188 protein-coding genes, 1 tRNA gene and 1 pseudogene are annotated in these 217475 nt (G+C 44.6%); 176 read left to right on the top strand and 14 right to left on the bottom strand.

What is annotated here, in order from left to right; translation table 11 throughout:
- The first annotated feature begins 390 nt into the window (after positions 1–390).
- The 4 genes from G589_RS0108035 (at position 391) to G589_RS0108020 (ending at position 6840) form a co-directional block, all read left to right on the top strand.
- Positions 391–2511 (top strand): glycoside hydrolase family 3 C-terminal domain-containing protein, encoded by a 2121-nt coding sequence (locus G589_RS0108035; RefSeq protein ID WP_026521746.1) that lies wholly within the window; start codon positions 391–393, stop codon positions 2509–2511.
- 140 nt (positions 2512–2651) lie between these two features.
- Positions 2652–4190, top strand: coding sequence for a xylulokinase (gene xylB, locus G589_RS0108030; RefSeq protein ID WP_022768008.1), 1539 nt, complete (start codon positions 2652–2654; stop codon positions 4188–4190).
- A gap of 70 nt (positions 4191–4260) precedes the next feature.
- The gene (locus G589_RS0108025) at positions 4261–5739 is read left to right on the top strand and encodes an L-fucose/L-arabinose isomerase family protein (RefSeq protein WP_022766461.1); all 1479 of its coding nucleotides are present in this window, start codon (positions 4261–4263) and stop codon (positions 5737–5739) included.
- 141 nt (positions 5740–5880) lie between these two features.
- Positions 5881–6840, top strand: a complete 960-nt coding sequence (locus G589_RS0108020) for a D-2-hydroxyacid dehydrogenase (RefSeq protein WP_026521745.1) — start codon at positions 5881–5883, stop codon at positions 6838–6840.
- A 49-nt stretch (positions 6841–6889) separates the two neighbouring features.
- Here G589_RS0108020 and pap read toward each other — a convergent pair whose 3' ends face one another.
- The gene (pap, locus tag G589_RS0108015; protein WP_026521744.1) at positions 6890–8365 is read right to left on the bottom strand and encodes a polyphosphate:AMP phosphotransferase; all 1476 of its coding nucleotides are present in this window, start codon (positions 8363–8365) and stop codon (positions 6890–6892) included.
- 145 nt (positions 8366–8510) lie between these two features.
- On the opposite strand from pap, the gene G589_RS0108010 reads away from it, so the two are divergent.
- From G589_RS0108010 to G589_RS0107975, 8 genes are all read left to right on the top strand, one after another.
- Complete coding sequence (locus G589_RS0108010) at positions 8511–10199, top strand: GH25 family lysozyme (RefSeq protein ID WP_026521743.1); 1689 nt, start codon at positions 8511–8513, stop codon at positions 10197–10199.
- 228 nt (positions 10200–10427) lie between these two features.
- Complete coding sequence (locus G589_RS0108005; protein WP_026521742.1) at positions 10428–11657, top strand: UTP--glucose-1-phosphate uridylyltransferase; 1230 nt, start codon at positions 10428–10430, stop codon at positions 11655–11657.
- Positions 11658–11778: 121 nt separating this feature from the next.
- The gene (galE, locus tag G589_RS0108000; protein ID WP_026521741.1) at positions 11779–12795 is read left to right on the top strand and encodes a UDP-glucose 4-epimerase GalE; all 1017 of its coding nucleotides are present in this window, start codon (positions 11779–11781) and stop codon (positions 12793–12795) included.
- Positions 12796–12882: 87 nt separating this feature from the next.
- A complete protein-coding gene (locus G589_RS0107995; RefSeq protein ID WP_026521740.1) occupies positions 12883–13152 on the top strand; it encodes a hypothetical protein in 270 nt (89 codons plus the stop codon).
- Between the two features lie 82 nt (positions 13153–13234).
- Positions 13235–14884, top strand: a complete 1650-nt coding sequence (locus G589_RS21620; RefSeq protein ID WP_081668975.1) for a S1C family serine protease — start codon at positions 13235–13237, stop codon at positions 14882–14884.
- A gap of 135 nt (positions 14885–15019) precedes the next feature.
- Entirely contained in the window at positions 15020–15511 is a 492-nt protein-coding gene (locus tag G589_RS0107985) for a hypothetical protein (protein WP_026521739.1), read from the top strand.
- A gap of 23 nt (positions 15512–15534) precedes the next feature.
- Complete coding sequence (locus G589_RS0107980; RefSeq protein ID WP_022768018.1) at positions 15535–16164, top strand: lactate utilization protein; 630 nt, start codon at positions 15535–15537, stop codon at positions 16162–16164.
- A gap of 3 nt (positions 16165–16167) precedes the next feature.
- Positions 16168–16821, top strand: a complete 654-nt coding sequence (locus G589_RS0107975) for an HAD family hydrolase (RefSeq protein ID WP_026521738.1) — start codon at positions 16168–16170, stop codon at positions 16819–16821.
- Between the two features lie 22 nt (positions 16822–16843).
- Here the strand turns inward: G589_RS0107975 and G589_RS0107970 are convergent, their stop codons facing one another.
- The 4 genes from G589_RS0107970 to murC all read right to left on the bottom strand — a co-directional run bounded on the left by G589_RS0107970 (position 16844) and on the right by murC (position 22205).
- Entirely contained in the window at positions 16844–18058 is a 1215-nt protein-coding gene (locus G589_RS0107970) for a ribose-phosphate pyrophosphokinase (RefSeq protein ID WP_026520034.1), read from the bottom strand.
- On the bottom strand, positions 18058–19041 hold the full coding sequence (locus G589_RS0107965) for an ATP-binding protein (RefSeq protein ID WP_026521737.1): 984 nt from the start codon (positions 19039–19041) through the stop codon (positions 18058–18060). Before G589_RS0107965 ends, G589_RS0107970 begins: the two co-directional genes overlap by 1 nt.
- A gap of 424 nt (positions 19042–19465) precedes the next feature.
- Positions 19466–20518: a DnaD domain protein gene (locus G589_RS0107960; RefSeq protein ID WP_051192254.1), complete on the bottom strand. Its 1053-nt coding sequence runs from the start codon at positions 20516–20518 to the stop codon at positions 19466–19468.
- 292 nt (positions 20519–20810) lie between these two features.
- Complete coding sequence (gene murC, locus G589_RS0107955) at positions 20811–22205, bottom strand: UDP-N-acetylmuramate--L-alanine ligase (RefSeq protein ID WP_026521735.1); 1395 nt, start codon at positions 22203–22205, stop codon at positions 20811–20813.
- A 213-nt stretch (positions 22206–22418) separates the two neighbouring features.
- Here murC and G589_RS0107950 point away from each other — a divergent pair, with 213 nt between their 5' ends.
- The 16 genes from G589_RS0107950 to thiI all read left to right on the top strand — a co-directional run bounded on the left by G589_RS0107950 (position 22419) and on the right by thiI (position 41451).
- A complete protein-coding gene (locus G589_RS0107950; RefSeq protein ID WP_022768024.1) occupies positions 22419–23687 on the top strand; it encodes a glucose-1-phosphate adenylyltransferase in 1269 nt (422 codons plus the stop codon).
- Between the two features lie 2 nt (positions 23688–23689).
- Positions 23690–24808 carry a glucose-1-phosphate adenylyltransferase subunit GlgD gene (glgD, locus tag G589_RS0107945; RefSeq protein ID WP_026521734.1) on the top strand — a complete coding sequence of 373 codons (1119 nt, stop codon included), beginning with the start codon at positions 23690–23692 and terminating at the stop codon, positions 24806–24808.
- 42 nt (positions 24809–24850) lie between these two features.
- On the top strand, positions 24851–25144 hold the full coding sequence (spoVG, locus tag G589_RS0107940; RefSeq protein ID WP_022768026.1) for a septation regulator SpoVG: 294 nt from the start codon (positions 24851–24853) through the stop codon (positions 25142–25144).
- A gap of 83 nt (positions 25145–25227) precedes the next feature.
- Positions 25228–25857 carry an aminoacyl-tRNA hydrolase gene (gene pth, locus G589_RS0107935; protein WP_304412572.1) on the top strand — a complete coding sequence of 210 codons (630 nt, stop codon included), beginning with the start codon at positions 25228–25230 and terminating at the stop codon, positions 25855–25857.
- Positions 25854–29411, top strand: coding sequence for a transcription-repair coupling factor (gene mfd, locus G589_RS0107930; RefSeq protein ID WP_026521732.1), 3558 nt, complete (start codon positions 25854–25856; stop codon positions 29409–29411). Before pth ends, mfd begins: the two co-directional genes overlap by 4 nt.
- 103 nt (positions 29412–29514) lie before the next feature.
- A complete protein-coding gene (locus tag G589_RS0107925) occupies positions 29515–30705 on the top strand; it encodes a pyridoxal phosphate-dependent aminotransferase (protein WP_026521731.1) in 1191 nt (396 codons plus the stop codon).
- Positions 30706–30726: 21 nt separating this feature from the next.
- Entirely contained in the window at positions 30727–31374 is a 648-nt protein-coding gene (locus G589_RS0107920; RefSeq protein WP_026521730.1) for a phosphatase PAP2 family protein, read from the top strand.
- A 128-nt stretch (positions 31375–31502) separates the two neighbouring features.
- On the top strand, positions 31503–32069 hold the full coding sequence (locus G589_RS0107915) for a DUF6465 family protein (RefSeq protein WP_051192253.1): 567 nt from the start codon (positions 31503–31505) through the stop codon (positions 32067–32069).
- A gap of 179 nt (positions 32070–32248) precedes the next feature.
- Positions 32249–33313 (top strand): heat-inducible transcriptional repressor HrcA, encoded by a 1065-nt coding sequence (gene hrcA / locus G589_RS0107910; RefSeq protein WP_026520045.1) that lies wholly within the window; start codon positions 32249–32251, stop codon positions 33311–33313.
- Positions 33314–33343: 30 nt separating this feature from the next.
- Positions 33344–33988 carry a nucleotide exchange factor GrpE gene (gene grpE / locus G589_RS0107905; RefSeq protein ID WP_026520046.1) on the top strand — a complete coding sequence of 215 codons (645 nt, stop codon included), beginning with the start codon at positions 33344–33346 and terminating at the stop codon, positions 33986–33988.
- Positions 33989–34033: 45 nt separating this feature from the next.
- Positions 34034–35920, top strand: coding sequence for a molecular chaperone DnaK (dnaK, locus tag G589_RS0107900; RefSeq protein WP_022768034.1), 1887 nt, complete (start codon positions 34034–34036; stop codon positions 35918–35920).
- Between the two features lie 5 nt (positions 35921–35925).
- Entirely contained in the window at positions 35926–37104 is a 1179-nt protein-coding gene (gene dnaJ / locus G589_RS0107895; protein WP_026521728.1) for a molecular chaperone DnaJ, read from the top strand.
- Between the two features lie 172 nt (positions 37105–37276).
- A complete protein-coding gene (gene prmA / locus G589_RS0107890) occupies positions 37277–38314 on the top strand; it encodes a 50S ribosomal protein L11 methyltransferase (protein WP_026520048.1) in 1038 nt (345 codons plus the stop codon).
- Positions 38314–39072, top strand: a complete 759-nt coding sequence (locus G589_RS0107885) for an RsmE family RNA methyltransferase (protein WP_026521727.1) — start codon at positions 38314–38316, stop codon at positions 39070–39072. The genes prmA and G589_RS0107885 overlap by 1 nt, the downstream gene beginning before the upstream one ends.
- 8 nt (positions 39073–39080) lie before the next feature.
- On the top strand, positions 39081–40238 hold the full coding sequence (locus G589_RS0107880) for a cysteine desulfurase family protein (RefSeq protein WP_026521726.1): 1158 nt from the start codon (positions 39081–39083) through the stop codon (positions 40236–40238).
- A 10-nt stretch (positions 40239–40248) separates the two neighbouring features.
- Positions 40249–41451: a tRNA uracil 4-sulfurtransferase ThiI gene (thiI, locus tag G589_RS0107875; protein WP_026521725.1), complete on the top strand. Its 1203-nt coding sequence runs from the start codon at positions 40249–40251 to the stop codon at positions 41449–41451.
- 81 nt (positions 41452–41532) lie between these two features.
- Here the strand turns inward: thiI and G589_RS0107870 are convergent, their stop codons facing one another.
- On the bottom strand, positions 41533–41763 hold the full coding sequence (locus tag G589_RS0107870) for an HPr family phosphocarrier protein (RefSeq protein WP_022766493.1): 231 nt from the start codon (positions 41761–41763) through the stop codon (positions 41533–41535).
- A 74-nt stretch (positions 41764–41837) separates the two neighbouring features.
- Between G589_RS0107870 and mtaB the strand changes: the two genes are divergently transcribed.
- The 13 genes from mtaB to G589_RS0107805 all read left to right on the top strand — a co-directional run bounded on the left by mtaB (position 41838) and on the right by G589_RS0107805 (position 53499).
- Positions 41838–43187, top strand: coding sequence for a tRNA (N(6)-L-threonylcarbamoyladenosine(37)-C(2))-methylthiotransferase MtaB (mtaB, locus tag G589_RS0107865; protein ID WP_035775635.1), 1350 nt, complete (start codon positions 41838–41840; stop codon positions 43185–43187).
- A 229-nt stretch (positions 43188–43416) separates the two neighbouring features.
- On the top strand, positions 43417–43692 hold the full coding sequence (locus G589_RS0107860) for an IreB family regulatory phosphoprotein (RefSeq protein ID WP_022768041.1): 276 nt from the start codon (positions 43417–43419) through the stop codon (positions 43690–43692).
- Entirely contained in the window at positions 43692–44117 is a 426-nt protein-coding gene (ruvX, locus tag G589_RS0107855) for a Holliday junction resolvase RuvX (RefSeq protein ID WP_026521723.1), read from the top strand. The genes G589_RS0107860 and ruvX overlap by 1 nt, the downstream gene beginning before the upstream one ends.
- A 6-nt stretch (positions 44118–44123) precedes the next feature.
- Positions 44124–44387, top strand: coding sequence for a DUF1292 domain-containing protein (locus tag G589_RS0107850; protein WP_022768043.1), 264 nt, complete (start codon positions 44124–44126; stop codon positions 44385–44387).
- A gap of 59 nt (positions 44388–44446) precedes the next feature.
- Positions 44447–46126: a ribonuclease J gene (locus G589_RS0107845; protein ID WP_026521722.1), complete on the top strand. Its 1680-nt coding sequence runs from the start codon at positions 44447–44449 to the stop codon at positions 46124–46126.
- Positions 46127–46144: 18 nt separating this feature from the next.
- Positions 46145–46573 (top strand): endolytic transglycosylase MltG, encoded by a 429-nt coding sequence (locus tag G589_RS21065; RefSeq protein WP_051192251.1) that lies wholly within the window; start codon positions 46145–46147, stop codon positions 46571–46573.
- Positions 46563–47207, top strand: coding sequence for an O-methyltransferase (locus G589_RS0107835; RefSeq protein ID WP_026521721.1), 645 nt, complete (start codon positions 46563–46565; stop codon positions 47205–47207). The genes G589_RS21065 and G589_RS0107835 overlap by 11 nt, the downstream gene beginning before the upstream one ends.
- 13 nt (positions 47208–47220) lie before the next feature.
- A complete protein-coding gene (locus tag G589_RS0107830) occupies positions 47221–48465 on the top strand; it encodes a peptidase U32 family protein (RefSeq protein WP_026521720.1) in 1245 nt (414 codons plus the stop codon).
- A 68-nt stretch (positions 48466–48533) separates the two neighbouring features.
- Complete coding sequence (locus G589_RS0107825; RefSeq protein WP_022768048.1) at positions 48534–50645, top strand: glutamine synthetase III family protein; 2112 nt, start codon at positions 48534–48536, stop codon at positions 50643–50645.
- Between the two features lie 180 nt (positions 50646–50825).
- Positions 50826–50898 (top strand) — tRNA-Gln (locus G589_RS0107820).
- A gap of 70 nt (positions 50899–50968) precedes the next feature.
- On the top strand, positions 50969–51697 hold the full coding sequence (locus tag G589_RS0107815) for an acyl-[acyl-carrier-protein] thioesterase (protein ID WP_026521719.1): 729 nt from the start codon (positions 50969–50971) through the stop codon (positions 51695–51697).
- A 39-nt stretch (positions 51698–51736) separates the two neighbouring features.
- On the top strand, positions 51737–52567 hold the full coding sequence (locus G589_RS0107810; protein WP_035775633.1) for a CvfB family protein: 831 nt from the start codon (positions 51737–51739) through the stop codon (positions 52565–52567).
- A gap of 8 nt (positions 52568–52575) precedes the next feature.
- On the top strand, positions 52576–53499 hold the full coding sequence (locus G589_RS0107805; RefSeq protein ID WP_026521717.1) for a CPBP family intramembrane glutamic endopeptidase: 924 nt from the start codon (positions 52576–52578) through the stop codon (positions 53497–53499).
- Positions 53500–53565: 66 nt separating this feature from the next.
- Here G589_RS0107805 and G589_RS0107800 read toward each other — a convergent pair whose 3' ends face one another.
- The gene (locus tag G589_RS0107800) at positions 53566–53754 is read right to left on the bottom strand and encodes a YjfB family protein (protein ID WP_022768052.1); all 189 of its coding nucleotides are present in this window, start codon (positions 53752–53754) and stop codon (positions 53566–53568) included.
- Between the two features lie 271 nt (positions 53755–54025).
- Here G589_RS0107800 and G589_RS0107795 point away from each other — a divergent pair, with 271 nt between their 5' ends.
- The 45 genes from G589_RS0107795 (at position 54026) to G589_RS0107575 (ending at position 104321) form a co-directional block, all read left to right on the top strand.
- Positions 54026–55108 (top strand): PucR family transcriptional regulator, encoded by a 1083-nt coding sequence (locus G589_RS0107795; protein ID WP_022768053.1) that lies wholly within the window; start codon positions 54026–54028, stop codon positions 55106–55108.
- A 49-nt stretch (positions 55109–55157) separates the two neighbouring features.
- Positions 55158–55898 carry a cell division ATP-binding protein FtsE gene (gene ftsE, locus G589_RS0107790; RefSeq protein WP_022768054.1) on the top strand — a complete coding sequence of 247 codons (741 nt, stop codon included), beginning with the start codon at positions 55158–55160 and terminating at the stop codon, positions 55896–55898.
- On the top strand, positions 55888–56784 hold the full coding sequence (ftsX, locus tag G589_RS0107785; protein WP_026521716.1) for a permease-like cell division protein FtsX: 897 nt from the start codon (positions 55888–55890) through the stop codon (positions 56782–56784). Before ftsE ends, ftsX begins: the two co-directional genes overlap by 11 nt.
- A gap of 25 nt (positions 56785–56809) precedes the next feature.
- Entirely contained in the window at positions 56810–58033 is a 1224-nt protein-coding gene (locus G589_RS0107780; RefSeq protein ID WP_035775630.1) for a murein hydrolase activator EnvC family protein, read from the top strand.
- A 17-nt stretch (positions 58034–58050) separates the two neighbouring features.
- A complete protein-coding gene (locus G589_RS19270; protein WP_242826433.1) occupies positions 58051–59358 on the top strand; it encodes a S41 family peptidase in 1308 nt (435 codons plus the stop codon).
- 120 nt (positions 59359–59478) lie between these two features.
- Positions 59479–60261, top strand: coding sequence for a PP2C family protein-serine/threonine phosphatase (locus tag G589_RS0107770; protein ID WP_026521714.1), 783 nt, complete (start codon positions 59479–59481; stop codon positions 60259–60261).
- 14 nt (positions 60262–60275) lie between these two features.
- Positions 60276–61250, top strand: coding sequence for a serine/threonine protein kinase (locus G589_RS19265; protein ID WP_051192249.1), 975 nt, complete (start codon positions 60276–60278; stop codon positions 61248–61250).
- Complete coding sequence (locus G589_RS0107760; RefSeq protein ID WP_026521713.1) at positions 61247–61486, top strand: hypothetical protein; 240 nt, start codon at positions 61247–61249, stop codon at positions 61484–61486. The genes G589_RS19265 and G589_RS0107760 overlap by 4 nt, the downstream gene beginning before the upstream one ends.
- Before the next feature lie 101 nt (positions 61487–61587).
- Positions 61588–63579, top strand: coding sequence for an excinuclease ABC subunit UvrB (gene uvrB, locus G589_RS0107755; RefSeq protein WP_026521712.1), 1992 nt, complete (start codon positions 61588–61590; stop codon positions 63577–63579).
- A 40-nt stretch (positions 63580–63619) separates the two neighbouring features.
- Complete coding sequence (gene uvrA, locus G589_RS0107750) at positions 63620–66493, top strand: excinuclease ABC subunit UvrA (protein WP_051192257.1); 2874 nt, start codon at positions 63620–63622, stop codon at positions 66491–66493.
- Between the two features lie 76 nt (positions 66494–66569).
- Positions 66570–67469 carry a hypothetical protein gene (locus G589_RS0107745; RefSeq protein ID WP_026521710.1) on the top strand — a complete coding sequence of 300 codons (900 nt, stop codon included), beginning with the start codon at positions 66570–66572 and terminating at the stop codon, positions 67467–67469.
- Positions 67470–68612, top strand: coding sequence for an EpsG family protein (locus G589_RS0107740; protein ID WP_026521709.1), 1143 nt, complete (start codon positions 67470–67472; stop codon positions 68610–68612).
- Between the two features lie 34 nt (positions 68613–68646).
- Complete coding sequence (locus G589_RS21060; protein WP_026521708.1) at positions 68647–70167, top strand: sensor domain-containing diguanylate cyclase; 1521 nt, start codon at positions 68647–68649, stop codon at positions 70165–70167.
- 51 nt (positions 70168–70218) lie between these two features.
- Positions 70219–71364: an N-acetyl sugar amidotransferase gene (locus G589_RS0107730; protein ID WP_026521707.1), complete on the top strand. Its 1146-nt coding sequence runs from the start codon at positions 70219–70221 to the stop codon at positions 71362–71364.
- Positions 71354–73096, top strand: a complete 1743-nt coding sequence (locus G589_RS0107725; RefSeq protein ID WP_026521706.1) for a DUF6044 family protein — start codon at positions 71354–71356, stop codon at positions 73094–73096. Before G589_RS0107730 ends, G589_RS0107725 begins: the two co-directional genes overlap by 11 nt.
- A gap of 103 nt (positions 73097–73199) precedes the next feature.
- Positions 73200–74060: a glycoside hydrolase family 43 protein gene (locus G589_RS0107720; protein WP_026521705.1), complete on the top strand. Its 861-nt coding sequence runs from the start codon at positions 73200–73202 to the stop codon at positions 74058–74060.
- Positions 74057–74920, top strand: a complete 864-nt coding sequence (locus G589_RS0107715) for a helix-turn-helix domain-containing protein (RefSeq protein WP_026521704.1) — start codon at positions 74057–74059, stop codon at positions 74918–74920. The genes G589_RS0107720 and G589_RS0107715 overlap by 4 nt, the downstream gene beginning before the upstream one ends.
- A 187-nt stretch (positions 74921–75107) precedes the next feature.
- A complete protein-coding gene (locus G589_RS0107710; RefSeq protein ID WP_026521703.1) occupies positions 75108–76517 on the top strand; it encodes an ABC transporter substrate-binding protein in 1410 nt (469 codons plus the stop codon).
- A 77-nt stretch (positions 76518–76594) separates the two neighbouring features.
- Complete coding sequence (locus G589_RS0107705) at positions 76595–77515, top strand: carbohydrate ABC transporter permease (RefSeq protein ID WP_026521702.1); 921 nt, start codon at positions 76595–76597, stop codon at positions 77513–77515.
- A 14-nt stretch (positions 77516–77529) separates the two neighbouring features.
- Positions 77530–78372: a carbohydrate ABC transporter permease gene (locus tag G589_RS0107700; protein ID WP_035775616.1), complete on the top strand. Its 843-nt coding sequence runs from the start codon at positions 77530–77532 to the stop codon at positions 78370–78372.
- A gap of 4 nt (positions 78373–78376) precedes the next feature.
- Positions 78377–79774 carry an MGH1-like glycoside hydrolase domain-containing protein gene (locus G589_RS0107695; protein ID WP_026521700.1) on the top strand — a complete coding sequence of 466 codons (1398 nt, stop codon included), beginning with the start codon at positions 78377–78379 and terminating at the stop codon, positions 79772–79774.
- Entirely contained in the window at positions 79764–81023 is a 1260-nt protein-coding gene (locus tag G589_RS19255; RefSeq protein ID WP_051192248.1) for a glycoside hydrolase family 28 protein, read from the top strand. Before G589_RS0107695 ends, G589_RS19255 begins: the two co-directional genes overlap by 11 nt.
- A gap of 116 nt (positions 81024–81139) precedes the next feature.
- A complete protein-coding gene (locus tag G589_RS0107685) occupies positions 81140–82795 on the top strand; it encodes a hypothetical protein (RefSeq protein ID WP_026521699.1) in 1656 nt (551 codons plus the stop codon).
- A gap of 1200 nt (positions 82796–83995) precedes the next feature.
- The gene (locus tag G589_RS0107680; RefSeq protein ID WP_035775614.1) at positions 83996–85084 is read left to right on the top strand and encodes a glycosyltransferase family 52; all 1089 of its coding nucleotides are present in this window, start codon (positions 83996–83998) and stop codon (positions 85082–85084) included.
- 36 nt (positions 85085–85120) lie between these two features.
- A complete protein-coding gene (locus G589_RS19250; RefSeq protein ID WP_051192247.1) occupies positions 85121–85576 on the top strand; it encodes a GNAT family N-acetyltransferase in 456 nt (151 codons plus the stop codon).
- Positions 85577–85590: 14 nt separating this feature from the next.
- Positions 85591–86646 carry a pseudaminic acid synthase gene (gene pseI, locus G589_RS0107670; protein WP_026521697.1) on the top strand — a complete coding sequence of 352 codons (1056 nt, stop codon included), beginning with the start codon at positions 85591–85593 and terminating at the stop codon, positions 86644–86646.
- A complete protein-coding gene (gene pseG, locus G589_RS0107665) occupies positions 86646–87722 on the top strand; it encodes a UDP-2,4-diacetamido-2,4,6-trideoxy-beta-L-altropyranose hydrolase (protein ID WP_026521696.1) in 1077 nt (358 codons plus the stop codon). Before pseI ends, pseG begins: the two co-directional genes overlap by 1 nt.
- A gap of 10 nt (positions 87723–87732) precedes the next feature.
- A complete protein-coding gene (gene pseF, locus G589_RS0107660) occupies positions 87733–88422 on the top strand; it encodes a pseudaminic acid cytidylyltransferase (protein ID WP_026520085.1) in 690 nt (229 codons plus the stop codon).
- A 155-nt stretch (positions 88423–88577) separates the two neighbouring features.
- Positions 88578–89570: a rod shape-determining protein gene (locus G589_RS0107655; protein ID WP_022768074.1), complete on the top strand. Its 993-nt coding sequence runs from the start codon at positions 88578–88580 to the stop codon at positions 89568–89570.
- Positions 89571–89633: 63 nt separating this feature from the next.
- Complete coding sequence (locus G589_RS0107650; RefSeq protein WP_026521695.1) at positions 89634–90578, top strand: flagellar hook-basal body protein; 945 nt, start codon at positions 89634–89636, stop codon at positions 90576–90578.
- A gap of 140 nt (positions 90579–90718) precedes the next feature.
- Entirely contained in the window at positions 90719–91552 is an 834-nt protein-coding gene (locus G589_RS0107645; protein ID WP_022768076.1) for a flagellar hook-basal body protein, read from the top strand.
- Between the two features lie 19 nt (positions 91553–91571).
- Complete coding sequence (locus G589_RS19245; protein WP_051192246.1) at positions 91572–91985, top strand: hypothetical protein; 414 nt, start codon at positions 91572–91574, stop codon at positions 91983–91985.
- A gap of 75 nt (positions 91986–92060) precedes the next feature.
- Positions 92061–94319 carry an SF1B family DNA helicase RecD2 gene (gene recD2 / locus G589_RS0107635; RefSeq protein WP_026521694.1) on the top strand — a complete coding sequence of 753 codons (2259 nt, stop codon included), beginning with the start codon at positions 92061–92063 and terminating at the stop codon, positions 94317–94319.
- Positions 94300–95043 carry a ComF family protein gene (locus tag G589_RS0107630; RefSeq protein ID WP_026521693.1) on the top strand — a complete coding sequence of 248 codons (744 nt, stop codon included), beginning with the start codon at positions 94300–94302 and terminating at the stop codon, positions 95041–95043. Before recD2 ends, G589_RS0107630 begins: the two co-directional genes overlap by 20 nt.
- A gap of 18 nt (positions 95044–95061) precedes the next feature.
- Positions 95062–95469, top strand: coding sequence for a hypothetical protein (locus tag G589_RS0107625; RefSeq protein WP_022768080.1), 408 nt, complete (start codon positions 95062–95064; stop codon positions 95467–95469).
- 9 nt (positions 95470–95478) lie between these two features.
- Positions 95479–95874, top strand: coding sequence for a hypothetical protein (locus tag G589_RS0107620; RefSeq protein WP_022768081.1), 396 nt, complete (start codon positions 95479–95481; stop codon positions 95872–95874).
- A gap of 1 nt (position 95875) precedes the next feature.
- On the top strand, positions 95876–96814 hold the full coding sequence (locus G589_RS0107615) for a hypothetical protein (RefSeq protein ID WP_026521692.1): 939 nt from the start codon (positions 95876–95878) through the stop codon (positions 96812–96814).
- A 19-nt stretch (positions 96815–96833) separates the two neighbouring features.
- Positions 96834–97700 carry a diadenylate cyclase CdaA gene (gene cdaA / locus G589_RS0107610; RefSeq protein WP_051192245.1) on the top strand — a complete coding sequence of 289 codons (867 nt, stop codon included), beginning with the start codon at positions 96834–96836 and terminating at the stop codon, positions 97698–97700.
- Positions 97697–98971, top strand: coding sequence for a CdaR family protein (locus G589_RS0107605; RefSeq protein WP_026521690.1), 1275 nt, complete (start codon positions 97697–97699; stop codon positions 98969–98971). Before cdaA ends, G589_RS0107605 begins: the two co-directional genes overlap by 4 nt.
- 17 nt (positions 98972–98988) lie before the next feature.
- A complete protein-coding gene (locus tag G589_RS0107600) occupies positions 98989–99252 on the top strand; it encodes an HPr family phosphocarrier protein (protein ID WP_022768085.1) in 264 nt (87 codons plus the stop codon).
- A 54-nt stretch (positions 99253–99306) separates the two neighbouring features.
- Positions 99307–100485, top strand: coding sequence for a DUF3048 domain-containing protein (locus tag G589_RS19240; RefSeq protein ID WP_051192244.1), 1179 nt, complete (start codon positions 99307–99309; stop codon positions 100483–100485).
- Positions 100486–100573: 88 nt separating this feature from the next.
- Positions 100574–101446 (top strand): dTDP-4-dehydrorhamnose reductase, encoded by an 873-nt coding sequence (gene rfbD, locus G589_RS0107590; protein ID WP_026521689.1) that lies wholly within the window; start codon positions 100574–100576, stop codon positions 101444–101446.
- Positions 101446–101898 (top strand): divergent PAP2 family protein, encoded by a 453-nt coding sequence (locus G589_RS0107585; protein WP_026521688.1) that lies wholly within the window; start codon positions 101446–101448, stop codon positions 101896–101898. Before rfbD ends, G589_RS0107585 begins: the two co-directional genes overlap by 1 nt.
- Before the next feature lie 29 nt (positions 101899–101927).
- Positions 101928–103742: an LIC_10190 family membrane protein gene (locus G589_RS0107580; RefSeq protein WP_026521687.1), complete on the top strand. Its 1815-nt coding sequence runs from the start codon at positions 101928–101930 to the stop codon at positions 103740–103742.
- Between the two features lie 141 nt (positions 103743–103883).
- On the top strand, positions 103884–104321 hold the full coding sequence (locus G589_RS0107575; RefSeq protein ID WP_026521686.1) for a CAP domain-containing protein: 438 nt from the start codon (positions 103884–103886) through the stop codon (positions 104319–104321).
- Positions 104322–104412: 91 nt separating this feature from the next.
- On the opposite strand, the gene G589_RS0107570 is transcribed toward G589_RS0107575, so the two are convergent.
- Both G589_RS0107570 and gmd read right to left on the bottom strand, forming a co-directional pair.
- Positions 104413–105354, bottom strand: coding sequence for a GDP-L-fucose synthase family protein (locus G589_RS0107570; RefSeq protein WP_334291248.1), 942 nt, complete (start codon positions 105352–105354; stop codon positions 104413–104415).
- 18 nt (positions 105355–105372) lie between these two features.
- Positions 105373–106464 (bottom strand): GDP-mannose 4,6-dehydratase, encoded by a 1092-nt coding sequence (gene gmd / locus G589_RS19235; protein WP_051192243.1) that lies wholly within the window; start codon positions 106462–106464, stop codon positions 105373–105375.
- A 137-nt stretch (positions 106465–106601) separates the two neighbouring features.
- Between gmd and G589_RS0107560 the strand changes: the two genes are divergently transcribed.
- From G589_RS0107560 to G589_RS0107360, 41 genes are all read left to right on the top strand, one after another.
- A complete protein-coding gene (locus tag G589_RS0107560) occupies positions 106602–107462 on the top strand; it encodes an AraC family transcriptional regulator (protein WP_026521684.1) in 861 nt (286 codons plus the stop codon).
- A gap of 108 nt (positions 107463–107570) precedes the next feature.
- Positions 107571–108509: a glycosyltransferase family 2 protein gene (locus tag G589_RS0107555; protein WP_026521683.1), complete on the top strand. Its 939-nt coding sequence runs from the start codon at positions 107571–107573 to the stop codon at positions 108507–108509.
- A complete protein-coding gene (locus tag G589_RS0107550; RefSeq protein ID WP_026521682.1) occupies positions 108509–109255 on the top strand; it encodes a glycosyltransferase family 2 protein in 747 nt (248 codons plus the stop codon). Before G589_RS0107555 ends, G589_RS0107550 begins: the two co-directional genes overlap by 1 nt.
- Positions 109256–109271: 16 nt before the next feature.
- The gene (locus tag G589_RS0107545) at positions 109272–110678 is read left to right on the top strand and encodes an exopolysaccharide biosynthesis polyprenyl glycosylphosphotransferase (RefSeq protein WP_026521681.1); all 1407 of its coding nucleotides are present in this window, start codon (positions 109272–109274) and stop codon (positions 110676–110678) included.
- Positions 110679–110689: 11 nt separating this feature from the next.
- Positions 110690–111514, top strand: coding sequence for a glycosyltransferase family 2 protein (locus G589_RS0107540; protein ID WP_242826432.1), 825 nt, complete (start codon positions 110690–110692; stop codon positions 111512–111514).
- Positions 111511–112392, top strand: coding sequence for a glycosyltransferase (locus G589_RS0107535; protein WP_026521679.1), 882 nt, complete (start codon positions 111511–111513; stop codon positions 112390–112392). The genes G589_RS0107540 and G589_RS0107535 overlap by 4 nt, the downstream gene beginning before the upstream one ends.
- 12 nt (positions 112393–112404) lie before the next feature.
- Complete coding sequence (locus G589_RS0107530) at positions 112405–113694, top strand: glycosyltransferase family 4 protein (RefSeq protein ID WP_026521678.1); 1290 nt, start codon at positions 112405–112407, stop codon at positions 113692–113694.
- A gap of 6 nt (positions 113695–113700) precedes the next feature.
- Positions 113701–114891, top strand: coding sequence for a glycosyltransferase family 4 protein (locus G589_RS0107525; protein ID WP_026521677.1), 1191 nt, complete (start codon positions 113701–113703; stop codon positions 114889–114891).
- A gap of 8 nt (positions 114892–114899) precedes the next feature.
- Positions 114900–116117, top strand: a complete 1218-nt coding sequence (locus G589_RS0107520) for a hypothetical protein (RefSeq protein ID WP_026521676.1) — start codon at positions 114900–114902, stop codon at positions 116115–116117.
- Positions 116110–117117, top strand: coding sequence for a glycosyltransferase family 2 protein (locus G589_RS0107515; protein WP_026521675.1), 1008 nt, complete (start codon positions 116110–116112; stop codon positions 117115–117117). The genes G589_RS0107520 and G589_RS0107515 overlap by 8 nt, the downstream gene beginning before the upstream one ends.
- 2 nt (positions 117118–117119) lie before the next feature.
- Positions 117120–118691 (top strand): hypothetical protein, encoded by a 1572-nt coding sequence (locus G589_RS0107510; RefSeq protein ID WP_026521674.1) that lies wholly within the window; start codon positions 117120–117122, stop codon positions 118689–118691.
- A 96-nt stretch (positions 118692–118787) separates the two neighbouring features.
- Positions 118788–119798: a UDP-N-acetylglucosamine 4,6-dehydratase (inverting) gene (pseB, locus tag G589_RS0107505; RefSeq protein ID WP_330366663.1), complete on the top strand. Its 1011-nt coding sequence runs from the start codon at positions 118788–118790 to the stop codon at positions 119796–119798.
- Positions 119799–119890: 92 nt separating this feature from the next.
- Positions 119891–120964 (top strand): glycosyltransferase family 2 protein, encoded by a 1074-nt coding sequence (locus G589_RS0107500; protein ID WP_242826431.1) that lies wholly within the window; start codon positions 119891–119893, stop codon positions 120962–120964.
- 6 nt (positions 120965–120970) lie between these two features.
- Positions 120971–122719, top strand: a complete 1749-nt coding sequence (locus G589_RS0107495; RefSeq protein ID WP_022768106.1) for an ABC transporter ATP-binding protein — start codon at positions 120971–120973, stop codon at positions 122717–122719.
- A 15-nt stretch (positions 122720–122734) separates the two neighbouring features.
- Positions 122735–123868, top strand: coding sequence for an acyltransferase (locus G589_RS0107490; protein ID WP_026521671.1), 1134 nt, complete (start codon positions 122735–122737; stop codon positions 123866–123868).
- Positions 123865–125604, top strand: a complete 1740-nt coding sequence (locus G589_RS0107485) for a hypothetical protein (RefSeq protein WP_026521670.1) — start codon at positions 123865–123867, stop codon at positions 125602–125604. The genes G589_RS0107490 and G589_RS0107485 overlap by 4 nt, the downstream gene beginning before the upstream one ends.
- Before the next feature lie 11 nt (positions 125605–125615).
- A complete protein-coding gene (locus tag G589_RS0107480) occupies positions 125616–126095 on the top strand; it encodes a GtrA family protein (protein WP_026521669.1) in 480 nt (159 codons plus the stop codon).
- A 33-nt stretch (positions 126096–126128) separates the two neighbouring features.
- Positions 126129–127265 (top strand): dTDP-4-amino-4,6-dideoxygalactose transaminase, encoded by a 1137-nt coding sequence (rffA, locus tag G589_RS0107475; protein ID WP_026521668.1) that lies wholly within the window; start codon positions 126129–126131, stop codon positions 127263–127265.
- 15 nt (positions 127266–127280) lie between these two features.
- Positions 127281–129023: a hypothetical protein gene (locus G589_RS0107470; protein WP_155832510.1), complete on the top strand. Its 1743-nt coding sequence runs from the start codon at positions 127281–127283 to the stop codon at positions 129021–129023.
- Between the two features lie 12 nt (positions 129024–129035).
- On the top strand, positions 129036–129575 hold the full coding sequence (locus G589_RS21055) for a GNAT family N-acetyltransferase (protein WP_051192242.1): 540 nt from the start codon (positions 129036–129038) through the stop codon (positions 129573–129575).
- Between the two features lie 21 nt (positions 129576–129596).
- Positions 129597–130544 carry a glycosyltransferase family 2 protein gene (locus G589_RS0107460; RefSeq protein ID WP_026521666.1) on the top strand — a complete coding sequence of 316 codons (948 nt, stop codon included), beginning with the start codon at positions 129597–129599 and terminating at the stop codon, positions 130542–130544.
- The gene (locus G589_RS0107455; RefSeq protein WP_026521665.1) at positions 130531–132174 is read left to right on the top strand and encodes a DUF6020 family protein; all 1644 of its coding nucleotides are present in this window, start codon (positions 130531–130533) and stop codon (positions 132172–132174) included. Before G589_RS0107460 ends, G589_RS0107455 begins: the two co-directional genes overlap by 14 nt.
- A gap of 72 nt (positions 132175–132246) precedes the next feature.
- A complete protein-coding gene (locus G589_RS0107450; RefSeq protein ID WP_026521664.1) occupies positions 132247–134880 on the top strand; it encodes an O-antigen ligase family protein in 2634 nt (877 codons plus the stop codon).
- A complete protein-coding gene (locus G589_RS0107445) occupies positions 134877–136814 on the top strand; it encodes a nucleoside-diphosphate sugar epimerase/dehydratase (protein ID WP_026521663.1) in 1938 nt (645 codons plus the stop codon). Before G589_RS0107450 ends, G589_RS0107445 begins: the two co-directional genes overlap by 4 nt.
- Entirely contained in the window at positions 136804–138075 is a 1272-nt protein-coding gene (locus G589_RS0107440) for a DegT/DnrJ/EryC1/StrS family aminotransferase (protein ID WP_026521662.1), read from the top strand. Before G589_RS0107445 ends, G589_RS0107440 begins: the two co-directional genes overlap by 11 nt.
- Positions 138075–138719, top strand: a complete 645-nt coding sequence (locus G589_RS0107435) for a sugar transferase (protein WP_026521661.1) — start codon at positions 138075–138077, stop codon at positions 138717–138719. Before G589_RS0107440 ends, G589_RS0107435 begins: the two co-directional genes overlap by 1 nt.
- 15 nt (positions 138720–138734) lie before the next feature.
- Positions 138735–139718 carry an ATP-grasp domain-containing protein gene (locus tag G589_RS0107430; RefSeq protein ID WP_026521660.1) on the top strand — a complete coding sequence of 328 codons (984 nt, stop codon included), beginning with the start codon at positions 138735–138737 and terminating at the stop codon, positions 139716–139718.
- 25 nt (positions 139719–139743) lie between these two features.
- Complete coding sequence (locus G589_RS0107425; RefSeq protein WP_026521659.1) at positions 139744–140844, top strand: glycosyltransferase family 4 protein; 1101 nt, start codon at positions 139744–139746, stop codon at positions 140842–140844.
- 26 nt (positions 140845–140870) lie between these two features.
- Positions 140871–142187, top strand: coding sequence for a nucleotide sugar dehydrogenase (locus G589_RS0107420; protein ID WP_026521658.1), 1317 nt, complete (start codon positions 140871–140873; stop codon positions 142185–142187).
- Positions 142188–142203: 16 nt separating this feature from the next.
- Positions 142204–143178, top strand: a complete 975-nt coding sequence (locus tag G589_RS0107415; RefSeq protein WP_026521657.1) for an SDR family oxidoreductase — start codon at positions 142204–142206, stop codon at positions 143176–143178.
- Complete coding sequence (locus G589_RS0107410) at positions 143175–143918, top strand: DUF2334 domain-containing protein (RefSeq protein WP_026521656.1); 744 nt, start codon at positions 143175–143177, stop codon at positions 143916–143918. The genes G589_RS0107415 and G589_RS0107410 overlap by 4 nt, the downstream gene beginning before the upstream one ends.
- 39 nt (positions 143919–143957) lie before the next feature.
- Positions 143958–145406 carry a glycosyltransferase gene (locus G589_RS19225; protein ID WP_051192241.1) on the top strand — a complete coding sequence of 483 codons (1449 nt, stop codon included), beginning with the start codon at positions 143958–143960 and terminating at the stop codon, positions 145404–145406.
- Positions 145406–146605: a glycosyltransferase gene (locus G589_RS0107400; RefSeq protein ID WP_026521655.1), complete on the top strand. Its 1200-nt coding sequence runs from the start codon at positions 145406–145408 to the stop codon at positions 146603–146605. Before G589_RS19225 ends, G589_RS0107400 begins: the two co-directional genes overlap by 1 nt.
- Entirely contained in the window at positions 146605–147540 is a 936-nt protein-coding gene (locus tag G589_RS0107395) for a methionyl-tRNA formyltransferase (protein WP_026521654.1), read from the top strand. Before G589_RS0107400 ends, G589_RS0107395 begins: the two co-directional genes overlap by 1 nt.
- Positions 147541–147543: 3 nt before the next feature.
- Positions 147544–148656, top strand: coding sequence for a glycosyltransferase (locus G589_RS0107390; RefSeq protein WP_026521653.1), 1113 nt, complete (start codon positions 147544–147546; stop codon positions 148654–148656).
- 1 nt (position 148657) lies between these two features.
- Positions 148658–149419: a hypothetical protein gene (locus tag G589_RS0107385; protein ID WP_022768129.1), complete on the top strand. Its 762-nt coding sequence runs from the start codon at positions 148658–148660 to the stop codon at positions 149417–149419.
- Between the two features lie 23 nt (positions 149420–149442).
- Positions 149443–151329 carry an asparagine synthase (glutamine-hydrolyzing) gene (asnB, locus tag G589_RS0107380; protein WP_026521652.1) on the top strand — a complete coding sequence of 629 codons (1887 nt, stop codon included), beginning with the start codon at positions 149443–149445 and terminating at the stop codon, positions 151327–151329.
- Positions 151330–151347: 18 nt separating this feature from the next.
- A complete protein-coding gene (locus tag G589_RS0107375; RefSeq protein ID WP_022768131.1) occupies positions 151348–151587 on the top strand; it encodes an acyl carrier protein in 240 nt (79 codons plus the stop codon).
- Between the two features lie 22 nt (positions 151588–151609).
- The gene (locus G589_RS0107370) at positions 151610–152050 is read left to right on the top strand and encodes a MaoC family dehydratase (protein WP_026521651.1); all 441 of its coding nucleotides are present in this window, start codon (positions 151610–151612) and stop codon (positions 152048–152050) included.
- Positions 152043–152792: an SDR family NAD(P)-dependent oxidoreductase gene (locus tag G589_RS0107365; protein ID WP_026521650.1), complete on the top strand. Its 750-nt coding sequence runs from the start codon at positions 152043–152045 to the stop codon at positions 152790–152792. Before G589_RS0107370 ends, G589_RS0107365 begins: the two co-directional genes overlap by 8 nt.
- 13 nt (positions 152793–152805) lie before the next feature.
- Complete coding sequence (locus G589_RS0107360) at positions 152806–154020, top strand: glycosyltransferase (protein ID WP_026521649.1); 1215 nt, start codon at positions 152806–152808, stop codon at positions 154018–154020.
- A gap of 64 nt (positions 154021–154084) precedes the next feature.
- Here G589_RS0107360 and G589_RS0107355 read toward each other — a convergent pair whose 3' ends face one another.
- Complete coding sequence (locus G589_RS0107355) at positions 154085–155875, bottom strand: HAD-IIIC family phosphatase (RefSeq protein WP_026521648.1); 1791 nt, start codon at positions 155873–155875, stop codon at positions 154085–154087.
- Positions 155876–155962: 87 nt separating this feature from the next.
- Here G589_RS0107355 and asnB (G589_RS0107350) point away from each other — a divergent pair, with 87 nt between their 5' ends.
- The 20 genes from asnB (G589_RS0107350) (at position 155963) to G589_RS0107255 (ending at position 178594) form a co-directional block, all read left to right on the top strand.
- A complete protein-coding gene (gene asnB / locus G589_RS0107350) occupies positions 155963–157843 on the top strand; it encodes an asparagine synthase (glutamine-hydrolyzing) (protein WP_026521647.1) in 1881 nt (626 codons plus the stop codon).
- Entirely contained in the window at positions 157840–159357 is a 1518-nt protein-coding gene (locus G589_RS0107345) for an MBOAT family O-acyltransferase (RefSeq protein WP_026521646.1), read from the top strand. The genes asnB (G589_RS0107350) and G589_RS0107345 overlap by 4 nt, the downstream gene beginning before the upstream one ends.
- 6 nt (positions 159358–159363) lie before the next feature.
- Positions 159364–160455, top strand: a complete 1092-nt coding sequence (locus G589_RS0107340) for a hypothetical protein (protein ID WP_026521645.1) — start codon at positions 159364–159366, stop codon at positions 160453–160455.
- Between the two features lie 64 nt (positions 160456–160519).
- Positions 160520–161392, top strand: a complete 873-nt coding sequence (locus tag G589_RS0107335; RefSeq protein WP_051192240.1) for an alpha-1,2-fucosyltransferase — start codon at positions 160520–160522, stop codon at positions 161390–161392.
- On the top strand, positions 161392–163185 hold the full coding sequence (locus tag G589_RS0107330) for an ABC transporter ATP-binding protein (RefSeq protein WP_026521643.1): 1794 nt from the start codon (positions 161392–161394) through the stop codon (positions 163183–163185). Before G589_RS0107335 ends, G589_RS0107330 begins: the two co-directional genes overlap by 1 nt.
- Positions 163185–164225 carry a glycosyl transferase gene (locus G589_RS0107325; protein ID WP_026521642.1) on the top strand — a complete coding sequence of 347 codons (1041 nt, stop codon included), beginning with the start codon at positions 163185–163187 and terminating at the stop codon, positions 164223–164225. The genes G589_RS0107330 and G589_RS0107325 overlap by 1 nt, the downstream gene beginning before the upstream one ends.
- 9 nt (positions 164226–164234) lie before the next feature.
- Complete coding sequence (locus G589_RS19220) at positions 164235–164966, top strand: DUF5672 family protein (RefSeq protein ID WP_242826430.1); 732 nt, start codon at positions 164235–164237, stop codon at positions 164964–164966.
- A gap of 5 nt (positions 164967–164971) precedes the next feature.
- Positions 164972–165925 carry a glycosyltransferase gene (locus tag G589_RS0107315; RefSeq protein WP_026521641.1) on the top strand — a complete coding sequence of 318 codons (954 nt, stop codon included), beginning with the start codon at positions 164972–164974 and terminating at the stop codon, positions 165923–165925.
- Positions 165926–165928: 3 nt separating this feature from the next.
- On the top strand, positions 165929–166630 hold the full coding sequence (locus G589_RS0107310; RefSeq protein WP_026521640.1) for an FkbM family methyltransferase: 702 nt from the start codon (positions 165929–165931) through the stop codon (positions 166628–166630).
- Positions 166630–167682, top strand: a complete 1053-nt coding sequence (locus G589_RS21050; RefSeq protein ID WP_026521639.1) for a glycosyltransferase family 2 protein — start codon at positions 166630–166632, stop codon at positions 167680–167682. Before G589_RS0107310 ends, G589_RS21050 begins: the two co-directional genes overlap by 1 nt.
- Positions 167679–168866 carry a hypothetical protein gene (locus G589_RS0107300; protein ID WP_026521638.1) on the top strand — a complete coding sequence of 396 codons (1188 nt, stop codon included), beginning with the start codon at positions 167679–167681 and terminating at the stop codon, positions 168864–168866. Before G589_RS21050 ends, G589_RS0107300 begins: the two co-directional genes overlap by 4 nt.
- Positions 168850–170217 carry a DUF3329 domain-containing protein gene (locus G589_RS0107295; RefSeq protein WP_026521637.1) on the top strand — a complete coding sequence of 456 codons (1368 nt, stop codon included), beginning with the start codon at positions 168850–168852 and terminating at the stop codon, positions 170215–170217. Before G589_RS0107300 ends, G589_RS0107295 begins: the two co-directional genes overlap by 17 nt.
- Before the next feature lie 18 nt (positions 170218–170235).
- Entirely contained in the window at positions 170236–171231 is a 996-nt protein-coding gene (locus G589_RS21045; protein WP_051192239.1) for a glycosyltransferase family 2 protein, read from the top strand.
- Between the two features lies 1 nt (position 171232).
- Positions 171233–172420 carry a polysaccharide pyruvyl transferase family protein gene (locus G589_RS19205; RefSeq protein ID WP_035775604.1) on the top strand — a complete coding sequence of 396 codons (1188 nt, stop codon included), beginning with the start codon at positions 171233–171235 and terminating at the stop codon, positions 172418–172420.
- 21 nt (positions 172421–172441) lie between these two features.
- Positions 172442–173371 carry an alpha-1,2-fucosyltransferase gene (locus G589_RS0107280; RefSeq protein ID WP_026521636.1) on the top strand — a complete coding sequence of 310 codons (930 nt, stop codon included), beginning with the start codon at positions 172442–172444 and terminating at the stop codon, positions 173369–173371.
- Between the two features lie 5 nt (positions 173372–173376).
- On the top strand, positions 173377–174903 hold the full coding sequence (locus G589_RS0107275) for a lipopolysaccharide biosynthesis protein (RefSeq protein ID WP_026521635.1): 1527 nt from the start codon (positions 173377–173379) through the stop codon (positions 174901–174903).
- Between the two features lie 9 nt (positions 174904–174912).
- On the top strand, positions 174913–176001 hold the full coding sequence (locus tag G589_RS0107270; protein ID WP_026521634.1) for a glycoside hydrolase family 88 protein: 1089 nt from the start codon (positions 174913–174915) through the stop codon (positions 175999–176001).
- Between the two features lie 129 nt (positions 176002–176130).
- Positions 176131–176388 (top strand): hypothetical protein, encoded by a 258-nt coding sequence (locus G589_RS19200; RefSeq protein ID WP_035775602.1) that lies wholly within the window; start codon positions 176131–176133, stop codon positions 176386–176388.
- 197 nt (positions 176389–176585) lie between these two features.
- Positions 176586–177143 carry a rubrerythrin gene (rbr, locus tag G589_RS0107260; RefSeq protein ID WP_022770355.1) on the top strand — a complete coding sequence of 186 codons (558 nt, stop codon included), beginning with the start codon at positions 176586–176588 and terminating at the stop codon, positions 177141–177143.
- Between the two features lie 227 nt (positions 177144–177370).
- The gene (locus G589_RS0107255; RefSeq protein WP_022770354.1) at positions 177371–178594 is read left to right on the top strand and encodes a 6-phosphofructokinase; all 1224 of its coding nucleotides are present in this window, start codon (positions 177371–177373) and stop codon (positions 178592–178594) included.
- Between the two features lie 73 nt (positions 178595–178667).
- Here G589_RS0107255 and G589_RS0107250 read toward each other — a convergent pair whose 3' ends face one another.
- Positions 178668–179132 carry an Hsp20/alpha crystallin family protein gene (locus tag G589_RS0107250; RefSeq protein WP_026521632.1) on the bottom strand — a complete coding sequence of 155 codons (465 nt, stop codon included), beginning with the start codon at positions 179130–179132 and terminating at the stop codon, positions 178668–178670.
- Positions 179133–179380: 248 nt separating this feature from the next.
- On the bottom strand, positions 179381–179932 hold the full coding sequence (locus tag G589_RS0107245) for a DJ-1 family glyoxalase III (RefSeq protein WP_026521631.1): 552 nt from the start codon (positions 179930–179932) through the stop codon (positions 179381–179383).
- Between the two features lie 662 nt (positions 179933–180594).
- Here G589_RS0107245 and G589_RS0107240 point away from each other — a divergent pair.
- The 19 genes from G589_RS0107240 (at position 180595) to G589_RS0107150 (ending at position 202074) form a co-directional block, all read left to right on the top strand.
- Positions 180595–181134, top strand: coding sequence for a CYTH domain-containing protein (locus tag G589_RS0107240; protein WP_051192238.1), 540 nt, complete (start codon positions 180595–180597; stop codon positions 181132–181134).
- Between the two features lie 287 nt (positions 181135–181421).
- Positions 181422–181700, top strand: a complete 279-nt coding sequence (gene flgM / locus G589_RS0107235) for a flagellar biosynthesis anti-sigma factor FlgM (RefSeq protein ID WP_022765804.1) — start codon at positions 181422–181424, stop codon at positions 181698–181700.
- A 39-nt stretch (positions 181701–181739) separates the two neighbouring features.
- A complete protein-coding gene (locus G589_RS0107230; protein ID WP_022770348.1) occupies positions 181740–182258 on the top strand; it encodes a flagellar protein FlgN in 519 nt (172 codons plus the stop codon).
- 116 nt (positions 182259–182374) lie between these two features.
- Entirely contained in the window at positions 182375–184033 is a 1659-nt protein-coding gene (flgK, locus tag G589_RS0107225; RefSeq protein WP_026521629.1) for a flagellar hook-associated protein FlgK, read from the top strand.
- 44 nt (positions 184034–184077) lie between these two features.
- Positions 184078–185934, top strand: a complete 1857-nt coding sequence (locus G589_RS0107220) for a flagellar hook-associated protein FlgK (protein WP_026521628.1) — start codon at positions 184078–184080, stop codon at positions 185932–185934.
- A gap of 169 nt (positions 185935–186103) precedes the next feature.
- The gene (locus tag G589_RS21040; protein ID WP_051192237.1) at positions 186104–188185 is read left to right on the top strand and encodes a flagellin N-terminal helical domain-containing protein; all 2082 of its coding nucleotides are present in this window, start codon (positions 186104–186106) and stop codon (positions 188183–188185) included.
- Between the two features lie 86 nt (positions 188186–188271).
- Positions 188272–188730, top strand: a complete 459-nt coding sequence (gene fliW / locus G589_RS0107210; RefSeq protein WP_026521627.1) for a flagellar assembly protein FliW — start codon at positions 188272–188274, stop codon at positions 188728–188730.
- Positions 188731–188748: 18 nt separating this feature from the next.
- Complete coding sequence (csrA, locus tag G589_RS0107205) at positions 188749–188964, top strand: carbon storage regulator CsrA (protein WP_022770342.1); 216 nt, start codon at positions 188749–188751, stop codon at positions 188962–188964.
- Between the two features lie 47 nt (positions 188965–189011).
- Positions 189012–190148 (top strand): CgeB family protein, encoded by a 1137-nt coding sequence (locus G589_RS0107200; protein ID WP_026521626.1) that lies wholly within the window; start codon positions 189012–189014, stop codon positions 190146–190148.
- Positions 190149–190325: 177 nt separating this feature from the next.
- Entirely contained in the window at positions 190326–190796 is a 471-nt protein-coding gene (locus G589_RS21615; RefSeq protein ID WP_026521625.1) for a flagellar protein FlaG, read from the top strand.
- 61 nt (positions 190797–190857) lie between these two features.
- Entirely contained in the window at positions 190858–192399 is a 1542-nt protein-coding gene (gene fliD / locus G589_RS0107190; RefSeq protein ID WP_026521624.1) for a flagellar filament capping protein FliD, read from the top strand.
- Positions 192400–192432: 33 nt separating this feature from the next.
- Positions 192433–192837, top strand: a complete 405-nt coding sequence (fliS, locus tag G589_RS0107185; protein ID WP_026521623.1) for a flagellar export chaperone FliS — start codon at positions 192433–192435, stop codon at positions 192835–192837.
- 10 nt (positions 192838–192847) lie between these two features.
- The gene (locus G589_RS0107180; RefSeq protein WP_026521622.1) at positions 192848–193327 is read left to right on the top strand and encodes a hypothetical protein; all 480 of its coding nucleotides are present in this window, start codon (positions 192848–192850) and stop codon (positions 193325–193327) included.
- A gap of 82 nt (positions 193328–193409) precedes the next feature.
- On the top strand, positions 193410–194462 hold the full coding sequence (locus tag G589_RS21030; protein ID WP_051192236.1) for a glycosyltransferase domain-containing protein: 1053 nt from the start codon (positions 193410–193412) through the stop codon (positions 194460–194462).
- A 483-nt stretch (positions 194463–194945) separates the two neighbouring features.
- Entirely contained in the window at positions 194946–195761 is an 816-nt protein-coding gene (locus G589_RS0107170) for a flagellin N-terminal helical domain-containing protein (RefSeq protein WP_026521621.1), read from the top strand.
- Positions 195762–195994: 233 nt separating this feature from the next.
- Positions 195995–196795 carry a flagellin N-terminal helical domain-containing protein gene (locus G589_RS0107165; RefSeq protein WP_026521620.1) on the top strand — a complete coding sequence of 267 codons (801 nt, stop codon included), beginning with the start codon at positions 195995–195997 and terminating at the stop codon, positions 196793–196795.
- Positions 196796–196951: 156 nt separating this feature from the next.
- A complete protein-coding gene (locus G589_RS21610) occupies positions 196952–197851 on the top strand; it encodes a CatB-related O-acetyltransferase (protein WP_081668970.1) in 900 nt (299 codons plus the stop codon).
- A complete protein-coding gene (locus tag G589_RS0107155; protein WP_026521619.1) occupies positions 197832–199040 on the top strand; it encodes a CgeB family protein in 1209 nt (402 codons plus the stop codon). Before G589_RS21610 ends, G589_RS0107155 begins: the two co-directional genes overlap by 20 nt.
- A gap of 10 nt (positions 199041–199050) precedes the next feature.
- Positions 199051–202074, top strand: a complete 3024-nt coding sequence (locus tag G589_RS0107150; RefSeq protein WP_026521618.1) for a glycosyltransferase — start codon at positions 199051–199053, stop codon at positions 202072–202074.
- On the opposite strand, the gene G589_RS0107145 is transcribed toward G589_RS0107150, so the two are convergent.
- Positions 202053–204413, bottom strand: a complete 2361-nt coding sequence (locus G589_RS0107145; protein WP_026521617.1) for a glycosyltransferase family 2 protein — start codon at positions 204411–204413, stop codon at positions 202053–202055. The two genes, G589_RS0107150 and G589_RS0107145, sit on opposite strands and share 22 nt — an antisense overlap.
- 82 nt (positions 204414–204495) lie before the next feature.
- Between G589_RS0107145 and G589_RS0107140 the strand changes: the two genes are divergently transcribed.
- The 10 genes from G589_RS0107140 to G589_RS0107090 all read left to right on the top strand — a co-directional run bounded on the left by G589_RS0107140 (position 204496) and on the right by G589_RS0107090 (position 217148).
- Positions 204496–208332, top strand: coding sequence for an HAD-IIIC family phosphatase (locus tag G589_RS0107140; protein ID WP_026521616.1), 3837 nt, complete (start codon positions 204496–204498; stop codon positions 208330–208332).
- An 18-nt stretch (positions 208333–208350) separates the two neighbouring features.
- Positions 208351–209367: a LicD family protein gene (locus tag G589_RS0107135; protein ID WP_026521615.1), complete on the top strand. Its 1017-nt coding sequence runs from the start codon at positions 208351–208353 to the stop codon at positions 209365–209367.
- Positions 209364–209732, top strand: a complete 369-nt coding sequence (locus G589_RS0107130) for a hypothetical protein (RefSeq protein ID WP_026521614.1) — start codon at positions 209364–209366, stop codon at positions 209730–209732. The genes G589_RS0107135 and G589_RS0107130 overlap by 4 nt, the downstream gene beginning before the upstream one ends.
- Positions 209733–209856: 124 nt before the next feature.
- Positions 209857–210690: a LicD family protein gene (locus G589_RS0107120; protein WP_196811858.1), complete on the top strand. Its 834-nt coding sequence runs from the start codon at positions 209857–209859 to the stop codon at positions 210688–210690.
- A gap of 35 nt (positions 210691–210725) precedes the next feature.
- A complete protein-coding gene (locus tag G589_RS0107115) occupies positions 210726–211682 on the top strand; it encodes a hypothetical protein (RefSeq protein WP_026521612.1) in 957 nt (318 codons plus the stop codon).
- Between the two features lie 472 nt (positions 211683–212154).
- Positions 212155–212844: a hypothetical protein gene (locus G589_RS19180; protein WP_051192235.1), complete on the top strand. Its 690-nt coding sequence runs from the start codon at positions 212155–212157 to the stop codon at positions 212842–212844.
- A gap of 202 nt (positions 212845–213046) precedes the next feature.
- Entirely contained in the window at positions 213047–214360 is a 1314-nt protein-coding gene (locus G589_RS19175) for a nucleotide sugar dehydrogenase (protein WP_051192234.1), read from the top strand.
- A 25-nt stretch (positions 214361–214385) separates the two neighbouring features.
- Positions 214386–215405, top strand: a complete 1020-nt coding sequence (locus G589_RS0107100) for an NAD-dependent epimerase/dehydratase family protein (RefSeq protein ID WP_026521611.1) — start codon at positions 214386–214388, stop codon at positions 215403–215405.
- A complete protein-coding gene (locus G589_RS0107095; RefSeq protein WP_026521610.1) occupies positions 215405–215860 on the top strand; it encodes a hypothetical protein in 456 nt (151 codons plus the stop codon). Before G589_RS0107100 ends, G589_RS0107095 begins: the two co-directional genes overlap by 1 nt.
- On the top strand, positions 215853–217148 hold the full coding sequence (locus G589_RS0107090) for a hypothetical protein (protein ID WP_026521609.1): 1296 nt from the start codon (positions 215853–215855) through the stop codon (positions 217146–217148). The genes G589_RS0107095 and G589_RS0107090 overlap by 8 nt, the downstream gene beginning before the upstream one ends.
- 165 nt (positions 217149–217313) lie before the next feature.
- Here the strand turns inward: G589_RS0107090 and G589_RS22410 are convergent.
- Positions 217314–217475: pseudogene (locus tag G589_RS22410) on the bottom strand (IS110 family transposase); the annotation flags it as partial.

Here is a 217475-nt window from a genome sequence, read left to right as displayed (position 1 = left end):
TACCATAAAAAGCAAAAGAGAGACTGAAATAATGCTATCAGTCTCTCTTTATTATATCTTTGATTGATTCGCGACCCTTAACTTAATGACATTGCGCTTTAGGGCGCGGCCCTTTTTTGTGTGAGTCAGTGGGGCGGTTCTCTTGGGGAGTCAGTGGGGACGGTTCTCTTTGACTCCCTTTTTCGATAATCAAGAGGTATAAAACACCTAAACAAAAGGGAGTCAAAGAGAACCGTCCCCACTGACTCCCCAAGAGAGCCGTCCCCACTGACTCCACATATTTAAGAATAAGATGCCAAAATGTGATAAGAAAAAACCAGCCCATAAGAATAAACTAATATTTGTAAGAATGACCTTTTTTCAACATTACATAAATAAAAGGGGTACGCAATGAACAGAGAAGAAGCTAGAAACAGGGCAAAAGAGCTGGTTGCCAAGATGACAGTCGAAGAGAAGGCATCTCAGCTTCGCTATGACTCACCTGCAATAGACAGGCTGGGTGTTCCGGCCTACAACTGGTGGAATGAGGCGCTTCACGGTGTTGCAAGAGCCGGCACAGCCACCATGTTTCCACAGGCAATTGCACTGGCTGCAGCCTTTGATGAGGACCTCATGAAGCAGGTCGGAGAGGTTATCGCAGAGGAAGGAAGAGCCAAGTACAACGAGCAGGCAAAGCGCGGTGACAGAGATATTTACAAGGGACTTACCTTCTGGTCACCAAACGTTAATATCTTCCGTGATCCCAGATGGGGGCGCGGACATGAGACCTACGGAGAGGATCCGTTCCTTACAGGAACCCTGGCAGTTCCTTTTATAAAGGGAATTCAGGGAGATGGAGAGTACATGAAGGCAGCAGCTTGTGCCAAGCACTTTGCTGTTCACTCAGGACCTGAGGGCGAAAGACATTTCTTTGATGCCAAGGCCAGCAAGAAGGACCTCGAGGAGACTTACCTTCCTGCATTTGAAGCCTGCGTAAAAGAAGGAAATGTAGAGGCGGTAATGGGAGCTTACAACAGAACCAACGGAGAGCCCTGCTGCGCCAACAAGCCACTTATGGTTGACCTTCTTCGTGGCAAATGGGGATTTAAAGGACACTTCGTATCAGACTGCTGGGCTATCCGCGATTTCCATGAGAATCACAAGGTTACAGCAACAGCTGAGGAATCGGTTAAGCTGGCCCTTGAGATGGGATGCGATGTGAACTGCGGATGTACCTACCAGAAGATGATGAATGCTTACAGAGCAGGACTTATCACAGAGGAGCAGATCACAGAGTCAGCAGTAAGACTCTTTACAACAAGATTCCTTCTTGGAATGTTTGATAAGACTGAGTACGACAATATTCCTTTCACAGTGGTTGAGTGTGACGAGCACCAGAAGGTTGCAAGCAGAGCTGCAGCTGAGAGTATAGTTCTTTTAAAGAATGACGGACTCCTTCCGCTGGATAAGACCAAGCTTAAGACCATCGGTGTAGTGGGACCAAACGCCGATTCAAGAATAGCACTTCAGGGTAACTACCACGGAACATCATCAAGATTCGTTACCGTACTTGAGGGTATTGAGGATAAGGTAGAGGGAAGTGCAAGAGTTCTTTATTCTGAAGGATGCGATCTCTGGAAGCCAAACCTCAGCAACCTTTCAGATCAGGACTATCCTGACAGACTCTCAGAAGTTCAGACCATCGCTGATTACTCAGATGTAATGGTAGTTGTAGTAGGACTTGATGAGAATCTTGAGGGTGAGGAAGGAGATGCAGGTAATCAATTTGCATCAGGAGACAAGGTAAATCTTGAGCTTCCTATTCCTCAGAGACAGCTCCTTAATTCCGTTCTTGCATGTGGCAAGCCAACAATTGTTATCAACATGTCCGGAAGCTCCATCAACCTCGGTGTTGCACAGGACAAGGCTGCTGCAGTCATCCAGGCATGGTATCCGGGAGCAAAGGGCGGAAGAGACGTTGCAGACATCCTCTTCGGCGACGTATCACCTTCAGGTAAGCTTCCTGTAACCTTCTACAAGTCGGCAGATGATCTTCCTGACTTTAAGGATTACTCCATGAAGAACAGGACTTACAGATACTTTGAGGGAACACCTCTTTATCCTTTCGGATACGGACTTACATACGGTAAGTGCAGCGTAAAGGATGTAGACGTTGAGCTTGTTAAAGATGACAAGGGCGAGTTTGCCGGAGCCAAGGTTACAGCTACAGTTGTGAACGAGGGCAAAAGAGATACCGACGATGTTGTTCAGATCTACATCAAGGACACAGGTTTTGACCTTGCAATTCCAAATCCAAGCCTTTGCGGATTTAAGAGAGTTCACCTTGCTGCAGGAGAAGAGAAAAAGGTCGTTGTTGATATAAACAGAAAGGCATTTACTTCTGTAGACGAAGAGGGCGTAAGAGACCTCTTTTCCAAGAATTTCACCATCTACGCAGGCACATCACAGCCCGATAAGAGGTCGGAAGAACTCACCGGTGTTAAATGTGCAGCCAAAGATGTACAGCTTTAATAAATTTTGAATACAAGCATAGTAAAAATGAATAGAAACACGGGCATTTTTTCTGCAAATTTGTAATGTTGTATTTTAAGTTGTATTATTATATATTTTTTTTGAACACGTATTTTAATGCGTGAGACGGGGGTATGAATATGAAATATCTTATAGGAATTGATGTTGGAACTTCAGCAACCAAGACAGTTCTTTTTGATGAGAACGGTGGCGTTGTTGCTGAGAGAGCTTACGAGTATCCCATGTACACTCCCCAGAACGGATGGGCTGAGCAGGATGCTTATGACTGGAAGAAGGCTTCACTTGAGACTGTAGCAGCTGTTGTCAAGGAAGCTCTTGATTCAGGTAAGGTATCAGATGCTGCAGATATCAAGGGTATCGGTATCTCCGGACAGATGCACGGACTTGTAATGCTGGATGAAAACGGCGAAGTGATCAGACCTTCAATCATCTGGTGCGACCAGAGAACAGGCGATGAAGTAGAAGAGATGCTTAAGATCATGCCTCGTGAGAAGTGGATCGAGATCACAGCCAATCCTCCTCTTACAGGATGGACAGCTGCCAAGATCTTATGGGTTCGCAACAAGGAGCCTGAGAACTACAAGAAGTGCAGACACATTCTTTTACCTAAGGATTACATCAGATACGTTCTGACCGGTGAGTTCGCTACAGAGGTTTCAGATGCATCAGGAATGCAGCTGATGGATGTTTCAAAGCGTGACTGGTCACAGGAAGTTTTAGACAAGCTCGGAATCGACAGAGCACTCCTTGGCAAGATGCATGAGTCCTGCGAGGTTACAGGAACTCTTTTACCAGAGATCGCAAGTCAGCTCGGACTTACTACAGACACTGTAGTTGTCGGAGGCGCAGGTGATAATGCAGCTGCTGCTGTAGGAACAGGCGTTGTAAGAGAGGGAACAGCCTTCACAACCATCGGAACTTCAGGCGTTGTATTTGCACATACAGACAAGGTATCCATCGATCCTAAGGGCAGAGTTCACACATGCTGCTGCGCAGTACCGGGCGCATGGCACATCATGGGCGTTACCCAGGCAGCAGGTTTCTCACTTAAGTGGTTCAGAGACAACTTCTGCCAGAGCTATATAGAAGAAGCCAAGGAAAAGGGAGTTGATCCCTATGACCTTATAAATGCGGATATCGAGACCGTTCCCGTTGGATCAGACAGACTTATCTATCTGCCATATCTTAACGGTGAGAGAACACCACACCTTGATGACAAGGCAAGAGGCGTGTTCTTCGGACTTTCAGGTATCCACACAAGAAAGCATCTCTTAAGAGCAGTTATGGAAGGCGTTTCCTACTCACTCTGCGACTGCAACGATATCCTCAATGAAATGGGTATCAGTGTAAAAGAGATGATGGCCTGCGGCGGAGGCGGAAAGAGCAAGATCTGGAGACAGATGCTCTCAGACCTCTACGGATGCAAGGTTGCAACCATCAACCAGGAACAGGGACCTGCTCTTGGCGTAGCAATCCTGGCAGGCGTAGGCAGCGGAGTATATGAGGGCGTACAGGAAGCCTGCGACAAGCTTATCACTAAGGCAAAAGAGACTGAGCCTGTAGCAGATAACGCTGCCAAGTATGCAGAGTACCACAAGCTTTACAAGAAGCTCTATGCAGACCTTAAGGATGATTACAAGGCACTTGCCGAGCTTTGATAAATGTATCTAAGAGGCATCTGGCCTCTGAAAATAAAACAAGATTTCTGAGAGTAGAAAGGGGATTATTATGATTAACATTCCAGATTTAAAAATCGGTATCGTTGCAGTTAGCCGTGACTGTTTCCCGGCATCACTTGCTGTAAACAGAAGAAAGGCTCTTATCGATGCCTACAAGAAGAACTTTGATGAGAAGGATATCTATGAGTGTCCTGTATGTATCATCGAGAGCGAGATCCAGGCTATGGAAGCTCTTGAGGATATCAAGAAAGCCGGATGTAACGCACTTTGCGTATATCTTGGAAACTTCGGACCTGAGATTTCAGAGACACTTATCGCTGAGAAGTTCGACGGACCGGTTATGTTCTGCGCAGCTGCAGAGGAGTCACAGAATGACCTTATCGACGGCAGAGGAGATGCTTACTGCGGAATGCTCAATGCAAGCTACAACCTCCACCTTCGCGGCGTAAAGGCTTATATTCCTGAGTACCCTGTAGGAACAGCTGATGAGTGCGCTAAGATGATCAACGAGTTCGTGCCTATCGCAAGAGCTATCTATGGTCTTTCAAACCTCAAGGTTATCGCATTCGGACCTCGTCCTATGAACTTCCTTGCATGTAACGCACCTATCCAGCAGATCTACAACATCGGTGCTGAGGTTGAAGAGAACTCAGAGCTTGACCTCTTCGAGAGCTTCAACAAGCACGCAGGTGATCCTAGAATCGCTGACATCAAGGCTGACATGGAGAAAGACCTCGGCGCAGGTAACAAGAAGCCTGAGATCCTTGAGAAACTTGCTCAGTACGAGCTTACACTTCTTGACTGGATCGAGGAGCACAGAGGAAGCAAGAAGTTTGTATGTATCGCCGGAAAGTGCTGGCCTGCATTCCAGACTCAGTTTGGTTTCGTTCCTTGCTACGTTAACTCAAGACTTACAGGACGCGGAATTCCTGTATCCTGTGAAGTAGATATCTACGGTGCAATTTCTGAGTTCATCGGAACATGCATCAGTAACGACGCTGTTACACTTCTTGATATCAACAACTCTGTACCTGATGATATGTACGAGCAGTCAATCAAGAATCAGACAAGCTACAAGCACACAGATACATTCATGGGATTCCACTGCGGAAATACATGCACAAGCAAGCTTTCAAGCTGCGAGATGAAGTTCCAGAGAATCATGGCTCGTAACCTTCCTGAGGAAGTTACACAGGGAACACTTGAGGGTGACATCATTCCCGGTGATATCACATTCTACAGACTGCAGAGCACATCTGACAACCACCTTCGTGCATATGTTGCACAGGGAGAAGTTCTCAATACTCCTACAAAGTCCTTCGGTGGTATCGGTGTATTCGCTATTCCTGAGATGGGAAGATTCTACAGACACGTTCTTATCCAGAACAACTTCCCTCACCACGGAGCAGTTGCTTTCGGACACTTTGGAAAGGCACTCTTTGAGGTATTCAAGTATGTTGGAGCAGAGACAATCGGCTACAATCAGCCTGCATCTCTTCCTTATCCAACAGAGAATCCTTTCGCATAATTTATCGACGACTGAAAAAGTCCTCTCCGCTTTCACCGGCGGAGGGGACTTTTGCTTTGCAATTGATACTAACGGCAGTATTTGATATAGTGAACTGGGTTGCGAAAGGCAGTAAGTATTAACATAGAAGGAGCATTACGCATGAAGATAGTGATCGCTGACAAAGACAGTGTCGGAACAGATATGGACTACAGCATTTATGATGAGCTGGGAGAGGTTACTTATTATGATGACAAGGTGACTGAGGAAAATGCGGCAGAAAGGCTCAAGGGCGCTAACGTCCTTGTGATCAACAAGAGCCAGATAACGGACAAGCTCCTTGATGCAGCACCGGACCTTGAGCTCATCTGCGAGTTCGCAACCGGTTTTGACAATGCCAACATTCCGGCTTGTGACAGACACGGAGTAAAGGTTGCAAATGTTGTGAACTACTCTACAGCCTCCGTTGCCCAGCACACCTTCGCCATGCTCTTTTACCTGATGGAGAATCTCCGTCACTATGATGAATTTGTTAAGAGCGGAGCCTATGCAAACCAGTCTCATTTCTGTTGCCTGGATATTCCCTTCGATGAGCTTGATGGCAAGACCTATGGAATCGTTGGCATGGGAAACATCGGAAGGAAGGTCGCTCAGATAGCTACAGCTTACGGCGCTCATGTTATCTTTTATGCCTCCTCCGGACACAGTGACTGCACAGAATACGAGCAGGTAAGCTTTGATGAGCTTCTTACAAGGTCAGATGTGATCTCCCTTCACTGTCCTTTATCCGACAGGACAAGAGATCTTTTTGACAAAAGAGCTTTCGAGAAAATGAAGAAAACCGCAATCCTCATCAATGTCGCAAGAGGCGCGGTTGTTGTGGAAAAAGACTTATCGGATGCTCTTATAAGCGGAGAAATAGCCGCAGCAGGACTCGACGTTTTAAGTCCCGAGCCCATGGATAAAGACTCCACTCTTTTGAAAATTCAGGACAGCGGAAAACTTATTGTAACACCGCACCTGGCCTGGGCCAGCACACAGGCAAGAACCCGTTGCCTTGACGAAGTCAAGAAGAACATTGTGAGCTGGATGGAAGGAAAACCAAGGAATATTGTAAATTGATCATACATAGAACAGCCTCTTCACAGTTAAGTGAAGAGGCTGTTGTTTTTTATTCAAGAGCTTTTTTGATCTGCTCAATGACGATCTTCAGTGCCTTAATCCTTGCATATTTCTTGTCCACGGATTCAAGTACGTACCAGGGTGCAAAGGTGGTGCTGGTCTTTGCAATCATCTCATCTATGGCGCCCTCGTAGAGGTCCCATTTCTCACGGTTTCTCCAGTCCTCGTCGGTGATCTTCCACTGCTTCTCGGGAGTGTTCTGTCTGTCGTTGAATCGCTCCAGCTGAGTGTCTTTGTCGATCTGAACCCAGAACTTGATGATGACTGCGCCCCAGTCGCTCAGCTCTTTTTCAAACTCATTGATCTCGTTGTAGGCTCTCTGCCAGTCGTTCTCGGAGCAGAACCCCTCAAGCCTTTCAACCATTACACGGCCGTACCAGGTCCTGTCGAAAATGGTGATGTGGCCGGTCTTTGGAAGTCTTGTCCAGAATCTCCACAGATAGTGACGGGCCTTTTCGTGGGGCTCGGGGCTGGCGATCGGCTCAACCACGTAGTCTCTTGGATCTAAGGCCTCTGTGATTCTCTTTATGTTTCCGCCCTTTCCGGCAGCATCCCAGCCTTCGTAGGCAATGATTACAGGGATCTTTTTTCTGTAAACTTTGTTTCCAAGCTCTTTTAACTCCTTCTGAAGTCTGTCCAGCTCGGCATCGTAGTCCGCTGCAGATACCGTCTTATCCTCAAGAGATATCTCAGAAAGCTTACAGGATTTTTCAAGAGGGAAGGTGTTCTGAAGAATCGGAACATTCATCTTCTGGTTCTTGAGTGCGATATCTATGCCCTGATTAAGGAACTGCAAAACCTGGAGCTCTGCCCACTTCTTGTCTGTGGCATCGATGATGTACCACGGAGCGCGGGACTGATTGGTGTCGCTAAGGTACTTCTCAAACACCTCAAGACACCTGTCATAGTGCTTGTTCTGAAGAAGGTCGTCCTTGTCTACACGCCAACTTGTGTCCTTGCTGTTCTGAAGAGCTTCCAGGCGCTTTTTCTGTTCTTTTTTGGATATATGGAAAAAGAACTTTATGACCAGATAACCGTTGTCGCAAAGCTGCCTTTCAATGACGTTTATGGAGTGAACTCTTTTTTGGTAAATCTCTTCGGTGAGCTTTTTATCAAGCACGCCGTCAACCACTTCCTCCATCCAGCAGGTATCAAAGAAGCGGAATTTGCCGGCTTCGGGGATTTCTTTTATGTATCTGTAGAGGAAGGGATATCTCTTCTCCTCGGGGCTTGGCTCCCTGTCCATGGTGGCAACCTTAAAGAATCTCGGGTCGATGTTCCTTATGACCTTACCGATCAGGGCGCCTTTTCCTGCAGCGTTCCAGCCTTCAAACAAAACCATCACGGGAAGACCTGCTTCTTTTATCTTCATCTGGAATGCAGACAGGCGAGCGCGTTCTTCCTTGAGTTTTGTCTTCAGCTCTTCTTCATCCGGTAAATCGGCTTTTATAAAGTCTTTCAGCATAGGTCTTCCTCCTTAATTCTATAACGATTTTACAACAATATAATACCATAAAACCGCCCACAATTACGGGACTGTTTTAATTGCCTTGGGTACATTTTTCACTTATAATAAATGTTAAGAAATATGTAAAAAACGGGGTAGAGGTATGAAAAAAAGTTTGAAGAGAATCATTGTTTCTGCCGGAATGCTCGTGGGCATGCTGGCACTTTTACTTGTTTGTCCCGGGACAGCCATTAAGACCAAGGCTGTAGGTCCTGAGGTGGCAGTCGGAATCGACGTCTCCAAGTATCAGGGCGGAATCAACTGGGGCCAGGTAGCTTCTCAGGGCGTAAGGTTTGCCATGATAAGAGTCGGCACAACCAAGAAGGGCCTTGATGAGCAGTTCATCAACAACATCAATGGTGCAAATGCAGCCGGAGTGCGCACAGGTATCTACATTTATTCCTACGCAACAACACCGGAAGCTGCAGCAGCCGAGGCCAATCAGGTTTTGGCATGGATCGCACCTTACACAGTAACATTCCCCATCGCAATTGATATTGAGGACTCCTGTCAGAAGGGTCTTAACGCAGCACAGCTTCAGGCTATTGCTGATACTTTCTGCGGAATCATAAATGCAGCCGGTTACGAGCCAATGGTATATGCAAGCAGAAACTGGTTCATGGGAAGAATGCCTGTAGTATCATCAGCAAGATGGGTTGCACAGTACAATTCCTTCTGCGATTATCCCGGCGACTATGCAATGTGGCAGTCAAGCTCCCACGCTACATACGCGGGAATCCCTACAAGAGTAGATGTTAACCACCTCTATGTTGACTACTTCTCAAGGATCATTCCTGAGGGCTTCAACAGCTGGGGCGGACACGTTTACTACTACCACAACTACCGCAAACAGTATGGCTGGATCAATCTTAGCGGCCAGAGATATCACGCGGATCCCAACGGATTTATCCAGACCGGATGGTTCCAGGATGAGAGCGGAATCTACTACCTCGATCCTAATCAGGGAGGCCTTGCACTTACAGGCTTTGCCGATATAGACGGAGCACGTTTCTACTTCAACGAGAACGGCCAGAGATGCACAGGTCTTTTGAACCTGGGTGGAACAGTGTATTATGCCAATGCAGACGGCGTTTGCCAGAGAGGATTCTTACAGCTCGAGGACGGCATTCGCTACTTCGATGAGCAGTATGTAATGCACACAGGTCTTACACAGATCGGCGACAAGCTCTATCTCTTTGATGCCAACGGACTTATGCTCACAGGTATGCATGCACTTGAGACCGGCCTTTACATGTTCGGTGCTGACGGTATCGCACTCAGCGGCTGGTGGGCTAATGAGCAGGGCCAGAGATATTACTTCGGACCCGGAAATGCAGCAGTAGTCGGACTTCAGACAATTGATAAGGCCAACTACATGTTTGGCGCTGACGGTGTTATGTTCACCGGCTGGTCAGGCGATGTTGCAAACAGATATTACTTCGGACCTGACGGCAAGATGGTTACAGGCTGGAATGCCATTGACGGCGCAAGCTACTACTTCGGTGCAGACGGCAAGATGGTAGTTGGAATGGCTTCTCTCAAGGACGGCGTTTACTACCTTGATCCTGCAGACGGACACCAGGTTGTTGGCTGGGTACAGCAGCCCGACGGCTGGAGATTCTTTGACGGCAACAACGGAAGAATGCTGGTTAAGGTTACAGTACCTCTCGATGGTGTGAACTGCACCTTCGACAAGAACGGTCTCCTTGTAGATCCCGCCGGCTGGACACCCGGAACTCCGCTTCCTGCTCCTGCAGATCCTGCAGCTGCAGCTCCCGCACAGGGCGGCTGATGAGTCACCGGGGACGTTTCAGATTGACTCATTTTGAGTCACCGGGGACGTTTCAAATTGACTCATTGATTGCAAATAATTAGGCAAAAGCATGAGAGGGCTGAGTTATCAGCCCTCTTTTTTGTGCGAAATACAGCTTTTAGGTAATACGGTTTTGTAGTATGATATATGAGGTCCAAAAACAATAGTAAATAGGAAACTTATTGTAAAAGAGATTAGGAGAGAGAAATGAATTTAGAAGAAGCTAAGAAGAAACTGGAAACCTTTGGACAAGAGCATGTCCTTAAATATTATGATGAACTTTCAGATACAGAGAAGAAGGATCTTCTCACACAGATAGATGAGACAGATTTCGCTGTCCTTGAGAACTGCAAGAACCTCGGTAAGAGCGAGGGAAGAGGACAGTTCAGCCCTCTGGCAGCTATGCAGGTTTCAGAGATAGAGAGAAGAAAAGATGAGTTCGCTGCAGCAGGAATCAAGGCACTCAAGGAAGGAAAGGTTGCAGCTTGTCTCCTTGCAGGTGGAATGGGAACAAGACTTGGCAGCGACAACCCTAAGGGAATGTATGACATAGGACTTACAAAGCCTGTATTCATCTTCCAGAGAATTATCGAGAACCTTCTTGATACAGTTAAGCAGGCTGACGGCGCATACATCAGACTCTTCATCATGACAAGTGAGAAGAACAACGACGCTACAATAAACTTCCTTAAGGAGCACAACTTCTTTGGATACCCTGAGGAGAAGATCACATTCTTCAAGCAGGATATGGCTCCGGCATCTGACTACAACGGCAAAGTTTACATGGAGGGCAAGGGAAGAATCTCCACATCGCCTAACGGAAATGCCGGATGGTATGCATCAATGCTTAAGGCCGGACTTCGTGACCTCATTCAGAAAGAGGGCATCGAGTGGATCGACATCTTCGCTGTAGATAACGTACTTCAGAGAATCGCAGATCCTTGCTTTGTAGGTGCAACACTTACAGCAGGCGTAAGCTGCGGTGCTAAGGTTGTTCGCAAGAACGCTCCCGATGAGAAGGTTGGAGTTATGTGCCTTGAGGATGGCAAGCCTTCTATCGTTGAGTACTATGAGCTCTCTCAGGAGATGATGGACGCCAAGGACGAGAACGGCGATCCTGCTTACAACTACGGCGTTATCCTCAACTATCTCTTCAACGAGAATGACCTTTATGAGATTGCGAAAAAGACACTTCCTCTTCACGTAGTTGAGAAGAAGATCCCATACATCGATGAGAACGCAAACCTTGTTAAGCCTGAATCTCCAAACGGATGCAAGTTCGAGCAGCTGGTTCTTGATATGATCCACGAGCTTCCTACCTGCCTTCCTTATGAGGTTATAAGAGAAAAAGAGTTTGCTCCTATCAAGAACAAAGAGGGTGTAGACTCAGTTGAATCAGCAAGAGAGCTTTGCAAGTTAAACGGAATCGAGCTTTGATAGTTTCGACCAGTTAACATTTCGACTGATTGTCCCAACATAAGTTTATTGATTTAAAAGGCGCAGAGCCTTACAATTCAACCATAGTAAACAAATAAGCATCTTAGAAAAGAGGTAACGTATGGCAATTCTTGTAACAGGTGGCGCAGGCTATATCGGTTCACACACAGTAGTTGAACTTCAGAACGCAGGAGAAGACGTTGTTGTAATGGACAACCTTGCCAATGCAAGCAGAAAGAGTCTTGATAGAGTAGAAGCTCTTACCGGCAAGAAAGTTCCGTTTTATGAGGCTGATATCAGAGACAGACAGGCTCTGGAAAAGATCTTTTCCGCAGAGAAGATTGACAGTGTAATCCATTTCGCAGGACTTAAGGCGGTTGGAGAGTCTGTCCAGAAACCATGGGAATACTACGATAACAATATTACAGGAACACTTACACTTGTGGATGTAATGAGAAAGCATAACTGCAAGAACATCATCTTCTCATCATCCGCTACAGTATATGGAAATCCGGCATTCGTGCCAATCACAGAGGACTGCCCTAAGGGACAGTGCACCAATCCTTACGGATGGACCAAGTCAATGCTCGAGCAGATTCTTTCCGATATCCAGAAGGCAGATAATGAGTGGAATGTAGTTCTTCTTAGATACTTCAATCCTATCGGAGCTCACAAGAGCGGAACCATTGGTGAGAACCCCAACGGAATTCCTAACAACCTCATGCCATATATCACACAGGTTGCTGTTGGCAAGCTTCCTAAGCTTGGAATTTTCGGTAATGACTATGACACTCCCGACGGCACAGGCGTGCGTGACTACATCCACGTAGTTGACCTTGCAAAGGGCCACGTTAAGGCACTTGCAAAGCTTGCTCCCGGAAGCGGACTTAATATCTATAACCTCGGAACAGGCGTTGGCTACAGCGTTTTAGACATCGTCAAGAACTTCGAAGAGGCAACAGGTGTTAAGATCCCTTATGAGATCAAGGACAGACGTCCCGGCGATATCGCAACCTGCTATGCTAAGGCTGACAAGGCAGAGAAAGAGCTCGGCTGGAAGGCAGAGAACGGAATCAAAGAGATGTGTGCTGATTCCTGGAGATGGCAGAGCCAGAATCCAAACGGATATGAAGACTGATAAATACTGATTGGAATTAAGGAGCCGGTAGTCAAAATGACTGCCGGCTTTTATAATGTAAGAAAAAAGACATTGTGGGAGTAATTTATGTTTAGACTTTGGGTAAAGCTTTTTAAGGACAACCATCTCCTTAGAGATACTACGATATGCGACGACACAATTGATACAAGAACTCATAAGGTAATGAACTCTTTGGAGAAGGCATGTTATGAAATGGATCTCTCCAAACCTATATGGCTTGATAACACCGTCAAGGACTTTCAGCTTCACGACAAATGCAGATTTACTGCGGATTCTTTCATTGAAGAAGTCTCTTTTGACTATATGGAAATTCAAATTTTGGAAGAAGATTATTAATTTTTATATAAGAAATAAAACACATTTTTGTCACAGATTGAATCTATACTAAAGCCATCAAAAGAAAGGAAGGTTCACCAATATGTACGAAGATGACAAGAATGGTCAACAGTCCACAGGCTCTTCAAGCTACAGCCAGTGGAATGCTAATACATCCCAAGCAACAAACAATGGTCCTTACAGTAATTACAACAGCAGCTATAACAATAGTTACAGCAATAATTATTCTTATGGACAAAACAGCTACAACTACAATCAGAACGGACACCCAACCTACGGTACTTACCAGTACAATGCAAACAGCCAGCCCCCTGTAACACCTCCTGCAAACGGCGGTAAGAAGAAACATACAGCGGCTAAGGTTATCGCAGCAGTCTGCATACTTGCTCTTATAGTCGGTGGTGTGGGCTTTGCTTACACACAGGTGGCAGACAGATTTGGACTTCCGGTTCCGGGAAAAGAGGCTTTGGTAGAGAATACTGAAGAGGAAGTAAAAGAGGAAGTTCCGGAGACTCAGAAGGAAGAGGCAGAAACAGATAAGACTTCAGAAAGCTCAGACTCTGACAGCTCAATTTCAACAACAACCGTTTCCGAGACATCACTCGGAGTTGTAACAGACGTAACAGCAGTAGTAGAAGAAGTAATGCCTGCAATGGTCATGATTCACAATAACTACACTGCATCAGCAAGCTACTTCGGATACGTTCAGACAGAAGAAGCAACTGCATCAGGCAGTGGATTCATTGTTGGAGAGAATGACACAGAGCTCCTTATCGCAACCAACTACCACGTTATCGAAGGTGCTGACAGCCTGGAAGTAATCTTTGCGGATGATGCCACAGTAGAGGCAGTTGTAAAAGGAACTGATTCAGATAAAGACCTTGCGGTTATCGCAGTAATGCTTGAAGATATCAGCTCAGAGACAAAAGATGCTATCAAGATCGCAACTCTTGGTGACAGTAATTCACTTAAGCTCGGCGAGCCGGCAATTGCAATCGGTAATGCACTTGGCTACGGCCAGTCAGTTACAACCGGTGTAATCTCAGCGGTTAATCGTGAGATCGAGGTTGAAGAGGGCGTTACAGGAACATTCATCCAGACAGATGCAGCCATCAACCCCGGTAACTCAGGCGGAGCACTTATCAACCTTAAGGGCGAAGTTATCGGTATCAACTCTAACAAGCTCGGCGGACAGTACGTAGATGACATGGGATATGCTATTCCTATTTCAGATGCACAGCCTATCATTGATAAGCTCATGAACGAAGAGACCAAGATCAAGGTTTCAGATGAGGACAGAGGATACATCGGTATCTCAGGTGTCAGTGTTACAGCAGAAGTTGAGGCAGCTTACGGAATTCCTCGTGGCGTATATGTAGCTGAGGTTTCAAGAGACGGTGGTGCTGAGGCAGCAGGAATCGAGAAGGGTGATGTTATTACCGAGTTTGATGGTGAAGAGATCACATCAATGGATGACCTCCAGACAAGACTTCAGTTCTACGCTGCAGGTACTACAGTAACCATCAAGGTAATGAGACAGAACGGTGCAGAGTATGTGGAAGAGCAGTACGACGTAACTCTCGGACACGCAGCTTCAGCTCACGGCGGACAGGATTCAAATGCCGGTGAAGAGGGAGAAACCTCTGATCAGTACGACGGATCATTCCAGCAGCCTGCAATACCCGGTGGCAAGAACGGTCAGAACGGCCAGAGTGGCAGCAACGGTGGCTGATAAATAACAAAATATGTATCATCAAATCCGCAGACATAGCTTATTGTCTGCGGATTTTTGTTGTTAGTATGCATGGTTACGTGGTAGAATTCTCTTAAGTGAACCATTAAAAATACTGTTTAAGGAGCACGATCAATGCGAGATAAGATTAAAAAGATCTACAGGGATATGAGTCTTTTGATGGGATTTACCATGAGCTTTTTCCTGTCAATTGTAGGAACAGCAACCTCAGGACATTTCTCCATTCCGGGTTGGATAATGAGTTTTGTGGTGAGCCTTATCATAAGCCTTATCATCGGTTTTGTGATCCCGGTAGGAAAAGTTGCCGGCGATGTTTCCAAGAGCTTTAACTTAATTCGCGGAACCATGAAGGCAAGACTTGTTGAGAGCCTTGTTTCAAACCTGATCTACACTCCGATAATCACCTTCCTTATGGTAACACTTGCTTACAGCGTAGCTATGAAGCAGAGTAACGGAATGGCAGGCCTTGAGTTTGGACCGATGTTTTTCCATTCTCTGGCAGTCACATTTATTGTGGGATATATTCTGGTGTTCTTTTTACAGCCGTTCTTTATCAAGAGGCTGATGAAGAAGTATGGTGTTGAAGGCGAGTATGGCTCTAAGTAAAAAGAGCTGACGGAGGAATTTATATGCACGAGATGATCAGGAAAAGAAATGAACTCTTTGCTCAGAAAGTCATCAAAGGACTTGAGTCAAGGAATATGAAGGCATATTATGCAGCAACCAAGGGAGAAGCGCTTCAGAAGGCGCTTGAACTCATCCCTGAAGGATGCAGTGTTGGAATGGGCGGTGCAATGAGTGCCCATGAGATCGGACTGGTTGATGCTCTTAAGGCAGGAGATTATAGATTTATTGACAGAGATGCAATGGAAGATAAGAGACAGGCTATGCTTGATACCTATGACGCCGACTTCTTTATCTCCAGCGCCAATGCCATGACTGATGACGGAATCCTTGTCAATATCGATGGTAATGCCAACAGAGTTTCAGCGATCGCTCAGGGCCCGAAGCACGTTCTTTTCATAATCAGCATGAACAAGATCTGTCCTGACCTCGACAGTGCCATGAAGAGAGCAAGAAATGTGGCAGCACCTGTAAATGCCCAGCGCTTTGGCCTTTCTACTCCGTGTGCCAAGACCGGTGCCTGCATGGACTGCAAGTCTCCGGATACCATCTGCTGCCAGTTCCTTATCACTCGTTTCTCCAAGCACGAGGGAAGGATACAGGTAATATTAGTAGGAGAGAATGTAGGTTTCTAAGCCATGGGAAAAGAGACTGTAAAAGCCGTTCTTTTCGACCTGGACGGAACACTTACCGATACAGAGAAATACTATCAGATAGCCTGGCCAAAGGCGCTTGCGCACTTTGGCTACAAGACAGAGGACTGGATGCCACTTGAGCTACGTTCCCTGGGAAGACCCTTTGCTCCTGAGAGATTCAAGCAGTGGTTCGGGCAGGACTTCGACTATCAGATGGTAAGGGAATACAGAAAAGGGATAGTGGAAGAGATGATCAGGGAAGGCGGAATCCCGCTTAAGCCCGGGGCAAAAGAGATACTGACCTGGCTTCGGGAACATGGAGTCCTGACAGCTCTTGTAACTGCCAATGAATATCCGAGGGCTGAGAGATATCTAAAGAAGATAGATCTGTTTGATTACTTTGACAAGATCATCTGCTCCAACATGGTTAAGCTTGGAAAACCGGCGCCTGATATATACGCTTATGCCTGCAAGGAACTATCGCTTGACCCGTCGGAAACCTTCGCGGTTGAGGATTCTCCAAACGGAGTAACCAGTGCATATCTGGCAGGGTGCAAGGTTATAATGGTTCCGGATTTAACCCAGCCCGATGAGGAGCTTTCCAAAAAGCTCTATCGAAAAGTTGATAAATTACTGGATATAAAAAGCCTGATCTGACGATCAGGCTTTTTTGACTTTATTATTGAGCTTTTTCAGCTTTCATGGAAGCGATAAGCTCTCCACTGTTATATCTCTCAATGATGTTGTTGATACGCTCAACAGGATTAAGAAGGTCGCTGATTGAAGCGTCGTGGTTAAGTGTATCAATGAGGTATGCGATGTACTTACTCATATCACAGCTTACATACCAGTCTCTTGAAAGGAGCTCAGGTGACTGATAGATGAGGTTTGTGGTAAATACCTTGTCGATAAGGCCTTCCTCGTGAGCCTTGTCAAATGCATCAAGACCTGAGGTGAACAGACCGAAGGTTGAGAATGCATAGATTCTTGAAGCCTTTCTGTCCTTGAGGGCTCTTGCTACATCCAGCATGCTCTCTCCTGAGGAGATCATGTCATCAACGATGATAACTGACTTGCCTTCTACGCTGGTACCCAGGAATTCGTGAGAAACGATAGGGTTTCTTCCGTCAACAACCTGAGTATAGTCACGTCTTTTATAGAACATACCAACATCAAGACCAAGGACGCTGGCAAGATAAATTGCACGGCTCATACCACCTTCATCCGGGCTTATTACCATCATGTGCTCGGAGTCGATCTTGAGATCCCACTCACTTCTGAGCAGAGCCTTGATGAACTGATATGTTGTTCTTACAGTTTCAAAACCATTTAAAGGAATAGCATTCTGAACACGGGCATCATGTGCATCAAAGGTGATAATGTTATCAACACCCATGTTTACAAGCTCCTGAAGTGCGATAGCACAGTCAAGGGACTCTCTGGAACTTCTCTTGTGCTGTCTTGACTCGTAAAGGAAAGGCATGATAACGGTAATTCTTCTTGCCTTACCACCTACGGCAGCAATGATTCTCTTAAGATCCTGATAGTGATCATCAGGGGACATGTGATTTTCCTGTCCGAATAACTTGTATGTTTCGTTATAGTTACATACATCTACCAGGAGATACAGGTCATCTCCACGAACGGATGTCTTGATAACACCCTTAGCCTCACCGGTTCCAAATCTGGGAATCTCAGCTTCAAGAATGTAGGAAGGACGCTCATAGCCGGTAAATGCCAGGCTGCCTTTATGCTCATTCTCTCTTTCTGCTCTCCACTTAACGAGATAGTAATCAACCTTCTCTGCAAGTGGCCTTGTACCTTTAAGGGGTATCATTCCAAGGGAACCTACAGGAATGGTCTCCAGATTACGCTTCTCCTCTTTTCTTGGCATTAGTGAAAATCCTCGCTTTCTTTTTGGGCAATCTTCTTTTGGTTTCGAATATCAGGACCTGATAATTTAAGCAATTTGAAATTGCTTGTGACCCTCGAAAAAATTCGGTCCTGATAGGCTTGTTGTAATCCCTCTAGCGATAAATTAGATGTAATTATAGTTGATTTTTTGCGATTATCCCTCTCGTTCAAAAGTGCAAAGAGCTCTGAAGTAACCAGGTTAGTGATCCTCTCGGAACCAAGATCGTCTATAACCAGAAGTTCGCAGTTATAGATATCATCATAAAGGGCTCTGAGTTCATCCTTGGCCTTGTAATCAAAGGTGTTTTCTGCGATCATCTCGAACAGTCCGATAGAACTGAAGTATATTACAGAATAGCCTTTTTTAAGAACTTCATCTGCCACACAAATGGACAAGAAGCTTTTACCCGTACCAACTGTACCATAAATAAATAAATTTTGGTAGTCGGTGCCAAAATTATTCACAAATTCTTCAGCAGTTTTTTTCGCCCCCAGAAATTTAACCAGATCCTCTCCCTTATAATAAGAATCCTTCATATTCCTGAAATTCGCCTTCTTTACCAGCATTCTCAGGTTGGATTTATCATAGAGAGTATCAATGATCTTCTGCTTGAAGCAATGGCACTTCTCATTATTGATATAACCTGTATCCTTACAATCCGGACAAGTATATCCCATATCCAGATAATCATCTGAGTACCCGGCTTCTACAAGCAGCAGCTGCTTCTGCCTGGCCAGCTCCGCCAGCTGCTCCTTCAGCACCGACCGGTCCAGCTTCTCCCCTGAGAGCAGCCTTCTTCCAAAATCCGCACTGGCACTAGCCGTTTCATCATCCAGCTCCTTATACCCGGGAACACTTTCATAGACATTCTGAAGCCGTTCCTCCTGCTCCTGCCTATGCAGATACCGTCTCTCCTCATACTCATGCATTATCGCATCATACTGCGCATTAGTTAACGCCATACACTAACTCCTCATAATATGCATCTGAAATCTATTAACCACATCCTACATTTATTCGAACCACACTCAAATATGATGTATGTCTGAATCATATTTACATATATTCGATGTGTAAGGATGGGGTAGTTATATATATCCCCTTTTCGATTTCAAACCCGGAGATGAGACCAATCAATATCAAGTGCCAATGCACGCAGATATTGATGCCCTGGGCTCATCGGAGTGCCCGGTTTGCCGAGAAAAGGGGATATATATAACTATCCCAGCCGTATCCCTCCAATACCGTAAATTCTTCAGCCCTTACACTACACATAAGTATGGCCCTGTACGTGCTCCAGGGAAGGCTAAGTGCCACCGCCGGGCCAAGGTACAGGGCCGAGCTTATGAACCGTCGTCCGACCTGATTCCCCAATCTGTCGGAGCTTTAGTTGTCCAGAAGCTTTTTCTCGAGCTCGGCAAAATCATAAGTGTTTTGCTGAAACTGATTAAAGCGATTCTGGGATACGCCTGAACGAATAGATGATTCGCTTAGACGAAGTTTGGTATCGATGGATGATATGGAAGCCTTAGATCTCTTCTTGGCAAGATCTGCGGTAAAGTTGGCATCAAGCTTGGCAATATCCTCCCTTGTTTTAACCTTTTTCTCGTGCCAGCTGCGTAAAATGGCGTCGCAATATTTAAGACGTCCTTTTTGTGTCGCCATAACAGTGCGGTCGCAGGCTTCCAGGATAATATCCATCGAAAATCCCAACTCCCCACGCCACTTGAGAATGAAGTTAGTCTCCTTCTCAGTAGGTGAGTTTTCCATACCGAGTGCCTTCATGATAGCGATGAAGTCGCTGTCATGTTTAAAGATTTCCGCGCGGGCCTGTTTTGGCGTTTTGATGCCCTGCTGATTCCAGTTGATGGCCACCTTCTCCATATATCTGAAATCTTTCTTATGATTATCGACGCAATACTGCATCAGATAGTCCAAAAGGTCGTCTGAGAAAGCCAGATCATCGTGAATGTAGCAGATGGTCTGCATCTCAGTGCTTGTAAGTGTTCTACCGAAATACTGTTCTGCGATGAACAGGAGATTTGAAACATCAGTCGCTTCTTTCTTAACAGCTTTAGGTGGTGCTACAGGATTCTGAACGCTGTCGCCCCTTCTTCTGCCGTAGCGTCTGTGCTGAGAAGCTACGATATCTTCCATATGAATTCCGGTAAGGTTCTGGGAGGTGTCGTATTCAAGACTGATAAGTCCCTTTTTCTCCCAATATTTAAGTGCACGGATCACATCCGATTCCGTATGGTTGAATTTATCTGCCAGAGCCTCAACACTGGTAGGTAAATTCGCACTCATCATACGCAGTAAAAAGAGGTAGATCTTAATCTGCGCATCGTTTGCGTCCTGCATATATTCGTCAATAAAGATGTTGGAAACATAAGTAGAATCCTCCCCACAATTAGAACTGATCGTCACACGCCCCATCATAAACTTTCATCACCTACTTCATAAAATATCCGAAAAAGAATTGTTTGGTTCTTCGGAACAATTCAGATTATAGCATGGGGATTTTTAAAATGATATGGAAAAAGTGACGAAGAAATCCAGTAAACATCAAGGGTTTCTAATTTGAAGAAGTTTTGTGGACAATGTGGATAACGTGGATTATTTATTACAAATCTAAATAAAAAAGGTCTGGCATAGGGTTTCTAGACCAGACCTTTATCCACCGAATAAAGTTTACATAAAATATTTTTCCGGGTGGAAATGTGGATAAGTTTTACCTTCCAAGGAGCTCATCGCCGATTTTTACAACATCTCCCGCTCCCATGGTTATCAACAAATCTCCCTTAGTGCAATTTTGCAAAAGAAATTTTTCAATCTCATTAAAGTTTTCCGTAGTAGGAAAATAATTGCATTCGTGACCGAGTTCAACAATCTTATCCCTCAGAGTACGTGAGCTTATTCCAAGGTTGTCTTTTTCTCTTGCTGCATAAATGTCGGCAAGGATGACATGATCTGCCAAAGAAAGTGCCTCGGCAAATTCGTTCATAAGTGCCTTGGTCCTGGTGTAGGTATGAGGCTGGAATACGCACCAGATCTTGCTGTGAGGGTAATTCTGTGCAGCAGTTAATGTGGCACGGATCTCTGTTGGATGGTGAGCGTAGTCATCGATTATGGTAACTCCGCCGATCTCACCCTTGTATTCAAATCGTCTGCCGGTTCCGTGAAATGCATCCAGCGCAGACACAATTTTGCTCTCTTCTATATTTAGAATGTTTGCAACTGCGATTGCTGAAAGTGCGTTGTAAACGTTGTGGATTCCCGGAACAGAAAGGGTGATCGCAAGCTCTTTTCCTCCCGGAAGGTGAGCTGTGAAGGATGGATTACCGTGATCGTCATAGGTAATATCTGTCGGGTAGTAGTCATAGGCGTCGGTTGAACCGTAAGTTATGATGCTGCACTTAAGGCCGCCTGTGATCTCTTCAACGTTGTCGATCTCGCCGTTGATAACAAGAGTTCCGTCCTCGGGAAGGAGCTCGGCAAACTTTCTGAAAGAGTGCCTGATGTCATCAAGGTCTTTAAAGAAATCCAGATGATCGGCATCGATGTTTGAAATGATGCTGATCTTGGGGAAGAAGCTAAGAAAGCTGTTGGTGTATTCGCAGGCTTCGGTTACGAAGTACTCGGACTTACCAACGCGGATGTTTCCGCCTATGTCACTGAAGATTCCGCCGATTGAGAGGGTGGGATCTGTCTCTGCCTCCAGAAGGATCTTGGAGAGCATTGAGGTTGTAGTGGTCTTACCGTGAGTTCCTGATACAGCCACGGGAAGATCATACTCTTTCATGATCTGTCCGAGGAGTTCGGCTCTTGTAAGCATTGGAATGCCGGCGTTCTTGGCGGCTACGAATTCCGGATTGTCGGGACGAACAGCTGCTGTGTAAACAACGGCGTTTATGGTTCCGAGAGATGTGATGTTCTCGGCCTTTTGTCCGTAGAAGATTCTGATGCCCTTGTCCTCAAGAGCTCTTGTCATAGCGGACTCTTTCATGTCGGAACCGGAGATCTTAAAGCCTTCCTCCACAAGGATCTGTGCAAGACCGCTCATTGAGATTCCGCCGATACCGATAAAATAGATATGTTCAGGATTTTTGAAATCAATTTTATACATAGTTTTCCTCTTCTTTATTAAATAAGAAACTACTTTATTCTAGCACTTATTCATGCAAAGTCAAAAATCAGAAAATTCGAAAACGTTTACGTTAATTATATATCATATTTAGACTTTTTCGTGTTTTTTTACTGCATTCTTGTGCTATACTAAAATATAGAAAAAAAGGCAATTTGGTGAGTCACAAAGATCTTTTTAGCAACGAGGTGGAGCATGATAAAAAAAGAAATGATCGCCATGCTTTTAGCAGGTGGGCAAGGTAGCAGACTGGGCGTTCTGACATCTAAGATGGCAAAGCCTGCAGTTTCATTTGGGGGAAAATATCGAATCATCGACTTTCCGCTCAGTAACTGCATCAATTCAGGAGTGGACACTGTCGGCGTTCTGACACAGTATCGTCCGCTCAGACTTAATTCCCATATCGGAATTGGAATACCGTGGGATCTGGACCGTAACTTCGGTGGAGTTACAGTTCTTCCTCCGTATGAAAAGAGTGCGAACAGTGAGTGGTACACAGGAACTGCAAACGCAATCTATCAGAATATGGAGTACATGGAAAACTATAATCCGGACTATGTCCTGATTCTTTCCGGTGACCATATTTATAAGATGGACTACGAGACAATGCTTGATTTCCATAAGTCAAGCGGTGCTGACGTTACCATTGCTGTTATGCCTGTTCCTATGGAAGAGGCCAGCAGATTCGGTATCATGATAACAGACGAGAACAAGCGCATTGTGGACTTCGAGGAGAAGCCTGAGCATCCACGTAGCAATCTTGCTTCGATGGGTATCTATATCTTCTCATGGAAGGCTCTTCGTGATGCGCTTATCAAGAATAAAGATCAGGCAGGACTGGACTTTGGTAAACATATCATTCCTTACTGCAAGGAACAGGGACAGTCATTATTTGCTTATGAGTTCGACGGATACTGGAAGGATGTAGGAACTCTTACATCTTACTGGGAAGCCAATATGGAGCTCATCGACATCGTGCCTGAGTTCAATCTCTATGAAGAGTATTGGAAGATCTATACATCAAGCGGAGTTCAGCCGCCACAGTACCTCGGCCCGGAGAGTGCCATTGAGAGAAGTATTGTCGGCGAAGGCTGCGATATAGAAGGTAAGGTTTACAACTCAGTTATAGGACCCGGCGTCAAGATTGGTAAGGGAACGGTTGTCAGCCATTCCATTATCATGAACGAGACTCAGATCGGTGAGAACTGCAGCATTGAGAAAGCTATCATTGCTGAGAGAGCACAGATCGGAAACGGCGTTATACTGGGAACCTTCGAGGAAAAAGAGAATGAGACCAAGCCCGGAATTTATTGCGAAGGTCTCTGCACTATCGGAGAGAGATCAGTTATACCAGACGGTGTAAAGGTTGGTAAGAACACTATGATCTCCGGAGTTACAACTGCTGACGACTACGTGGACGGAGTCCTGGACAGCGGAAGAACATTAGATAAGGCAGGTGATTAAGTATGAGGGCGATTGGTATTATTTTAGCAGGCGGCAGCAGTAGCAGGATGCAGGAACTGTCCAAGAGAAGAGCGGTTTGTGCAATGCCGGTGGCTGGTTTTTACAGAAGTATCGACTTTGCACTCAGCAACATGACCAACTCCCACATCCAGACAGTAGCCGTATTTACACAGTACAATGCAGGAAGTCTTAACACACACTTAAGTTCATCAAAGTGGTGGGACTTCGGACGTAAGCAGGGAGGACTTTACGTATTCACTCCCGCAGTTAAGGCATCAGGTAATCTCTGGTACAGAGGTACAGCTGATGCGATTGCACAGAATCTTGATTTCCTTAGAAGCTGCCACGAGCCGTATGTGGTTATCACTTCAGGAGACTGCGTATATAAGATGGACTACGGCAAGCTTCTTGAGTACCACATTCAGAAGCAGGCTGACATCACAGTTGTATGCAAGGATATGCCGGCAACCATCGACACCGAGAGATTCGGAACCGTTCGCATGAACGAGGAGAGCCGTATCGAGGAGTTCGAGGAGAAGCCAGTTGTATCAAGATCCAACACCATCTCCTGTGGTATCTACGTCATCAGAAGAAGACAGCTCATCGAGCTCATTGAGAGAGCCGAAGAGGAAGAGAGATACGACTTCGTTAGAGACATCCTTGTAAGGTACAAGGATATGAAGAGAATATACGGATACAAGATCAAGGATTACTGGAGCAACATCGCTTCCGTAGAAGATTACTACAGGACCAACATGGACTTCTTAAAGCCTGAGATCCGCCAGTACTTCTTCCGTGAGTATCCTGGTATCTACACCAAGGTTTCCGACCTTCCACCGGCTAAGTATAACGTAGGGGTAAGCGTTAAGAACGGCCTTATCTCCAGCGGTTGTATCATAAACGGAACCATTGAGGACTCAGTAATCTTCAAGGGCGCCTTTATCGGAAACAACTGTTACATCAAGAATTCGATCATTCTGAATGATGTATACATCGGAGACAACTCGCATATTGAGAATTGCATTGTAGAGAGCCACGGCACAATACAGGCAAACTCATATTATAAAGAAGAAAATGGAATAAAGGTAGTCGTAGAGAATAACGAGAGGTACGTAATCTAAGGTTATTCGGCAACAGAGTTGTAATCAAGAGGGGGTTACACTATGAAGATTACAGATATTCGTGTTAGAAAGGTTACAAAGCAGGGCAAGATGCGTGCAGTGGTTTCGGTTACTTTTGACAACGAGTTCGTTGTACACGACATCAAAGTGATCGAGGGCGAGAGAGGGCTCTTTATTGCAATGCCCAGCAAGAAATCAGCTGATGGAGAGTATCGTGACATCGCGCATCCCATCAACTCAGACATGAGAGGCGTACTTCAGAGCCAGATACTTGAGGCTTACGACAAGGCATCTCTTGAGGAGCCGGAGGGCGAGGAAGCGCCTGCAGAGGCTTGACAGACAATAGCTTAAAGTGAATAATGGGTATAATAACAGGGGACTTAGATTACTAGGTCCCCTGATTTATGCTGGGGGATGGGATGTTCGAATTTTTAAAGGCATTATTTGCAGGGAAGAATAAAGAGGAAGACGGCAATATGTTCGTTATAGTGGGACTTGGAAACCCGGAGAAGAAATATTTCGGAACCAGGCACAACGTGGGTTTTGATACCATTGATTACCTGTCCGATAAATATAACATAGGTCTTACAGAGACCAAGTTTAAGGCAGCCTACGGTAAGGGCAGGATAGGAAGCGAGAGAGTTATCCTCGTTAAGCCCCTGACCTACATGAACCTCAGTGGTGAGGCAGTGGCTCCTATCTGTAATTATTTCAAAATAGATTCAAAGACAAATCTTATCGTGATCTCCGACGATGTTGAGCTTGATGTGGGGAACCTAAGAGTTCGCCCCAAGGGAAGCGCCGGAGGACACAACGGGCTTAAGAACATCATAGCTCAGCTTGGGCACGATGAATTCTCAAGAGTCCGCATCGGAGTTGGCAAGAAACCCAAGCAGTGGGATATGGTGGACTGGGTCCTGGGACACTTTGAGGGAGAAGACGCCACTCTTATAAAAGAAAGTATTGAAAGAGCAGCCGAAGCTGTCGCCTGCATCATTGATGAAGGCACCGACAGCGCCATGAACAAATTCAACGGAAAAGTTAAATGAGAGCAATCACCACACCCCTTTCTGAGCTGAAGGAATTTAATGAAATAAATGAGTATCTTGAAAAGCCCTTTGCCTGCGCTGAAGTAACAGGCTGCGTTGACTCGCAGAAGCTCCACTTCATCGACGGGCTTGGTGCTGATTTCAAGTACAGGATCATTGTGACCTACTCTGACCTTCGGGCAAAAGAGATCTATGAGGATTACAAGTTTTACGACAGAAATGTCACAGTATATCCCGCCAAGGATCTGATCTTTTACCAGGCCGACGTTCACAGCAACGAGATCGCAAGGCAGAGAATCAGGTGCATGAGAAGGCTCATCGAGGGAAGACCCGTAACGGTGGTCACTACTTTTGCGGCCCTGATGACTCCGCAGATTAAGCCCGAAGTCATTAAGAATCACATTCTTTCTCTGGACAGACACAGTGCAATAGACGTTGTTGAGATCGGCAAAAAGCTAGTCACCATGGGCTATACCAGAAACTATCAGGTAGAAGCTCCCGGTGAGTTCTCAATCCGCGGAGATATCGTGGATGTCTTTGACCTGACAGAGGAAAATCCTTTCAGAATCGAGCTCTGGGGCGATGAGATCGACTCCATAAGAAGCTTTGACATTCTCTCCCAGAGATCACTTGAAAAGCTGGAGTCCGTGGATATCTACCCGGCCTCCGAGATCATCCTTGAGGATGAGGAGCTTGAAAAGGGATTTGAGAAGATTCAGGAAGATACAGATAAAGTCGTAAAAGCTCTAAGAGATGAGTTTAAGACTGCAGAAGCCCATCAGCTTAAGAAGCAGACTGAGGAGCTCAAGGAACAGCTCTTTGAACTAAAGGCAGCAGTCAATCTCGAGAGCTATATCAGATATTTCTATGAAGATACAGTCACCATCCAGGAGATGTTCCCCAAGGGCAAGAGCTGTATCTTTATCGACGAGCCACAGCGCGTTCAGGAACACGCCATGGCTGTTGAAGCGGAGTTCCGTGAGAGCATGACCCACAGAGCTGAAAAGGGTTACGTGCTTCCGGGACAGATGGACATTCTTTACCCCATAGACAACTGCATAGCAAGAATGGGTAACGGCAGGAGAGTCCTGGTGTCTGCGCTTGCAATGCCGGCTTCTCTAAATCTCTTTTCCCCGGAAAAGAGCTGGGACATTAAGGCAAGGAGTATCGCAGCCTATAACAACAGCTTCGATTCTCTGGTAAGCGACCTTAAGAATTATGCAAAGAGAGGCTACAAGGTGCTCATTCTCTCAGGCTCAAGAACAAGGGCAAAGAGAATAGTAGAGGACCTTCGCGACAACCTTGTCAGTGCCTTCTACAGTGAGGATCCGGGAAGGGTTCTGCAGCCCGGCGAGATCATGACCTACTACGGCAGGATAATGAAGGGCTTTGAGTATCCTGACATAAAGTTCGCAGTCATTGCGGAGAGTGATATCTTCACCGAGCACACAAGGAAGAAGAAAAAGAAAAAGAGCCAGTACAGCGGCGAGAAGATCTCCGACTTTGCTGACCTTAAGATAGGTGACTACGTTGTTCACGAGGACCATGGCCTTGGTATCTACAGAGGTATCGAGAAGATTGAAACCGACCACGTGGTCAAGGATTACATCAAGATTGAATATGGCGGTGGCGGAAATCTCTACGTTCTGGCTACAGGTCTTTCTGTCATCCAGAAGTACGCATCCGGCGGCGATGATGAGAACGCTCACAAGCCAAGGCTCAACAAGCTTGGAAGCGGCGACTGGAGCCACACCAAGAATAAGGTCAGAGCAGCAGTTGAAGAGGTGGCTCAGGATCTTGTGGAGCTCTATGCCAAGAGGCAGCAGGCTGTGGGCTTTGAGTTCGGAAAAGACACTGTATGGCAGCAGGAGTTTGAGGATGCCTTCCCTTATCAGGAGACAGAGGATCAGCTCACTGCCATCGACGATACCAAGAAAGATATGGAATCAAGCCGGATCATGGACAGACTTGTCTGCGGAGACGTTGGCTTTGGAAAGACAGAAGTGGCTATCCGCGCAGCTTTCAAGGCGGTTCAGGACGGCAAGCAGGTGGCGGTTTTAGTGCCCACAACTATCCTTGCTCAGCAGCACTACAACACCTTCTCCGAGAGAATGCGCGCATTCCCGGTGAGGGTTGATCTCATGTCCAGATTCAGGACACCGGCCGAGCAGAAAAAGACGGTTACAGACCTTAAGAAGGGCCTTGTTGACGTTGTCATCGGAACCCATAGGCTCTTGTCTAAGGATATTGAATACAAGGACCTTGGTCTTCTTATTGTTGATGAGGAACAGCGCTTTGGCGTAACCCACAAGGAAAAGATTAAGACCATGAAGGAGAATGTTGACGTACTGACGCTGACAGCTACTCCTATCCCCAGAACTCTTCACATGTCACTGGTTGGTATCAGAGACATGAGCGTTCTTGAGGAAGCGCCCAACGACAGACTTCCGATCCAGACCTATGTCATGGAGTACAACGACGAGCTGGTGAGAGAGGCCATTGTCAGAGAGCTCTCGAGAAACGGACAGGTTTACTATGTTTACAACAGAGTCAACACCATAGCTGACACAGCTGCCAGAATTCAGAAGCTTGTGCCGGAAGCCAATGTTGCCTTTGCTCACGGTCAGATGAAGGAATCGGAGCTTGAGAGGATCATGTACGACTTCATCGACGGAACCATAGATGTTCTTGTCTCTACTACTATTATTGAGACAGGACTTGATATCCCCAACGTTAACACCATGATCATACATGACTCGGATAAGATGGGACTTTCCCAGCTCTATCAGTTAAGGGGGCGTGTCGGAAGATCCAACAAGACTGCCTATGCCTTCCTTATGTATAAGAGAGACAAGATGCTCAAGGAAGTCGCGGAAAAGAGACTTGCAGCCATAAAGGAATTTACCGACCTGGGCAGTGGATTCAAGATCGCCATGAGGGACCTTGAAATCAGAGGCGCAGGAAATCTCCTTGGCAAAAAGCAGAGCGGACACATGGCAGCAGTAGGCTACGACCTCTACTGCAAGATGCTTGGTGAAGCGGTCAAGATCAGAAAGGGCGAGGATACCGAGGAAGTCCTTGATATGCCCGGCACAAGTATTGATCTTGATGTCAGCGCCTTTATTCCTGACAACTATATCTTAAACGAGGATCAGAAGCTTGAGATCTACAAGAGGATCGCAAGCATAGAGAACGGGGCAGAATGCGATGAGATGAAGGACGAGCTCATAGACAGATTCGGTGAAGTTCCCGAGACGGCGCTTAACCTTCTTCGAATATCTCTTTTACGTGCAAGGGCACACGAGCTCTACATCATGGAAGTAAAGGGCGGAAACGGCAGTATCGAGATCAAGATCAGCCCCAGCGCCAAGATAGATCCCGGAAAGATCCCGGGCTTTATCGCCTCCTACAAGGGAAACATGGCCTTCCACAGCACCGGCATTCCGGTATTTGTCTACAAGTACAAGAAGGATACCAACCCCACCAAGGCCGAGAAGCAGCTTCTTGAAGATGCCGAGACGCTTATTGAGAAGCTTGGAGACTTACGCGCATGATGACACTTTAATGATGTAAACTGTTAAACATTGTGCTATAATCATACAGATACTACGACTAAGTCTGTGAAAACAGCCATATATATATTTAGGAGGAACGGCTATGATAAACGAGCAATACAAGAGCATGCTGGGAGCCAAGTCAGTAATAAGAGAGCTTTCAGAATATGCAACTGCCAGGGGAAAAGAAGTAGGATACGAGAACGTATTTGATTTCAGTCTGGGAAATCCGAGCGTGGAAGTTCCCAAGGAGTTTACAGATGAGATGATCAGACTCCTTCAGGAAGAGGATACCATGACACTTCATGGCTATACACCCAGTCTTGGAAACCCTCTTTATAAAGAAGAGATAGCAAAATCTTTGAATCAGAGATTCGGAATGAATTATGGTCCGGAGCACATCTTCCCTACAACCGGGGCAGCAGGTGCTGTTGCGCATGCAGTAAGAGCAGTGACCAAGCCCGGGGATGAGATGATTGCTTTTGCACCATACTTCCCTGAGTACGGCCCATACATCACAGGCGCAGGCTGTAAGCTCAGTGTAGTTCCGGCAGATACAAGCTCTTTTCAGATCAACTTCGATAAGTTCCTGGAGATGATAAATGAGAACGTGGCAGCAGTTCTTGTAAACACACCTAACAATCCGTCAGGTATCGCATATTCAACTGCTACACTTCAGAGACTTGCTGATATTTTAAGAGAGAAGTCAAAAGAGTATGGTCACAACATTTTCCTTCTCTCAGATGAGCCTTACAGAGAGATCGTGTTCAAGGGTGCTGATTCACCTTATGTTTCAAAGTTCTACGATCACACCTTAAGCTGCTATTCATTCTCCAAGTCACTCTCACTTCCCGGAGAGCGTATCGGATACGTTGCAGTTAATCCTGCCTGCGAGGGTGCGGATGTCATCGTTCCCATGTGCGGGCAGATTTCAAGAGGCACAGGACACAACTGTCCTCCTTCAATAATCCAGCAGGCTGTTGCCAAGGTATGTTCACTTACAGCAGATCTCTCAGTTTATGAGACCAACATGAACATCATCTACGACACACTTGTTGAGCTTGGCTTTACAGTAGTTAAGCCCGGCGGAACCTTTTATATAATGCCCAAGGCACTGGAAGAGGATTCAGTAGCATTTTGTAAAAAAGCTTTAAAGTACGATCTGGTATTTGTTCCGGCTGACGGCTTCGGAGCACCCGGGTTCTTCAGAATGGCTTACTGCATCGATACCGAAAAGGTTGAGAGAGCAATGGTTGCCCTCAGAAAATTTGTTAAAGAGGAATATGGCAAGTAATGCCGAAAGGGGATGTTTAAATTGAAGTTTGAGAAAAATTCATCGACAAAGCCGATATGTCTTTTACTGGTTACTGTGATATTCTCGGTTCTCACAGCATTTGTGGACAAAGCGGCCATAGGTCCGGAAGGCACATCCGTTGGTTTTTCTTCATTAAACGGAGCTGTTGCAAATCTTCTGGGATATAATGAAATGTTTGACAAAATATCTGATCTGGTGATGGTGCTGGCGTTTTTGGTGGTTGCATTCTTCGCTTTTATGGGCGTTGTAAGACTTGTGCAGACAAAGAGCATTTCCGAAGTGGGAAAGATCATCCTTGGACTTGGAATGCTTTATCTGGTGGTTGCGATCATCTATGTTGCTTTCAGTAAGATCCCGATCAACTACAGACCGATCATTCCGCCCGGAGAGACTGAGCTTGAGACCTCGTATCCATCAAGCCATGTACTGATCATCTGCAGCGTCTTCGGAAGTGCCATCATCGCGTGGAAAAGACTCTTTGCCGAAAAGAGCTATGTCAGAATACTGACTGTTGCTGCTGCGGTGCTGATGGTAGTCGGAGTATGCGCAAGAATGCTGGCCGGAGTGCATTGGGCCACCGATATACTCGCGGGAATACTGTTTTCCCTGACACTGGTTTCTGTTTATGCCGCATATATCAAGGATTAAAAGTCCTTAAAACTTTGTAAATGCGTTGACAACGCAGAATAATGAGTGTAAACTCTATTTCGTAATCGCTTTATTGTTTTAACGAGCTACAACAAATCAGACAATGATTTTGAGGAGGAAATGTAAAAATGGCAGAGATCAAGAAGACTGATGCAGCTGAGAAGCCTGTTGCAACAATCAAGACACCTGTAGCTGCAGAAGTTAAGGCAGCAGAAGTTAAGGCAGCTCCTGCAAAGGCAGAAGAGAAGAAGGCACCTGCAAAGAAGGCTACAGCAGCTAAGAAGCCTGCAGCAAAGAAGGCAGCACCTGCTAAGAAGGCTGAGCCTAAGAAGGCAGCTGAGAAGACTGAGGCTAAGAAGCCTGCAGCTAAGAAAGCTACTACAACCAAGAAGGCTGAGACAAAGAAAGCAGCACCTGCAAAGAAGGCAGCACCTGCTAAGAAAGCTACAGCAGCTAAGAAGCCTGCAGCTAAGAAGGCAGCAGCAACAACAGAAGTTAAGACTAACATCGTTCTTCAGTATGGTGACAGAAACGTTACATACGATACAATCGTTACAAACGCTAAGAACAACTACAAGTACGATATGGGCGGAGATGTAGACGCTATGAAGAAGCTCAGCGTTTATGTAAAGCCTGAAGAGAATGCAGCTTACTACGTTGTTGATGACAAGGTACAGGGCAGAATCGATCTTTGATCATTCTCTTATATAATGAGACTACAGACAGCAGACACTTTCAGTGCCTGCTGTTTTTTTATCCATATTTAACATTTAGAAGGTTGACATTAGTTCCCGCGAGTGATATTTTATGTTACAGAGAAGATGTTAGCACTCGAATGAGTTGAGTGCTAACAACTCAAAACAAAAGCCTTTCAATGAAATCCGGAGACAGAGGAAGGGGTACAGACTTGGAACTTGATGAGAGAAAGAGAACCATACTACATGCAATAGTAAGGAACTACCTTGAGACAGGAGAGCCTGTCGGATCAAGGACTATTTCCAAGGATACTGATCTTAACTTGAGTTCAGCCACCATCAGAAATGAGATGGCAGATCTTGAGGAGATGGGACTTATAATTCAGCCCCACACTTCTGCGGGAAGAATTCCTTCCGACCAGGGCTACAGAGTCTATGTAGATGAGATGCTCAGGGACAAGGAACAGGAAGTTGAGAACATGAAGGAGATGCTTCTTGATAAGGAAGAGAAGCTTGAGAACCTCCTTAAGCAGGTGGCCAAGACCCTTGCGGTTGATACCAACTACGCCACAATGATCTCAGCACCTCAGATCCGCAAGAACAAGCTCAAGTTCATCCAGATTTCCAAGGTTGATGCAGAGCACCTTCTGGCGACCATCGTCATAGAAGGAAACGTCATTAAGAACAAGATCATTCCTGTTGAAGAGGAACTTGATGACGCAACAATGCTCAAGCTTAACATTCTCATGAATACAAGGCTGGACGGACTTGCTGTAGAGGACATTAACCTTGGACTTATCGCAGCAGTCAAGCAGGAAGCCGGAATTCACAGTGAGATCATCGGAAACGTCATCGATGCAGCTGCAGAATCAATAACAGCAGATGACGACCTTCAGATATATACCAGCGGTACGATGAACTTCTTTAAGTATCCTGAGCTTACGGATTCGGCCAAGGCCAGCGAGCTCATCAGCACCTTTGAGGATACCAAGGACCTTTCGAGTATCGTTGAGGACACACTCTCCTCTGACCATGAAGAGACCGGAATCCAGGTCTACATCGGAAACGAGACACCGATCCAGTCCATGAAGGACTGCAGCGTTGTTACCGCAACGTACGAGCTTGGTGATGGCATGAAGGGTACCGTAGGAATCATCGGACCCAAGAGAATGGATTACGACAAGGTTATAACGACGCTTAAGAATATGCGTCATGCACTTGATGATCTATATAAAAGGGATTAGATCCCATAAGCTTTAAGGAGGCAATTTGAATTGAGCGAAGATAAGAAGAAGGCTTCTTCCAAGGCTAAATCAGCTGAGGAAAAGAAAAAAGAAGAAGTTCTTGAGAACATCATGGAAGAACTTGAAGAGGAAGCCAAAGAGAAAGAAACAGCACAGACACCTGATTCACAGGAGGAAAAAGATGATGCTGAAAAAGAGGCTACTGTAGAAAAAGAAGAGAATAAAAAAGAAAAGAAGAATCCGCTTCAGGAAAAGATCGATGAACTTAACGACAAAGTCCTGAGACAGATGGCGGAGTTTGAGAACTTCAGGAAGAGAACCGACAAAGAGAAATCACAGCAGTTCGAACTTGGTCAGGGCAATGTCCTTGAGAAGCTCCTTCCTGTAGTAGATAACTTTGAAAGAGGTCTTGCAGCAGTTCCCGAGGCTGAGAAAGACGGAGCTTTTGCAGACGGCATGAACAAGATTTACAAGCAGCTCATCAAGCAGCTTGAAGATCTCGGAGTAACCCCAATAGAAGCGGTTGGAAAAGAGTTTGATCCAAACCTCCACAATGCAGTAATGCAGGTGGAATCCCAGGAATACGAATCCGGAATCGTTGCCCAGGAGCTTCAGAAGGGATACATGTTCCATGATACAGTGCTCAGACACAGCATGGTGGCTGTAGCACAATAACTTAGTAAATACAGAATCTTATTATAATAAACGGAGGAAAAAGAAATGAGTAAGATTATTGGTATCGACCTTGGTACAACTAATAGCTGCGTAGCAGTTATGGAAGGTGGTAAGCCCACCGTTATCGCTAACGCAGAAGGCGCTAGAACAACACCTTCAATCGTTGCTTTCACAAAGAACGGCGAGAGAATCGTCGGCGAGCCTGCTAAGCGTCAGGCAGTAACAAATGCTGAGAACACAATCTCATCAATCAAGAGAGATATGGGTACAGATCACGGCCGTACAATCGACGGCAAGAAGTATTCACCTCAGCAGATTTCAGCTATGATCCTTCAGAAGCTGAAGGCTGATGCAGAACAGTATCTCGGCGAAAAGGTTACAGAGGCAGTTATCACAGTTCCTGCTTACTTCAATGATGCTCAGCGTCAGGCTACTAAGGACGCAGGTAAGATTGCAGGTCTTGAGGTAAAGAGAATCATCAACGAGCCTACAGCAGCAGCTCTGGCTTACGGTCTTGATAACGAGAAAGAGCAGAAGATCATGGTTTACGACCTTGGTGGTGGTACATTCGATGTATCAATCATCGATATCGGTGACGGTGTTATCGAAGTTCTTTCAACAAACGGTGATACACACCTCGGTGGTGATGACTTCGACCAGGCAATCATCAACTGGATGGTTCAGGATTTCAAGAACAAAGAGGGCGTTGACCTCTCAGGCGATAAGATGGCTATGCAGAGACTTAAGGAAGCTGCAGAGAAGGCTAAGAAGGAGCTCTCTTCTTCAACAACAACCAACATCAACCTTCCTTTCATCTCAGCAGGCGCTGATGGCCCTAAGCACTTCGATGTAGATCTCACAAGAGCTAAATTCGAAGAGCTCATCCACGATCTTGTAGAGAGAACAGCTATCCCTGTTCAGAACGCTATGAAGGATGCAGGACTTACAAACGCAGATATCGGTAAGGTTCTCCTTGTTGGTGGATCAACTCGTGTTCCTTGCGTAGTAGAGAAGGTTAAACAGCTCACAGGCCAGGAGCCAAGTAAGAACCTCAACCCTGATGAGTGCGTAGCAATCGGTGCTGGTATCCAGGGCGGTAAGCTTGCAGGTGATGAGGGCGCAGGTGATATCCTTCTTCTTGATGTAACACCTCTTTCACTTTCAATCGAGACAATGGGTGGTGTTGCTACAAGACTTATCGAGCGTAACACAACAATTCCTACCAAGAAGAGCCAGGTATTCTCAACAGCTGCTGATAACCAGACAGCCGTAGATATCAACGTACTTCAGGGTGAGAGACAGTTCGCTAAGGATAACAAGTCACTTGGACAGTTCAGACTTGATGGAATCCCTCCGGCAATGAGAGGTGTTCCTCAGATCGAGGTTACATTCGATATCGATGCAAACGGTATCGTTAACGTATCAGCTAAAGACCTTGGAACAGGCAAGGAGCAGCACATCACAATCACAGCCGGTTCTAACATGTCTGATGAGGATATCGATAAGGCAGTTAAAGAGGCTCAGGAGTATGAGGCTCAGGACAAGAAGCGTAAGGAAGGCATCGATGCAAGAAACGACGCTGACTCCTTCGTATTCCAGACAGAGAAGGCTCTTCAGGAAGTTGGCGACAAGATCGACGCTTCTCAGAAGCAGGTAGTTGAGGATGATATCAAGGCTCTCAAGGAAACACTTGAGCAGACCAAGGATAAAGAGCTTTCAGACTCAGAGATCGATTCTCTTAAGAGCCAGAAGGAGAAGCTCATGAACGATGCTCAGGCACTCTTTGCTAAGATGTATGAGAACGTTCAGGGAGCAGCAGGTGCTGCAGGTGCAGGCCCTGATATGGGTGCCGGCGCAGGTCCTGATATGAACGCAGGAAGCACATCTTCAAACGATGATAATGTAGTTGATGGAGATTACAGAGAGGTCTGAGTTAAATGGCGGAACAGAAACGCGACTATTATGAGGTCCTGGGCGTTGGTAAGAATGCCACTGAGGACGAAATAAAGAAAGCATACAGAGTGCTTGCCAAGAAGTATCACCCGGATATGAATCCGGGTGATGCGACTGCAGCCGACAAGTTCAAGGAAGCATCCGAAGCTTATGCGGTACTTTCTGACCCTGAGAAGAAGCGTCAGTATGACCAGTTCGGACATGCGGCCTTTGAGGGCGGCGGTAATCCCTTCAGTGGTGGATTCGACTTTAACGGTGCAGACTTTGGCGACATCTTTGGTGATATATTCGGTGACTTCTTCGGAGGCGGACGTGCAAGAGGCGGCGCAAGAAGTGGCCCTTCAAAGGGTGCCAATCTTCGTGCAAGCGTGCGCATAACCTTCCTTGAGGCTGTATTTGGTTGTGAGAAAGAGCTTGAGCTCACCATCAAGGATCCATGTCCGACATGTCATGGAACCGGAGCTAAGCCGGGAACATCACCACAGACATGTACCAAGTGCGGCGGTAAGGGACAGATTGTATATACACAGCAGTCCTTCTTTGGCACTGTAAGAAACGTTCAGACATGTCCTGAATGTGGCGGTACAGGTAAGGTCATCAAAGAGAAGTGTGCCGACTGTCACGGAACCGGATACATTGCAAGTCGCAAGAAGATCAAGGTTACAATTCCTGCCGGCATTGATAACGGCCAGAGTGTAAGAATAAGAGAAAAGGGTGAACCCGGAGTCAACGGCGGACCAAGAGGAGACCTTCTTGTTGAGGTTGTTGTATCTGAGCATCCTATTTTCCAGAGAGACGGTTACAACGTTTATTCAATGGTTCCTGTATCCTTTGCTATTGCAGCACTGGGCGGAACAGTTCTTATAGATACTGTCGACGGTAAGGTGGCTTATGATGTTAAGGCCGGAACCCAGACAGACACAAGAGTAAGACTTCGCGGAAAGGGTATCCCATCCCTTAGAGACAAGGAGCAGAGAGGTGACCACTACGTAACACTTGTGGTACAGGTTCCTGAGAAACTCTCCAAGGAAGCTAAGGACCTTCTTAAGAAGTTCGATGAAAAGACAGGCGATTCTCTTACAGCAGCTGAGAGACTCATGGGTAATGAAGATAGTGGCTCAGGAGCCTCGGGCAGCAAAAAGAAAAAGAAATTTTGGGAATGATCGCGTGAATTGTAGATAAGCAGCTGCATCGGAATATGCGGCATGCAAACATGTTTGCTAATGCCGACATATTTCGATGCAGATATTTGTCGAAAGACGTGTGCTTCGAAAATGCTTGCATTTTCGAAGATGCTTATCTACAATTCTTTTTGTTATATAAGGAGATTTTATTATGAAATGGATGCGTTTCCGTGTAAGAACAAATGAAGAGTCAGAGGATATTATTGTAAGTTACCTTGAGGACATCGGACTTGAGGGAGCACAGATCGAGGACAATGCACCTTTATCTGCAGCAGACAAGGAGCAGATGTTCATCGATGCACCTGAACTTGAGCCGGACGAGACAGAAAACGGCATCGAGAGCGGAGTTGCTTATCTTAGCTTTTTTGTTGAGATAGATGATGACAACATGCTTACTGTTGAACTTCCAAATGATGAGGGAGAGATAGAGAAAGTTAAAAAGACTCCTGAGGAGATGCAGGCAGCCATCAGAGAGAAGCTCGATGAACTTAAGTCTTTTTCTGATATAGGCGACGGCACAATATCCGTCGATGTCACTGAGGATATAGACTGGATCAATAACTGGAAACAGTACTTTCATAAATTCTATATTGATGATATACTTGTAATTCCATCCTGGGAGAAAGAGAGCGCAGAGGACGAAGGAAAGGCTAACATGGTCCTTCACATCGATCCCGGAACAGCTTTCGGTACAGGTATGCATGAGACAACACAGCTCTGCATCAGGATGCTCAAGAAATATGTGACTGCGGACACAGAGCTTTTGGATGTAGGAACAGGAAGCGGAGTTCTTTCAATCCTTGCCCTTATGTTCGGAGCAAAGCACGCTGTGGGAACAGACCTTGATAAATGCGCAGTTCCTGCGGTAAAAGAAAATATGGAGAACAATGGTATTTCTGCCGATAAGTTTGACATGATGATCGGCAATATCATTGACGATAAAGAAGTCCAGGACAAGGTTGGATACGATAAGTATGACATCGTTGTCGCAAACATCCTGGCAAACGTACTGGTTCCTTTGACACCGGTCATCCTTAACCAGCTTAAGAGCGGCGGAATCTACATCACTTCAGGTATCATCAACACCAAGGAAGAGGAAGTAAAGAAGGCGCATCTTGATGCAGGTCTTGAGATCCTCGAGATCCATCATCAGGGAGACTGGGTTTCAATCACATCGAGGAAAAACTGATGTTTCATTTCTTTGTAGACAGCTGTCAGGTAAGTCCTGACCTCAAGAAGGTTGAGATAACAGGCAGCGATTACAACCACATAGTAAACGTCCTTCGCATGAAGGTGGGAGAGCAGTTCTCCGTAAGCATCAGAGAAGAGGATGAAGGGCGAGAGCTCTTTTACGAGATAGAAGAGATAAGGGATTCATCCGTTATCGGCAATCTGTGCTTTATCGAAGAGCTTGGGAACGAGCTGCCCTCTAAGATATATCTTTTCCAGGGGCTTCCCAAGGTTGATAAGATGGAGCTCATCATCCAGAAGGCGGTCGAACTTGGAGCCTTTAAGATAGTACCCATGAAGACCAAGAGGTGCGTCGTTAAGATCGATGAGAAGAAGGCCCCTGCCAAGATAAAGAGATGGCAGGCAATTTCCGAGGCTGCTGCCAAGCAGAGTAAGCGTGGCATCATACCGGAAGTTTTAATGCCCATGACCATGAAGCAGGCCATAGAGTACTGTGGGAGCGAAGGCATTGAAGTGCGCCTTATTCCCTACGAGAATGCAAAAGACATATCGGTGACCAGACAGATTATTGATGAAATTAAACCCGGCCAGAATATAGCTCTTTTCATCGGACCCGAAGGGGGATTTTCTGAGGAAGAGATAGCGCTGTGCTCAGAGAATAACATAAAGCCCATTACACTGGGCAAGAGGATTCTGCGCACAGAGACAGCCGGATTTACAGCAATAGCATGGCTTATGTATCACCTTGAAAGCTGAGAAATAAAATGAGAGCATATTTAGATAATTCAGCCACCACCAGAGCTTATGACGAAGTAGCACAGCTGGTGGCCAGGATAATGACAGAAGAATACGGAAACGCTTCAAGCGTCCATCACATGGGCGTGGTTTCCGGCAACAGACTCTTTAGTGCAAGAGAGACTATAGCGGATACTTTGAAGGTTGATCCTTCTGAGATAGTATTTACCTCCGGAGGAACAGAGTCCGACAACACAGCGATAATCGGAGCTGCCAGAGCCAATGCCTGGAGAGGTAAGCACATCATAACAACTTCCATTGAGCATCCGGCTGTTTTGGAGAGCTGCCAGGAGCTGGTCAAGGAAGGATTTGAGGTGACCTATCTTCCTGTTGATGAGACAGGAGTTGTAAGGCATGAAGACCTTAAGGACGCCATAAGAGAAGATACCATCCTGGTGTCCATGATGTTTGTGAACAATGAGATCGGCGCAGTTGAACCGATTGCTGAGGCCGGCAAGCTCATTAAATCTATAAATGAACAGATAGTATTTCACGTAGATGCTGTGCAGGCCTACGGCAAATTCAGGATAAGACCCAAGTCCATGAACATCGATCTTTTGGCTGTCAGCGCCCACAAGATCCACGGACCAAAGGGTGTGGGCTTTTTGTACATCAAAAAGGGTACAAAAATTGTCCCCATCTGCTACGGCGGAGGCCAGCAAAAGGGCATGAGATCGGGAACCGAGAACGTCCCGGGAATCGCGGGAATGGCTCTTGCTGCGCAGATGTGCTACGATGATTTTGATAAAAAAATAAGCGCTCTCTACGAGCTCAAGAAATACCTGATGGAGAGCCTTACTGAGAGGATTTCCGACATAAGGCTTAACGGCCCTGAGTGCGAGAAGGGAGCTCCGCATATTGTGAGTGTCTCAATAAAGGGACTGGCAGCGGAGACTGTTCTTAACATGCTCAGCAGCAAGGAGATTTACGTCTCAGCCGGAAGTGCATGTACTTCCAACAATCCACACGTTTCGGACACACTAAAGGCTATAGGGCTTGATAAGAGTCTTTTGGAATCAACCATCCGTATAAGTATGTCCACACAGACAACCAAAGAGGAGATCGACTACCTTCTGGACGTCCTCTCTTCACAGGTAGAAACCATGAGAAAGTTTTACAGGCATTAAGGAGAATAATATGCAGTACCATGCTTTTGTTATCAAATACGCAGAGATAGGAGTTAAGGGCAAGAACAGATACATCTTTGAGGATGCACTTGTTAAGCAGATCAAAAGAGTTCTTGCAAAGTGCGACGGAGAGTTCAAGATCTCAAAGGTTGCAGGAAGAGTATACGTTGAGGCCACAGGCTTTGATTTTGACGAGACTGTTTCCGCACTTCAGAGAGTTTTTGGAATAACCGGAATCTGTCCTGCTGTGACAATAGAAAGAGACGGGGAGAACAACCTTCCGGATGTAGACGGAGTGTGCAAGGCGGTTGTTGACTTCGTTGACGGAGTATACCCGGACAAGAATCGTACCTTCAAGGTTAAGTGCAGAAGAGTTGATAAGAGCTATCCTATGGACTCAATGGAGATGGCAGCTGAGATCGGCGGCAGAATCCTTGATGCTTACCCGGAGATGAAGGTTGACGTGCATGACCCTCAGATCCTTATAAATGTTGAGATCCGTGAGAAACTCAACATCTTCTCTGAGATCATCTCCGGACCCGGAGGTATGCCCATCGGTACAGCAGGAAAGGCAATGCTTCTTCTTTCAGGCGGAATCGATTCACCTGTTGCAGGCTACATGATTGCCAAGAGAGGCGTTGATATGGAGGCTGTTTACTTCAATGCTCCTCCATACACCAGTGAGATGGCCAAGCAGAAGGTTGTCGACCTGGCAGGTGTCATCGCCAAGTATACAGGTAACATCAAGCTTCACGTGATCAACTTTACTGATATTCAGATGTACATATATGAGAAGTGCCCACACGACGAGCTTACCATCATCATGAGAAGATACATGATGAAGATCGCAGATATCCTTGCAGCAAGATCCGGATGCATGGGACTTGTAACCGGTGAGAGCATCGGACAGGTAGCATCCCAGACTATGCAGAGCCTTATGTGTACAGGTGAGGTGGTAAAAGACATGCCGGTTTACAGGCCGCTTATTGCCTTCGATAAACAGGATATCGTAGACATCTCAGTTAAGATTGATGCCTATGAGACATCTATCCTTCCTTACGAGGACTGCTGCACTATCTTTGTTGCCAAGCACCCTGTAACAAAGCCAAGGCTTGATATTATTGAAAGACACGAGGAGGACCTCTCAGAGAAGATCGATGAGCTGGTTCAGATCGCGCTTGATACTGATGAGGTTATTGAGATAAAGAAATAAAGCGGTATTAATGCAAAAAAAGACCATCCCAAATTGGGATGGTCTGTAATAATCTTCTTAAGAAGATCTAATCAAAATTGATTAGACCATGTAGGGCTTGAGAACCTCAAGGATCTCTTCAGCGCCGTCTTCTGCATGGATATTAAGGTCGATCGGCTTTGAAAGATCGAGTGAGAAAATACCCATAATAGACTTAGCATCGATAACATATCTTCCTGATACAAGGTCGAAGTCATAATCGAACTTCGTAATATCGTTTACGAAAGATTTTACCTTATCGATGGAATTTAAAGAAATCTTAACTGTCTTCATTGGTCAAGTACCTCCTTCTTTTCTTTATAGTAAACGTATGATTGTCAAAAGTCAATGAGGTTTTCAACATAAAAATGAATAAGATTAGTGGTTTGAAGGTTGCAATGCACAACCTTGGTTGCAAAGTTAATAGTTATGAGATGGATGTAATGGGGCAAAAGCTGTCTGCTGCAGGCTGTGAAATCGTGCCATTTACTGATGTTGCGGATGTTTACATCATCAACACCTGCACCGTTACCAACATCGCCGACAGAAAATCAAGACAGATGCTCCACAAGGCAAAAAAAGAAAATCCGGGCGCTGTGGTTGTTGCTGTCGGATGCTACGTTGAGACAGGAATGGACGGCGTCAAGAAGGATGAATGCATAGATCTTGCAATCGGAAACAACAAAAAGTCTGAGATCGTGAGCATCCTTGAGGAGTTCATGGCGGCAAGAGAAGGCTCTTTTGACAAGACCATGGGCGGAAAGAGCGTCATAGACATAAATGCCACACACGAATATGAGAACATGAGGCTCTCAGACCTTCCTGAGCACACAAGGGCTTACATCAAGGTTCAGGATGGCTGCAATCAGTTCTGCAGCTACTGCGTAATTCCTTATGCGAGAGGAAGGGTCAGAAGCCGTGATATGGAGGATGTTCTCTCTGAGATAAAAGACCTTTCGGCTAAAGGCCTGAAAGAGGTAGTAATAACAGGTATTCATGTAGGCTCTTACGGCGTTGATAAAGGCGAGCCTCAGCTTATAGACCTTCTTGAGAAGGTAAATGAAATAGAGGGCATAGAGAGGATCCGTATGGGCTCAATTGAGCCAAGGCTCATGTCTGCTGAGAATGTTGAGAGGCTTGCAAGGATCAGTAAGCTCTGTCCTCATTTCCACTTATCTCTCCAGAGCGGATGCAACTCAGTGCTCAAGAGAATGAACAGACATTACACTGCCGAAGAGTATATGGAGTCGGTAGGTCTTTTGCGCAAGGCATTTGACAGACCTGCCATTACCACTGATGTTATCGTTGGCTTCCCGGGTGAGACTGAGGAAGAGTTTGAGGAGTGCAGGAAATTTGCTGAGGACATCGCGTTCTATGAGATGCATGTCTTTAAGTATTCACCAAGAAAGGGTACCGTGGCAGCAGGCCTTCCCGACCAGCTCACCGACAGGCAGAAGTCTGCAAGAAGCGATGTGCTGATCGAACTTACAGAGAGAGACTCAAAGGCCTACAGAGAGTCTTTTATCGGAGAAGAGCTTAAGGTCCTCTGGGAGGATGAAGAGGAGCACGGCGGCGCCAATTACATGATAGGGCACACTGACAGATATGTCAGAGTCGCCGTAAAAGAGGGGACAGACGCCTACAAAGAGGCTGTATCCGGCGAGATCACAAGCGTTGTGCCAAGCGGAATGTTGAACGACGAGACGCTTCTGGTTTGAGTTGTTGGGGAGTCAGTGGGAGTCAGTGGGGACGGTTCTCTTTGACTCCCTTTGTTTGGGAATTTTATCGCTCTTAATTATCTAACAAGGGAGTCAAAGAGAACCGTCCCCACTGACTCCCATTTGAACAAATGCAAATGGTTTGGTATCATTATATTGGTATATTGTTTAGTTGAAGGATTATAAGAGGGAAGACTCCCTCACAAAATATAAGAATGGAGAAAAAATAATGGCAGATCAGGATTTAGGAAATACCCAATTTTTCAAAGTTGAAGTAGAGCCTGAGACAGGCGTTAAAAAGGTACTTTCAGTAGTTTATGATGCACTTCTTGAGAAGGGCTACAACCCTGTTAACCAGATCGTTGGTTACATCATGTCCGGAGACCCTACATACATCACAAGCCACAAGGGTGCAAGAAGCCTTATCATGAAGGTTGAGAGAGACGAACTCGTTGAGGAGATGCTCACAGAGTACATCAAGAGCAACGATTGGGCCAAGAAATAATGAGGATCATGGGACTTGATTACGGGTCCAAGACTGTGGGAGTGGCGATCAGCGACGAGCTTTTGCTAACTGCCCAGGGCAAAGAAATTATCCGTAGAAAAGAAGAAAATAAACTTAGAAGAACTCTTGCGCGCATAGAAGAACTCATTCAGGAGTACGGGGTGGAGAAGGTTGTTGTGGGATTGCCCCTGAATATGGATGAGTCGGTCTCTGAGCGCTCTAAGTTATGCCTGGAATTTGCAGACAGGATTGAGAGAAGAACAGGACTACCTGTGGAGATGCTGGATGAGCGCCTTACAACAGTTGAGGCGGATGAGATAATGGATGAAGCCGGCATCAAGGGGAAAGACAGAAAAGAATACGTTGATATGATTGCAGCCCAGATAATTCTTCAGGACTATCTGGACAACAGAATGAAAAGGTGATTTATTTTGGAAAAGATTTTATTCAGCCCCGATGGAGAAGATGCAGTAGAGTTTTACTGTCTTGAACAGACCACAATAGGTGGCAAGACATATCTACTGGTCACAGATGAAGAAGATGGTGACGGAGAGGCGCTTATACTGCGCGACGACTCCGATTTAAAAGATGAAGAGGCAGTTTATGTTATCGTGGATGACGACCTGGAGCTTGAAGCAGTTGCAGGTGTATTTAGTAAGCTGCTTTCTGAGGATGGCATAGATCTGGATATTTAACGGGCAAGAGGTTTATATCCTATTCTGTGCGTCCGCCAAATTTATATGGAGGAATTATATTGAGCAAAAAGAAAACTGAAAACACGTCCAAGCTGCAGGTTATACCGTTAGGTGGCCTTGAGCAGATTGGAATGAACATCACTGCCTTCAGATACGAAGACAGTATTATTGTAGTGGATTGCGGATTGTCTTTTCCCGACGATGACATGCTGGGAATCGATCTTGTAATCCCTGACATCACTTATCTGCAGGAGAATATTGACAAGGTAAAGGGCTTTGTAATTACCCACGGACATGAGGATCACATCGGTGCGCTTCCTTATGTTCTTCATGAGCTCAACGTGCCGGTTTACGCAACACGCCTTACCATGGGCATTATCGAGCACAAGCTCGAAGAGCACGGCCTTCTTAAAAAGACCCGCAGAAAGGTTGTAAAGTTTGGACAGTCCATAAACCTTGGACAGTTCAGGGTTGAGTTCATAAGAACAAACCACTCCATCGTTGATGCAGCAGCTCTTGCTATTTATTCACCGGCAGGAACCGTTGTGCACACAGGAGACTTTAAGGTTGACTATACACCTGTATACGGAGATCCAATCGATCTTCAGCGCTTTGCTGAGATTGGTAAAAAAGGCGTTCTCGCCCTTATGTGTGATTCGACAAATGCTGAGCGCCCCGGATTTACAGCTTCCGAGAAGACTGTAGGAAGAGCTCTTGATAACCTGTTTGCGGATCACGAGAACTCCAGGATCATCGTTGCTACCTTTGCATCCAACGTTGACAGAGTTCAGCAGATCATAAACACTGCCCACAAGTGCGGCCGTAAGGTTGCTGTGGAAGGCAGGAGTATGGTCAGTATCATTGATATCGCCCAGAAGCTTGAGTGCATCCAGATCCCTGAGAACACTCTTGTAGATATTGATCAGATCAAGAACTTCCCTGACAGCAAGACTACCATCATCACAACAGGAAGCCAGGGAGAGAGTATGGCTGCCCTTAGCCGTATGGCCAACGGTCAGCACAGAAAGATCACTATAGGTGCCGGAGATACAGTTATTTTCTCATCTCATCCGATTCCGGGTAACGAGAAGGCTGTAACCAACATCATCAACGAGCTTCAGATGAAGGGAGCAGAGGTTATCTTCCAGGATGTGCACGTTTCAGGACACGCATGTCAGGAGGATATCAAGCTCATCTACACACTTGTTAAGCCTAAATATTCCGTGCCTGTTCACGGTGAGTACAGACATCTCATAGCTCAGAGAAGGATTGCAAAAGACCTTGGAATCCCCAAGGAGAATATCTTTATCCTTCACTCAGGCGAGATCCTTGAGCTTTCAGAGGACAGCGCCAAGGTGGCAGGCAAGGTTCCTGTGGGAGCAATCCTTGTTGACGGCCTTGGTGTCGGCGATGTAGGAAATGTTGTCCTCAGAGATAGACAGCATCTTGCAGAAGATGGTATTGTAATTGTTGTGTTTGGAATCGACAAGGACAGTGCTCAGCTTGTATCAGGCCCGAGCATTGTTTCAAGAGGTTTTGTATATGTAAGGGAGTCCGACAAACTCATTGAGGATGCGACGGACATGGTTTACGACGACGTTACGGAGGCGCTTGAGAAGGGCATTACCGACTGGACCAAGCTCAAGAACATCGTCAAGGATACCCTTAGCGATTACATCTGGAAAAAGACAAAGAGAAGGCCAATGATCATGCCGATCATTATGGATACACATTTCTAAGGCCTTCGGGGAGTTTTTATGAACGCAAAAAAATTTGCACTGGGATTTCTGGATCTGGCTGTTAAGGCTGTTTTTGTCATCATTGTGGTCATGCTGATCTCAAAATATGCCAAGATTGCCTACAGCTACGGATACCAGATATTTAATCAGTCAGCTGTATCCTCCGGGACAGGAAGAACTGTGAGCTTTACCGTCAAGAGCGGAGATGATGTGGATACCATAGCTGACAATCTTGCCGGCCTTGGCCTTATCAAGGACAAGACGCTCTTTAAGCTCCAGGAGAGATTCTCGGAGTACCATGAAAAGGAAAAGCCCGGAACCTATGAGCTTAGCACAGCAATGACTCCTGAAGAGATGCTGACGGTAATGTCAGGCGGACAGGAGGGAGCTGAAGGAGAAGAGGGCCAGCAGAGCCAGGAGAGCGGAGACGAGTCAGATGGTGGGTGAGAACGACAGGATCAGCAGCTTTATAAATTCTCTTGATCCCGGCAATCTCCCGTTTCTTGATGAACTGGAGAGAGCAGCACTTGAGGATCAGGTTCCCATTATCCGCAAGGATACACAGGCACTTCTTAAATTTCTCATGGCTCAGAATAAGCCCAGGAACATATTGGAAGTTGGCTGCGCTGTGGGATTTTCTGCACTTTTAATGGCAGCATATACAGATGCAGATACCAAGATTACAACTATAGAGAAGTTTGAAAAAAGAATTCCCGTAGCAAGGGAGAATTTTTCCAAATACGACACTGAAGGTAAAATCACACTGTTGGAGGGGGACGCCACAGATATTTTAAAGGGTCTTGATCCGGGGTATGATTTTATTTTTATGGATGCAGCCAAGGGGCAGTACATCAACTTTTTGCCTGACTGCCTCAGGATCCTAAATAAAGGCGGACTTCTGGTTTCAGACAATGTCCTCCAGGACGGAGACGTGTTTGAGTCAAGGTTTGCGGTAACAAGAAGAAATCGCACCATCCATGCAAGGATGCGCGAGTATTTGTATGAGCTTAAGCACAACGATCAGCTAAATACGGTCATCCTGACCGTGGGCGATGGTATGACACTTTCGGTTAAGCTATAAGAGGAATGAATCAATGAAAAGACCAGAACTTTTAATCCCTGCATCAAGTCTTGAAGTACTAAAGACAGCCGTAACCTTCGGCGCCGATGCGGTTTATATCGGCGGAGATGCTTTTGGGCTCCGCGCCAAGGCCAAGAATTTCAGCCACGACGAGATGAAGGAGGGCATAGAGTTTGCCCACGCCCATGGCGTCAAAGTCCATGTCACCGTCAATATCCTGGCTCACAACTACGATCTCGACGGAGTTGAAACTTATCTTCATGAGTTAAAAGAGCTTAAACCTGACGCTCTTATCATCGCCGATCCCGGCATCTTTATGAAGGCCAGAAGGATATGCCCTGAGATCGATATCCACGTTTCAACCCAGGCCAACAACACCAACTATGAGACCTACAATTTCTGGCATGACCTCGGAGCCAAGAGAGTTGTTGCAGCCAGAGAACTTTCCATAAATGAGATTAAAGAGATCACATCCAAGATTCCGGATGACCTTGAGATGGAGTGCTTTATCCACGGCGCTATGTGTATTTCATATTCGGGAAGATGTCTTTTGTCCAATTACTTCACAGGGCGTGACGCCAACCACGGCGCATGCACTCATCCCTGCAGATGGAAGTATGCGGTTGTTGAGGAGAAAAGACCCGGTGAATACCTTCCTGTCTATGAGAACGAGCGCGGAACCTATATCTTCAACTCCAAGGATCTGTGCATGATAGAGCACATTCCGGAGCTGGTGGATGCAGGAGTGGACAGCTGCAAGATCGAGGGAAGAATGAAGACGGCCCTTTATGTTGCAACCGTGGCAAGGACTTACAGAAAGGCCATCGACGACTACTTTGAGTCAGAGGAGAAGTACAGGCAGAACATGCCATGGTATCTTGATCAGATTTCAAGATGTACTTACCGCCAGTTCACCACAGGCTTTTATTTTGGAAAGCCCAGTGACGAGACTCAGATCTATGACAACAACACTTACATAAATGAATATATCTACCTCGGAATCGTCTATGACATTGACGAGAGAGGTTATGCAAGAATAGAGCAGCGAAACAAGTTCTCCGTGGGTGATGAGATTGAGATCATGAAACCCGACGGAACTGATGTAAAGACTACAGTAAAAGGCATGTACAGAGAGGACGGAACGGCCGTAGAGTCATGTCCGCACTCCAAGGAAGTCATTTATCTTGACCTTTCTGTCACTCCTTCAAAATACGATATTCTCAGAGTGGATGCAGAGGAATCCACCAAGGAACAGTAAAAAATACTTGAGTTTTCGGAGAATTATTGTATAGTTGAATACAAATTCAGTTTAAAGGGGAACATAGGATGAGCAATGTGGTTAATGTAGAAGAGATCTTTGGTCAGAACGTCTTTACCATCGCGACGATGAGAGAGCGTCTTCCGAAGTCTGTCTTCAAGGAAGTTATAAACGTCATCGAGAACGGCGGAGAACTCTCCAAAGAGTCTGCTGATGTTGTTGCCAACGAGATGAAGAGCTGGGCAATGGAGAGGGGAGCAACACACTATACCCACTGGTTCCAGCCACTTACAGGCATTACAGCTGAGAAGCACGATTCATTTGTTGGAAGCGCTGACGCCGATGGCCACATGCTCACTTCTTTTTCAGGAAAAGAGCTGATAAAGGGCGAACCTGATGCATCATCATTCCCGTCAGGCGGCCTTAGAGCTACATTCGAAGCAAGAGGATATACAACCTGGGATATCACATCACCGGCTTTCCTTAAGGAGTCCGGAGCAGGTGTTACACTCTGCATCCCTACAGCATTTTGCTCATATACTGGAGAAGCTCTTGATAAAAAGACTCCTCTTTTAAGATCCATGGAAGCAGTTAACAAACAGGCTCTTAGAATCGTTAGACTTTTTGGCAACACTACAGCCAAGAGAGTTAACGTATCCGTCGGTCCTGAGCAGGAATACTTCCTTGTTGACTGGGATAAGTCCATGAAGAGAGAGGATCTTATCTTTACAGGAAGAACACTTTTTGGTGCAATGCCTCCAAAGGGTCAGGAGATGGAGGATCACTACTTCGGTGTTATCCGTGAGAGAGTCGGAGAGTACATGAAGGACCTCAACACCGAGCTCTGGAAGCTTGGCGTTCCCGACAAGACACAGCACAACGAGGTTGCTCCCGGACAGCACGAGCTTGCTCCTATCTACGAGACTGCAAATATCGCAGTAGACCACAACCAGATCATTATGGAGACCATGAAGAGGGTGGCAGAGCATCATCACATGAGATGCCTTCTTCACGAGAAGCCCTTCGCCGGAGTTAACGGCTCAGGTAAGCACGACAACTGGTCTCTTTGCACAGATAACGGCGTGAACCTTCTTGATCCCGGTGATACACCTAACAAGAACGTTCAGTTCCTTTTTGTACTTGCATGCATACTTAAGGCAGTTGATACTCACGCTGACCTTCTTCGTCAGAGCGCAGCTGATGTAGGAAACGACCACAGACTTGGTGCCAACGAGGCTCCGCCTGCGATCATTTCCGTATTCCTCGGAGAGCAGCTCGAGGACGTAGTAAGACAGCTTATTGAGACCGGTGTTGCCAAGTCCAGCAAGCGCGGTGGCAAGCTTAAGACCGGTGTTTCAACCCTTCCTCAGTTTGAGAAGGATGCAACAGACAGAAACCGTACATCACCTTTTGCCTTTACAGGTAATAAGTTCGAGTTCAGAATGGTTGGCTCATCAGATTCAATGGCCAGCTCAAATACAACACTTAACACCATAGTTGCTGAGGCTTTCTGCGAGGCAGCAGACATTCTTGAGAAGGCCAAGGACTTTGACGTTGCAGTTCACGACCTTATGAAGGAATACCTGACCAAGCACCAGAGGATCATCTTCAACGGTGACGGATACTCAGACGCATGGGTAAAAGAGGCTGAGAGACGCGGACTTCCAAACATCAAGTCCACAATCGAGGCAGCAGATACACTTACTACCAAGAAGGCGATCAAGCTCTTTGAAGACTTCGGTGTATACACCAAGGTTGAGCTTGAATCAAGAAAAGAGATCATCTTCGAGAACTACGCCAAGACCATCAACATCGAGGCTCTTACAATGATCGACATGGCTTCCAAGCAGATCATTCCTGCAGTTATGAAGTACGCAGGACGCCTTGCCAAGGATGTCAACGAAGTAAAGGCAGCAGGCGCTGATGCTTCAGCTATGGCTGACGAACTTAATGAGATCACAACAGAGCTCAACAAGATGAAGAAGGCCCTTGACCAGCTTAAGGCTAATGAGGCCAAGGCCGGCAAGATCACAGATGAGAGAAAGCTTGCTTATTTCTATAAAGACAAGGTAAGACCTTCCATGGAGGCTCTCCGCGAGCCTGCCGACAAGCTTGAGATGCTTGTTGATAAAAAGGATTGGCCTTTCCCTACATATGCAGATCTACTTTTCGAAGGCTAATATGTAAGTCTGTGGGGAGTCAGTGGGGACGGTTCTCTTTGACTCGTTTTGCTGCGCAAAATGAGTCAAAGAGAACCGTCCCCACTGACTCCCCAAAGGCTTTTCAAAAACTTTTTTGGAAAAATTTAAAAAAGTACTTGCAATTAATAAACAGACCACGTATAATTACTTCTTGTCCGATGGGCTATCGCCAAGCGGTAAGGCAACGGACTCTGACTCCGTCATTACGTAGGTTCGAATCCTACTAGCCCAGCTATCAAGCTCTTCAAAGCGTTAGCTTTGAGGAGCTTTTTTGTGCGTCTGCAATAACACGGGGGAAAACAATGTACAGCTTCAATTCACGAATCAGATATAGCGAGACAGATACCAATGCGGAACTGACCATAGAATCTCTGATCAACTATTTTCAGGATTGTTCCACGTTCCACACGCAGGACGGACCGGCTACCATGGAGTATCTGAAAGCAAACGGTATTGCCTGGGTTTTGAACTCCTGGCAGATCGAGATAAACAGGCTGCCTAAGCTCTGCGAGGAAGTGACAATAGGAACCGTGCCCTACGAGATCAAGGGCTACTTTGGTCTTCGTAACTTCTTCATGGACACCAAGGAGGGCGAGAGACTTGCTGTTGCCAATTCAGAGTGGACTCTCTATAACTTTGAAAAAGGGCTTCCTGCCAAGGTGACGCCTGAGATCATCGAGGCCTATCCTGTGGAGGAGCGCCTTGATATGGAGTACTTACCAAGAAAGATCGTACTCCCCGGGGATGTTACTCCTGTGGCAGCGGATGAGATCGTGGTAAGGGAGCACCACCTTGATACCAACAACCACGTAAACAACGGACAGTACGTAAGAATGGCTCTTGGAAGACTTGATAATGAGAGCATCAATATTAAGAGGATCAGAGCCGAATACAGAAAACAGGCAAGACTTGGGGACATATTGTACCCCGATGTTTATAAATCTTTGCAAAATGGCAATATGTCTTATACTATTAATTTAAAGGATGCAGACGGACATAGTGTCTGCAAGGTTGAGTTTATTGCGCAATGATGCAATTGCGAAATCTCGGTAGAGAGAAACGGAGGACTTATGATCAAATTAGGAGAAAAGCAGGTTTTAAAGGTAGTTAAGAAGGTGGACTTCGGTGTGTATCTTGCAGATACCGACCCGGAGGAGAAAGTTCTTTTACCAAATAAGCAGGTTCCGGAAGGAACAGAAGTCGGCAGCAAGATAGAGGTCTTTATCTACAGAGACTCAGACGACAGGCTGATTGCAACAACCAATGAGCCAAAGATCATGCTGGGTGATGTGAGAATGCTTAAGGTCAAGGATGTTGCCAGGATCGGAGCTTTCATGGACTGGGGCCTTGAGAAGGACGTACTTCTTCCTTTCAAGGAGCAGACCAGAAAGGTTAAGCCCGGCGAAGAGGTACTCTGCGCCATGTACATCGACAAGAGCAACAGGCTCTGTGTGACCATGAACGTTTACCAGTATCTGCTTACAAACTCGCCCTATGGCAAGGATGACAAGGTTAAGGGCACTGTTTATGAGATGAGCGACAACTTCGGTGCCTTTGTGGCCGTTGACGATATATATTCAGGTCTGATCCCCAAGAAGGAACTCTATGGAAATATTCAGATTGGCGATCAGGTAACAGCAAGAGTCGTATCTGTTAAGGACGACGGTAAGCTCAATCTGAGTATCAGAGAGAAGGCATATCTTCAGATGGATACGGATGCTGAAAAGGTCTTTTCCATGATAGAGGAGTGCGGCGGTAAGCTCCCCTTTACGGATAAGGCTTCACCTGAACTTATCAGAGATAAGGCAGGCATGAGTAAGAATGAGTTCAAAAGAGCTGTCGGAAGACTTCTCAAGGAAGGCAAGATCGAAATAAGACCCGATTCAATTGTCAAAAAGTGAGGACTTAAATGGACTATAAAAGAGCCAACAGAGCTTATCTTTATATGATTCTATCCACACTGGCGCTGGTACTTTTACTTACAGCCTGGGTATTTACCACAGGAGGTGAACTCTCCATTACTGCCAGTAACATCTTGAGCGAGCTTATGATACTGGTTCCGGCCATTGCCACGATCCTTTACCACGGAGACAAGCTGGGGGTGCTTATTCCCTTTAAGAGGATAAAGATATCTTCCGCGCTTCTTACGGTGCTGTATGTGGTACTTCTTTTTCCGCTGGTGACCTTTATCAATTCGGTTTCGATGCTCTTTGTCGACAACACCATCGTTGGTCTGTCGGATGAGATCACCGGAATGCCGATGTGGGAGATGTTTTTGCTGATAGGATTCTTTGGACCTTTTGTGGAAGAGATTGTGTTCAGAGGCTTTTTCCTTCAGAGTTATCAGAGAACCGGAAGGATCATCGGTTCCATGATCCTCTCATCAATCCTTTTTGGACTGACGCACATGAACTTCAACCAGTTTGCTTATGGCGCAGCCATGGGACTTATGCTCTCACTCCTGGTGGAGGCTACCGGAAGTGTGTTGACTTCATTTATCGCCCACGCAACTTTCAACTCTATTGAGGTGGTGCTGATGTATGCAACTTCGGATGTTCTGGATAATGCAGAGAGCATGCTTACAGAGATGGAGGCAACGGGACAGATTCTTTTGACCATCGGAATTTATTTCATAGCGGCGGTTATCTTCACGGCAATCGCATTCTGTGTGGTGATAAAGATTTCTGATATTGAGAAGAGAAAAGAGTTCTTTGTCAGCATTCCGAAATGTCGCAAGCAGGGCTATAAACTCATCACTGTTCCGCTTGTTTTGGCCATCGTCATCGCTGCAGCTTATATGATCGGATTAGAAATATTAAATACCTTTATATAATCAAAAAGACCCACTGAAACGTTCAGCGGGTCTTTTCTTGTGCAATACTGCACGGTTTTGATGGCCTCAGATGCTTATGTCGATATTTTGACCGACATTGGGATCAAGAGATGGCGAGGGCATTGAATTCATGGCCGAAACCATGGCTGCGCCGTTTGCCTCGAGATTGTCGAGACTCTTTGCGAGCATAGCAACGCCATAATCATTCTTGATATTGTTCTGAGCAAGGGCCATCGATAAAGCAGGAATATCCATAAGGCCACCTCCTTGTGTATGAATATACTTTCCCTTATCTGTTATATCGGCTCTAAGGACCAAAAATATTATCGGCAGGAAGAAAGTCGGATGGCAAAAAACAAGAGGCGTTTTTGTGACTTTTGACTACAAAAATAAAAAAATAGACAAAAAACACCTCTGTTTGTATAGATTTTTTTGTACATTTATATTAAAATGGTTAAGTAATGTGTTTTCATTACAAATATTGTAATAATTTAACCTGCACTAAAGGTGCAAGAAAGAGTGATACATGATATCCAATCAGATTTTGCAGAACACAATCGACGGACTCAAGAACATAGCGCATGTAGACCTTTGTGTGCTTGATATTGACGGTAAGGAGGTTGCATCTACCACCAATGAGATCGGCAACGTTTCGGCAGTGGCCAGGGACTTTGTTGAGTCGCCTGCAGATTCGCAGGAGATTCAGGGCTATCAGTATTTCAAGATATATGACGAGCAGCAGCTTGAGTATCTGCTCATCTGCACCGGAAGCGGTGACAACGTATATATGCTGGGCAAGATGATCGCATATCAGATCCAGAGCCTTTTGGTTGCTTACAAAGAGCGCTTTGATAAGGACAACTTTATCAAGAACCTGCTCCTTGACAACCTTCTTCTGGTTGATATCTACAGCAGAGCCAAGAAGCTTCACATCCAGAGCGACGCCAAGAGAGTTGCCATGATTGTAGAGTGCGCCGGCGGAAGAGACAGCAATATACTTGAGCTCACAAGAACCTGTGTGGGCAGCGGAACTGATTTTGTTACAGAGGTAGATGAGGACAACGTCATCGTAGTCAAGGATGTCAGCGAGATGGCTAAGCCTTACGAGATTGCAAGATCAGCAGAGGATATCTTATCCTCACTTGAAAAAGAGGGACTTTCAGGCGTAAGGATCGCCTATGGTACAGTTGTTGGCGAGATCAAGGAAGTGAGCCGTTCCTACAAGGAAGCCAAGATGGCTCTTGATGTAGGTAAGATCTTCTTTGACGAGCGCAAGGTTATCTGCTACAGCGAGCTGGGTATCGGAAGACTTATCTATCAGCTTCCTATTCCGCTCTGCAAGATGTTTATAAAAGAGATCTTCGGAGGAAGGAACCCTGATGAGTTTGATCAGGAGACCCTCAGCACCATTGATAAGTTCTTTGAGAACAGCCTCAATGTATCCGAGACCTCAAGACAGCTCTTCATACACAGAAACACTCTTGTTTACAGACTGGACAAGCTTCAGAAGAGCACCGGCCTTGATCTGAGAGTCTTTGACGATGCCATTACTTTCAAAATTGCATTAATGGTTGTAAGATATATGAAGTATATGGAGAGGTTCACGTAATTGATATGTCAGGTAGCAGACATATTACGGTTTAACAAAGAGGAGAGTTATGGAAAGAGGATACAGAAAAAGAAGGACAAACAGGCAGATCCCCGAGGATGAGGTTATCACGCTTGAAAACGTGACTAAATCTTATTCTACGGGTGCACCGGCCTTAAACGGAGTCACCCTTCACATTAAGAGGGGTGAATTTGTTTTTATAGTGGGCGACAGCGGATCAGGTAAGTCTACTCTTATTAAGCTGCTGCTCAGAGAGCTTGTTCCCACTGACGGCGAGATTACAGTTCTCGGCTATAATTTAAAGAGAATCAAGCACAGCAAGATTCCGAAGTTCAGGAGAAACCTTGGAATTGTCTTCCAGGATTTCCGTCTCTTAAAGGACAGAAACGTCTATGAAAACGTCGCTTTTGCCCAGAGGATTGTTCAGACTCCCACAAGGGACATAAAGCGAAACGTTCCGTCAATACTTGCCACAGTCAATCTGGCAGGAAAATACAAAAACAAGATCAATCAGCTTTCAGGTGGTGAGCAGCAGAGAGTTGCTCTTGCAAGGGCCCTTGTAAACAAGCCGGCCATTCTTCTTGCTGACGAGCCTACCGGTAACCTGGATCCCAATAATTCCTGGGAAATTATGAAACTCATGGAACAGATCAACGAGAATGGTACAACCGTCATCGTAGTTACTCACAACAGAGAGATAGTAAATGCTATGAAGAAGCGAGTTATTACCATGAAGAAGGGCGTCATTATAGAGGACGAGGAAGAGGGTATGTACATCGATGAGGATTAATAGTTTCTTTTACACAATAGGCCAGGGCTTTAAGAACCTGGGACGTAATAAATGGTACACCCTGGCATCAATTGCCACCATTACAGCATGTCTTTTCCTGTTTGGTCTGTTTTATGCCATAATCACAAACTTCCAGAACGTGGTTAAGACAGCGGAGGAAGGAGTCTCTGTAACAGTGTTCTTCAACGAGGGAACAACTGAGGATGAGATCCTTGCGGTAAAGAGTGATCTGGAGAAGAGGACAGAGGTCCGTGAGATCCAGTACGTTTCAGCTGATGAGGCGTGGGAAGGCTTCAAGGAGGAGTACCTTGGAGAGTATGCAGACGGATTCACAGAGAATCCTCTGGCAGATTCAGCCAACCTTCAGATCTATCTTAACGACGTATCAATGCAGCCGGCTCTTGTAACTTATATAGAGTCCATCACATCTGTAAGAGAGGTTAACAGGTCTGAGGTTACAGCTACAACCCTTAGCGGACTCAACCTCCTTATTGCTTATGTGTCTGCGGGTATTATCATAGTTCTTTTGCTGGTATCAATATTCCTTATTAGTAACACTGTAACTATGGGTATTGCAGTCAGAAAAGACGAGATCAACATCATGAAGTATATCGGAGCCACAGACTTCTTTGTAAGAGCACCCTTCGTTGTTGAGGGTATTCTTATCGGTCTTATCGGATCCGCTATACCTCTGATCATCATCTATTTCGTATATACACACGTTATCACCTACGTTGTATCAAGATTTACAATGCTAAGTTCACTCCTGAACTTCCTGCCTGTTGAGACAGTGTTCAACAGCCTAATTCCAATATCACTTCTCATCGGTATCGGTATCGGTTTCTTCGGAAGTTTCATCACAGTAAGAAAGCACTTGCACGTATAAAGATCAGGATAAGGACGACCCATAGGTGATTAGATTTTTTAAACGAAGCACAAAAAGAATATCGGGCGTTATCCTGTGCCTTTTAATGGCTGTTTTTGTCTTTATGGCATCTGCTGTTACCAGTTATGCTGAGGTTACCGAGGAGTCCATCAAGGCCAAGGAGAATCAGATCAGCGAGGCCAAGAAGGAGAGAGACTCTCTTAAGAATGCCAAGACAGATCTTGAGAAGGTCAAGAAGGAACTGGAGACCAGTAAGTCCAACCTCAACAACTATATCACTCAGCTTGACGGACAGCTTACCGATATCCAGGAAAAGATAGATTCGCTTAACAATGAGATTACTGAAAAAGAGCAGCAGATAGAGACAACAACGCAGGAGCTTATAGAGGCAGAAGCTGTTCAGAAGGCTCAGTATGAGGCCATGAAAAAGCGAATCAAGTTCATGTATGAACGCGGAGATACGCTCTATCTTGAACTTCTCATACAGTCAGGAACCTTTGCCGATATGCTGAACAAGGCGGAGTACATTGAGATGCTCTCCTCCTACGACAGACAAAAGCTCAATGAATATATAGCAACAACTGAGCTCATAAAGCTCACCAAAGAGGCCCTTGAAGAAGAAAAGGCTACACTTGATGAAGCCAAAGCTGCCAAGGAAGATGAGGAAGCTTCTCTTCAGGCTCTTATGGACACCAAGGCCAATGAGCTTTCAGCTGTTAAAATGGATATCACTCAGAAGGAAGCAGCCATCAAGGCCTACGAGGACGAGATCAAGGCTGAGAACGCAGCGATCGCCGCCCTGGAAAGAGAAGTTGCAGCGGACAAGGCATCACTCTACAGCAGATACATGTATGACGGTGGAATGTTCACCTGGCCGGCTCCCAGCTACACAAGGATTTCCGATAACTACGGTATGAGAATGCATCCGACTCTCGGAGTTGAGAAGATGCATAACGGTATAGATCTGGCAGCTCCATCGGGATCACCTGTACTTGCAGCCTACAACGGAACGGTAGTAGCAGCCGATTACAACTCATCCATGGGTAACTACATCATGATAAACCATGGAGGAGGTCTTTATACCATCTACATGCACTGCTCGGCTCTCTACGTTTCAAAGGGACAGGATGTTACCTCAGGAACCAAGATCGGAGCAGTAGGTTCGACCGGAAGATCTACAGGTCCGCACCTTCACTTTGGTGTCAGACTTAACGGCAATTACGTAAGCCCATGGAATTATCTTAAGTAAGCCGGATAGGAGTAAAAGTGGATATTAATAATAATTTTGAATCAATGCCCCCACAGATGCCTCAGATACCTGAGGATAAGGGGAAACTCACCAGAAGGTTTATAGCCGGAATATTGGTGGGATGTTTCATTGCCCTGTTCATAGTGGCAGGAATATATGTATTCTTATTTGCAAATCCTTTTGCGGGATTCTTTGGTGGTTCTTCCCAGGTAGCAGGTAAGCTCGGAGGAAGCGGAGACGACCTTCTCACAGAAGACATTGCAAAAAAGATCGAGGCTCTAGATGACGTTATCGACGAGTATTACTACAAACCCGATGTCAGCGATGAGGTTGAAGCTGACGGTATTTATAAAGGACTTATGGACTCGCTGGGAGATCCCTACTCTGTCTACTACACAGAGGAGGAGCTCAATGATCTTTTGTCCGACACTGCAGGTGTTTACTATGGTATCGGTGCTTATGTCAGCATAGATGAAGATATGGGTCTTCCCAGGATTTCAGGTGTAATGCCCGGAACTCCCGCTGAGAGAGCAGAGCTTCAGACAGACGATATCATTTCTGAGGTGAATAAAGAGTCTACAAGCGGCCTTGAGCTGGATGAAGTTGTTTCACTGATCAAGGGACCGGAGGGAACAACAGTGCATCTCACAATCTTAAGAGGCTCTAAGAGAGAGCAGCTAGAGGTTGATGTTGAGAGAAGCGCAGTAGAGGTTCCTACAGTAACAACCAAGATGGTCGGGGAAAAAGAGAATATAGGCTACCTTCAGATCACTGAGTTTGACGACGTTACTCCGGACCAGTTCGCTGAGGGCATGGCAGAGCTTCGTGAGAAGGATATGCAGGGCCTTATCATCGACCTAAGAAGTAATCCGGGTGGAAGTCTTCAGGCTGTGTGTGAGATCGCAAGACAGCTCCTTCCCAAGGGACTTATCGTTTACACTGTCGACAGGGATGGAAACAGAGATGACTACAAGTGCGACGGAGAGCACGAGATTGATATTCCGGTGGTTGTTCTTGTAAATCAGTATTCAGCCAGCGCTTCCGAGATTCTCTCAGGAGCCATCAAGGATTACAAGATCGGAACTTTGGTCGGAACAACGACCTTCGGTAAGGGAATCGTTCAGAGGATCTTTGATCTTAAGGACGGAACAGCTGTTAAGCTTACAGTAAGTGATTACTATACTCCTAACGGCAACAACATCCACGGCATAGGAATTGAGCCGGATGTAGAAATTGAATTTGACGCAGATGCCTACGCTGAGGACAAAACTGACAATCAGCTCGATAAGGGTATCGAGGTCATGGAAAAACTTCTTGACAATTAAATTGTATACGTGTAATATCAAAGACTGTGTCGAACATCTTCGACACAGTCTTATTTTTTGTGCGTAGCACATCATTGTTTGGTTCAAACATTTTTCAGTCTTTTAGGAGTAAAGAGTTTTATGGAAGTAAAGGCATGTATTTTTACCGATGCCGGCAAAGTGCGCAAGGTAAATCAGGACGCGGCTATGATCAAGGTAGCCAATACGAGAAGGTACGGAAGGATCTCTTTTGCCGCAGTATGCGATGGAATGGGAGGTCTGTCCAAGGGTGAAGTTGCAAGCTGCAAGGTGATAAGGGCTCTGGAGGGGTGGTTTAATGAGGAACTGTCTCTGATGCAGGGTATGAGCGAGGATGAGCTGTTTAAGACTGCTGAGACATCACTAAAGCGTCTTATCGTGAAGGTCTGCGGAGAGCTAAAGAGATATGGCAAGCACAGGGGGATAAACCTTGGAACCACTATGACAGCTCTTTTGCAGATTGGTACAAGGTACATGACCTTGAATATCGGTGACTCCCGAATATATCTGATAGACAGCGCCAGAGCCCGGGCTATAACAAAGGATCAGAGCCTGGTTCAGGACAAGCTGGATAAGGGCCTTATAACTGCCGGGGAAATGGAGACTGATCCTGAGAGAAACGTGCTTCTTTGGTCCGTGGGAACCACAATGGATCCCGAGATCGAAGTGGGTTACGGAACATTTTCGGGAAGTACAACGGTTCTGGCCTGCAGCGACGGCTTCTGGAGAACACTGCAACCTGAGGAGATGCATAAAAAGCTGTGTCCTCAGATGTGTGTGACAGATATGGATATGCTGCAGGAGTGCAGGAAGCTCACAGAGCTTGCCTGGAGCAGGAAAGAGAAGGACAACATTTCGGCAGCAGCCATGTGTCTGGAGTTTTAAAAGGAGTAATTGGGATGAATACAGGAATTCTTTACAGAGGCAAATACAGGATAAAAAGAAAGCTCGGTGAGGGCGGAAGCAGTGTAGTGCTCATGGGAATCGATGAAGAAAAGGGCCGTGCTGTAACCATCAAACAGATAAAGAAAGATGTATACGGAGCCGGGGATATATGCTCCGTCATAGAGGAAGAAGTGGGACTTCTTAAGGCACTGAGCCACCCTGCGATTCCGAAACTCATAGATGTTTATGACGATGCATTTGTCCTTGAGTATGTCCCGGGAAACAGCCTTGAGAAGTTTATCAAGCACAAGGGCTTTCTTGGTGAGAAAGAGGCTGTGTCCATGGGCCTTGAGCTCTTGGATATCCTCTCATATCTGCATGATGGCAAAAGACCTGTCGTCTACCGCGACTTAAAGCCTGCCAATATCATGGTTCGTCCCGACGGACATGTATCACTCATCGATTTTGGCGCTGCCAGATACTATGAGGGCGGTGCGATGTCAGATACCAGAAACCTTGGAACCGGCGGCTTTGCAGCACCGGAGCAGTACGGGAATCTTGGGGAGACAGATCCGAGGACGGACATTTACTGCTTCGGAAGGACTCTGATGCAGATCATGGGTGGCAAGTGCTCACCTGAACTGATGGGTATAATCGATAAGTGTACAAGGCCGGACAGGGAAGACAGGTATGGAAGCTGCAGAGAGATCAGGGCGGCGCTCAAGAAATATCCTAAGGTAGCAGCAAGGAATAAAGTTATGGCTAATGCAAGGTATGTCACAGTGGCAGCAGTACTTGCGATGGTCATTTCTTTAGGTCTGACTCACTACGATACGTTTGTGAGCTACGCTGCTATAGACGCTCAGATGAGAGTCCCTGCGGTAAAAGAGAGACTTGGAAGGGCCGGTATCAGAATAAGAGAGATACTTGATGAGAAATATGGCGACGATATCGACTGGCTTAAACTGCCAAAGGAGGAAGAAGAATGATGATATTTGCTTATACCTTTCTGGTGGTTTTTGTAGCACTTGTGGTGATACTGGGGCTTGGAAGCCTTCTTACAAAGGGTAATGAAACGCCGGAGATAATCCCGGAAGGAGCTGCAACGGCTGCTATGTGCACGACGCAGCTACTTGGCCGCGGAGATTATTCAGGCTCTGTGTGCGATGAGGATTTCGTGATCGAGCAGGACCTAGTATATACCTACGATTCCCTCAATCTGTAACGAACAGATGTTCTAAAAATTGTGGACAATGTACTTTGGAAATGATATACTGACAACGTATATGCACTTGTTGTTTGTGGACATAAATTTGAGGGTAAAACATGGACTTCAAATTACATTCTGAATATAAGCCGACGGGCGATCAGCCCCAGGCGATCAAGAAATTAGTTGATGGTTTTAAAGAGGGCAATCAGTTTGAGACGCTGCTCGGAGTAACCGGCTCAGGTAAGACCTTTACCATGGCCAATGTCATTGCTGCGCTCAATAAGCCCACGCTTATCATCAGCCATAACAAGACTCTGGCAGGACAGCTCTACGGAGAGATGAAGGAGTTCTTCCCGGAGAATGCTGTAGAGTACTTTGTCTCTTACTACGATTACTACCAGCCTGAGGCCTACGTGCCACAGACTGATACTTATATTGCCAAGGACTCTGCGATCAACGACGAGATAGATAAGCTGAGACTCTCTGCAACTGCATCCCTTGCCGAGAGGAAGGATGTGATCGTTGTTGCCAGTGTATCCTGTATCTATGGTCTTGGAAGCCCCGAGGAATTTAAGGGCATGTCAGTATCACTGCGTCCGGGCATGACCAAGGACAGAGATGAACTGATCAAGGACCTCGTTGCGATCCAGTATGACAGAAACGACATGGAACTTGGAAGATGTAATTTCAGGGTTCGCGGAGATACGGTTGAGGTCTTCCCTGCAAACGCTGATGATTATCTGATCAGAATTGAGTTCTTCGGAGATGAGATAGACAGGATCTGCGAAGTGGAGCCTGTTACTTCCAAGGTCAGGAGCGAGCTGACCCACGTCATGATCTACCCTGCTTCTCACTATGTTGTACCTCAGGAGAAGATCAACGCAGCCTGTGACAACATTGAGAAAGAGCTTGAGGAACAGGTTAAGTTCTTCAAGGGTGAGGACAGACTTATAGAGGCTCAGAGAATTGCTGAGCGCACCAACTTTGATGTTGAGATGATGAGGGAGACAGGCTTTTGTTCCGGAATTGAGAACTACTCAAGGCATCTTAATTTTGCCAGGCCAGGCGAGCCTCCGCTGACGCTTCTTGACTTCTTTGACGATGATTTTCTGATCATCGTTGACGAGTCCCACATGACAATCCCTCAGGTTGGAGCCATGTACAACGGCGACAGGAGCAGGAAGCTCACTCTGGTGGACTATGGCTTCAGACTGCCATCGGCTCTTGATAACAGACCTCTTAATTTTGAGGAGTTTGAGCAGCACATCGACCAGATGCTGTTTTGCTCGGCTACTCCGGGTAAGTATGAGGAGGAACATGAGCTTCTTCGTGCAGAGCAGGTAATAAGGCCGACAGGTCTTTTGGACCCGGAGGTTGACGTACGCCCTGTCGAGGGACAGATAGATGATCTTATAGGTGAGATCAGGAAAGAGATAGACAACAAGAACAAGGTCCTTGTAACTACGCTCACCAAACGTATGGCAGAGGATCTTACAGAGTACCTTGCAGAGTCCGGAATCAGGGTCAAGTATCTGCACTCGGATATCGACACCCTGGAGAGAGCTGAGATCATCAGGGATATGAGACTTGATGTCTTTGACGTTCTTGTGGGCATCAACCTTCTTAGGGAGGGTCTTGATATTCCGGAGATATCTCTGGTTGCCATAATAGATGCGGATAAAGAGGGATTCCTTCGTTCTGAGACTTCTCTCATTCAGACCATCGGACGTGCGGCCAGAAACTCTGAGGGCCACGTAATCATGTATGCCGACAACATGACCGACTCTATGAAAAAGGCCATCGATGAGACCAAGAGACGTCGCGCTATTCAGCAGAAATATAACGAGGAACACGGCATAACACCTCAGACCATCAAGAAGGCAGTCCGTGACCTCATTGCAGTTACCAAGGCAGTTGCCAAGGAAGAAGTCAAGTTTGAGAAGGATCCTGAGTCCATGGACAGAGACGAGCTGGAGAAGCTCATTGCCCAGGTTCAGAAGAAGATGAAGCGAGCAGCTACGGAGCTGGATTTCGAGACGGCTGCAATGCTGCGTGATCAACTCATCGACCTTAAGAAGGTGCACAATGAGCTCACATCAGGGCTGTGAGCACTCAAGAATTTAGGAGATATAAATGTCAGATAACAGAATGACCAAAAAGAACACCACCAAGAGAATTCTTCCCTCTGATATACACGACTATATCAGGGTTCGTGGTGCCAGTGAACATAATTTAAAACATGTAAATGTAAAGATCCCAAGGGAGACTCTTACAGTCCTGACCGGTGTGTCAGGCTCAGGTAAGTCGTCCCTTGCTTTTGAGACAATCTTTGCAGAGGGCCAGAGACGCTATATGGAGTCTCTTTCATCCTATGCTAGAATGTTCCTGGGGCAGATGGACAAGCCCAATGTTGAGGCAATCGAGGGCCTTTCCCCTACAATATCCATCGACCAGAAATCTACCAACAAGAACCCGAGATCTACCGTTGGAACAGTTACGGAGATCTACGATCACTTCAGACTTCTCTATGCAAGGATCGGTGTTCCGCACTGTCCTAATTGCGGAAGAGAGATCCGCAGACAGACTGTGGATGAGATGTGCGACCAGATCATGGCCCTTGGTGACGGAACCAAGCTCCAGATACTTGCACCTGTTGTCAGAGGCAAAAAGGGTGAACACCAGAAGACCCTGGACAGAGCTAAGCGTGCAGGTTATGTAAGAGCCAGGATCGATGGCAGCCAGTACGACATTTCCGAAGAAGAGATCAAGCTGGACAAGAATATCAAGCACAACATCGAGATCATCGTAGACAGGATCGTGGTCAGAGATGACAATGAGAATCTCCGCCGCAGACTTACCGATTCCATAGAGAATGCCCTTCAGCTTACAGAGGGACTCCTTCTTGTGGATGTAGTCGATGGACAGGAACTGAGCTTTAGTCAGAGCTTTGCATGTCCTGACTGTGGGATCAGTATCCCTGAGATCGAGCCCAGAAGCTTTTCCTTCAACAATCCTTTCGGCGCATGCCCTGATTGTGTGGGACTTGGCTACAAGATGGAATTTGATGCCGATCTCATGATCCCTGACAAGAGTCTTTCCATCAATGACGGATGTATCGTTGTAATGGGATGGCAGTCAGCCAACAAGGACTCAAGCTTTAGCAACGCCGTACTCCGCACACTTGCCAAGGAATACAAATTCAGCCTTGATACACCATTCGAGGAGCTGTCTGAGGAAGTTCAGAATATGATCATTTACGGTTCTGACAGAACCGTTAAGGTTCACTATAAGGGCCAGAGGGGCGAAGGCGATTACCCCATCAAATTTGATGGTCTTATCAAGAATGTAGAACAGCGCTACAGAGAGACATTCTCTGAAGCCATGAAGGCAGAGTATGAGGAATTCATGAGAATTACACCCTGCCAGCTCTGCGGCGGTCAGCGACTTAAGAAGGAATCCCTTGCTGTAACCATAGATGACAAGAATATTTACGAGATCACTTCCATGTCCATAGATGAGCTTCAAAGCTATCTCGAGAACATGAAACTCACAACACAGCAGGAGATGATAGGAGCCCAGGTCCTCAAGGAAATCAAGGCAAGAGTCGGATTCCTTGTAGACGTGGGACTGGATTATTTGTCCCTTTCAAGAGCTACAGGAACTCTCTCCGGCGGAGAGGCTCAGAGAATAAGGCTTGCGACCCAGATCGGCTCAGGCCTTTGCGGAGTATGCTACATCCTCGATGAGCCCAGTATCGGTCTTCATCAGAGGGACAATGACAAGCTTCTTAACACGCTTAAGAACCTGCGAGACCTTGGCAATACTCTTATCGTTGTTGAGCACGATGAAGATACCATGAGAGCTGCGGACTACATCGTTGACGTTGGTCCCGGAGCCGGTTCTCATGGAGGCAAGATCGTTGCCTGCGGAACTGCCGAGGATATCATGAAGGTAAAAGAGTCTGTGACAGGCCAGTACCTGTCCGGAAAACTCAAGATAGAAGTTCCTGCCACCAGAAGGCAGCCAAAGGGATGGCTTAAGATAAAAGGCGCGCAGGAGAACAACCTTAAGAACATCGACATAGATGTTCCGGTTGGAGTAATGACCATTGTTACTGGTGTTTCAGGCTCAGGCAAGAGCTCTTTTGTCAACGAGATTCTCTACAAGCACCTGGCAAGAGATCTTAACAGGGCAAGAGTTATCCCGGGCAAACATAAGGCCATCGAGGGACTAGAGCAGGTGGATAAGGTAATCGCCATCGATCAGTCACCTATCGGAAGAACACCACGTTCAAACCCTGCAACCTATACAGGCGTATTTGACATGATAAGAGACCTCTTTGCCGGAACTCCCGACGCCAAGGCAAGGGGTTACAAGAAGGGAAGATTCTCCTTCAACGTTAAGGGCGGACGATGCGAAGCTTGCGGTGGAGACGGAATCATCAAGATTGAGATGCACTTCCTTCCTGATGTTTATGTACCCTGTGAAGTCTGCGGAGGTAAGAGATACAATCACGAGACTCTGGAAGTCAGATATAAGGGTAAGAACATATACGATGTCCTTGATATGACCGTAGAAGAGGCTCTTAAGTTCTTTGAGAACGTCAAGACCATTAAGCGTAAGATCCAGACTCTCTACGATGTAGGACTTGGTTATGTGAAACTCGGTCAGCCCAGCACAGAGCTCTCCGGTGGTGAGGCTCAGAGGATCAAGCTCGCAACCGAGCTTTCCAAGGTTGGAACAGGTAAGACTGTTTATATTCTGGACGAGCCCACAACAGGTCTTCACTTTGCAGATGTCCAGAAGCTGGTTAAGATCATGCACACTCTTGTTGATCAGGGTAACACAGTGGTTGTCATTGAGCACAACCTCGACGTTATCAAGACCGGAGACTATATCATAGATATGGGACCTGAAGGTGGCTCCAAGGGCGGCACTGTAGTGGTTGCCGGAACTCCCGAAGAGGTTGCAAAGTGCAAAAAGTCCTATACAGGCGCATACATAAAGAGACTCCTTAAGTAAATAGGTTATTGCAATGAGGCGGCGCAATTCTTATTATTAAAATAGAGTAAATATTGCCATCCGGGGGAGGAAAAACATGTCCACAAAGGACTTTGATACAAGACCTATAGATCTGAAAAGGTTCTTCAGGCAGTTTGTAAAGAGATTCTGGATTGTCATTGCAGTGACAGCACTTGGCGCATTGCTTGGATTTGTCAGTTATGTGATCTACAGCAATGTAAAGAGTGGCAATACCGTTTATCGCATAAGAAACGACTACTATATAAACTTTGATTATGAAGCATTCCCTCAGGGACCGGATTATTTCAATGCCTATACCTGGGACGGAATACTAAGAGACGACCCTGTTGTAAACAGGGCTCTGGAAGAGGCGCCCGGAGTTACCAAGGCACAGATCCTTGAGTGTGTTAAGGGCGAGATACTCGGAGATTACAGGATTCTCACCGTTGTTGTTACAGGTACAGACAAGGAGATGATCCAGAGCATATCTGATGCCTACAAGGTTGCACTTCCTGCATTTGCGGATGTTCTGGACATGATAGCATCAATAGATCTTTGGACAGATGCGGAGATCGAGGAATACGACGAGTATACCAGAGAGGGTAATGCAGCATTTTTAGGAGCTCTCATAGGTCTTTTCGTGAGCCTGTTTGCAGTTCTTTTATACGGAATCTTCGACGATGCCATCTACACTGAGAGGGACTGGGTGATCAGATATCCACAGATTCCTTACCTTGGCAAGAGAGATACTGATGAGTACAATGCCAACAGATCACATCTTCTTGAGTACGACGGCAACTATATTGAGCTTGCTACAGACCAGTTCAGATATGACCTTGATGAGTTCGACAGAATGAGAGCAGCAGACGGAGTTATATTAAAACTCAGATCCGGAAAAGATAAGACAGAGGTTATGGACAAAGTGGTCTATACCCTTCAAAAGCAGGATATAAAAATAGTCGGAGTGATGGAGTAAATGGTTCTTTATGTGCTGATAGCTGCCATCACCATCGTGCTGGCTTGCCATGTTCAGACTGTTACAAAAGCGCATGGTGAAATATTGATGGGATATACAACAAGGCAGAGAGCTCTTAATGCTCTGTGTCTTGTTTCTGTGTTTATGATACTTACAACCCTTGCGGCTCTTCGCCACGAGGTTGGTAATGACTACGGAACCTATGTGGTTACCTGCCATGAGATATTCCAGAGGGGCTATGTCGTTACCGAGCCCGGATTTAATCTGGTTGTAAGGATACTCTACACGCTCTCAGGCAAGGAAGATTATCTTCTGATGTTCGGAGTTTTCGGAGCTGCAATAGTAGCTGTTTTCCTGAAGGTGATAAAGGATCAGAGCGACAGCTTTGCCTGGGGATTTTTCATATTCATGACATTTGGCCTTTACTACAAGAGCTTTAATACTGTCAGGTATTACTTTGCCCTGGCCATCGCCACCTTTGCACTGCGCTATCTGGTGGATATCAATTGGCAGGGTATCATCAAGTTCTTTGTACTGATACTGTTTGCAGCAACCTTCCACAAGTCGGTACTGGTAGTAATTCCCATGTACCTTCTGGCAAGGGTGCAGTGGAAGAGATGGGCGATAGTTCTTTTGGCAGTATTTGCAGTCGTGGTAGGACTCTTTAACAAACAGATAATGGATATTGCGCTGAAGCTCTATCCTTCTTACAGAAATACCGTATATATCGAGGAGGTACATACCGTTGTCGAGTATGCAGCTCCTATAGCAGGATGCATTTTTGTACTGGTGATATGCCTAATCTGCTACGAAGATGCCATCAAGAATCGCATCGATAACCGCATGTATTTCAACATGAACATCATGGGAACTGCTCTTTACCTGAGCTGCTACTGGCTTCCTCTGGTAACGAGATTTTCATACTATCTGACAACGGCTCAGATGCTTCTTTTGCCCAATATCATCTGCAGCATAAAAGACCCTAAGAAGAAAAAGAGAGTCACAGCTGCAGTGATCATATTCTGCGTGCTTTACTTTTTGTATTTCTTAAGAGAAGCAGATAAAATGGGAGTAAGAGTTCTTCCATACAAGAGCTGGCTCTTTTACGATCACAGATGGCTCAACCAGACTGACACGTTCTAAAGATCATGCATAAGGTCATGACAGGAGGACTAATATGGATAATGCCCCCCAGAAAACAAAATCCTTTGATGAATTCTTAAGGGAAAATCGAATAACGGTAAACAGATCCCTCAATGTTGTTTTGTGGTTCTGTATTTTTACCGGACCGGCAATAGCGCTTGGAGTCGCTGCAGAAGTATTCAAGAATGTGGATTATGATATATGCATTCAGATATCAGTGATAGTGGCTATACTTGCTTTTGGACATTATCTGATGCTTAAGAAGTGGCCGGATTCTGTAGTGACCAGTATTACTGCACTATTGGCTTTCAACATGCTCCTGGCGCATATGACCTATGGACGTGTTGCGGTTTATCTGACCTGGTTTTTAGTGCCACTCCTTAGCTTACTGTTTTGTGATACCAGGATATACATTTTCGCTGTAATATCCAACTACTGTCTGATGCTGCTTTCTACATGGATGGTAGCGCCTTATTTTTCAAGCATGAGGTCAGACTATGGCACAGCGCTGGCATATTTTCTTAATGCAATTGGCGGATACACCATAGAGACCATTATCATGACAGTCGCAGGACTTGCCCTCGGAAGACTGGCAACAACCTATTTCAGGGACACAATGATACAGCAGGAAGATCTCGTGCAGCATGAATCTCAGATGACAGAACAGCTGGATATTCTGGATTCCATGGCGGAGATTTATGACAAGGTTAATCTCATCGACTTCTACAAGATGACTGAGCGTCCTTTAAGAGGCGATAACGCCGATGACAAGCTCCATGAGAAGAGCCTTGATTTTGCTGTGTATGACCACACTTATATGACCCGTCAGATCATAGGGGATATCGTTGAGGATCAGGCACAGGCGTTCATTAATTTTACGAATATAACAACTGTCCAGGACAGACTTGGAAATAAAAAGATCATATCCGGTGAGTTCATCAACAAGTACAGCGGATGGTTCAGAGCTCAGTACATCGTGGCTGAAAGAGGCGATGACGGAAGACCGATGATCGTTGTCTTTACTATCCAGAGCATAGAAGCTGAGAAGAGACGAGAAGAGCACCTTATCCGTATAGCCATGACGGATGAGCTCACAAGACTCTATAACAGACGATGCTATGAGGAAGATATCCTTGTATATCATGAAAAAGAGATTGAGGACGATTTCTCTGTTTTCTCAATTGATGTAAACGGACTGAAAGCTGCCAATGATACCAAGGGCCATGCAGCCGGCGATGAGCTCATTAAGGCTTGTTCTGAATGTCTGCTAAAGGCAGTTGCCTCAAGAGGCAAGGTTTATCGTACCGGCGGTGATGAGTTTATTGCTATTGTACATACCGATGACTCAAAAGCTCTTTTGACTGATATGAAGAATGAGGCTGCATCCTGGCATGGCAAATATCAGAATGTACTTACAATAGCTGTAGGCTATGCAGCCCATAAAGATCATCCTGAACTTTCTGTAGAAGACCTTGAGAAGGTGGCAGACAGAATGATGTACAGGGATAAGGCTGAATACTACAAGGCTGCGGGAATAGACAGAAGAAAACAATAATTGTATACTTAACGGGATAATTTATTCATAAGATTTTCGGAGGATTTAGACATGAAGATGAGATATTGCAAGAGATGCCTTCAGCCGGATACAAGACCGGGCATCATATTCGATGATGAGCAGATCTGTTTTGCCTGCAGATACGAGGAATCCAAGGCAACAATAGACTGGGCTGCAAGAGAGGCAGAGCTTAAGGGCTTTGCTGAGGAAGCCAAGGCAGAGGCCAAGAAGAGAGGAAATATCTATGACTGTATCATCGGTGTTTCCGGTGGTAAGGATTCAACCTTCCAGGCAGTATATGCCAAGGAGAAGCTTGGACTTAATCCTCTTCTTATCAACTGCATGCCTGACGAGATCACTGAGATCGGTCGCAAGAACATCAACAACTTAAACAACCTTGGTTTTGACATCATCTCAATCCGTCCAAATCCTATCGTTGCCAAGAAGCTCGCAAGAAAATCATTCTTTGAGCGTGGAAATATCATCGCTGCTTCAGAGTACTGCCTCTGGGCTTCTTCATACATCATGGCTGTTAAGTTCAACATCCCTCTTATCATCCAGGGCGAGAACGCAGCTCTTACACTCGGTGCTGCCAAGAACCAGGAAGCAACAGGTAATGCTTTCTCAGTAATGCAGCTTGAGACAATCCGTGGAGCAAGCGTAGACAGCTTCGTTGATCTTTCAAACAACATTACTGAAAAGGATCTTTTCCTCTACAAGATACCTACCGTTGAGGAGATGCAGGCGAAGGGCATCAAGGCTATCTTCCTTCAGTACTACACCAGAGAGTGGTCACAGGTTGGAAATGCTGACTTTGCTGTTGCAAGAGGACTTACCGGCAGATCAGGAGATCTTCATGATCTTGGCCGTTACAGAAGATACACAGCTCTCGACTGTGACCTTCAGATCCCCAATCAGATGATCAAGTACCTTAAGTTTGGTTTCGGATATGCTACTGATGAGATCTGCTATGACATCAGAGAGGGCAGATTTACCAGAGAAGACGGCAAGTGGTACGTCAACGAGTACGACGGACTCTGCGGTCAGCAGTACATCGCCAAGGCATGCAAGTATCTGTCTATCACCGAGGCAGAGTTCTGGGAGGTTGTTGATAAGTACGTCAACAGAGACCTCTTTGAGAAAGTAAACGGAAAATGGACTCCTAAGTTCACAGTTGGTGAGGACTATGAATCATAAGATAAAAAAGTATTGGTATATGTACTTAACAGGAACACTGCTTCTTATACAAGCGGCAGTGTTCCTTGTATTTCGTGGGGAGAGCTATTTTCAGATCCACGACAATTTAGACTTGTTCATGGGCCACTACGAGATGCTAAAGAAGGCGCATCTGTGGTTTGCCCACGGAGTTGACGCTCCGATTCTTCACGGAGTGCCAAGGGACCTTTTCGGTTCTGAGTTTAATCTCTACAATTTCTTTTATATTGTGCTGCCCACCTACTGGGCGTACCTTGCCGGTTACGCTGCCAAGATAGCCATTGGAATGTTGTCTTTCATTCTCTTGGCAAAAGATATTTATAAGGAGCGCTACGAAAACTACAAGCCCCTTGTTATCGTCATCGCAGCAGCCTTCGGAATGATACCGGTTTTCCCGACCTACGGCATTGCATTTACCTCGGTGCCTTTTATAGTTCTTTTCCTGAGAAAGCTATACTTTTCGCAGAGCTTTAAAGAGAGACTTCCGTGGTATGTGGCGGTGTTCTTCTATCCGCTGATTTCCTACTTTTCATACCATGGATTCTTTATCCTGAGTTACATGGTCTGTGCGGTTATCATCCTGTGGATCAGGGACAAGAAATTCCCAAAGAGTACCTTTGCTTCAATTGTTGTTCTCTCATTGGGATACATCCTTCTCGAGTACAGGCTTTTCGGGCAGATGCTCGGAACGGATACGGTGACCATCAGGACCACCATGGATCACGGCAATCTGTCATTTGGACAGGCCATGGCAACAGCCTTCAGTGAATTTGTAAATGCATCCTTCCACTCGGAGGATTCACATACCTACATCGTGCTTGGCGTGGTGCTGATTGCACTGGTTCTTATCAACATCGGCCACGTAAGAGCAGGTAAGGCAAAAGAGATACTGACAGATCCCATAAATCTGGTGATGCTCTGGATCATCTTCAATGTGCTGATCTTTGGCCTATATCAGTTTGCACCTTTCAGACATCTCTTTGAGATGCTGCTTCCGCCCCTTACAGGATTTGAGTTTGCAAGAACAGCTTACTTTAACACCTTCCTGTGGTACGCAGAGCTTCTACTTGTCTGCATCCGCATGTACGATTATGGGAAAAAGAACCTTAAGCTGCTGGCAAACGTTATCGTCACTCTGGCAGTGGTTGTTGTAATGTTTGTTCCGCAGGTTTACAACGATTTCTACTACACCTGCTACAACCAGGCTTACAAGGTTATAAAGCACAAAGAAACCAGCACGGTTAATTACAACGAGTTCTATTCAGCTAAGCTCTTTGAGAAGATCAAGGACGAGATTGATTATAATGGCGAGTGGTCCGCCACTTACGGCTTCCATCCCGCGATCCTCAACTATAATGGCATTGCTTCCGTTGACGGATATCTTGGAATGTATGCCCAGGAGTACAAGGACAAATGGACCAGAGTCATTGAGCCTGCTTTTGAAGGCTCGCCTTCTCTGGCTTCATACTTCGTCGGATGGGGAGCAAGAGTCAATCTTATCTCAGCTGATGATGAAAACACCTACGCTCCACTTCGTGTTATGGACCCTGAGGACAAGCGCCTTATTGCAAACATGGATGAGCTAAGGAGCCTTGACTGTAAATATATCTTTGCAAGGTTTGAGATCAGCAATGCTGCAGAGATCGGCCTTAAACTGATTGGTAGCTACACTGATGAGAGCAGTCCATATACCATTTATGTTTATGAACTGTAAGCACAAAATTAACATAATAAATGCTAATAATTTGCTATCGGGCAGAGAGTCACCTCTGCCCGATTTTTTGTATAATAGTTTGATGGAAAAGGGGGAAATAGCTATGACACTTGAAGAGATAAATATAAGAGATCCATTTGTTCTGCCATATGACGGCACATATTACATGTACGGAACCAGGGCTAAGACATGCTGGGGACTGGCTGATGGCTTTGACTGCTATACCAGCAAGGACCTTAAAACATGGGATGGACCATTTGAAGTGTTCCATCGTCCTGCTGACTTCTGGGCAGATAAGAACTACTGGGCTCCGGAAGTACACATCTATAAGGGAGCGTTTTACATGTTTGCGACTTTCAACAGCGAGGCTCTTGATAAGAAGGGCACGATGATCCTGTCTTCCGATAGCCCCCTTGGACCGTTTAGAATCCACAGTGAAGGAAAGATAACACCTGATGAATGGAACTGTCTTGACGGAACATTTTATCTTTCACCAAAAGGAAAGCCCTACATGGTGTTTTCACATGAATGGATGGATGTGGGAGACGGACAGATATGTGCGGTTGAACTATCTGATGATCTAAAGCGTCCCATATCGGAGCCGAGAACTCTTTTTACTGCTTCAATGGCAAAGCCTTGGGTAAAGAGCATAGCACATAGGTTATGGAACGGCCCGGTATACGTTACAGATGGTCCGTTTATGCACAGAAAAAAGGACGGAGAACTCATTATGCTCTGGTCAACCATGGCAGAAGGCGGATATGCTGAAGGAATCGCAAGGTCAGACAACGGAGACATTGACGGAACATGGTCCGTTGACGAAAAACCTTTATTTGATAAGGACGGCGGACACGGAATGGTGTTTGAGACCTTTGAAGGAGAGCAGTATCTGGTTCTTCATCAGCCGAACGAGACTCCTTTAGAGCATCCTGTGTTCATAGGTTTTGACGAAAGAGAGATATGATGTTTAAGGAAATCTACAAGGGTGAATTTGATGGCGTTGCAGTGGGAAGAGTGTCAAGAAATCAGAACTTTACCACGCCACTTGGTTTTTATCACAATGAATATCAGATCCAGTATATATATGACGGGGAGAGATATTTCTTTTACGAAGGCGTCTGTTATCGAATGATGCCGGGAACCATCACCATCATTGACAAAGACAAGATTGCAAAGACCAATATCATTGGCGGAAACAGTCATGACAGGATGCTGATAGAGCTTAAGGAAGGGGCTATTGCACCTCTTTGCAGCCTTCTAGGAATTGATGTGAAAAAATTCTTTTCCGACCACCACGGTGTTTATCAGGTGGGAGATGATGAGTCCGTGCAGAGCGCTCTAAGGACCATTGAGGAACTTGTCACAGGCAAGAAGGATAAGCTCACAGCCGGGAAGATCAAACTGGAAATATTAAAGCTCATATTTGAGCAGAACAGCTGGGAAAAGAGAAAGCTCGGAAAGTTTACTGAAGTCGGTGTCCAGCCTCACATTGAGAAACAAAAAAGAGTTCATCAGGTGGCGGATTACATCGCTGAAAATTACGACAAAATAGGCTCGGTAACTATGCTGGCGGATCAGTTTTATATGAGTAAGCCTTATCTGTGCAGGATATTCAAGGAGGTGACCAACTTTACGATCTCTGAGTATATCAACCTGTACAGGATAGTTGCCAGTAAGCAGTATCTTATGGATGAGAGCATGAGCATGGGAGAGATTGCAAACCGCCTTGGATACGACAGTCTCACTTATTTTGAACGTGTTTTTAAAAAGCAGATGACGGTTTCTCCTCTTCAATATCGCAAGTCCATTTTGAAGGGGCAGTAAATATAGTTTGAAAATTGGTTTTGTTTTCACTTTGTTGTCAGAAGTGCCCAAAAATATTGAATATCCGGCATTGCAGTTATAAGATTTTAACAACGAAAGACGTCTTGATGTGAACCTTATAACATGAGTGAGAAGGAATTGTTGCAAATATGTTTGATTTTATGCAACAGGGACACTGGAGGGAAATATGAAGAAAAAGTTAGTAAGTGTATTATTGGCTGCAACAATGATTACATGGGTACTTGCAGGCTGTGGCAGCCAGGCAGATAGCACACAGTCATCAGATACAGAAGCAACACAGCAGACACAAGCTCCTGCTACAACAGAAGCAACTGCGGAAGCTGAAACTACCGAGGCTGCAGAAGCTACTGCAAGTGATGAGCCTATTACATTGAGAATGGCCTGGTGGGGATCACAGGACAGGCACGACAAGACAATAGCAGCAATCGAGTTATACGAGAGTCTGCATCCCAATGTAACTTTTGAATATGAGTATTATTCATTCGATGATTATTTTACAAAACTGAAAACTCTGGTTGCTTCTGATGAAGTGTGGGATGTATTCCAGCTTGGAGGCAATTTCCCGATGTATCTGGATAAGATATATCCTCTTGATGAGTTTATTGATTCGGGTGTTGTGGATGTTTCCAAGATCTCAGAGGCAAACCTTAAGACCACAAGAGAGACTGATGGAACACAGCTTGGTCTTACAAACGGTATCAATACTTACGGAATTGCTTATGATCCTGCAATGTTTGAAGAGGCAGGAGCTGAGCTTCCCACAGAAAACTGGACCTGGGAAGACTATCAGAAGGCAGCAGATACCATTACAGAGAAGCTTGGAATATTCGGTTCATCTACATTCCTTACTTCTGACTTTATTGCCGGTTGTTCAACATACATTGGACAGCAGGGTTCACTTGGTCAGTACAGCTTCTTTAATCTGGATCTTACGGGAATGGGCTTTGATGATCCTCAGATGCTTACTCCTTTCATTCAGATGAGAGCTGACATGATAAAGAAGGGATCATATCCCGATGCCGGTGCCTCAGCAGAGGTTACCAATATTGAAAATGACTTCCTGGTAACGGGCGAGGCTGCAATGACCTGGGTAGCTGTAAACCAGTTCCCGACCATATATAATGTCTGCGCAGAACAGGGAAGAGAATTAGCACTTGCCCCACTCCCAAAAGTTGCTGCCAGCGGCAACTCAGGCGCTTTGATCCAGTCCTCCCAGATGCTTTGCGTCTCTCAGGATTCAGAGCACAAAGAGGCCGCTGCAGCATTCATAAGCTGGTTTGAGAATGACGTTGACTGCAACAACATCCTTCAGGCAGAAAGAGGCATTCCTGCCAATGAAGATGTAAGAGCTGCTCTTGCTGCATCAGCAACAAAGGGACAGCAGATCATGTATGACTATGTTGACAGCGTCAGCAAGAATCCAACACCTAAGGAGTACAACGTTTTATCTCCTGATGGACAGGATCAGGTACAGGATAATTACTTGAACTATATCCAGCAGGTTGTAAGTGGCGAGATCACAGCATCAGAGGCAGCCGAGAAAACCTATGCCGATGCGCAAGCAATCTTTAATTAAATTTTGATCTTAAGATCCTGCTCGCCTAAAGCGGGCAGGATTTCTTTTTCCTAAGGAAATGAAAGGGGAGTTTTTTCATGGGAGATAGTAAGAAGGCCTGGACAACGCGCCTTGGTATGTTTATGAATAATGACAACGTTGTGGGACATGTATTTGCTGCACCGTTTATCTTCGGGTTCGTCTGTTTTTCTTTTATTCCGATCTGTATGTCTTTATACTACGCATTCACAGACTATTCGCTGGGGAGCAAAGTGGCTGTATTTGTGGGATTTAGGAATTTCCTGATGCTGTTTAAGGACGAGGTCTTTTTAAAGTCAATAAATAAGACACTTCAATATGTATTTCTGGCAGTTCCGCTGAAGCTTTCATTCGCACTGCTGGTTGCCTTTGTTCTGACAAGAAAGAGCAGGATGGTAACCTTCTACAGGTCTTTGTACTATGTGCCATCCCTTGTAGGCGGATCAGTTGCAGTAGCTCTGGTTTGGAAGCAGCTCTTTGCAAGGAAAGGTCTTTTTAACTCCGTCCTGGTGAACATGGGATTTGAGAAGATCAACTGGTTTGGAAGCGAAGCCCTGGCCATATATCCTCTTATCCTTATGGCAGTGTGGCAGTTTGGTTCATCCATGATCATCTTTGCTGCAGGGTTAAAAGAGATACCGTCAACCTATTATGAGGCTGCTCAGATCGATGGCGCCAATGGCTTTCAGAGCTTTTTCAGGATCACGCTTCCGTGCCTTTCACCCATCATTCTTTATAACCTTGTAATGCAGACCATTTCATCATTCATGACCTTCACACAGGCCTTTGTAATAACGGGAGGAGGCCCCAATAACGCAACAATGCTGTATGCTCTCAACGTATATAATCAGGCATTCAAATATAACAAAATGGGCTACGCCTGCGCCATGAGCTGGGTGATGCTGATCGTTATGAGCCTTATAACACTTGTGATTTTCAGAACGTCGAAGTTCTGGGTATTTAGCGAGTCAGAGAGCTAAGGGGGCAGCAGAACATGAGAGAAAAGAGATTAATAAGAAAAACATTGTATCATCTGCTGGTCATGCTCTTTGGATTTATCATGATATATCCGGTTTTGTGGATGATCAGCGGATCCTTCAAGGATAACTCTGAAATACTAAGGGGAACTCTAAGCCTTATTCCGGAAACCTTTAAGAGCACAAACTATCATACAGGCTGGAAGGGCTTTGGAGGAACAACCTTTTTTACATTCTTCAAAAACTCGCTGCTTGTTACAACCATAGCTACCTTTGGCACTGTACTGTCTTCATCATTGGTAGCGTACTCTTTTTCCAGAATAAAATTCAAAGGCAGAAAGCTTTGGTTTACCTTTATGCTGGCAACAATGATGCTTCCGGGGCAGGTAATAATGATTCCTCAGTACCTGATCTACTACAGACTTGGGCTCGTGCCGGGTTATGTTCCCCTGATCCTTCCTTATTTCTGCGGACAGGCATTCTTTATCTACCAGATGATGCAGTTCATGCAGGGAATACCGAGGGAGCTGGATGAAGCTGCCAAGATCGACGGCTGCAGCAAGTACGGAATATATTCCAGGATCATTCTGCCACTGTTAAAGCCTGCAATCGTTACAACGGTCATCATCCAGTTCTACTGGAAGTGGGATGACTATATGGGGCCACTCCTTTACCTATCAAGGCCTCAGTCCTACACAGCATCCATAGCGATCAAGCTCTTTGCTGATTCTGCATCTGTAACTGACTACGGAGCAATGTTTGCGATGTCTACACTGTCTCTTGTTCCGGTGTTCTTGATATTCCTGTTCTTTAACAAGTATTTGGTTGAAGGCATAGGAACCAGCGGATTGAAGGGATGAGCCTATGGATGAGACAAAGGTAGTTTTTAAGATATCTAACGGTTTAGTGCAAAAGCTCTTTGACTCCGCAGAGGAGAAATGTCTTTTAAATATTAAAGACTTTGCAGGCAGAAAGGTCCTCATAGAAGGCGGAGGCTACAACAAGGTCTGGATTGAGACGCAGCCCATGGGCGGAGCCATGTATGGGAAAAGAAATCTCGAAGTGGCCTACAATAACCAGAAAATATTTATGGATCATCAGAGGCAGGACGGAAGACTGCCCGGCAGCATAGAGTATGCGGATGGTAAGCTGATCCCTCAGTATGATAAGTTTCAGGGTTTCTGTTTTCCTTCTCCTGCCCTCGATGTTTATTACATGACGGGTAAGGATCCGCAGTACCTTGAGCAGCTTTATGAAGTGCTCAGAAAGTATGATGAATATCTTTGGAAGGTTAGGGACTCCGACAATGATGGCTGTCTTGAGAGCTGGTGCAGATTTGATACCGGCGAAGACAATGCGCTCAGGTATGGAGATGCTCCCGACTATTGGGAGAGTGATGAGCCGCCCGAGGGATACGATACTGTTCCAATAGCTTCTATGGATTTTATGAGCTTTTCCTATTCGGCTAAAGAGACTATGGCAGAAATAGCGCTCATAAAAGGGGATAAAGAGCTTTATGAGAGGCACAAAAAAGACGCTGATGATTTAAAAAGCAGGATAAGGGAAATACTGTGGAATGAAGAAAAAGGCGCCTTTTATGACAGAGATAATAAGCACAGACAGATGGATGTACTGACTCACAACAACCTCCGAATGATGTACTGGAGGAGCATGTCAGAGGAAGATGCAAAGAGGTTTGTAAAGGAGCATCTGCTTAACGAAAAGGAATTCTGGACAAAATTCCCTCTTCCATCTGTAGCTGTATCAGACCCGCTTTACAGAAATGATGAGGTTAATAACTGGAGCGGACAGGCTCAGGCGCTCACTTATCAAAGAGCAATTCCTGCGCTGGAAAACTATGAATACTATAACCTGATTCCGAAGCTTGGTAAGAAGCTCTTTGAAGCTATCGGAGAGGACTGCATTTTTGTGCAGCAGTACGACCCGGACACAATGAAGCCTTCACTTTACGGAGTTGACGGCAGACAGGATGCATATGGGCCTGCTATGCTTGCGGTCCTTGAATATATCAGCAGAATGTATGGCGTTGTCCTTATGAGGGACAAGCTTATCTGGAGCAGCATAAAAGAAGATACGGGCTACTATGAACAGCATATAGGTGGCCACGTGTACAAGCTTGAACATGTTAAAGACAAAGCTTATGCATTTATCGATGGAAAACAGATCAGCTGTTTTGAAAGAGGAACCAGGCTGGAGACTGATCTGAGCGGAAAGGAACTTTTTAGGTACAATGATCTGTAACATTTTGGATTATGGCGCGGTGTCTGACGGCGCTACTAAGTGCACACAGGCTATCCAGAGAGCGATTGATGACTGCAGCAAATCCGGCGGAAGGGTAGTCATCCCCTCGGGGCGATTTCTCTCAGGGACACTGTGCCTGAAATCAAATGTTGAGCTTCATCTTGAGCATGGAGCGGTTCTTTTGGCGAGCCTTGATGAAGCAGATACCACTGACTACTTCAGGGAAAGCGGAAGTGATAATGAGGTTGATGGATGGGAAGGAGGGTGCTTTCTCTTTGCCCTCCATGAAAAGAATATTGCCATAACGGGGACCGGGGTAATCGACGGTCAGGGCAGAAAGGTCTTTTTTGATGATGATCCCGATCATGCTGAGGAGGGAAGTCCACTTGCTGTTACGGGATTCAGACCTAGAATGAGCTACCTTGAAGATGTGGAAGGACTTGTAGTAAAGAATGTGACCTTTAAGGATTCTGCCTTCTGGACCCTTCACATGGCGGGTTGCAGAAATGTCAGGATTGAGAACATTGTTATTGAGAATAATAAAAGAGGGCCTAATACAGATGGCATTGATCCGGATTGCTGCAGGGATGTGATCATCAGAGGCTGCAGGATAACAAGCGGAGATGACAGTGTGGTCATCAAGTCCACAACTCCTATGTACAAAAAATACGGCGACTGCTGCAATATTGTTGTAAGCGATTGTATTCTTTCATCTAACTGCTCGGCAATCAAGATAGGAACCGAGACTCATGGCGATATTCATGATGTGCTCATATCAAACTGCATAGTAAGGGACTGCATCAGGGGAATAGGTATCTGGTCAAGGGATGGCGGAGATATCTACAATATCCGCATCCATCATATTCAGGGAAACACCAGGAACTTTGCTGATTCAAGGGTTAGAAAGACCGGAGTATTCAGCTGGTGGGGAAATGGTGAACCCATCGCAATTACCGCTACCATGAGGGAGAACACAGACAGGATTCCCGGAAGGGTGCATGATATTTCAATGGAGCAGATATATTTGAGCTGTGAAGGGCCTGTGATGATGCTCGGGGAAGAGTACTCCCCGATTGAGAGAGTAACTGTCACGGAGTCGGAATTTCTTTTACCTGATCCTGATGAAAACAGGGAAAGAGAAATTGATGAACGTCCTTCTGTAAGGGGGAGATATCATAAGGCGGCAGGCCCTACTTATCTGCGTTGTACCAAAGATGTAACAATAGATGCAAGGTTTGAAAAATCCTAAAAAGACTATTAAATGTGCTGTGTGATAAATCTGTGATACTTCCTGGAGTAGTATCATTTTAGTTGATGACAATGCCCACAAGGGGCACCTAAGAGAGAAGAGGAGACAGATTTATTATGAAGAGAAGAATTGCACTTTTAATGGTTGGTGTTATGTTTGGACTTACAGCTTGCGGAACACAGCAGGTAGCAGAAGCACCTACAGAGCAGGCACAGGAGACTGAGGCAGCTACTGAAGTTGCAGAACAGGCTCCTGAAACTGAAGAGTTTTCTGAGTCTGGCGAAGACATTACTTATGTTGAGGACATGGTTCTTTCAACAGATCTTTATTCGATAACAATGCCCGAGGAGTTCAAAGGCAAATTCCTTGCATACATTAACGGTAATGAGATCAGCTTTTTTGACAAGGCAAGCAACGAAGCAGGCTTTGGAGGATATGCATTTTCCGTAGTTGCGGATGTAGACAAGAACTATATTGCAGGCGGAATGTACACCAAGGTTGGCGAGATCATGACTTCAGACGGACAGTACGTAGATGTATTAAAGGGCTATCCATCAGATGTACAGTGGGATTACGTAACATATCCCGATATGGAATCAGCCGAGGATTACAACAAGCTTTATCTGGCAACTGACAGCATCATTGAATCCATTGAAGCAAAAGAAGGATGCTACTACATGTACGGCGCAGGCATCAAGGGTGAGGACCTGTACTTCACAACACTTGATTCATTTGTTCAGGCCTGCAAAGAGGGCTGGGATGCAGCCAAATTTGAGGAAAATGGTCTTAGTCCAGAGTATGGCGCACTCATTCAGAATGAGGGTGAGAAGGCTCTTAATAAGATCGGCTATGCTTACAAGGATATCTCAAGCGACGGTGTTGATGAGCTCCTCATCGGTGTTATCGGAGATAGCAGCGAGCCTACCATGGTATACGACATCTACACCATGGTAAACAGAGAGCCGGCACACGTTATCAGCGGAACTTCAAGAAACAAATGCTATGCTCTTGAGTACGGCGGATTTGCAAATGTTTCTTCCAGCGGTGCAAATGAAAACGAAGTAGCTTTATATGAGATCGAACCCGGCACAACAAATCTTATGCAGCAGTTCACACTTAAGTATGACGGCTACGAAGATGAGAAGAATCCCTGGTTTGTAAGCTACGATGACGGTGCAACCTGGGAGAGCATGACCGAGGAAGATTACACAGACAGACTTAAGATGACTGAGGAGAGATATTTAAATCTCGACCTTAAGCCCGTCTCAGACCTTATTCCTATCGATTATTCAAAGGTTGATCTTAGTAAGTACGCAACCTTCACCAAGATGATCGATGACTTCAAGCCCGGCATGGGATATGCAAATGAACCTGTCGGAGATACAGATGTATTCTTCGTTTCAAGCGCATGCTACAACGGAGAGAACGACACCAGGAATGCCATCGATTCATCACTGTTTGTATATGATAATGATTCTATCGTAATGATTGGCCAGGTAGCTTCAATCGGAACAGCTTATCCTGTTACACTCAATGACGGCTACATTTACGTTGGCGGACATCACGAAGTTTTCAAGTACACAGTCAAGGACAATAAGCTCGTTGTCGCTGAGGAAGCTTCCGAAGTCTTCGACACCAACGGTAACGCAACCTACTACTACGCAAAAGACGGAGCAGAGTCTCAGGAAGTTAAGGACGACTCTAATCTTACCAGAATCTTCGACGAGTACTTCTCCGGCAAGCCCGTAGAATACTCAGTCGTACAGGATTAATGAGTCACCGGGGACGTTTCAGATTGACTCATTTTGAGTCACTGGGGACGTTTCAAATTGACTCACATGTTTCTGATTCCTATATATTATGCTTGAATAAAAGGTGTTTGCTCATGGCATAGAGCAAGCACCTTTTTAGCTTTGTTACTGTAATTCGACAAGTCAAGGGGACGGTTCTGTTGACTTGCTACACGAGGAGGTAAGGGAACGGTTCCAGAGTCAAGGGGCGGTTCTAGTGACTCGAGGTGCGAGTGGTGACGGGCGTTAGGGAATACAAGCCCGCCGCCATGGGATTGTAGCTCAAATAAATACCGGACCCAAGGGATGCCCGGGCGCCAAAGGGCGGCGCCCAGCGTACTGTCCCTTGACTCCGGTATTTATATGAGCGGTCGGTCACTAAGGCGGACCGGTAAAGTAGGATTTGGTCAGCCGAATGTTTAGGCGATTGCCGGGAACAGAGATTCATCACAAAAGATCTGTGGCATGGTAGTTGTGATGTCGAAGAAGTTTCATTCACCAAATTTTCTACATATATCAGAAAAAGTGCCCTTTGGGTTTAGAAAATATTAGAGTCAAAAAATGGAGATGATCATTTTTTCTACATATATGAAAAAAAGTACCTCGTGGGCATAGAATTTGACTGAACTGTTTCTATATATATGACAAAAACTTGGTTATGGGCATAGAAAATTTGCAGTTCAAAAATTTAGGAGGCAAAATCTTTCTACATATAGCCGAAAAAGTGCTCAATGGGTATAGAAAATGGGACGATATGTTGAAGTAAGCCGCCTTGGCGACTCAAAATGAGTCAAAGAGAACCGTCCCCGCTGACTCCCCAGCTGCTCATAGATCAGGAGCCAGAGGTAATAAACCAGCCACCCTGCCTTAGGCAGGGCTTGTCCTTGATGCACATAAATCAGAATGCTAAGCTGAGAAAGCCGATGGTGATGCTAATCAGCTGCTCATGAGTCTATCGCCGTCGGTGATGAAAAGTCAGCATTCTGACTTATGGGTGTCAAGGATGGCGTACTAAGCCAATACGTGACATAAGTTCACCAATGAGTCAATAGAACCGTCCCCCCATGACTTAGTCCCCATGACTTAAAGAGAACTGTCCCCGGTGACTCAAAATGAGACAAAGTGAAACGTCCCCAGTGACTCATCTTTTTTATTTTGCGCAATTAGAATATAATTGTTGATATGAGTAAAAGAGATAACACAAGAATTTACATATGCCACACCTACTACCACGCCTACATCGCAGTGGTAAAAGAGCTGGTGAAAAGACATGACTCAAGCGCCAAGGCGGACATCATGCTCAGCACCATGTCCAATGACTTTGGTAAGCTAAAAGAGCGCCTCGAGAGAGCAAGAGTCTTTGATAAGGTCTTCATGTTTGATGAGAAGGAAGATGTGACCAGCGAAGAAGTCATGAGCTACCACAGAGACAAGGGCAACATTGTTGCCAATCTCCTTCAGAGGATCACTTACACCAAGCTTCTTGGCAAGCTCCAGGAACCACACATTCCGACAGACCTCTCGGCCTACAGCGACGTGTACGTGTTCTGCGATTCGGACCCCATCGGCTACTACTTAAATTACAAGAAGATCCGCTATCATGCCATTGAGGATGGACTGAATTCCGGAAGGCTTGATGATCAAGCCCGCAACGCCAACAGAGGAGCATGGCCACTTAAGCGCGCCATGGCAGCTCTGGGTCTTATATTTATCGAGAGCGGATACAGCAGATACTGCATTGACTATGAAGTCAACGACATCAGCGCCAATCACTCACTTCCGCCAAACGTAGTGGAGGAGCCCCGAGAAGAGCTTGATAAAAAGCTTACCCCTGAGGACCACAAAGTCCTGGTGGATATCTTCCTTGAGAACAAGGACAGTGTAGTATCACAGCTCATTGGAGATGGCAGCGATACTCGCCCTCAGGTAATGATCCTTACCGAGCCTCTTTGCGAGATGGATGTCCGCAAGAAGCTCTTTGGCGACATCATTGATGAGTACAAGGAGGGCAACCGCGTTATCATCAAGCCCCATCCCAGGGATGTCCTTGACTATGAAAAAGAGTTCCCTGACACCGTTGTCATCAGAGACAAGTTCCCCATGGAAGTTCTTGGCGACATCGAGGGCTTTAAGGTTGATAAGGTGATCTCCGTCATCACTCAGATGGAGAATGTTTATTTTGCAAAAGAGATTGTCTATCTTGGCCTGGATTTCCTTGATAAATACGAGGATCCCTCCATTCACAGAAAGACAGAAAATCTCGACAAGTAACTCGGGGCAGCACTGCTGCCCAAAAGGAAAAATAAAATGGCATTGTTTTTACGTAATGCGACAATTGAAGATGCGCAGGATGTCTTTAACTGGAGAAATGACCCTGATACCCGCGCAAACTCTTTTAACAAGGACGAGATCGACCTTGAAAGCCACATGCTATGGTTCGGAAAGCGCCTTGGCCGGGAGAACACTCTTATGTATATCCTCATGAACGGCAACAAAAAGGCCGGTAACATCAGGATAGACATAGAGGGAACCACCGGCGAGATCAGCTACATGATAGCTCCCGAAGCCCGCGGAAAGGGCTATGGTAAAAAGATCCTTGCCCTTCTCGAAAAGACCCTTGCAGAAACAGAGGCAGGAGAGCGGATAACAAGGCTCAAAGGCAGCGTCCTTAAGGGCAACAAAGCTTCCTGCAAGTGCTTTATTGCAAACGGCTATACCCAGTCAGAGGAAGAAGATTCCTACTGCTTCACAAAAGAAATTTGAGGTGACAGACAACTATGTTCAATAAAGAGATCAGGATCGGAAACAAAACGGTTGGCGAAAACCACCCAGCCATGATAGTGGCTGAGCTTTCCGGCAATCACAACGGAGACTACAACAGAGCCATTGAGATCATCCACGCAGCCAAGGAAGCAGGCGCGGATGCCATCAAGCTCCAGACATACACAGCGGATACCATAACCATCGACTGCGACAAGCCCTGGTTCATGACACCCGGCGACGGACTCTGGGCCGGAAGGACCCTTCATAACCTCTACGAGGAGGCCTACACTCCCTGGGAGTGGCACGAAGGTCTTTTTGCTGAGGCCAAAAAGCTCGGAATGGAGGCGTTCTCATCGCCCTTTGACCCCACATCCGTAGATTATCTTGAGAACCTGAATGTCCCTGCCTACAAGATCGCAAGCTTTGAGATTAACGACATTCCCCTTATCAGGAAGATCGCAAAGCTCGGCAAGCCCATTATCTTCGCGACAGGAATTGCCTACGAAGAAGACATTGAGCTCGCCCTAAACACCTGCAAGGAAGAGGGCAACGATCAGGTGATCCTTCTTAAATGCGTAAGCGCTTATCCAACACCCTACAATCTTGTTAACCTTCGCATGATGCAGGGCCTTAAGGACAAGTATGACTGCGTTGTCGGTCTCTCAGACCACACGCCCGGCGGAACAATCCCCGTTGGAAGCATCGCCCTGGGCGCCAAGATGATAGAGAAGCACCTGACCCTGAACCGCTCAGCCGGAGGCGTTGACGATGCCTTCTCCATGGAACCTGCCGAGTTTGCCCAGATGGTCAAGGAAGTGCGCATAATGGAAGAAGCCCTCGGAAGCTACGAGTACAAGCTCACTGACAAACAGATCAAGGAACGCGGCCTTTCAAGATCTCTTTTCGTGGTAAAAGACATCAAGAAGGGTGAAACCATAACTGAAGAAAACGTGAGATCCATCCGTCCGGGAATCGGAATGCACACCAGGCACTACGAGGAAGTCCTCGGCAGAAAGGCAACTCAGGACATAGAGAAAGGCACACCCCTTAGCTGGGAGCTTATTGACTGATGATCGGTATTAGAGCAGATGCCAACAGAATAATCGCAACAGGTCACGTCATGCGCTGCATTACTATCGCAAAGGAAATAGTAAAGCAGGGAGAGTCTGTGACCTTTTTTGTGGCGGACGAAGAGTCGTGGGAACTGGTGGAACTCTATGCAAAGAACGCTCCCGGAATCGAGACGGTTGTCCTTGGCAGCAACTGGCAGGACATGGAAAAAGAGATCCCGGCTCTTGAACACGAACTCAAAGAGCGCAAGATCAAAGCCCTTCTCGTGGATTCCTATCAGGTCACCTGCAGGTACTTTGAACAGCTTAAGAATATCTGCCCCATCGCCTATATGGACGATCTGGGAAAAGAGCCTTACCCGGTAGATATCCTTATTAACTACAGCGGATACTATGAGAGCATGAACTATAAAGAGCTCTACAAGGGACAGAGCGGATACAGGAAAGCGCCAACAGAGCTGCTTCTTGGCCTGTCTTACGCACCTTTAAGAGAGCAGTTTTATTCCGAGACAGATCGCATCAATACAAAAAGCGATGCCTTCAACATCCTCGTCACTTCCGGAGGAACGGACAATTACCGAATGCTTTCCGGCGTGATAAAGTCCATGGAGGAGCAGGACCTTATTTCAAAGGCAAGCTTCAAGGTCGTTGCAGGTAACATGGTTTCCGGCATTGACGTACTTGAAGACTACGCCGACAGATACAGGAACGTGGAAGTATTAAAGAACGTGGAGCAGATGGCAGATCTTATGAGAAGCTGCAACCTTGCCATCGCAGCAGCTGGAACCATGCTGACGGAGTGTGCAGCTGTTTGCCTCCCTGTCATCTATTATCAGGTGGCTGACAATCAGAAGTTCAACGTATCATTCTGGCAGGGAACAGGCGGAATGTCTTTTGCAGGCGACGTTACCAAAGGGGGAGACAGAGAAGAGACCTTGCAGAATATCTGCAATCAGGTGAAAGCTCTTTTGACAGATAAAGAAAAACTATCGGCCATGAAGAATGCCCTTTCCGGCGTTACCGACGGCCGAGGAGCTGTAAGGATTGCAAAAGCTCTTTTAACAAAAAATAAGTGAGGATTTATCTATGAAAACACTGGCTATGATCACAGCGAGGGGAGGAAGCAAGAGGATTCCCCGTAAGAATATCAAGGAGTTCAACGGAAAGCCCATCATCGCGTACTCAATAGAGGCGGCGCTCGCATCAGGAGTGTTCGATGAAGTGATGGTCTCCACAGATGATGAGGAGATTGCGGAGATCGCCAAAAAGTACGGAGCCAAGGTGCCGTTCTTTAGGAGCGAGAAGACTGCGAACGACTTTGCCACAACGGTTGATGTCATCGAAGAGGTGCTGAATACCTACAAGGAAAGGGGCGAGGAATTCGACATTTTCTGCTGCATCTACCCTACGGCGCCATTTATAACAGCAAAGAGGTTAAAAGACGCTGTTGAGGAGCTGGCAAAATCTGACGCCGACTCACTTATCCCGGTGGTAAGGTTCTCTTATCCGCCCCAGAGGGCCATGGAGGTCCACGACGGAAAGCTGGTGTTCAGGCAGCCTGAGAACCTCTCAAAGAGGAGCCAGGATCTTGAGCCGCACTTCCACGATGCAGGGCAGTTTTATGTGGTAAGGAGTGAGAGCTTTTTCAAGAACCGCGGGATAATGGTGGGAGATATCCTTCCAATGGAACTCTCGGAACTTGAGGTTCAGGACATCGACAACGAAGTTGACTGGAAACTGGCAGAGCTTAAATACAATCTTTTGAATGAAGGTTAAGTTATGAAAGGGGGCATCCGATATATATAAAGGATGAATGCCCTCTTTTAAATTGTCATCCTTTGCGTTATAATGTGGAATGAAATCATAGACTTATTGTTATTATCCGCGTTTATGCGCTTTCATAAATGCGTTGAAAGGGGTATTTGAGAATTATGCAGTATGCAGATATCGGAATCGATTTAGGTACAGCCTCTGTACTTGTATATATCAAGGGTAAGGGCGTTGTTTTAAAAGAGCCATCAGTTGTGGCTTATGACAGAGATACAGAAGAGATCAAGGCTATCGGTGAGGATGCAAGACTTATGCTTGGTCGTACACCGGGTAACATCGTGGCTGTAAGACCTCTTCGTCAGGGCGTTATTTCCAACTACAAGATAACCGAGCAGATGATGAGATACTTCATCAAGAAGGCTATCGGCAGAAGGATCCACAGAAAGCCCTTTATCGCTGTTTGCGTTCCTTCCGGAGCAACAGAGGTTGAGAAGAAGGCTGTAGAAGATGCTACAAGACTCTGCGGAGCAAGAGATGTTGAGACCATCGAGGAGCCTATCGCAGCAGCTATCGGAGCCGGAATTGACATTACAAAGCCATGTGGAAACATGATCGTTGATATAGGCGGTGGTACATCAGATATCGCCGTTATCTCCCTTGGAGGAACCGTTGTCAGCACATCCGTTAAGGTTGCAGGCGATGACTTCGACGAGGCAATTGTTCGTTACATGCGTAAGAAACACAATCTTCTTATCGGTGACAGAACAGCCGAGGATATCAAGATCAAGATTGGTTCAGCTTATCCAAGAGCTGAGAACGACACAATGGACGTAAGAGGAAGAAACCTTGTAACAGGTCTTCCCAAGACAGTAAGAGTATCATCAGAAGAGACAGAAGAGGCGCTCAGAGAGCCTACAAGCCAGATCATTGAGGCTATCCACAGCGTCCTTGAGAATACACCTCCGGAGCTGGCAGCAGATATCGCTGACAGAGGAATTGTCCTTACCGGTGGTGGAGCACTTCTTCGCGGACTTGAGGACCTTATCTATTCAAAGACAGGTATCAACACAATGACCGCTGAGGATCCAATGACAGCCGTTGCTATCGGAACAGGCCGTTACATTGAATTCGTATCCGGTTACCGCGAGGATTAATACACATATCACTGCTCATGGACTGAGCGGTAGTAATGGCCAGGATGGCATGAGGTACTTTGTATGGTAAAGGGTCTTTACACTGCTTACACAGGGATGATCAATGAGCAGCACAGGATGGATGTGCTCACCAACAATCTTGCCAATGCCAATACCAACGGTTACAAGAAGGAAGGCGCAACTGCACAGTCTTTCAAGGATCAGCTTGCGCTCAAAATTAAAGACATAACTGATGCCCCGTTCACTGCCCGTGGACTGGGCATTATTAATCCCGGTGTTAAGATCGGCGAGGGCTATGTAGACTGGACCGAGGGTCCCATGAAGGAGACTCATAACACCTTCGATATGGCCATCGGCGGAAGCGGATTCTTCGGGATCGAATACGCCATGAAGGCTGAGGATGAAAACGAGGACGAGGATACAACCGGCACCAGAAATACCAATGACTGGAGACTTTCAAGATATCAGAACGACAGGACTCTGGCAGCCTACAAGGCAGGTAAGCTCTCTCTTGATCAGATGAGAGATAACGGATATGAGCAGATGGTGCTCTATACAAGAGACGGTAACTTCACTCTTAACAGCGAAGGCGTGCTGGTTACTCAGGACGGCGACTTTGTTCTTTCACAGGATCAGGGACACATTGAACTTGATCCCAACCTTCCGGTACAGATTTCTACCAACGGAGAGGTTGTTCAGGATGGACAGGTTGTTGCCACCATAGGTGTCTTCGACTTTGAAAAGACGGTTCAGAGAAACGGTATGACTACCTACACAACACTTGAGCACTACGGCGAGAACGGCTTTGTTCCCACTGACGATGCTGCTCAGGTAGAGGCTACCGGCCAGGTTTATGCGGGATTTTTGGAGCAGTCCAATGTTTCTGTAGTTGATGAGATGGTTAACATGATCGCAGTTCAGAGAAACTACGACACCAACCAGAGGATGATCACCACAATCGATGATACTTTGGAGAAGGCAGTTAACCAGATCGGAACCCTGAGTTAAATTTTATAAATTTTTAATAATTTAACTCGCGCAGTATGACGATAAATAAACAGAGAACTATATTGAAGTCACGGATGACGCATTGTTCAGCAAAGAGCCACGGATGGTAACAGCTCTTACTGAATCGGAGGTGACTGAATATGGTAAGAAGTTTATGGTCAGCAGCTACAGGAATGAACGCCCAGCAGACGAATGTGGATACAATATCCAACAATCTCGCCAACGTTAATACAACGGGCTATAAGGCACAGGGCGCTCAGTTCAAATCTCTTTTATATCAAGAGTTACAGACTATAACTACAACAGCAAACGGCGCACCCAAGCCCACCACATCACAGGTAGGCCTTGGTGTTCGTACTTCTACGATCAATCAGTATTTTTCCCAGGGATCATTTCAGGAGAATGCAAATCCTGCAGCTATTGCCATTAGTGGCGATGGCTTCTTCAAGTACCAGGGAGCAACTGACGGAGAAGTATTATATACAAGAAACGGTAACTTCACATGGGCTCTTTCCGGCGGAAACGGATCACCTCTTGTTCTTACCACTGCAGAAGGTAACAAGGTTCTTGGAATCAATGATCAGCCTATTCAGGTAGACGGAAACATGGTTGCCAGCCGTATCACCATCGGCGGAGACGGCAAGATCTATTATCCCGATGCACAGGGCGTTCCTCAGGAAGTTGGCGGAATGCAGATAGGTCTTTGGCAGTTCCCTAACAGAGAAGGTCTTCAGAGAGTAGGAAGCGTGGCATGGCAGGAGACAGCAGCCAGCGGAGCAGCTATCAATGAGAATCAGGCAGCCGGAAACATAAAGAGATCCGAGCTGGTTCAGGGATATCTTGAAGGATCAAACGTAAACGTAGCAACAGAGATGGTTAACCTCATTGTTGCGCAGCGTGCGTATGAAATGAATTCAACTGCGATCCAGACAACAGATGAGATGATGCAGACAGCTAACTCTCTTAAGAGATAAGCTGTAGTTAGGGGAAGTTATGGCGAGCTTTAATGTCAGCGGAATAAACGCATCGGCAATAAGTGAATATGCAATGCAGGAGAGCAAGAATGCCAGCACCATCGCTCTTCAGAAAAAGCTTGAGAACACCTCGGCAAAGTCAACAGACGATGAACTCTGGCAGGCTTGCAAGGGATTTGAAGCCTACTTCATGGAGCAGATCTTCAAGGAGATGCAGAAGTCCGTGGATGCCCTAAAGCCTGAGAGTCAGGACAAATCCACCTCGACACTGGTTGACTACTTCAAGAATCAGACTCTTCAGGAAGTATGTGCTGATTCGGTAGATACCCAGAGTAACGGCTTCGCCCAGATGTTATACGAGAATCTGAAAAGAAATTATGACATTCCTACGGCTCCTGAAGCAGAAAAGACGCAGGGACCCGAGCAGGTTTAATAAAAATATAAAAGTCGCCAAATCTTAAGAAAATCTTAAAGTCTTGGCGACTTTTTCTATGCTATAATTCACTCTATGGAAAAAGTAAAGGGATACATAGAACACTTTTTATATAAAAATGCCGAGAATGGCTATGGGGTTTTGAATCTTGTTACAGCCGATACCGAGATCATCTGTACCGGCTCTTTTCGTGATGTCGATGTGGGTGACACCATCGAGATAGAGGGTGAATACGTCAATCACCCTGTCTACGGAAGTCAGTTCAAGGCTTCGTCTTACGAGATATCAATACCCGATGATGCAGCTTCAATGCAGAGATATTTGGGCTCTGGCGCAATCAGAGGCGTGGGGGAAGCTCTTGCTGCGCGTATTGTCAAGCTATTCGGAGATGACACCTTCAGGATCATTGAGGATGAGCCCGAGAGGCTTGCAGAGGTCAAGGGCATAAGCCTTAATAAGGCCCAGGACATCGGAATGCAGATGGCCAGCAAAAGAGAAATGCGCGATGCCATGATCTTCCTGCAGCAGTTTGGAATTGGAAATGCCCTTTCGGTCAAGATATTCAACACCTACGGAAATCGCATATACAGCGTTATCAAGGAGAACCCCTACCAGCTCTCTGAGGACATAAACGGCGTCGGATTTAAGACTGCCGACGAGATCGCGGAGAAAGCAGGAATCCTTGTTGATTCCGACTACCGTATCAGGAGCGGAATCCTCTATGCCCTCTCTCAGTCTGCAGCTGATGGAAACACCTATCTTCCCATGGAAGACCTTATAGCAAGAACCATACAGGTGCTCCAGACAAGGCCCGGATACGAGATCAGAAGGGACAATATAGAGACTCACATATCCAATCTGATGATGGATCGTAAGCTCATCTGCAAGGGGGATGACCAGGTTTACTCAGCAAGCTTTTACTACGAGGAACAGGGCTGCGCAGCCATGCTTGAGGGCCTTAATCTTCAGGAGAAAATAACACCTGCCCAGGAAGAGGAGTACAAGAAGCTCATATTGAAGCTTGAAGAGAGCAAGGGAATCGAGCTTGACGATCTTCAGAGAAATGCAGTGCTGCAGAGCATCACCAACGGTGTTGTTATCATCACGGGAGGCCCGGGAACAGGTAAGACCACTACCATCAACACCATAATCAGCTATTATGCCGGGATGGGGCTGGACATCATGCTGGCAGCGCCTACGGGAAGAGCTGCCAAGAGAATGACCGAGGCGACAGGGTATGAGGCCAAGACCATTCACAGACTGCTGGAAGTTTCGGGACAGATGTCCGATGACATGTCAGTGAAGAGTTCCGGCGTACATTTTGAGAGAAACAGAGATAACCCCTTAGAGACGGATGCGATCATCATTGATGAGATGTCTATGGTGGATATTCATCTCTTTTACGCACTGCTAAAGGCACTGGTACCGGGAGTGCACCTGATACTGGTTGGCGACAGCTCACAGCTTCCAAGCGTAGGCCCGGGACAGGTCCTCAGGGACCTTATAGACAGTGGCAAATTCCCGACGACCTATCTGAAAAAGATATTCAGGCAGGCCGAGGAGAGCGACATCGTCATGAACGCCCACAGGATCCACGACGGGGAGAAGCCGGTTCTTGATAACAAGAGCAAGGATTTCTTTTTCCTTGAGAGGAGCGAAGCGGGCGTCATCTACAAGCACATGGTACAGCTCATAAGGGACAAGCTTCCATCCTATGTGGACGCAGGACCTTACGATATCCAGGTGCTGACCCCGATGAAGAAAGGACCTCTTGGGGCGCAGCAGCTAAACCTTATCCTTCAGGAGCATCTAAATCCTCCGTCCCCGGACAAGAAGGAGCACACCTATGGCGATTGCACCTTCCGCGAGGGCGACAAGGTAATGCAGATAAGAAACAACTACCAGGCCACCTGGGAGGTTGTCGGCAAGTTCAACATCGCCATAGATTCCGGAACCGGAGTGTTCAACGGAGACATGGGAGTCATCAAGCAGATAAACGACTATTCACAGGATGTGATCGTGGAGTTTGATGAGGGAAGACAGGCCAGATACCCGTTTGCGGATCTTGATGAGATAGAGCTTGCCTATGCCATAACCATTCACAAGTCTCAGGGAAGCGAGTATCCGGCGGTTGTGCTTCCGATACTGGGTGGGCCAAGGGTTCTCCTTAACAGGAACCTTCTGTACACGGCGGTTACCAGAGCAAGGAGTACGGTATGTATCCTCGGCAGCAGCCAGACTCTTATGAGCATGGTGGAGAACGAGGAGCAACTTAAAAGATATACAGGATTGAAAGACAGGATCATAGAAATATTTGATACATCAGAGTTTTAAACGGGCACTGGATCTTTTATACCCCGGAAGGTGCCCGGTATGCGACGGGGTAGTTCCGGTCTTTGAAGTTAGAGATGGGCACATAAAAAGAGCGGGACTGATTCACAGAAAGTGCCTTGGGAAAATTGAATATGTAAGAGGCGCAACCTGTGCAAAGTGCGGGAAACCACTTTCGGACGATACACAGGAGTACTGCGAGGACTGCAGACGGACGAAGCATAATTTTGACAGGGGCTACTCTGTATTTGCCTACAGATCCATTTCGGGATCCATATACAGATTCAAGTATATGGGACGGCAGGAATACGCTGAGTTCTACGGATGGGCTACAGGTAAACTCCTTGGCAGGAAACTTAAAGGTCTCGGCATCGAAGCTATAGTTCCGGTGCCTATGTATCCGGCTAAAGAGAGAAAGAGGGGCTACAATCAGGCAGCAGTTTACGCAGAAGCAGTTTCCGCACAATTGCGAATACCCGTCTTTAAGGGTCTGGTAAGAAGGGTCAGAAACACAGCTCCAATGAAGGAACTGGACGCCCGCGGACGCCGTAATAATTTGAAAAAGGCTTTTATTATAGCCCAAAATGATGTAAAATTTAAGTGCGTACTAATTATCGATGACATCTATACAACTGGAAGTACTATTGATGAGATCGCCCATGAGTTTCGGATGGCGGGAGTTCAAAAAATATACTGTTTGACTCTTGCTATCGGGCAAACTACTTAAATATATGGAGGTCAGCTTATGAACTTACGGAATTGTGCAAGATGCGGGAAGATGTTTAATTACATCGGAGGTCAGCCGATATGCGACCCTTGTAAGAAGGCCATTGAGGAAGATTTCCAAAAGGTAAAACAGTACATAGAAGACAATCCTACTGCGAGCTTGAAAATGATCTCTGAAGAAAATCAGGTTTCTACCAAGCAGATCCAGCAGTGGATTCGCGAAGAGAGACTTATGTTCTCAAAGGATTCTCCGATCCAGCTTCTCTGCGAGGGCTGTGGAGAGCCTATAACAACAGGAAGATTTTGTGCTAAGTGTAAGACCAGTATGGCCAATACTCTTAACAGCACCTTTGCAAAACCAAAGCCTGCACTTCAGCAGCCTGTTAAGAAGGAGCCTAAGGCCGGAATGCGCTTCCTGGATACTTAAGGAGCAGCGATGTTAAACGAAGAAAAAGTCATTTTGATGACCAAAATGGCTGCCTTCATAGATCGCGAAGGCAAGAAGAACGACGCAATCAATTCATACTTTAAGAGTGACTACATTGGATTCAATGTTCTTAAATCTTTGATAAGCGCCACTATTGTCTTTGGAGTAGTAGTCGCGACCTATGTTTTATGCAACTTTGAAACCGTTTTATCGAATTTATACAATACTGAAAATCTATTAGCCATCGGCAGGAGGTACTTGATGTATTACCTCCTGCTTGTTGGCGTGTATTCTCTTGTATCATATGTCATTTATTCCTATCGTTACAGCAAGATGCGTAAGAGTATGAAGGCATATTATGCAGATCTTAAGAAATTAGCCAGAATCTACGAAAAGGAACAATGACATGACATCACTATTGGAATTAAAACAGTATATAAAGCGATTTTACATCAAGTATGAAACCTACATCACATATGTCTGGAAATTCCTTCTGGCACTTGTGTCAATCATGGTTATCAACAGCAAGCTCGGATATATGGATGCACTTACTAATATTGCCATTGTCATGATGGCTTCGCTTTTGTGCGCAATTCTTCCGGCTAACTTTATTGTGTTCATTTCAGCAGCGTTTATCCTGGGACATCTGTACTCCCTTGCGATGGAGTGTGCGCTCATCGCACTGGTGATATTTATTCTGATGTTCCTTTTGTACTTTAGATTTTCACCAAAAGACACTTTGGCAGTTCTTCTGACACCGATATTTTTCTTCATGCATATCCCATATGTTATGCCACTGGCCATGGGGCTTTTGGGAACACCGGCGTCAGTAGTTTCTGTTTCTTTCGGACTTGTGATCTCATACATGATCACCTACTTCTCATCCAATGCCACAAGCTTTGGCAGTGACGGAGTAGTGGAGGCAGCCAACGGATTTTCCACTATCGTCAATGGAATCATCGGCAACAAGGAGATGATGGTGATGATAATTGTATTTGCAATCGTTCTTGTGCTGGTTTACATCATCAGAAGATCTTCAATCGATCACTGTTGGAAGATTGCTATCGCAGCAGGTTCCATCGGACTTATGATCTTTACCCTCATCGGAGATATCATGTCAGATACACAGATATCGATCGCCGGGGTTATTTTGGGAACCATCATCTCAGCACTCCTTATGCTGGTAGTTGAGTTCTTTGCATTTAACATGGATTACAGCAGAACCGAGAAGGTTCAGTTTGAAGATGACGAGTATTATTACTATGTCAAGGCAGTGCCTAAGGTTACTGTCGCCACCCCCGAAAGGAAGGTAAAAAAGATTAACCGCGCAAGGGAGCAGCACTGATTAGTTTTTGGGGAATGTCATGGATCAGATAGATTTTATTTTTGACTTCAACAGAACAAGCCTTCACATGCCGACCATCAGATTTTCTGATGTATTGGAAGTCTTTATTATTGCTTTTCTGATATATCACATTCTGGTATGGGCAAGAAGTACTAGACTATGGTCTCTTTTAAAGGGGGTCATAGTTATTCTTGTGTTCATTTTGCTATGCGCGCTTTTGAACATGTCGACGATCCTATGGATTGTTGAAAGAGTGTTCAGCATAGCCATCATAGCTATTGTGGTAATACTCCAGCCCGAACTCAGGAAGGCACTGGAAGAACTGGGCAGGAAGAATTTCTTTTCCAATGTCTTATCCCTTGGCGATATGAAGAGCTCCGGAAGATTCTCAGACAAGACTCTCAACGAGATCACAAGAGCCTGCGTTGAAATGGCCAAGGTAAGGACCGGAGCGCTCATCGTTATCGAGCAGAATCACCCGCTTACTGAGTATGAGAGAACCGGTATTGATGTGGACGGAGTTGTAACCAGTCAGCTTCTCATCAATATTTTCGAGCATAATACACCGCTTCACGATGGAGCAGTTATTATCCGGGGTGACAGGATCACTTCGGCAACCTGTTATCTTCCGCTTTCCGACAACATGGGAATCGGTAAGGAACTGGGAACAAGACACCGTGCCGGAATCGGTGTGTCTGAGGCTACAGATTGCTTTGTAATCATAGTTTCAGAGGAGACCGGCAAGATAAGCGTTGCATACGAAGGTGAGCTTGAGAGGGCTCTTGACAGTGACAGGCTAAGGGAGCGCCTGAGAGTTATTCAGGACAAACATGAGGAAGAAGCGCCCATCAAGTACCTTGCCAGAAAGGCCAAGGTGAGAAAATGAAGAGACTGACGGCCAACTGGGGACTTAAGCTTGCTTCACTGATATTTGCGATGGTTGTGTGGTTCCTTGTAACCAACATAAATGACCCCATCACTTCGGTGAGATACAACAATATTCCCGTAACACTCAAGAATACCAATCTTATTACCGATCAGGGCCAGGTCTACACCATTCTTGATGGCAGTGATACCATCAGCAGCGTGACGATCTACGCACCCAGATCAATAATAGATTCCCTGAGTCTTAACAACATTATTGCGACGGCTGATCTGCAGGAGCTCTCAAGCTTCAATACCGTCAATATCGATGTTAAGACCAACAAGTACTTTGACAAGATTGAAAAGATAGACACAAGCTCCGACATGGTCAAGCTCAGCGTAGAGAGGAAGGCTTCAAAGTCTCTTGCTCTTGGCGCAACGACCTCAGGGTCACTGGCTGACGGCTATGTTATAGGCGATGTTTCCACCGAGCAGAACATGGTGAGGATAAGCGGACCTGAGTCCGTTGTAACTCGAGTGGCTTCTGCCACAGTAGATGTCGATGTCACAGGATTTACCTCCAACATCGGAACCGATGCGGATATCGTACTGCTTGATTCCGAGGGAGAGCCTGTAGATGCTTCGCTTGTCTCAATGAACATCAAGACGGTAAGAGTCAATGTTGTTATCTATGAGACCAAGTATGTACCGATCACTTATAATGTGACCGGAGAGCCGGCAAACGGATACATCTTTACAAAAGAGATCGAGAGTACCCCTGATGCTGTGCAGATAGCCGGCAGAAGCAATACTCTGGCATCGATAAACGAGATAGTCGTTGATGATCCGAACATAAATCTTGATGGACTTAATTCAAATCTGGCTTATACCTATAACTTAAGTCAGTACCTGCCATCGGGAACAACTTTTGCTGACAAAGATTTTAACGGCTCCGTATCAGTAGTGGTACATGTATCACCTGTCGAGAGCAGAACCTATGACGTGGATGTGTCCAAGGTCAGTGTTAAGGGAGAAGTCGATGGCTTCAAGATCTATGTGGATGACAGCGAATATGATACCGTATCGCTGACTCTTCAGGGTCTTTCAACCGCACTTAATGCAATTTCAGAGAATTCCCTTCAGGGTAGTGTAAGTGTGGATGAGATACTTGCTGCCAATGACCTTACAGAACTTAAGGAAGGCACCTACAGCGCAGATGTTGACTGGGTACTTCCTGAGGGCGTCAGTGAAAAGGGAACAGTAAGTGTCTATGTGACAGTTGAGCAGAATTAAATAGGAGGAAACGTTTAATGGTAACGAAAAAAGTTGTCATTACCAATCCTACAGGATTACATCTTCGTCCGGCCGGCAATCTTTGCAAAGTGGCGATGAACTATAAATCACACATTACTTTTAATTATGGTGATAACACGGCCAATGCAAAGAGCGTACTGAGTGTCTTGGGAGCTTGCATAAAATGCGGCGATGAACTGGAGTTCAAGTGCGAGGGCCCCGATGAAGAAGAGGCCATGCAGGCGCTGATTGAGGCTATAGAAACAGGACTTGGCGAGTGAACTATCTTGTGTTAAAATCACATGAGTTAAAATTTTAAAGAGGGAGTTTTGGAAATGAAAAAGTTAAAAGCTGCATTAGTTGCAGGACTTGCTGTAACAATGCTTTTTGGTTGCGGAAAATCCAGCGATGAAGCTGTTGTGGGACTCAGCATCGAGAAACTTGAAGATGTACAGGAAGTAACTCCGGCAGCAACAGAGGCAACCTCTGAGGAGGAAGAAGTTATCGATGAGGATGCTCCTCCTGCAGAAGGAATGGTAAGAAGCTACTTCACAAACCAGTGGGTTGATGAAGAGGTAAATAATACAAGACCTATCGCAGTTATGTATCCTATCAACAAGGAAGCTCAGCCACAGTACGGACTTAGCAATGTTGCAGTTTTCTATGAGATCATGGAAGAGGGCAGCATGAGCCGTCAGATGGGTATCGTTGAGGACTGGCAGAATCTTGAGCGTATCGGTAATATTCGTAGTATCCGTGATTACTTCGTATATGCAGCTCTTGAGTATGATCCGGTTATCGTTCACTACGGCGGACCTGAGCTCTATGTTAAGACAATCCTTACACGTTCAGATGTAGATAACTTAAACGGTGTCGGCGGTGTTATGGGTTCTGATTACGGCGCATTCTTCAGAGTACCTGAGGGAAGTACTTCAGAGCATACTGCTTACACAGATGGCTCTCACGTATCAAGTGCTATCAGCAAGGCCGGTTTCTCACTTGAGCACAGAGATTCATTCAATGGTGAGCCACACTTTAAGTTTACAGGATATACAAATCCCAACACACTTGAGGATTACTCAGATGCAGTAGAGGCAACTGAGATCGATATGGCAGGATGCTTCCCTGTTACCAAGTCAACCCTTACTTATGATGAAGAGAAGGGCGTATATCTTAAGACTCTTTACGGCTCAGCTCAGAAGGATGCTCTTACAGGCGAGCAGCTTTCATTTGCAAATATCGTGATCCAGAGAACATATCACGAGACACGTGATGACAACGGATACCTTGCTTATCAGATGCACGATACAACCAACGACGGTTACTTTATCACCAAGGGCAAGATGATCCACGTTACCTGGGAAAAGACAGACGACTACACACCTACCAGATACTTTGATGACAACGGTAATGAGGTTACCTTCAACACCGGCAGAACAATGATCTTTGTTGTTCAGCTTAAGGGTAAGTCATTCTCTAAGTTCAAGGTTAACGGTGTGGAGTACGCAGATTGATATCTGCATACGTATTGTAAATAATAGGCGGACGGCAGAGATGTCGTCCGCTAAGTGTTTCGTCAGATAAAACTGAAAGGTGCCTAAAATGGAGAAAATTATTGTAACCGGATGCAACGGACAGCTTGGAAGAGCAATTAACTTGGAACTTCCAAAGGATAAGTACGAGCTTATCAATACAGACGTATTTCAGGGAGAAGGGATCATTCCGCTTGATATCACTAATGTTGACGCGGTAGTTGACCTTGCCAGAAAGACTAAGGCAAGTGCCATCATTAACTGCGCAGCTTATACAGCAGTTGATAAGCAGGAGAGTGATATTGATCTTTCTTACAAGATCAATGCGATCGGCCCCAGAAACCTTGCAATAGCTGCAACCGAGGTAGGAGCTAAGCTTGTCCATGTCTCAACCGACTATGTCTTTGAAGGAAATGGTACAAGACCTTATACAGAATTTGATAAGACAGGACCTGTCAGTGTATATGGAAAGACAAAGCTTGCCGGCGAAGAGATGGTAAAACAGTTCGCCAAGGATTTCTTTATCATAAGAACCGCATGGCTTTACGGAGATGGCAAGAATTTCGTTAAGACAATGCTGAACCTTTCAGAGAAGTATGACGAAGTAAGCGTAGTTAAAGATCAGCTCGGTACACCAACCAGTACAAAAGAGCTGGCAAAGGCAATCCATTACCTTCTCGGAACCGAGAACTACGGAGTATTCCACGGTACCTGCGAGGGTGATACCAACTGGGCAGACTTTACAGAGGAAATATTCAGGATCGCCGGAAAGTCCACAAGGGTTAACCATGTGACAACAAAAGAGTACACTGAGAAGAACCCTCAGGCTGCTCCAAGACCCGCATACAGCATACTTGAGAACTATATGTTCAAGCTTACATCTGACTTTATGTTCGCTGACTGGCACGACGCAATAGAAGTGTACCTTAAGGAGATGCTTTAATGAGTTTTATTAACGGTGTACTTAGTAACCAAATACTGATAGCTGCATTTTGTGGCTGGCTGGTAGCTCAGGTTTTGAAGACCATCATATACGTTGCTGTAAATAAAAACTTTAATCCCGAAAGACTTCTGGGAGATGGAGGAATGCCAAGTTCACACTCAGCCACTGTAATGGCAATGGTGACAGCCACAGCTTTCAACTTTGGATCTGAGACCTTCCAATTTGCAGTTACAGCAATACTTGCTCTTATCGTAATGCACGATGCTATGGGTGTAAGGCGTGAGACCGGTAAGCAGGCCAAGGTCATCAACAACATGATGGACTGGTTTGTGCAGAACAGCGATATTTCACCTGAGGAAAAGCTCAAGGAATTCGTTGGACATTCACCAACTCAGGTTTTTTTCGGCGCACTTCTTGGAATCATTGTAGGGGTCGTCGTTTGCAGTCTTTAATCACTTTCCTATCGGGGGCATAAATAACTATGCTGACAGTGCTTGTTATCTGGCTATATGTCATCGCTACAACATATCTTATCGGATACGGCTTTCTGATGTCTTTGGTTAATATGCCGGGTATGCTTCCCGGCAAAAAGAAACACGAAAGAGAAAGCAGAAGATACGACTTTAAGTTCAGAGAGAGCTACATCATTACCGGAATTGTTCTGGTGACGGTTTATGCTCAGATAGTCAGCTTGTTTACAAAGGTTTCTTTAGGCGCCAATCTGGTTTTGCTTGCACTGAGTGTGCTCATTGCTGTTTACTATAGGCAGGAGCTTGGTGAAGAGCTTTTAAGTATGCTTGGCAAGTTGAAGGCCGGCGCAAACTTCTATGTATATCTTGCAGTTTTTCTGATCATGGCCTATGGGGCGTCACACGGGTATATGCACTATGACTCGGATCTTTATCACGCTCAGGCAATCCGTTGGATAGAAGAATATGGAATTGTAAGAGGGCTTGGCAATCTCCATGTGAGACTTGCTTATAACAGCTCTGCTTTTGCGTTGTCTGCTCTTTACAGTTTCAGGTTTTTGGGCGGACAGTCATATCATGTGATGTCAGGATTTTTTGCGCTTCTCCTGGCATGGCAGTGTGTTGATATCAAGAACTTCATCAGAAGAGGTCATCCTGTGATCTCAGACTTTGCGCGCCTTGCAGCAATTTACTATCTCTTTACCATCTATGATGAGATGATGGCTCCGGCTTCTGATTATTTCCTTTCCTGCCTTGTTTTCTACATAATCATCCACTGGCTGGATATGAATGTAAGGCATGAGAGATCTTATCTGCCATATATTTTACTGGCTCTTTTGGGAGTATTTGCCATTACCATCAAACTTTCCGCAGCGCCGATGCTTCTTTTGACAATAGTTCCGATCTATAAGCTTTTCCACAACAGGACAAAAGAGAAGATGAGGGCCTTCTGGGTTTCGGTGGCACTGGCTTTTGTAATAGTGCTTCCGTTCCTTATCAGGAATATCATCCTGTCGGGATGGCTGCTATATCCTGTAACCTTCCTTGACTTCTTTGGCTTTTACTGGGAGATTCCAAAGGGAGTCGCAGCCTATGATGCTCTTGAGATCAGGACCTTTGGAAGGGGCTATAACGATGTTGCAACCTATGGAAGTGCACCGATGTCAGAGTGGATACCCAACTGGTTTGCAAGTATCACGGGACTGAATAAGATAATGCTGATCCTTGCGCTGCTTTCAATCGTAATCTATGTTATTTACCTCGTGTATTTTGTGCTTGCATTTGCGGGAGAGAAATCAGAAAAGATAAAGGGCTTTAATAACTCCAAGGTCTTTGAGATCAGCCATAGAAGCATGCTGAGCATGGCAGACTTTCTCACGATCGGAGGAACTCTTATTGGCTGTTTTGCCTTCTGGTTTCTGAGTGCTCCGCTTATAAGATATGGAATTGTCTATGTATGGCTCCTGCCGGCAGTGATCCTTGGAAGGACATTCATTCTTGCCTACAACAGGCTCTTTGAGGATGAGGTAAAAGACACTGTGGTCAAGGCATTTGTTATCGTATTTTTGGCCTGGTTTATTTATAAGTGTGCCATTGTCGCACTGGAAGATAACAGGCACTTTAATCCTGAGTATCTGCTTAAGCAGCAGGATTATGGCAGCTATGAAGTTAACACCTTTAAAATGGGGGATGAGACCTTCTATTATCCCGTTTCGGGAGACCAGGTCGGCTATGATCCATTCCCGTCTGCAACCCATGATATTACGGGGGAAGTGGAATTTATCGGGGGAGAAATTAAAGATGGATTTAAGGCTATAGGCCAATAATAAAAATACTATAAATTATTTGGCAATTTATTAAGATGAACTAAACTTTCTGACAAAAGACTGTACTTCTCTGATTTTTGCGACGAAATAATGTATCATGAATTAATGAAAAGCGTACAAGTTGCGCTTGGAGGATACATTATGAGAAGAGCGATTTTTTCAGTGATCCTGGTCTTTATGCTTGGAATATTATTTCAACCTGTCACAGCAAAAGCTGCCAGGGAGGATGATATTGTGGCGCTGATGAACAACGCAAGGGCCCAGCAGGGGCTTACGGAAGTAAGCATTGATCAGACACTTACGAATGTCGCTAAGACACGAGCAGCAGAGTGCTCCAAGAAGTTTTCTCATATCAGGCCTAACGGAAAGGCATGGTATACCGTATCGGCAGCAACCAACGCAGAAAATCTTGCACATGCAGTAAATGATGCGCAGCAGTCTCCTGAAAATGTAGTTCTGGCATGGCTCCTTAGTCCCACGCACAAGGCCAATGTGATGAGAAAGAGCTGCACCGGTGTAGGGATAGCATATTACAAGGGTGCCAACGGGGAAACCTATATTGTCTGCGAATTTAACTGATTCTAAATACCTTAGGTAGGGGTGTTTCGAATATATAAAAAGGCTCGTTACTTTGAAAGTGGCGGGCCTTTTTACTGTTTAAATTATTCTGTTATCTCTCTGCTCTCATAGGATTGTTAAGGAAATCCTCGTAAGCAAGCTTTATTCCGTCGTCGAGCTCTGTGGTGTAAGTCCAGCCAAGAGCCTTTGCCTTGGAGACGTCAAGAAGCTTTCTTGGTGTTCCGTTGGGCTTTGTGGGATCCCAGCGAATCTCTCCGGTATAGCCGACAATCTTTGCTACCTTCTCGGTAAGTTCCTTGATCGTAAGCTCTTTTCCTGTACCTGCGTTAACTGTCTCGTTGCCACTGTAGTTATTCATAAGGAATACGCAGAGGTTGGCAAGGTCGTCAACATAAAGGAATTCTCTTAAAGGACTTCCGTCACCCCAGCAGGTTACGTATGGAAGGTTCTGCTCCTTGGCCTCGTGGAAACGGCGGATAAGAGCGGGAAGTACGTGTGAATGTGTCGGGTGATAGTTATCGTTTGGTCCGTAGAGGTTTGTGGGCATTACTGAGATGTAGTCGGTTCCGTACTGCTTGTTGAGGTACTCGCAGTATTTAAGACCGGAAATCTTAGCAAGTGCATAGGCCTCGTTGGTCTTCTCCAGTTCGGAAGTAAGGAGGCAGTTCTCCTTCATTGGCTGTGGTGCCATTCTGGGATAGATGCAGGATGAACCGAGGAATTCGAGCTTCTTGCATCCGTTCTTCCAGGCTGCATTTATAACGTTCATCTCAAGGATCATGTTCTCATACATGAAATCTGCAAGAGCCTGTGAATTTCCCATGATTCCGCCGACCTTGGCAGCTGCAAGGAATACATATTCAGGTCTCTGCTCAGCAAAAAAGTTTTCAACCTGATCCTGTCTTGTGAGGTCAAGCTCTTTATGGGTTCTTGTGATTATGTTGTTATAACCCTGTTTTTCAAGTTCTCTTACGATTGCAGAACCAACCATTCCTCTGTGGCCTGCAACATAGATCTTTGCATTTTTTTCCATCATAATTTTGTACCTCTATTACTTATCAATACCTTTCTCAAGGAACTCAGCCAGGTTGAATTCAACGTGCTCGTTAGCTCTCTCTACAGCAACCTTGGCCATGTCGTGCTCAACCATGATACGTACAAGATCCTCAAAGGATGTGGACTGTGGATTCCAGTGGAGTTTCTCTTTTGCCTTGCTTGGATCGCCCCAGAGGTTAACAACGTCTGTAGGTCTGTAGAAGTCAGGTGATACTTCAACCAGAACCTTGCCTGTTGCCTTATCGTAGCCCTTCTCGTCTGCACCTTCTCCTCTGAACTCAAGCTCGATGCCTGCATAGTGGAAAGCAAGCTGAGCAAACTCACGAACTGAGTGCTGTACGCCGGTTGCGATAACGAAGTCCTCAGGCTTGTCGTTCTGAAGGATCAGCCACATGCACTCAACATAGTCTTTTGCATAACCCCAGTCACGAAGGCTGGAGAGGTTTCCAAGGTAAAGCTTATCCTGCTTGCCCTGAGCAATTCTTGAGGCTGCGAGGGTGATCTTACGTGTAACGAAGGTCTCTCCGCGGCGCTCGGACTCGTGGTTAAAGAGGATTCCTGAGCAGCAGAACATGTTGTAAGCTTCTCTGTACTCTTTTACAATCCAGAATCCGTAGAGCTTGGCTACAGCGTAAGGGCTGTAAGGGTGGAAAGGTGTCTTTTCATTCTGAGGAACTTCCTCTACCTTACCGTAGAGCTCAGAAGTTGATGCCTGGTAGATTCTGCAGGTCTCGGTAAGTCCGCAGAGACGAACTGCCTCAAGAACACGAAGAACACCTGTTGCGTCAACATCAGCTGTAAACTCAGGTGAATCAAAAGATACCTGAACGTGTGACTGAGCTGCGAGATTGTATATTTCATCCGGGCGAACCTTTGATACAACGCCGAGGATACTCATGGAATCTCCCATATCACCGTAGTGAAGGTGGAAGTTGGGTTTTCCTTCAAGGTGAGCGATCCTCTCTCTGTAGTCGACAGAAGATCTTCTGATGATTCCGTGAACGTCATAGCCCTTCTCAAGAAGGAACTCTGCAAGGTAAGAACCGTCCTGACCGGTGATACCGGTTATCAAAGCTTTCTTTGCCATATAATAATCCTTTCTTAACAAAAAAACATTTAGATTTGCACTTTTCCTTATCATTATATTTATATGTTATCACTTTTTAAATTCACTTTCTTGACTTTGATTTGCATTATCTTGCTGCCGATTTTATAATGAGAATCATGAAGAATCAATTATTTCAAGGTGAATACGTATCCTCGGACAGGCTTTTGTACACCCCCTCTGAATTTGCCAAGAATAACCTTATGTATTTGCAGGAAATTGGCAGGCTGACAGCCCAGAAGCCTCACACCAGCAAGAGGCAGAATCTGTCCTCTTTTCTTTTTATATATGTTAAGAGTGGCAGCGGGTATATTGATTATGAGGGAAAAGAGTACGCGGTTTCAGGCGGGGATTGTGTCTTTATCAACTGTCAGAATCTCTATTCCCACAGGACTTCCGATGATCTGTGGTCTATTGAGTGGATCCACTTTAACGGTGAGAATCTCCTGCCCATATATCTTAAGTATGTAGAAAGAGGTGGTCAGCCGGTGTTTAGGCCTGATGACCCCTCAAGGTTCATACATCTTTGGGATGAGCTTAACTTAGTATCAAGGTCTTCAGACTACATCAGGGACATCAAGATCAACGAATACTTATCGGGGCTTGTGACATTCCTTATGACCTTCAGCTGGAATCCCGAGATAACCCAGCAGAGCGGAAGCAGTAAGACAGTTAATGCCCTTAAGGAATATCTGGACACTCACTATCAGGAAAAGATAACACTTGATATGCTTGCGGATAACTTCCTGATGAGTAAGTACACCCTCTCAAGGAGTTTCAAGGAACAGGTGGGAACCTCCATCATTAACTACCTGCTCGTTGTCCGTATCACCCACGCCAAGCAGATGCTGCGCTTTACTGACAAGACCGTGGAGGAGATCGGTGCCGGCTGCGGAATAACGCCGCTCTACTACTTCTCCCGCATGTTCAAGCAGATCGAAGGCGTAAGCCCCCTTGAGTACCGTATGAGCTGGAAGTAAGTCTGCCCCTATGGCAACATTGAAAGAAAGGCGCAATAAGTGTAGAATAGGGATTAGGATTGCGATACTGTGCGCACCTGACAAAATCAGATCAGAAAGTGTAACGCTATGAAACTGCTTAGTGCTATTGTTCCATGCTTTAACGAACAGGAGAATATTTTTGATTTCTACGATGAGTTTATGAAAAACGAGGCTTTCTTCAAGTCTCAGGACGTTGATTTTGAACTCATCTTTGTTGATGACGGCTCTAAGGATGAGACGGTTGCCAGAGTAAGAGAACTCAATGCAAAAGATTCAAGGGTTCATCTGGTAAGCTTTTCAAGAAACTTTGGAAAAGAGTCTGCCATGTACGCCGGTTTAAATACATCAAAGGGCGATTATGTGGTCATCATGGATTGCGACCTTCAGGATCCGCCGGCTCTTCTTCCGGATATGCTAAGGGCTATAACCGAAGAGGGGTATGATTCTGTTGCAACCAGAAGGGTGAACAGAAAGGGAGAACCTCCCATCAGGTCCTTTTTTGCAAGGAAGTTCTATAAGATAATCAATAAGATGTCCAACACCGAGATCGTCGACGGAGCCAGAGATTACAGGCTTATGACCAGGGATTTCGTAAATGCCATACTTTCAATGGAAGAATATAACAGATTCTCCAAGGGAATATTTGGCTGGGTCGGCTTTAAGAATAAGTGGCTTGAGTTTGAAAATGTTGAGAGAAAGAAGGGAGAGACCAAGTGGTCCTTCTGGAAACTCTTTGCTTATGCTCTTGACGGTATCATGGCATTTTCAACAGCGCCTCTTGCCCTGGCCTCATTTTTAGGTGTCTTTTTCTGCATAGTTGCCTTCCTTTTCATTATCGTGATCATGGTAAGACAGCTAACAGTTGGAGATCCCAATAATACCGTGGGATGGGCTTCCATGGTATGCATAATTTTGTTTATAAGTGGCATTCAGCTCTTTAGCGTGGGAATCGTTGGACAATACCTGTCCAAGACCTACCTGGAAGTCAAGAAACGTCCCTTATATATAGTTAAAGAGGAGCTGTGATGGTCAGCATTGTCGTTCCGGTCTATAACGCAGCAAACTACATAGAGAAGACCATGGATATGGTCTGTGGCCAGACCTATAAGGACTGGGAGCTTATTCTGGTGGATGATGCATCCAGAGATAACAGCGCTGAGATCATCGAGAATTACATCAAAAAGCAGGGTAAAAGAATCCGCCTTATCAGAAAGAAGGTCAATCAGGGGGCGGCTGAAGCCAGAAACACCGGTATTGATGCTTCTTCCGGAAGATTTATCGCCTTTCTTGATGCAGATGATGTATGGATGCCAGATAAGATTGAGAAGCAGGTAGCATACATGGAGAAAACCGGCGCAGCTTTCTGCTTCCACGCCTATGAGTTTGGCGATGAGAAAGCTAACCCTACAGGTAAGATTGTTCATGTGCCGCCGGTTCTTAAGTACAAACAGGCACTTTCAAGGACAATAATCTTCACCACCACGGTGATGTTTGATACCGAGAAGATTGATATGGAGATAATCCATATGCCCAATGTCCCCAGTGAAGATACCGCCACCTGGTGGAGGATCTTAAAGAGTGGGTACGAGGCATACGGTCTTGATGAGAATCTGGCTATTTACAGAAGACCGGCAAAGTCGTTGTCTTCTAATAAGCTGGAGGCCATAAGAAGGATATGGTTCCTGTACAGAAATATCGCAGGCCTTTCTGTGGTCGGGTCATTATTTTATTTTGGAGGATGGGCAGTAAGAGCGACCCTTCGAAGGGTCTAACTGCCGCGGGAAGAGTATGAAACAAAGAGAATCAAAAAAGAGAATCCTTGTTTTGATGTTGGGATTTATTGGACTGTGTATGCAGACAGCTGTATATGCATGGTTCTGGTTTAATGTATACTATCCCGAGGTTTCAAGACCTCGTGTAAGTGTGGACGGATATGCGCTTGGTAACGGACTTAAGCTCTATTTCCGTGGACACCTTCTTATTCTTGCCATCTATTTCATTCTGCTGCTGTTTTTCTCAAACACTTACGGCGGACTGAAGATTGGCTACTTAAGACCCATGGACGTGTTCTTCTCACAGATATTTGCACTGTTCATGGTCAATTTCATTTCCTATTTCCAGATTTCACTTTTGAACAACTGGCTGGTTCAGGTTCCACCGATCTTTGTGATCTTCCTTTTCCAGCTTTTGATCGCGTTTGTGTGGGCATACATAACAAATGCAATTTATATGCATATATTCCCGCCCAGAGAGCTGCTTCTTGTCAGCGGAGAATATCCTGTCGATGATATCGTAACCAAGTTCAACACCAGAAAAGATAAGTACCACATCGCCAAGAAGATCAATATCTCCGAAGGAATCGATGCGGTATATAAAGAGTGCCTTGGCAAATATGACGGTGTTGTTATCTGGGATGTACCAAGTCAGTTCAGGAATGGCCTCGTTAAGTATTGCTATGGCAGAAATATCAGAATATATGTAATGCCCAAGATAACGGATGTTCTTTTAAAGGGATCATCCCAGCTTCATCTCTTTGATACACCGGTGCTTCTCCTTAGAGAGTACTCCATTAAGATTGAGCAGAGAGCTATCAAGAGGCTTTTTGACATATTGATATCTCTCGTTCTTATAATCCTTTCATCTCCCATCATGCTTGTAACAGCTATTGTTATTAAGTGCTATGATAAAGGACCGGTTCTCTACAAGCAGATCCGTTGCACCAAGGGCATGAAGGAATTTAAGATCATGAAGTTCAGGAGCATGAGAGTCGACGCTGAGAAAGACGGTGTTGCAAGACTTGCTGCCAAGAACGATTCAAGAATAACACCGGTTGGAAAATTCATCCGCTCCTGCAGGATTGATGAGCTTCCACAGCTCTTTAACATCCTGATGGGAGACATGTCCTTTATAGGACCAAGACCTGAGCGTCCCGAGATCATCAAGCAGTACCTTGAGGAAATGCCTGAGTTTGCATTCAGAATGAAGGTTAAGGCCGGACTTGCCGGATATGCACAGGTTTACGGCAAATATAACACCACACCTTATGACAAATTAAAGCTTGACCTTACATATATCGAAAACTACTCGATCTGGCTGGATATTAAGCTGATGCTTCTCACCGTCAAGATCCTCTTTACTCCCGACAGTACAGAGGGCGTTGAGGAGAATCAGACTACAGCACAGAAGAACTCATGATGGAGTCAGGTATGTCCAACGAGAGACTGCAAATCTTAATATCTGCCGTTAACAAGGATCCTGAAGAGCTTATCGGGAACATGAACCTGGACTGCGATGCTGTCATAGTCAACCAGCTTATCGGTGAGGACCATGACGCTGATAAGTCGGGCGAAAGGCAGGATTACATACAGGAATTTAAGGATTACAAAGCCAGGGTCATCTGCAGGGCCGAAAAGGGCGTTGGCCTTTCAAGAAATACAGCCCTTCAAAATGCTGACCACGAGCTGATACAGTTCGGTGATGACGACATTGTCTATGACGATGGGTATGTTCAGAAGGTGATCGCAGAGTTTGATAAGCATCCGGAGGCTGACATCTTATTATTTAACGTCAAGGCTCAGGAGGGCAGGGAAACTTACTGGAACACGGATTTTGCCAGGGTTAATTGGCGTAACTATGGCAGATATCCGGCTTATGCAATATGTGCAAGAAGGCAGAAACTTATTGACACAGGCGTCAGGTATTCGCTTTTGTTTGGAGGCGGAGCGCCATATATGAACGGAGAGGATTCTCTCTTTTTACATGACGCTCTGAAGGCCGGACTTGCAATTTACAGGACTCCTGTAGCTATAGGTAAAGAGCGCAAGGGCGAATCCACCTGGTTTAAGGGCTACAAGGATGAGAAATTCTTCTTCGACAGAGGAGTACTCTACCATTTCCTTTACGGGAAGATGGCTATGATACTTGGATTTAGATTTCTTTTTAAAAACAAAAATGAAATGTGCAAAGAATTGGGACTAATGCACTGCTATAAGCTACTTTGCAGCGGAGTCAGGCATGGGAGAAAGCTATGAAGAAGCCATTTTTTACAATAATTGTCGTTTCATATAACGCGGGGGACAAGCTCCTTAGGACTGTTGAGAGTGTTAACAGGCAGACCTTTACGGACTACAGGATACTTGTAAAAGACGGAATGTCTACCGACGGATCACTTGAGAAGCTGAAGGCAGCATATCCTGTCAGCAAGGCAGGGGATGAGAATCCCGGCAAGATCACACTGATGGAGAGCTGTGACAACGGCATCTATCACGCCATGAATATAGCCTGCTCCTCCCTGGATGGGGAGCTTAAGGTGGGAGAGAGCCCATCTTACGTGTTCTTCTTAAACTGCGGAGACCTGTTCAGAAATGAGAATGTGCTCAGGGATGTGCACAGGCATATCGTAGAGAGGAATCTCAGAGAAGGCACCACACTTCCTGTAATATACTACGGAGATATCTTTGATTGCTCCGCAGGAAGTAAGGTAGCTTCAAATCCCAAGATGGATGACTACGCCTGCTATAGAAATGTGCCATCACACCAGGCCTGCTTTTACGATGAGCGCCTTATCTGCAGAAATCCCTTTGACCTTAAGTACAAGGTAAGAGCTGACTATGAACAGTTCCTTAGGTGCTTCTACAGAGAGAAGGCAGAGACGGTGTATATGCCGGTCATAATCACTGACTATGAGGGCGGAGGCTATTCTGCCCAGAACCTTAAGATATCAGAGAAGGAGCGCAAGGAGATAATTGCGATGTACCTTCCTGCGTCCAAGATAAAGAAGTATGACCTTTTGAGGATACTTACGCTGTCTTCACTCCGCACTCTGATAGCTTCAAACAAAGTAACTTCAGGTCCTTACAATGCTGTAAAGAACCTCATTTATGCACTGAGGGGCAAAAAGGGAAAATAAGGGGTAATAGATTTGAGAGTACTCTGGCTTTGTAACATCATGCTTCCTGCCTACGCCATAGCCCATGATCTGCCTTATTCGGTAAGAGAGGGGTGGCTTACAGGCTGTCTTAACAGAATAAAGGAACAGAAAAAGGACGACGAAAAGATCACTCTGGCCGTATGTTTTCCCGCTGAAGGCAGTATTGCCTCATCCAGCGAGGAAATAGACGGCATTACTTATTATGGTTTCAGGGAGGACTTAAATCATCCCGAGATCTACGACGGAACAGTTGAGAACAGGTTCCATGTTATATTGGATGATTTTAAGCCTGATGTGGTCCACATCTTTGGTACTGAGTTTCCGCATACTCTGGCAATGATAAGAGCTTTCGGAAATCCAAACAGAGTTCTTCTGGGCATTCAGGGTGTCTGCAGTGTTATCGCAAGGGAGTATATGGCTGACATCCCGGAAGAAGTTCAGAGAACCGTAACTTTAAGGGACAGACTTAAGGATGACTCCATCATGCATCAGCAGGAAAAGTATAAGATCCGCGGGGAGCATGAGAGAGAAGCCATCATGCTTGCCGGCAATATCACCGGAAGAACTTCATTTGACAAGAGCGAGATAGAAAAGATCAATCCCGAGGCCAGATATTATCACATGAACGAGACCATGAGACCATGTTTTTACATGGGCAAGTGGAGTGAAAAGAAGGCAGAGCCCCACACTATTTTTCTCTCTCAGGGAGATTATCCGCTTAAGGGCTTCCATTTTGTATTAAACGCAATGCCCAAGATCTTAGAGAAGTATCCGGACGCTCATCTCTATGTGGCCGGTAACAATATCATCGGCAAGGGCGAGAGCAAATACCCGTACTTCATGAGAGCCAGTGCCTACGGCAAGTATATAAAGAGCCTGATTTCCAGAGGACACCTTAAAAAGAAAGTCACCATGGTTGGAATGCTGACTGACCAGGAGATGAAGGAGCGTTTTCTTAAGTGTAGCGTCTTCGTCTGCCCTTCGGTTATTGAAAACTCACCCAATTCTCTTGGAGAGGCCATGCTCCTTGGCGTGCCGATAGCAGCTTCGAGAATCGGCGGAATCCCCGACATGGTATCCGAGAATAAGGACGGCGTTCTCTTTGAAAAGGGCAATGTTGATGATATAGCAAGAGCAATCCTTCAGATATGGGACGAGCCTGTTATTGCGGCAGTTTACGGAGATAATGCAGCTGCCCATGCAAGGATCACTCACAACGCTGATACCAACTTTAAAAGACTCATTGAGATCTACAAAGACATCGACGACAGACAAGGGTAAGACGAATTGAGGATAACATTTGTTTCCAACTACATAAATCACCACCAGCTGCCTTTCTGCAAGGCCATGAGCGAAATGGGCGATGATGTGGAGTTTTTCTTTATCCAGACCATACCTATGGAGGAGAAGCGCCTCAATATGGGCTGGGGATTCGATGACAAAGCCCTTTCCTTCGTGGTGCGCTACTACGAGGAAGAGGAGCGGGCAAAAGACCTTATCCTTAATTCTGACGTTGTTCTCTTTGGCTGGACTGAGGACCGCATCTGGGATGTGGAGCAGGAAAGACTCTCCTCCGGTAAGCTCTCTTTCCGTGTCAGTGAGAGAATTTACAGAGAAGGACAGTGGAAATTCATAAGCCCGCGCGGTCTTATGAAAAAGTACAATGAGCACTTTAAGTTCAGGAACAAACCGGTCTATCTCCTCTGCACCGGAGCTTATGTGGCGTCAGACTTTAACCTGATAAGGAGCTTCCCCGGCAAGATGCTGAAATGGGGATATTTCCCTGATGCAGCAGGTAGTGAGGCAGTAGCCCAAAGAGGCGGAGATAAAAAACGCCTTTGCTGGGCCGGAAGGCTTATTGACCTAAAACACCCTGAGTTTGCAGTTAAGGTCGCAGCTGCGCTACAGGCTGCGGGCTTTGATTTTACCATGGATATCGTGGGCGATGGTCCCCTTAAGGAGAGACTCACAGATATGGTAAAAGAGCTTGGCCTTGAAGCATCAGTTAATCTCACCGGCGGTAAAACTCCTGAGGAGGTTCTCGCCTATATGAGAGGTGCGGATATATTTCTTTTCACAAGTAATTATCTCGAGGGCTGGGGAGCTGTTGTGAACGAAGCCATGCAGAGCGGATGCGCTGTTGTAGCATCAAGGGAAGCCGGCAGTGTTCCGTTCCTCATTGAAGACGGCAAGAACGGTCTTAGTTACAAAGATGGCAGTTATGAGGACTTTGAGCACAAGGTAAGATTCCTTCTTGACCATCCGGATGTAATAAAGCCCATGGGCACAGCTGCCATGGAAACAATAAATAACAAGTGGAATGCAAAGAATGCAGCAAAAGAGCTTATCAGATTCTGCAGAGAACTTAAGAGTGGAAAGACTCCGGTTGCTACAGATAATGGTCCTATGAGCCCTGCAATGGTCATTGCACCTCCCGGATTTTCCAGGACTCTCAAGGAGAAAAACCACTTGGAGTGAGTACCTAAATGAACATTTTAGATGATGTTTTGGACAGCGAAATAAAACTAAAGGACATCAGGTTAAGAATGGTTGATCTGTTCTTCCTGGTGTTTATGTTAGGCCTTGGAATAGCCATAAGGCTTCCTTTGTATGACTTTGAGTCGGGGGATTACTATCACTTTCTCTCCCACTGGATGGAGGAGTGTCACAGGGCCGGAGGAATCGGGTATCTTGGAATAACGCCCTTTGTGAGCGATGCGAGCACCATCAACTATGGCTGCATGTACCAGTATGTGATCGTTCTGCTTCACTATATCGCCGGGAAAGACATACATCTGATAAAGACGGTATCGGTTATTTTTGATGTTATCTGTGCCATGACTATCTTCAGGATTGCCTACCACGTTACAGAGGGCAATGTACAGAAGTCGGTTATGGCTTTTGGAGGAGTAATGATCCTCCCAACTGTGGTTTTGAACAGCGCAGCCTGGGCACAGTGTGATTCCATCTACACAGCTTTTGTGCTCTTATCCCTTCTTCATGCACTTAAGGGTAATAATAACAGGGTGTTCATCTATCTTGCGCTGGGATACTCCTTTAAACAACAGGCGATATTTATCGTTCCGCTCCTGATAATAATGTGGTTTAAAGACAAAATTAAAGCACGATATATTTTCTGGATTCCGGTGGTTCTTTTTGTCACCATGATACCTGCAATTATCGCCGGAAGAAGTTTTGCCGAGCTTATATCCATCTATGGGAAGCAGGTTTCCACTTATAGTTCTCTAACCATGAACTACCCAAGTATATTCATGGTGGTGAATCCCAGGCTAAATCTTGAGACGAGAAAGCTCATAATAGCTTCAGCTACAGTGGCAGCCATAGCCATACTGGGTTTTGTCGCTTATTACGTCAGAAACAGGAAGTTTGGTGTAAACGGACTTTTTATAATAACACTTGCAATATTTACGATAGAGACAGCTCTTTTCACTCTTCCGGTCATGCACGAGAGGTATGGATATCTTCCGGAAGTAATCGCTGTCGCATACGCAGTTACAAGCTATAAGAGACTGATCGCTCTTGTCATGATGCAGTTTGTGTCCATTGTGACTTATTCCAAGTTCCTGTTTGGGACTACAGTGGAGAACATGTGGCTCATGGCACTTATGAATCTGGTCATAATAATGCTTGTTGGATATGACCTATACAAACAGATGAAAGCACGGGAGGTGGCAGATGCCTGATTTTAGCAAAAGCATATCGGTTATCATACCTGCCTATAACATAGAGGATCTCCTGGAGAAATGCGTGGATTCGGTAGCTGCGCAGGACTATCCAAAGGACCTTCTTCAGATAATCGTGGTGGATGACGGTTCCACTGATGGAACGCCTAAAAAGGCCGATGAACTTGCTGATAAATACAGCAACGTTCAGGTTATCCATAAGAAAAACGGCGGATCCAGCAGCGCAAGAAACGTCGGAATAGATGCTGCGACAGGGGACTACCTTGGTTTTGTTGACAGCGATGACTATATTTCCGGAATCATGTACAGCTCCATGATGGAAGCTGCAATGCGTACCGGAGCTGACATGATACAGATCGCCAGAGACGAGATATCCGAAAGCGGTGATAAGCTCCCGGATGTCCTCGAGAGATTTGATAAGGAAAAAGAGATAACACCTGCTGAACATCTGAGGACCCTTCTTATGCACACAGGAGATGCGTCTTTTTGCACCAAGCTCACAAAAAGAGAGCTCTTTACTGAGGATATGAGATTTCCCGAAGGGGAGCTCAACGAGGACTTTTACCTGATGATCCATATGCTTCAGAAGGTAAATAAGCTCGTCCTTCTTCCGGAGGCTACCTACCATGTCTTTTACAGGACAGGTTCCAACTCAAGGAAAAAGGCTCAGGATAAGGACTATTTCCCACCGGTATTTACGGATATCGTAAGAAACGCCGATGTGGCCCTTGATCTTGTCAAAAAGAGCAGCCCGGAGCTTGTGCCTGTGGCCTACAGGTTCGGCTTTGTGCAAAGGCTCGACTATCTGCTCCATATCCCGATTTCTAAGATGACGGCAGATAATTCTTTTTACAAAAAGGTTGTGTCGGATCTAAGATCCGGCTTTGGAAGGATGCTCACCAATAAGTATCTTACCGCTAAGCAGAAGGTATATTTGACGCTTCTGACCGTGACTCCTAAGGGAGTAAGGACTCTTCATGCTCGGATTCGGGGACTTTGATAATGAAAAAATATATATTTGGCTTTATCTTGATCATCTCGCTGGCTCTGAGCATTTTCTACGGAACTCAGAAGGCGGGATATCACGAGGATGAATACTATACCTACTACTCAAGTAACAGAAGCATAGGACTGTTTCAGCCGGACAGGGAGTGGCAGGAGAGGCAATCTGTGCTGGATGAGTTTGCTGTTAAGCCGGGAGAGGGCTTTAACTACGGAATGGTCAAGCTGGTTCAGTCCTGGGATGTGCATCCGCCCTTTTATTATTTCCTGTTCCACACGCTCTGCAGTTTTGTTCCGGGACAATTCACCAAGTGGACGGGGCTTATAACAAACCTGCTGGCCTTTGTGGTGGCATTTGTGCTTCTTTGCCTGCTTATGAAAAGGCTTAAGGTTCCGCTTCCTGTAGAGGTGGCGGTGTTGTTGTTCTGGGGGCTCAATCCTCAGACCGTATCCTGCAATATGCTCATCAGAATGTATGCCTGGCTCGGAGCAGCGCTGATCGCCTGTGCGCTGTTTCATATAAAGCTCATACAGGACTTTGACAACAACAGCCTGGAGATCAAGGACTTTGTGCTTAAGAGCCTTCTTCCGATAATGATCACCTCCTACATCGGCTTTTTGATCCAGTACTTCTACATCTTTTTCTTTGTGGGAATCGGATTTCTTACTACCGTCTGGATTGTCTTTTTCAGAAAAGACATAAAGATGGGCCTTACATATGTTGCCGGCTGTGCTGTAAGTCTCGCACTTGCGGTCCTTACATATCCGTCAGCTCCCAGGCATATGTTTGGAGGATATCGCGGAGGAGATGCTTCGGGAAGCCTCTTTGACCTTGCTAATACCTGGATGAGGCTATCTTTCTTTACGGGGCTGTTTAATGACTTCGTGTTTGCCGGAGGCCTGCTTATAATTGTACTTATCATTTTTATGGGCCTGCTCCTTAAGATAACTTCGAAAAAGAGGGTAAAGAAGGAAGGAAAGACGACTCCAAGGCCTGAGATCATAATACTTACGCTTGCATCGCTGGGGTATTTCCTTTTGACATCAAAGACTGCTCTTCTTGTAGGAAGTGCATCAAACAGATATGAGATGCCGATCTATTCGCTTCTGATATTGCTGATCTTTATGGATGTTTATTACGTTCTGAGTGATATGGGCAACAAAGCACTCATCTATGCAATGGGAGCAATTCTGATAGCTCTTTTACTAAAGGGACATTTAAGCGATAAGAGCGTTTTGTTCCTCTATCCTGAGGATACAGAAAAGATTGCTTACGCTGCGGAGAACTCTGATGAAGTTGCGGTGGTCATGTTCAATCCAAAGACCCCTCAGAATGTATGGAGGCTTACGGATGAGCTTTTAGAGTATCCAAAGGTCTTTTACATGGATGAGGAGAACCTTGCTAAGATCACAGACCCGGCAGTTACCGGTGCGGATAAGATCATTCTCTATGCAGCTGATGACGAGCTTCAGAAAGAAGCTTTCGAGAATCTGTTTGACAGCTGCAAGAAGCTCAGCACCATGAGCAGTGTATTTACTGAAGATATGTGGACTACCTATGAAGTTAAGTGATGGGAACAGCTCTTTTGACCTTTGCGTCTCATTAGTATATGATATAGAGTGACTATGAATGTCATGAGATAAAAACAATATTTATGGAGAGTTAAAATGGAAAGATCAATTATTGATAATAAGACGATCCTGGTTACAGGTGGAACAGGTTCTTTCGGACACTGCTTTACTCAGTATGTTCTTGAGCATTACAATCCCAAGAAGCTCATAATCTATTCAAGGGACGAGTTCAAGCAGTTCACTATGTCTAATGAGAAAATATACAAGGATAACGCTGACAAGATGCGTTTCTTTATCGGCGATGTAAGAGATGAGGCAAGACTTGAGAGAGCTTGCGAGAATGTTGATTACATCGTTCATGCTGCTGCGCTCAAACAGGTTCCTGCCTGTGAGTATAACCCTGATGAAGCCATCAAGACCAACATAAACGGCGCTCAGAACGTAATAAATGCAGCACTTAAGACAGGTGTTAAGAGAGTTGTAGCTCTTTCTACAGATAAGGCTGTTGATCCTGTAAACCTCTACGGTGCAACCAAGATGGTTTCAGACAAGCTCTTTATCGCAGCTAATGCATACGCAGGTTCCAAGGACATCAACTTCTCAATCGTCCGTTACGGAAATGTTGCCGGAAGTCGTGGCTCCATCATTCCTTTCTTCAAGAGCCTTATTGAGAAAGGGGAAAAAGAGCTTCCTATCACCGATTATCGTATGACAAGATTCTGGATCAGCCTTCCCGAAGGCGTTGAGCTGGTTCTTAAGGCTCTTGCAGAGGCTAAGGGCGGAGAGACCTTCATAAGCAAGATCCCTTCATTCAACATCAAGGACCTGGCTGAGGCTATGTGCCCCGGCATCGGAACCAAGGAAGTTGGCATAAGACCCGGTGAGAAGCTTGATGAAGTTATGGTTACCAAGGAAGATGCTCCTAATACTTATGAGTATGATAAGCACTTCATCGTATATCCTCAGGTTTCCTTCTCTCACGAGATCGTTCCTGCTCCCGGCGGAAAGAGAGTTCCCGACGGATTCTACTACAGCTCAGGTAACAACACTGAGTGGATGAGTGTAGAGGATATCAGAAACAGACTCAGTGAAGCAGTAGATCACTGATAAATACAGAAATTCAGACTAATCGGAAGCACCTGGTCTTTAAGTGGCCGATGCTTCCTTTGTTGTTTGAGAGGCAAGTTTACGGGGAGAATATGATCAAACTAAGTATTGTCGTACCGGTTTATAATATGGCGGCGGATGGAAAGCTGGAGTACTGCCTGGACAGTCTGGTTAATCAGACCATGGAGCCCGGGAGCTTTGAGATAATCGCTGTAGATGACTGCTCCACGGATAACTCTTTGGAGATCTTAAGGTCCTATCAGGACAGATACCCTGACAGATTTATTGCTATTGCCTCCGACAGGAACCGTCATCAGGGCGGAGCCAAGAACATAGGACTTGCCGGGGCAAAGGGCGAGTGGATCGGCTTTATCGATGCCGATGACTGGGTTGTTCCGGACTACTATGAGAGGCTGATCGGTAAGGCCGAAGAGACCGGCGCCGATATGGTGGGATGTGACTACAACCTGACCCATGAACACAGCTTCAAGGTCGGCGAGATCGTCCACAACAATAACTTTGAACAGACAGGAGTCATGGACAAAGAGAGATACCAGAAGCTCCTTATCGAGACCGGAAGTCTTGTGGTCAAGGTATATAAAAGGGAACTTATCCTGGGGGACTATGAACCCGGAACTAAGGATAAAGTTGATATCTTCCCTGAAGACATCTTCTACGAGGACAATGCGGTCAGCAACACCTGGATGACGAGAGCTAAGCACTTTGAGTACATACAGGAGCCTCTTTATTTTTACTATCAGCACGATTCATCAACGGTCCACAGTATTTCAAAAAAGAACCTCGAGGACCGAATGGTAGCCGGAAGGATGATAGTGTCCGAGGCCAAGGAAAATGGCTACTATGAAGACTATCTTCCGGAGATAGAATTTCAGTACACTGTGTTATTTTATGTCAACACATTGTTCTCAGCCATGCCAAAAAGATACAAAATTAAAGGATGTTATAATTTTTGCAAGGCTCTTGGAAAAGAGATGAAAGAGACCTTTCCGAATTTTCAAAACAACCGTTATTATTTGGAAAAGATACATCCTGAGGAGAGGAAACTCATAGGATTTCAGATGAAGTCCCATTTATTCTTTTATATATACTACAGGCTGCTGTGGTTCTACAGAGATCTCAGAAGCAGTCTGTCAGGAAGGAACTAAAGCTTAATGCGTAAGATTATCAGCAAATTAAAAGTGCTTCTTGATAAGAAGCAAAAGAGACAGATGGTGGGCATAGTAATTCTCATGCTCATCGGTGGCGTCCTGGAGTCTCTGGGCATCGCGATGATAGCACCTGTTATGCAAGTTGTCATTGATCCCCAGAAGGTAGAGGAGAGCAAGATCTTATCAGGCGTCTACAATCTCTTTAATCTAAGCAGTACAACCCAGCTGGCGGCTCTTATAATGGTGGCGCTGATTCTTGTCTTTGTCATCAAGAACGTATTCCTGTATTTCATGAATGTGGTTCAGCTTCGGTTTGTATATACCAATCAGTTCGCAACCTCAAGGCGCATGATGATCAATTTCATGCAGCGTCCTTATGAGTATTATCTAAACGCTGACACAACGGTAATCCAGAGGAACATCACATCAGATGTTAATAACCTCTACGCCTTGATCCTCAGCTGCCTTCAGCTTATCAGTGAGATCATAGTATTTGTCTGCCTGGTAGCTATCCTCCTTAGTCAGGATGCCAGGATGACACTGACAATAGCAACTCTTCTTGTTATCGTGCTCCTTGTCATCAAGTACTTCATCAAGCCCGTAATGGTCAAGGCAGGACAGGATAACCAGGATTACTACAGCGGACTTTACAAGTGGATCTACGAGTCTGTAACAGGAATAAAAGAGATCAAGGTTGCCAATAAAGAGAACTACTTTATCAACGGCTACGCAGACTGCGGAGCAGGCTATGTTAATGCCGTTCAGAAGTACAATCTCTACAACTCAACACCAAGGCTTCTTATCGAAACCATCGCCATCGCAGGAATGGTTGGATATATGCTTGTAGTTATGCTCTCAGGAACCAGCATCACAACGCTCCTTCCTCAGCTCACTGTCCTTGCAGCTGCTGCAGCGCGTCTTTTGCCCAGTGCCAACAGGATCAACAACTACCTGACATCCATCGCATATTTTGAGCCTTTCCTTGACAATGTAAGCGACAATCTCCAGATGGAGATCCACGATGAGTCAATCTCCTACAACAGCGATGACTATCGTGTTAAGACTGCAGTTACCAAGCTCCCTGTGACTAAGACCATCAGGATGGAGGATATCACCTACAAGTATCCCGGAACAGACAAGCTCATCCTGGATAAGGCTACCATGGAGATACCCGTTGGCAAGTCTGTTGGTATCGTTGGAACCTCCGGAGCAGGTAAGACAACAATCGTCGACGTACTTCTTGGACTCCTTGAGCCCGAGAACGGAAGGATCCTGGCTGACGGCGTAGACGTAAACACCAACTATCAGGGATGGCTTAAGAACATAGGCTATATTCCACAGACAATCTTTATGACGGATTCAACCATCAGAAAGAACGTGGCATTTGGCGTTCCCGATGATGAAATAGATGATAACAAGGTCTGGCAGGCACTTAAGGAAGCAGCTCTTGATGAGTTTGTAAAAGAGCTTCCTGAGGGGCTCGACACACAGATAGGCGAAAGGGGTATTCGTCTTTCAGGTGGACAGCGCCAGAGGATCGGTATTGCAAGAGCTCTTTTTGAAGACCCAGAGGTTCTGGTTCTTGATGAAGCCACATCTGCCCTGGATAATGACACCGAGGCAGCCATCATGGATTCCATCAACAGACTTCACGGAAGGAAGACTTTAGTCATTATCGCCCACAGGCTTCAGACCATTGAGAAGTGCGACATGATCTACAGTATTGGAGAGGGTAAGGCCACACTTAAGTAAGGCCTTGGAGGAGTTATGGAAGGTAATTCTTTGTCTGTAAAAAAGAGAAATCCAAGCTTTGAGCTTTTACGAGTCATTGCGATGCTGATGATCCTGACCCTGCATTACAACATACACGCAGAGGTGCTTCTTCAGCTTGGAATTCCTGCTACAGCTGTAAATTTATTTGCAAATATCATGGAGGCCTTTGCGATAACAGGCCTTAATGTCTATGTACTGATAAGCGGATACTTCCTCTCAAAAGGAAAGGTGAAACTCAGCCGTATCATCACTTTGATCTGTCAGGTGTACTTCTACACACTGATCATATCCCTTGTGATGCAGGCTGTAGGGGCATCTTCAGGAGTAAGATATAACTCCATGTACAAGATCGTGGAATACATCTTCCCGATTTCTTCCGAGCATTACTGGTTTGTGACAGCCTATGTGATCATGTACATCCTTGCACCTGTCATGAACGCAGCTGTTGAGAAGCTTTCAAGAAAACAGATGAGGGCAGTGATCTTTCTTCTCCTTACCTGGTTCTGTTTCATAAAGAGTGTGGTTCCGGTTCTTTTCCCTACGGATAAGTTCGGATATGACTACGGATGGTTTATCTGCCTCTATCTCATAGCGGCGTATATACGCAAGTATGATGTGGTTCTTTTCTACAACGCAAGAAACAGCGCCCTGGTATTTGTGATATCCTGTGCGATCATAGCAACCATGAGCATATCTCTTTACTACATAAACTATAACTGGGGCGGATTTGCTCATTTCCAGGAAGTGCCCTTTAACCTGAACTTCTTCTTTACGCTGACAGGTTCCCTGGGACTGTTCTCCTTCTTCAGGTTCTTCAAGATGAGAGAGAATAAGGCCGCCGACGTTGTAAGGTTCCTTGGCCCTCTTACCTTTGGCGTATATCTTCTTCATATGCATGTGGAGATCAGGGACAGATGGGTAGAGTGGATGGAAAGCCTATTGGGAAGCGTTCCGACCTACAGTGTTCCGCTGTTTGCCTGGCATGCGATAAGGTCGATACTCATTGTATTCTTGGCAGGTATTTTTGTGGACTGGATCAGAAAGATGATCTTTGACTATGTGGGAAGAGTCCTTCATGACACCTGGCTTTTTAAACAGGTAAGAAAGCTGGACGAGGAGCTGGATTGAGAAACTTTAGAAGCTATTTCCTTAATTTAAAAAAGTACCAGGCTCCGCTGGAAAAGTACGTATTTCCTGTGATCCTTCTCTTGTATCCGCTTATTGGCCTTAATTTGGGCCTGGATATAACAGACACAACCTACGGCCTTTCCAATTACGAGTTTCTTGGAAGCATAGATCCCATGTGGGCTTTGTCCACATTTCTTAGCAATGTCCTGGGAAGGCTGTTCATGCACCTGCCCTTTGCAGGGACAATGCTTGGAATGAGCGTGTATTGCAGCTTTGTAATAAGTCTGATAGCTCTTTTGCCCTATTATCTTCTGCAGAAGTGGATGCCGGGCTGGATGATCTTCATCGGTGAATTCATCGCAGAGAGCCTGTGCTGGTGCCCCAGGGTTATCATGTACAACTATCTGACTTACCTGTTCTTCACACTGGGAACACTTCTTTTGCTGATTGGAATCTTCGAGTGGAAGAGACAGAACATCTTTCTTGTCCTTGCCGGAGTATGCTTTGGAATGAGCGTAATGGCGCGCTTTCCAAATGTAGTAGAAGCAGCAATGATACTGGTTTTGTGGTTCTACGCATTTATAACTCACGGCAAATTTTTGGAGACTTTGATAAAGACCCTTATCTGTATCGCCGGATACATCGCAGGCCTTTTGATTCCCTTTATCGGAATTGTGGGACTCTATGGCCCCGGTGCTTACTTTGAGATGATAGGAAGCCTTTTTGGAATGACCGAGAAGGCCTCTGACTATACAGCAAGTGGAATGCTAAGTTCCATCATTGACGCGTATTTTAATACCGCCACGGACATGTTTATCATGCTTCCTTGCATAGCTGCCGGAATCATCATGTTCATGCTCCTTCCGGACAGATATGTTCTGGTAAAAAAGATCCTGTACATCGCAGGGCTTTTCGTAGTTGTTAAGTTCTATTTCTCAAGAGGAGTATTTACAAGAAATTATCACTATTATGACAGCGTCTTCCAGGCAGCCATGATGTTTGTTATCATCGCGCTGATCCTGTGCATCATCGGAAGCACGGGAGTTTTAAACGGAAGCAGGCAGGAGCAGACTCTTGCTTTTGCGGCGCTTATGATAATTCTCATAACGCCCCTTGGAAGCAACAATTACACGTTCCCTGTTATCAACAATCTTTTTATCGCTGCGCCGGTGGCACTTTGGCTCATGAGAAGGCTGATGCAGAGAGTGGGACAGGCTCAGTACCATTTCGCCTGGCAGGCCATGATATCAATGGTCATCACGGTACTGATCATTCAGGGTATCATCTTCCATTTCAGCTTTGCTTTTATGGATGCTGTGGATGGAAGTAAGAGAGATGCCTACTGCAGCATTCCGAAGGTTTCGGGGATGAAGACAACTAAAGAGAATGCAGCTACTTTGGATGAGCTGTATGCTGCGCTCAAGGATGAAGGTCTTTTACAGGACAAGGTCCTTCTATTTGGCGGAGTTCCGGGACTTTCATACATCCTGGATATGGAGCCTGCTATCGATACCGTATGGCCGGATCTTGACAGCTATTCGACATCCAAGTTTGACGATCAGCTTATGGAGCTTAGTACATCCGGGGATACACCTGCGGTTATCCTGGGAAAAGACCTTGCTGAGTATGCCAATATAGATGAGAAATATGACATTTTGATGGACTATATTGTTAATCACGATTATAATAAGGTCTTTGAGAATGATAGATTTATTGTTTTTAGCAGTAACAAATAGGAGTTATGAAAATGGAATCAAATGAAACACCAAAGAAAGATATTTTTGACAGGATCATGTCACTGCCGGTTCTGAATATATTCGAACCTTTTTACAAGAAATATAAGGAAGGTCTTCTGTACCTGTTCTTCGGAGGACTCACATTCTTCCTCAGCATCTTCCTGTTCTGGTTTATGGGTGAGGGCGTAATGCACCTCAATCCAATCGTAAATAACACTATCGACTGGGTTATTTGCGTGGCTTTTCAGTTTTTTACAAACAGAACATGGGTATTTGACGGAAAAGTTGATAACAAAAAGGACTTCCTCAAGCAGGCCGGATCCTTTACCGCCGGAAGACTGTTTACGCTTGTAGTTGAAGATGGCCTGATCTTTATCTTCGTTACACTGATGAAGTTCCCGGAGATGCCTGTAAAACTTGGAGCAACCTTTATTGTAATAGTACTTAATTACATCATCAGCAAGCTTATCGTGTTTAAGAAAAAAGACTGACCGGTAGAGGTTCCGGCCTTGGAGGAATAATTTATGCGTATTAATTTCAATGTACCACCCTACACAGGTAAAGAGTTTGACTACATAAAAGAGTGTGTGGAGAACCAGAAGATCTGCGGAGATGGCCCATACACAGCAAAAGACAACGAGTGGATCGAGAAAAAGACAGGAGTAACAAAAGCGCTTCTTACAACCTCCTGCACTCACGCTACTGAGATGGCAGCAATCCTGGCAGACATCAAAGAGGGTGATGAAGTCATCATGCCTTCCTACACCTTCGTTTCAACTGCCAATGCTTTTGTTCTCAGAGGGGCCAAGGTTATCTTTGTCGACATCAGACCTGACACCATGAACATTGATGAAACAAAAATCGAGCAGGCGATCACATCAAAGACAAGAGCCATCGTTCCTGTGCACTACGCAGGAGTAGGCTGTGAGATGGACACCATCATGGACATTGCAAAGAGGCACAATCTCTTTGTTATCGAGGATGCTGCCCAGGGCGTTATGGCAACCTACAAGGGCAAGGCTCTCGGTGCCATCGGAGATTTCGGTAACTACAGCTTCCACGAGACCAAGAACTACAGCATGGGCGAGGGCGGAGCACTTCTTCTTCGCGATGAGACCTATGTTGATAACGCCATCATCATCAGAGAAAAGGGAACCAACAGAACCCTTTATAAGCTTGGCAAGGTTGATAAGTACAGTTGGATCATGCCCGGTTCATCCTATCTTCCAAGTGACATGAACGCAGCTTACCTCTATGCTCAGCTGCAGATGGCAGATGAGATCAATGCCGACAGATTAAATCACTACAACAGATATTACGAGGCACTTAAGCCTCTTGAGGAGAAGGGCCTTATCGAACTGCCTTACGTTCCAAAAGAGTGCGTTCACAATGCCCACATGTTCTACATTAAATGTAAGGACTTCGAGGAGAGAAAGGGGCTTATCGATTACCTCTTGAGCAACGATATCCTTCCTGCTTCTCACTACGTACCGCTCCATTCAGCCAAGGCAGGACTTATCTACAGTGAATTCAGGGGAGAGGATAAGTACACTACTAAGGAGAGTGAGAGACTTCTGCGTCTTCCTATGTACTACAAGCTGACCGACGAGGATCTGGACGAGGTAGTTACAAGGGTTAAGGAGTACTACAAATTTACGTAAGACGGAGCTCTTTGTATGAAAAAAGCACATCAGGGTATGAACTTCATAGTACCTGCGTTATTAACGCTGGGGGTTTTTGTGATTGTTTCTTGTTTTGGGGACTTTTACTTTGACCTCAATGATGATGTGCTCATGAAAGATATATTGTCTGGAGCCTACACCGGGATTCCAGCCGGACACAACATTCAGATGCTGTATCCCATCAGCGCCTTGATTGCCCTTATCTACAGGGTATTCAGGGGCCTTGATGTGTATGGCATCTTTTTATGTGCGCTTCAATTCCTTTGCGTGTATATCGTGTCTGAACGAGCTTTTTCGGCTTTCGAAGACAAGATTTCCAAGGTTATAACCGGCCTTTGCATTTTCCTGTTTATGCTGGGAACCATCGGCTCACACTTTGCTTTCGTCCAGTACACCTTTACTGTAGGCTTTATGTCCGCAACTGCAGCGTTCCTTATCATGACACATGAGGGAGATGGTAAAAGAGATCACGTACTGGCGGTAGTTCTTATAACACTTGCATACCTTATAAGGTCGGAGATGCTTCTTTTGACCCTTCCTATTGTGGGCGTGGCAATTTTTGCCAGATGGCTCATGCAAAAAGACCTTTTCAAAAAGTATTTAAAGCTCTTTGTTTTCATAGTCGCTGGAATTGCTGTTTCAATGCTGCTCCACAAGATAGGCTATTCTTCATCTGAGTGGAAGGAGTTCAATAACCTCTTTGACGCAAGAACAGAGCTCTACGACTTCCAGTACATACCGGATTATGCAGAGAACAAGGAGTTCTTCGACAGCATCGGACTATCAGAAGCTGAACAGCAGCTTCTTGTGAACTACAACTACGGAATAGATGATGAGATAAATGCGGATACTCTGTGGGCTGTGGCAGCTTACGCTTCAGGGCAAAAGACAGATGAGACTCCCTTTATGGAGAACCTTAAGGCCAGCACAGTCTCTTACCTTTACAGACTAAGACATATAACTTATCAAAAGAGCTATGAATATCCCATGACGGATGCACCCTGGAATATAATAGCATTGGTGCTTTATTTAACAGCGCTTGTTATTTATTGCCTTGCGCCGGACAAAAAGCTTTGTGGCATGTTCTCGGTGCTTCTTCTGTTTGCCTGCAGAACCACGCTTTGGCTTTACATAATAATGAGGGGAAGAGACCCGATCAGGATCACACATCCGCTCTACCTTATGGAGATATTTGTTCTCCTTGGCATGATCCTCATGGAGAGCAAAAATAACAAACGATATGCTTATATTCCGCTTGTGGCAGTCTCAATCATATCGCTAACATTTATCCCTAACCAGATTGGAGTTATAAAGGATGAGATGGCTGAGAGGGATGTGATGAGAGCTCACTATGATGCGCTCTATGACTACTTTGCACAGCACAAGGATTCCTTCTATTTCTGCGATGTCTACACTTCGGTCAAAGCCACAGATGAAGGTGAGAGAACCTTCTCGGAGAAGATGTTTGACCGCGTGGATAACAGCCTTGCAAACCACGATCTCATGGGAGGCTGGGCGTCAAAGAGTCCTCTTTACTACGACAAGATAAGCGCCTTTGGATTTGCCTCCATGCATGATGCCATCTTGAGCGATGGCGTTTATGTAATAACTAAAGAATCTTCAGGAATTGACTGGCTCTCTGACTATTATCTGGATAAGGGAGTTGAGACAGAGCTGGAGAAGATAGATACAGTGGCAGATGTGTTCTATGTGTATAAGGTAACATCCGCAGACTGATTGGAGAAATGCATGAAAGACTATGAATTTGTAAAAAAGGGAAATCTGGTGAGCCTTCGCCTGTCAGACGAAGATGATATCCCCATGATCGTGGAGTGGCGTAATAAGGACAGAGTCCGTATGAACCACGTATATCGTGAGGACTTTACTGTAGGCGGCCAGAAGGCCTGGAAAGAAAAGAATATAGATACCGGAAAAGCTGTTCAGTTCATCATCTGTGAAAACAGGCCGGACAGAAGAATTCCAAGACCCGTTGGCGTCGTTCATTTCCACGGAATTGATAAGGCTAAAGGCGAGGCTGAATACGGAATCTACATCGGTGAAGAAGATGCCCTTGGAAAGGGCTATGCCAAAGAATCAGCAGTACTTGCCCTTGAATATGCAAAAGAGACTTTGGGACTTAAGAAGGCAGTCCTTCGGGCTTTTGCCTCAAACATCGCGGCCATAAGGAGCTACAATCATGCGGGCTTTGTAAAAACCGCGGATGTTCCCGATGTATTGTGCAGTGATGGTCAAAAAGATGATATGATAATAATGGAAAAGAGTTTATAGATGGGAGAGGAAGCAAAATCAATGCCTAAGAAACTAATCAGTTTTTGCATTCCATGCTACAGATCAGAACAGACCCTTGAGGGAGTTATCACAGAAATTGAAGAGACCATGAAGAAGATGGCCTCTTATTCCTATGAGATAATCCTGGTAAACGACGGTTCACCGGATAACACCTGGGGCAAGATCCGTGAGCTTGCAGATAAAAGTGAGCTTAAAAACATACTTGGCATAAATCTTGCCAAGAACTTCGGTCAGCATGCAGCCATTATGGCAGCTTTAAATGCTACTGCCGGAGACTACATTGTCTGCCTTGACGACGACGGACAGACTCCTGCAGATGAAGTGGATAAGCTTATAGCAGCCCTTGAAGGAGGCGCAGATGTTGCCTATGCAAGATACAGCCACAAGCAGCACAACCTCTTCAGGAACTTCGGTACCGCCATGAATGAGTGGATGGCTTCTGTCATGCTCGGTAAGCCAAAAGACCTCTATGTGTCCAGTTACTTTGCTGTAAAGCGTTTTGTTGTCAATGAGATGGTCAAGTACGAGAGCTCATACCCTTACGTAATAGGTCTTGTCCTTCGCACCACCAGAAATATCGTAAATGTAGATGTCACCCACAGAAGAAGGGAAGTCGGCCAGAGCGGATATACACTGGGTAAGCTCTTTGCTCTCTGGATCAACGGCTTTACTGCCTTTAGCATAAAGCCCCTCAGGATCGCCACCGTGACCGGAGCTATATTTGCCATACTGGGCTTTATTTACGGAATTTACACCGTTATCAAGAAGTTTGTCCTGCCGGATGTGCAGATCGGATTCTCGGCTCTCATGAGCGCAGTAGTGTTCATGGGCGGTGCTATTATGCTGATGCTGGGAATGATAGGAGAGTACCTCGGCAGACTCTATATATCACAGAATAAGAATCCGCAGTTCGTTATCAGGGAGACTACCCGCGATGAAACCAGATAAGGATGCAAAAATGGCCTGGCTTATGTCAGGCTTGTTTGGCGTTTTAGCAAGTGTTTTTTTAATATTCGGATATCAGCTAGAAAGCGCAGATGCCATTAATCTAAGTGACAAAAATGCTCTGTCGATCCTATTGATGTTCATTCTGATCTTCACTATCGACACAAGGTATGTGTGGAGAAACTACGACAGCGCACTCAACGGTGGCAAGCTCTTTGGCTTTATCACCCTTCCCAAGGGCACAGGAGATGTGGAAGTCACAAGAAAAGATTTTCTTTTCAATTACCTGTCCATGATAGCCTTAAGTATTCCTGTTATGCTGGCAGAATTTCCGGGATTTTTTGTTTACGACGCTCAGGATGAGCTTAACGAGGTGCTCACAAGGTCTTTTACCACCCATCATCCGCTGCTCCATGTCCTGTTACTTGGCGGAGTTATAGCTCTGTTCCACAAGATTTCAGGCTCCTGGAATGTGGGAATCTTCGCTTACATATTCCTGCAGATGCTGGTGATAACAGCTATTTTTGCCTATGTGGTTACTTACCTTCAAAAGCGCGGAATCGGCAAGAAATCAAGAATACTCTGGGTTTTGTACTATGGACTGTTCCCGACAATAGTCATGTACACGCTCTGTTCCTGTAAGGACGGCCTGTTTTCGGCGCTGCTCCTTCTGCTGACAGTATTTCTGATTCAGCTTGTAAGCAGCCCTGATGCCTTTTTATCTGACAAAAAGAAGATAGCAGCTTTTGTTCTGACAGCGGTATTCATGCCCATGTTCAGGCACAACGGCTTTTATGCATATCTGGTATTTATACCCTTTGCTCTTATCTATTTCAGAAAGAGCTTAAAACCCATGCTCATCGGTATGCTTGTGGCACCGGTAGTTCTCTATCTGGCATTCTCAGGGCTTTTGTCCGCAGTATGCCACACTGAAGGGACACACCACCAGGAGATGCTTACAGTACCGATCATGCAGCTGGCAAGAGTTTATGCCTATGAAGGCGATAGTCTCTCAGCTCAGGAAAAAGAGCTTATAGAGAGCTACATACCAAAGAATAACCTGGACAAATACATACCCAGAGTTTCAGACCTTGTGAAGGTTGGCTTTAACAACGAGCTCTACGAGCAGAACAGCGCAGACTTCTGGAACGTGTGGAAAGCGCAGCTACAAAAGCACCCTATAGCCTACGTCAATGCCTGGCTCCTTACTTCCTATGGTTACTGGTATCCGCCGGCAATCATAAATGTCTACAAGGGAAATTCAGTTTACTCATTTACCTACGAGGACAGCTCTTACTTTGGCTACGAGGTAGAGCCCCCGGGAGAGAGAAAGAGCCTTATCCCAGCCATTGATAAGCTCTACAGGTATCTGTCCATCGGCTCATTCCAGCAGGATGCACCGGTGCTTCACTTGTTCTTTGGCCCGGGATTATATGTGTTCATCTATATGTTCGTATTCGCTTACAGGCTCTACAAAAAGAGATTTGGAAATATATTGCCGTTTATGCCCATGGTACTTACTTTCTGTACAGTGCTCCTTGGGCCTACATATCTTGTCAGGTATGTCCTGTACCTGTGGCTGTGCATGCCACTTTTAGTGGTGACTGCAAAGGCCGATAAAGAGGCGCAGTAAGTCGTTTGATTAAGCCCTATTTGTGTGATATCATACTATGATGCACAATTTTGCGCCGGAAAAGGTTTTAATATGAGAAAAGTAATCAGTAAAAGCAGAGCAATAAAGATTGTTACGCTTATTTTTGCGTTGATCGGAATACTACTAATCTTCCCCATAAGAGTCTTTACCCAGACTCTTGAAACTTCAGGTGGCGGAACCATCGTCTCTGAATCAGAGGGAATAAATTATGAGCACAACAAGATATACCAGAGCTTTATAGCCCAGTATGACAGATTAAGTTCAGTTGATGTCTATGTTACAAACGTTGATAAGGGAAGATACATAACATCATATCTGTGTGATGAGAACGGAGTAATCCTGCTTTCGGCTTACACCGATACTCAAGAGTTTACAATTCCCGGATATGTCAGGATTCCCATGGAGATCAACGTGGAGGTTGGTAAAGAGTATTCGTTAAGGCTTGCGGACTGCAGATCCAAGTACTTTGTGGCATTTGAGGACATACCTGCTGATTCCGCCTATGTCGGCGATCTGACTTGGGACTATGCCAAGGTCGAAGGAATGCATCTGGCAGCTAAGTATAATTACAGACTGCCGCTTTCAAAGGGCGTTTCTCTTGGAATAATACTTGGAATAGCACTCTTTGCTGCAGCCGTTTATTTTGGCTCGGATTTCTATTACAAAAAGAATCCTGAGAAAGACAGCCTTCTTACCGTTGAGAAGGTGCTGGCCTGCTCGGCAAACCCTGTGGCAGCGCTCATTTTCGGTGCACTCATGATAATGGTATTCCCCCTGAAGGTATTTGATAGCAGGGCTATCGACATTGTCTTTTACGAGATAGGTCTTATCATTGCTGCGGCGATAGTATTCTATGCTATAAACCACAAGGTCATCATTCACGAGGAGGGTATTTCCTTCTGGCAGAGCCTCAAGAACGAACACAGACTTCAGTATGTCCTTATCATGTTCTCCATGGCCATGGCTCTCTGGTATGCATCGGCATACATGAATGACCTGTATGACATTTATCATTATATTTCCGAGAGAAGGATGAGCATCTGGCTTCTTATTATGCTCCTGTTTACCTTCTCCCTTAAGGAGTTCTTCAATCTCTACAACTTCGTATGGATACTGGGCTCCTCTATATTTGGCGTGCACTATTACAACCTGCACAAACTCGCCCCTGATGAGAAGGAGTACGACCTTCACAATGCCGTCTTAAAGTATGGCATCATAATCGTGGTCCTTGGCGGAGTATTGGTCCTCAACCTTATAAGACTGATAATACTTAAGGCCAGAGAGATCAGGTACGGTGCAGAGCACAGTAAAAGACAGGTTGTCGTTCCTACATTCTTTGGAATAGTTTTGGGAGTGCTCCTTATCTCCATGGCGGTTTTGAATAATACAAGGATGTGGCCTATATATCTGGCTGTCTTTGCATTCTTCCTCTTTGTGAGGTTTGCTATCTGGGATAAGAGAGGTGACTTCTACAAGATATTATCCGGTGGATTTATGATGAACTTTGCCATTTCACTGGCCTTTAGTTATCTTCACAGATATTTCCCGGGATATGTCAGCGGAAGATTTGCATTCATATTCCACACAGTTACCGTAACTGCTGAGTATCTCACTTTCATGGGAGCTACTGCCACGGTAATGCTGATCGTCAAGATCATCTCACTTCCAAATGATGCTAAGTTAAAAGACATTGCAGTCATTGCCTGGAAGGAGATCACACTCTTTGGCTTTATCATGTCCTATGCGATATTTACCGTATCAAGAACAGCTTATCTTGCAATAGCTGTGAGCACTATCCTTGTGATCTGCGTGGTTATTTCCTACCACAAAAAGCAGCTTCTCAGGATACTGGGAGTCCTCATCCTGTCAGTGATACTGGCTTTCCCTGCTGCGTTTACACTGCAGAGGATCCTTCCGACCATCGCTGCTGACCCGGTATTTTACCCAATTGATGATGCGGATGAGTTCATAAGAGGCGGCGCACATTGGGACAGCACCAACTTTATGTGTGTTGAGAGATTTGTAAATCTCTTTGAGAATAAGATTCTTGGAATGGATGTAGGCGTGTATGCGTACCCTATGGATCCATATAACTATAAGGATGGCGGCAAGGGAGAGCCTCTCTATGACTACTACGGAAGGCCTTATGACGAGAGCCCGGATAACCCTGCAAACCAGGAATCCGGCATGATAGATCCGCCTGAAACAGACGCACTGCTTGCATCAAGTATGATGACGAGAGCAGAGATAATAATGCTCCTTGATGAGCTTGAAGGATATGTCGATACCGATAACATCCTCGACGTTATTTCAAACGGACGTATCTCCATAGCAAAGTCCTACCTTCAGCAGCTCAACATGTGGGGACATGAGGAGATGGGTGCGACCCTTTCAAACGGAGAGATCGCTGTTCATGCCCACAATACTTATCTTCAGGTTGCGTATGACCATGGTATTCCGGTAGGAATTCTTTTCCTGTTTACCATTATCGTGGCCCTTGCTTCAAGCATCAGATATTTTAGTAAGAACAGGAAAACAGAGCCTTTGTCTCTTATCACCTGCGCAGTGATCATCGGATTTATGGTTGCAGGTGTTTCAGAGTGGGTATTCCAGTACTGCAATCCAATGACGGTGGCTTTAATGATCGCGCTTACACCGATTACCTTTAAGGCAAAAGAGATATGAACAAGAAAAAAGAACCATTTAACTATGCAAAACTTTATAGAAGAGTAGGGCTTATCATCTACGATATACTCAGTGTGATAATGGCCAGCTACGTCTCACTCCTTATGAGATATGAGTTCAAGTTCTCTGAGATACCGGAGCACTTCCTGACTCCCGTGACCACGTTCCTGCCCATAAACATTCTGATCACACTGCTTATTTTCTACCTGTTTAAGATGTATGACAGCCTTTGGGCTTATGCAGGCGAGAGGGAGATGCAGAACCTGGTAATGGCCTGCACGATCTCGGGTGTTATAAATGCTATCGGACTTCAGTTCTTTAAGTCGGATAAACAGCCGGTTCCACAGAGCTGCTACTTCCTTTACACCTTCCTTCTCATCACCATTATCTTCGCGAGCAGGTTCTCCTACAGGTTCCTTCGAAGCAGGAAGCACATGGCTGAGAACCGCAACAACTCCAAGGCTGTAATGATAATCGGCGCAGGAGAAGCTGCCAACATAATCATCAAGGACATCCTTACCAGCAACTACTCCACCATGTCCATCAAATGTATCATTGATGATGACACCAACAAGTGGGGCAAATACATCCAGGGAATCCGCGTAGTAGGCGGAAGAGAGAAAATCGAGGAGTGCGCAGATCTCTACGATATCGACGAGATCATTGTTGCTATCCCTTCGGTTTCAAGGGCAGAGCTTAAAAAGATCCTTGATATCTGTAAGAACACAAACTGTAAGCTGAGATCCCTTCCGGGAATGTATCAGCTTGTAAACGGCGAAGTTAACGTATCCCGTCTTCGTGATGTAGAGGTAGAGGACCTTCTTGGAAGAGATCCTATCTCAGTAGATATAGATTCCATCGCAGGCTATGTTAAGGGCAAGGTTGTACTGGTAACAGGAGGCGGCGGATCCATCGGTTCCGAGCTCTGCAGACAGATAGCAGGCCACAACCCGAAGACACTTATCATCGTTGATATTTATGAGAACAACGCTTACGAGATCCAGCAGGAGCTTAAATATAAATATCCCGATATGAACCTTGTGGTCCTTATCGCTTCAGTTCGTAACACCTTGAGGATCAACAGGATCTTTGAGAAATATAAACCTGACATCGTATATCATGCAGCAGCTCACAAGCACGTTCCTCTCATGGAGGACAGCCCGAATGAGGCCATCAAGAACAACGTCTTCGGAACCTGGAAGACAGCTATGGCTGCAGCAAGTAACGGTTGTAAGAAGTTTGTAATGATCTCCACAGACAAGGCAGTTAACCCCACCAACATCATGGGTGCCAGCAAGAGAATCTGTGAGATGATCGTTCAGACCTTCAACAAGCACTATGATACAGAGTTCGTTGCAGTAAGATTTGGTAACGTACTTGGTTCAAACGGTTCGGTTATTCCGCTCTTTAAGAAGCAGATCGCAGCCGGAGGCCCTGTTACTGTAACAGACCCTAACATCATCAGATACTTCATGACCATATCCGAGGCAGTTTCACTGGTGCTTCAGGCCGGTGCCTTTGCAAAGGGCGGAGAGATCTTCGTTCTTGATATGGGAGAACCCGTCAAGATCCTTGACCTTGCAGAGAACCTTATAAAGCTCTCGGGCTACAAGGTTGGAGAGGATATAAGGATTGAATTTACAGGCCTTCGTCCCGGTGAGAAGCTCTACGAGGAGATGCTCATGGACGAGGAGGGACTTCAGGATACAGCCAACAAGATGATCCACATCGGAAAGCCCATCGAGATGGACGAGATGAGGTTCTTCTCACAGCTTGAGAAGCTCAATCAGGCTGCAAGAGAAGAATCTCCTGAGATAAGAGATCTGGTTAAAGAGATCGTTGAGACCTATCATCCTGACGTACACAGATACACAATGACAAGAGAGAGAAAAGAGGCCCTTCAAAAGACCACGGAGGAGATCAATGGAACTTAAACCCTTTGAAAAAAAGCTTTATCTTGCATCTCCCACAACTCACGGAGATGAAATGAAATATGTTCAGGAAGCTTATGATACAAACTGGCTTTCTACAGTAGGTGCCAATATCAACGCAGTTGAAGAGATGATTGCTGAGAAGATCGGCTGCAGATGTGCAGTAGGCCTTGCTACGGGAACAGCAGCTCTTCACCTTGCAATAAGACTTACAGGTGAGAAACTCTACGGACAGCCCAAGGTAGGCCACGGAGTGCTTGAAGGCAAAAAGGTCTTTTGCTCAGACATGACCTTCGATGCAACCGTCAATCCTGTAGCCTATGAGGGTGGAGAAGCAGTGTTTATCGACACTGAGTACGACACCTGGAACATGGACCCTCTGGCTCTTGAAAAGGCATTTGAAATCTATCCCGACGTAAAGATGGTTGTGATTGCTCATCTCTACGGAACTCCGGGTAAGATAGATGAAATAAGAAAGATCTGCGACGCTCACGGTGCTCTTATCGTTGAGGATGCAGCCGAGTCCTTCGGTGCAACCTACAAGGGTAAGCAGACAGGAATTTTTGGTGATGTAGGTGTTATCTCTTTTAACGGAAACAAGATCATCACCGGAACTGCAGGAGGAATGCTCCTTACAGAGAGCGAAGAAGACGCCAACAGAATAAGAAAGTGGTCGACTCAGGCAAGGGAGGATGCTCCCTGGTATCAGCATGAGGAGCTTGGTTACAACTACAGAATGAGTAACCTCATCGCAGGGCTTATCAGAGGCCAGATTCCTCACCTCGAGGAGCATATTGCTCAGAAGAAGGCCATTTACGAGAGATATAAAGAGGGATTCAAGGACCTTCCTGTTGTTATGAATCCTTTTGATGCATCCGCATCAGAGCCCAATTTCTGGCTCTCATGCCTGCTTATAGACAGAGATGCCATGTGCAAACAGGTAAGGGGCGAAAGAGATGTTCTCTATGTGACAGAGTCAGGCAAGAGCTGTCCTACAGAGATCCTTGAGACCATTGCCAAGTACAACGCAGAGGGAAGACCTATCTGGAAACCGATGCACATGCAGCCCATTTACCGCATGAACGGCTTTATTACAAGACAAGGCAGCGGTAGAGCAAGAAGTAATGCCTATATCGATGAGGGCACAGTTCTTGATGTCGGAATGGATATCTTTGAGAGAGGCCTTTGCCTTCCAAGTGACAACAAGATGACTCCCGAACAGCAGGATGTCATCATTGAGATAGTAAAGAGGTGTTTCGCATAATGTATAAACACTTTTTTAAGCGTTTATTGGACATCTTAATATCATTGGTGATACTTGTACTGTTTTGCTGGCTCTACATAATCCTTGCGATCCTGGTAAGGGTTAAACTCGGAAGCCCGGTCCTGTTTAAACAGCCACGTCCCGGCAAAGACGAAAAGATTTTTAACATGTACAAGTTCAGGACCATGACTGACGAGAAGGATGCAAGCGGAAAGCTTCTTCCTGACAAGGACAGGCTTACAAAGTTTGGTAAGCTCCTCAGAAAGACCAGTCTTGATGAGCTGCCGGAGCTGTTTTGTATACTTAAGGGCGATATGAGCTTTATAGGTCCAAGGCCGCTTCTTGTGGAGTATCTGCCCTATTATACAGAGAGGGAGAAGCTCCGACACACAGTAAGGCCGGGACTTACGGGACTTGCACAGGCCAGCGGCAGAAATACCGTGGACTGGGACACCAGGTTTGAAATGGATGCTACTTACGTTGAGAACCTGAGTTTCTTAATGGATCTGAAGGTCATCGCAATGACTTTTAAGACGGTGTTTGGACACTTCGAGCAGGTGGCTGAGGATACAAACGCAACGGAAGGAAACTTTGCCCAGATAAGAAAAGAGAGGCTTGAAAAGACAGGTAAACTGGAAAAATGATCAAGGAGGCTGAATATGGGAACAAACATTTTAATTCTTAGTGCAGGAACAAGAAATAAGGTTGTTCAGTATTTTAAGCGTGAGATGGCAGGCAGGGTCATTGCAACCGACTGCTCCAACTTGGGGCCAGCTATTTATGATGCGGACAAGGCCTACATCGTCCCAAGGATTGACGATCCCGCCTACCTTGACGAGGTCCTTAAGATCTGCAAAAAGGAAGAGATAAAGGGAGTATTAAGTCTTATAGACCCTGAGCTTTCTCTTCTTGCCAAGAATGCAGATAGATTTCTGGAGATCGGCACCACACCTATCGTATCCTCCTATGAGCTGTGCGAGACCAGCCTTGATAAGTTCAGGATGTACGATATGCTCCAGAAGCTTGGAATCCCCACAGCAAGATGCTTTGCATCCATCGAATCCTTTGAGGCATCAAGGGCAGACGGAGAGATTGACTATCCGATCTTTGTTAAACCTCAGAAGGGAAGCGCATCGCTTAACATTAACGAAGTAAGGTCAAAAGAGATGCTGACAGCTCTTTTCCATGATTATGACGGCCTTATGATCCAGGAATACATGAAGGGGCAGGAGTACGGCGCAGATGTTTACATCGATATGATAACCGGCATGTGCACATCCATCTTCCTGAAAAAGAAGATCAAGATGAGAGCCGGCGAGACAGACAAGTCCGTGTCCTGCAAGTGCGACACACTCTTTATGAAACTGGCCAATTTCGTGGAGGCAGTGGGATATCGCGGAATGATCGATATCGACCTGTTCTACGATGAAGATAATGACACCTGGTACCTGTCCGAGGTTAACCCAAGGTTTGGCGGAGGATATCCACACGCCTACGAGTGCGGCGTCAACTTCCCAAGACAGATCATAAATAACCTTGAAGGCAAGGAGAACCTTGTAAACATAGGTGATTACAGGGACGGCGTCTTCATGATGAAGTACAACGAATTGATGGTAGAGCCTGAGGACAGGCTTGCACGATAAAACAGATAGCGGAGATAGAAGCTAGATGCCCAAGGCACTGATTTTAGCAAATTCATCCAGCGGATTATATGACTTTCGAAATGAGCTCCTTGTGGGGCTCATGGAGAAAGGCTATGAGATAGTCATAAGTCTTCCGGATGATCTTAAGGTAAAAGAACTAAAGGACGAGGGATGCAGGGTAGTACACACTGACATCAACAGACGCGGAGTCAATCCAATTCAGGATATGGCTCTTTTGCGCGCTTATAAGAGCCTTGTTAAAAAGGAAAAACCTGACGTGGTTTTGACCTATACAATTAAGCCCAATATCTACGGTGGATATGTGTGCGGAAGACAAAAAGTCCCCTATATATCAACCATCACGGGGCTTGGGACAACCTTTGAGAGAGGAGGAATGCTCCTTAAACTCATAGTCACCATGTACAAGGTATCCCTGAAGAAGTGCAGCGCTCTCTTTTTCCAGAATGAAGAGAACAGAAAGATATTCGAAAGCCACGGAATAATGGCGAAAAAGCATGTTACGGTAAACGGCTCCGGGGTAAATCTTGAAAAGCACAAACAGGAACCTATCCCGGGACATGAGGATGATGTCACGAGATTTCTTTATATAGGGCGTCTCATGACTGAGAAGGGGTCAAAAGAGTACATAGAAGCAGCAAGGGCTCTTCATGAAAAGTACGGCGGAAAAGTGTCTTTTGCAGCAGTCGGTTACTGCGAGGATGATTTCAGACCTATAGCTGATGAGGCGGAAAAAGAAGGAATCCTGAAGGTCATCCCTTATCAGAAAGACATTCATCCTTACATGAAAGAAGCAGATGCCATAGTTCATCCATCCTATCACGAGGGGATGAGCAATGTCCTTATGGAGGCAGCAGCAACAGGAAGACCGGTGATTGCTTCAGACATTAGTGGATGCAGAGAAATCGTTGATACTGATAAATCAGGCTTTTTGTGTGAGCCAAGAGATGCAAAGTCACTGATTTCAGCACTTGAGCGCTTTACAGAGCTTGATACAGACGGCCGCAGAGCCATGGGAGAGGCGGCAAGAAGGTACGTCGAGCAGAAGTTTGACAGGCGTAGTATAATATTGACGTATATTGAAGAGATAAAAAGAATCGTTAAATAATGATTTGATTTTTGGAGGAAATATTAATGGATTTATATGAGAAGCTCCTTTCAGGAGAAGAGAAACTGTCACTTGTAGGACTTGGATACGTAGGAATGCCTATCGCAGTAGCCTATGCCAAGAAGATCAAGGTTGTAGGTTATGATTTCAACGCTTCCAAGGTTGAACTCTACAAGAAGGGAATCGACCCTACAAGAGAGGTCGGAGATGATGCTATCAAGGAGACAACAGTTGAGTTTACAGCTGATCCTGAGAAGCTCCGTGAGTGCAAGTTCCACGTAGTAGCAGTTCCTACACCTGTTAACGACGACCACACTCCTGATCTTTCACCTGTTGAGGGAGCAAGCCATACCCTTGGAAAATATCTTACAAAGGGATCCATCGTAGTATATGAGTCAACAGTATATCCCGGAGTTACAGAGGATATCTGTGTTCCTATTCTTGAGCAGGAATCAGGCCTTAAGTGCGGCGTAGATTTCAAGGTTGGTTATTCACCTGAGCGTATCAACCCAGGTGATAAGGTTCACAGACTTGATACCATCACCAAGATCGTTTCCGGTATGGATGAGGAGACACTTGAGACAGTTGCCAAGGTTTACAGCCTGGTTGCACTTGCAGGTGTTTACAAGGCTCAGTCCATCAAGGTTGCTGAGGCTGCCAAGGTTATCGAGAATTCACAGCGTGATATCAACATCGCTTTCATGAACGAGCTTTCAATGATCTTCCACAGAATGGGAATTGATACAAAGAGCGTTTTGGAGGCAGCAGGAACCAAGTGGAATTTCCTTCATTTCTTCCCGGGACTTGTTGGTGGACACTGCATCGGTGTAGATCCTTACTACCTTACCTACAAGGCTGAGGAACTGGGATATCACTCACAGATCATCCTTTCAGGAAGACGTATCAACGACGATATGGGTAAGTATATCGCTGAGTCACTGGTTAAGAGACTTATTGCCAACGACATTTCAGTTAAGAATGCAAAGGTAGCAATCCTTGGCTTTACCTTCAAGGAGAACTGCCCTGATACACGTAACACCAAGGTCATCGACATCTACAACGAGCTCGGCGAGTACGGCATCAAGCCTGTAGTGGTTGACCCTCAGGCTGATTCAGATGAGGCTAAGAGACTCTACGGTATTACATTCGAAGATCTTTCAGCAGTAAAAGATATGGATGCAGTGATCGTAGCTGTTGCTCACGAGGACTTCAAGGATTACAAGGCAGCAGACATTGCAAAGTTCTTCAATGCAGCACACAAGACCAAGGTATTCCTTGATATCAAGGGCATCTACGACATGAATGATTATAAGGCTCCGGAATTCGACTACTGGAGACTGTAATAAGGAGTAATAAATAATGGGATTTAGAGAATTGAAATTCCCCGCAGATTCCGTATTCCTGGTAACAGGCGGAGCGGGCTTTATCGGATCAAATATATGTGAAGCTCTTCTTGATATGGGCTACACAGTAAGATGTATGGATAACCTCTCAACAGGTCATATCGAGAACATCCAGCCTTTCATGGAGAATCCAAAGTTTACTTTCCTCGAGAAGGACATAAGAGACCTTGATGCCTGCATGGAAGCTACCAAGGGAGTAGACTTTGTACTTAACGAGGCTGCCTGGGGAAGCGTTCCAAGAAGTATTGAGATGCCTCTTTTATACGAGGACATCAACATCAGAGGAACCCTTAACATGATGGAAGCTTCAAGGCAGAACGGTGTTAAGAAATTCGTTTATGCTTCAAGCTCCTCTGTTTACGGAGATTCAACCACCCTTCCCAAGAAAGAGGGACAGGAAGGTAACGTACTTTCACCTTATGCTCTTACCAAGAAGACAGATGAGGAGTACGGTAAGCTTTACAAAAAGCTCTACGGCCTTGATACCTATGGCCTTAGATATTTCAACGTATTCGGAAGAAGACAGGATCCTAACGGCGCTTATGCAGCAGTTATCCCTAAGTTCCTTCGTCAGCTCATGAACGGTGAGACTCCTACCATCAACGGAGATGGTAAGCAGTCAAGAGACTTTACTTATGTTGATAACGTAATCGAAGGAAACCTTCGCGCATGCCTTGCTTCCTCCGACGCAGCAGGAGAAGCTTACAACATCGGTGCAGGCGGAAGAGAGTTCCTTATCGATGTTTATCACCACTTAACAGATGCACTGGGAATGGATGTAGAGCCAATCTTCGGACCACCCAGAGCAGGAGATATCAGGGATTCAAACGCAGATATCACCAAGGCAAGAACCAATCTCGGATACGATCCATCCTACGATTTCAAGGCAGGTATCGAGCTTGCTATTGATTGGTACAAGAAAAACCTATGAAAATTGCAATTCGAATGGACGACATAACTCCTGATATGGACTGGGGCAAATTCAAGAGGTTTAAAGACCTTCTGGATGCGCATCATATAACGCCCCTTATCGGAGTAGTGCCCAGGAACAAAGATGAAAAGCTTTCCCTTAACCCGGCCAGAGAGGACTTCTGGGATTACATCAAAAATCTCAGGGACAGAGGCTGGGTTGTAGCCATGCACGGATATAAGCATCGCTACACCACCAAGGATCCGGGGCTTTTTCCCATTGGAGGTAAGTCCGAGTTTGCCGGTCTTCCCTTTGATAAGCAGGATGAGATGATAAGGAAAGCCAGGAGGATCTTCAGGGAGAACGGGATTGAGACCGACATCTTCATGGCGCCGTCCCACTCTTTTGACAAAAATACTCTCACAGCTCTTAAAAAGAACGGCTTTAATCGCATCACAGACGGCTTTGGAACAGAGCCTTACAGGGCTTACGACTTTGTCTTTTACCCGATTGCAATAAAGAGAAGCGATTCTCTTGCAGATACTGGGGACGGTATAGTCACCTTCGTCTACCATGCAAACACCATGGATGACAAGGACTTTGATAAGTTAAAAGAACTGCTGGAATCAGGTAAGGCAGTTTCCTACTCTGAATTCTTTAACAGAGAGGTGCAGGATAAAAATGCTTTTGGTCAGGTGGGGCAGTATGCACTGGCAAAGGCCAAGTACCTGGCAGTTCAGCTTCGTAAGCTGAAAGGCTGACTTAAAGCTTAGAGAAATAAGGCGGGGGACCAAATTTCTATGGAAAATGGTTACGGTCAGATACGCATACTCCATGTGCTTGGGGGCCTTGGAGTTGGCGGCGCGGAATGCCGAATAATTGATTTGTACAGAAACATGGACAGAGATAAGATCCAGTTTGATTTTCTTGTCCATTATTCGCCTGAAAAAACAGGAAAAAAGAGTCCGACTTCAGATGAACTCATGGCAGTTCGCGAGCCGGACTATTTTGATAATAGCGTATATAAGCTCGGTGGCAGGATTTTCTGTCTTCCGAAGTTTACGGGAACCAATATGGCACAGTATAAGGCTGCCATAAAGAGGTTCTTTGAGAGCCACAAGCACGAGTGGAAGGTGGTTCAGGGGCACATGACAAGTACAGCTGCCATTTACCTTCCAATCGCCAAGAAGTCCGGAATTCCCATCTGTATCGCCCATGCAAGAAGCGCAGGCGTTGATGCGGGAATTAAGGGGGTGGCAACAAGGGTGCTGAGAAAGCCTCTTCAGAAAGAGGGTATCACAGACTATAACTTTGCCTGCTCCAAGGAGGCCGGAATATCAGTCTTTGGCGAGGACCTTGTTAAGGCCGGCGCTGTGAGGATTATCCCCAACGCCATCGACCTTAAACACTTTGCTTATAAGCCCGAAGTAAGGGATAAGATAAGGGGAGAGCTTGGCGTCTCCAACGCTCTGGTCATCGGCCATGTGGGAAGTTTCAGATATGCCAAGAACCATGAGTTTTTATTAAATGTTTTTGCGCAGCTCTGCAGAATACTTGATAACGACGATCTTAACCAGTACAGCATACTTCACGGAATGCGCATAAGACTCCTTATGCTGGGCAAGGGTCCGCTTATGGAAGATATGCAAAAGCTTGCGGATAAGCTCCATATTTCGGATCGCTGCATCTTTGCGGGTAATAAGTCCAACGCCAGCGACTACTATCAGGCAATGGACTACTTCTGCTTCCCTTCAAGATACGAGGGACTTCCGGGAAGTGTTATCGAAGCTCAGGCAGCAGGACTTCAGTGCCTTGTTTCTGACTCTGTAACGCCTGAAGTTAACGTGACAGAGCTTGTTTCCATGAGAAGCATAACTTCAGAGCCAAGGGACTGGGCCAGAAAGATACTTGATGACCTGCTTCTTAGGGAGGACTACCACTACGATCCTCTTGAGGAGGAGATCAAGCTCAATCAGACCTTTACTGCAATTGCGGGAGAGAGAAGAGAGAGCGTATTTGAGACGGATGAAATGCCCGATATCGATGCGCTGGATGCGGGAACCGGTTTTGAGACGGTAAATGTTCCCGACAGGAGCCCAAAGAGCACTCACCATCGCACAGGTCTTTATTCTGTGGGTGACAGGGCAAAGAGCTCTGAATACATTCTGGGAAGGCTCAAGGATGCCGGGTTTGATGTTAAGACCCAGGCAAAGATGATGGGATATTTCTACGAGAGAGGTCATTTTTAATGGATCAGAAAAAGAAAAACCTGATGCTGATGGTACCAATGCTCCATCAGGGCGGATTTGAGAGAGTCTGCATAAAGACCGCAAGACTCATGCAGGAATACTACAACGTATGCATTCTCATTTTCAGCTCCAAGGATATTAACTTTGATATAACGGGACTCGAAGTCATAGACATCGATGTTCCTTCACAAAAGGGCCTTGTAAACAAGGTCATAAATGTCTTTAAAAGAGTGCGTAAAGCCCGCAAGGTCAAGAAGGAGAAACACATCGATATCTCCTACAGCTTCGGATCTTCAGCCAATTACGTAAACACTCTTTCAAGAGCCGGAGAGAAGGTCTTAACGGGCCTTCGCTGCCAGACTGACATGGAAAATACAGGAGAGGTAAAGCTCTTTTGCAAAAAGTCCGATCAGGTACTTTCCTGTTCAAAAGAGATTGTAAGACAGCTCAAAAGAGACTTTAAGTACGACAGGAGCACCTACATCTACAATCCTCTGGACATTCTGGACATACAGAACAAAGCAGGGGAGACTCCTGAGGATTATCCGTTCCTTGGAGATGACATAAAGGTCTTTTCCTGCTCGGCACGAAATGACTATATCAAGGGAATCTGGCATCTGGTAAAGGCCTTTTCCCTGGTGCAGTTCAAGCACCCTGAAGCCCGTCTTGTGGTCATGGGAGCAGGTAACTGGGATAAGTATAAAGAGATGGCTAAGGCCCTGGGGATCAAGGACAAGGTTTGCTTTGCCGGCCTTAAGAAAAACCCGTTCCCCTATGTTGCTGCATCTGACGTCTATGTCTGCAGCTCCAATCATGAGGGCTTCCCTAATGCAGTCTTAGAGGCTATGGCACTTAAAAAGCCCGTTATCTCAGCTGACTGTAAGACAGGACCAAGAGAGATACTTCTCTCTGATGCTGAGTACAACAGGCTCATCGAGGAGATTCCTGATGGCAGCAGCATAAAAGAGCCCATCCGCGGAGAGTATGGAATCCTCGTTCCCGACATGGATCAGGAGGAGAACTTCGATCCGGAGTATATCACTGAGGGTGAGAGACTTCTTGCTCAGGAGATGGAGGCTATCCTTGATGATGAGGAGCTTCTTAAGAAGTACTCAGGCAAAGCTTTTGAGAGGGCGTCAGTATTTGCACCGGATAAGTATAAAGACAGTATTCATGAGATATTTAAGAGGTATGAGTGATGCATTATAAAGTTGTTGTTTTTGGAGTAAAAGACACATCGGAGAATATCATTGAGTTCATCCAGAAGGACATCTGCAAGGTTGATCTTGTTATCACCATTGCGCCGAAGGTCCTTGAACACAATCAGGTATCGGGATTTAAGGGACTGACCTTCCTTACAGAGAAGTTCGGAATTCCTGTATTTGAGGCTGACAGCTACTTCCTTAATGATGATAACACCAGGAAATTCATGGATGAGAACACCTTCGGTATCGGTGTTGTAATGGGATGGCAGAGGCTAATTCCCAAGGAAGCCCTTGATAAGTTTGAAGCCGGAATTTTCGGATTCCACGGCAATTGCGGATATCTCCCCTTTGGAAGAGGCAGATCTCCTCTCAACTGGTCAATGATCCTTGGAGATACCAGATTTAATCTAAATCTCTTTAAGTACGATGAGAAGGCAGACAGCCCCAACGTCTTTGCTACAGAGATGTTCCAGATAAATGAGCACGACGACATCAGGACTGCTCAGTACAAGAACATGATCTGCTCCAAGAACCTCATCAGAAAACTTCTCACCACATATCTTGAGAAGGGTGAGGTAACAATTCACACTGATTCAAAAGACTTTGATTCATGGTACAATAAACGTACAGCGGCAGATGGAAAGATCGACTTTAAGGACAGAACAAGAAATATCTACAACCTGATCCGCGGAGTTGCAGCTCCTTTCCCGGGCGCCTTCTGCTATGCAGATACAGAGGATGATGCTCACAAAGTAACCGTGTGGCAGGCGCATCCCTTTGATGAGATGATCGATTTCTCTGGTTTTGCTCCGGGAGAAGTCGTAGATATTTTTGACGGAAAGCTTGTGGTAAGGACAGTTGACGGGTCACTGCTTATTGATAAGTTCGAGGCCGGATTTGAAATTACCAAAGGAATGGTACTTAGATAAACTATGAAGAGTATAGCGTTTCACTTAAATTGCCTTGTACAGGGTGGTGCAGAGAGAGTTGTATCAAACCTGGCAAACCAGTTCGCCAAGGAAGGAATAAAGGTCTACGTAGCCACTGAGTGGTACGACGAAGATGAGTTCCAGCTTGACGAGAGAGTTACAAGAGTCCATGTAGGACTCCGTGAAGGCGATGAGAAGAAAAACCGAATAACGAAATTTTTCCTGAGGATCAAGTACCTCAAGGAATTTGTCAAAGAGTATAAGCCTGATGTTCTTGTGGCTTTCGCCCAGAGAGCCAATTACAGGGCGCTTATGGCGGCAGGAAACAGCAACATCCCTGTTGTGATCTCCATCAGGACAGACCCTGTAGGTCACTACGATGCGTTCTCTGACAAGGTACAGATAAAGTGGCTGTTCCCCAAGGCTTCCGGCTGCGTCTTCCAGACTACCGGACAGAAGGCTTTCTTTAAGCCCTACCTTCAGGACAATTCAACCATAATCTTAAACCCTGTAAATCCCAAGTACTTTGGGGTTGAGCATCCGCAGGTAAAAGAAAAATCGGTGGTCCACCACGCTAGACTCGTTGACTTCAAAAATCAGCCCCTTTTGTGCGAAGCCTTTGTGGAGGTCCATAAAAAGCATCCCGATTATGTTCTTAAGATCTACGGCCCTGATTCCTTTGACGGAACCAAGGAGATCCTTGATAAGATAATTGCAGACAACCACGCAGAGGATTACATTCTTCTCATGGGCGGCTCTGATTCTTTGGAAAAAGAGATACCAAAGGGCGAAGTATATGCCTTCACTTCAGACTGGGAAGGTCTTCCGAATTCTCTTTTGGAGGCCATGGCAATGGGAATGCCTATCGTTGCAACAGACTGTCCTTGTGGTGGACCTGCGACGGTAATGAAGGATGGCGAGAACGGACTTCTGATTCCGATCAAGGATAAGGATGCCTTGGTAAATGGCCTTAACAGACTGATCGAGGACAAGGAGCTTGCAGCAAAGCTTGGAAAAGAAGCTGCAAAGATTGAAGAGATAACCAACGCAGAGGCGATATTTGTTCAGTGGAGAGACTATCTGGACAAGGTAATAGAGAACTTTAAGGAGAGATAAGATGTTTTCATTTGATGATTACAGAGAGATCATAAGAGTTATCAAGGAGAGCGGACGCTATGCAACCTACGAAGAGGCGCTGAATAAGGACGAATTCATCATCATGCGTCACGACGTTGAGTACTCCGTAGAAAGAGCTTATGCCCTTTCCAAGGTTGAGGAGAGCATGGACTTTCGGTCCACCTTCTTCTTCCAGTGGACCAACAATTCCTACAATATCCTTTCAAGAAAGAACAGGGACATCCTGACAGATATGCATGAGAGAGGCCAGAACATCGGACTTCACTTTGCACTTAACGGAATGACCGACATGAGACTTGTAAGGGACAGGATCAGACAGGAGATCGATATGCTCAGCAACATGCTGGGATTTGAGATCAACTCTTTTTCAATCCACAGACCGTCCCCCAGCGTTCTTGCTGAGAACATCAAGTTAAATGGTATTTTAAATGCTTATCAGGATGACTTCTTCGTATTTGATCCCAAGGCGACTCCCGAGTCCAAGCTTGATATCAAGTACATGTCAGATGCAAACCACATCTGGAGATACGGCTATCCCGACGAGGAGACAATAAAGAAACACGATAAGATCCAGATCCTCACACATCCTTTCGCATGGACCAAGAAAGGATATGACAACCTTAATAACTACAAGACTCTTGTTAATGAGAAATATGTTGAACTGATTGATTCAATCGACAACGAGTGTAAAGACTTTGGACCACTCAGGGATGAGTTTGAGAAGCTCCCCATCGAGATTTAAGGACAGAACTGGAGAAACTTTAGATGTGCGGAATCTGTGGATACGTATCTAAAAAGAAAATAACGAAGGACCAGCTCCGAGTAATGAATGATACCATGTATCACAGAGGACCGGATGACAGCGGTGTTGAACTCTTTGAGGCAGAAGATGGCTATACCGTGGGCTTTGCTCAGAGAAGACTGGCTATCCTTGACCTCTCGCCTCTTGGTCATCAGCCCATGCACTCAGCAGACGGCAGAGTATCAGTTGTGTTTAACGGAGAGATCTACAACTTCCTTGAACTTAAAGAGGAGCTTTCCGATTACAACTTCAAGTCAACCTGTGACACTGAGGCTATCATCGCAGCATACCTTAAATGGGGAATTGACATGGTGGATCATATCCATGGAATGTTCGCCATTGCACTCTATGACAGAGAAACAGAAGACGTTTATCTTGTAAGGGACAGGATTGGTAAAAAGCCCCTTTTCTACTGGCTTGATGGCGGTAATATCGTCTTCGGGTCAGAGCTTAAGCCCATTATGAAATGTCCTGAATTCAGCGGCAGAGTAAGAAAAGAGCTTCTTCCGAGATTTCTTTTCCAGCAGTATATAGTTGCACCGGACACAATCTTCGAGGATGTGTACAAGCTTGAGCCCGGCAGCGTACTTAAGTTTAATAACGGTGATGTCAAGAAGTGGAAATACTGGGATGTTAAAAAAGTCTATCATGAGATGGCACAGAACCCGGTTACCAATTACGAGGAGGCCAAGCAGGGCCTTAAGGACAGACTTAAAAAAGCTGTTGTTTCAAGAATGCTAGCTGATGTTCCTCTTGGAGCTTTTTTATCAGGTGGATATGATTCATCTCTGGTTACAGCCATGGCTCAGGAGTTTTCTAAGGAGCCTGTTAAGACTTTCTGCATAGGCTTTAATGTGCCGAGCTACAACGAAGCTGAGTACGCCAAGGAGATTGCAGCTTACCTTGGATGCGATCACACAGAACTCTATATCAGCGAAAAAGAGATGTTCGATCTGGTCAGCACTATTCCTCAGTACTACGACGAACCCTTTGCTGACAACTCGCAGATCCCATCCATGCTGGTAAGTAAGCTGGCCAAGAAGGATGTTACCGTTGCCTTATCAGGTGACGGCGGTGACGAGTTCTTTTGCGGATATAATGTCTATGACAACGTGGGACAGGCTCAGAAACTGGATTTCCCGGGTGCCATGGTCCACGCCATAGGACAGATCCCCGTAGGAAGCGGCAAGCTTCTTGATAAGATGCCCTTCAGGGTAAGGGTGGTTGCAAACAACAGAAATCCCGAGACCAAGACACAGCTTGTATCTAAGGGCTATCTTGATGCATCCCACGCCTTTGTAAATCTTAGCGATAACGAGGAATATCCTATCCTCTACCCGATAGAGAGAAGCTATGGTGTGTCCAATTTCCAGGCAAGGCGTATGCTCCTTGATATGGACACCTATCTTCCCGAGGACATCCTGGTCAAGATGGACAGGGCTTCCATGAGATATTCTCTTGAGAACAGATGCCCTATCATGGATACGGATGTAATGGAGTATTCCTTCAGGATACCTCATAAGTTTAAATACTATAACGGCGACAAGAAACATATCTTAAAAGACATTGCTTATGACTATATCCCGAGAGAGCTTTTGGAGAGACCAAAGACCGGCTTTGGAGTTCCGATGGACGCATGGCTCAGAGGGCCTTTAAAGGAAGCGCTGATCGACTACAGCAGCACGTCTTTCTTAAAGCAGCAGGATATATTTGATGCAGAGTATGTTTCCAAATTTATAAATGATTATATTGTGAGGGGTGACGGAGGCCCGGCTACAGGAGCCAACTACAGCAAGATCGCCTGGTCGTTCTTCATATTCCAGCAGTGGTATAATTACTACATGGTCTGATTTTGAAAGGAGTATTAAATGACAAGAGAAGAAGTATTTGAGAAGATGAATGAGGTTTTCAGAGACGTCTTCGACGATGAAGATATAACAGTAACAGATGAGACAACAGCCGATGACATCGAGGATTGGGATTCACTTGAGCACATCAACCTTGTAAATGCCATGGAAGAAGAGTTCGGCGTTAAGTTCACCATGGGTGAGATCGTAGCGCTTAAGAACGTCGGTGAGATGGCTGACCTTATCATGGGTAAGCTTTAATACGTATTGTTGGTGGGGGTTCATGAACGAATACAGATTTGAGGACATAATTTCAAAGGAAGAGGACAAAGAGAACTTTACAAAGGCCGAGTTTACAGTGACTGTAACTGAGGACATGATGAAAAAGTTTCTCGAGATCACAGGGGATATCAATCCTCTGCACAATGACGCTTCCTACGCGAGAGAAAAGGGCTTTGAGGACAGGGTTGTTTATGGAATGCTGACATCGTCCTTTTATTCGACTCTTGCCGGCGTCTATCTTCCGGGTAAGTACTGTATTTTAAACAGTGTCGAATCCAAGTTCAGATTCCCTGTATTTATTGGTGATACACTTACTGTTTCCGGGTTCGTCAAAGTGAAGCATGATGCGACAAAAACCATGGAGATAGCTGCGCAGATAGTCAATCAGGATGGCAAGAAGGTAGGAAAAGGCACAATACTGGCCGGGTGTATAGATGAATAACAACAAAGTTTTTCTCATATTGGGCGCATCATCAGATCTGGGAATCGCCCTTATCCAAAAACTGAATGCTGAATATAGTGACAGCCTGTTTTGCCTTCATTACCATTCAAATTCCGACAGGTTAAAAGAGATCTCTTTTACCGGAGGAAACAGGGCAGAGCTTATTCAGGCTGACCTCTCGTCAAAAGAAGGAACGGAGGGGCTGATAAGTGCTCTTAAGGAAAAAGAGACCACGCCCACTCATATAGTTCATCTTCCCGCAGCAAAGATGATGTTTACAAAGCTGAAGGAATTTGACAGAGAAAGAATGGACAGAAACGTACAGATCCAGGTGTACTCCTTTATAGATGTTCTGAAGGCATTTCTGCCGGGCATGGCTAAAAAGAAGGACCACTGCAAGGTTGTGGCAATTCTTTCCTCCGTGGTAAACGGAAAGCCTCCAAAATCTATGCTTGAATATACAATGGTAAAGTCAATGCTACTGGGGGTTATTAAGCAGCTTGCTGCTGATTACGAGGGGAAGATGGTATGTATAAACGCCGTTTCGCCTTCCATGATAGAGACAAAATTTTTGAGCGATATTGATCCCAGGATCATCGAGATGGCTGCAGGCAACAGCCCTGAGAGCAGGCATGCAACTCCATCCGAGATAGTTCCTGCCATTGCTTTTTTGTTATCCGATGACAGCAATTATATAAATGGTGCAAATCTTAATGTGAGCAATGGAAGTGTGATCATTTAACTGTAGGAGTGACGTGTCAGAAAGAGAAAACAACAACAAAAAGCATATAGCCATGTATATAGGATCCCTGCAAAAGGGTGGCGCTGAGAGAGTTATGTCAAATCTGGCGGATTACTTTTTTGAGCAGGGCTACAAGGTAACACTGGTTACAACCTACCTTGCTCCAAACGAGTATGAGGTAAAGCACGCTGCCTGGAAGAAGGTTCCTGCAGGAGCTGACGGGGCAGAGCTGGTGGCCGACCTTGATGAAAATCCTGTATGGGTTGATCCCCATGGCGGAGAAAAGGGCGGAATCGACAGAGTCTTTTCGGCTCTTTTAAAAAGTGAGCAAAAGGGCAGAGCATATAACCTGAAAATGCGCCACAGGAAGCTCGAGGAGATCTGGAAGGAGTTAAATCCCGACCTTATTCTTAGCTTTATCGGCAAGAATAATATCATGGCACTTTCAACTGCGACCAGAGAGGGCTACAAGGTTGTGGTATCCGTCAGAGCAGATCCCGACTGGGAGTACTCAACTCTTGCGCTGAAAGCAGGAATGCTGGCAAACTTTGGCAAGGCAGCAGGTGTTGTTGTCCAGTCAAACGGAGCCAAGGAGAAGTTTCCCAAGTTCATCCGGGATAAGTGCACTATCCTTCCCAATTCCATGGATCCTTCGTTTATCAGAAAGAGATATGTGGGAGACAGGGAAAAGAGCATTGTCATGGTGGCAAGGCTCCACGAGAATAAGAACCAGGCCCTTGTAATGGAGGCCTTTAAGGACGCTACAGCAGAAAGATTTAAAGACTATAAGCTTATATTCTACGGCGATGGCCCTGACAGGATAAAGCTTCAGCATCTGGCTGCGACCCTGGGAATAGATGACAGAGTAGTGTTTAAGGGCAATGTAAAGCATGTTGCAGAGCACATAGAAAAGGCAAGACTCTTTATCCTGGCATCGGGACACGAGGGAATGCCGAACTCTCTTATAGAGGCCATGAGCCTTGGGCTTACCTGCATATCCACGGATTGCCCCTGCGGAGGTCCCAGAGACCTTATCACAGACGGAATAAACGGACTGCTGATACCGGTTGGGGACAAGAATGCTCTGACAGAAGCTATTGTAAAGGTCCTTGAAAACGAAACCTTTGCAAACAACCTGGGAGAAGCTGCAACAAAAGTCCAGAAGCGCTTTGCTCCGGACGTTGCCAACGCCATGTGGGAAGAATATTTCGACAGAATAATGAGATAAATGAAAAGACGCTGCAGATCGCAGCGTCTTTTTTGGTCCCTAACCCCCGTCCCCAGGGGTCATTTTAGTTTACGGTTATATATTTGTTCTTGTTAGCATAGCCGTCGGAAATATCCAGCTTAAAGGTAATGTTTCCGTCAGCATCTTCGGAGATCTTCTCAAATCCCTGGAGAAGGTAGAAGTCTTTTACCATCTTGTTCTTGGCTGTTGGATAGTAGTAGCCGTAGATGGTCTTTACATTCCTCTTAAGAGCTTCTGCAACAAGTGCATCCATCATGGCAAATTCCATGTCTCTTTTGAGGACTCTGCAGCTCATGAGCCAGAGCTCTATGTGGAGTTCGTCGCCTCTTACATTTCCGATTGCCAGAGAAACGATACCGTTGTCGCCAAACTTATCCTTGAGTCTTCCGTAGAGAGTGATGTTGCTATCATCTGCAGTGGCTTTCTCTATGTCTTCCTGAGTATAGCGCTTTGTTGTAAGGTTGAACTGATTACTCTTGTTGGTAAGCTGCGCTATACGTGGCATGTACATCTTCTCAAAGGGCTTTATCTCAGCTTCCATCTCAAGAGAGGTGAGGTACTCGCCGTAGTCTGCAAAGCTCTCCTGAAGCTCGGTTCTCTTCTTGTTGGCCATGTACATTTCGTTTCTCTTTCTGTCATCGTCAGAAAGAGATGTGGTCTCGAAGTAACCTGCGTGATCAATAAATCTTATGTAGTGCTCGGGAGTATCAAGAGCAGGAGCGTTTACACCGGGGAGCTGTGCTGTTACAATTTCTCTTTCGGCAGGGTTATCATCCACAAATACCAAAGATTCGGGAAGGAGTGTCAGCTCGCTTGCGATTGCCTTAAAGTTCTCGCTCTTTGGTTCCCAGTTGGCTTTTATTGCAACGAAATCGTCGGGCTTAAGAGTTCCGTCCGGATGCTCCAAACCTGCGATGGCATTTTCTTCTTCATTTTTGGAATCAACTGCAAGGATAACTCCAAGGTCTTTTTGCATTTTGACATAGCCCTGGAACTCGGCGTAAACCTGGCCGAGGTTTGTCTCCTGACCGATCTCTATTCCATCGACACCATCATCGCCGACAACGCCGCCCCAGAGGGTGTTGTCCAGATCAAGAACCAGTCCCTTTTTATTCTTGCCGTAAATGGACTTGATGATGTTGGCAACATTAAAGCCAAGGTACGGAATTGCAGGTATACTTAAGGCATACTTGTACATGTGCCAAGCCTGAGGATCCGACCACTGATCAAGTCCGTAGCAGCTTGAAATATAGTTGATGTCGCAGATATAAAAACTTCCCTTATCGCTTGGAAGTGATCTTGCGAATTCCGCAAATTTCTCATTGAGCCTGTTGATGAAACTGAGCCTTCCGTGTACATCCACAGCGTCCTTGTTTCCCATGAGTCTGAAAAAAAGCGCCTCAAAGTTGTTCTGGATGATGGGGCAGTGGTAGGTATCCATGAGCTTGTTCCACATGGTCTCGAAGTGCTGATATGTCTTTTGCAGCTTATCTTCCACAATCTCGGCTGAGTCGGAAAGTGTGGGATAGTCGGTTATGTTCCTGTTTGATGTGTGAACATAGATGATGTCCGGGTTAAAAGAGCTAAGCTCCTCCCCGGGGAACATTGCATCCTGCCAGTACTGGCCGTACTCAGATTCGTAGAACTCAGGCTCGATTCCGTAGTTTAATAAAAAGAGCTCGAGGACTCTTATGATGTCGTGGGTAGTAGAGCCTCCAAGGACAGCGATCTTTTTATGTATACGATCTGTCCCGTCTGCTAAAAGAGCTTTTTTCAGGCTCTTGGATTTTTTTAAGATGTAATTATTGTCAAAAGGATATTCCAGTTCTCTCATGATGGTCCCTTTCAAGGTTATTTGCTATTCTGTATTATACCATTTCGCCGTAATATAGGATATAATCATGTGATAGAGGTTGTCGATATGTGCGGAATTGCAGGACTTATAAATTTTAAAGGCGATGCCAAAGTTAACATTCAGAGGATGAATGACAGGATGCTCCACAGGGGACCTGATGACGGAGGCATTTATATAAACGGAGACGGACGCGTGGCGCTTGGACACAGGCGTCTTTCTATTGTGGACCTTTCCAAGAACGGGGCACAGCCTTTTACCTCCTCAAGTGGCAGGAGCGTTATGGTCTATAATGGCGAAATCTATAATGCCGGCGAGATCAGGGAGAAACTCAAAAAGGATTCAAAGGAGCCCATCACTTTCCGCAGCACATCCGACACAGAGGTCCTGATTGAAGCTGTCGAGAAGTACGGATTAATGGATGCCCTCAATCTGTGCAAGGGAATGTTTGCCTTTGCAGTCTATGACAAAGAGGCAGAGACAGTTTCTTTTGCCAGGGACAGAGTCGGTGAAAAGCCGCTCTACTACGGAACTGTGGCAGGAGCCTTTGCCTTTGCTTCGGATATCGGGTGCCTGAGGGTAGTGGAAGGTTTTGACAACGAGATAAACACGGATGTCCTTGATATGTATTTTGAGGAGGGCTATATTCCTGCGCCTTATTCGATATATAAGGATATTTACAAGCTTGAGCCCGGAACCTTCATGGTTCTGGATATTAAGACCGGAAGGACTGATACAAAAACCTACTGGTCCATGAAAGATGCTGCAAAGCGTGGTCAGAGTAACCTCTTTAAGGGCAGCAGCAAAGAGGCGGCAGACGAGCTTGAGAGGCTTTTAAAAGAGTCTATCCGCGGCCAGATGATCGCTGACGTTCCGCTTGGAGCATTTCTGTCAGCAGGAATCGACAGTTCCACGGTTGTTTCTCTTATGCAGGATATCGCGCCGGGCAAGGTGCGCACCTTCACCATCGGAATGGAAGATCCGAAGTTCAATGAGGCTGCTTATGCAAAAGAGATAGCGCAGCACCTGGGAACTGATCACACAGAGCTATACATCACAGAGAAGGATGCCAAGGCAGTTATACCGAAGCTCTCCTTCATGTTTGGCGAGCCTTTTGCGGATTCATCACAGATCCCAACTTATCTTGTCAGCAAGATGACAAGGGATCACGTTACGGTTTCGTTATCAGGTGACGGCGGCGACGAGCTCTTTTGCGGATACAGATCCTATGAGTCTGTCAGCAGAGTCTGGAATAAGATAAGTAAGATACCGTACCCGATCAGAAAGATTTCAAGTAACCTCGCTCTTAAGAAGGCATCTCCCGAGAATGAGAGCGCATATCTTAAGTCCGTTTATCTCGGCGCAAAGAGCCCCTACGAGCTTCACAGAATGGAGCACGAGGGAGACCCTATCATAAAGAGGATTGCGCTTAAGCGCGGAAATGCTGTATATAAGTGCATGGACCTTCCGGCAAACTTCCTCGGAGAAGTCAATCACGAAGCCATGCTTATGGATATGTGCCTGTATCACCCGGACGATATCCTTGTGAAGGTGGACAGGACAGCTATGGCTGTTTCGCTGGAAACACGAGTGCCCATGCTTGATAAAGACGTAGTGGAATTTGCATGGTCACTTCCTATAGATTATCTTAGGGATGATAAGGTTGGCAAAAAGGTCCTAAGAGATGTATTATACCGTTATGTGCCCAGAGACATGATGGAGAGACCCAAGAAAGGTTTTTCCATCCCCATCGCAAAATGGCTCCTTGAACCTGAGCTCAGGGACTGGGCGGAAGGACTGCTTAATAAGGACAGGATCCGCAAGCAGGGCATTCTTGATGCGGATGTTGTTGAAAAGATATGGACCGATTTTACAGAGCGGGGAATCTACCGTGTTCAGATATGGTATATTCTCATGTTCCAGCTCTGGATTGAGGAAGAATTTAGATGAGTGTAACATCGTTTTATTTTCTGTGCTTCTTTGCACTGGTTTTAATCATATATTATCTGGTACCCCTGATCTTTAAGGGGAAGGGACAGTGGGTTGTGCTTCTTTTTGCGAGTATTGCCTACTACCTTCTCAGCGGAAACGGGGTTTTGATCCTCTACCCTCTTTTGGCTTCTCTTCTTACCTGGGGGCTGTTGCAGCTTCTTGGAAGACTTGATGAAGAAGCTACTCTCAAGAGACGTCTTTTACTTGCTGCAGAGCTTTTGGGGCTTCTTGGTGTTCTCATCGGACTTAAATATACCAGGTTCATTCATGGTGGCAGCATTGCTACACCTCTGGGATTGTCCTTCTACACCTTTATCCTTCTGGGATATTTTATCGAAGTCTACAATGGCATCGGTAAGGGGCAAAAGAGCTTTTTGAAGACTGCTCTTTACGGGATGTATTTCCCGGTCATGATATCCGGACCTATTTTCCAGACAAGACAGTCCGGGGATCAGTTCTTTGAACATCACCCTTTGGATTACAAAAATATCACCTTCGGTATTCAGAGAATGCTCTGGGGATTTTTTAAGGAGCTTGTTATTTCGGAGCGCCTTGCAACGATTGTAAACACAATTTATGACAATGATACTCAGTATCAGGGCGCCTATATCTGGCTTGGCACAGTGTGCTTTGCATTCCAGCTCTACACTAATTTCTCGGGATGCATGGACATTGTTATAGGTATTTCCGAGACCTTTGGGATCGTGCTTCCTGAGAACTTCAGAACGCCGTTCTTTGCAAAGAACATCAGCGAATACTGGAGAAGATGGCATGCCACTCTTGGAGTGTGGATGAAGGACAATGTCTTTTACCCGCTCCTCAGGAGCAAGATGATCACAAGCCTAGGCAAGACCTTAAAGGGTAAGCTCGGTAAAAAGAAAGGCAAGCAGTACACCACCTATGTGGCCATGTTTATTCTGTGGTTCTCGGTTGGTATGTGGCACGGAGGTGAGATGAAGTATGTCATCGGTTCAGGCCTCCTACACTGGGCGTATATTGTTATCGGAGAGATAACACTGCCGTTCTTCACCTGGCTCTTTGCAGAGAAGATGCATATGGACCTTAAGAGCAAGGCAGCTGACGTCTTCAGAGTGGTAAGGACCTTCTTTTTTGTATGCATAGGAGATCTGTTCTTCAGGGCAGATAATGTTCCGCATGCGCTTAGAATGCTGAAGGAGAGCGTAACGGTCTTTAACCCTCAGGTGCTGGTAAACGGAAGCATCTTTTCTCTGGGACTTGATTTCATTGAGTGGGGAATCCTGCTGGTTTCACTGGCAGTACTCATTACTGTTTCAACCATTCAGTACAGGATGGAAGGACAGGATGGACCTTCAAATGTAAGAGAACTTATAGCCTCCAAGGGAATTGTCCTTAGGTGGGTTATCTTCATAGGTTTGCTGTTCTACGTTATTCTCCTTGCCAAGTACGGCCCCGGATACAGTGCAGCAGAGTTTATTTATAAGGATTTTTGATTTGGTATGACCAGAAAACAGATTTTGAGATCGGTAATTTTCATAGTGCTGGTTTTGTGGATGGTGGTGCATCTTACCTATATCCTCAGGACTAACGGAGACGTCAAGGACAGGTTCGTCGGCTTTAATGCAGAGAAAAATGACACCATCGATGCCCTTGTCATAGGCTCGAGTCCTGTTGCCCCATGCTTTATCACACCTAAGATTTACGGGGATATGGGCATAACCATGTATCCGCTCTCTTCCAACATGCAGCGCCCTGTGGCATCAAAGTATCTTCTGGAGGAAGCACTCAAGACACAGAGCCCTGACCTTGTTATCTTCGAGATGAGGATGTGGACAGCAAGGGATGAGGATCTTCTTGGAAACATGGCCCACACAAGAGAAGTTACCGACAACATGAAATACTCTTTGAACAGAATAAAGGCCATAAATGCCATGGTGGATGATGAGAGCGATCGCATCAACTACTACTTCGACATTTTCAAGTATCACTCCAACTGGAAGACGCTCTTTTTGTGGTCACAGTTCAGGACACTCTTTTACACTTATCCCGATGACCTTAAGGGGCACGTTATTGAGACCGATGTCGGACCGGCTGAGAGACCGGCAGATGTACCTCTTACGGTAAAAGAGCCTATCCCTTCCGAGCAGGAAGAATATCTTTTGGACCTTCTTGAGTATCTTAAGGAGAAGAACCAGAAAGCACTGTTTGTGGTAACACCTTACTCTTCGACAGAAGATGAGCAGAAAAAAATAAATTACATATCAGAGCTTATAAGCAGCAAGGGATATGACTTCCTTGATATGAACCTATATGTGGATGAGATGGGACTGGATTTTGAGAAGGATATTCGAGACTACGGTACTCACGTGAACATCGTCGGCGGCGAGAAGATAACTGACTGGTTTGAAAATTATCTTAAGGAAAACTACGTAGATACAGGCGCGGCTTTGACTGTTGACCACAGGGGAGATAAGAAGTACAGCTCCTGGGATAAGGCTTATCAGCTCTGGGAGAACCTTAGTATTGATGCCAGGGAGAAGGTGAGGTACAACATTGAAAATAAGATCTATTATGAGCTTGAAACCGACTGATGGCGACACTTTGATATCCATGGTATAATAGCATGAGGTATGCGTATTTTTATGTGGAGGAGTTATGATAATCATTCAGCTTAAAGGCGGACTGGGAAACCAGATGTTCCAGTACGCCTTGTACAGAGAACTTAAGCATAGAGGAAGAAACGTCAAGATCGACGACGAGTCGGGATTCGTAAACGATAAGCTAAGAGTCCCGGTACTTGACCGTTTTGGCGTTGAGTACGAAAGGGCAACCAAGGAAGAGATCACAGAGCTTACCGATTCCAAGATGGATATCTTCAGCAGGATCAGAAGAAAGCTCACAGGCCGTAAGACCTGCAGGATCGATGAGATGGAGGGCATCTTTGATCCCAGCATATTAGAGACAGAGAATGCCTATCTTGTAGGATACTGGCAGTCTGAGAAATACTTCACATCCCCCGAGGTTATTGAACAGATCCAGGAAGCCTTCGGAAAGCGCCCACAGGAGATCATGCACGACTCAGTCAGCTGGTCTACTCTTCAGCAGATCGAGTGCTGCGAGTCAGTAAGTATCCATGTTCGCAGAACCGACTACATGGATGCCGAGCACATCAAGATCCACAACCTGTGCTCCGAGAAATATTACAAGAACGCTATCAGCAAGATAAGGGAGCAGCATCCCAATGCTGTATTTTTCATATTTACCGATGACAAAGAGTGGTGCAAGGAGCACTTCAAGGGCCCCAAGTTTATCACTGTAGAGCTTCAGGAGGGCGAGTTTACCGATGTTGCGGACATGCTTCTTATGAGCAGGTGCAAGCACCACATCATCGCCAACAGCTCTTTTAGCTGGTGGTCAGCATGGCTCAATGATTCACCGGAAAAGATAGTCATCGCTCCATCCAAGTGGATAAACAACAAGAAGATGGATGACATCTATACTGAGCGAATGACAAAGGTTGCTATATAATGAACGATTCAAAGAAGGTAAGTCTGTTTACCAAACTCAACTACATATTTGATAGAAAACAAAAGGGACAGCTCGTTATTCTGGCTGTCCTTATACTCATTGGGGGTGTTTTTGAGACACTGGGCGTTTCCATGATCCTTCCCGTTGTTTCAATTATCCTCTCTCCATCAGCGCTGCACAGGAATATTGCCAAGATTCCATGGCTTCAGAATGTTTTAAATGCTGTTGGCCTTAACACTGACTTAAAGCTCACCTGTGCGCTCCTTATAATTCTTATTCTTTTGTTTGTGGTCAAGAACTCATATCTGCTGTTTCTTATCCACAGGCAGAACACTTTCATCTCCAGGTCCAGAAACGACATGATAAGCAGGGTCATGAGAGAGTTCCTCAACAGGCCCTATGAGGACTACCTCGGAGCTGATATCCCGACCGTATTTCGAATTACCGATTCAGATATTCCCAAGACCTTTACACTGATGCTCTCAATGCTCTCACTTTGCACAGAGCTGGTGGTTTCACTGTGTCTTGGCGTTGTGCTTTTGTTCGTAAACTGGCAGATGACAGTGCTTATCATCTTTGTGCTTTTGATCCTCACACTGATCAGCACAAGAATACTCAAGCCCAAGCTAAATGCCATCGGACGTAAGAACCAGGAGACTGCATCCAGAATTGCCAAGTGGAGACTGCAGGCTATCTACGGACTAAAAGATGTAAAAGTATTAAACAGACAGGATTTCTTTATCCGCAACTACTATGAACAGGGCAGGATCGGTGCTGATATTGACAGAGATTACACGGTCCTTAACAACGTGCCGAGACTGATGATCGAGACAGTGTTCATGGCAGTTGTTATGCTCTATGTCCTAATCTATATTCTCGGAGGCGGAGATGCGACAGAGCTTCTTCCTCAGCTTACAGCCTTCGGTGTGGCAGCCATGAGGATAATGCCGTCTGCCAACAGGATAAATACATATATTGCGACCATAGCTTACAACCAGTTCAGTCTGGATTTTGTCTATGAGAACCTCACCGAGTCAATGAAAACTGACAAGGCAATGAGGGCAGAGCGTGCTGCAATCGCAGGCCCTGAGCTTCACCTGGAAAAAGAGATCGACTTAAAAGACATCACTTTCTCCTATCCGGATTCTGATGTAAAGATCTTTGATAAAGCCAATATGACTGTCAAAAAGGGTCAGTCTGTCGGAATCATGGGTCCTTCCGGAGCAGGTAAGTCAACCATAGTGGATATCCTTCTCGGACTTTTACATGTACAGTCAGGAGAGATCCTCTGCGATGGAAGCAACATCTTTAGCAACTACGAATCCTGGCTTGCACAGATCGGATATATTCCGCAGTCAATCTATCTTGTGGATGAATCCATCAGAGAGAACATAGCCTTTGGTATCGATGAAGATCAGATAGATGATGACAGGATCTGGCAAGTTATGGAAGAGGCGCAGCTTGCTGACTTCGTAAAGAGCCTTCCTGAAGGACTTGATACCAAGATCGGAGACAGAGGCGTAAGACTCTCCGGAGGACAGAGACAGAGGATCGGTATTGCCAGAGCTCTTTACCATGATCCTGAGATCCTGGTATTCGACGAGGCAACCAGCGCGCTTGATAACGAGACAGAGGCAGCAGTTATGGAGGCCATCAACAGCTTCCAGGGCAGAAAGACCATGGTCATCATTGCCCACAGACTTAACACCATCGAGAAGTGCGACGTCATCTATGAGGTTAAGGATGAGAAGATAACTGCCACAAGTTTAGAGGGAAGAACGGTAATTCACTGATGATAGGAACCGAGTTTTTACATGGCTTTGGGCTGGGAAACCAGCTGTTCTGGTATGTTGCAGCAAGGGCAGCAGCACTTGATAAGGGCGTCGAATTTGGAATCTGCAACCCTAAGGCTCTTGCCAACAATATGCACTCTGACACCGGAATGTACTTCATGGACATGGATCTTGGAAAAGAGATTCCGGAGGAAGATAAGCCGAAATACAAGATATTTGAGGATCACGACAACAGACTCTATCTGGGCAATTCCAAGCATGATATGACCCATGGGGCTTATGTCAGCGGTGATGACCCAAAGTTCTTTGAAGTTGAAGACAATACTCTTTTGTATGGAAATCTCCAATCGGAGAGCTATTTTGAGAAGTACAGGGATCAGCTTAAGGACTGGCTTAAGGTTAAGCCTGAGTATGACTCCCATGAATACACCAGGGATAATCTCTGCATCATTCATTTGAGGTGCGGTGATTATTCAAATTCCCCGGAACTTTGGCTTGACCGTAAGTACTGGGTGAACGGCATTAAGAATATGCGCAAGATAAGGCCTGACATGGAGTTTCTTGCTGTGACAGATGACGTTTCGGCAGCACATAAGATCCTCCCTGAGGTTAAGGCCATCAGAAACGATATCGGCAAGGATTACGTTACTATCAAGAATGCGAGATATCTCCTTTTGTCAAACTCATCCTTTGCTGTATTTCCTGCTTTTACCAGCGATGAACTTCAGTATGCCATCGCCCCCAAGTACTGGGCGCGTCACAATGTATCGGACGGCTACTGGGCTTCGGAGCAGAATATTTACAGCTGCTTCCATTACATGGACCGGAAGGGAAAGGTCTTTTCCCCGGAGGAGTGCAGGAAGGAGCTTGAGGAATATAAGAAGTCCGGAAAATATAAGAGACTGAATATCAAGCCGGAAGGCCTGACTAAGATGGTCCAGAAAATCCAGGTCAAATGGTTTTATGGAACTTATATGCTCAGAAAAATTGTAAGGAGCCTTGAGAGACGCACGGGACTTATAAAAGTATTCCACGTATAGGTTGTAAAGATGTCAAAGAAAGAAAAACTTAAATTGCCAAAGGTCACAGTTGTGGCTATGACAAGTGTAAATATATATGAGACCGTTAAGGCTATGAAGTACAGCATGCGGGATATAGAGTTTGGCGACGCTGTGCTGATCACAGACAAAAAGCCCTGGTATCTGCCAAAGAGCATCAGATACAGTCACACGAGTAAACTCGACAGCATCGATGCCTTTAACTACAAGATGGTCTATGAACTTAAGGACCACATAAAAACTGAATACTGCCTTGTGGTACATGCAGATGGCTTTGTCATTCATCCCGAGCTTTGGAGAGATGATTTCCTTGATTATGATTACATCGGTTCACCCTGGCCTCTTCCCACCAACGATTACGCCTACAGGGACAGCAATGGTGAGATTAGCAGAGTAGGTAACAGTGTCTCCATAAGGTCTATGAAGTTATTGAAATATCCATCGGAGCACAATCTCAAGTGGGAGAAAGTGTATGATGATGTTTACAACGAAGATGTCTTTTTATGCTGTACCCATAAAAATGAGATGGAAAGGGATGGCCTTAAGTGGGCGCCTATAGAGGTCGCAGTTCACTTTGCCAGAGAGCATGCACTTCCTGAGAATAAAGGAATTGAGCCCTTTGCCTTTCATAAATGGAGAGGTGAAAATGCAGGATATCCAAGGTTTATGAGTCCTGCTAAGCGCTTAAAAGCAGTGCTTAGGAGCCTTAGGTTTTGGAGGTAAACAGAATGGTATATGATTGTTTTCCATTCTTCAATGAAGTTGATATATTAAAGCTCAGACTGAATATCCTGAATCCTTATGTGGACAGATTTGTTATTGAAGAGTCAACGGTGACTTTCTCCGGAGAACCCAAGGAGCTGGTGTTTGAGAAGTACAAAGATCAGTTTAAAGAGTTCCTGGACAAGATCACATATATTGTTGTGGATGATACTCCCATTGAGGGAGCTGACACTTACGTCAGGGACTACTATCAGAAAAACAACCTTATAAAGGGACTTAAGGACGCCACCAGTGATGATGTCATCATCATGAGTGATGCGGATGAGATTCCATGTCCCGAGACCTTAAAGAACATAATCGACAATTTCGATAAGACTAAGGTTTATCATCTGGCTCAGCGTAATTTCTATGTTTACGTAAACAACGAGGAAAAGAGCGGAAAGCTCCTTTCAATAACCAAGGAGTTCCCTGATATTCCCGAGAGTGAGAGGCTTTGGCTTGGAACAAAGATCTGCAACATCGACAACATCCCTAAGGAGGGAATAGTCAGGCTTAGAGATCTTGTTCCGGTAACAGATCCAAGAAGTGTCAGAGTTCCTAATGGTGGATGGCACTTCGGATATATGGGCGGATATGGTGAAAAGGATCCTATGAAGAGGATCGGAATCAAGACCAAGGCTGCTGCCCATCAGAACTTTAACGAGCGCGAAGTATTGGCAGAGACCATGGACCACCTTATCCTGGGAATGGATATATTTGGCAGGGATGCGCACTTTGAGCGCGTAGAGGTTGATGATACCTATCCTGTATATCTAAGGGAACACATAGATGAATATCAGCACTTTGTGCTTGGAAAGATCACATTTGGAATGAAGCTGTATCACAGGCTTGATATGACTGTGGGACGCTTCTTCAGAAAGGCTGTTCACAAAATTCTAAGGATGGCCGGGAGGAACTAAGTAATGAGTTTTTTAGGAAAAATTGCAAAAGCCATGCCTTGGACCAAAAAGGCTTATGAGGCTTGTAAGCTTGAGTATGAATATCTTTTTAAGATGGGCCCGAAAGACAAAGCACTGGTCAGATTCAGAAGAGCCGGCGGAGAAGCGCTCAGATTCAGATATGACATTAAGGACAGTGATGTTGTTTTTGATCTTGGCGGATATAAAGGAGATTGGGCAGCCAAGCTTCCTAACATGAACTGTCAGATTTACATATTTGAACCTGTAAAAAAGTTCTCTGAGGATTGCAGCAACAGATTCAAAGACTACGACAATATCCACTGCTTTGCATTCGGTCTTGATGCCACTACACATAAGGCTGATATCTCACATGAAGCAGACGGATCTTCCCAGTATCACAATCAGGGAGACACCGAAGTTGCAGAGTTTGTCAGCATCGAAGAATTCATGAATGAGCATGACATACATAGAGTAAAGCTCATGAAGATGAATATTGAGGGCGGCGAATATGACATCCTTGAGGAGCTTATCCGCTCCGGAAGGATCAGTGAATTTGAAAATATCCAGATACAGTTTCATGACATTCCCGAGATCAACTCGGAGGCGCGCATGAAGAAGATATGGGAGGATCTGGACAAGACACATAAACTTACATGGGCTTATAGGCCATATATACACGAGAACTGGGAGCTGAAAAACAAGTAATGTTGTTCTCAATCGTAATTCCTGTCCACAATGGGGAAAAGTACATAGACGAATGTTTATCTTCGGTCCTGTCTCAGGAAGATACCTTCTATGGCCCGGTAAAAGACCTTTTGGAGGTGATCATTGTTGAGAACGGATCTTCTGATAATACGCCGCAAATTGCGGATGAGTATGCCCAAAAGTACCCGTTTATAAAAGCTCTTCACAGAGGGAAGATAGGTCTTTTTGCAGCCAGACAGGAAGGCTTTCTGGAGGCGGCAGGCGACTGGGTTCTCTCTCTTGATGCTGACGACAAGCTTGAGAAAAATGCTATAAAAGAGCTTGCCATCAGGGTTAACCAGACGATTTCCGGCTGGAACGAAGCAGATCTTGTGATCTTCAGGGCCAGGAGAAATGGCGGAAATGGCAAAGGCGGCATTATTCCCGCTTGCGATTTCGAGGACAACAAGGTCTACTTGGGACCTGAGAAAGAAGCCTTTTACCATCAGTTCTGCATGGACGATTCCCTAAACAGCATGTGGACCAAGTGTATAAAGAGAAGCATTGCTGCCATGGATCACGACATTTTCCTCAATAACGGAGAGGATCTGTACCAGACAACCAGGTATCTGGAAAGAGCAAGGGGCATAGCTTTTGTTGACAGGGCTCTGTATCTGTACAGCGTCGGAAATCCCAGCATGACATCCACATACAATAAGTCTTTTTTGGATAACCAGAAGGTTGTATGGGCAGCCATGGATGAGTTTTTGGATAAAAGAGGTAACGATACCTTCAGGGACTGGGTAAGTGCCAGGAAGTCTCTGACCTGCGCAATATTTGTCGCAGGGATAATCTATTCGGGTATTGGCCTTGGCAAAAAGAAAGAGGCTCTTACCGCTCTCATGCAGGATGAGTTTTACAAAGAGTATGCCAATAGAGATCTTCCCGACTGGGCTCCTGAGCAGTCAGTATTTGTGCATGCGCTGATGACCGGAAAAAGCCCGAGGGCGAGACTTTTAAGAAACGCTTTTAAATTTGACATTAAGACTTTTATAAAAAGAGCTTTGAGATGAAACTACTTACTGATGAAAACAGAAAGAAAATAGTAGATGCGCTGTTTTATATTGCGCTTACCATAGAGCTGGTTCTGATGATAGTGGAAAAGAGCGAGTTGCCTTTTACCTATGAGAGCTATGTGTTCAGGGCTACGTTTCTTCTGACCTTTTTGGCAGTGCTCATAATGAAGCACGACAGGAAGGAATGGATATTTATCGCAGTTATCTGGGCTATAGCTGCTGTGAGCTATTATATATGCGGCAAGAATGATATGCTCAGAGTGGTAACGCTTCTAATGGCAGCCAGGGATATTGACCTGAAAAAGGCCATGAAATATTGCTTTTATGTGTGCATTGTCGGCTTTATGCTGATAGCTCTTTTGGCCTGTGCCGGTGTACTTGGAAATATAGTTTTTGTATTTGACTACGGAAGAGGTGTTGGAGAGGAAACCAGATACACCTTTGGATTCGGACACCCCAATACACTCTTTAGCTCCGTATTTGTATTGATCCTGATGTGGATATGGATATACGGAAGGACGGCAGGAGTTTTGCCGTATATTGTTCTGGTTGTTTCTTCAGTCATAATAACGGTTTTGACCAAGTCAAGGACCAGCGCCCTGATACTGGCAGCAACAATAGTACTGGCCATCGTGTTCAGGCTGTTCCCGAAACTGGCAGATCTCAAGGTGATGTATATTCTTGAGACTCTTATATCTCCTGTATTTTGCATTGTTATTTCAGTCCTTGCAGCAGGCTGGACAGGAGCGATGTATGTCGGAGATAAGTTCTTTTGGAACCTTGGAGATCTCTACTGGAAAGTAGAAAAAGTATTGAACTACAGGATGAGCACTATTTACTACGAGGCAGCAAACAGAGATGCGGTGCTTTCCAAATGGAAGCTGTTTTCAGCCCATGGTACGGATTCCTATTTTGATATGGGCTTTGTAAGGATCTTTTACTGGTACGGAATAATTCCGGCGGTGCTACTTGTCATCGCACTTCTGGCAGTGATCTATATGTGCTGGAAAAAGAAGGACATCTGGACAATGATACTCATATTTGCACTGTCCGTTTATACTATAGTTGAGGCCACCTTTGTGACAAGGTATCTGGGCCGTGATTTCTTTTTACTGATTGCAGGGGTTTACTTGGGATATTACTTTAAGGATAAAGGTGAATCAGATGTCGGAAAAGCTTAGGAAGAGACTGTTTCAATTGACAGTCCTTGCAAACTTCATAATGGTGTTCATATATCAGTACTTAACACCGTATATGTCTGATGATGTCATTTACTGGGACGAGGTAGCCAAAGCAAACAACTTTTTTGATCTGTTTGCGCAGGAATATGCTCAGTACCTGGACCATAGCGGAAGAAGTGTTGCGCACATCATTCTCAGGATATTCTTATACGCAGATAACAAGCTGATATTTGATGTTGTGGCAGCAGTTGTCTTTGTACTGGTGTCGATGCTTATCTACATCAACGTTGATCATAGGAAAGCCTACGATATCAGAGTATATTCAGCAATTACATTACTGCTCTGGCTGTTTGATCCTACCATCAATAACAGCGTGTTCTGGATGGACGGCGCCTGCAATTACATGTTTACCGGATGTATTGTGCTGGGCTTTGTCACTCTTTTCAGGAAATCCGTTAAGACAAGCAGGCTCGGGACAATCGGTTTTGCGATCGGAATGTTCTTTTATGGAGTTGTAGCCGGCTGGTGTAATGAGAATACATCAGGTGCTATTATGGTATACATGCTGGTTATGATGTTTGCAGTATATAAAAAGGATAAAAACATCAGGAATCTGAGACCGTGGATGCTAGCAGGCTTTGTGGGAACACTTACCGGTTTCGTGATCATGATAACAGCCCCGGGAAATCTCAAAAGGGCAGCAGCTGCTGAGGAAGCACATACAGGTCTGCTTGCGCTTTTGGCCAGATTTTTGAAGATTACTTTGAACATCAAGACCGGTTATCTGATCCTGGTATTTGTATTCATAGCTATAGCGATCGCTATTGCCTATAAATGTAAAAATGCTGCTGACTTTTTGGACAAGGCATCGGGAATGCTGCTGTTTGGATTTTTATTCCTGGTAACCTGTTACGCACTTTTGGCTGTTCCAAATTCTCAGCTCAGAACATACTATGGCGCAAGCCTCTTTTTGATGACAGCCATTGTTTCCGGATTTGCGTGGCTTGTAAACGAGGGCTATGATGAAGCGCTGGTTCAGACCATAGCAACTTCTTTGGTGACTATTTTCGGAGTTTTACTCATATTTACATACATTGAGGAAGGTGCAAATCTCGCCAGGATCAAGCGCGAATTTGATGAGCGTGATGCATATCTGACAGAGCTTGCTAAAACAGGTGTTGATGATGTCTATGCGCCGATGCTCCGTCCGGATTGGGAGAGCAGATACTCTATGGCTTATGTTTCGGACTATACTGAAGATCCGTTGTATTGGCTAAACCTGGCCTATGCACAGCACTATGGATTCGACACAGTAGCCGGCATACCAAGAGAGGATTGGACCGAATATTAACGTTAGTTTGGGAGAAGTATGGAAGAAAACAGGGAGATATTAGTAAGTATAATAATTCCTGTCTATCAGGCTAAAGACACACTGGATAGGTGTGTCTTATCTTGTTTAAATCAGAAGTTTGTAAAAGAGGGCGAGATCGAGGTCATTCTGGTGGATGACGGGTCAACAGACGGATCTTCTGAAATATGTGACCGCCTTGCAAAAGAGGATGAGCACGGCCGCGTACAGGTAGTGCATACTGAGAATCATGGAGTGTCCCACGCCAGGAACGTAGGCCTTGAGCACGCCGGCGGAAGGTTTGTTGTCTTTGTAGATTCCGATGACGAGGTCAAGGCAGGATACCTTGAGACTCTGATGAAGTACGCTGACGAGGGGACGAGCCTTGTGGACGAGACAAGGTCTTTTACCGGAAATACAAAGCTCAGCGGCTTTCAGTACATTGAGAACTCGGTCCTTGATCACAACACCCATGTCTGGGGCAAACTTTTTGAGAGAAAGAGCATTGAGGAAGGGCAGGTACGTTTCAAAGAGGGCCTGGCAATAGGCGAAGATCTTCTGTTCCTTTTGGATTTTGCAATCTCTCAGGGGAAAAGACATACTATAAAGTGTATAGAGGATGGGAACTATATTTACACTGAGAATGCTGCCGGAGCAATGAAGCAGGAATTCAAGGAGAGCTATCTGGGCGAGATCCTGTCCTGGAGAGAGGCTGAGGAAAAGCTTTTGCCCTATAAGAATGAGATGAGCAGGGACGCTTTCGTGGACCTGTCTGTGAATCAGATTCTGACTGCATTTTTGGTGATTGGCAAGGTGGCGGTTCTTGGGCAGGATAAAAGAGATAATGACCTGGCAAGGCTTGCAGTGGACGAGGCCAAAGGCCAGATAGAGCATGCGCTTAAGACGCAAGGGGTATTTGCAGCACTTCCTTTGGGGCACAAGATAAAAGTGGCTCTGCTGCGTTTGAGCCCGGAATTGTATCTGAAACTCTATGGCAAGCACAAGGGAAAAGGATAATATGATAGATTTAAGTAGACCTATAATTCTATATATGCATGCCGGAAGCGGAAATCATGGGTGTGAGGCCATTGCGGACAGCACCATCAAGCTGATACACAGATTAAGGCTTGAGCAGGGGTGCGATGTGGAGAAGGTGCCGGCGCCTGTGATCATTTCCAATGACGCTGATGAGGACAGGAAATATGTCCTGGGCGAGCTGGAGAAGCAGGGGCTTTGCGTGCTTACCACGGAGCGTCATATAGACAGGGATTTTCTGGCTCATGTCTTTTATTACGGATGGCGCAAGATAACCGGAGATAAGCAGTCTTTCATGCGTTACAGGTTTAAGGATGCATACAGGGACTATGAGAAAGAATGCAGGAGATGTGGTGCTTTTGGGGATTTGGCGAACAAGAAACCGCTTGCCATCTCCATTGGAGGCGACAACTACTGCTATCCTGAGATGGTGCCTGATCTGATACTGGCCCATGATTATTTTATTAAAAGAGGTTTTGAGACTATCCTGTGGGGATGCTCGATTGAGCCTGATTCCCTTAAGGATGCAGCTCTTTTAAAGGACCTGACAAGGTTTGACAGGATATATGCCAGGGAGTCGATAAGCTTTAATGCTTTGCTTGAGGCAGGTCTTTCTGCGGATAAGTTAGAGCTGCGTAAGGATCCGGCCTTCGAGCTGGAGACTGCAGAACCACCGGCTTTGGAGGGCTTTATTCCGGGGAAGACTGTGGGCATAAACTTAAGTCCCATGGTGCTTGACAGGGCCGGAGATCCTGAGCTTGTAAGAGAGGGCTACAGGAATTTCATCAGATATATCCTGGATAAAACCGATAACAACATCGCTTTTGTTCCGCATGTTGTTTGGAGCAGTAACGATGACAGAAAGCCGCTTACAGAGCTCTATAATGAGTTCAAGAATACCGGGCGAGTGGTTATTATTGGGGATGCGCCTGCAGAGATCTTAAAGGGCTATATATCAAAGTGCAGCTTCTTTGTGGGGGCCAGAACCCACAGTACTATAGCTGCTTACAGCTCAGGGGTTCCGACTCTTGTAATAGGCTATTCAGTAAAAAGTCGCGGTATTGCTACGGATCTGTTCGGAACTTGTGACAATTATGTATTACCGGTTCAGGAGCTTTCTGATCCGCAGGGACTGATCCGTTCTTATGAGTTTATTATGGGAAATAAGTAATAAATATTTGGGGGAGATAATATGCTGATTATTCAGATCGCCGGGGGGCTTGGAAATCAGATGCAGCAGTACGCTGTTTACACCAAGCTTCGTGAAATGAGGAAGGACGTCAAGCTTGATTTGTCCTGGTTTGACCCGCAGGTCCAGAAGAATATGCTGGCGCCAAGGGAGTTTGAGCTTCCGATCTTTGGAGGCACGGACTATGAGGAGTGCAGCGCTTATGAGAGGGATGCTCTTCTTAAACAAGGCGCGTTTTCAGCACTTACAGGCAAGGTGCTCAAAAAGCTGGGTCTTAGAGACGAGGCCAATCCAAAGGTCTTTTCCGAAAAAGAGATGTACCATCCGGAAGTGTTCGAGCTGGAGGATAAGTACATAAAGGGCTACTTTGCCTGCCAGAAATACTATGGGGACATCATGGACAAGCTCCAGGAGAAGTTCATCTTCCCTGAGCATTCAGATCCGGACCTTCATGCAAGGAACATGGCACTGGCTGAGCGCATGGAGAGGGAGCCTTCTGTCAGTGTTCACATCAGAAGAGGCGACTATCTGGATCCTTCTAATGTTGCGATATTGGGGAATATCGCCACTGAGGAGTACTATCAGGGCGCAATGGATTACTTTACGGTAAAAGAGCCTGATACACATTTTTACATATTCACCAGTGACCACGAGTACGCTCGTGAAAAGTTCTCGGACGAGAGCAGGTACACCATTGTTGATTGGAACAACGGCAAGAACAGTGTTCAGGACCTTATGCTCATGAGTCACTGCAAGGGCAATATCTGTGCGAATTCCACCTTCAGCTTCTGGGGAGCAAGGCTCAACAAGAGGCCTGACAAGACGGTGATCCGCACTTACAAAATGAGAAACAACCAGCCGGTAAATCCGGAGATCATGCATGATTACTGGAAGGGCTGGATACTAATGGACGAAAAAGGAAGCATCATCTAAGTTCTATGGGAAGAGTCAAGTCGGCAACAAGAAATATCGCCTTCGGGTATGTGGGACAGATCGCAACGGCGCTGATGTCGTTTATTTTGCGAACTGTCTTTATCATGCACTTAAATGAGGATCTTCTTGGAATTAACTCCACTTATGGAAATATTCTCTCGCTCCTTAACATGGCGGAGTTGGGAATCGGAACAGCTCTCAATTTCAGTCTCTACGGGCCTGTTGCCAGGGGAGAGAAAGAGAAGATCAAGTCATATATGCAGCTCTATCGCAAGGCGTACTTTATTATCGCCTGTGTTGTTGCTGCTGTCGGACTTTTGCTTACTCCGTTCCTTCAGTACTTCAAATTGAGGTCACCTGAGAATACTTCAGTCAGGGAACTGACAATCTACTATCTGATCTTCCTGTTCAATACTGTCAGCAGTTATTTTGTGGCGTACAAGTACAGCCTCATAAATGCTGAGCAGAAGAACTATATTCAGACCAATATCCTTACAATAACAAAAGTTATTGTTGTGTTCCTTCAGATAATAGTTGTTATTGTAACAAAGAACTTCCTGCTCTATCTCCTTACGGATGCTGTGGTTCAGCTCATCCAGAAGATCTTTGTCTCAAAGTTTTTGGACAAGATGTATCCGTTCCTCAAGGAGAAGAATGTTGAGAAGCTATCCAAGGAAGAGAGCGATGAGGTCTGGAAAAAGACTAAGGCCCTGGTCTTCCACAAGGTGGGAGATGTGGCGAGACTTCAGACAGATGCACTTATTATTTCGACTTTTGTGGAAGTTGCTATGGCGGGCGTTGTTGATAACTACAACATGGTCATCAGCACAGTTTCGAATTTCGTAAATATAATTTTCAATTCGGTTATCTCAAGCTTTGGAAATCTCATTGCAACTGAATCGAGGGAGAAGCAGTTTTCCATGTTTAAAGTCTACAGGTTCTTCGCATCCTGGATTTATGGATTCTCCTGCGTGGGATTCATGGTTCTTTTAACACCGCTTATAAGGATTTGGCTTGGAGATCACTGGATCCTCACGTCAGCAGCTGTGTATTGCATCCTTATCGACTACTATTTCAAGGGCGACAGGATTGTCCTTAGTAACTATAAGACTGCAGCCGGAGTATTCGAGCCTGATAAGTATCTGGCGCTGATCCAGGGAGTTGTAAACCTTGTTATCTCTATTTTGCTGGTGCAGACACCTCTTGGAATAACCGGTATTTACATTGGAACCATCGTTTCGGGTCTTATTGCTAACGTCACAAAGCCGATTATCATCTACAGGGAGTGCTTTGATATGAAGGCCGGAAGCTACTTTGTTGATACCGCGAAGTACCTGGCAAGCCTCGTGTTTGTGCTGGTGGTTTCACAGCTTATCAGCGTTAATGTTCTTGCAAACCTGAATATCCTTACATTTATACTGATGGCGATCATCATCACCGTTTTGTTCAACGGCTTTTACTTTGTTCTGTACGGAAGAAGCGAGGAGTTTAAGTATCTCACAGGTAAGGTTCGTGAGAAGCTTGGCAGATGAGGGAGATAAATGACTGAGAGAGAAAAACAGATCATAAACGAGGCTATAGCAGAGCTTGAGACCATAATGGAGGTCTCTCTTGGGCAGATGGCAAAGGACCTGGTTAAGAGTGCTCTTGGAAGATCAGTTCGCACCAAGGATCCCATGTTCTGGCCTGCCGGGATGCTGATGCTGGGGCTTGCGGAAGCCAGGAAAAAGGTTGTTCTGGATGGCGATGAAGGTCTTGTTAGCAGGATCGACGAGGCGTTTCTTGGGCATATCAGACTCTGGAAAGAAAAATATGATAAGAAGATTTCTTATATAGATGATGCGCTCTCAGGCGTTGCCTTTATCAGGCTCTATGAGCAGCTTGAGGAAGGAAGGCTCAGAACGGAATGTAGGAGCATAGCGGACGGGATTTATAAGTATCTGCTTAGCGCTGCCAGAGATGGCGAAGAGACGATCGTCTATAACTCTGACAGGAGCGCTTGTAATGTCTTTGCTGATGGAATCGGGCAGACATCGATGTTTCTTTCAGCCTATGGTAAGGCCTTTGGCGTGGATGATGCAAGAAAGTTGGCTAAGCTCCAGCTTAAGAACTTTTTAAAGCATGGAATGGACGAGAGGAGCGGACTTCCGTATCATGGCTATGCTCTCTTGGACGACGGAGCAATCTGCGAAAAGAGGGGAATCCTCTCATGGGGCAGAGCTGCCGGATGGCTTATCATGGGGCTTTCTGAGTATGTAAAGGGGTCTGAGAGCAGACTTGAGAATCAGGGAAGTACATTGGTTCAATGGTATAGGGAGCTGTCGAAAGCTCTTTTGACTTATCAGAAAGCTGAGGGTGGCTACGGCTGGCAGGTGCAGGCTGTTGACGGACATCTGGATACATCGGCTACGGGGATGATAGTGTATGGCTTGCTGAACGGTGGTGGTTCGGAGGTTACTGATGTTGAGGTGTCGCTAAAGGCTCTTTTGACAAATGCTGATGGCGGAAAGGTCACGAGTGCCCTTAGTTCCTGCGATGACTTTGGCGTTCACTACCAGAATTATGGTGCATATCCCTGGGGACAGGGGGCGGCGCTGGCTGCGATCTCGCTGGGACGTATTGAGGAATAAAAGGGATATTTGGGGCACTTCCAAGTCTTGTCAAAAAAGTAGTAATGTGGTACATTATATGTAGTAATAAAAACTACATGTGAGTTAGTCGATAACTACTTGATTGATAAAGGTTTTTGGAGGAGCACTATGAATACTAAGGAATTGAAAGCTTATTTTGAGGAACATCTGGTACCTAGTAAGCTCTACAAGATCGGTGGATCACACAAGAACAGGATCTGCCTTGATAAGACTGAGAACGGATGGGCAGTATACTTCCAGGACAAGAAGGAGAAGATCGGAGTCCTGAACTTCGTCGACGAGGCTTCCGCCTGCAACCGTATGAAGGACGAGCTCAGAAAGCTCATGGAACAGCTCTACGGACTGACCTGGGCCGGAGCAAGGTAAGACCGGTAATATGAGTTTAGCTTGTGACCGTTTGAGTTGTAGACTTTAACAACAGAATAGACCGCAATAGAGACGCCTGATAAATTATAAATCCCTCACTCACAGACGTCTCTTTTTTTATATCTTTTCCGGGGGAGAGTGTGGTAGAATTATTCTATGGCAACATAGACGCGTTTCTCGCATAGAAAGGGGATTTTATGGCTAATCTTGAGACAAGAACTAATGAACTTAAGGGAACTGAGACCGAGAAGAATTTGATGGCAGCCTTTGCTGGGGAATCTGAGGCACGCAACAAGTATACTTACTTTGCTTCAAAGGCTAAGAAGGACGGCTATGTACAGATCGGACAGATCTTCGAGGCTACAGCAGCTAATGAGAAGGAACATGCTAAGCTTTGGTACAAGATCCTTTCCGGAATCGGCACAACTGTTGATAACCTCAATGCAGCAGCTGACGGAGAGGCTTACGAGTGGAAAGAGATGTATCCTTCATTTGCCAAGAAGGCAAGAGAAGAGGGATTTGATGACATCGCTGATCTCTTTGAGCAGGTAGCAGCTATTGAGAAAGAGCACGAGGAGAGATACAGAAAGCTCCTTAAGAACATCGAGGATGGAATTGTATTCTCTGCTGACGGCGATACAATCTGGGAGTGCTCAAACTGCGGACATATCGTAGTTGGACCTAAGGCTCCGGAGGTTTGCCCTGTATGTAATCATCCTCAGGCTTACTTCATGAAGAAGGCTCAGAACTACTAATATGATATGAATAGTTAATAGAAAAGAGCTGTCGCACCGATATGGTGTGGCAGCTTTTTTGATGTTTTTTGAAATCCGGACCGCTTTGGGCTGAGAATACAAATAGTTCAAAAAACACCATTTTTATTTAAATGTAAGCTCTTACATGAGAATATATTTAACGTTATCATTTTATTATAAAGCAATTAACTATATATCAAGTTATCAATCAAATGGAGGGACGGGTAATGAAGAATACAATAGTAGGACAGTCCGGAGGACCGACGTCAGTCATCAATTCCAGTCTTGCAGGGGTTTTTGAGGCGGCAAAGAGTCGCGGATCTGAGCATGTTTACGGCATGTGCAACGGCATACAGGGATTTCTGGAAGATAGATATGTTGACCTGGTGGAGATCTTCACAAAGCCGATAGACATAGAGCTTTTGAAGCGCACTCCATCAAGTTATCTTGGCAGCTGCAGGTACAAGCTTCCCGATATTAATGATGATGGGGCAAAAGAGCTTTATGAGAAAATTTTCGCTAAGCTCGATTCCATGAATATTGGATATTTCTTTTACATAGGTGGTAATGACAGCATGGATACCATCAACAAACTTGCTGCTTACGGCGCAGGAAAGGGAAGTGATATACGCTTCATTGGCGTTCCCAAAACTATTGATAACGACCTCACAGTAACCGACCATACTCCCGGCTATGGTTCCGCAGCCAAGTATATCGGAGTTGTGATGAAAGAGATCATCAGAGATGCTACAGTTTACGGCACTAAGTATGTGACTGTAGTTGAAATAATGGGAAGAAATGCCGGATGGCTTACAGCCGCTGCTGCCCTTGCCAAGGGCTGGGACTGCGAGGGCGTTGATATGATCTGCCTTCCCGAAGTTCCCTTTAATGTGGAGAGATTTGTTGAAAAGGTCAGAAAGATGCAGGAGAAAAAGAGCAGCATCGTGATCGCAGTTTCAGAAGGTGTTAAGCTTGAAGACGGACGCTATGTTTGCGAGCTTTCAGATGACGTTCATGCTGTTGATGCTTTCGGACACAAGAGCCTGACGGGTACAGCGCGATTCCTGGCAAACACTATTGCCAAGCAGCTTGATACCAAGACCCGCTGCATAGAGTTGTCCACACTTCAAAGATGCGCTGGTCACCTTACCAGCAGAACAGATATCACCGAGGCATATCAGGTAGGCGGAGCAGCAGTGAAGGCCGCTTTCGAAGGTTGTACCGGCGAAATGGTGGCACTAAAGCGAATTTCCAACGCACCATACCAGTGCACCACAGAACTTCATCCTATTTCAGAGATTGCAAATCTCGAGAAAAAGGTTCCGCTTGAATGGATCAGCGAGGACCACACTCAGATGAAGCAGGAGTTTATTGATTACGCATATCCTCTTATTCAGGCAGAACTGACACCGATGTTTGTAGGTGGTCTGCCACAGCATATTTCCCTTTAATGACATGAAAAAGGCTGTCACACTAGTTCTTAGTATGACAGCCTTTCTTATGTTTATGTTTAGGTCACTGCGATCAATCCTTAACTTCAATCTGGATAGCTTCTTCCTTCTCAGGGATGGCTTCCTTCTTAGGAAGGTTAACGGTAAGAACACCGTTTCTGTACTGAGCGATGATATCCTCAGGCTTAAGGCCTTCTACATGGAATGATCTCTGATATGAAGAGCTTCTTCTCTCGCGGCGGATGTACTTGCCGTTCTCGTCCTTCTCATCCTTGTTCTCATTGTGAGCAGCACTGATTGTCAGAGTGTCATTCTTGAGATCAATCTTGATGTCTTCCTTGTTGAATCCCGGAAGCTCAGCTTCGAGCTGGTAGCAGTTATCCTTTTCAATAACATCCGTTCTCATAAGACCGGTGCTTGATTCAAAAGGCCTTGTCTCTCTAGGGGTTCTGCACTGTCCGCCAAAGAATCCATCGTTAAAGAAATCATCCATCTCATCAAAAATATCATTGTTACTCCAAAGCATAGGCATCAACATAATTATCACTCCTTTTCTATTTATATTTTGTTTGTTGTAGTGTTTTATCCTTTTTATTAGCACTCTCATGTATCGGCTGCTAATTTCTTGTTACAAGTATGTTATAGAACAACTAGAACAAATTGTCAACAAGTTTTTTTCTAAAGAAATTATAAACTGCAAACAATCCCGCAAACACTGGGCTAGCGGGATTGTTATCAAATATATTTCTATGTATTTTTTTGCGGAGATGATCGTATTTACATCTTTTACTGTCTGAAAATGATCTTTTTAGCCATGTCATCGGCAGCTTCTTTGCCTTGGAACTCCTCGATAATAGCTAGTCCAAACGGAATAGCTGTTCCCATTCCGCGGCTGGTGATGAAGTTGCCGTCTTTTACAACCTCTGTGGTCTGAGAATCAGCGCCTTGGAGAAATTCTTCATTTCCGGGATAGCAGGTAGCCTTTTTGCCGTTTAAGACACCCATCTTGCCAAATAATCTGGGCGCTGCGCAGATTGCAGCAAGTTTCTTGCCTGCATCGGCGAAGGCCTTGATCTGAGCCTTCAGAGGTTCGCACGCATCCAGATTGTTGGTTCCCGGCATTCCGCCCGGAAGAATTATCATATCTGTTTCATCAAATTTAATGTCTGAAAGCAGAGCGTCTGCCACAACTGTAATATTGTGAGAACCTGTAACCTGCTTGTTGCCTGTTATTGAGGCTGTTGTTATCTCGATCCCTGCTCTGCGAAGCAGGTCAACAACTGTCAGAGCCTCTATTTCTTCAAATCCTTCTGCCAAGAATATCACTGTCTTTGCCATATCGTGTTCCTCCCTAAATGTTGCTTTGTTTTTCAACTTATTGGTTTCGTAATTCTGCCATGGATGTCTTGCCTACGATAGCATTCACAAGAACAATTCTAGCACAAGAATAGGTGTGGTACTATAATTTGCTGAGTACTTGAATGATCTGTGCCGGCTTGTGGAGCGTTCTTACATAATCAGTGAAGCTCTACTGTATGGGAATAAAAAGCGAATTTTTACAGTTGCGTATAAAGCCGTGATTTGCGCAACTCTACTGTATCTGAACAAAAATTATATGCATACAGTAACCCTGATTGTTAAGCACTGAGTGACCTTACTGTATTTAATCAAAAAGTCTATCCATACACTAGCTCACTTTGAAATGTCTGACTGTATGGGGACGAAAATTTAATCAATACAGTAGAGCCTTGCGATAAATACTGAAAAGACTGAGTGTATAGAATCAAAAATCTAAACCATACAGTAGAACTCGGAGGAAAGCCCTGTAAAGCCTTACTGTATAGAAATAGAATCTTTCTTCCTACCGTAATACCATCGTATATTTTTCGTTTTCAATACAGCTCCTTCGTATTACAATAGGTAAAGGATTGAATACAGGCATGAAAACAAGCACAAATACAGACATATACATAACATCCAAGAAGGAGACCACATAAAGCATGGGCATAGAAATAGAAAGAAAGTTCACAGTAAAAGAGCTCCCGAAGGACTTGGACAAGTACCCGTTCCATGTAATTGAGCAGGGATACCTTAATGTAAGACCCGCTATCAGAGTTCGCAGAGAAGACGACACATATTACATGACCTACAAGAACAGAGATATGTACGCACAGCAAGATGCTTCAGCCCAGCAGGAAGCACAAATCGGTGCCACAGAATACAACCTGCCTCTGGACAAGGACTCCTACGAGCACATGCTCAAAAAGGCCGACGGCAACGTGATCAGGAAAAAGAGATATCTGATTCCGCTCAATACAGATGCGTTCACAGAAGCAGATGCCCAAAACCTGCAGATCGACACAAACGCCCTGAAGATTGAACTCGACGTTTTCGACGCCCCATACGACGGCACAATAATAGCGGAAGTTGAGTTCCCATCTGAAGAGGCAGCAAGCGCCTACAAGCCCGCAGAGTGGTTCAATCAGGACGTCACAGGTGACAAGCGTTACAGCAACGCCCAGATGAGCCTGCGGCAATAAACGCCAAATTTTTTTTCAAAAAATTCTTAAAAAACTCTAAAGTTTTTCCCATACCCTCCGATATAATTACTGAAGGAACGACCGGGTAGGCAAACCAAAAACCCGAGAAATGTAAGGAAACATGGGAAACTAACAACATTTTAATAAAGACCCTGAGCGTATTTTTACCATGAAATTTCCTAAAATTTTCGGGGGAAATATTTTGGGAAAAGAACTAAAGTAATGGAAACTTCTACCGATAAATGTAGTAGAAATGTAAAAAATACTCCAGGGAAGGAGGAAAAGATATGCGAATAGAAGCATACAGTCAGGTTCAGCAGATTTACTCAAACAGCAAAGTAGGTAAACCACAGGCAGCTAAGAAGACCAATGATATCAGAGATACTGTATCATTTTCTTCGATTGGAAAAGATATCCAGGTTGCAAAACAGGCTGTAAGCGCTGCCCCCGATATCAGGGAAGATAAGGTTGCATCGCTCAAAGCTGCTATTAAAAATGGTACTTATGATGTGAGTGGAGAGGCTTTTGCTGATAAGTTACTGGCAAAGTTCGAAGAGCTGGCATAACAGCCCACGCATCAATTTCATATCAGGAGGATGATTCCAGTGGCAAGCCTTATGGAGAATCTTGTTGATGTCCTCGATAAAGAGGGATCAGCATACGAAAAATTACTGGGATTATCTAGCCAAAAGACCACAGTCATTATCAAAGGTGATCTGGAGGCACTTGCAGAAATCACGGATGAGGAGCAGTACATAATAGGAAGTATCCAGGGCCTCGAAAAACAAAGAGTAGAAGCCATGACGGATATAGCAAATGTACTTAACATGGATGTTAATTCATTGAAACTGACCGATCTGATCCAGGTACTTGAAAAAAGACCTACGGAACAGAAGAATCTGGCAATGCAACGCGACAGACTCGCTCAGGTTGCAGATCATGTCAGACGTGTAAACGGACAGAACCAGGAACTGCTCAAAAGTTCCCTCGAAATGGTTCAGTTCGAAATGAACATCATTCAGGCGGCGAAACAGGCTCCACAGACGGCGAATTACTCAAGAGCTGCAGACACTACAGGCGAATGTTTAGGTTACACATCGGGCGGGTTTGATGCAAAGCAGTAACGTCTCACTTGGTAGGAGGTGAGACGGATGCATGTAGATAATCCACCCGGGTGAATACCGTTTTTCGCGGTAGTGTCTTAAATTTTGCCTAAAATAGGGCACGGAGGTTATACATTATGTCTCTCATGGCCAACTTGTATGTAGGTACATCGGGACTCCAAACTTCACAGAATGCGCTCAACACCACAGCGCATAACATGTCGAACGTGGATACTGAAGGGTACACCAGACAGCAGGTTTCTCAGGGAACAAGAGCATATCAGACGCTCGAGAGAAAGTACGAGCAGATTTCCTGGAAACAGATTGGTACCGGCGTAAATTACAATAATTGTAAACAGGTAAGAAGCGACTTTCTTGATCTTTCATTCAGAAGAGAGACAGGAAGGGCGGCTTTTTATGATGTTTCCCTAAAGGCCCTTGAAGAGATAGAAGATCAGCTTCAGGAGATGAACGGATCGGAATTTGCAGACTCTTTAAACAACCTCTGGGTTTCAGTTCAGGAGATGGCAAAAGACCCTTGCTCAGCCGTTACGCAGTCCTCTTTCATTACAAGAGCGAACGAGTTTTTAACAAGAGCAAAAAGCGTATACGACGGACTTGTTTCATATCAGGAAAACCTGGATTCCACAGTAAAGGGAATGTGCGACACCATCAACAAGTACGGCGACAGGATCAGAGAGCTTAACGAAGAGATCGTTTATATAGAGTCAGGTAAGCAGGAGAGTGCCAACGACCTTAGAGATGAGAGAAACCGTCTTTTGGATAAGCTCTCCGAGTACGGAAAGCTTGATTATAATGAAGACGTTTTCGGGAATGTGACAGTTCTTTTCGAAGGATCCACATTTGTAACCAGCGATCACGTAAATCACCTGGCAATTGACACAACCTTAGAGAGCAGCGTAGGATATGCAACCCCTTACTGGGAATACGCAGCTAAGACCGTTGATAACAAGGACGGCTCCAAGACAGTAGTTTCCATCGAAGGAGCGCATGTTTACGACCTGACACAGAACATTTCAACCGTAACAAATACAGATATAGGTAAGCTCAGATCAATCCTTCTTGCAAGGGGCGATCACAACGCAACTTACCATGACATTCAGGAAGATCAGGAGTTCTACAACAGCAACATTTCGCAGTCAGTCATCATGAACGTTCAGGCTGAGTTCGACCAGATGGTGCACCACATCATGACTTCCATCAACGACATCATGGAGCAGGCCGAGAGTAATCCCGCATTTCTCGACAAATCCATGGGCGATGCCAAGGACTTCACACTTTTCATCTGTGCGAATGAAGAGGACAAGCTCACCTACGACATCAACAAGAACATGCCGGCAGGAACAGTTCTTACAGGCTTTACAATAAAGAACTCGCAGATCAATCCAAAGCTCATACAGGAGCCCACTCTTTTCACCTTCAGAACCATAGATGGAAACGAGGACAACACTACAACTACTCTGTTAAAAGAGGCTTTCACCAAGGAGCAGTACACACTGAATCCGAACGTGACCACCAGAAACAGCTTCGTTACTTACTACAACAGCCTTGTATCACAGGTGGCAAACTCAGGTGATGTCTACAACAGCATCAAGGAAGCCCAGGAGCAGACAGTTTCCTCAGTTGAGGCAGCAAGAGAGCAGATCCTCGGAGTATCGAGTGACGAGGAGATGGAATTCATGATCATGTTCCAGAATGCATACAACGCATCAAGCCGATACATCAACGTAGTAAGCGAGATGCTTGAACACCTGGTAACAACACTTGGTGCGTAAAAGAGCTAACTGACGTCCCCAACTTTTATCGAAGGAGATAGGCTATGACATCTCAATTCTTTGGACTTAACATTGCAGCTTCAGGCCTTAGAGCAGCCAACGCAGCGTTAAACACCACAGCAAACAACATATCAAATGCCAATACAGACGGCTATAGCAGGCAGAAAGTCTCACAGGAAGCAACTGATGCTCTGAGAGTTTTTGCTACATATGGATGCGCAGGTGCCGGAGTTGACACGATCGCCATCGAGAGAGTCAGGGACAGCTTCTACGACAATAAGTTCAGACAGAACGAGACACTTCTTGGTAACGTTCAGCAAAAGAACTACTACAACGGCCTTATTGAGCAGTACTTAAATGACGATGGTTCCACCGGCTTCTCAACTCTTTTCAATAAGATGGAAGCAGCGCTTGAGTCAGTCAGAACAGCAGCAGGAACCACCGAGACCAAGTCAGCTTATGTGTCCAGTTTAAAGAGTATCACCGAGTACTTTAACAACGTTTATACAAGCCTTCAGAACGAGCAGGCCGATGTCAATGCAGAGATCAAGCTCTGCGCCGACAGAGTAAGTGCCATTGCTCAGGAGGTTGCTTCTATAAATAAGCAGATCAACATCATCGAGATGACCGGCAGCAAGGCAAACGAACTCAGAGACAAAAGAGATATGCTGGTAGATGACCTCTCCAAGATTATCTCAGTTGAGGTCAAGGAGAGTCCCATCGTTGATGAGTCACAGCCCGACAGAGATACAGGCGCAACAAGATATCAGATCTGGGTTGGCGGATCCTATGAGCTGGTTGATACATACGAATACAGACAGATGATCTGTGTGTCACGCTCTGATGATGGTGCAACAGGCCAGAACGATGTGAAGGGCCTCTTTGATATCAAGTGGGGCACAGCTAATTATAAGGATGGCGACAATGTAAATGAGCTTTCGGATTTTGCGCTGGATTCACAGCTGATCGGCGGAGAGCTTCAAGGTCTTTTGGCAATGCGAGATGGAAACAATGCGCACTACTTCCACGGTAAGGCTCCTGAGGGCGGCGTTATCCAGAGACCTGACGGAAGCGTACTGGTCAAGGTGAACGTTGACAGCGACTACTTAAAAGACATGAACAAGTGCACAATCCCTGCAGACGGAACCATCAAGATCGGCGCTAAGACTTACAAGTACGACAGCTGGGATTACGACGGAGATTCTACTTATACATTTGAAATAGATTCCACAACACTGAGCAGTATTCCTGATGGCGGCAAGAATGTAAGCATCGGCTACTCCAACAGCTACCAGGGAATTCCTTACTACATGGCTCAGATGAACGAGTGGATCAGACAGTTCTCAAGCGAGGTCAACAAGATCATGACCACCGGCTATACATCAGATTCCCTCAACGGTGTGTTTGCTCTTTCGGGATCCATGGACACCGGCACAGGCGCTGAGTACAGCTTCGAGCAGCTCACAACTCTTTCTGAGAACAAGGGATACTATAACCTCCGGGGCGGTAACTTCACGGTGAGTTCAGTTCTTTTGGAGAATTCCGACAGACTGGCTACCAAGGCCGATATCACCGAGGGTGAGTCCGAGTTTGGAAACCTCACTAAGTTAAAAGACATGTTCAAGACCGAGAAGGTCTTCAGAGGCGCAACTTCAGGCGAGTTCCTGACAAAGGTCCTTGCGGACATAGCGCTTAACAAGGCAAACTCACAGACTCTTGAAGATACTTACACATCACTGGAAAACACCATCAGCAATCAGAGACTTTCAGACACCGGTGTTGATGAGGATGAGGAAGCTGCAAACCTGGTTAAATTCCAGAATGCATATACACTTTCATCGAAGATGATCTCGACTCTGACCGAGATTTACGACAGACTGATTCTCCAGACCGGAGTTTAAAAATGAAAACTGAACCACCTGCAATGAGCCCTGGGGACGGGGCTCATTTTTTTTCGCTTTGTTCTTAAGAAAATGGCTATACCTGTCGATATACGTAGTGAAAATCATATACTCTGCATGGATGCACACTTTTCAGGACAAGGAATGTCTTATTACCCTGGAGGATACTATGCGCATCACTAACAAAATCATGCAGAACAATTCCCTTTACAATATAAATAACAACAAGGTGACTGAGGATCAGCTCAACACCATGATGAGTACGGGAAAGAAGATAACGAGGCCCTCTGACGATCCGGTCATCGCAATTCGCGCACTTCGCCTTAGAAGCAACGTGACACAGCTCTCCCAGTACTATGAGAAGAATGCAAAAGACGCTGAGAGCTGGCTACAGGTTACTGCAGATGCGCTTTCAACAGTTACAGATGTTCTGACAGACTGCGTAAAGCAGGCAACCAAGGGCGCCAATAAGGACCTGACTCTGGATGATCTTTCCACAATCGTTACACAGATGGATGCTCTGTCAAAAGAGTATTATGCGACTGGTAACGTTGACTATGCAGGAAGATACGTATTTACAGGCTACAGGACAGATACTCCTCTTACCTTTGACAAGACCACAACTGCAGCTTATACAGATATTAACGATGAGTTCAACGCAGGAAGTATCGAAGATTCCGACAGGATCGTTGGTAAGCATAAGCTCAATTCCACAACAATCCTGAGCGATGATACTACCGCTACTTTAGAGCACGAGATAGTTGAAAGAAATGTAGGAAGACTCAGACTTTCTTATGACAACCTCAACTACGTGGAGGGCGATGGTAAGTCAGCAACCCTTAAGTTCAGGGAAGCGCTCCAGCAGCCGGCTACAAGCACAGTTGCCAGCACCATGGACACCATCAGTGTTACCTACAAGACTGAAGAGGGAATCACTCACTACGCATCCATTCCGATCAGCAAAGACGGCTCAACTTATGAGATTGAGAGCGACAATGTAGTTTATAACGCAACAATTAAGAATGACGGCACTTACTATATTGAAGGCTACGATCAGGACAGCGGAAAGACATACATGATCAACTTGAAGGCTGACGGAACCTTCAATCCAAGCACTTCAACTGTTGATTCCGCAATCGCTGAGATTCAGTCAAAAGACGTGACGACTGTAACTTACACTTCCACTGCAGGAAGAGTAAGCATAGATGTTCCGCTTCTTCCGGCAATTGACCAGAGCTATACAATTAAGCTTGCTCAAAACGGCTACTCCGCTACAGTAAACAGCGACGGAACAATTACTCTTAAAAATGACATTGGCAGAGACAACGGCGATGGAACATATAGCAATGAGGTTGTTCAGATAACATCAAACGGCAGCGTACATTCGTCTTACCTTGAGACCAGCCTCGAGATCGGTCCTGCCAGTATCATCTACTCAACCAGTACTGAGCAGCAGATTGACGATGCGTATGAGACTCTTTTCACTCAGAAAAAGGGTGCTTATGCTTATCTGAACGCTGCAACCGGTGAGGTCCTTCTTAATGAGGAACTCAGAAATAAGTTTGCGACACTTCCCGATATCATCAATGCCAACAGCATCGATGTTGTCTATGACAAGAAGGAGTGGGATACAGGCGACATCAGACCTCAGAACCTCTTTGCCTGCACTTACACCGATGAGAACGGAAAATCTATTCTCTATAATAAGGGAACAGCAGGACACGACATCGCTTATGATGTGGGATTTGCTCAGTCGGTAGTTGTAAACACCACTGCTGATGCGGTGTTCACAACGGATGTTAAAAGAGATGTCAGCGACCTTAAAAATATGCTGAATGAGCTGAAACAGCTCGATACGACACTTAAGACTCTTAAGGACAAGCTTGGAAACACCAGCGATGAGGCAAAGAAAGCAAAACTGCAGAACGAGATCAGTTCGGCAAGCAAGGCTTACGATTACTTAAGAGAGAACATCCAGAAGGAATTTGAGCACAAGATCACATCTATGCAGAAGGCGTTAGATACAGCAAACATCGCTGTTACAGATAATGGAACAAGAGCAAAGAGACTTGACCTTGTAAGCACGAGGCTTATGGATCAGACTACCACCTTTAAGACTCTTCAGTCTGAGAATGAGGATATTGATATCGCAGAAGCAGCAACCAAGCTTACTACCGCACAGGTTACTTATGAGGCGAGCCTGATGGCAACAGGTAAGATATCTCAGACAAGTCTTATGAATTACATCTAAATTGTTTGAATTAATATGGCAATTGCACGAAATTGCGTATATAATTAATGTGTAGCAAAGTCACTAAAGACTATGGAGGTTACAACATGAAACTCACAACAAGAATTTTCGGCGAAGTAGAGATTGAAGATAGCAAGATTATCAATTTCCCAAATGGTATAATCGGCTTTCCTGATTTAAAGAAATTCACACTGATGCATGATGAGGAGCAGGGATCAAGCTCTATCAAATGGCTTCAGTCTATTGAGGAGCCCGGCTTTGCAATGCCTGTAATGGATCCTCTTGTAGTATGCCCGGACTATAGTCCTGAAATCGACAAAACCAAGATCGAGGATGTGGGCGATCTTAATGATGATGATATTCTTGTTCTTGTAACAGTTACTGTTCCTCACGACCTTGCTAAGATGACCGTAAACCTTATGGGGCCGTTTGTCATCAACGTTAAGGATATGAAGGGCACACAGGCTATCGTAGAGAACGACAACTATCCTGTTAAGTTCCCTATCTACGATATCCTCAAGAAGAACAAAGAAGCTAATTCATAAACCACGGAGGGAGAAACTATGTTAGCATTATCAAGAAAAAAGAACGAGGCGATCATCATAAATAATAATATCGAGATCACTGTTCTGGACATCAGGGGAGACCAGATCAAGCTCGGCATTTCCGCGCCCAAGGAGATCCCGATCTACAGAAAAGAAGTTTACATCCAGATTCAGAATGAGAACAAGGAAGCTACCGATGTAGCAGGACTTGAGGCTCTGAAGAACCTGCTTTGATTTTTGTGTGATTACAAGCGCTCTGCACAACCTGTGCAGGGCGTTTTTTGGCAGTAAATGTGTATGTGGGAGATGAGATGCGGATACTTTACTATGACTGGGATGAATTTAACGGCGAAGATTGCCGGGATGCCATGAGAAGGCTCGGGCATGAGGTGGAGACATTCCGCGATTATGATGAAATAGGGAAAAGAGATTACGACTGCGTTTTCAGCTTCGATTACTATCCGGAGATAGCCGAGAATTGCCATAAGCAAGGAATGAACTATATTTCCTGGGTGTTTGATTGCCCTCACTATCCGCTGTATTCCAACACAATATCTTATGAAGAAAACTGTATACATATCTTTGACCAAAAACTCTGCGATGAGCTAAAGCACCAAGGAGCCAAAAATGTTTACCATACTCCTCTCGGTGTAAATGAGGAAAGGCTTAAAAGTATTGGCTTTACAGAGATTCCGGAGTCATACATTCATGACGTTACGTTCCTAGGGAATCTCTATGACAACGAGTTCAACTTTTTTGATCAGGCCACATTTCCTGATGACTTAAAGGCATATCTTGAGGATGTGATAGATGCCCAGCAGTTAATATATGGAAGAGACATCATCTCTGACAAAAGAGTTATAGACGATTCTGTGATGGAAGTTTTAAGAAACTTCATTCAGTTTGAGGATACTGGCAAGTACAATGTGGACTACGACAGAGTTATTCTGGATATCATCAGAAAAAAAGTAACGGTCTCTGAGCGCAGAAAAATACTGGAGGCCTTGGGTGCTTGTTTTGATACAACATTGTACACAACTCCGGATGCTAAGCCTATTCAGGGAGTTAACACCTTAGGCCTTGCTGATTACAACTCACAGATGCCTTACATCTTTCACAACAGCAAGATCAACATCAACATGACCTTCAGATGCATTCCATCGGGAATTCCGCTCAGGGTCATGGATGTGCTTGGGTCAGGAGGATTCCTAATTACAACGTATCAGGATGAAATTGCAGAATACTTTGAAGAGGACAAAGACCTTGTCATTGTCCGTTCGCCTGAGGAATTCATCGAAAAGACAGCTTACTATCTTGAAAATGATGAGGAACGAAAAGAGATTGCACAAAACGGACAGAAAAAAGTATTCGAAAAGTTTGCATATACCAAATTACTTCCGGAAGTTTTAGCTTTGTAATTATAAAATTTTTATTAATTCTCTTATTTTTATGTCTAAAAACATAAAGTTATAATCTTCATTACCGATATAAAGGATAAGAAATCGTGTACAAACCTTTTGTTTTTGTGCATAAAATGTTGCGATAGAACACGTTGATACCCGGTTAAGACATGGAGGTCATGGAGGTATAAGATTATGGGAATGGATGCTATTAACGGCTTTAGTCCGCTGATTCAGCAGACACAGCCACAGGTAAGGACACAGGTACAGGAACAGACTCAGTCGCAGTCTGAAGTTGTAAATCAGGAAGCAGCGCCGGCTATTGATCTTAAGGTCGAGGCTGCTGATAATTCTGCGGATTCAGGTCATGATGCTCAGAGTGGCACTCAGGCTTTTTCACAGGCCAGAGAAAGATATGCTGAGACAGAGGAACAGATTCAGGAGGATAACGAGAAGGTCAGAAAAGCTATTTCAGAGATGACCAAGAACGTTAAGTCCAATGCTGAAGCTGTTTTCGGAATCCATGATAAGACAAATCGTGTGACCATCAAGATGGTTGATAAGGAGACCAAGAAGGTTATCAAAGAATTTCCTCCGGAAGAGACTTTGGACATGATAGCCAAGGTTTGGGAAATTGCCGGGATCATGGTTGACGAGAAGCGATAACCCCTTGTATGGAAAAGGAATTCCATGTAACAAGCTCACGGATTGAGAAAGGAGAAACACTATGCCTATACGAATTACGGGAATGAATTCAGGTCTTGATACTGAGAGTATCATAACCGCATTAACGCAGACCAAACAGACCAGACTTGATAATTTCAAAGGTGACCAGAAAAAACTTACCTGGACACAGGATAAATGGAAAGAACTTAATAAAAAGGCAGTATCTTTCTATAATGGCACTTTGGCAAGCATGAGGTTTTCATCTGCATATACTAAGAAGACTACTAGTGCAAGCAATGCAAATGCTGTATCTGTTGTAACAGGAGATACTGCAATGAACTCAACCCAGACTCTCGATATTACCAGTCTGGCTAAAGCTGCTTATCTTACAGGAAATGAAGTCAAGGTGGGCAATGAGAAAGCAAGTAAAGAGACTGCTGCTTCGGAACTTGGCCTTAATGTAGGCGATAGCTTGAAGTTTTATATAGGAAATGATCAGTCAGACGTATTGGAAGTTGGGATTGAGGAAGGCGATACTATAGGAAGTATCCTTGACAAATTAAAGGATGCAAAGTCGTTAAATACAGATACTAGTCTTAACTTCAACTTTGATGAAGCAAACGGGAGATTCTTTGTTGCATCTAAGACTGAAGGAGAAAAGGCGGCATTTCATATTGCAAGTGACTCCGCTGATACTATGGCTAAACTAGGAATAGCACTTAATGGAACGGACGAAGCAAGTAGTTCAAATTATGTTACTGGAACTAGTGCCAAGATTACCTTGAATGGAGTAGAATATACATCAGAAAGCAACACATTTGAAGTAAACGGTCTTACCATCACCGCGAAGGAAATTGCATCGGGTGTTACCCTTACAACAAAGCAGGATACAAGCGGTATTTACGATAATATCAAGAAACTTTTGTCAGAGTATAATGACTTGATGAAAGAGTTCGCTACAGCGTATAACGCGGACAAAGCCACAAAATATAAGATGCTCACCGATGATCAGAAAGATGAGATGTCTGACAAAGAGGTTGAAGAGTGGGAAAATAAGATAAAAACAGGCTTGTTAAGCGGAAATGAGACGCTAGCAAATCTTAGGAATGGTCTTAGGGGTGTAATGGGGCAAGGCTATGACATTACATTAAAAGATGGTACTACTTCCAAGTTTTATCTTTCTAATTTTGGAATTGCTACAGGCAGTTACTTTAATACAGAAGAAAACGAAAGAGATTCTTTCCATATAGATGGAGACAAGGATGACAATAGTACCAGCGGCAACGCCGATAAGCTCAGTGCATTGATTTCATCTGATCCAGATGCTGTGCAGAGTTTCTTTACTCAGCTGTCACGAGATATTTATACTAAGATGTCTGACCTTATGAAGGGAACTGCGTATAGCAGTGCTTTCACAATATATGAGGATAAATTAATGGCTTCTCAGTATAGCTCATATACGACAAAAGTCTCTGATGCTCAAAAAGCGCTGGAAGCGGCACAAGATAAACTATACAAAAAGTACTCAAGAATGGAGACTACACTTGCTAAAATTAATAATAACAGCGGTTCACTTTCAAGCTTCTTTGGAACCGGAGGCTAACTAAAATAATAATGTTAAATGAGAGGGGAATATATGCCAGTACTTAACGCTCAGCAAAGAGCAGCTTATGCTCAGTATAAAAGCAATAAAGTAATGTCAGCGAGTGGCCCGGAGTTGACTCTTATGCTATATGATGGTGCCATAAAGTTTCTAAACATAGCTTCTTATGCAATCGAAAATAAAGATATTCAGAAGAGCCATGATAACATCATAAAGACGGAGAGAATTATAGAGTATTTGCGTAACACACTAGATATGAAGTATCCGGTTGCTCAGGACTTTGAGAATATGTATTCCTATATTGCCAGAAGACTCGTAGAGGCGAATATATCTAAGGACAAAGAAATAGTTGATGAAATCAACGGTCATATGCATGCAATCAGAGATAATTGGGTAGAAGTAATGAAGGCCAATCACATCATGGTAAAGGATGCATAAGGAGGGAAAGATGGTATCAGCGAGCTTGGATATGCTTGAAGAAAGCTTGGTGAAGAAACTTGAAATAATGAGTAAAATTCGCGAAGAAAATGCTAGGCAAAAAGAAATTCTATCTGATCTTGATAATGTTGAGATTAGTGCGTTTGACAACACTCTTGATGTAAAGGGCGAACTCATTGATCAGCTGAACGCTATAGATGATGGCTTTCAGACGATGTTTGATAAGGTCAAAGATGAAGTTGGTGAAAACAAAGATAAGTATGCAGAGCAGATAAAGCGTATCCAAAAACTTATTCATAGTATTACAGATGCCAGCGTATCTATAGAGGCTGAAGAACGTAGGAATAAAAGTCTCGCCGAGAAATACTTTAATGGAGAGAGAGAAAGGTTTGCTAATGGCAAGCGAAGTGCTGCAGCTGCATTCAATTATTATCAGACCATGAGTAAATCCAAAGATATTCCACCACAGTTTATGGATAAAAAGAACTAACTAAAAGATACAATTTTTAGCAAAAATGGCTTGGGGCCGGGCAGTGTTGCCTGGCCCTAAATAGATTAAGAGAGGAAATCTAATGGATCAGTTTGAGAAAATTCTTGATTTCGTAAAGAGTATGTGTGGATACCTTGTCTCGGGGAAGATGGAATGCAGCCAGGTTCCGGTGGATGATATTATATATGTAATCAAAGAAGAATATAATCGGGTATCATTAGATTCTAATGAGGCATGTGAGTCTTACAGAGCTTTGATGATAAGTTGTATCAATAGAGATGATAGACGAGAATTGGCATATATCTTGGAGAGCATTATTCATCTTTGTAAGGCTCTTACAGCGTTTTATGGTGTAAAAACGGCAGGATTTGATCTTCAGATTCACCCCTATAAGGTTGAGGTAGCATATTATCGCAATAAAGAAAGAAATACTGAATGGAAGAAAAACAACAAGTTACAGAAAGAACCATCTTTTAAGGGCAAAGGAGCTGTATATACAGCGATAACTGGCGGATATGATATTGTACATGATCCGGTATTCGTTGACGAGAATCTTGATTACTATCTCTTTACAGATAATGAGAATATAAAATCCAACGTGTTTAAGGTTGTTAAGGTGGATAATGTAGAGAATCTCGATCCTGTGAGACTTGCCAGAAAGATTAAGATTGTTGGAAATTGGGAATACTTACAAGATTATGATTATACAATTTGGACAGATGGGAAGCTACAGATTATCGGGGATTTGAATGAGTATATAGTGAAATATGCCAAAGGAGCACCATTGTTATGTTTCAACCATCACGACAGGGATGACCTTTACGATGAGGCGCAATTTTGTGCTGCAAGAAATACTGATTCTTCTGAAATGATCTATGAACAGACTGAAAGATATCGGACAGAAGGATTTCCGGAGCATTATGGGCTTACTGATACATGCTTCTTGATTAAAGACAATAAGAGCATAGAGTTAAAGAAAGCTATGATGGATTGGTGGAATGAGGTGAAGAATGGGAGTAAAAGAGATCAGATTAGTTTTTGCTATGCCTTTTGGAAGAACAATTTGATTTATGATACTTCACCATTGATATCAATTGATAATAAGTACGTTAGAACATATAGACATTCAAATTAAACTCTAAATATTGTAGACAACCGGCATTCATATCCGAATGCCGGTTGCTTTTATATAAATGGCTAATGGTATATGGTATAGGGATTGTCTGGATCAATAATTTCTATTTCATGATCAGCAGTAAATTTTATGGAATCACATAGTCCCCATAATGTACTGTTAATACTTCGTGGTATCCAATAGAAGCGGTGATTGTAATATTTTCAAAGCGTACAAGAAATTGGAAGTCATAATATGAATGCTTTTATCGGCAGAAAATTGTAAAACTTTAGGGGTTAGCCGAAAAAATACAATTATATTTCGTTTTTTTGAAAATATGTGAAAAATACATTCAAAAGGGGTTAAGTTCCACAGTTATGGACCGATAATAATAGTGTAAAGTAAAAACCACAGTAGCCATGGAAAGGACTCCGCAGAAGCTACAAATAAAACTGATAAGGATCTGGCAGCAAGGAAGCGGGCCCCCTTCATGGAGGAAATACTATGGTAGTACAACACAACATAACAGCAATGAACGCAAACAGACAGCTTGGTATTACAACTGGTGTACAGGCAAAGTCAAGTGAGAAATTATCATCAGGTTATAAGATCAACAGAGCGGCCGATGATGCAGCAGGTCTTGCAATTTCTGAAAAGATGAGGCGACAGGTAAGAGGTCTTACACAGGCCTCAGCTAACTCACAGGATGGTATTTCAGCCGTTCAGACAGCTGAAGGTGCTCTGAATGAAGTTCATGATATGCTTCAGAGAATGGATGAGCTTGCAACAAAGGCAGCTAATGGAACTCTTCAGGCTGATGACAGAAAATATATTCAGCAGGAAGTAAATGCTCTTATCAGCGAGATTGATAGAACTGCACAGACAACAACATTCAATGAGAGAAATCTTCTTGATGGAACTTGGGCTGGAGGTATTGATTTACAGGTTGGAGCAGATGCAGGCCAAACAATCACAGTGGTCATAAATGCTATGGATTCTACAGGAATAGGAGTTGACAGCCTGGATGTTACTACCGCGGGAAGTGCTTCTTCAGCTATTGACACTGTTAAAAATGCTATCAACTCAATATCTTCCCAAAGAGCTGATCTTGGTGCAATCCAGAACAGACTTGAGCATACTATCAAGAATCTTGATAATGTTGTAGAAAATACAACAGCAGCTGAATCACAAATCCGTGATACTGATATGGCGGCTGAGATGGTTAGATATTCTAATAATAATATTCTCGCTCAGGCAGGCCAATCAATGCTTGCTCAAGCTAACCAGTCAAATCAGGGTGTTCTTTCACTTCTTCAGTAAACTTGAATTTATAGATGATAACATCAAAGGGCTCTGTCGGAAACGACAGAGCCTTTTCTTTAAAAAGTTTATAATTTGTTTATAATTTTACATATTAAGTTTTTACATTTATGGACGATAATAAAAGTGTAAAAAAGAACAGAAATTATCTTTGGCCAGCACAAAGGTAGTTTCAAAACAAAGTAAACGAGCAGCAAGGATGCTGCCGTACAAATTCAAGGAGGAATTATATTATGGTAGTACAACACAACGTAACAGCAATGAACGCAAACAGACAGCTTGGTATCACAACTGGTATTCAGGCAAAGTCAAGTGAGAAGTTATCATCCGGTTACAAGATCAACAGAGCAGCAGATGATGCTGCAGGTCTTGCAATTTCTGAGAAGATGAGACGTCAGATCAAAGGTCTTACACAGGCTTCAGCTAACGCTCAGGATGGTATTTCAGCAGTTCAGACAGCTGAAGGTGCTCTGAATGAAGTTCATGAGATGCTTCAGAGAATGGATCAGCTTGCAACACAGGCAGCTAATGGAACTCTTCAGGCTGATGACAGAAAGTACATTCAGCAGGAAGTAAATGCTCTTATCAGCGAGATTGACAGAACAGCAAATGACACTAAGTTCAATGATGCTGGTCTTCTTAGCGGATATTCTGCAGACCTTCAGGTTGGTGCTGATGCAGGCCAGAAGATTAGTGTTTCAATCAGCGCAATGGATTCTTCTTCTATTGGTGTTGATGATGTTGATGTAACAGGCGGAAATGATGCGATGATCACAAAGATCAAAAACGCTATCGATTCTGTTTCATCACAGAGAGCTGACCTTGGTGCTATTCAGAACAGACTTGAGCACACAATCAAGAACCTCGACAACGTAACCGAGAATACAACTGCAGCTGAGTCACAGATCCGTGATACAGATATGGCAGCTGAGATGGTTAAGTATTCTAACAACAACATCCTTGCACAGGCTGGACAGTCTATGCTGGCACAGGCTAATCAGTCAAATCAGGGTGTTCTTTCACTTCTCGGCTAATTATTATAAGTCGATTATCAAGAGGTCTATTGCAAACATTGCAACTACCGAAAGGAACTTCGGATTTTCCGAAGTTCCTTTTTGTTATACCGAACAATATGTAATGTTATTGTGTTATACTTTTAGTATGATTATATGACAATGTGAGGTACAACCATGAGATGTTTAGTGTTTTGTGACGCCCTTCATGACATATATTTGAATATCCTGGTAAGATATGCGCGTCCAGAATTGGAGCTCATAAAAGCGTATTATTTTGGCGATGAATTTGCAAGTGCAGCAGGAATACAACTATTTCCTTTAAGTACTATAGTCGATAAGGAGAGTTTTGATACTGCAATTATTCTTTTTTCTGAGACGGATGTCCTAAGGCAACTAATATCCAAGGTGTATGGCGTGGATTTTCAATGCACTGTAGTTGATTTAAATTCGTTTGCAAAAGAATGTCTGACAGGAGCAGGGCAGTTGGAATTGCTCCGTCTGGATATAGAGTATAAATGTCCTTCTAATTATAATTTTGTTTGCGGAGATTTTTCGTATTATGTATCGCTGGATATAAAAGATGATATAAAAGATGGAAGTGTGAAAGTAAGAGTGGGAAAATTTTGTAGTATTGGTCCCGGAGTCAGCTTTTTATTAGGGGTTGAACATAGAAGTGACTGGGGAACATCGTATCCATTTAATAGATTACTGGGAAGAGAGGCTAATGCTCAGTCAAGTGTAGCATCTAAGGGGGATATTGTCATAGGCAATGATGTATGGATTGGCGCAAATGCGACAGTTTTATCAGGAGTAAATATTGGTGATGGCTGTGTAGTTGGAAGCAACACAGTAGTGAGCAAATCAGTAGAGCCATATAGCATAATAGTAGGAAATCCCGGAAGAGTGGTAAAAGAACGTTTCTTACCAAATCATATTGATATGCTGATGGAAATGAAATGGTGGGATTGGGATTATCAAAAGATTTTTGATGCATTGGATATTATCCAAAGTAACGATGTAGAAGCATTATACTTATACTGGAAAAGGAGCAAGAATGAAGATTCTGTATCTTGACATAAGTGTTTTTTTTGCAAATCGGGATATGTTGGATGCTTTGGAAAGATATGTGGATCCAGATGGCAATCATCTCGATATCGTAAAGTTAAAATACGAATATGATGAATCAAGGGTTCGGCATGATGATGCGTTTGAAGAAAGTTTTATAAAAACAATAAGGAACACTTCTCCTGATTTTGTTTTTTCATTTAATTTTCTTCCTATTGTCTCAAAGGTCTGTGATATTGAAAGGGTAAAATATGTGTCCTGGATTTATGACAACCCTGAGATATTCCTATATTCTTTTCGTGTTATAAATCCATGTAACATTGTTCTTATGTTTGATTCCAAGCAATATGAAACCTTTAAAAATGGTGGAATAAAAACTGTTGAGTATCTTCCGTTGGCGGCATCCACGAGGCGCCTTGACGCAATGGTTCCTAACAGGCAGCAGACTGAAAGATTTATCACAGATATATCCTTTGTAGGATCTCTTTATACTGAGAGAAAGCAGTATTATGAGGAAATCGCTCCCAAACTGTCTCCATATACAAAAGGATATATAGATGGGTTGATCAGAGCTCAACTTCAGGTGGATGGTATGAATTTTATTGAGGAGTGCCTGACACCAGAAATAACAGAAGAAATTCAGAAAGTTAGCGGCATAAACACCTATCCTGACAGTGCGGAAACATTGGAATATCTTTTTGCTAATTTTATTATCAATAGACAGGCAACAATTATTGAAAGAAAGGAATTGTTGACTTTAATAGGGGAACATTTTCCTGTTAGACTCTATACATATAATCAGAATAAAGCATTTTCTCCTCCAGGGGTACAAAACATGGGGCCAGCAGACTATTTTGAAGAGATGCCATATGTTTTTAAACTCAGTAAAATAAATTTAAACATCACCCTGAGAAGTATTCAGCACGCTATTCCACTTAGAGTTTATGACATATTGGGTGCAGGAGGATTCTTGTTATCCAACTATCAGGTTGATCTGGCGCGACATTTTACTCCTGATGAGGATTTTGTTTATTACGAGGACAGAAAGGATCTTCTTAATAAAATTGATTACTATCTGAAACATGATGATGAACGAATGGCTATAGCCCAAAATGCTCATAATAAAATAAAAGAGGCACATACATTTGATGTAAGGGTGAAACAGATAATTGATATTGTTAAGGAACGAAAACTATGAGGTGCTTTTTATGGGAATTTGGACTCCGAATACGGAAGATTCCGATGAGTTTTACAAGAAATTTGAGGAACAGCAAGAACAGGATAATAAGATACATGGTGAGTTGATAAACAGAATTAATAGAAGCTTGCAAGAAGGAAAGGATGCTCACGATGAAATTGGTCGGATTATCAAAAGTCATGAATATGTAAGGCTGGCCGGACTTTTTAATGATATCAAGGAATTTCAAACATCCTATTCAGTATATATTACAGAAAAAGAGGCAGGTGTAGATAATAATATTTTCGAAATAGTCCAGACTTTAGATGACTTTTTGAATATAAAGCTTACTGCATTGTATTGTTTTCGAAGAATTGAATTATTATGTTCTGAAGAAGATGTTAGATGCTTATATGATGAGATAAGCGCTAGAGGTGTATCTGTATTTTTTATGATACAGATGCTGAACGAGGCGAAGGTACACAACAAAAGGTTTGTTGGTAAACGGTTAGAAGAGATTTACAAGCAATATGGCAAAGAACAAGATGCACAAATAATTGGAAGTTACACAAGGAAACGATATCCGGATTTACCTGATCCATTGCCAATAGAATATACTAAGGGATTTAGACATTACGATGGCAGAAAACTATGCTTCATAACTTGCGTAAACAATCACAGGATGTATGAAGAATGTTTGTTTTATGTTAATCGTCTAATTATTCCGGATGGTGTGGAGGTAGAAATAAAATCAATAGAAGGAGCTGAGAGTATGACGTCCGGATATAATGCTGGGATGCATGCAAGCAGCGCGGAGATTAAAATATACCTACATCAGGATGTGTGTATTATTAACCCATTTTTTATTTTTCATATTTTGGATCTCTTTAATGAAAATAATAATATAGCAGTAATTGGGATGGTGGGTTCCCCCAGATTACCCCAAGATGCTGTTATGTGGCATGGATTTAGAATTGGGAAACTATATGATGAGAACTCAAAGCTTGACTATAAATATGATGTAGATAATCCTGTGTCATACGAACAGGTAGAGGCTGTGGATGGACTAATGATAGTAACCAGCAAGGATATTCCATGGAGAGAAGATTTGTTTGATGGATGGGATTTTTATGACGCATCCATATGTGCTGAAGCTAGAAGACTAGGACTCGAAGTGGTTGTACCAGAGCAAACATGCCCATGGGTAATCCATGACGATGGAATGATGAATTTGTACTCTTATGGAAAATATAGAAATAGATTCATAAATGAGTATAAATGCGGAAGTATTCAGAAGAAATCGAAAGGGGAAATAGAAAGCATGAGCCAGATAAAGGAGAAGATATATGAACTCATTAATTCCGGAGAATTTGATGAAGCGCATAGGCTCATAACCGGGAATTTAAAAACAGAGATTCAAAATCTCAAGGGAGATGCGGAATATTGCGTTCTGGCAGCAACGGCATGTATGCAAAAGGAAGATTATCAGAGAGCATTTGATATTATTACGATAGGTCTTTTGGCTGATAATAAAAATTATGAACTGTATCTTACCTTGGGTGAGTACTATTCAAAGACTAATCTAAATCAAGCACTATTATGCTTTTATCAGGCACTTTTGTTCTGTGATATTGAAAAAGATCGTGCAGTAATAGAAAGTAACATAGAAAATGTTGTTTTACAGGGAGCGTCAATAAGGCAGGTTTCAGTGGTTATTGTGACAAAAAACCAGTCTGAATGTCTAAAAAAGTGTCTAAATAGTATAGTTACAACTATTCTTCCTGATTTATATGAAATAGTGGTTATAGATAATGCTTCTACTGACGGTACTACTGATTGGTTGTCTGATATAGAAGGAATTACTTACTGCAGGTTTGATGAAGATCAAGGATATACAAAAGCATGTAATAGCGGTATTAAGCTGTGCAATGCATATAATGATATATTTTTGTTAGATGCAGATACCATGTTAATAGATAATACGTTTTTTTATCTTATGTTGGGCTTATATTCTTCAGAAAGTGTAGGTGCTATTGGTGGAGTAACAAATGAGTATATAAATCATCAAAAGATGAAGATAGAAGCCGGTAATCTTGAAGATGCAATAAAAGAAGCAACTACTGTAAATTGCCCGATGCAGGATGCGTTGGAAAAAATGCTTTATGTATCGGATCATGCGATACTCATTAGTAGGAGTGCCATTGATAAAGTTGGCATTTTTGATGATAGATTTTCACCTAACCAATATGAGGACAAAGATTTTTGCGTCAGAGTAAATATGGCGGGAATGTCTGTGCTTCTGTGCATGAATAGTTATATTTTTAAGTTTATGGACAGGGGGATGATTTATGGGGATAAAAAAGAAGTTACAGATAAAAATAGGGAAGTGTTTAGGTCTAAATGGGGATGCAATATAGATTACTCGACAAGAGCGAGAAATGAGCTAATTGAATTTATTAAAGCTGATCATAACAAACCTATAGAAGTTCTGGAACTGGGGTGCTCTATGGGGAGTACACTTAGCAGAATAAAAAGAATATGGCCAAATGCTGGTGTACATGGTGTAGAGTATGTAGACACGGTGGCACATATTGCAGCCAGTATGAATGACATAATTCAGGGCGATGTAGAAACTATGGAGATTCCGTACGCACCTGAGCAATTTGACTATATTATTTGCGCTGATGTACTTGAACATTTGAGAGATCCGGCGGGCACAATAAAGAGATTCTTGCCATATTTGAAGGAGAATGGCCATTTTATAATCAGTCTTCCTAATGTAAGGCATTTTTCAGTGTGCCTAGGACTTACATTATTGGGTGAATTTAATTATGCAGATGAAGGAATTCTAGATAGAACACATTTGAGATTCTTTACACTTCGAACTGCGAAAGAGATGATAGAGAGTACAGGGCTCAGAGTCCAAGAAGTGCATAGAAACTATAATGGGCATCCGGAGGATAATGAATTGATTACTCAATTAAAAAATGCTATGCGTGTTGATGATCCGGATGAACTTAAAGTCTATCAATATTATTTCGTCGCGAGCAAATGATCAACTTTTTCGTTAATATAAACAACGATTTTTTCTACGATGTCTGAGTAGATGCGTGTAACAAACTGATTTACAGAACCATTAAAGTCACTAAGACTATTTATATAGTCTGCGACATTAATGGTTCTTATATTTGGATGCTCTGATGCAAAATCTCGAATTAAAGGATTGATCTCGTAGTGGAGTTCAGCGAGCTCCCCGTCCGGCAGATTGTCCAAAGATGATTCGGATTCATATCCAAGGAGAAGTATTATTGTGGGATTACCTGGGGTATGTGAAACGAGATTTTCGAAAGTCTTAAACATTTGAGATAGCATTTCTTCACTGTCATGTTCCCATGCTGAATAGTCTTCCTGCATCAGGCTAAAGATAATGATGTGGAAGGGAGTACTATTTAGTTTTGTTGGAAATGGTGAAATATTGAAACGGAAAGGATTATCATATTCAGTTGTGACGCTTCCACCAATAAGATAATCTGCTATGGGATGTAAATTCTCGTTACCTTTAAGCAGTATTCTGATTGAATTTGGTTTTTTATCATTCACACTACTAATGTCGGAATCTGAAATTTCTACATGTCGATTAAGATCTGCCTCATTCATAAACCATGAAGTGACATGGCAAATTCCTTTGTTTTCCCTTTGGTTAAAACAAGAAAATCCTACTACACCATAATTGGCATATTTATCCTTGGCTGTTATGTACACACAATCATTCCACTCGTTTGCCAGGAGTTTTACTAATTGTGTCTTATCGTAGCATTTTTCAATTTGCCCGAGCTTATATGCATTATTAAGAATCCTGAGTATTTCAGGAATCTGTTCATGGCATTTATGACTTGCAGAAACAGTTAGCTCACTATCATTGAGGAAATCTTCATGACATTCATATTGTTTTTCGCTCTGATATTTCATTTCAAGTATTTCAAGCTCAGATGCGTTTCTATGAGCGACATCTGATTGAGGAAGCCTTCCAAAATGTGCCATTAAGTAAGGAACAATGGTAGCTTCCTCACAATTTAGTTCTGGAAACATTAAAAGCGAACTGGCTCTAAGCATAGAGTCGTTGCTAATAAGGAGAATGTTTTTCTGTGGTAATCCATAGCTGGCGATTCGCTTTCTAAGATTGTCAGTAGAATAGACACTACTCATTATTCCCCAATTTGCAAGATTGTCTGCTATTACTTGACTATATACATTTTTGTCCCATATTATCAGGGCAATCTTGTCAAATGAAAAATCATCATAATTATGAATACGAGAAATCTCTACAGCATTAGAAGAACAAAGGCTCACTAGGATTTCTTTATCAAAGTCATTCAGATTATTTAAGTAGTTACTGTCTACTATGAGCAGATTAAAGAAACCGCGACTTGTTGACATCGCAACTTCCTGTATCGATGTAAAGACTTTTTCTGTGTTTTTTACTATAGAATATAGTATGGAATCTGATTCTACCCCATAAAGACATGCATTAGGGAAAAGACTTCTAATAGCCTTTAGCTCTGCGCCTAAGCCACATCCAATATGAAGTACATTAAAAGTAGCACTCCGAGCAAATGGAATCTGGGAAATTACTGCTCCGCATGGATATACATAATCCAAAATATCAAATCCATATTTTTGAATAAAGAGCTTGTGGTGTTCATAGGATAGCTTATTAGTACCTGTTTTTACAAAGCTAGCACTTCCTACATGGTAGATAAAGCTATTCCTGCAAAGAACGAGTCTGTAACCACGTTTCAGAATCTCTACAGATATGGCATCATCTTCGTAATATCCGGGAGCAAAGTCCTCGTCAAATCCACCGATATCATCCCATAGAGTTCTTCGAATCAGAAGAGCAAAACCATTTAATCTGGTTTTTTCTACATAAGCATCACTATCAGGTGCATTTAAACTGTTTCCAAATTTGATATAGTCTTCTGTTGAAGAAAACTCAACAGGATATGATTGTCTGTTTCCAGCATAGTTTGACATGGCACCTACAGCGCCTACATCATCATTATCAGTAAGATATTCTGCCATAATCGGTATGGCTTTGGCGGTAATTACTGTATCGTTGTTTAACAGGAATATATCATAGCTTTCAAACTCGGTGCCGATTGTGGCAGAAACAGCCTGATTGCATGCTGGACCAAAGCCTATATTTTGGGTGTTTTTGATAAATATAATATCCTTTTGCAGTTCTAGCCAATCAGATATACCGTCGGTGGAAGCATTGTCCACAACAGCTACTTTGTAGCTTCCTTGAGTAAGGTTTTTTCTTATACTCTCAAGGCATGCCTGCATGTGTCTTTTCGCATTATAAGAAACAATAACTATCAGTATTTTTCTCATATTTAACACCTAGTTTATTTAAATGACGTACATAACTGTTGTATAATATAGTATACCATTTTTAATGTTTGAAAGGAAAGCTATGAGCGCAGATAAGCATTTTGATGTATTGATTGTTGTTACACCTGCGGATTGTAAAAGGGTCCTGCCCTTATATCCGAGACTTGTAGATAATTTTGAATATGGAAAAATCTGTTTTATTGGCTCTCCTGAGGTGGGAGAGATAGCAAAATCAAGTGCTATATCAGATCATGCTGACTGGGTGGATGAAAACGATATTGTTTCATTCAGTGATGTTCATGCATGTATATCTAAAAAGCTTGAGCCTTTATTAAATGGTAAGCCTCTGGCGAGAGGTGTTACTGGATGGTATTATCAGCAGTTCCTTAAGATGCAGTATGCATATATCTGTAAAGATGAATTTTACATGGTATGGGATGGTGACACTGTGCCATGTAGAAAAATCAGTATGTTTAGTCCTGAGACAGGTCAACCTTATCTTGATCTTAAGCATGAATATCATCCTGAATATTTCGAAACTATGGGAAAAATTCTTCCTGGATTCAGAAAGGTTATTGAACGATCATTTATCTCGGAACATATGCTTATAAAGTGCGAGATTATGAAGGCACTAATCGCAGATATTGAAAAAAATGAAATGATTCCGGGAACACGATTCTGGGAGAAAATCATCAATTGCATAGAGCCGGAGAAAATATATGACTCGTCATTTAGTGAGTTTGAGACATATGGAACGTATGTAGCGTTGAGATATCCATCAGTATATAAGCTTAGAGAGTGGCATTCCTTCAGACTTGGGGCATCGTTCTTTGACATGAATACAATCTGTGACAGAGATTTTGCTTGGCTTGGAGTGGATTTTGATGCAATTTCATTCGAAAAGGGACAGAGTATTATACCTGGAAATGAAGGATACTTTGATAATCCAGATGTGCAAAAGAAAATTTCTGCAAAGAAACTTCTTCAAGCAGCACAAATGGAATACAAAGATGGATACAAAGAGGTCTGGGATGATGATATTACTTTACAGAATGGTGCAAATGTAAGAGTGGGAGGATATAATACCAGTCAAAGTAATGACAATAAGATAGCCATTGTGATTGTTTCTTATAATGCTGATAATCTGATGCGGAAGAATATTGAGAGCATTAGGGATGTTTTGACACCTGACACATACAAAATTATTGTTGTTGATAATGCATCTACAGATGGTGTGGACAGATATTTGAGTCAGCAGGAAGACATTATTTTCATACGCAATGAAGAAAACGTAGGATTTGGTCCTGCATGTAATCAGGCGGTTGCAGCTACTATCGGTACTGAATATGAGAATTGCGACGTGTTTCTGCTTAACAATGATACCAGGCTAGTGTTTGATGCACTGTATTTTCTTAAACAGGCGTTGTATTCATCTGATGATATTGGTGCTGTTGGCTCAGTTTCAAATTATGCAGGAAACAAGCAACAATTAGATGTATCTTTTGATACTGTTGAGGAATATATTGCATATGGTGAGAAAATCAATGTACCAATGGCAATGCCGTGTTTAGAGAGGGTAAGGCTCTCGGGCTTTGCTATGCTTATAAGACGAAGTGTTTGGAATGAGATAGGGGGATTTGATGAAGACTTTGCTCCGGGCTACTTTGAAGATGATGCATTATCAATAGAGATATTAAGGCGCGGATATAGACTTCAATTGGTGCGTAATAGTTTTATATATCATGCGGGAAGTCAGAGTTTCATTAAGACAGAATATAAGAAGCTCTTAGAAGATCATCATGAGCTTTTTAAACAAAAATATGGCTTTGATATTTTGAAGTACGCCTATGCCAGTGGAACAGTTATTTCTCAGATTCCATATGGCCAAAATGATCGATTCAGGTTGTTACATTATGGTTGTGGACTTGGTGCAGAACTAAAGGCGATAAGAAGCCTTTTTCCTAATAGTGAACTATACGGGGTTGAAACTGACGGGAAGTTGCACAGTATTGTTAAAAAAACTGAAAGTGTATGGGGGTCATTAGATGAACTGATGGACTTCATTGATAGGCCATTTTTTGATGCCATTGTAATAGATTCAAAAGTGTTAGAATCATTGAGCCAGGAAGAAACTGACATTCTATCTGGGGTTCTTCTACCTGATGCAAGCGTGATAACAAAGAAAGAGGAATACGAGGAGTTTCCATACGAGAATATTAAATTGATCATTTGGGATATGGATGAAACATTTTGGCAGGGAATTCTCAGCGAGGGCGAGGTTGTTTTGCCAATGTCTAATGCGGATCTGGTAAAAAATATTACTGACCATGGTGTTGTTAATAGCATATCTTCTAAGAATGATCAGGAAGCGGTTATTGATGAGCTTTCACGAGCTGGCGTGGCAGATATGTTTGTCTTCAACAACATCAATTGGGAGGAAAAGGGGCCTCAGATTGCTGCGAAGCTCAAGGCTATGGGACTTAGACCTGCCAATACACTTTTTATTGATGATAATCCTAGAAATTTAGAGGAAGCAAGATATCATGCTGAAGGACTCATGATTGCAACTCCGGATATCATTCCGTATCTTGAAACTTACTATGTTAAGACAAAGGCAACAGACTTAGAACATTCCAGACTAGAACAGTACAAAATTCTTGAAAAGAAAACAAAGGAGGAAGTCTTAAGCTCTTCTAAGGAAGAATTTCTTAAGGAGAGTGATATTAGAGTCTCTATTAATAGAGATTGTCTTCAAAACATCGATCGTATTCATGAGCTTGTTATGCGAAGTAATCAGCTGAATTTCACTAAGAATCGAGATGACAAGGGCTTGCTAACACGACTTATCACCAATGATTGGAATGATTGCGCATATATAAGGGCCAAGGATAAGTTTGGAGATTACGGAATAATAGGATTCTATTGTTATAACACAAGAGAAAAGCGAATGGAACACCTGGTTTTTTCATGTAGAGTATTAGGAATGGGTATTGAACAATATATCTACAACAAGCTTGGATGCCCTGCTTTTAACGTAAAAGAACCGGTGTCTGTGACACTCTCACCTGAAAAAAGTATTGATTGGATATCTGAGGATGATGGAAAGCAAGCATTCGAAGATAAATCTATGGAACGCAGAGTAAGAGTTCTGCTAAAGGGCCCATGTGATTTAAGTAGTGTTGAGCCATATCTGACGGGAGGAAATGTTACAACAGAATTCCATTATGTGGATGATAGTGGAGTTATAGTGGCTGGACAAAATCACACTATGCATATCTGGGAATGGGGACATATGGGGAAAGACGGTATAAAAGAATTGGTAAAAGATCTTCCATTCTTGCCGGCAAGCAACTTTGAGACAAAGCTCTTTGATGAAAAGTATCATGTTATATGCATAAGCCTTTTATCTGATTTGGCATCGGGATTATATAGGAATAAAAAAACCGGAGAGTATATTGCATTTTCAAATCGGAATTCTGACATGACTGATCCGGCAAATTTTGATGGTTTTATAAGCGGTAGAATTCCAGGACATGGTTTTTCGTTTACAAGAGAGATTCTAGAGAAGTTTTCGGAGGAATGGGAGTTTGTAGGACATACTCCGCTAGATATGCTTATGAGGAACCTTGACTATATTTATGATAATGTACCTGGGCATCCAATCATTATCCTCATTTTAGGAAGTGAGAAAGATTATGAGGGTGAAAATCCTGAGTTTGATGGACTTGGAGATATTTATAGAGATTATAATCCGGTTCTCACTGCATTTGCTGAAGATCACGACAGAATGAGGGTAATTAATGTGACAGATTTTATTAATTCTCAGGAAGACTTTGGGGACTGTATCAATCATTTTAGTAGAAATGTCTATTACAAGATTGCAGGTGAAATTTGCAGATATATAAATGAATCGTTGTGAGAATAAATGGGTGATTAGATGACAATGCTTCACTTTCCGGAGAATTATTTCAAAAATGAAGTTCGTTGCAACTTCCATATCACTGCCATGATGAAGAGGCTCTGGGCTGCCCAAATGGAGATCCTTGCCTGGGTGGACGAAGTCTGTAATAAGTATGGCATCAGATATATCATCTGCTATGGATCACTGATAGGCGCTGTGCGCCACAAGGGCTTTATTCCCTGGGATGATGATATTGATATCGCCATGCTTCGAAGCGACTACCGGAAATTTATGGAGGTGGTGGCTAGAGAGCTGCCCCCCTACCTTCATACCAGGTCGCTCTTGCCCGGAGCATACCCGCCCAAGGAAATGACATTTAACATCAACAATGGAAGGATGCTGGATACTTCACCGGAGTTTCTAGAGAGATTTCATGGCTGTCCTTATTCTACCGGTGTTGACGTATTTATTTTCGACAGAGTTCCGGAAAATCAGCAGGAGCTTGCATTTCAGGACAGACTCATAAGAATGTTGGACAGAATGCTGATGCTCCAGTGGAAGGTTGATGACGGTTCTATAAATGGAGAGGAAACTCGAGAATACAGTAGCATCAGAAGAACTATAGAATCAGAGCTTGACTATACATTTACAGGTGCTGAACCTATGACAACGCAGATACTAAGGCTACTTGATCTTGCCTGCAGCATATGTGAAGACTGTGGATCCAAGCATGTGGAGAATCGTGAGCAGGTCATTTATTATGGCGAGAAAGATTTCAGAGAAGATAATTTTACAGATAGAATTTTTGTTCCCTTCGAAGGGATGATGTACGTACCTATACCCAAGGACTATGATGGCATATTGAGAAGAGTTCACGGAGATTATGAGACCTTAAGGCCTTTCCTGTCTCAACATAAATATCCCATTTATAAATATCAGAGGACGGAGCTATACCGGGCTTATAAGAAACACGGTTGGGATATCCCGGAGGAGTTTCTTGAGTATGATGAGAACGGGAATCTTGTGGAAGATCCGGAGGAAGTAACAGTATGAAAAAGATCTTTTACTACACGGATGTGCTTCCTTTTCTGACAAGAGAACAGGAAGCAATTGAAAAACTAAAGAAAAACCTGGATATATTTCAGGAGAATAGCGAAAATATCAGAGTAATCTGGCATCCTATGACAGGCACGGTTGAATGCCTGGAGTTCAATAAATCTGTCATTTTAGAGGACTATAAGAAGGTTGTGAAAGAGTTTGTTGAAAGTGGATGGGGAGATTATGATACCACTGAGTCCTATACAGATGTTAAGGAGTTGATGATGACATGTAGTGGCTACTATGGCGATATTTCAAATTTTTCCTATGATGCACAATTCGCCAAGATTCCTGTGATGATACAAAATGTGGGGATATGAAAAAAATGGAGCGAGTTAAACTTGAAAATATAGCCTTTCCGCCGGAATTCTTTGAGGATGAGGTTCGGGAAGGTTTTTTCATATCATCTATGATGAAAAGATTCTGGGCGGGCCAGATTAAATTTTGTCCGAGATATCCAGAGTCTGTAGTAAACATGGCATAAAATGGTTTGCTGATTGCGGAACGCTCCTTGGGGCTGTAAGACATGAGGGGTATATCCCATGGGATGATGATCTGGATATCTACATGCTAAGGAGTGATTGGGAGAAGTTCTTCGAAGTAGCAGGAAACGAACTCCCGGAGGGATATGAAATCCTTTCTATGAGGAATCATGAGGATTATAAGGAGATTGTAGGAAGAATTGTCAGTAGACGTTCCATTGATTATTCGCTTGGACAGCTGGAGGAATACTATGGGTGTCCCTATGCTGTGGGAGTGGATATTTTTCCACTGGATAACCTGTATGAGGATGAGACCAGGGAAAAGGTACGATTAGAACAGACAAAAGAACTTGTGGAAGAATATGAACGACTCAAGGCTAATGGAAGTGATGATCGAGAACTCAGACTTCGCATAGAGAGGCTTTATTCCGAATGCAGCGACAAAGAAGCGTCAAAGGTTGCGCTGATGCCGTTTTATATTAGTAACGGTGACCATATATATTCAAAAGAGCTCTTCGACTGCATATGTGAGCTTTCTTTTGAGAATACTTATATCAATGCGCCGGGTAGATATGAAGAAGTTTTGGAAATAGAGTATGGCGATTTCATGCAAGTAGTTAAGAGCGGAGGAGCGCATGATTATCCGGTGTATTCGAAGCAGGAAGAAATACTTAGGGAAAAACTTGGAAGGAACCCCTATAGATATACATTGGACAGTAAGCAGCTCTTGAAGGCTGTTGGCAGATATGTTTCAAAGTTGACTGCGCCTGTGGAGAAAAAAGCCATGGGAAAATAGTCTTCCTTGCTTGCAGAGCGAAGTGGTGGAAAACCATGGAGGGCCTTTGGAGAAAAGAGTCTTCTGATCCCGAAAATGAGATACATGTCGTTGCTGTGCCATATTACTATAGGAATTATGATGCCAACCTTGGCGATGAACTCTGTGGCTTAGATATGTTCCCTGATTATGTGAACGCGGAAAGCGCTGATGGATTTGATATTGCCGTGCAGAGGCCGGACGTGGTAGTGATTCAGGTGCCATTTGATGGATGGAACACTGTGATGACGGTGCACGAGCGTTTTTACTCGGAGAATCTGCTGAATTATACCGATGAGCTTATATATGTTCCATGCTTTGATCTCGATGACCCTGAAGAAAGAGGGGACAAGGCAAGTATCGCTAATGCTGGGCTTGTTGAGCAGCCTGCGGTAGTGAATGCGGACAGAGTGGTTTTGAATTCACACAAAATGCGTGAGCTGTATTTGGAGAAGCTGGTGGAGCTGGCGGGGGAACCAACAAGGGATTATTGGTGTCAAAAACTGGTTACAGAGGAAGAGCTTGGTGTTGTAGTGATCGGGACAGGGCAGCAGGCGGAGATGACTGATGTGGATGATGAATGGCAGCAGCTTGTGGGAGAATGCCAAAGCAGGAAAGTCATCATTTACTATGTGACCATCAGTTTTATCTTAAAGGGCGGAGCCAAGGCCATTGAAAAGATAAAAAGATCCCTGGATATCTTTGACGAAAACTCAGATGGGATCAAGGCAGTTTTCTTATTACAGGACTCTGTGAGCCGGGACCTTGAGAAAATTGATGCTTCTTTGTGGGAAGAACTGCAAGACATCATTGATAATATCGGTGATAAGTGGGAGAACTGTGTCTTCGACAAAAATGGCATTTCGCCGGATTATATGGACAAATGGGATGGCTTATACGGAGATGTTGGAGCTGTTTCATTAAGATGCGTTGAGAATAAGATATCGGTAATGATACAAAATATCGATGAATGAGGCCTTTTTGTTCCAACCTGGATTATAGATGTGACCATGAAGCGAGCGACATGAAGCAATAGTAGTGTGGCGTCGGGTTTTGTGCATTGATTAACGATAATGCGCACAGTTCTTATGATTTACGATAGATATTCTTAAGATTTGATGAATGTGCTTGTAATTGCAGAAATTACTGGTACTATATTCTTCGTACCCATTCCGGGACAGCTGCCACAGTCGTGGCAATAATGGCATAATCGCCAAAGACATCCACATTTAGACATACTTGCTAGCAATATGGAAAAAGAAATATAATTAGGAGGAATAAAAATTTAATGCAAAAAAGTGAAGAAACCAGCCAGATTGATTGGAATTCCGGTTTCGCTGGAGGTCTTAATCTCAGTATGAGGGATTATCAGAAGGATATTGAGATTAGGCGAGAGGTCCAGCTTACGAAGAAGCCCATAAGAATGGACTGTCTGATTCTAAAAAAGTGGTCATTGATAATGATCTGGGGAGAGGATTCAGAGGCCATAACATCATTGAATATAAGAATCCTGATGATGAGCTGAGTATTGATGTTGTCTGGAAAACAATAGGATATGCGGGTGTTTATAAGGCATCAGGTAAAAGCGTTGATGAGATTCCTGCAGAACAGCTGACAATTACAATAGTAAGGACCAGGAAACCTGTTAAACTGTTTGGTTATGTGGAAAGAAACTACGGAACAGTTATTCCTGAACAGAATGGAGTCTACAGAATAGAAGGTATTATCTGCATTCCGCTTAGAATAGTAGTATTAGACGAGGTAAGCGATCCAAAGCTTCTTGCTCTTAAGATCATGAAGAAAAATGCTAATGAAGAAGACATACGAGAGTTTATCAGAGAAACGGCGAAGTACAGCGCGCCTGGAGATAAACAAGATGCAGATGCCGTAATCCAGGTATGTGCTAAAGCTAATACAGATATTTTTGAGAAGATGAAGGGAGATGAGATTATGTGCGAAGCTCTAAGAGAGTTAATGGCTGATGAATTAAAGGCTGCTGAGGATAGGGGAGAGAGTAAAACCTTATACTCTCTGGTTCATGATGGATTATTAGATATAAACATAGCTGCAGAACGCGCAAATATGACGCTGGAAAAGTTTAAAGAAGGTCTTGAAGCGGCATATCCAAGTGCATAATGGAGATAAATACATATTTAGAGCCGATATATCTTACAGGGTATATCGGCTTTTTGTTTGCCCGGAAAGAGCGAAAATCGCAGAAGATATCGCAATATCGAATATATTCGATTGTTTGAGTGCTAAAAGTGCGATAAAATAGTATATATACAGAATTTTCAGACAAGAGCACTTTTAGGTGCATTAAATCAGGAGGTATAGAGTGAATATTGGTATCATTGGTCTTGGATATGTCGGCCTAACTTTGGCTATGGCCGCTGCTAATAGTGGACACATTGTCTATGGGACAGAAATAAATGAGCATATAAAAAAATGCATCACAAAGAAAAAAGCACATTTTTATGAACCGGGGATAGATAATCTCATCAGAAGGCATTTAGATAGATCGTTTTTTGTTGTGGATGAGTTTTCTCCTGATATTCCAATTGAAGCATTTATTATAACTGTGGGGACGCCGCTTAGTGGAGAAGAAGTAGATGGCGTGAAGCAACCTAATTTTGATTATATCAGGTCTGCGATTAAATCCATTAAAGTTTATGATGGGACGCAAATGATTATTTTAAGAAGCACCGTGTCCGTAGGAACTACGAGAAACGTGGTAATTCCCTATCTGTGTGAATTGAGTGGAAAAAAAGAGTCAGAGATACTGGTTGGTATGTGTCCGGAGAGAACACTGGAAGGAAAGGCTGTGCATGAACTCACACATTTGCCACAGATAATAAGTGGGAATAATCCGGAAAGCATCGATATTGCGCAGAGACTATTTAGAAATATTACACCATATGTCATCACTGCTGATTCGATAGAAGAGGCTGAATTGGCAAAGTTATACTGCAATACATATAGAGATATGACGTTTGCATTAGGAAATGCTTTTTGCATGGCGGCACAGGAGTTTGGCGTGGACGGGATAAGTGTTATAAAACATGCCAATCAAGGATATGATCGTAGCAATATCGCGTATCCCGGATATGTAGCGGGACCATGCCTTGAGAAAGATGCATATATCCTAATAAACAATATGCCTGAATGCGATAGTAAAAAATTCATTTTATCTGCTAGAAAATTCAATGAATCCTTGATAGATATCACGGTAAATTGGGTTAGGGAAAGGATAGGTGAGCCCGAAAAAGGCAAACGAATAACTCTTTCAGGAATGGCATTCAAAGGCAATCCTGAGACATCTGATCTTAGAGGATCAAGTTCTGTGTATATCGCGAATGCGCTGATTAAGGCCGGGTATGAGTTGAACATACATGATTATGTGGCGATTAAGGATGAAATGGAAGCATTGCATGTTGGAGCTGTCTATGATGATCTTTATGAGGCATGCAAAGATTCTCAATTGTTGCTGGTTTTAAACAACAATAGCAGATACGGGAAGCTACTTTATAATGAGGTGTTTTCTAAGACCAAGAGAGGATTTGCTGTTCTTGATACTTGGAAGGCATGCACTGAATTGTACTATGCAGATGATATTGATATTCGAACGCTCGGCAATATGAATATAGATTAGTTATGATTACAGGAGGGTAAGCTATATGAAAATTTTAGTTACAGGTTCTGCTGGTTTCATTGCTGGCTATCTGGTAGAAGAATTATTAAAAGCCGGTCATACGGTTATAGGTATAGATAATTACTCAAAATATGGCCCTGTAGAGAAAAGCTATGATAAGAATCCAAATTATCACTTCACAGAAGGTGATGTAAAGGATACAGAGCTTATGAAAGAACTAATAGAGGATTGCGATCAGGTAATCGCAATTGCAGCCATGATAGGTGGTATTACATACTTCCATACGTATGCTTATGACCTTTTGGCTGAAAATGAGCGTATTATGGCGTCAACGTTTGATGCTGCAATTTGGGCACACGAGCACAATCATTTACAGAAGATTGATGTGCTGTCGTCGTCGATGGTATATGAATCAACAACACAGTATCCGACTAGAGAAGGAGAACAGCTTAAGTGTGCACCGCCGCTTTCTACATATGGATTTCAAAAACTGGCTGTCGAATATTTCGCTAAGGGCGCATGGGAACAATATAAGTTGCCATATACAATTATTAGACCGTTTAACTGCGTTGGTACTGGCGAACAACGTGCGAAAAATGAAAAGGAAATCATGTCAGGCAATGTCAAACTGGCTATGAGCCACGTTGTTCCTGATATTATCCAAAAGGTGTATAAAGGGCAGGATCCCCTGCATATACTTGGTGATGGCAACCAAATAAGGCACTATACATATGGTGGAGATCTAGCTAGAGGCATTCGCCTTTGTGTCGAATCTGAAAAGGCAACTAATGAAGATTTCAATTTATCAACGCCGGTATCAACAACAGTATTGGAATTGTCAAAGATGATATGGGAAAAGATAAACGGTGAAAAAGAGTTCAGATATGTCTCAGATAAACCATTTGAATATGATGTACAAAAAAGAGTGCCCTCAGTAGAAAAAGCAAAAGAGGTGCTTGGTTTTGAGGCAAATACTTCTTTGTCAGACACTCTTGATATAGTAATCCCATGGGTTAAAAAACAGATGGATTTGGGGAATATATAATGCTAAATAGAAGCGAAATCTTATGTGATAATCTGACGGATTCCTTTCTAGAAGCTGATAGGGGAAGAAAAGTATGGATAAAGATGAAAGAGGAATATGCTATAACGTCGATTGATTCTTTACTTATTTTTCCTGAGGATGATCCTGAATTATGCATTAGTGCAATTAACTTGTTGGACAAATACATTGCGAAAAAGAAGTATTCAAGAGCTTTTGTCATCTGTGAAAATGGCTTGTATCAACAAGAATTACAACGGTATGTAAAAAAAACGGAGTATTGCTTTGTGCCACTTTCGCAAGAAGACTTCAGCTGCTTGCTACGGTACTATAGGTTGGTTCAGTTTTTTGCAAATATAGTTGTGGTGTCCTGCAATAAGCCATATGGCAGCAGGGGGCTTATAGAAAGTGGAAAAGTTACTGTTGAGGATTACATAGAGAATACACTATATGTCTGATGATTTTATAACAAAGGGAATAGGAAATAGAGCGAAAGAGGGATTTTTTACATCTAAAAAAATAGCTGTATTTGGAATAAATGGTTTCTCTGATGCGATAATAAGTGCTCTTTCTCAGCACAATTATGAAGTCGATGCATTTTTAGTTAATAATCCGGATTCTGCTCGATTTGGACATGGATGGATTCGGGCATATACACCTCAAGAATATTTATGGCCATTTAGCCGTGATGTTGTAATTGTGATTTGTTCAAGATATCACATGGAGATGATTGAACAGCTTCACTCTTTGAGATATGAAGACAGTCAGGTGCTGGATCTGACACCGGAAGGCCAGGATATATGCAGAGACTCACAAGATAGTATGAATAATGCCATGCGTGCGGTACAAAAGGGATTTGTGATGTATTCCCTACTTCTGAACGGTAGAGCAAGTGATACGACAGTTTTTGTTTGTCCAAACAAGGGGACGGGAGATGTCTATTTAGCGTGCGGTCTTCTTGGCGAGTATTTTAAAGATAATGGTGTCAAAAGATATATCATCACAGTTGTTAATAATGCTTGCAGAAAAGTTGTTGAGCTTTTTGGATATGGAAATATTAAAGTTATTTCTCAAGAAGAAAATGACACGCTTCTCTTTGCGTGGGAGTTTTTGGGAAGCGAAATGATGGATGTAAAACCAATGCTTTTTTATGGCTGGAGGACATATAAGCATTATTTGATAAGAGAAAAGTCAAAACTAACAGTAGACGATATTTTTCAATACGATGTCTTTGAGTTTGGATCAAGGAGAGAGTACGCGCATCCACTCAGTAAGAATGAGGAATATATAAAGAGAGAATTTGCATCTAAGGGATTAATTCCCGGGAAAACTATTATTCTATCCCCTTATGCGGGATTCTTTAAGTCTTGCATTGAAACGTCGGTGTGGGAACAATTGACTGAACGATTTATTGAGAGTGGATATACTGTAGCAACAAATTCTTCTGGTGACAATGAACCGGTTATAAGAGGAAGCGTGCCAGTATTTTTTCCGTATACATGCGCGGAACGTTTTCTTGAGTACGCAGGAGGCTTTATAGCGCTACGAAGCGGGCTGTGCGATATTGTCAGCAGGGCTAAGTGCAGAATAGTAATCGTGTATGAAAAGAAGAACAATATGGCCCCCATGCATACTTTTAGTATAAAACGTATGGGATTAAATACAGATGTGGAGGAACTCGAACACTTTGAAAATGACGAAGAGTTACTCGAAGATATATGGAAATTATGGGACAAGATGAAATAAATCCACGAGACTAACTATTAAAGAAAGTCAATAAAAATGTTTTAAAACAGAAATGTTTTAAATATAGCGACGATGACTTATTCATCGTATTCAGCACCTTGAAAACTGCATGACAAATAGAGCATCGTTTTAGATGCTCTTGAAAGAAGATTTGTATGGAATTAGTTAAGCTGCTTTGTTGTATGACTGATGAGATTTCTCAAGCTGATATATCAGTCTCACGAGCTTCTTCGTTGCATGGGATACAGCAACATAGTAGTGCTTTCCTTCGGCTCGCTTTTTTGCAAGGTAAGCATTGAATGTCGAATCCCAATGGCAGACGTAAAT

Origin of the sequence: Butyrivibrio sp. VCB2001, from assembly GCF_000423965.1 — a bacterium.
In the GTDB taxonomy this organism is placed as follows: domain Bacteria; phylum Bacillota; class Clostridia; order Lachnospirales; family Lachnospiraceae; genus Butyrivibrio.
This window is presented reverse-complemented; position numbering and strand designations above follow the sequence as displayed.

Coding starts and splice junctions, on each gene's coding strand:
- G589_RS0108035 (WP_026521746.1), top strand. CDS start 391: ATGAACAGAGAAGAAGCTAGAAACAGGGCAAAAGAGCTGGTTGCCAAG.
- xylB (WP_022768008.1), top strand. CDS start 2,652: ATGAAATATCTTATAGGAATTGATGTTGGAACTTCAGCAACCAAGACA.
- G589_RS0108025 (WP_022766461.1), top strand. CDS start 4,261: ATGATTAACATTCCAGATTTAAAAATCGGTATCGTTGCAGTTAGCCGT.
- G589_RS0108020 (WP_026521745.1), top strand. CDS start 5,881: ATGAAGATAGTGATCGCTGACAAAGACAGTGTCGGAACAGATATGGAC.
- pap (WP_026521744.1), bottom strand. CDS start 8,365: ATGCTGAAAGACTTTATAAAAGCCGATTTACCGGATGAAGAAGAGCTG.
- G589_RS0108010 (WP_026521743.1), top strand. CDS start 8,511: ATGAAAAAAAGTTTGAAGAGAATCATTGTTTCTGCCGGAATGCTCGTG.
- G589_RS0108005 (WP_026521742.1), top strand. CDS start 10,428: ATGAATTTAGAAGAAGCTAAGAAGAAACTGGAAACCTTTGGACAAGAG.
- galE (WP_026521741.1), top strand. CDS start 11,779: ATGGCAATTCTTGTAACAGGTGGCGCAGGCTATATCGGTTCACACACA.
- G589_RS0107995 (WP_026521740.1), top strand. CDS start 12,883: ATGTTTAGACTTTGGGTAAAGCTTTTTAAGGACAACCATCTCCTTAGA.
- G589_RS21620 (WP_081668975.1), top strand. CDS start 13,235: ATGTACGAAGATGACAAGAATGGTCAACAGTCCACAGGCTCTTCAAGC.
- G589_RS0107985 (WP_026521739.1), top strand. CDS start 15,020: ATGCGAGATAAGATTAAAAAGATCTACAGGGATATGAGTCTTTTGATG.
- G589_RS0107980 (WP_022768018.1), top strand. CDS start 15,535: ATGCACGAGATGATCAGGAAAAGAAATGAACTCTTTGCTCAGAAAGTC.
- G589_RS0107975 (WP_026521738.1), top strand. CDS start 16,168: ATGGGAAAAGAGACTGTAAAAGCCGTTCTTTTCGACCTGGACGGAACA.
- G589_RS0107970 (WP_026520034.1), bottom strand. CDS start 18,058: ATGCCAAGAAAAGAGGAGAAGCGTAATCTGGAGACCATTCCTGTAGGT.
- G589_RS0107965 (WP_026521737.1), bottom strand. CDS start 19,041: ATGGCGTTAACTAATGCGCAGTATGATGCGATAATGCATGAGTATGAG.
- G589_RS0107960 (WP_051192254.1), bottom strand. CDS start 20,518: ATGATGGGGCGTGTGACGATCAGTTCTAATTGTGGGGAGGATTCTACT.
- murC (WP_026521735.1), bottom strand. CDS start 22,205: ATGTATAAAATTGATTTCAAAAATCCTGAACATATCTATTTTATCGGT.
- G589_RS0107950 (WP_022768024.1), top strand. CDS start 22,419: ATGATAAAAAAAGAAATGATCGCCATGCTTTTAGCAGGTGGGCAAGGT.
- glgD (WP_026521734.1), top strand. CDS start 23,690: ATGAGGGCGATTGGTATTATTTTAGCAGGCGGCAGCAGTAGCAGGATG.
- spoVG (WP_022768026.1), top strand. CDS start 24,851: ATGAAGATTACAGATATTCGTGTTAGAAAGGTTACAAAGCAGGGCAAG.
- pth (WP_304412572.1), top strand. CDS start 25,228: ATGTTCGAATTTTTAAAGGCATTATTTGCAGGGAAGAATAAAGAGGAA.
- mfd (WP_026521732.1), top strand. CDS start 25,854: ATGAGAGCAATCACCACACCCCTTTCTGAGCTGAAGGAATTTAATGAA.
- G589_RS0107925 (WP_026521731.1), top strand. CDS start 29,515: ATGATAAACGAGCAATACAAGAGCATGCTGGGAGCCAAGTCAGTAATA.
- G589_RS0107915 (WP_051192253.1), top strand. CDS start 31,503: ATGGCAGAGATCAAGAAGACTGATGCAGCTGAGAAGCCTGTTGCAACA.
- hrcA (WP_026520045.1), top strand. CDS start 32,249: ATGAAATCCGGAGACAGAGGAAGGGGTACAGACTTGGAACTTGATGAG.
- dnaK (WP_022768034.1), top strand. CDS start 34,034: ATGAGTAAGATTATTGGTATCGACCTTGGTACAACTAATAGCTGCGTA.
- dnaJ (WP_026521728.1), top strand. CDS start 35,926: ATGGCGGAACAGAAACGCGACTATTATGAGGTCCTGGGCGTTGGTAAG.
- prmA (WP_026520048.1), top strand. CDS start 37,277: ATGAAATGGATGCGTTTCCGTGTAAGAACAAATGAAGAGTCAGAGGAT.
- G589_RS0107885 (WP_026521727.1), top strand. CDS start 38,314: ATGTTTCATTTCTTTGTAGACAGCTGTCAGGTAAGTCCTGACCTCAAG.
- G589_RS0107880 (WP_026521726.1), top strand. CDS start 39,081: ATGAGAGCATATTTAGATAATTCAGCCACCACCAGAGCTTATGACGAA.
- thiI (WP_026521725.1), top strand. CDS start 40,249: ATGCAGTACCATGCTTTTGTTATCAAATACGCAGAGATAGGAGTTAAG.
- G589_RS0107870 (WP_022766493.1), bottom strand. CDS start 41,763: ATGAAGACAGTTAAGATTTCTTTAAATTCCATCGATAAGGTAAAATCT.
- mtaB (WP_035775635.1), top strand. CDS start 41,838: ATGAATAAGATTAGTGGTTTGAAGGTTGCAATGCACAACCTTGGTTGC.
- G589_RS0107860 (WP_022768041.1), top strand. CDS start 43,417: ATGGCAGATCAGGATTTAGGAAATACCCAATTTTTCAAAGTTGAAGTA.
- ruvX (WP_026521723.1), top strand. CDS start 43,692: ATGAGGATCATGGGACTTGATTACGGGTCCAAGACTGTGGGAGTGGCG.
- G589_RS21065 (WP_051192251.1), top strand. CDS start 46,145: ATGAACGCAAAAAAATTTGCACTGGGATTTCTGGATCTGGCTGTTAAG.
- G589_RS0107835 (WP_026521721.1), top strand. CDS start 46,563: ATGGTGGGTGAGAACGACAGGATCAGCAGCTTTATAAATTCTCTTGAT.
- G589_RS0107830 (WP_026521720.1), top strand. CDS start 47,221: ATGAAAAGACCAGAACTTTTAATCCCTGCATCAAGTCTTGAAGTACTA.
- G589_RS0107825 (WP_022768048.1), top strand. CDS start 48,534: ATGAGCAATGTGGTTAATGTAGAAGAGATCTTTGGTCAGAACGTCTTT.
- G589_RS0107815 (WP_026521719.1), top strand. CDS start 50,969: ATGTACAGCTTCAATTCACGAATCAGATATAGCGAGACAGATACCAAT.
- G589_RS0107810 (WP_035775633.1), top strand. CDS start 51,737: ATGATCAAATTAGGAGAAAAGCAGGTTTTAAAGGTAGTTAAGAAGGTG.
- G589_RS0107805 (WP_026521717.1), top strand. CDS start 52,576: ATGGACTATAAAAGAGCCAACAGAGCTTATCTTTATATGATTCTATCC.
- G589_RS0107800 (WP_022768052.1), bottom strand. CDS start 53,754: ATGGATATTCCTGCTTTATCGATGGCCCTTGCTCAGAACAATATCAAG.
- G589_RS0107795 (WP_022768053.1), top strand. CDS start 54,026: ATGATATCCAATCAGATTTTGCAGAACACAATCGACGGACTCAAGAAC.
- ftsE (WP_022768054.1), top strand. CDS start 55,158: ATGGAAAGAGGATACAGAAAAAGAAGGACAAACAGGCAGATCCCCGAG.
- ftsX (WP_026521716.1), top strand. CDS start 55,888: ATGAGGATTAATAGTTTCTTTTACACAATAGGCCAGGGCTTTAAGAAC.
- G589_RS0107770 (WP_026521714.1), top strand. CDS start 59,479: ATGGAAGTAAAGGCATGTATTTTTACCGATGCCGGCAAAGTGCGCAAG.
- G589_RS19265 (WP_051192249.1), top strand. CDS start 60,276: ATGAATACAGGAATTCTTTACAGAGGCAAATACAGGATAAAAAGAAAG.
- G589_RS0107760 (WP_026521713.1), top strand. CDS start 61,247: ATGATGATATTTGCTTATACCTTTCTGGTGGTTTTTGTAGCACTTGTG.
- uvrB (WP_026521712.1), top strand. CDS start 61,588: ATGGACTTCAAATTACATTCTGAATATAAGCCGACGGGCGATCAGCCC.
- uvrA (WP_051192257.1), top strand. CDS start 63,620: ATGACCAAAAAGAACACCACCAAGAGAATTCTTCCCTCTGATATACAC.
- G589_RS0107745 (WP_026521710.1), top strand. CDS start 66,570: ATGTCCACAAAGGACTTTGATACAAGACCTATAGATCTGAAAAGGTTC.
- G589_RS0107740 (WP_026521709.1), top strand. CDS start 67,470: ATGGTTCTTTATGTGCTGATAGCTGCCATCACCATCGTGCTGGCTTGC.
- G589_RS21060 (WP_026521708.1), top strand. CDS start 68,647: ATGGATAATGCCCCCCAGAAAACAAAATCCTTTGATGAATTCTTAAGG.
- G589_RS0107730 (WP_026521707.1), top strand. CDS start 70,219: ATGAAGATGAGATATTGCAAGAGATGCCTTCAGCCGGATACAAGACCG.
- G589_RS0107725 (WP_026521706.1), top strand. CDS start 71,354: ATGAATCATAAGATAAAAAAGTATTGGTATATGTACTTAACAGGAACA.
- G589_RS0107720 (WP_026521705.1), top strand. CDS start 73,200: ATGACACTTGAAGAGATAAATATAAGAGATCCATTTGTTCTGCCATAT.
- G589_RS0107715 (WP_026521704.1), top strand. CDS start 74,057: ATGATGTTTAAGGAAATCTACAAGGGTGAATTTGATGGCGTTGCAGTG.
- G589_RS0107710 (WP_026521703.1), top strand. CDS start 75,108: ATGAAGAAAAAGTTAGTAAGTGTATTATTGGCTGCAACAATGATTACA.
- G589_RS0107705 (WP_026521702.1), top strand. CDS start 76,595: ATGGGAGATAGTAAGAAGGCCTGGACAACGCGCCTTGGTATGTTTATG.
- G589_RS0107700 (WP_035775616.1), top strand. CDS start 77,530: ATGAGAGAAAAGAGATTAATAAGAAAAACATTGTATCATCTGCTGGTC.
- G589_RS0107695 (WP_026521700.1), top strand. CDS start 78,377: ATGGATGAGACAAAGGTAGTTTTTAAGATATCTAACGGTTTAGTGCAA.
- G589_RS19255 (WP_051192248.1), top strand. CDS start 79,764: ATGATCTGTAACATTTTGGATTATGGCGCGGTGTCTGACGGCGCTACT.
- G589_RS0107685 (WP_026521699.1), top strand. CDS start 81,140: ATGAAGAGAAGAATTGCACTTTTAATGGTTGGTGTTATGTTTGGACTT.
- G589_RS0107680 (WP_035775614.1), top strand. CDS start 83,996: ATGAGTAAAAGAGATAACACAAGAATTTACATATGCCACACCTACTAC.
- G589_RS19250 (WP_051192247.1), top strand. CDS start 85,121: ATGGCATTGTTTTTACGTAATGCGACAATTGAAGATGCGCAGGATGTC.
- pseI (WP_026521697.1), top strand. CDS start 85,591: ATGTTCAATAAAGAGATCAGGATCGGAAACAAAACGGTTGGCGAAAAC.
- pseG (WP_026521696.1), top strand. CDS start 86,646: ATGATCGGTATTAGAGCAGATGCCAACAGAATAATCGCAACAGGTCAC.
- pseF (WP_026520085.1), top strand. CDS start 87,733: ATGAAAACACTGGCTATGATCACAGCGAGGGGAGGAAGCAAGAGGATT.
- G589_RS0107655 (WP_022768074.1), top strand. CDS start 88,578: ATGCAGTATGCAGATATCGGAATCGATTTAGGTACAGCCTCTGTACTT.
- G589_RS0107650 (WP_026521695.1), top strand. CDS start 89,634: ATGGTAAAGGGTCTTTACACTGCTTACACAGGGATGATCAATGAGCAG.
- G589_RS0107645 (WP_022768076.1), top strand. CDS start 90,719: ATGGTAAGAAGTTTATGGTCAGCAGCTACAGGAATGAACGCCCAGCAG.
- G589_RS19245 (WP_051192246.1), top strand. CDS start 91,572: ATGGCGAGCTTTAATGTCAGCGGAATAAACGCATCGGCAATAAGTGAA.
- recD2 (WP_026521694.1), top strand. CDS start 92,061: ATGGAAAAAGTAAAGGGATACATAGAACACTTTTTATATAAAAATGCC.
- G589_RS0107625 (WP_022768080.1), top strand. CDS start 95,062: ATGAACTTACGGAATTGTGCAAGATGCGGGAAGATGTTTAATTACATC.
- G589_RS0107620 (WP_022768081.1), top strand. CDS start 95,479: ATGTTAAACGAAGAAAAAGTCATTTTGATGACCAAAATGGCTGCCTTC.
- G589_RS0107615 (WP_026521692.1), top strand. CDS start 95,876: ATGACATCACTATTGGAATTAAAACAGTATATAAAGCGATTTTACATC.
- cdaA (WP_051192245.1), top strand. CDS start 96,834: ATGGATCAGATAGATTTTATTTTTGACTTCAACAGAACAAGCCTTCAC.
- G589_RS0107605 (WP_026521690.1), top strand. CDS start 97,697: ATGAAGAGACTGACGGCCAACTGGGGACTTAAGCTTGCTTCACTGATA.
- G589_RS0107600 (WP_022768085.1), top strand. CDS start 98,989: ATGGTAACGAAAAAAGTTGTCATTACCAATCCTACAGGATTACATCTT.
- G589_RS19240 (WP_051192244.1), top strand. CDS start 99,307: ATGAAAAAGTTAAAAGCTGCATTAGTTGCAGGACTTGCTGTAACAATG.
- rfbD (WP_026521689.1), top strand. CDS start 100,574: ATGGAGAAAATTATTGTAACCGGATGCAACGGACAGCTTGGAAGAGCA.
- G589_RS0107585 (WP_026521688.1), top strand. CDS start 101,446: ATGAGTTTTATTAACGGTGTACTTAGTAACCAAATACTGATAGCTGCA.
- G589_RS0107580 (WP_026521687.1), top strand. CDS start 101,928: ATGCTGACAGTGCTTGTTATCTGGCTATATGTCATCGCTACAACATAT.
- G589_RS0107575 (WP_026521686.1), top strand. CDS start 103,884: ATGAGAAGAGCGATTTTTTCAGTGATCCTGGTCTTTATGCTTGGAATA.
- G589_RS0107570 (WP_334291248.1), bottom strand. CDS start 105,354: ATGGAAAAAAATGCAAAGATCTATGTTGCAGGCCACAGAGGAATGGTT.
- gmd (WP_051192243.1), bottom strand. CDS start 106,464: ATGGCAAAGAAAGCTTTGATAACCGGTATCACCGGTCAGGACGGTTCT.
- G589_RS0107560 (WP_026521684.1), top strand. CDS start 106,602: ATGAAGAATCAATTATTTCAAGGTGAATACGTATCCTCGGACAGGCTT.
- G589_RS0107555 (WP_026521683.1), top strand. CDS start 107,571: ATGAAACTGCTTAGTGCTATTGTTCCATGCTTTAACGAACAGGAGAAT.
- G589_RS0107550 (WP_026521682.1), top strand. CDS start 108,509: ATGGTCAGCATTGTCGTTCCGGTCTATAACGCAGCAAACTACATAGAG.
- G589_RS0107545 (WP_026521681.1), top strand. CDS start 109,272: ATGAAACAAAGAGAATCAAAAAAGAGAATCCTTGTTTTGATGTTGGGA.
- G589_RS0107540 (WP_242826432.1), top strand. CDS start 110,690: ATGTCCAACGAGAGACTGCAAATCTTAATATCTGCCGTTAACAAGGAT.
- G589_RS0107535 (WP_026521679.1), top strand. CDS start 111,511: ATGAAGAAGCCATTTTTTACAATAATTGTCGTTTCATATAACGCGGGG.
- G589_RS0107520 (WP_026521676.1), top strand. CDS start 114,900: ATGAACATTTTAGATGATGTTTTGGACAGCGAAATAAAACTAAAGGAC.
- G589_RS0107515 (WP_026521675.1), top strand. CDS start 116,110: ATGCCTGATTTTAGCAAAAGCATATCGGTTATCATACCTGCCTATAAC.
- G589_RS0107510 (WP_026521674.1), top strand. CDS start 117,120: ATGAAAAAATATATATTTGGCTTTATCTTGATCATCTCGCTGGCTCTG.
- pseB (WP_330366663.1), top strand. CDS start 118,788: ATGGAAAGATCAATTATTGATAATAAGACGATCCTGGTTACAGGTGGA.
- G589_RS0107500 (WP_242826431.1), top strand. CDS start 119,891: ATGATCAAACTAAGTATTGTCGTACCGGTTTATAATATGGCGGCGGAT.
- G589_RS0107495 (WP_022768106.1), top strand. CDS start 120,971: ATGCGTAAGATTATCAGCAAATTAAAAGTGCTTCTTGATAAGAAGCAA.
- G589_RS0107490 (WP_026521671.1), top strand. CDS start 122,735: ATGGAAGGTAATTCTTTGTCTGTAAAAAAGAGAAATCCAAGCTTTGAG.
- G589_RS0107480 (WP_026521669.1), top strand. CDS start 125,616: ATGGAATCAAATGAAACACCAAAGAAAGATATTTTTGACAGGATCATG.
- rffA (WP_026521668.1), top strand. CDS start 126,129: ATGCGTATTAATTTCAATGTACCACCCTACACAGGTAAAGAGTTTGAC.
- G589_RS0107470 (WP_155832510.1), top strand. CDS start 127,281: ATGAAAAAAGCACATCAGGGTATGAACTTCATAGTACCTGCGTTATTA.
- G589_RS21055 (WP_051192242.1), top strand. CDS start 129,036: ATGAAAGACTATGAATTTGTAAAAAAGGGAAATCTGGTGAGCCTTCGC.
- G589_RS0107460 (WP_026521666.1), top strand. CDS start 129,597: ATGCCTAAGAAACTAATCAGTTTTTGCATTCCATGCTACAGATCAGAA.
- G589_RS0107455 (WP_026521665.1), top strand. CDS start 130,531: ATGAAACCAGATAAGGATGCAAAAATGGCCTGGCTTATGTCAGGCTTG.
- G589_RS0107450 (WP_026521664.1), top strand. CDS start 132,247: ATGAGAAAAGTAATCAGTAAAAGCAGAGCAATAAAGATTGTTACGCTT.
- G589_RS0107445 (WP_026521663.1), top strand. CDS start 134,877: ATGAACAAGAAAAAAGAACCATTTAACTATGCAAAACTTTATAGAAGA.
- G589_RS0107440 (WP_026521662.1), top strand. CDS start 136,804: ATGGAACTTAAACCCTTTGAAAAAAAGCTTTATCTTGCATCTCCCACA.
- G589_RS0107435 (WP_026521661.1), top strand. CDS start 138,075: ATGTATAAACACTTTTTTAAGCGTTTATTGGACATCTTAATATCATTG.
- G589_RS0107430 (WP_026521660.1), top strand. CDS start 138,735: ATGGGAACAAACATTTTAATTCTTAGTGCAGGAACAAGAAATAAGGTT.
- G589_RS0107425 (WP_026521659.1), top strand. CDS start 139,744: ATGCCCAAGGCACTGATTTTAGCAAATTCATCCAGCGGATTATATGAC.
- G589_RS0107420 (WP_026521658.1), top strand. CDS start 140,871: ATGGATTTATATGAGAAGCTCCTTTCAGGAGAAGAGAAACTGTCACTT.
- G589_RS0107415 (WP_026521657.1), top strand. CDS start 142,204: ATGGGATTTAGAGAATTGAAATTCCCCGCAGATTCCGTATTCCTGGTA.
- G589_RS0107410 (WP_026521656.1), top strand. CDS start 143,175: ATGAAAATTGCAATTCGAATGGACGACATAACTCCTGATATGGACTGG.
- G589_RS19225 (WP_051192241.1), top strand. CDS start 143,958: ATGGAAAATGGTTACGGTCAGATACGCATACTCCATGTGCTTGGGGGC.
- G589_RS0107400 (WP_026521655.1), top strand. CDS start 145,406: ATGGATCAGAAAAAGAAAAACCTGATGCTGATGGTACCAATGCTCCAT.
- G589_RS0107395 (WP_026521654.1), top strand. CDS start 146,605: ATGCATTATAAAGTTGTTGTTTTTGGAGTAAAAGACACATCGGAGAAT.
- G589_RS0107390 (WP_026521653.1), top strand. CDS start 147,544: ATGAAGAGTATAGCGTTTCACTTAAATTGCCTTGTACAGGGTGGTGCA.
- G589_RS0107385 (WP_022768129.1), top strand. CDS start 148,658: ATGTTTTCATTTGATGATTACAGAGAGATCATAAGAGTTATCAAGGAG.
- asnB (WP_026521652.1), top strand. CDS start 149,443: ATGTGCGGAATCTGTGGATACGTATCTAAAAAGAAAATAACGAAGGAC.
- G589_RS0107375 (WP_022768131.1), top strand. CDS start 151,348: ATGACAAGAGAAGAAGTATTTGAGAAGATGAATGAGGTTTTCAGAGAC.
- G589_RS0107370 (WP_026521651.1), top strand. CDS start 151,610: ATGAACGAATACAGATTTGAGGACATAATTTCAAAGGAAGAGGACAAA.
- G589_RS0107365 (WP_026521650.1), top strand. CDS start 152,043: ATGAATAACAACAAAGTTTTTCTCATATTGGGCGCATCATCAGATCTG.
- G589_RS0107355 (WP_026521648.1), bottom strand. CDS start 155,875: ATGAGAGAACTGGAATATCCTTTTGACAATAATTACATCTTAAAAAAA.
- asnB (WP_026521647.1), top strand. CDS start 155,963: ATGTGCGGAATTGCAGGACTTATAAATTTTAAAGGCGATGCCAAAGTT.
- G589_RS0107345 (WP_026521646.1), top strand. CDS start 157,840: ATGAGTGTAACATCGTTTTATTTTCTGTGCTTCTTTGCACTGGTTTTA.
- G589_RS0107340 (WP_026521645.1), top strand. CDS start 159,364: ATGACCAGAAAACAGATTTTGAGATCGGTAATTTTCATAGTGCTGGTT.
- G589_RS0107335 (WP_051192240.1), top strand. CDS start 160,520: ATGATAATCATTCAGCTTAAAGGCGGACTGGGAAACCAGATGTTCCAG.
- G589_RS0107330 (WP_026521643.1), top strand. CDS start 161,392: ATGAACGATTCAAAGAAGGTAAGTCTGTTTACCAAACTCAACTACATA.
- G589_RS0107325 (WP_026521642.1), top strand. CDS start 163,185: ATGATAGGAACCGAGTTTTTACATGGCTTTGGGCTGGGAAACCAGCTG.
- G589_RS19220 (WP_242826430.1), top strand. CDS start 164,235: ATGTCAAAGAAAGAAAAACTTAAATTGCCAAAGGTCACAGTTGTGGCT.
- G589_RS0107315 (WP_026521641.1), top strand. CDS start 164,972: ATGGTATATGATTGTTTTCCATTCTTCAATGAAGTTGATATATTAAAG.
- G589_RS0107310 (WP_026521640.1), top strand. CDS start 165,929: ATGAGTTTTTTAGGAAAAATTGCAAAAGCCATGCCTTGGACCAAAAAG.
- G589_RS21050 (WP_026521639.1), top strand. CDS start 166,630: ATGTTGTTCTCAATCGTAATTCCTGTCCACAATGGGGAAAAGTACATA.
- G589_RS0107300 (WP_026521638.1), top strand. CDS start 167,679: ATGAAACTACTTACTGATGAAAACAGAAAGAAAATAGTAGATGCGCTG.
- G589_RS0107295 (WP_026521637.1), top strand. CDS start 168,850: ATGTCGGAAAAGCTTAGGAAGAGACTGTTTCAATTGACAGTCCTTGCA.
- G589_RS21045 (WP_051192239.1), top strand. CDS start 170,236: ATGGAAGAAAACAGGGAGATATTAGTAAGTATAATAATTCCTGTCTAT.
- G589_RS19205 (WP_035775604.1), top strand. CDS start 171,233: ATGATAGATTTAAGTAGACCTATAATTCTATATATGCATGCCGGAAGC.
- G589_RS0107280 (WP_026521636.1), top strand. CDS start 172,442: ATGCTGATTATTCAGATCGCCGGGGGGCTTGGAAATCAGATGCAGCAG.
- G589_RS0107275 (WP_026521635.1), top strand. CDS start 173,377: ATGGGAAGAGTCAAGTCGGCAACAAGAAATATCGCCTTCGGGTATGTG.
- G589_RS0107270 (WP_026521634.1), top strand. CDS start 174,913: ATGACTGAGAGAGAAAAACAGATCATAAACGAGGCTATAGCAGAGCTT.
- G589_RS19200 (WP_035775602.1), top strand. CDS start 176,131: ATGAATACTAAGGAATTGAAAGCTTATTTTGAGGAACATCTGGTACCT.
- rbr (WP_022770355.1), top strand. CDS start 176,586: ATGGCTAATCTTGAGACAAGAACTAATGAACTTAAGGGAACTGAGACC.
- G589_RS0107255 (WP_022770354.1), top strand. CDS start 177,371: ATGAAGAATACAATAGTAGGACAGTCCGGAGGACCGACGTCAGTCATC.
- G589_RS0107250 (WP_026521632.1), bottom strand. CDS start 179,132: ATGTTGATGCCTATGCTTTGGAGTAACAATGATATTTTTGATGAGATG.
- G589_RS0107245 (WP_026521631.1), bottom strand. CDS start 179,932: ATGGCAAAGACAGTGATATTCTTGGCAGAAGGATTTGAAGAAATAGAG.
- G589_RS0107240 (WP_051192238.1), top strand. CDS start 180,595: ATGGGCATAGAAATAGAAAGAAAGTTCACAGTAAAAGAGCTCCCGAAG.
- flgM (WP_022765804.1), top strand. CDS start 181,422: ATGCGAATAGAAGCATACAGTCAGGTTCAGCAGATTTACTCAAACAGC.
- flgK (WP_026521629.1), top strand. CDS start 182,375: ATGTCTCTCATGGCCAACTTGTATGTAGGTACATCGGGACTCCAAACT.
- G589_RS0107220 (WP_026521628.1), top strand. CDS start 184,078: ATGACATCTCAATTCTTTGGACTTAACATTGCAGCTTCAGGCCTTAGA.
- G589_RS21040 (WP_051192237.1), top strand. CDS start 186,104: ATGCGCATCACTAACAAAATCATGCAGAACAATTCCCTTTACAATATA.
- fliW (WP_026521627.1), top strand. CDS start 188,272: ATGAAACTCACAACAAGAATTTTCGGCGAAGTAGAGATTGAAGATAGC.
- csrA (WP_022770342.1), top strand. CDS start 188,749: ATGTTAGCATTATCAAGAAAAAAGAACGAGGCGATCATCATAAATAAT.
- G589_RS21615 (WP_026521625.1), top strand. CDS start 190,326: ATGGGAATGGATGCTATTAACGGCTTTAGTCCGCTGATTCAGCAGACA.
- fliD (WP_026521624.1), top strand. CDS start 190,858: ATGCCTATACGAATTACGGGAATGAATTCAGGTCTTGATACTGAGAGT.
- fliS (WP_026521623.1), top strand. CDS start 192,433: ATGCCAGTACTTAACGCTCAGCAAAGAGCAGCTTATGCTCAGTATAAA.
- G589_RS0107180 (WP_026521622.1), top strand. CDS start 192,848: ATGGTATCAGCGAGCTTGGATATGCTTGAAGAAAGCTTGGTGAAGAAA.
- G589_RS21030 (WP_051192236.1), top strand. CDS start 193,410: ATGGATCAGTTTGAGAAAATTCTTGATTTCGTAAAGAGTATGTGTGGA.
- G589_RS0107170 (WP_026521621.1), top strand. CDS start 194,946: ATGGTAGTACAACACAACATAACAGCAATGAACGCAAACAGACAGCTT.
- G589_RS0107165 (WP_026521620.1), top strand. CDS start 195,995: ATGGTAGTACAACACAACGTAACAGCAATGAACGCAAACAGACAGCTT.
- G589_RS21610 (WP_081668970.1), top strand. CDS start 196,952: ATGAGATGTTTAGTGTTTTGTGACGCCCTTCATGACATATATTTGAAT.
- G589_RS0107155 (WP_026521619.1), top strand. CDS start 197,832: ATGAAGATTCTGTATCTTGACATAAGTGTTTTTTTTGCAAATCGGGAT.
- G589_RS0107150 (WP_026521618.1), top strand. CDS start 199,051: ATGGGAATTTGGACTCCGAATACGGAAGATTCCGATGAGTTTTACAAG.
- G589_RS0107145 (WP_026521617.1), bottom strand. CDS start 204,413: ATGAGAAAAATACTGATAGTTATTGTTTCTTATAATGCGAAAAGACAC.
- G589_RS0107140 (WP_026521616.1), top strand. CDS start 204,496: ATGAGCGCAGATAAGCATTTTGATGTATTGATTGTTGTTACACCTGCG.
- G589_RS0107135 (WP_026521615.1), top strand. CDS start 208,351: ATGACAATGCTTCACTTTCCGGAGAATTATTTCAAAAATGAAGTTCGT.
- G589_RS0107130 (WP_026521614.1), top strand. CDS start 209,364: ATGAAAAAGATCTTTTACTACACGGATGTGCTTCCTTTTCTGACAAGA.
- G589_RS0107115 (WP_026521612.1), top strand. CDS start 210,726: ATGGAGGGCCTTTGGAGAAAAGAGTCTTCTGATCCCGAAAATGAGATA.
- G589_RS0107100 (WP_026521611.1), top strand. CDS start 214,386: ATGAAAATTTTAGTTACAGGTTCTGCTGGTTTCATTGCTGGCTATCTG.
- G589_RS0107095 (WP_026521610.1), top strand. CDS start 215,405: ATGCTAAATAGAAGCGAAATCTTATGTGATAATCTGACGGATTCCTTT.
- G589_RS0107090 (WP_026521609.1), top strand. CDS start 215,853: ATGTCTGATGATTTTATAACAAAGGGAATAGGAAATAGAGCGAAAGAG.